The organism is Halomonas sp. KM072, assembly GCF_050710315.1.
Classification (GTDB): domain Bacteria; phylum Pseudomonadota; class Gammaproteobacteria; order Pseudomonadales; family Halomonadaceae; genus Vreelandella; species Vreelandella hamiltonii.
Window position 1 is genome coordinate 2,043,161 of the sequence record NZ_CP136132.1, and the last position, 225,215, is coordinate 2,268,375.

Genomic DNA, 225,215 nt, shown 5'->3' on the forward strand with positions numbered 1-225,215 from the left:
AACTGACGCCCTACGACCTCTCCAAAGGCCGCATCGTTTATCGCTCGCGCTAATCGCCTGCAGGCAACGCAGTTTCTTGCCTGCGCTTTATCCCCCTGCCTTTCTCTGCAGGCTGTACCGCACTTGCCGTACTGCCACGGTAGCGCCGTATAGTGCCGTACTGCATCGCGCTTTACCGTAATGCGCCGCTCGCTAAAAACGACAACGCCCCGTCGAAGACAGGGCGCTGCGTGTCGTAGGAACCGCGCCCGTCAGGGCGCGTCCGCCATCTCCGTCTCGGTGGAGAGATGCAGTTCCCCCTCCTCCAGACTGACATGTACGATGCCTCCCTGCTCGGCCAACTCGCCAAACAGGATCATCTCGGCCAACGGCTTCTTGAGCTTCTCCTGAATCAAGCGAGCCATCGGACGGGCACCCATGTCCGGGTCATAGCCTTTCTCTGCCAGCCAGTCGCGGGCGATATCGTCCACGTCCAGCTGCACACGCTTCTCGTCCAACTGCGCCTGTAGCTCGATCAGGAACTTGTCGACGACGTTGCGTACCACCGAGGTCGGCAAAGCATGGAACTGAATGATGCCGTCCAGGCGGTTGCGGAACTCGGGCGAGAAAGTACGGCGGATGACCTCCATGGCATCGGTGGAGTGATCCTGACTCTGGAAGCCAATGGAGCGCCGTGACGCCTGCTCGGCCCCTGCGTTGGACGTCATGATCAGGATGACATGGCGGAAATCGGCTTCGCGCCCGTTGTTGTCGGTGAGGCGACCGTGATCCATGACCTGCAGCAGCAGGTTGAAGACTTCAGGATGCGCCTTTTCGATCTCATCGAGCAGCAGCACGCAGTGCGGCTGTTTGGTGACGGCCTCGGTCAACAAGCCACCCTGGTCATATCCCACGTAGCCGGGAGGTGCGCCAATCAGACGCGACACCGTATGACGCTCCATGTACTCGGACATGTCGAAGCGTACCAGCTCGATCCCCATGATGTGCGCCAGCTGCTTGGCCACTTCCGTCTTGCCTACGCCGGTCGGGCCAGCGAACAGGAAGCTGCCCACCGGTTTGTCAGGAGATTTCAGCCCGGCGCGCGACAGCTTGATGGCTGCCGACAGCGTATCGATGGCTTCGTCCTGGCCGAATACCAGCATTTTCAGGTCGCGATCCAGCTTCTCGAGCAGTTTACGATCCGAACTCGACACGCTCTTGGGCGGTATGCGGGCAATTGATGCCACCACGGCTTCGACCTGCTCCACATCGATGGTTTTGGCACGCACTTCCGGCGGCAGCATGCGCTGGTGGGCACCAGCCTCGTCGATGACATCGATGGCCTTGTCGGGCAGATGACGATCATTGATGTAGCGATCCGCCAGACGAGCGGCACTCTCCAGCGCACCGTCGGTGTACTTCAGCTCGTGATGCTCTTCGAAGCGCGAACGCAGCCCCTTGAGGATCTTGATGGTATCTTCCACCGAGGGCGCCAGCACATCGACCTTCTGGAAGCGACGCGCCAGGGCACGATCTTTTTCGAAGATGCCGCGGAATTCCTGGAAGGTGGTCGAACCGATGCAGCGCAGTTCGCCCGACGAGAGCAGCGGCTTCAACAGGTTGGAGGCATCCATGACGCCACCGGACGCTGCTCCTGCGCCGATCACCGTGTGAATCTCATCGATGAACAGAATGGCATTCGGCTGCTTGCGCAGCTCGCCCAGCAGGCTCTTCAAGCGTTTTTCGAAGTCGCCGCGGTATTTGGTACCCGCCAGCAGCGCGCCCATGTCGAGGGAGTAGACGACGGCATCGGCAATCACGTCCGGCACGTCTTCTTCGACGATACGCTTGGCCAGCCCTTCGGCAATGGCCGTCTTGCCCACGCCCGCCTCACCCACCAGCAGCGGGTTGTTCTTGCGACGACGGGCCAGAATCTGCACGACGCGCTCGAGCTCGTGGTCACGACCGATCAGCGGATCGATCTTGCCCTGGCGCGCCTGCTCGTTGAGGTTGGTGGCATAGCCGGTCAGCGGATGGGCCGCCCCTTCGGCACTGCCCTCCTCGGCATCATCGCTCTCTTGTGAAGAAGGTGATGGCGATGGACCGTGGCCCGACACTTTGGAAATGCCGTGAGCGATGTAATTGACGGCATCTACCCGCGCAACGCTCTGCTGCTTGAGGAAATAGACCGCCTGGCTCTCCTGCTCGGAGAAGATCGCCACCAGCACGTTGGCGCCGGTCACTTCGCTCTTGCCCGAGGATTGGACGTGGAATACGGCACGCTGCAGCACACGCTGGAAACCAAGCGTAGGCTGCGTTTCGCGATCGCCCTGCCCTTCCGGGATCAGCGGCGTGGTCGAGTTGATGAAATCCTGCAGATCGGACCGCAGCTTGTCGAGGTTTGCCCCGCACGCCTTCAGCACATCGACCGCCGAGGCATTGTCCAGCAGTGCCAGGAGCAGATGCTCGACGGTCATGAATTCGTGGCGCTTCGAGCGAGCCACGGTGAAGGCCGTGTTCAGGGTCAGTTCAAGTTCTTTGCTCAGCATGGCAGTCCCCTTTTCGCTACTACCTAGGGCATGTCGCCACCTAGGGCTTGCGTCGGATCAGTTTAATCGACCGGCACTTTCAACATCGGGTACAAATGGTGTGGTTGCAAGCCCCAAGGCTACTTTTTTTCAACGCTGCATGCGGTGCAGCATGATCAATCCGCAGCCTCGATGTCGCTCATCAGCGGGTGCTCGCACTCACGGGCATACTCATTCACCTGATAACTCTTCGTTTCTGCAATGTCGCGGGTAAAGATGCCGCAGGTTGCCTTCCCCTGGGTATGCACCGCCAACATTACTTGTACGGCTTTTTCATTATCCATATTGAAAAAGCCCTGCAGTATTTCGACGACGAAGTCCATTGGCGTGTAGTCGTCATTATGCAGCACCACCTTGTACAGAGGCGGCTGGGCCAGCGCAGGCTCGGCGGGCTGTACGGCCAGGTCATCTTCGTACTCGGGCATACCAGGACGCGTCATGCCTGCATGCAGAGTCGCGGTCACGTCCAGAGGGTGTGTATTAGGCATAAGTCACGTGCATCATCTTCTTGTTGCTGACAGTCAGGGCCTTGGATCAATTCAAAGACAAGGCTTTTACAGTCCAGGCTTCTACAGACTGTACACCTATGTATAAGACGCCTGCCATCAACAAGGGTTCATGAAAGGTAAAAAATTATCACACAGGAGAGAATAAAAAACCCTCGCCCGCAAGGCGGGCGAGGGATCGATCAGCCGTTGAAGCGCGACGGCTCAGCGCATGATCAGCCCTTGGACACCATGGCCAGCGCGTCGTTGAGGGTCTTGCTCGGGCGCATGGCCTGGCTGGCCAGCTCACCGTTGGGGTGGAAGTATCCCTGGATATCCACCGGCTGCCCCTGCACGCTGTTCAGCTCATCGACGATGGCGCTCTCGTTGGCTTGCAGCGTCTCGGCCAGACGGCCAAACAGGGATTTCAGTTCGGTGTCCTGGTCCTGAGCAGCCAGTGCTTCTGCCCAGTACATTGCCAGGTAGAAGTGGCTGCCACGGTTATCCAGCTCGCCCACTTTACGCGATGGCGATTTATTGCTGTCGAGGAACTTGCCGTTGGCCTCGTCCAGCGCCTTGGCCAGCAGAGATGCACGGGCGTTGCCGAAGGTGCTGCCCAGGTGCTCCAGCGAGGCAGCCAGCGCCAGGAACTCGCCCAGCGAGTCCCAACGCAGGTGGTTCTCTTCCAGGAACTGCTGAACATGCTTCGGTGCAGAGCCGCCCGCGCCGGTCTCGAACAGACCGCCACCGTTCATCAGCGGCACGATAGAGAGCATCTTGGCGCTGGTGCCCAGCTCCATGATCGGGAACAGGTCGGTGAGGTAGTCGCGCAGCACGTTACCGGTGACGGAGATGGTGTCTTCGCCCTTGCGGATACGCTCCAGGGAAACCTTCATGGCATCGACCGGCGCCAGGATACGGATATCCAGACCCGCCGTGTCGTGCTCTTTCAGATAGGCCTCGACCTTCTTGATCAGCTGCGCATCGTGAGCGCGGTTGGCGTCCAGCCAGAACAGTGCCGGAGCACCGCTGGCGCGGGCACGGGTAACGGCCAGCTTGACCCAGTCCTGGATCGGCGCGTCTTTGGTCTGGCACATGCGCCAGATATCGCCGGCTTCCACGCTGTGGCTGAACAGCGTCTGGCCTGCGTCGTCGGTCACCACTACAGTGCCATCGGCCGGCATCTGGAAGGTCTTGTCGTGAGAACCGTACTCTTCGGCTTTCTGGGCCATCAGACCCACGTTGGGCACGCTGCCCATGGTGGTGGGGTCGAAGGCGCCGTGCTGCTTGCAATCTTCGATCACCGCCTGGTAAATGGTGGCGTAGCAGCGGTCAGGGATAACAGCCTTCGCATCTTGCAGCTCGTCATTCGCGTTCCACATCTTGCCGGAATCACGAATCATCGCCGGCATAGAGGCATCGATGATCACGTCGCTGGGCACATGCAGGTTGGTGATGCCTTTATGGGAGTTCACCATCGCCATGGCCGGGCGAGTTTGATAAAGGGCCTCTACATCGCCTTTGATCGCCTCTTGCTGGTCGCTGGGCAGCTTCTCAATAGCGCTGTAAAGGTCGCCGATACCGCTGTTCGGGTTGAAGCCAGCACTCTTCAGCACGTCAGCGTGCTTCTCCAGCACCTCTTTATAAAACTCTTCTACCACGATACCGAACATGATTGGGTCGGAGACCTTCATCATGGTGGCTTTCAAGTGCAGCGAGAACAGCACGCCGCTCTCTTTGGCATCGCTGATTTGGCTGTCAATAAAGCTGCGCAGACGGCGGCTACTCATGCTGGCGGCGTCAATGACTTCGCCTGCTTGTACCGCAAGGCCCTCTTTTAGCACCACGTTGGTGCCATCTTTTTGCTGCAGCTCAATCTTCAGCGTGCCGGCTTTTTTCATCACCGCCGACTGTTCGCTGCCGTAGAAGTCGCCTTCGCTCATATGAGCCACATGGGACTTAGAGTCAGCGCTCCACTCACCCATGCGGTGCGGGTATTTGCGAGCGTAGTTTTTGACCGATTTCGGCGCGCGGCGGTCGGAGTTACCTTCGCGCAGCACCGGGTTTACCGCACTGCCCTTGGCCTTGTCGTAACGCGCTTTAACGGAGGCTTCTTCGTCGTTTTTCGGCTCTTCCGGGTAGTCAGGCAGCGGGTAACCTTGGCTTTGCAGCTCTTTGATGGTTGCTTTTAGCTGCGGGCCAGAGGCGCTGATATTAGGTAGTTTGATAATATTGGCTTCAGGCGTCTTCGCCAGCTGACCAAGCTCCGCCAAGTCATCGCTCACGCGCTGCTCGTCGCTCAGAATATCCGGGAATTGTGCTAATACGCGGGCAGCAAGAGAAATATCGCGGGTCTCTACTTCGACACCGGCAGAGTCGGTAAAAGCATCAATGATGGGTAACAAAGAGTAGGTAGCGAGCGCAGGAGCTTCATCGGTGAGCGTATAAATGATCTTCGGCGTTTTAGACATTTTGCGTTAACCTCTTCTTTTCAGTCGCTGTGATTATAAAAAATCCTGAGCTACGCGGCTCATACAACGAATAGCCTTGCCGCGAAGCGGGTGGAGCATCCTGTATGCGCTGCCCCTATGGTCACTCGGTGGTAAAACGACGCCGGTACATCTCAAACGGCTGCGCCGGAGTATACCAGCGCTGCACTTTAATCGCATGAGCGATTGTCGACAAATCAACTGACCTGCTATTCGAGACCATGAGCACGCTATATTTACTGCACAAGCCCTACCGAATGCTTTCCCAGTTTACCGACCGGGAAGGCCGCGCCACCCTGGCCGACGTGATCAGCGTGCCCGAGGTCTACGCCGCAGGTCGGCTGGATTACGACTCCGAAGGCCTGCTGCTGCTCAGCGATGATGGTGCCTTGATTCACCGCATTGCCCACCCTCGCCACAAGCAGCCCAAGACCTACTGGGTACAGCTGGAAGGCCAGCTCACCGACGACGCCCTTCACGGGTTGCGCTCCGGGCTGATGCTCAAGGATGGCCCGACGCTGCCCGCCAAGGCGCGGCGCATGGCGCCCCCCGACCTGCCTGATCGAACCCCCGCCGTCGACCCCAAACGGCACCCGGTGACCAGCTGGCTGGAGCTGACCATCAGTGAAGGCCGCAACCGCCAGGTACGCCGCATGACGGCGGAGGTAGGCTTCCCTACCCTGCGCCTGATACGCGCGGCCATTGGGCCTTGGCGGCTGGAGGGGCTGGCGCCCGGCGAGTGGCGCAAGGAAACCCTCCACGCGCCGCGTCAGGCACCGGCCAAAACGGCGCGCACCCGCCCAACTCGGAGAAAGCCGCGATGAGCCGCCCGATCATTCGCAGCACGGTGGCCTGCGTGATTCGCGAAGGGGAGCGCTTCCTGGTGGTCGAAGAGAACAAGGGTGGCCCGCTGACGCTGTTCAACCAGCCCGCGGGCCATATCGAACTGGGTGAAGGCCCGATGGCCGCCATGCTTCGCGAAGTTCGGGAAGAGACCGCCTGGCACGTTTCACTCACAAGCTACCTGGGCCTCTACGTGCTGCATACCGAACAGGGCGAGACCTTTCACAGCCACGGCTTCGTTGCCACGCCGCGCCACTCGCTCGGCACACCGCTGGATAACGACATCCTGGCCACCCACTGGTTGACCCGCGCCGAGATCGCCACGCTGGCCAGCGAGCGTCGGCTGCGCAGCCCGCTGGTGCTCCAGCGTATCGACGATGCCCAGGCAGGTCGCCACTACCCGCTGGACGTGATCCGCGAGTGAAGCACTCGAAGCATCCGGCTCCCATCGTGTATAATCGCCGCCCACTTGCATACCACTTCAACAGAGGATGCCCATGACATCCACCCATGGCACCGCTACCCAGGCCACCCCCGACACCGCCGCTCACGCCACTGGCAAGGTCATCGTGGGCATGTCGGGAGGCGTCGATTCATCCGTTTCGGCTCTGCTGCTGCTTCAGCAGGGGTACGAAGTCGAAGGCCTGTTCATGAAGAACTGGGATGAAGACGACGGCACCGAATACTGCACTGCCAAGGAAGACCTGGCCGACGCAGAAGCCGTGTGCGCCAAGCTGGGTATCAAGCTGCACACGGCTAACTTCGCCGCCGAATATTGGGACAACGTTTTCGAGCATTTTCTGGCCGAATACAAGGCAGGGCGCACTCCCAATCCGGACATCCTGTGTAACCGAGAAATCAAGTTCAAGGTGTTCCTGGAGTACGCCGAAATGCTCGGCGCCGACAAGATCGCGACCGGCCACTACGTGCGCCAGGGCGAGCGCGCAGGTCGACCACGGCTGCTCAAGGGGTTGGATGCCAACAAGGATCAGAGCTATTTCCTGCATGCCGTACCTGAAGCGGCCATTGCGCGTACGCTGTTTCCCGTCGGCGAGCTGGAGAAACCCGCCGTGCGCGCCCTGGCCGAACAACACGACCTGGTGACGGCCAAGAAAAAGGACTCCACTGGTATCTGCTTTATCGGTGAGCGTCGTTTCCGCGACTTCCTGCAGCAGTACCTGCCCGCCCAGCCGGGCACCATCGAGACCCCTGAAGGCGATGAAATTGGCCAGCACATGGGCTTGATGTACTACACCCTGGGGCAGCGTCAAGGGTTAGGTATTGGCGGTTTGGCCAACTACTCCGAAGACCCCTGGTACGTGGCGGCAAAAGATCTCGAGCGCAACGTGCTGATCGTGGTGCAAGGCAAGCATCATCCGCTGCTTTACACCAATGCACTCGCCACCGAGGCGATGGACTGGGTCGCCGGAAAGCCGCCGGTTCAGCAAGGCCGCTTTACCGCCAAAACCCGCTACCGCCAAAGCGACTGCCCCTGCGAAATTGTCGCCCAGGCCGACGGCAGCGTCGAAGTCATCTTCGATGACCCGCAGTGGGCCGTGACGCCCGGCCAATCGCTGGTGCTCTACGACAACGACATCTGTCTGGGCGGCGGCGTGATTCGCGCCACCTGGAACACCACGGAGGCCGCGGCATGAGCGCCACCCCCATTCATCGTGCTCCCGACTCTCCGGCAGCGCGCCAGGCCCTGGCCCTGGCTGGGGTCTTTCAAGCAGCAAGCCTCGTCGATGAACTCGCCCGTACAGGACAAGTTGATACGCGCGCGTGGGAAACGCTGATCAACGCGACGGTAGACACCAACCCGGAAAGTTTTGAAGCCATCTACGGCGGCCACCCCAATAATCTGCGCCGGGGGCTCGACACGCTGGAAGCCCTGGTAGGCCGCAAGCAGGCCAACCCAGTGGTGCTGCGCTACGGCTTTTCGCTGCTACTGCTGATGAACAAGCTGCGTAACGACACGGCCATGATGGACCTGCTGGGCCAGAAACTCACCCACGTACAGGGGCAAGCAGAGCACTTCGGCACGACCCACGAAAACGTGATTGCAAGCCTGGGGGAAACCTATCAGGAAACCCTCTCCACGCTAAAGACCCGCATCGTGGTACAGGGTGACCCCTCGCTCTTGCAGACCCGCATGATGCCCGAACGCGTACGCGCCTGCCTCATGGCCGGTATCCGCTTTGCGCTGCTGTGGCATCAGCAGGGCGGCCGCCGCTGGAAGCTGGTGTTTCAGCGCAAGGCCTTGCGCCGCGCTCTGGATGAGCTGGGGTAGACGCACGCTGCCTCGCCAGCCTGACGCCCCCGACCACTGATGTTCGATCACCGACTCTCGATCACTGACTCTCGACCAACCTGGAAACCAAGCCATGCAACTCTCAGCCTTGACCGCTCTTTCCCCTGTTGACGGCCGCTACGGCGCCAAAGCCGCAGCGCTGCGTGAACACTTCAGCGAATTCGGTTTGATCCGTGCGCGCGTGATCGTGGAAGTGCGCTGGCTGCAGCGCCTTGCAGAGCACAGCCAGATTGTCGAAGTCCCGCCGCTTTCCGCAGAAGCCACCGCGTTTCTAGAGCAGCTTATTCGTGACTTCTCAGTCGATGACGCGGAGCGTATCAAAGAGATTGAGCGCACCACCAATCACGACGTTAAAGCGGTGGAGTACTTCCTAAAAGAGAAGATTGCAGGCCAAGCCGAGCTAAACGCCGTTACCGAATTTATCCACTTCGCCTGCACCAGTGAAGACATCAACAACCTCTCTTACGGCGTGATGCTGGCAGATGGCCTAAAAGCTATGCTGCCGACAATGCACGAAGTCGCCGATGAGATTGCCAAGCTGGCGATTGCCCATGCAGGCCAGCCGATGCTGTCACGCACCCATGGCCAAACGGCTAGCCCCACCACGCTAGGTAAAGAGATGGCTAACGTGGCGTATCGCCTCAAGCGCCAGCTCAAGCAGATCGAAAGCGTGGAGATTCTGGGCAAAATCAACGGTGCGGTAGGCAACTACAACGCTCACCTGACCACCTACCCGGATATCGACTGGGAAGCCAACGCGCGCACCTTTGTTGAAGGCTTGGGCTTAAGCTTTAACCCCTATACCACACAAATCGAACCCCACGACTACATTGCCGAACTGTTCGATGCGATCTGCCGCTACAACACGATCCTGATCGACTTTGACCGCGACGTATGGGGCTATATTTCCCTGGGCTACTTCAAGCAGCGCACCGTAGAGGGCGAAATTGGCTCTTCCACCATGCCGCACAAGGTCAACCCGATTGACTTTGAAAACTCAGAAGGCAACCTGGGCCTCGCCAACGCGGTGATGAGCCACCTAGCACAGAAACTACCGATTTCCCGCTGGCAGCGCGACCTGACCGACTCCACGGTGCTGCGCAACCTCGGCGTCGGCCTGGCTTACGGCTTGATTGGCTACCACGCCAGCCTGAAAGGCATCAGCAAGCTGGAAGCCAACCCGACCAGACTCGCCGAAGACCTGGACAACAGCTGGGAAGTGCTGGCCGAACCCATTCAGACCGTCATGCGTCGTTACGGCATCGAGAAGCCCTACGAGAAGCTCAAGGAGCTGACCCGCGGCAAGCAGATCGACCAGGCAGGCTTTGCAGCCTTCATCGACACCCTGGCACTGCCCGACGATGTGAAACAGGAGCTGAAATCTCTTTCGCCAGCCAGCTATATTGGTAATGCGAAGGCGCAGGCCGAAGCCCTTCCGCAACGGCTTGCGTCCCTATAAACGCACGCCGTTTCGATCCGTGCCGCTCACTCACTTCAGGATAACGCCATGAGTCATCACGATAAGCCACTCACCCTGCTGGGTGATTTAACGCCAGCAGACTTCCTGGCCAACTACTGGCAGCAGAAGCCACTGCTGATTCGTGGCGCTATCCCGGACTTCGTCAGCCCCATCGACCCCGATGAGCTGGCAGGCCTGGCCTGCGAGCCGGGCGTGGAAGCACGACTGGTGGAAGAGAACGGCCCTGACGGCCCCTGGCAGGTATCCCACGGCCCCTTCGATGACGCTACCTTCGAGCGCCTCCCCGAAGGCCACTGGAGCCTGCTGGTGCAAGCCGTCGACCACTACGTGCCCTCCATTGCTGCGCTGATGGACGAGTTCGACTTCCTGCCCCGCTGGCGCCTGGACGATATCATGGTGAGCTACGCGCCCCCCGGCGGCAGCGTCGGCCCGCACATCGACCAGTACGATGTGTTCCTGCTGCAGGCCCGCGGCCATCGCCGCTGGCAGCTGGGCGGCAAGCAGCCGGACAATGCGCCGATCGTACAGGGTATCGACCTGCGTATTCTGGAAACCTTCGAGATCGAACCCGACTCCGACTGGACCCTGGCTCCGGGCGACATGCTCTACCTGCCGCCGGGCTGGGCGCATCACGGTGTCAGCCAGACCGACGACTGCATGACCATTTCAGTGGGTTTTCGCGCTCCCTCGGCCGACGAAGCCATCACCTCCTACGCCGACTACGTGGGCGAGCAGATGTCGGAATCCCAGCGTTACAGCGACGCGGGCATGGCGCCGGCCCAGCATCAAGGCGAGCTGGATGACGCTGCCATCGAGCGTATGCGTCAGTTCATCCTCTCGACGCTGGACAAACCGGAGCAGATGGCCCAGTGGTTTGGCCGCGTCATGACTCAGCCCAAGTACGTCGACCAGCTGCTGCCGCTGGACGAGCCGCTGGACGAGGCAGCGCTTGTTGCTCAGCTACAACAGGGCGAGCCGCTGTTCCATATGCCGGGCTCGCGCTTTGCCTGGCGCAGCGATGCCTCCGGCACCACGCTGTTCGTGGATGGCGACGGACACGCCTGCTCGGAAGCGCTGGCCAAGCGGGTCGCCGACCCGGAGCCCATGTACGACGAGGTGCTGGAACTGGACGGTGCGGCAGCGCTGCTCACGCAGCTGATCAATAGCGGCAGCCTGGGCTTCATGGGTGAAGACGACGAGGAGTAAGTCGTGAACACAACCACCACCGTGCAACAAGGCGACTGGCATGAGTTGGGCGACGCGGCGTCGCTGATTCGCCGCGTGGTCTTCATCGATGAGCAGCAGGTTCCTCAGGAAGAGGAGTGGGATGGCCGGGATGGCGAATGCCTGCACTTCCTGGCCACGCTGAATGACGAGCCGGTCGGTACGGCGCGCCTGCTGCCCGATGGCCATATTGGTCGCGTAGCGGTGTTGAGCAGTGCACGAGGCACGGGCATTGGCTATCGACTCATGGAGGCTGCCATCGCCGCTGCCCGCGAGGCAGGCCATCGCCACGCGGCCCTCAGCGCCCAGCTACACGCCCTCGCCTTCTATGAGCGTTTAGGCTTCGTAGCCCATGGCGAGGTCTTCATGGATGCCGGCATCCCCCACCGCGAGATGACTCTGGTGCTGTAACCCGCCACCAGGCCATCGAACACGCGTTATAGCGCCGCTGAGACAGCGGCGCTTTTTTTGCGTCCAACAGGCGAAAAACAACTACACAAACAGGGCGTTCGACGTAGTCGATGTCGTCGGACTACAACGCCCCCTGCCCCGAAGTGACAATTGTTGAATGCAGCTGCCTGACCGATAGTTATTGCACTGCAGCGACGTTGGTTCTCAGCTCTTACGCCATGTCGCTGTGTGACGCCAAGCGCCGAGGCACGACGTTTTACTAAGAGACGATTGGCCTAGAGACAGCGCCGAAAAATTGCACAATGCTGAACGCTACCTCGCAGGTGCAGCATAACAACAAGCTAGCCTGCGAACGACGATAACCCTGGAGGAATCAGCTCATGTCAGGACTGCTCGACGATATCAAAGCCATGGCCCAACTGCGCGAAGCCCAAGGCGGCAAGTGGTCAGCGATCAAACCTGAATACGCCGCTCGTATGCGTGCCCAGAACCGCTTCCATACCGGCCTGGACATTGCTCGTTACACCGCCAAGATCATGCGTGACGACATGGCCGCCTACGATGCCGACACCTCCCAGTACACCCAATCGCTGGGTTGCTGGCACGGCTTCATCGGCCAGCAGAAGCTGATTTCCATCAAGAAGCATTTTGGCACCACCAAGCGTCGCTACCTGTACCTTTCAGGCTGGATGGTGGCAGCCCTGCGCTCCGAGTTTGGCCCACTGCCCGACCAGTCCATGCACGAGAAAACCTCGGTGGCCAACCTGATCGAGGAACTCTACACCTTCCTCAAGCAGGCCGATGCCTGGGAGCTCAACCACCTGTTCCGTGCGCTGGACGACGCCAAGGCCGCAGGCGACAACGCCAAAGAAAAAGAGCTGATCAGCAAGATCGACAACTACGAAACCCATATCGTGCCGATCATTGCCGACATCGATGCCGGGTTTGGTAACGCCGAAGCCACGTACCTGCTGGCCAAGAAATTCATCCAGGCGGGCGCCTGCTGCATTCAGCTCGAAAACCAGGTATCCGACGAGAAGCAGTGCGGTCACCAGGATGGCAAGGTCACCGTGCCCCATGAGGACTTCCTGGCCAAGATCAACGCCGTGCGCTACGCCTTTCTGGAGCTGGGCGTCGAAGATGGCGTCATCGTGGCTCGTACCGACTCGCTGGGCGCTGGTTTGACCCAGAAGATCGCCGTCACCAATGAGCCTGGCGACCTGGGCGACCAGTACAACAGTTTCCTGGATGGCGATGTCATTGAGAACGCCTCGGACATCAACAACGGCGATGTGGTCATCAAGCAGAACGGCAAGCTGGTCAAGCCCAAGCGTTTGGCTTCTGGCCTCTACCAGTTCAAGCCAGGCACCGGCGAAGACCGCGTGATCCTGGACTGCATCACCAGCCTGCAAAACGGTGCCGACCTGCTGTGGATCGAAACCGAGAAGCCACATGTCGGCCAGATCGCCAGCATGGTAAACCGCATCCGCGAGGTCGTGCCGGACGCCAAGCTGGTATACAACAACTCGCCCTCCTTCAACTGGACGCTGAACTTCCGCCAGCAGGTCTTCGATGCCTGGGAGAAAGAGGGCAAGGACGTATCGGCCTACCAGCGCGACAAGCTGATGAGCGTCGAATACGACAACACCGAGCTGGGGCAGCTGGCCGATGAGTGGACGCGCAACTTCCAGCGTGACGGGGCGCGCGAAGCGGGTATTTTCCACCACCTGATCACCCTGCCCACCTACCACACGGCGGCGCTGTCTACCGACAACCTGGCCAAGGGCTACTTCGGTGAAGAAGGCATGCTGGCCTACGTGGCAGGCGTTCAGCGTCAGGAAATTCGCCAGGGGATCGCCACGGTCAAGCACCAGGACATGGCAGGCTCCAACATCGGCGACGATCACAAGGAGTTCTTCCATGGTGAGGCTGCGCTGAAAGCCGGCGGCAAGGACAACACCATGAACCAGTTTGGCTAAACACACAGCCACTGCAACGCACCACGGGGAGCCACGGCTCCCCGTGGTGTTTTTTGCAGCGTACTTCATGGCCTGTCGATTTTTTGCACACTACTTTCTTAATGCCTGTCTACACTCTACTTTGTGACCTTTTTTCCAAACGGCTGGTCAAAAGCGTACGCTTTGGTTATCTTTTAGCGAACGCCGTTCTATAATGATACGCACGCATTGATCTGCGGACGTTCACAGCCATATGGGCTGATTCTTACTGGAGGTTTGAATGAAACGTTTACTACCCGTTGCAGCGTTGAGCATCCTGACACTGGCTGGCTGTGCCAACACATCCACCTACTCGGGCGATGTGTACCGCGGCAACCAGGCGCAGACGGGCCAGAGCGTCAGCTATGGCACCATCGTGGCCGTTCGTCCGGTACAGATTCAAGCCGATAGCCGCACCGGCAACCTGCTGGGCGGTGGCGGTGGCGCCGTGATTGGCGGCATTCTGGGCAACCAGGTGGGCGGTGGCACAGGTCGCCAACTGGCCACCGTGGCAGGCGCGCTGGGCGGTGCCGTAGCAGGCACGGCGGCAGAAGACCGCGTCAACCGCGTCAATGCACTGGAAATGGAAGTACGTCGTGACGACGGTACCGATGTGGTTGTCGTTCAACGTGCCGACCGTCAGTTCCAGGCTGGCCAGCGTGTGCGCCTGATTGGCAGCGGCGCCAATCTGAGCGTTGCCCCCTACTGATCGCCCCTCGCACCCGCGCTGGTCATGGCTGACCAGCGCCTGCAAAAGTGCAGACATGAAAAAGCCCGTCCACCAGAGTGAACGGGCTTTTTCATGTCTGCTTCAAGCCATTTCAGGCCATTCGTGATCAACGGGTGGCGGGGTACAGCACATGCCACCCAATGGGCAGGGTTAGTGAGTCACCTTGTTGCTGGCCCAGTTGGCCAGCTTGAACACGATGAATCCGATCAACGCCAGCAGCAGAACCACCAGCAGAATATCGACCGGACGCACCAGCGTGGTGGCCCCCAGGATAGCAATGGCCGCTACCCACAAGTGGCGGTTCTCGCCATGGGTCTTCAAGACACCGGGCAACAGCTTGTCCAGCCCTTGGCTAAAGCCATTGTCCCAACGCTTGTTGGCAAAGTAGGCGATCAGCACGAAGGCTACCACCCAAATCAGGAAAACAGTCATATCAAGCTCCGATCACACTTCGTTAGCTTATGGAAAAAGGGTATAAGGTAGGGTATCGCTGGTCACTGCCGGGCGCAATAGTGCCAAAGGCGTGGGGGTTAAAAACCCGGCTTACCCCCTGACAAGCCAGCCCACACGCGTTACCATGTTGGGACATGCACTCACCGAAAGGTTATTCAATGCAAATTGCGCAAAACTCGGTTGTCGCGTTTCACTACACTCTGACCAACGATGCAGGTGAAGTGCTGGACAGTTCCGAAGGCCGTGAGCCGCTTACCTACCTCCACGGTGCCGGTAACATCATCCCGGGCCTGGAAAAAGAGCTGGAAGGCCGCGCCGCAGGCGACAAACTGAACGTCAAGGTAGCCCCTGCCGAGGGTTACGGTGAAGTTCAGGAGCAGCTGATGCAGGAAGTTCCTCGCGATGCCTTCCAGGGCGTCGAGAGCATCGAGCCGGGCATGCAGTTCCAGGCCCAGACCCAAGGTGGTCCGCTGATGGTCACCGTCACGAAAGTGGAAGGTGACACCGTCGTCGTGGATGGCAACCATCCGCTGGCAGGTCAGCACCTGAACTTCGACGTTGAGATTGCTACCGTTCGTGAAGCAAGCGAAGAAGAAGTTCAGCACGGACACGTGCACGGCGAAGGCGGCGTTCATCACTGAGCGTAAGCCATCGTCATCCAGGCGGCCTGCGGGCCGCCTTTTTTGTGGCCGTTCCCCTGCCCCTTATTCGCCAGGAATCAGTACCAGCTGCCCATGGCGTACGCTGCGTGACGAGGTCACTTCGTCGGCAAACTGCTTCAGGGCACTCCCCTGCCCTTTGAGCAGCGCCACTTCCAGGCAGCTGTCATGATTGATATGCACATGCAGCGTCGACAGCGTGAGGTCGTGGTGGTCGTGGGAGTGCCGGGTCAGCCGTTTGGAAAGCTCTCGTGCCGCATGGTCGTAGACATACACCAAAGCCCCCATGCACGGGGCATCCGGGGCGACCTCTTCCTTGGCCTGAGTCAGCCCGCTGCGGGTCAGGTCTCGAATGGCCTCGGAACGGTTCTGATAGCCGCGCTGCTGCATCAAGGCATCCACCTCGCGCAGCAGCTCTTCATCCAGCGTCACGGTAATACGTTGCATACGTTCTCCTTTGCTCACCCGAGCGTAGAATGGACCTGTCGACTACCCGCCGCACGAGTATGATGTTATTGTAAAAACATCATACTCATTCATCACAGGGTGCTCCATGCGTCGTTCGATACTACTGACCATTGCCAGCACATGTCTGGCGCTCGGCGCTCCCGCGCTGGCCAAAGAGCAGTTGGTGCTTGCCATCGGCGGCGAGCCAGACCAGGGCTTCGACCCGCTGCTGGGCTGGGGGCAATACGGTAGCCCGCTGTTTCAGTCCACGCTGCTCACCCGTGGCCAGGATTTTACCCCTCAAGCGGGGTTGGCCACCGAATGGTCCCTGTCGGACGACCAGTTGACCTGGACACTGCATCTGCGCGAGGACGTGCGGTTTGCCGATGACACGCCGCTCACCGCCCGGGATGTGGCATATACCTTCAATGCCGCCGCCAAGGCGGGGGGCCGAGCCGACCTCAGCGCGCTGGCACATGCCGACGCCGTGAATGACCACACCGTCACGCTTACCCTGAAATCCCCTCGCATCACCTTCATCGACCAGCTGATGACCCTGGGCATTGTACCTGATGCCGAGCGGGAAAATGGCCATCATGCGGGTTACGGCCGCCAGCCGCTGGGTTCTGGCCCCTACCGCATGGTGGAGTGGCAGGAAGGTGAGCAGCTGATCGTCGAGCGTAACCCCTATTTTTACGGCCCTGCTCCGGCCTTCGAGCGCCTGGTATTTCTGTTTACCGATGAGGCAGGCACGCTAAGCGCTGCCCAGGCAGGTCAACTCGACCTGGCCGTCATTCCCCAGGCGCTGGCCAGCACCATGCCGGGCCAGATGCAGCGGGTCCTGATGGAGAGCGTCGATAATCGCGGGATTCTGTTCCCCATGCAGCCCGATAGCGGGGAGCGCGCCGCCAACGGTGCCCCGATTGGCAACGACGTCACGCCCGACCTGGCCATTCGCCAGGCCATCAACCTGGCGCTATCCCGCGACACGCTGGTGGACGTGGCCCTGAACGGCTTTGGCCGCCCAGCGTATGGCCCTGCCGATGGCCTGCCCTGGGGGCACCCCGAGGAAACCATCGATTTCGACCTGGAGCAGGCCAATGCCCTGCTGGAGGAAGCAGGCTGGCTGCGCGCAGACGATGGCCTGCGCTACAAGGAAGGGCAGCCTGCTCGCTTCCGGCTCACCTATCCTGCCAGTGATACGACTCGCCAGCAGCTCGCGCAAATCAGCGCAGAGATGGTGCGCCCGCTGGGCATCGAGATGCAGCCCACCGGCCGCCATTGGGATGAAATACAGCGAGAAGCCCTGCACCAGGATGCCATCGTGTTTGGCTTTGGCAGCCATAGCCCGCAAGAGATCTACTATCTCTTCCACAGTGAACACGCCGGGTTTGGCTTCTACAACAGCGGCTTTTACACCAATGATCGCGTCGACCAGCACCTGGAGGCCGCCCAGGCCGCCGCCAGCGCCGAAGAAGCCAACCCACACTGGCAAGCAGCCCAATGGGATGGCAGCACCGGTTATGGCCTGCAGGGCGACGCCAGCTGGGCCTGGATGGTCAACCTGACCCATGTCTATGCCGCTGACCCGTGCCTGGACGTTGGCGAGCTGGGCGTGGCCCCCCATGGACACGGCTGGCCGATTACCGCCAACCTGCTCGAGTGGCGCTGGACGTGCCACTAGCCCGCTGGCTGCTATTGAGAAGCCTGCGGCTGGGGCTGGTCATGCTGTGCGTGGCCGGTCTCGCCTTCGGCCTGATGATGCTCTCGCCCATCGACCCCATCGACGCCTACCTGGGCCCGCAGATGGCCCAGGTAAGCCCCGAGCAGCGCGCCCTGATCGCCGCGCAGTGGGGCTTCGATGAACCGGCAGCCGTGCAGTTCGGCCAGTGGCTGCGTCAACTGGCCAGCGGCGAGCTGGGCTGGAGCCATGTGTACCAACAGCCGGTAGGTGACGTCATCAGCCTGCGCTTTCAGCGCTCGTTCTGGCTGCTGTTCAGTGCCTGGCTGCTGTCACTGGTGCTGGGCGTGGCATTGGGTATCGTGGCAGGCAGCCGGGAAGGCTCGCTGCTCGACCGCTTGATCAGCGGTTACGCCTTCGTGACCGCCTCGACACCCACTTTCTGGCTGGCCATTCTGGCACTGCTGCTGTTTTCGGTGACCCTGGGCTGGACCCCCACCTGCTGCGCAGGCCCCACGGGGGTGGTCAGCCGCGATGTCACGTTCGCCACCCGCCTCCACCACCTGGTGCTGCCGGTGACGACCCTGGCGCTATTGAGCATGGCCACCATCACCCTGCACACCCGCGCCAGAATGGTGGCCTTCATGCGCTCCGACACGGCGCTACACGCCTTTGCCCAGGGCGCTAGCCGCACCGATATCGCCTGGCGGCACGGGCTGCGCCACGCCAGCCTCCCGGCCATCACCCTGGCCTTTGCCTCGCTGGGCGAGCTGTTTGGCGGCTCCATTCTGGTGGAGCAGGTCTTCGCCTACCCGGGGCTGGGCCAGGCCACCGTGGCGGCGGGGCTGCGCAGCGATGTTCCCCTGCTGCTGGCCATCGCCCTGTTCACCGCGCTGTTCGTGAGCATCGGCAACCTGACCGCCGATGCCCTGGCACGGGTCACCGACCCGCGCATCCGCCTGGCACACAGCCCATGAGCGCACAGCCACGCCTGGCCGCCGCCGTTTATCTGGTGCTCTTCAGTGCCCTGCTGATGCTGCTGTTGAGCAGCCGTTTGTGGCTGGGTGACAGCCCCCAGCAGATGCAGTTCGAGGCACGTTTACAGCCGCCCAGCCTGCTCCACTGGTTCGGCACCGATGCCTTGGGCCGGGAGCTATGGGCGCGAACCCTGGCGGGGCTGGCGCTGAGTTTTTGGGTCGGTTTGAGCGCGGCCCTGCTGGGCACGGCCATCGCCCTGCTGCTGGCCAGTCTGGCGGCGCTATCGAACACCCTGGATGCGCTGGTGTCACTGCTGATCGATACGCTGCTCAGCGTGCCCCACCTCATTTTACTGCTGCTCATTGCCTTTGCGCTGGGCGGGGGCACCCAGGCCGTGATCATCGCCGTGGCCATCACCCACTGGCCTAGCCTGGCGCGGGTGTTTCGCGCCGAGCTGTTCAGCCTGCGCGAGGCCGAGTACGTGGCGCTCTCGAAAGGCTTTGGCAAAGGGCCGGGGTACATCGTCGCCTGCCACTTCGTGCCCCATCTCTGGCCCCACTGCGTGGTGGGTGCGTTACTGCTGTTTCCCCACGCCATTCTGCACGAAGCGGCGCTGACCTTTCTCGGCGTCGGCCTGGACCCCAACCAGCCCGCCATCGGCGTGCTGCTGGCCGACGCTATGCGCTATCTCAGCGGCGGCTATTGGTGGCTGGGCGTGTTTCCGGGGCTAGGGCTGCTGCTGATGGTGCTGGCCATCCAGCGGCTGGCCACCCAACTGCGCCAGGCCCTGTAAGGCCAGCGTTTTCAACCATCAAGGGAGCCAAACATGCTGGAGATCACCGAATGGAGCCTGAGCCTGCCCCACTACCCCCGCTGGTGGAAGCGCGAGTGGTCGCCCGTGATCGAGTCGCTTTCCCTGGACATTCAGGCAGGGGAAATACACGCCCTGGTCGGCGCGTCCGGATCCGGCAAAAGCCTGCTGGCCCATGCCCTGCTGGGCCTGCTGCCGCCCGCAGCACAGCAGCACGGCACCCTGACCTTCCAGGGCGACCTCTTGACGCCCGAGCGCCAGCGCCAGCTGCGTGGCCGTGAACTGGCGCTGATTCCACAGACCCTGAACGCCCTGGACCCATTGACACGCAGCCAGCACCAGATACGCTGGGCTGCTCGCCGCGCAGGCCTTTCCCGCGTCAGCGCTCAAGCACGCAGCCACGACCTGCTGCAGCACTACCAGCTTGCCCATGCAGCGCGGCGCTACCCCCATGAGCTTTCCGGCGGCATGGCCAGGCGGGTGCTGGTGGCCATGGCCCAGGCCGGCCATGCCCGCGTGGTGATTGCCGACGAGCCCAGCGTCGGGCTGGACCCGGCCCAGCGAGACCGCGTGCTGGCTACCCTGCAGGCACTGGCCAAAGAGGGCAAAGCTGTCCTGCTGATCACCCATGACCTGCGCCATGCCTTGCCCATTGCCCACCGGGTGACCATCATGCGCCAGGGACGCGCCGTGGAAACGACCTCGGCCCGGGCCTTTCATGGCCAAGGGGAGCAGTTGCACAGCGCCTATGCCAAAGCACTGTGGCAAGCGCTGCCCGACAACGCCTTCAGCACCTTACCCATCCAGCCTCATGTTCAGGAGCCCAGCTTTGCTTGAAGCCCACCAGCTCACCTTCGGGTTTGGCCGCGAGCCACCGCTGTTTCAGGCGCTGTCGATGGCGCTGGCACGGGGCGAGTGGGTCGGTTTGAGCGGTGCTTCCGGGGCAGGCAAGTCGACGCTGGGCAGAGTGCTGGCAGGCCACTGGGCACCACGCCACGGCTTTTTGCACATGGACGGAGAGCCCTTGCCATCACGGGGCCTGCGCCCCGTGCAGTGGCTGCCTCAATCGCCGGAACGGGCGGTCAATCCGCGCTGGCGGGTGGCTCGATTACTGGAGGAAGCCTGGACACCGCCAGAGGCGCTGAGAGAGGCGTTCGGTATTCGGCCCGCGTGGCTGAAGCGTTTTCCGGGGGAGCTGTCCGGGGGCGAGCTGCAGCGGGTGTGCGTGCTACGCGCCCTGGCCCCGGGTGTGCGCTATCTGATCGCCGATGAGATTTCGACGATGCTGGATCCACTGACCCAACTCAGCCTGTGGCAAGCCGTGAAGACCCACGCCGAACGCCAGGCGCTGGGCGTGCTGGTCATCAGCCACGACATGGCGCTATTGAACCGGCTTTGTACCCGGCATCTGCACCTGGCCGACGGACAGCTAAGGAGCGACTAAGCGCTGGCCAGACGACGCTCGACGCGCCACATACCCAGCGCAATCATCAGGGTCACGGCCAGCAGTAGCCAGGACCCTACGGCCACCCCCTGCCACTGCGCCCAACGCCAGAACGGTTCCAGCCAGAAGCCCCCGATACTCGCTCCAAGGTAGTAAAACACCAGATACAGCGCCGACGCACTGCCCCTGGCGCCCTGGGCGTAGCGCCCCACCCAGCTGGAAGCCAGCGAGTGGGCCAGAAAGAAGCCAAACGCATTGATGGTCAATCCCACCAGAATCCCCACCAGCGACTCCGCCAGAGTAATGGCCGTACCCAGCATCAGGATGACGATGCCCATGCCAATACAGCTGGCGGGAGAGAAACGCCCGGCCAATTTACCGGAGACCGTCGAGCCTAGAGTACCGCCCAGGTAAGTGAGGAAGATCAGCCCCAACCCGCTGGCCGCCAAATGATAAGGCGCTTCTGCCAAGCGAAAAGTGATGTAGCTGTACTGATTGATGAAAATGAGAAAATTGATGCCGCCCAGACAGTAGGCTGCCAGCAATACGGGCGTACGCAGGTGGCCTGCCAGATCACTCAGCGCTTGGCGTAGTTCGAACCGCTTGGGCTGGAAGGCCCGGCTGTTGGGCAGCAGCCGCCAGAACAGCACGCAGCCGATGATCGTCATGGCGCCCACGGCCAGAAACGCAGCGCCTGGGCCACCCACAGCCGACGCTCCCCCGCCAACGATGCGGCCGCTGATGCCCCCCAGCGAATTGGCCCCGATATAGAGCCCCACGGCGCTCAGCAGGGCGGGCTTGTCGAACTCATCGCCCATCCAGGCAATGGCCACGGCGGGCAGTCCACCCAGCACGAAGCCCTGCAGCAAGCGCAGCAGCAGCAGACTTTCAAAGGTGGGCGCGAAAGCCAGCGCCAGGGACAGGCCACCCGCCAACAGCAGCGTGAAACGCATGATCGCTTCACGGCCAATGGCATCGGAAAGCGGCCCAAAGACCAGCAGGGCCAGTGCCAACGACAAGGTGGAAGCCGACATCAGCAGGCTGATGCCCAGGGTAGAAACGCCGTATGCCTCTTTCAACTCGGGCAGCAAGGGCTGCGGGGCATACAGGTTGATGAATACCAGAAAAGAGCCGAGGCAGAGTGCTGCCGTCGCGCGCCACCAGGCGCGCGTTTTCGCTTCAATCATTGATGGCCTTTCCAATGTTGACCGACGCGCACGGCCGACACTTACGGCGTATAACGACTGCTGAGCTGGGCCAGATTGGTCGGCTCTAAGGCACGACGCGACTGCCAGTAGTAGCGCTGCCAGTAGCTATTATCCAGGCTGGATATAATCACGCCTTTCGACGTGGAAGCATGGAGAAAATAGCCATTGCCGACGTAAATGCCTACGTGGTTGTAGCGTCCGGGTGGGCGGAAGAAGACCAGATCGCCCGCCTGCAGCTCTTGGCGGTCGATCGGGCGTCCCTCATGCACTTGATCATAGGTAGTACGGGGTAACTCAACGTCAAAGGTATCGCGGAAAACGTTTCTTACCAAGGCAGAGCAGTCGATCCCTCGATCCGTCGTCCCCCCAATCCGATAAGGCGTTCCTGCCCACCGCTGATGCTGCTCTAACAGCGCTTGGCGAACGACCGTTGGCGGGGGCGTCTGCAGGTTACGCAGGTGAGCACTGATAGGATCAACGGGCGACATTTGGGGTGTGACTCCCTCCATGCCGGGAAGCGACATCGAGAAATAATCCTCGGGGGCTTCCATGTCCTGGCGTGAGGCAGAGCCTGCACAGCCAGCTAACAAAGCAACGACGACACAAACACTTACAACACGGACAGCGGTCACAGCGGGGTGTGGCGACGCAACCATGCGATTAACCTCGTAACAAAATGGAAATTGAAAAAACCCAAGCATGAGAAAACTCATTTTTTACAACCCCTGGACTATAAGCTAGTTATCCTATGCTTGGCGAGTCTAATGTAAGATTCGTTGATCACCCGGCAACGTGTCGATATGCAACGGCGCAAAATGCCGCGGCTTGTTACCCGGAAAATCCAGACTTGCCCAGGGGCCGGCCAGCACTGGCGCGCCGCATAACCAAGCCACCAGAGCTTGACGAAAACCAGCCAAGAAGCTCTCTCGTTCCGGGGTGTCGCCCATGAAAAATGAAAACCCTGCGTACATGCCCGCCGCATACTCCTGCCAACCCGAGTAATGATCCGACGCCAACTGATAGGCGCGGTCGAGCACGTTCGCGAATGCTGACTTGTCGAGCCAACCTAGCTGACGTGCCGCAATGGCAAGATCCACGAGCTGGGCAATGTCCCAAGCGGCCATGTCCACGTCATTACAATCATCTTCATTGGTACTCACACGGCGCAGGCGCAACAAGTGGTGACGCTCCTCTTCACCGCAGTCGCCGGACTCCAATATGGCGATCTCAGCCGCCAACCGCTCCGGGTTCAGCGTGTAGGGCGCGTAGTTGATCTGGTACTCCTGCCGATCTCCCGCCTCCAACATGAAGGTCAAAAACTCCTGCATGTCGTCGGCGCTAGAGAGGTGATAGTGGCTCTCTACCCATTCGCGAATGTCGGCGCACTCACGCGGGCTTTCCAACTGTGGCTCGCTCCACACCGCACTGTTCAGCGGCCCCACCAGCGACATCGCCGTGAAGTGGGTCAATGTAGGTCTCTCACCAGGCTCGCACCACGCACCTGGCCGCCAATCTAGCCAGTGGAACAGGCTGCCAGGATCTTCCAGATGCCATGCAATTTCATTAATGAGCGAGTCGTGCTCTGGCTCCGGCAGGCAGCTCTCCCAGGCAAACCAGGCTTCTAGCAGGCGCTTGGGAGTCGCATAAAAACGGCATAGGCAGCTCCGTAGGGCGCTGGCGTGCTGCATGAGCGGTTCGCGCTCGAACAGACCACTGTCGAAAGCCATATGCAGGTAGAAGGCAAACTTCTCGGCCATGTGAATCGTCGCGGCGTGGCGGCTCACGCCTTTTACCGCGTTGCGCTGTTTGAGCTCATCGGGGGTCGGCTGACCAAAGCGCGTCTGCGACGGTGGCAATACGCCATGGGCGGCATCCGCAGCCAGCTGGTTGAGATGGTGCGCCTGGGCGGGTAGCCAATAGCGCGCCAGCACTTGATGGCCTTCATCCGCATGCAGGCCAAGTGAATCCTGTAGGTAGACGGCGGCATCAGCGCGGCGCTGCTCGGCAATCGGGGCCGAGGGATTGAGCTGACGCAGCATGACATCCGGCTCGCGTACGCCAGCCAGGGCGAGCAGCCAATGGTGCGGCGTGTTGCGCCACGCTTTGATACGCGTACGCGAGGCTTGGCGAGTCGGCTCGTCCAGTAACGCACCCAGCGAGTGCTTCCAGGGGCTATGGGCAGCGTGCATTAACAGCTTGTGGCGGGCGCTGGGTGTCATCCCCCGGCGATCAACGCCCTCGAACAGGCTTTGCCCGCGCATGTAGGCTTTCAGTACTGCGTGCCAGTCGTGGTAACGACGACCCACGAGGTCAGCCGCATGGGCCGCTAGGTCGTCCGCTTCCGCCTGGCTTAGCCAGCCGCAGCAAGCACCAGCCCAGGCGAGCTCTACTAACCGCAGCCAATCCCAGGCGGCCCACTCCAACGGCTCGCCCTGATTGACGAACGCAGTGAGCACGGGCGCGTAGGGAGCATCGTTCACCGCACCCCGCTGCCACTCTTGGCGCTGGGCGCGATCCATGGTCAGCAGCTCGCGGGCTTCAATATCCCAGCGCTGGCGCTCACCCTGGGCGCTTAGCCATAGCATCACTTCTAATAGTTGCTCGCGGTCATACACTTGCCAGATGTGCCCTAACCACTCGCTGGCATCGGGCCAGTCGGCGGCGCTAGCCGGGTAGCTCACCACTGGGCGAAACAGCGCGCCCAACCGCCAAGGCTGAGCTTCTGGCGCTTGCGGCCATAACGAAGCCGGTGCAGGGCGTTGCGCTAGCTCAGTATCCAGGGTTTGCCATGTGACACCTTCACCTTCACTCTCTAGATCTGCCAGTGCTTGGCAGGCGTCGATAAAACGGTCGTCTGCGCCAGTTTCCCAACCTTTGCCCCCCAGCGCACGACGTAGATCCGACAGCCACGCTCGCTGATCGCTGTAGTCAGAAGTGATGCGCCGTGTTAAGTGGTGTGCCCAGTTCGTCGCCTGAGCCTGGCTTAGCCAACCCGCCGCCCCGGCGAGTGCTGCCCACTCCAGCGCGCCCAACAGCTGATCGGCGCTGCCTGACGGTGCACCGAGTGCAAAAAACAGCTGGTCTGCTAACGCGCCACGATCTGTAATACCCAGTTCTAGCAGGCGTTGCTCCGCCGCGACCGCATCCACCGCCAGTGGGTGCGGTGTAAAAGCCCAATCACACAGCACCAGCTGTTGAGCCCACCAGGCATTTAGTGCGTCGAACAAAAGACACCTCGAAGAAACAGAAAGCGATCAATAAAAGCCATAACCAACCAGAGCAGACCAACGAGGCCGCCAAAAGCGGCATAGTGTAACGGAATCTGCTGCCAAGACCGATAGCAGCCGCACAAAACAGCGCTGCCCGGCACAAAGGCCGGGCAGCGATTACCGCAAAGAGTAGCGTGCGCTAAGCGCTTTTGACTTTACTAATGACCCATAGCAAGACCACCGCCCCCACGGTTGCCGTGACCAGCGAGCCGATAAAGCCACCCGCCTGTAAACCCAGCAAACTAAATAAGAAGCCCCCGACGAGCGCGCCAACCACACCCACGCCGATGTTGCCTAAAATACCAAAACCACCGCCACGCATGATGTTGCCAGCAATCCAGCCAGCTAAACCACCAATGATTAACCACGCAATAAAGCCCATACTACCTCCTTGGTTTCACTCAGCTTGGGGTTTTACCTTCAACCTATCCTTCCACCTATGCTTGTCCTACCATAGCACACGGCGCTACTGTTCTGCCCATTTGTTGCCTTTTCCCACAAGGATCCTCTTATGATTCCCGACTCCCTTAAACAGCTACTTAGCAGCGTTGATGGTCATCAACGCGCCACCTGGGAAGGCCGTGACGTCGCACTCTTCAACATGGCCTGGGGGGAAATGGTCATTAGCCTGCAAGGCGCACAGGTGCTGCACTTTCAGCCAACAGGCGACACTGGCTGGCTATGGGTAACGCCAACGCCGCAGGCGCTGCCGGGCGCGATTCGTGGCGGCATTCCGCTTTGCTGGCCCTGGTTTGCCGACGAGCGCTACGCTGACGAAAGCCCCGAGCGTAACGGCCCCTTCCATGGGCTTGCCCGCCACGCCATGTGGCGTCTGGACGCCGTTGACGACCACGCCGAAGGCATCGAGGTCCATCTCTCGCCGGAAGAGTGTCTGCATAGCCAGCTCACCGCCCGCGTGGTCATTCAAGCCAACGCCCAGCGGCTAAACGTTGAGATCATCAGCGAAAACATTGGCGATGCTCCGATCAAAACCAGCGGCGCACTGCATACCTACCTGGCCGTTAATGAGGTGCATCAATGCCGCTTAGAAGGCCTAGCAGGCGCGCGCTATTTGGATAAGCTGCGTGACTTTGCGGAATCTGAGCAACAGGGCACGCTGGCGATTCGTGGCCCGGTCGACCGTATTTATCACACCAATGAAGCGGTGCTGCTCAACGACGGCCAGCGCACGCTGCGCATCGGCAAGCAGTCCAGCGACTCCACGGTGGTCTGGCACCCGGATAGCGACCTGCCCAGCGACACACCCGCCGACGCCGCCAAACACTTTTTATGCGTTGAAGCCGCCAATACTCGCCTTGACCCCGTTTGGTTAGTACCAGGGGCACAGCACCTGCTAGGGACGACAATAAGCCGCGGTTAATGATCGGTTCATCAAGGCTTTGCTATGATCAAGCCATTGATACACCCCCAAGGAGCGACGATGGATCCACAACAATGGCTGGAAGCAGCCACGCTTGCCTTTAACCTGATCGGTATGGTGGTGTGTTTGGTTGGCTTAACGCTTGCACAAAAAATGCAGCGCCGCTGGCCCGGCTATAGCCTCGCGGTCGTCGGTTTTATCATTGCGACCCTGCCCATGCTCTCTCAACTTGTCTTGATGTGGCAGCGCTAACGTTCCACCACCTCGCCAAGATGCCCCACCCGATGAAGGAAGCGACAGGATGCGCCAGCCGTTAAGCCGCGAATTGAGCAATATGTTAGAGCGAAGCCGAGACCGGCAGCTGCGGCTGGCGGTGACAGGCCTTTCGCAAGCGGGTAAAACGGCGTTTTTAACCTCGCTGGTGAACCAACTACGCCATGCAGGCGTAGAAGCACAGTTAGACCTGCTACCGGTTGCCCGTGAAGGTCGACTGCTAGGCGCGCAGCGTTTAAATCAGCCGGACTTAGGCGTGCCACGCTTCCCTTATGACCCCGGCATGGCATCGCTGAGAGATACACCGCCGCGCTGGCCCGAGCCCACTCGTGGCATTAGCGAGCTGCGTTTACAGCTGCGCTACCGCCCCGTCCAACAGGGTTGGTTTACGCCGGATATCGCTCACCTGACGCTGGACCTGTTCGACTACCCTGGCGAATGGCTGCTGGATTTGCCGCTGCTGCAGCACGACTTCTACAGCTGGAGCCAGAGCCAAGCCCAGCACGAAGGCCCTCATCGCCGGGCACTGTTTAGCGAATGGCTGGCCGAGTCAGAGCAGCTAGACCCTACGGCAGAAGCCGATGAAGCACAGCTCGCCACGCTGGCCGATGCCTATGCACTAGGCCTGCGTCGTGCCAAGCAAGCGGGCTTTTCTGACCTGCAGCCGGGGCGTTTTTTGCTGCCCGGCGAGCTAGATGGCGCACCGGTGCTGCAGTTCTTCCCGCTGCCTGGATTAGATACTCCCAAAGAAACCCTCGACGCGCTGCCCGAGTCGAGCCTCTACGCCACCCTGGCGGCGCGTTTTCGCTACTACCAGCAGCAGGTGGTGCGCCCCTTCTACCGCGACCACTTTCGCCGCTTTGACCGCCAGATTGTATTGGTGGACGTGCTGGGCGCGCTTAACGCCGGGCCGGAGCGTTTCGAGGATCTTTCCCGCGCGCTGCAACAGCTGATGAAGAGCTTTGATTACGGCAAGCGCAGCCTGCTGACCCGCCTGTTCGCTCCTAAAATTGACCGCCTCGCCATTGCCGCCACCAAGGCGGACCACGTGACACCCGACCAACACACCCACGTGGTGCAGCTGTTAGAAGCGCTGCTGGCGGAGCCATTGAAAGACTTACGCTTTGCCGATATCCCGGTGAAAGCGCTGTCGCTGGCGGCCATCCGCGCCACCGAGGCTCGGGAAGTGCTCCACGACGGTCAGCGCAGCCCGGCCCTCAAAGGCACCACCCTGGAAGGCGAAGAGGTGCTGGTCTACCCAGGTGACGTGCCCAGCCGCTTGCCCAAGGCCGATTTCTGGCAGCAGCAGGGGTTCGATTTCCCGAGTTTCCGCCCGATGCCCGCCAACGGCGAGGCGCTGCCCCACATCCGTATGGACGCCGCGATCGACTGGCTGATTGGAGATAAACTGTCATGAGCAACCCTCAGCCCCGCCGTGACTTTCATAGCGAAGCGCACCCCGAGCCCGCCGCAGAGACTCTGCGTCAGCACGAGCGCTTTGCCGCCACGGACACCCACCAGCCGCTGGCCACCCAGGCCGAGCTGAAAGCCCTGCCGGAAGAAACCCTGGGCGCTCCCCGCAAGCGCCGCTGGGGGTTGATGTTTGCGCTGGCAGGCGGTGCCACGCTGGGCACCGTGGAACTGGTCACCGGTATCCCCGATGCGCTCGCGCAGTCCCAGTGGCTGACCATGGCCTGGCAGCTCTTCGGTATCAGCCTGATTGGCCTGGGCGGTGTCTCGCTGTTGAAGGAAATTGGCCGTCTGGGGCGGCTCAAGCGCCATGACCGGTTGCGGGCCAACCTGGCCGAACTACCCCAACGCTCCGGCAAACAGGCGTTGGCCATGGCCGAACAGCTTCGCCAGCAGCTGAAGCTCGGCAACGACGACCCTCACTGGCTGGCCTTTCAGCGCGCCTGCCAGCCCCACCATAGCGGGGAAGAGATCCATACGCTGCTGCGCTACCACCTGTTGGCCCCTCGAGACCGGGAAGCCCAGCGTTTGATTACCCGCATGTCGGGTGAAACCGCCATCATGGTGGCGGTCAGCCCGCTGACGCTGGTGGATATGGCCCTGGTGGCCTGGCGCAGCCTGGCCATGGTAGACAGGCTCAGCCGCCTATACGGGCTGGAACTCGGCTACGCCAGCCGACTGCGGCTGTTTCGCCATGTGTTGCACAACATGGCCTTTGCCGGAGCCAGCGAACTGGCCACCGATGCCAGCGTCAACATGCTCTCGCTGGATTTGGCAGGGCGCTTGTCGGCACGCGCAGGCCAGGGGCTGGCCACGGGGCTGCTGAGCGCCCGCCTGGGGCTGCGCGCCCAGCGCCTGTGTCGGCCGGTGGCTTTCAGCCCGGAAGAGCAGCCGCGGCTGGCCGACCTGCGTCAGGATCTCTGGCGACAGCTCAAACGGCTGGACAAGGAGCCCGCCCCTGCCGCCACGCGGCACAAGGAGTAAGCCTGTCACAGCACGTCAGGCAGCGGTTCAGGCCAGCCGCTGCTCGGTGTCGGCATCGAACAGTACCGCCCGGGACATATCCACCCGCAGTGCCAAACGCTCGCCGGGTGCGACCGGGCATTTGGGGCCGACCCGCACGGTGATCTCCTGCTCGCCCAACGGCAGGCGCAGCAGAATGTCTGCCCCGGTAGGTTCTACCACGCTCACCGTAGCCTCCAGCAGGGTGCCTTCCGCCTGCTCGGCGAGCCGCAGGTCCTCCTCGCTGAAATGCTCCGGGCGCAGGCCCAGAATGACCGATTTCTCCAGCCGCTCGACCAGCCCTGGCGAATGGCGAGAGGCAGGCCACGGCAGCAGCAGATCAGCCTCCCCCGGCGTGGCAATGCGCAGGGCGTAACCCTCCCCGGCCGCCACCAGCGTGGCACGGATGAAGTTCATCGACGGCGAGCCCATGAAGCCCGCCACGAACATGTCCACGGGGTTGTTATAGACCTCGTCGGGGCTACCCAACTGCAAGATATGCCCATCGCGCATCACCGCGATGCAGTCGGCCAGGGTCATGGCCTCTACCTGGTCGTGGGTGACGTACACGATGGTGGTGCCCAAGCGCTGGTGCAGCTTCTTGATCTCGGTCCGCATGTCTACCCGCAGCTTGGCGTCCAGGTTCGAGAGCGGCTCGTCGAACAGATAGACCTTGGGCTCTCGCGCCAGCGCGCGCCCCATGGCCACCCGCTGGCGTTGGCCACCGGACAGCTGGGCGGGCTTGCGATCCAGCAGGTGGGAAATCTGCAGCAGGTCGGCCACCCGCTCCACGGCGGCTTCCCGTTCGGCCTTGGGCACCTTGCGCATCTCCAGGCCAAAGCTGATGTTCTGGCGCACGGTCATGCTGGGGTAGAGGGCGTAGGATTGGAACACCATGGCAATATCGCGCTCGGCGGGGGTCCGCCAGGTCACGTCCTCGCCGTCGATATAGATATTGCCGCTGGTGACGGGTTCTAGCCCGGCAATGGCGTTCATCAGGGTGGATTTACCACACCCGGACGGCCCCACCAGAATCAAAAACTCGCCGGAGTCGATGGAGATGCTGACATCCTTCAGCACCCGTTCGCTGCCAAACGCTTTGCATACGTTGTGAATTTCTAACGCTGCCATGATCAAAATCCTATTGTTATTAGCCCTTTACGGAGCCTGCCGTGAGCCCACGCACGAAGTATTTGCCCGCCAGCACGTAGACCACCAGCGTCGGTAGCGCGGCAATCATGGCGGCGGCCATGTCGACGTTGTATTCACGTACCCCTGTGGAGGTATTGACCAGATTGTTCAAGGCCACGGTGACCGGCTGGGTGTTATGGGAAGAGAACGCCACACCGAACAGGAAGTCGTTCCAGATCTGAGTGAACTGCCAGATCACCGACACCACGATGATCGGCGCCGAGACCGGCAGCAGAATGCGCCAGAAAATACGAAAGAACCCGGCCCCGTCCAGCTTGGCCGCAGACACCAGCTCGTTGGGAATGCCCACGTAGAAGTTGCGGAAAAACAGCGTGGTAAAGGCGATACCGAATACCACATGCACTAGAATCAAGCCCGCCCGCGAGCTGGAAAGCCCCAGCCAGCCCAAGGTTTGCGCCATGGGCAGCAGCACCACCTGAAACGGAATGAAGCAGCCAAACAGCATCAGCGCGAAGACAAGTTCAGAGCCCTTGAAGCGCCATTTGGTCAACGCATAGCCGTTCAACGCGCCCACGGCGGTGGAGATCAGCACGGCGGGGATGACGATGGCAAAGGAGTTCCAGAAGTAGCCACCCACGCCCTCGCAGCGCATGCCGGTACACGCCTCGCCCCAGGCTTTGGCCCAGGGTTCGAGCGTCGGGTTTTGCGGCAGCGACAGCAAGGTGCCTGCGCTGATTTCGCTGAGTGGCTTGATGGAGGTCATCAGCATGACCACCAGCGGCAGAATGTAAAACAGGGCCGCCAACGCCAGCACGCCATAAAGCACCCCGCGCAGCAGCCGCGCGCCCAGCGTTTGGCGACGAATCACGTTAGCCATGTTTGCGGCTCCTCAATTCGGAGTAGAGGTACGGAATCAGGATGGCCAGCACGCCCCCCAGCATCAGCATGGCGCTGGCCGACCCCAGCCCGATCTGCGCCCGGTTGAACGCATGGGTATACATGAACGTGGCCGGCAGGTCCGTTGCATAGCCCGGGCCACCGCCGGTGAGCGCCACCACCAGGTCAAAACTCTTGATGGCGATATGCGCCAGAATCATCACCGCGCTGAACACCACCGGACGCAGGCAGGGCATCACCACCCGCCAGTAGATGCGCGGCAGGCTGGCCCCATCGAGCTGGGCGGCCTTGACGATGCTGTCGTCGATACCACCAGCCCCGCCAGCAGACGCTCTTCAGAGAGCCAGCGGTAACCGCTGAAAATGTCCGGTACGCCCAGCAGGGTCGCCACGTAGAGCCAGGTATCCGGGGCCAGCTCCAGTTGCACCACCAGAATGGGCGGCGACAGCGGCTCCATCAGCAGGCTGTGCTGGCCCCAGCGCGGCGGCAGGTCGTAGAGCAGCACTTCATTATTGAATACCCGCAGGGTCTCGGGGCGGGAGAACTCCACCACGACATCGTCGATCGACAGTTGCTGGGTGAGGATCGTGTGGACATTGTTCACCACCACCGCTTTTTCGGGGCCGCTGCCAATGTCCTCCACGGGGATGCGCCGCTGGTTGACGCTGACAAAAAAGCGCGTGCCTCCCATGTTGCGCAGCTGGTCGAGCACGATATGGCGATAGTCCACCGGCAGCGAACGAAAAAAGCGCATGGTGGACGCAATGCTGAAGGCCATGTTGCTGGATAGCTCATCGAGCTGCTCCAGCTGGCTAGCGCGCATTTGCGAGGTCCAGATCGCGTAGCTGGCCACCTGGGCGGCCAGTACCCCTGCAATCATGATGATCACGAAACGGCCGCGCAGGCTGGCAGGCAGCCAGCGTCGCCAGCGCTTCACAGGGCGGTGTCTACCTGAGCGGTCAACACGTAGCCCGCCCCGCGCACCGTACGAATCAGCTGCGAATGCTGGGCATCTTCACCCAGCCGCTGGCGTAGCCGACACACGTGCACGTCGATGGAACGGTCCAGAGGCGGGGCGTCTCGGCCCCGGGTCAAGGCGTACAGGTCGTCACGGGTAATGACTTGGGCGGGACGTTCCAGAAATACCTGAAGCAGCTGGAAATCGGCACCTGACAGAGCCGTACGCTCGCCCGCCTGGTCCACCAGCTCACGGGTCATCCGGTCCAGCTGCCACTCGCCAAAGCGCACCCAGCGAGCCTCCTGAAGGCCCAATGCCGTGCGGCTTCGACGCAGCACGGCCTTGATACGCGCCAGCAGCTCACGGGGGTTGAAGGGCTTGCCAAGATAGTCGTCGGCGCCTAGCTCCAGCCCCAGAATACGGTCGGTATCGTCCGCACTGGCGGTGAGCATGATGATCGGCAGGTCGCTGTGCTTGCGCAACTCGCGACAGATGGTAAAGCCATCATCCCCTGGCATCATGACATCGACGATCAGTAAATCCGGCGTCTGCTCCGCAAGCTGCTGATAGAGCGCCTGCGCTCCTTCGGCCGTGAACACCCGATAACCGTGGCGCCCCAGATAATCCGCCAGCAGCTCACGGATTTCCGGGTCATCATCGACCACCATCAAGGTCGCAGGCGTGGTTGTCATCGTGGAAAGCGCCCCTGGGTTGTTATCGTTTTAGGGGCTAGATGATGGTGGAGCGCTGTCGCTACCGCAAGCGGCTCTTGACTAAGGTGGCAGAGCTAACCCGACAGCCCGAAACGCTCAGCCAACCACTGGGCCACCGCCGCTTCCCCGTGATGGCCAATGCGCCGGGCATCGGGCACACGGTCGAACAGCGCCGGGTGGGCGTTGGCCATGACCTGCGCCTCCCCGGCCAGGGTCAGCATCTCGGTGTCGTTGAGGTTGTCGCCAAAGGCGAGGCAGTCGGCGGCGGTGAGGCCCAATGACTCCAGCAGCGCCGCCAGTGCAACGCCCTTGTTCACCCCGCCCGCCATGATCTCCAGTGAGTCCACCGTGGAGTAGGTGATGTGCAGCCCCTCACCGTGTGCCGCGTGGGCCTGGGCCTCCAGTTCGGCCAGCGCCTGGGGGTCACCCAGATAGAGCACCTTGCCCACCCCGTGGCGGTCCATCTGTTCGGGCGGCACCACGTCATAGGTGAACCCGGTGGAGGCATGCAGCGATAGCAGGTGCGGCGCTTCGGCATCGACATGCCAACCCTCATCGCGATACAGGCTCAGGCGCACCTGCGGGGGCCGGGGCAGATGAATCAAGGTGTGTGCATGTTCAGGTGCCAGGTGAGACGCGCTGATCAAGCGGTCATCCGGGGCGTGGGTGTAAGCACCGTTGGTGCTGATCAAATGGGCCGGAATGGCCAGTTCCTCACGAAATACCCGCATGTCGTGGTAGTGACGGCCCGAGGCCAGCGCCACATGGTGGCCCTGTTGCACCAGGGCGCGCAGTACGTCTACCGTGCTGTCGTGCAACCGGTGGTCGCTACCCAGCAGCGTACCGTCCAGGTCGGAAACAATCAGGCGTGGGGTCATACAGGCTCCTTGGGCGTGGCGCATGAAGTGAGCCTCAGCTTAACCGATTCATCCGCAAGCGGGTAAGTCATTGACCCGCCTGAGCGGGCGTGACTTACCCAAGGGCAACGATTGGCGCAGCCAGTGGGAATCCGTATAGTGGCAACCTACTCTCGCCAACTGATTGAACACATGCTTCAAAACAACTCCCTGCTTGCCCAGCTCAAGCAACAGATCCGTGAAACCACCCCGCGCGCTGAAGGGGTGATCAAAGCCACAGAAAAAGGCTTTGGTTTTCTTGAAACTGATAGCGGCGAATCCTATTTCGTGCCGCCCCCCGCCATGAAACAGGTGCTGCACGGCGACCGTGTGGAAGCCGTGATTCACGAGAACGGCGATAAAAAGTCGGTTGAGCCTGAAAAGCTTATTGAAGCCGGTTTAGACCGCTTCGTTGCTCGCGTGCAAAAGCGCGAAGGCCGCCTCGCGGTGGTGCCGGATCACCCCTCGATTCGCAACGTTCTAAAAGCACGCATCAAAAATAGCCTGGATGAAGACTCCATTGCCGACGGCGATTGGGTCGTGGCGCGTTTGGTGCGTCACCCGCTAAAAGAGAACGACCGCGGCTTCTTCTCCCAGATCGATGAGTTGGTGGCCAAAGCCGACGACCCCGCCGTGCCGTGGCGCGTGACGCTTGCTCGCCACGCGCTGGAGCAAGAGTGCCCGGATGCCGGCAGCGATTGGCCGCTACGCGACGAGGGACTGACGCGGGAAGACCTCACCGCACAGCCCTTCTTTACCATCGACGGCGAAAAGACGCGAGACATGGACGATGCCCTACATGTGGTGGCCCGTCCCGAAGGCGGCTGGCAGCTGAGCGTGGCGATTGCCGACCCCACCGCTTATGTGGAAGAGGGCCACGCTGCTGACCTGGAAGCCCGCGTCCGTGCATTTACCGTGTACCTGCCGGGCCAGAACGTGACCATGTTGCCCGAGCAGTTGGCGGATGATCTTTGCTCGCTGCGGGAAGGCCAAGAGCGCCCTGCCCTGGCCTGCACGCTGAACATTAACGCCGACGGCAGCCTGGGCGACTACCGCTTCTTCGCGGCCAACGTGAAGTCCCACGCTAAGCTAGTGTACGAGCGCGTCTCTGATTGGATTGAAGGTCAAGGCGACTGGGCACCGGCAGATAATATTGCCGAGCAGCTACACGCCCTGCGTGAGCTGACCGAAGCGCGTACCGCGTGGCGCAACGAGCACGCGCTGGTATTTAAAGATCGTCCTGATTACGTGTTTGATCTGGATGAAGCGGGCAACGTGCTGGGGATTCACACCGAAGACCGCCGCATTGCCAACCGTATGATCGAAGAGTCGATGATTGCTGCCAACGCCTGCTGCGCGGATTTCCTGGCTAGCCATATCGGCCACGGAATCTTCAACGTACACCGCGCTTTCGAGCCGGAAAAAGCTGAAGCGGCACAAGAGTTCCTGGCGACTCAAGACATCGAAGTGGCCCAGGAAGCACTTACCGAGCTTGCCCACTATAAGGAGCTGAAGCGTGCGCTTGAAAGCCGCGACGACGCTTGGCTGGATGCGCGCCTGCGCCGTTTCCAGGGCTTCACCAGCATGTCGGCTCAGCCTGGCCCGCACTTCGGCCTGGGGCTGCCCGCCTACGCCACCTGGACCTCGCCGATTCGTAAGTATGGCGATATGGTCAACCACCGCTTGATCAAGCGCGTGCTGAAGGGTGAGCAGGCTCCGGCAGAAGCCAGCCAGCAGCTCACCGAGCAGCTCACCGAGCGCCGCCGTCTGAACCGTATGGCCGAGCGCGACGTGAAAGATTGGCTTTACGTGCGCTACCTGACCCCGGCGGCGCAGAATCAGGACACCTTCGACGCCGAAATCATGGCGATCAACCGTGGCGGTATGCGGGTTCGCCTGATAGAAAACGGCGCGACGGCGTTCGTGCCTGCCCCCTTGATGCACAGTGACCGCGATAAAGTGGTCATCGATGACAAAGAGGGCCGCATTCAGATCGAAGGCGAAGAGCGCTTCAAGCTGGGCGATAGCCTGCGCGTATCACTCACGGAAGCCCGTGAAGAGACACGATCGCTGGTCGCCAAACCTGCTGACTAAACGCAGCCAACACGTGTTCGCGCCACGGCTTTGCCGTGGCGTTTTTATTTCTGCTCCAAGGTGACGTTGTCGCAGAACTGACTTATTTCTACCCTAAGGTAATTCGATGACACTCATGTGGCTCGGAGGTTACCTTGCACATCGCCGATGTGACCATGTTCCACGCCCCGGCAAGTGGCGGCGTTCGCACCTATTTACAGGCCAAGCACCGCGTCCTCTCGCGCACACCCAACCTCCGTACCAGCCTGCTGGTGCCAGGGGCTGAGCGTGATAGTTTGGGCGACCACCACACGCTACCAGCGCTGCATCTGCCTCTTGGACAAGGCTATCGATTCCCGCTGCGCCGCCGCCCTTGGCGTGATGCTTTGGTAGACCTCTCCCCCACGTTGATCGAAGCAGGTGATCCGTATGTGACCGCCTGGGCCGCGCTGGAGGCTGGCCAGCGGCTAGGTGTGCCAGTGGTGGGGTTCTACCACTCCGACTTACCTAACTTAATGGGGGACCGTTTTGGCCGCCATGTTCGCCAACGGCTAATTCGCTACGTGGTGGACCTGTACCAGCGCTTTGATAGCGTGCTTGCTCCCTGCCATGCGATGGCCAACCGACTCACCGAGTGGGGCGTGCCCAACGTGCGCGTGCAGTCGTTAGGGGTTGATTTAGAGCAGTTTCACCCTTCACGACGCGACCCCGGCTTCCGTACGGCCATGGGTATTCCTGCGGATAAAAAGCTGCTGATCTTTGTTGGCCGCTTTTCCCGAGAAAAGAATATCGACGTACTACTCGCCACCATGCGGGCGCTTGGCAGCAACTACCACCTGCTGCTGATGGGGCCGGGCATGCCGACTCAAGTACCTAGCAATGTCACGGTGGTAAACCGCTGCTGCGGTAGCCATGAAGTGGCCCGAGCGCTTGCCAGTAGCGATGCGCTGCTGCATGCGGGCACCCGCGAAACCTTTGGGCTGGTGGCCCAGGAAGCGATGGCCAGCGGCCTGCCGGTGATTGGCGCGCGGGCAGGCGCGCTGATCGAGAACGTACCGCTGGGCGCGGGCGTGCTCTGCCAGCCGCTTGACCCTGACGCGATGGCGGACGCCTGCTCCGCGCTGTTTAGCAACGATATTGCCGCCAGCGGACGCTACGCGCGCCATTTTGTTGAGCGCCAGTTTAGCTGGGATAGCGTCATTGGCTCGCTGCTGACGCACTATGTCGACCTCTGTGGACTCGAACAGCCCGATGCCCGTGTCGTCCGTCGCTAAACCTCAACGGCTGCTGCGCTTTCGTCCGCTACACGCCGTTCTACTGCTGGCTGCTCTGGTAGCGCCACTGGTGCTCACATCGCTTGCAGGGGGCAGCAAAGCGTTTGAGCATGTGGCGCAGTTTCCCATTAGCCTACTGGTTCTGATGATCGCCATGGCGGCGCTATGCTGGAACTTGAACGCCGCCCGGCTGCGCCTGATGCTCAACGGCCGAGCTGGCCAGCTTGGGCAGCGCGGCGCGCTGGGCATCGAGCTGGCGGCGAAGTGCGCGCTCTGCGCAACGCCAGGCGGTAGCGGCGGCCCGGCCACTCTGCTGTTATTACTTGCCCAGCGGGGATTTTCGCCCTCAAAAGGCACCGCCGTGTTTCTCATCGACCAGGGGTGCGACCTGCTGTTCTTTCTGCTGATGCTGAGCGGTTTGGTGGCGATGTCGGTTTTCGGGGATGCCCAGTGGCCACACCAGGGGCTGGTACAGCTCTCGTTACTGGGATTGGCGCTGTTAGCGGTGGGCGTCTCGCTGATGATGGGGTACTTACCCAAGCTGCTGCGTACTCAACGCCAGTGGCTAGCCTGGATACGCCCTAGCCGCAGGCGCTGGCTGGTTAGGCGACTGTTACGCTGTCGCCATGCGCTGCGTATGACGCTGGCGCTACCCAAAGCCACGTTGGCAGCGATGCTGGCACTCACGACCCTACACTGGCTGCTGCGCTACAGCTTGCTGTACCTAGCGGTGATTGGCATCGGGGGGCATGCCGACTGGCTCTGGACGTTTTTAACTCAGATGCTAGCTATGGCCGCCAGCCAATTCAGCTTTCTCCCTGGCGGCGCAGGGGCGGCTGAAGTGGGGGTGGGAAGCCTGTTGCTGCCCTTGATGGGCCGGGAGCAGGCCGTGGCCGCCGTGCTGGTCTGGCGGCTGATTAGCTACCACTTGTATCTTGCCGCCGGTGCGCCGCTGCTACTGCTCTACAGCGCGCGACTGCTGCGTCAGCGCTAGCCGCCTCACCGCTTTACTTAACCTCCTCAAATGCAAAAAGGGCACCCAAGGTGCCCTTTTCAGCGTCACGAAGAAAGTGCGCGGCTTACCAGCCGGTTACTTCTTTCAGCGCGTCGCCAATTTGCGCCAAAGAACGAACGGTTTTCACACCGGCGTCTTCAAGAGCCGCAAATTTCTCATCGGCAGTACCTTTACCGCCAGAGATGATGGCGCCCGCGTGGCCCATACGCTTGCCAGGAGGTGCTGTCACACCGGCAATGTAGGAAACCACCGGCTTGGAAACGTTGGCCTTGATGTAAGCCGCGGCTTCTTCTTCGGCAGTGCCGCCGATTTCGCCGATCATCACGATCGCTTCGGTTTTCGGGTCCTTCTCGAACATCTCCAGGATGTCGATGAAGTTAGAACCCGGAATCGGGTCGCCGCCGATACCGACACAGGTAGACTGACCGAAACCGTGGTCAGTGGTCTGCTTAACGGCTTCGTAAGTCAGGGTACCAGAGCGGGAAACGATACCAACGCGGCCCGGCTGGTGGATGTGACCCGGCATGATACCGATTTTGCACTCACCGGGAGTGATCACGCCCGGGCAGTTCGGGCCGATCAGGCGTACGCCCAGCTCGTCGCATTTTACTTTTGCGTCGAGCATATCGAGGGTCGCGATGCCTTCGGTGATGCACACGATCAGCTTGATGCCAGCGTTCGCAGCTTCAAGGATCGAGTCTTTGCAGAACGGTGCCGGTACGTAGATCACGCTGGCTTCTGCGCCGGTTTTCTCGACCGCTTCTTTCACGGTGTTGAAAACAGGCAGGCCCAGGTGCGTCTGGCCGCCTTTGCCCGGCGTAACACCACCGACCATTTGCGTGCCATAGGCAATCGCCTGCTCGGAGTGGAACGTGCCCTGGCCACCGGTGAAACCTTGGCAGATGACCTTGGTGTTCTTATCGATCAGGATGCTCATTACTTGCCCTCCGCTGCTTTTACAACCTGCTGAGCCGCGTCGGTCAGACTGGTAGCAGCGATGATGTTCAGACCGCTAGACGCCAGTTTTTCAGCGCCCAATTCAGCGTTGTTACCTTCCAGGCGAACGACCACCGGGACGTTAACGCCCACTTGCTCAACGGCACCGATGATGCCTTCAGCAATCATGTCGCAACGAACGATGCCGCCGAAGATGTTCACCAGAACAGCTTTCACGTTGTCGTCAGACAGGATGATCTTGAACGCTTCTGCGACGCGCTCTTTGGTCGCGCCGCCGCCAACGTCCAGGAAGTTAGCGGGTTTGCCGCCACTCAGGTTGACGATATCCATGGTGCCCATAGCCAGGCCTGCGCCGTTGACCATGCAACCGATGTTACCGTCGAGGGCGACGTAGTTAAGTTCCCACTTCGCCGCGTCGGCTTCACGCTGATCTTCCTGGGAAGGATCGCGCATGGCCTGCAGGTCCGGGTGACGGTACAGGGCGTTGCTGTCGAGGCCCAGTTTGGCATCCAAGCAGTGCAGGTTGCCTTCGTCAGTGATGACCAGCGGGTTGATCTCAAGAAGTGCCAAATCCTTGTCGTGGAACAGCTTGGAGAGACCCAGGAAGATCTTGGTGAACTGCTTCACCTGATCGCCTTCCAGACCCAGCGCGAACGCCAGCTCACGCGCCTGGTAGGGCTGTGCGCCGACCAGCGGATCGATTTCAGCTTTGAGAATCTTTTCCGGCGTCTCTTCGGCGACGGTTTCAATCTCAACACCGCCTTCGGTAGAGGCCATGAAGACCACACGGCGGGTAGTACGGTCAACGACCGCGCCCAGGTAGAGCTCGTCGGCGATGTTGGTGCAGGTCTCTACCAGAATCTTGGCAACCGGCTGACCTTTTTCGTCAGTCTGGTAAGTGACCAGGTTCTTGCCCAGCCACTGCTCGGCGAAGGTTTTGGCTTCTGCCGGGTCCTTGATCAGCTTGACGCCGCCCGCTTTACCGCGGCCGCCAGCGTGAACCTGGGCTTTGACGACCCACATGTCGCCGCCGATTTTTTTGCACGCTTCTACTGCTTCTTCGGGAGTGTCCACGGCAAAGCCTTTGGACACTGGCAGACCATAATCAGCAAACAGCTGTTTGCCTTGATACTCGTGAAGGTTCATCGATTCATGCCATTGGTTGCATGTGACTCGAACGATGATCAGTCGCCCTGAAGAACATCTTGCAGGTGCTGGTCATCCCCGTGCTTTCATGACGGCGAGTTGCCCACGCCGCCATGAAAGTGTTGCGCCACCTGACGGTGGCGCTTGGTTGTTGCTTAGCGAATTACTTGCGCTTCTTGCGGTTGGCCATGTGAATGGCATGACCTTCTACCGCCAGAGCAGCTTCGTGCACGGCTTCCGACATGGTCGGGTGCGCGTAGCAGGTCAATGCCAGGTCTTCGGCGCTGGAGCCGAACTCCATGGCGATCACGCCCTGGGCGATCATCTCACCGGCGTGCTGACCCACGATGTGCATACCGAGAATACGGTCGGTTTCCGCATCGGCAATGATCTTAGCGCTGCCTTCGGTGGCGTTGTTGGCCATGGCACGGCCGCTGGCTGCGAAGGGGAAGCTACCGGTCTTGACTTCGATACCCTTGGCCTTGGCGTCCTGCTCGGTCATGCCGACCCAGGCCACTTCCGGGAAGGTATAGATGACGCTGGGGATAGTGTCGTAGTTCATCTCGGCCTTGTGACCGGCGATGATGTCCGCCACCATGATGCCTTCTTCAGACGCTTTGTGCGCCAGCATCGGACCGCGTACACAGTCACCGATGGCGTAGACGCCCGGCACGTTGGTGCGGCACTGGTCGTCCACGAAGATGAAGCCACGCTCGTCCAGCTCGACGCCCACGCCATCGGCCACAACGCCTTTGGTATAAGGACGACGGCCGACACATACGATCAGCTTGTCGAAGGTCATCTCTTGATCGCCGTTGGCATCGGTGTACTTGACGACGACTTCGTCACCGTTCGCTTCCGAACCGGTCACACGGGCACCCAATTTGATGTCCAGCCCCTGCTTCTTGAGCAGTTTCTGGGTCTCTTTGGCAATCGCGGTGTCGACCATCGGCAGGAAGGAGTCCATCGCTTCCAGCACGGTGACTTCAGAACCCAGACGGTTCCATACGCTGCCCAGCTCCAGGCCGATGACGCCCGCGCCAATGACGCCAAGACGCTTCGGCGTTTCCTGGAATTCCAGTGCGCCGGTGGAATCGACGATTAGGCCTTCGGTCAGCGGCGTGGGCGGAATTTCCACCGGCACGGAGCCTGCCGCGATGACGATGTTGTCGGCGTCGTAAGTGGTGGTGTTGCCGTCGAGGTCGGTCACCTCAACCTGCTTGCCAGACACCACTTTACCGGTACCTTCGATGGCGGTCACGCCGTTGGCCTTGAACAGGCCAGAGATGCCGCCGGTCAAGTTCTTAACGATCTTGTCCTTGCGCGCCATCATCTTCTTGACGTCCATGGTCACGTCGCCGGCTTCGATACCCATGTCGTCGAAATCGTGCTTGGCTTCGACGAACTTGTGCGAGGCTTCAAGCAGCGCTTTGGACGGGATACAGCCTACGTTCAAGCAGGTACCGCCGTGAACGACGTTACCTTCTTTACCGATCCATTTTTCAACACAGGCGGCTTTCAAACCCAGCTGCGCAGCGCGGATAGCCGCTACGTAGCCACCAGGGCCTGCACCAATAACGATCACGTCAAACTTGTCAGCCATGTTGGCTCCTTTAGCTTGGTGGCCTCCTCCCGGGTGGATGACAGCGGGTAGGAGGCTGTGTGCGATTAACTCAGCGTGCTCAGCACTAGCGAAGGCGGTTCAGCGCGCTTCGTTATACGTCTAGCAGCAGACGGGCCGGGTCTTCCAGCAGCTCTTTAATCGTAACCAGGAATTGTACCGCGTCTTTGCCGTCGATCATGCGGTGGTCGTAAGAGAGTGCCAGATACATCATCGGGCGAATTTCGACCTTACCGTTCACCGCCATCGGGCGTTCCTGGATCTTGTGCATCCCCAGGATAGCGGTTTGCGGCGGGTTGATGATCGGGGTCGACATCAGCGAGCCAAAGATACCACCATTGGTGATGGTAAAGGTGCCGCCCTGCATTTCGTCGATGCCGAGCTTACCGTCACGCGCACGCTTGCCAAAGTCGACAATCGTCTTCTCGACGTCGGCAATTTTCATGTTGTCAGTGTCACGCAGAACCGGCACCACGAGACCACGATCCGTCGACACGGCAACACCGATGTCCTGGTAACCATGGTAAACGATATCGGTGCCATCGATGGAGGCGTTGACATCCGGGAAACGCTTGAGAGCTTCGGAGGCGGCTTTCACGAAGAAGCCCATGAAACCAAGCTTGGTGTCGTGGGCCTTCAGGAAGGTATCTTTGTACTGGGCACGCAGCGACATCACCGCACCCATGTCCACTTCGTTGTACGTGGTCAGCATGGCAGCGGTCTGCTGTGCCTGAACCAAACGCTTGGCGATGGTTTGACGCAGACGGCTCATCGGTACGCGCTTCTCGGCACGCTCACCCTCGACCGCTGGCGCAGCAGCGGCTTTGGCGGGTGCAGAGGACTTGGCCGCTTTCTTGGCCGAACCATCCTTGACGGCTTTCTGAACGTCTTCTTTCAGAATGCGACCGCCTTTGCCGGTACCTTCGATCTTGGAAACGTCCAGATCGTGCTCGGCAACCATCTTGCGAGCAGCCGGTGCCAACACTTTGCCACCCACCTTCTCATCGGCGCCTTCATCGTCAGCGTCGCTGGAAGAAGAAGCGCTGGCCTGGTCACTGCCACCGCCCTCTACGAAGGTTGCCAGAATCGCTTCGGACTCAACCTGGCTGCCTTCTTCTGCCTTGATTTCCGCCAGGGCACCATCGGCAGGCGCTACGACTTCCAGCACGACCTTGTCGGTTTCGATGTCGGCTAGCACTTCGTCACGCTTGACCGCTTCGCCTACTTTCTTGTGCCAGGTCGCCACGGTGCCTTCCTGAATGGACTCGGGGAAGCTAGGCGCCTTCACGTCGTGCTGCTTGCCTCCGGCTGGCTTGGCGGCTTCTTTGGACTCGGCCTTCTCGGCGCTGTCATCGCTGGCGGCACTCTCTTTCTTGCTGCCAGCACCGCTCGCTTCGCCGATCTTGCCCAATACCTGCTCGGACTCGACGGTATCGCCTTCTTCGGCCATCACGTCGGTCAGGGTTCCCGCTTCCGGTGCGACGACTTCAAGCACCACTTTATCGGTCTCGATTTCAACGATCAGCTCGTCGCGTTCGACGCTGTCACCCGGCTTTTTGTGCCACGCGGCCACGGTGCCTTCGGCAACGGATTCCGGAAAGGTTGGCGCTTTGATCTCAGTAGCCATGTCGTTTCCCTTATGTGTTCTCTAAACCCGGTGGGCGCTTATAGGTTAAAAGCGTCTTCCACCAGCTGGCGCTGCTGTTCAGTGTGGACGGACATGTAGCCCGCTGCCGGAGCAGCCGAGGCAGGACGCCCTGCGAATTTCAACTCACGTCCAAGGCCATCTTTCAACATATCGGCCACGGTACGCATGTGGTGCTGACTGGAGTACCAGGCGCCTTGGTTCAGCGGCTCTTCCTGACACCATACGATGTCTTCCACATTAGCATACGCCTGGAGCACTTCCAGAAGCTCTTCTTTCGGGAAGGGATAGAGCTGCTCTAGACGAATGATCGCCGTGTCGTCACGCTCGTTTTCAGCGCGCCAGTTAACCAGATCGTAGTAGACCTTGCCTGCGCACATAATGACGCGGGTGACGTTGTCGGCGTCGAGATTCGCTTGATCCGGCAGTACCATGTGGAACTTGCCGTGGGCGAGATCTTCCAAGCTCGACACGGCTTCTTTGTGGCGCAGCAGCGACTTAGGCGACATGACCACTAGCGGCTTGCGCAGCGGGCGAATCACCTGACGGCGCAGCAGATGGAAAATCTGCGCTGGCGTCGTCGGTACGCACACTTGCATGTTGTGCTCGGCGCACAGCTGCAAGAAGCGCTCAAGGCGTGCCGAAGAGTGTTCGGGGCCCTGGCCTTCGTAGCCATGGGGCAGCAGCATGGTCAAGCCACACAGGCGTCCCCACTTGGTCTCACCAGAGGAAATGAACTGGTCGACCACGACCTGGGCACCGTTGACGAAGTCACCGAACTGCGCTTCCCAGATCACCAGATCGTTGGGAGCCGTGGTGGAGTAGCCATACTCGAACGCCAGCACGGCTTCTTCTGATAGGAAGGAGTCGTGGATGGTAAAGCGCGGCTGACCGTCGGCCATATTCTGCAGCGGCACATAGGTCGACCCGTCTTTCTGGTTGTGCACGACCGCGTGACGGTGGGAGAACGTCCCACGCCCCACATCCTGCCCGGTGATGCGGATAGGATGACCTTGGTCGAGCAACGTGGCGTAGGCCAGCGTTTCGGCAAAGCCCCAGTTGAGCCCCATGCCACCCGCCTGCATTTTACGTCGGTCTTCGTAGATTTTGGCGACCTGACGCTGAACATCGACACCGTCGGGGATTTCACACATCTTCGCCGCCAGCTGTTGCAGGCGTTTCATGTCGAAGGTGGTGTCGGCATTGCCAGTCCACTCATGGCCCAGATAGGGAGCCCAGTCGACGAACAGCGACTTGTTGGGTTCCTGAACCAGCGCGTTGGCCACGTGATTGCCTGCCACGAGATCATCGCGGTAGGTTTCCACCATGGCTTTGGCGTCGTCTTCGGACAGCACGCCCTGCTCGATCAGGCGCTGCGCATACAGCGTGCGTGAGGAGGGGTGATCCTTGATCTTGGCGTACATCAGCGGCTGGGTGCCCGATGGCTCGTCGGCCTCGTTATGGCCGCGACGGCGGTAGCACACCAGGTCGATGACGACGTCTTTCTTGAACTGCTGACGGTAATCCAGGGCCACTTGGGTGGCGTGAATGACCGCGTCCGGATCATCGCCGTTGACGTGGAAGATCGGCGCCTGAACCATCTTGGCAATGTCAGTACAGTATTCGGTGGAGCGTGCATCGGCCGGGTTGGAGGTCGTGAACCCCACCTGGTTGTTGATGACGATGTGTACCGTGCCACCGGTCTTGTAGGCGCGGGTCTGAGACATCTGGAATGTCTCCATGACCACACCCTGTCCCGCGAAGGCGGCATCGCCATGAACATTGATCGGCAGCACTTTGCTTCCGTCAGCGTCATTGCGGCGATCCTGGCGGGCACGTACCGAGCCTTCCACCACCGGCGCGACGATTTCGAGATGCGACGGGTTGAACGACATGGCCAGGTGGACTTCGCCACCAGGCGACATGACGTTGGAGCTGAAGCCCTGGTGGTATTTCACGTCACCAGAACCACGCTCGATGACTTTCTTGCCATCGAACTCGTCGATCAGATCCGCAGGGTTCTTGCCCAGGATGTTGACCAGCAGATTCAAGCGGCCACGGTGGGCCATGCCGATCACGACTTCCTTGGTGCCATAGCCACCGGCGCGCTGAATCAGTTCGTCCATCATCGGTACGAACGACTCGCCACCTTCCAGGCCGAAGCGCTTGGTACCCGGGTACTTGGAGGCCAGGTAATTTTCCAGGCCTTCCGCAGCCGTCAGGCGTTCCAGTACGTGCTTGCGCACGTCATCGCTGAACTTGGGCGCGCTGCGTACCGATTCGAAACGACGCTGCAGCCAGCGCTTCTCTTCGGTATCCACGATGTGCATGATTTCGCAGCCGATGGAGCGGCAGTAGGTCTGCTCCAGCGCATCGACGATCTCGCGCAACGGTGCTTTATCAACACCCAGGAAGAAAGAACCTGTCTGGAACTCGGTATCAAGATCAGCCTTGGATAGCTGATGGAATGACAGGTCGAGGTCGGGGACGGGGGTAGGGTTACGCAGACCAAGCGGGTCGATATTGGCCTTTTGATGGCCACGGAAGCGATACGCGTTAATCAGCTGCAGGACTTTAATCTGCTTTTTGTTTTCACCGCTGTCGGACGCGGCGACTACCCGGCCTGGGCGCCTTTCACGGCCAAGCTGGTAGAACTGATCACGAATGGGGCTTAGTGGAACATCGTGGGAGGCACTGCCTTCAGCACGCGGCAACTGATCGAAATAGCTGCGCCACTCGTCTGAGACAGAATCAGGATCGGCGAGGTACTGCTCGTAAAGCGCTTCCACGTAGTGGACATTGCCACCACTAACGTGAGAGGAACGCCACATCAACTCCATTATGCCTTGTTGCATCTCTCGGTCACCCTGCACTGATGGGGTGGTATCGGCATCGCTGCATGCGTGCAACGACATCGCTATTGCCCTGCCGGCGGGGCGGGACGTTTGCCGGCGGCGCCGACCTGAGGCCGGTAGCCCTTTTTCATACACGTATGATGACGCGTTTCATTACCAGTTCATGCTCAAAAGCCGGTACTCGTCGCACCGGCTTTTAAACTTGGCTGATCCATGGTGCGGCGCGTCGCCGCACCATGACAGCCCCTATGATAACAAGCGAAGCGCCACGATTTAAGTAGCTTTGTGATGCAACTTATGTGGTAGTCGCTTTTTTTCACAGGATTAATGAGTTACGTCGCATCTGCGAGCAACATTTCACGAATTTTACCAATTGCACGGGTCGGATTCAGACCTTTCGGGCATACCGCCACGCAGTTCATGATGCCACGGCAACGGAACACCGAGAACGGGTCTTCCAGGCTGGTCAGACGCTCACGCGTGGCGGTATCGCGACTGTCGGCCAGGAAGCGGTATGACTGCAGCAGACCCGCCGGGCCCACGAACTTGTCCGGGTTCCACCAGAACGACGGGCATGAAGTCGAGCAGCACGCACACAGAATACACTCGTACAGACCATCCAGTTTGTCGCGCTCTTCCGGCGACTGCAGACGCTCAATGGCTGGCGCTGGCGTATCGTTCTGCAGGTACGGCTGAATACGCTCGTACTGCTTATAGAACAGACCCATGTCAACCACCATATCACGGATGACCGGGAGGCCAGGCAGCGGGCGCAGCGTCAGTTTGTTGTTTTTCACAACATCGGACAGCGGCGTGATGCATGCCAAGCCGTTTTTGCCGTTCATGTTCATGCCATCGGAACCGCATACACCTTCACGGCAGCTACGGCGATAGGCTAAACCGCTATCTTGCTCTTTCATCAGGTGCAAAACATCCAGCACCATCAGATCACGGCCTTTGGTATCGACCTGAAACTCCTGCATATAAGGCGCGGAGTCGGTTTCCGGATTGTAGCGGTATACGGATACCTGAAGATTGGACATGGTGACTCCCTCTCGTCAGTGCGGAGATTAGTAGGTACGAACCTTAGGCTCGAACGTATCAACAGTTTTCGGCTTGAAGTTAACGTCGCGCTTCTTCAGCTCTTTAGTTGCTGGGAAGTAGAGCGAGTGTTTCAGCCAGTTGACATCATCACGGTCTGGGTAGTCGTAGCGCGAGTGGGCACCACGGCTCTCTTTACGCTCAAGGGCAGCAATCGCCGTTGCTTCTGCCACTTCCATCAGGTTGTCCAGCTCCAGCGCCTCAACACGAGCAGTGTTGAATACATTGGATTTGTCCGGCAGGTGCGCATTGGCAATACGGCCACGCAGTTCCGCTAGCTTTTTGACACCTTCCTGCATGTTTTTCTCTTCACGGAATACACCGAAAGAGTTCTGCATGATGTCTTGAAGCTCGGCTTTCAGCTCAGGGATGCTTTCGCCGCCCTCTTCAGACTCGTTCCAGCGCGTAATACGCTTCATGGCGAATTCGATGTCTGACTCGGAAGCGTCCAGATACTCGATACCTTCGTTCAGCGCGCCTTCGATGAACATACCGGCAGCGCGACCAAAGACGACCAAGTCCAGCAGCGAGTTACCGCCCAGGCGGTTAGCACCGTGTACTGATACACATGCCGCTTCACCACAGGCAAACAGACCGTTAACGATATGGTCGTTGCCATTTTCGTCTTGGGTAATTGCTTGGCCATGAATGTTGGTCGGAATACCGCCCATCATATAGTGGCAGGTCGGGACGACTGGAATCGGGTCTTTCGCCGGATCAACGTGAGCGAAGGTTTTAGACAGCTCTACGATACCCGGCAGACGCTTACCAAGCACTTCTTCGCCCAGGTGATCCAACTTCAGGAACACGTGGTCGCCCTTCTCGCCACAGCCGCGGCCTTCGAGGATTTCCATGACCATGGAACGCGCCACGACGTCACGGCCCGCCAGGTCTTTGGCGTTGGGCGCATAGCGCTCCATGAAACGCTCGCCATCCTTGTTGACCAGGTAGCCACCTTCACCACGGCAACCTTCGGTGACCAGCGTGCCCGCACCGTAGATACCGGTCGGGTGGAACTGCCACATTTCCATGTCCTGCATCGGGAAACCAGCGCGCAGCGCCATGCCGATGCCGTCACCCGTGTTGATCAAGGCGTTGGTGGTCGACGCGTAGATGCGTCCGGCACCGCCGGTCGCCAGCACGGTGGCTTTCGACTTGACGTGCACCACTTCGCCGGTTTCGATACACATGGCGATACAGCCCACCACGTCACCGTTGGCGTTCTTGACCAGATCCACCGCGTACCACTCGTTCAGGAACGTGGTGTTGTTCTTCAGGTTGTTCTGGTACAGGGTGTGCAGCAGCGCGTGACCGGTACGGTCGGCGGCGGCGCAGGTACGTGCGGCCTGACCACCTTCACCAAAGTTCTTGGACTGACCACCGAACGGACGCTGATAGATGCGGCCATTGTCGAAACGCGAGAACGGCAGGCCCATGTGCTCGAGTTCGAAGACGGCCTTGGGGCCTTCTGAACACATGTACTCGGCAGCGTCCTGGTCAGCGATATAGTCGCCGCCCTTGACGGTGTCATACATGTGCCAGCGCCAGTCGTCGTTCGGGTCGGCGGAGGCAATCGCACAGGTGATACCGCCCTGAGCAGAAACCGTGTGGGAGCGTGTCGGGAACACTTTGGACAGTACCGCTGTCTTTTTACCGGACTTGGCCAGTTCAAGAGCGGCACGCAGGCCAGAGCCACCGCCACCCACGATGATGGCGTCAAACGTCAGGCTACGAAGGTTAGACATAGATCAAGCTCCCCACAGGATTTGGATGCCCCACACCAGGTATACGAAGATGGCCAGAATGATCAGCGTCTGGGCACCCACGCGCAGGCGAGTGGACTTGAGGTAATCGGTAGTGACTGTCCACAAACCGATCCAGGCGTGCGCTGCAATGGAAATGAAGGCCAGCAGCGAGAAAATACGCATCCAGGTTTGCTCGAACAGCCCGCTCCAGGTGTAGTAATCCAGGTTCGGGTTAAACAGCAGGTAGGCGACCATGAAGACCGTGTAAAGGGCCAGGATGACCGCAGATACTCGCTGCATCAACCAATCGGACAGACCGCTACGGCCAAAACTCGTGATGTTGGTTACCATACCCAAACTCCTGCCAGAATAATCAGAACCGCACTGACTACGACCGTAGCCTGTGCTTTTTTCACGCCACCCTCCAGGGTCACGCCAATGTTGGCATCCATGAGCAGGTGCTTGATGCCTGCCACGAAGTGGAATGCCAGGGCAGACAGCAGGCCCCAGGCAACGAACTTGGCGAAGACGTTGTTCGCCAGGGCGTTGCTGACAGCGTCAAAGCCAGCCGGAGATGACAGGGATTTGCCCAGCGCCCAGAAAGCGAAAATCAGGCCGACAAACAGGATCACGCCGGTGATACGGTGCGTAATCGACGTCAGCGCTGGCAGTGGGAAATGTATCGTAGTCAGGTCTAGGTTTACGGGTCGTTTGCTATTCACGGCGTTATACACACTCTCTTGGCCCGCTCAGCGACGGTCGGGCATAACCCGAGCGGGCAGTGGTTGCTGGAAGGGGCTCGGCCGTTGCCAAGTCGGGCACGACCACCTACCTGCCGGTCGCGCGCCGTGGATTATAAGAACCTTAGCCCCTGCTGACAAACCGATCTCAGACTTAACTCGACCATGGTGCAAGAAAATAGCCAATGGTCTGAGTCGATTTTGCGATGCAGCATGGTTATAGTGACATTAGATGGACGGTTTGATAAGCCTGTTAACGTATCGTCAATCCTCTGTCACTTCGGTACTATAGATCTCGATCAATCATATACAATTATTATCCAAAACAACACATCCTGTATAAGCATGTCTAGCATTTAGGCTAATTGACAAAATGTCGCACACTTCTATAGTGGGCAAGCCTTTTCGCCGGCGCGGCATGCGAAACAACGACTTTACGTCCCAAACCGAACTCGAAAGGAGGCCATCATGGCTGACAGGAAAGCGACATTGACGGTAGACGGTCTCGACAAGACGATCGAACTACCCATGTATTCCGGCACACTTGGCCCCGACGTCATCGACGTACGCAGCCTGGGCGCCGAAGGCCTGTTTACCTACGACCCCGGCTTCATGGCCACCTCTTCCTGCCAGTCCGCAATCACCTACATCGATGGCGGCAAGGGCGTACTGCTGCACCGCGGCTACCCCATCGACCAGCTGGCAAAAGAATCCAACTTCGTCGAAGTGTGCTACACCCTGCTGTTTGGTGAACTGCCCACAAAAGAGCAGTACACCGATTTCGAATCGCGCATTCGCAATCACACCATGGTGCATGACCAGATCAACAACTTCTTCAAGGGCTTCCGTCGCGACGCACACCCGATGTCGATCCTGTGTGGCGTGGTCGGTGGTCTGGCAGCGTTCTACCATGACCACATGGACATCACTCAGGAAGAAGACCGCGTCATCAGCGCGATTCGCCTGATTGCCAAAATGCCTACCCTGGCCGCCATGTCGCACAAGTACAACGTTGGCCAACCCTTCAACTACCCGCGCAACGACCTGAGCTATGCAGAGAACTTCCTCTACATGATGTTCAGCAACCCTTGCGAGGAGTACAAGATCAACCCGGTGTACGCCAAAGCCATGGACCGCATCTTCATGCTGCATGCGGACCATGAGCAGAACGCCTCCACCTCCACCGTACGCCTGGCAGGCTCTACCGGCGCCAACCCGTTTGCCTGTATCAGTGCGGGCATCGCGGCACTCTGGGGCCCAGCACACGGCGGCGCCAACGAAGCCGTGCTGAACATGCTCGACGAAATCGGCGACGATTCCGAAGAGAATATTCAGCGCTTCGTGGACAAGGCAAAAGACAAGAACGACCCGTTCAAGCTGATGGGCTTCGGCCACCGCGTTTACCGCAACTTCGACCCGCGCGCCAAGGTCATGAAAGAGACCTGCGACGAAGTACTGGCCGAGCTGGGCCTGGCCGATGACCCGCAGCTGAAGATCGCCAAGCGCCTGGAGCAGATCGCCCTCGAAGACGAATACTTCATCGAGCGCAAGCTGTACCCGAACGTCGACTTCTACTCCGGCATCATCCTCAAGGCCATGGGCATTCCGACCAACATGTTTACCGTGATTTTCGCGGTATCCCGTACCATTGGCTGGATCTCCCATTGGCACGAAATGCTCAGCGAAAGCTACAAGATCGGTCGTCCGCGCCAGCTTTACATTGGTCATGACCAGCGTGACTACCCCAAGAAGTAATCGGCGGCTTGTACGGCGATGACTGAACGACACAAAGGCCACCCACGGGTGGCCTTTTGCGTGCAGCCTACCCCCTTCATGACACCACTCCCCCATCAACAACAAAGGTGCTTTATGTCTTCTATTACTACCGTTGCCTTTATCGGCCTGGGCGTCATGGGCTATCCCATGGCAGGACACCTGGCCAAGCAGGGCCTGACCACCCGCGTTTATAACCGCACGGCCGCCAAAGCCCAGGCATGGGCCGATCAGTTCGGCGGCACGGCCCACGCCACGCCCGCCGAGGCGGCCCAGGGCGCCGATCTGGTGCTGGTGTGCGTGGGCAATGACGACGACGTGCGTCAGGTCACCACCGGCGAACACGGCGTGCTGCAGTCCATGGCCCCAGGCAGCTATCTGGTGGACCACACCACGGCCTCAGCCGACCTGGCACTGGAGCTGGATGCCGCCTGTCGCCAGAAGAGCCTTCACTTTATCGATGCCCCGGTATCTGGCGGCCAGCAGGGCGCAGAAAACGGCGCGCTGACCATCATGTGCGGCGGTGAACAGGCCCCTTTCGATGCCGTCGCCCCCGTGCTTGACCACTATGCTCGCGCTGTCACGCTCATGGGCCCCGCCAGCAGCGGCCAGCTCACCAAAATGGTCAACCAGATCTGCATCGCCGGCCTGGTACAAGGGTTGGCGGAGGGGCTGCACTTTGCCGAACAGGCAGGACTGGATCAGCATCAAGTGATCGAGGTGATTTCGAAAGGTGCCGCAGGATCCTGGCAGATGGAAAACCGCCACAAGACCATGATCGCCGATGAGTATCAGCACGGCTTTGCCGTCGACTGGATGCGCAAGGATCTGGGCATCTGCTTGGAGCAAGCGCGCAGAGTGGACGCCACGCTACCCGTCACCGCACTGGTGGATCAGTTCTATGCCGACGTCCAGCGTATGCAGGGTGGCCGATGGGACACCTCTTCGCTGTTGAAGCGTCTCCGCAAAGGCGAATAGCGCTTGACATTTTGACACTGACAGCCGGATCAGGGTTTTCCACACTATCTGTGGATAACCCTGTTCACAACCACTACAAAACGTCCCGTAATCGCCATGAACAGTGACCCAGCCTTAAATTGGTCATTTTTTAACCTCTCATAAGCCATTGATTTAAAAGAGATTAAGCTAAGACGCTGATTTTTTATGTCATATTCACGAGGCTGTGCACAACCCTTTACCCAGACGAGCAAAAGTGAACAAGTCAAGCACAATATTGACAAAAAAAGCGATAAATTGGCTAAAACGCCAAACAGGAAGCAGCCGAAAAAGCAACGCGACATTGGGTTGCTATCGAGACTTTTCAAAGGGGAAAATACAAAAAACCAGAAGAAGGTGGCGTCCCATAGGGGGTTCGAACCCCTGTTCCCGCCGTGAAAGGGCGGTGTCCTAGACCACTAGACGAATGGGACGTATCTACCTTTTTACATCATGGTACATCGTTAGCATGGGCTAATGATGGTGGAGCCTAGCGGGATCGAACCGCTGACCTCAACACTGCCAGTGTTGCGCTCTCCCAGCTGAGCTAAGGCCCCACATGTCGTGAAGACGGAGCGTATATTACTGATTACGCTCGCCTTCGTCAACCCCGTTTTCGCAAGAAGCGTCAAATATCTCGCTTGCCGCTCATCTGACGCTCCCTGCCCCTCTGTACAGGTCGAGTGTTTACAGGTCGCGGAACTCTTTTTCGAAGCGTTTCGCCTGCTTTTTCGATACGCCACCCAATACCTCGATAGCGTGGCGCAAGCGAGCCCGCGTCACGTCCGACCCGAGAATCGCCATGGCGTCCATGACGGACGTGCTGGAAGCACTGCCCGTAATGGCAATGAACACCGGCGCCAGAAACGCCTTCATCTTGAGCTCGAATTGTTCCGCCAGGTGTTTGACTTCCGTCAACAGCGCTTCCTTGTGCCAGGCATTGACGGCTTCGAAGCGCCATACCAGGAATTGCAGCAGTTTCACCAGCTCTTCGTCTTCCAGCTTGATAGCATCGAAATCCTGCTTTTCCAACGAGGGCAGCCCAGAGAAGAAATGGCCCGCCAGCGGAACCACCTGCGAGAGCGTCTCTACCCGCGGGCGAACCTGGGGCAGGATCTGTTTGACATAGGCATCGTTGAACGCCCACTCGCGCAGCGCCAGCAGCAACGCATCGTCATCCAGGTCTTCACGAATATAAACGCCGTTCAGCCAGGTCAGCTTCTCCAGATCGAATACCGGCCCACCCAGCGATACCCGCTGAATGTCGAACTCAGCCATCATTTCGCTCAGGCTGAACTTTTCGCGCTCATCCGGCATCGACCACCCCATCCGACCCAGGTAGTTGGTGACGGCCTGGGGCAGGAAACCCATGCGACGATAATAGTTGATCGAGGTCGGGTTCTTGCGCTTGGAAAGCTTCGACTTGTCCGGGTTGCGCAGCAGCGGCATGTGGCAGAGCTGGGGCATTTCCCAACCGAAGTAGTCGTAGAGCAGCTGGTGCTTGGGTGCCGAGTTGATCCACTCTTCGCCACGCAGCACGTGGGTGATGCCCATCAAATGGTCATCGACCACGTTGGCCAGGTGATAGGTGGGCATACCATCGGACTTCATCAGGATTTGTGCATCCACCTGCGTCCAGTCCACTTCTATTGTGCCACGCAGCATGTCACTGACCACGCAGACGCCTTCACTGGGCACGTTCATGCGGATGACATACGGCCAGCCTTCCTGCTCACGACGCGCTTGCTCGGCGGCATCCAGCGCCAGGTCTGCAGGCTTCAGGGCCAGATGCAGGCCTGCTTCCTTGCGGGATTCACGCAGCTCATCAAGCTCTTCACTGGTGCGGTAGCACTTGAAGGCATGGCCTGCATCCAAAAGCTGCTGCGCATACTGGGCGTAGATCTCGCCGCGCTCGCTTTGACGGTAAGGGCCATGCGGGCCGCCTACATCAGGGCCTTCGTCCCATTCGAGCCCCAGCCACCGTAACGAGTCGAGAATCATCTGTTCTGATTCAGGGGTAGAACGCACCCGATCGGTATCTTCAATGCGCAAGATGAACTGACCACCGTGCTGACGGGCAAAGCAGAGGTTGAACAGCGCAATGTAGGCCGTGCCTACGTGCGGGTCCCCAGTGGGGGAAGGCGCAATACGAGTACGTACGGTCATCAATCTATCCTTGTGGCGGTAAATGCATCGCCACATTATACGCGCCCCAGCTATATCCAACAGCACCCGCAGGGGAACGAGTTTGCCTCAAAAGCGTCATAACCCAAGCTCAATGTTCACGGTGTGGAAGATGCGCGTTAAAGCACAATCGCTTAGTATGGTGAAGTACCCATGATTCGTGTTCATGCATGCGAACGACTCTCATCGTTTACAGCGTGTTCTGAGCGCCACCGAATAGGTGGAAGTACATTTAACGAGCTGATTTAGCTCATCGATAGGAAGATGAAATGGAATCGCTAGGCTCACGTATCAAGCAACTGAGGCTTAGGGCCAAGCTCAACAAAGCTGCCCTAGCACGTAAAGTTGGCGTGTCGGATGTCACCATTTCTTATTGGGAATCTGGGGCAATCAAACAGATCGGCCATGAACGCCTGGTGGCGCTCGCGGACGCACTGGATTGCTCGCTTGCTACCCTATTGGAAGGAGACAGCGCGCCGCAACTGCTCACCCTGAACCATACTGGTCCCCTCCCCTGGGAACAGGTTCAGGCCACTGCTATCACCGTGCCGCATCACCTGCCGTTGAAGATCGACTGGAAAGCACCTTGCGTGATGGTGACCCCTGCCAAGGAAGCAGATTTTTCACCAGCGTCGGCGGGAGACCTGCTGCTCCTCGGCCCGACACACGTGTTTCACAAGGCTGGGCATTACCTGGTACAACGGGATGATCAATACGTCATTGAGCACTATACAAAAGCGCCCAATAGCACGTCGATCCATGCCGTTCTGCTTGCCCACTGGTGTGCTGCCTAAAGCATCTTTACCTCCCCGTCCCTAATTGTCCTCAAACACGTCCACCTGGTCGCGCGTTCGTCTTGGTTCACTGCCTATCAAGAGACGCCGCGAGTAGGTGGCCACCTGACCCAACCCATGGCGGGACTGGCTGACCAGCTCTCCCGCCAAATGCTCACCCAGATCACCAATGCGTGCCCGCACGCTGGCTGGCTGAACAGCGGCTTCGGAAAGCTGTACTCGCACCACGTAACCGCCATCCGGCAACCCACTTCCCGTACCCAGCGGCCCGACTTCGAACTGCCCTTCCCTGACTTGAGTACGTGCCTGCCAGCGCACGCGGCTCAGCTCACGCTCGACCACGACCTGTACCTGGGCTCCGTCCGGCAAGTTGGTCTGGCCCGCAATCATCAATCGGCGGTCAGAGAGTAGTTGAGCAGAGGTCGACAATTCCACCTCCAGCGGCTCGATAGGCTCGTCTTCCGCTACTGGCTCGGCCGCGGCGGTCTCTTCCACCTGAACCGTCTCTGCCGGCGCCTCCTCTTCGGGACCACTGCAACCCTGCAACATCAACGCACCCAGCAGAGCGGCTCCTGCGTAACCTAGCGCTTTCCCCATCACCACGTCTTCCCCTTGTTATTGGCGGATACCTACCATACCGCCTTTGACCACAAAAAACGCAAAGTGATGCAAGCATTTACCCACTATCAGACCAGGCTTGAGAAGCGCTTTGAAGGACACGCGGAATTGTTGGGGTTATGGATATCGTCAACACCTCTTCCCTTTGCAAAAGCCACCCCATCGAACGCCTTCGCGCGCGTCGCCGCCAGAAGCCACCACCCACCAGCGCGGCCTGAAAGATCGCGTCACCCGCGACCGCCCCCGCGTCGAGTACGCCCAGCGGGTGCGGCTCATCTATCGTAGGGAAAGAGGGATGGCTAGGTAAGGTCGCTCAGTTCAACCTCTAAAGCAGTCGCAATACGGGTTAGCACACTCAACGAGCCGCTTTTTTTCCCTGACTCTATTTCGGAAAGGTACCCTTGGCTGATCCCTGCTTTTTCCGCCAGCTCACCTGCACGTAGTCCACGGTATTCGCGGTACACCTTCACGGGTGCCACGCCATCCAGCAGCGCATCCACAACCGCCACAGGAAATGACTCTTCACCACGCGCCACCACCGCGTTGGCAGCGTCAATATCGTCCTGGTCTTCCAGCCGCGCAAGCAACGCATGGTACTCCTGCTCAGGCAGAACCACTAACCGCTCGCCCGTGGGCGTTTGAATAATTTGAGGTATGCTCATGCAGCCTCCTGTAAATTGTCTGGTGCGTTATGGGCACTTTATTGATAAACGCCGCCACGGGCACCGATGTTAATGATGTCGAGTACATCGCCATGCTCGTCGATGATCACCCGCCAGTCGCCTACCCGCAGCCGAATATAATCGCTCCCCTTCATCATTCCCGCCAGCCTATTCGGTGTCACTAACCCCACGCTCGGTGGCCAGCCCGGAATCCGTGGAGGTCGTGCTTACCATTCTCTTCCGCGAAGCCGATGGCCAACCCAGCAAAGCGTTGCTGGACGCCGTTCGCAAGCGCGTCGATGAACGCCGCCCGCTGACGGATCGCCTCACCGTGCAAGCCGCCACCCTGCTGCCGTTCAGCATCACGGCGATGCTGGCCCTGCGCATCGGCCCCGACCTACTGCCCGAAACCCCGCTCACGCTCGCGGGCTTCAAGCCTCAAATCGACGCCACGGCTTGGCTGGTGAGCGAGGTCACGCACAACTTCACGGAGCAGGGGTATACCTGCAGCATTCGAATGGAGAGGCGGTAGCGGTACACAAACCATTGGCTCTCTGAACAGCAACCGGGGTTATTGGGGTTATAAATTTTGACAGGCTCACAAAACAGGGTTATAGTAACCCCATATTCAACGACAAAGGGGCGGGAGGTGAACAGCAGAGTACTGATCAAGGAACTGGAAGCGGATGGATGGACATTAGTCAGAGTCAAAGGCAGCCACCACCACTTCAGGCACCCGACCAAACCCGGCACCATCACCGTGCCACATCCGAAAAAGGATCTGAAAACGGGATTGGTCAAAGGAATCAGGAAAAGCGCTGGCCTCGAATGAGGCTGGCCACTGCTGCCCCCACTGATAGAGGTGAGCCATGTTATTTCCCATTGCCATTGAACGCGGCGACGAACAACACGCCTATGGCGTCATCGTGCCCGACCTGCCCGGCTGCCACTCCGCAGGCGACACCTTCGAAGAGGCCCTGGCCAACGCCAAAGAAGCCATCGATGGCTGGCTGGAAGTGGCCGTTGAATACGGCGATCCCATCCCCGAAGCCACGTCCATCGAACACCACATGGACAATCCCGACTTCACTGGCTGGATCTGGGCCGTCGTCGATATAGACGTCACCCCGTACCTGGGCAAAAGCCACAAGATCAACGTCACCCTGCCCGACCTCCTGGTCAAACAGATCGACGACTTCGTCGCCCGCCACCCCGGCGACAAAACCCGCTCCGGCTTTCTCTCCCGCGTTGCCATGGCCGAACTGGCCAGGAACAAACAAGCCAGCTAAGCCCCAAACAAAACCCCCCAGCCATTCCATGGCCGGGGGTATCAGTGCCGCATCCTTCTGGCGAGGCGGAGTCCGTCCCGCGTGCTTCCAAGCGACTGATTTATCTTCTCAAAAAATCATCAGGCGGCTGTAAGCCATCGCTGATTCGTGTGTAAGAGATCACCGACACAGCTCAGCAATATGCCTACGCCCCGATGTCAATCGGCCTCGTGATTTTACCAAATTCGACCTTGACCAACGCCATGACAATCACTATATAAAGTATAGTACTCTATGGTGGAGTACCATATATAGCCACTTGAGGGCATTCGGCATGACCAAAACGACCGTCAATAAGAGCGCGAAAACTGGCCGCTTTGTTTCCGCGAAAGAAGTGAAGGCAAAGCCCAGCACCACGTTCGTTCAGACAGTGACCAAGCCGAGTGGAGGAAAAGGCAAGAAAAGCTAATATAAATAAGCCCTTAGTCATCGCCAATGACTAAGGGTTTTCCACTGACAGAAGTACGCTTACAACGCCCAGCACCGCGCCTGCCTCACCACCACCCCACGAAATTGCGTCGCGGTAATGAAGCACCCTTCTCCACCCAAAGGCGGCAACAAGCGGCAGCGGCTGCCCACGCGCTGGGTTTTGAACAAGCGGTACTCGCCCTCTACCTCCGCCACCACCAGATCCGCATGACCATACGAGCGCGCTTCGTCCACCACCAGCACGTCGCCTTCCATCCATGGCCCACCGGGGTGCGCCTCTTCGCTGATCTCCACCAGAAAACAGGTCGGCGGGAATTTTCGCCGGTCCATCTCCGCTACCGCCGGGTGCTCCACACCCACCACGGCAGGCCCCAAGTAGGTCACTCGCATGCTGTTGCCCTGTGCTTGCTCCACATTTAGCAACGTGCCTAAGCATTGGCCGTCGCTTCCCTAGCGCTTAATACTGTACAAGAAAACAGTATTAAACAAGGGCTATGGAAGGGCACGTTCAGCCCATAGCTAATGGCCACCATGGACGCCCTAAACGAAAAGATGGGAAAAGGCACGGTACGCCTGGGCCTACCGGAAAAGAACGCCACCTGGCACCTCCGCTGCGCGAACCGAAGCCCGCGCTATACGACGCACTGGGATGTAAGCGTTCATTCCAAGACGTAGTTGACCTACTTCACGTCACGGAGGGGCCTTAATAACTCCGGCGAGACCTTGTATTGCTTCCTGCCATCCTCGCCCAGCACGATCACACTCTTGCGGTTGATCTTGGTGACGATCCCCAATACCGGGCCTTCCCGGCCCTCGAAGGTCACCTTCAAGCCAACCCGCAACCGACTCAAGGCTTGCAGGGTTTCCTGTTCTTGCAGTTCATCAATGCGCTGGCAGATGTACTGGTTCAGTTCCAGCAACTCGTCGATGCTCATGTCCTCAATGCGCATGGACGACCTCCACCGGTGTAAGTTGCGTGGCTTGTCGGTTCGGATGACGTGGATCGATCAGCGCCCGTAACGGGTTCTCGGCGAACCGGGTTTTCCAGAGCCGGGGCGTCAGGTCGCTGACCTCAAGGGCCGGGTGCTGGCTGATGCGTTGCAGTACGTCCACCAGATATGTGTACGGGGTAATATCGTGCAGCTTGCAGGTGCTGATCAGGCTCTGGATGATACCCAGGTGTTCGGCGCCCAGTTCAGTCCAGCAGAACATCCAGTTTTTCTTGCCCATGGGAATGGGGCGTAGCGCCCGCTCCAGGTGGTTGGTGTCTGGCTGCACGTCCGGGTTTTCCAGGAACACGGTCAGGCTGGCTTCCCGGCTGAGAACGTAGTTCAGGGCCTTGGTCAGTGGGTCGCTGGGCACGAGGCCGCCTCGCTCCAACTGATCCCGGCACCACTGGAAGAAGTCGCTGACCACCGGCTTCGAGTGATCCAACCGGTACTGGCGTTTCTTCTCGCCAGTTAGCCCCTGAGCTTTGATGGCCTCTTCATTCCGATACAGCATCGCGATCCGTTGCAGGGCCTCGGTGACGGTCTCAGGATGATCTTTCTGTGCTTCGATAAAATAGCGGCGACCATGCACCCAACATTGGGCATGGGTGACGTTCTCCTGAGCGGCAGCGTAGCGGGCATAGGCCGCGTAGCCGTCACTGATCAGGGTGCCGCTGAACGATTCGCTGAGTACCTGTTCAATGTGGGCGCGACCACGGCTGTTCGAGTAGGTGAACACCACCTCGTCGGCATCGCCGTATAACGGCCAGAACCAGCCGGTTTTCATCTTGCCTTTTTGCGGGCCTGCGCGCCCCTGGTGGCCGGCTTTGATGGGCGTTTCATCCATCGCCAGCACCCGGCTGCGCAACACGTTGTCGGTCTGGGCATCCACGATGGGTCGCAGCAGGTCGATGGCCCGCTTGACCAGGTTGGTCAGGGTGCTGCGACTGACGGTGACGCCGGCTTGCCGGATGCGTTGGTGCTGACGATACAGCGGCAAGTGGAACTGGAATTTGTCCACCAACAGTCCGGCCAGCAGGCTGACATCGGCCAGGCTGTTGTCCAGCACGTTGAACGGGGCCGGTGTGGTGATGGGCTTCTCGGTGCCCTTGCGCCGGAACACTGGCCGCTCCACCTTTAACACCACGTAACTGGAGGCCCGCTGGGCCAGCCGGAAGGTAGTCTTGCTGCCAATCACTTCGTACTGATCGGCCTCCGGGCCGGTCAGCTCCGGTGGCAGGTGCTCAACCACTTCTACCGGCACATCGGCAGTAAAGCGCAGGCCGGTGTCGTTCAGGCAGTCGTCATCCCGCTGTTTCTTGCCAGTGCCGCGCTGATAGGCTTTAACCGTGCGCTTCTCATTTTTCGGCGGCTGCGCCGGAACCGGGGCGTCATCCGACGCGAACAGGCTATCCTGCCCAGGCAGGTCAAACACCTGCTTCTCGGACTTGGGACCGAACAGCTGCTTCTTGAACCAGTCCAACTGCCGCTGCATGACCTGAAGTTGTTCACGCAGCAATGCATTCTCCTCGGCCAGAGCCGAGTAAGAAGGCGTGTTGGAAGAGGTAGTGGAAGTCGTTGAACTCATGGCCGATATTATACCGGAAGTCCGTCTCCTATACCCCTCGAAAACGCTTGAACTGGCGGTATTTATGCACCTCAATGCCATCGATCAGCAGTTGCAGATCCGTCAGGGTCAGGGCTCGCTGCCCCGAGGCAGATAATGGCACCCGGAACTGCCCTTGTTCCAGGCGCTTGGCCCACAGGCAGTAACCGGTGGTCGTAAAATACAGCATCTTCATCTGAGTCTTGCGCCGATTAACGAAGACGAAATACTGGCCGCTGAGCGGGTCGTGCTTCAACTGATTCCGAACCAGGGCACTCAGGCCCCGGAACGATTTGCGCATGTCGGTGGGCTCGGTGCACAGCCAGATGCGGGCCTGGCTATCGAGTCCGATCATCCGTGCTGGCTCAGCCGGAGTTCAACGCCGTTGCCCAGGCTGAGCACAATGTGCCAGCCTGGGCCGGAGGATGGGGAGTTGCCCATCAACGACGAGAGATCCAGAAAACCGGCTTCACCGGATCCAGTCGAATCATTGGTCGACGGATCGGACAGACGCTTGCGCCAATTGCAGAAACTGGCGTAACCAATGTTCCCTTGTTTGCAAAATTGCGAAGCCGAGAGGCCGCTGTCACGCTGCTGATCAACCAGGGTCTGCCACTGTTCGGGTGTGCGGTGCTTTCTCATGGGGGTAACCTCGTGTTGGAAAATGTGAGGTTACTGTAGGGCGAATTTTAGCGAGGCGGCAGAACGTCGTGGAATGAACGCTTACCTGGGATGAGCTGATGAAGGCGTATACGGATAAGGGGGCGGCCAAGAATGTAAAACCCAATACCCCTAGAAAGATAATTGGGTATTAAAAAACACTCTAGATTAGTATTTTACAATATTTTTGGCTGAACAAAGGAAAAACTCTAAGACTTCTTCGTAGACATTATGATCTAAACCTAACAAGCCGGAAGAAGAAATTTCTACCTTACCCTCTCCAAAGTTAGTACTAACACGCATGCGAATATTACTAATTGTATAACTCTTTTTATCAAGAAAGCGCTCAAGATCTTCGTAAGCATTTTTCGAAGATGACATAGAGACATCAGCGTATGAAGAATTACTGACTTCAACACCTTTAGCTTTAACTTTATCAACTAAATAATATTTAATCTTATCAAATGTGATAATTTCACTTACAAAACTTTCAACTGATAGCTTGAGCTCTTTAAAAAAAACATGACCGTTTGTGACTTGAATCAAAAAATCAACAAGGATTTTCAAACTTCTAGGGGGGTTTAATATTAGAAGTAAACAACCACCCTTTTCATCAAACTGATGCAACTCAAACTGATATCTAGGATAACGAACAACGTCAATTTCAGTTTCTTCACCATGAATATCAATGATTTTTTCCCGCATTACAACTTTTTCAACATAAACTGCAGAAACTGAAGTCTCACTATACTCAATTAGTGAAATCAAGCTAGACTGAGAGCTAAGCTCAGCCAATCCAGACAACTTTTCTATTAGCTGTTTCAAAGATATGTCAAGAACGCACTTAACTACTTTCACCTTGATCATGATCTTCTCCTAGCGGCTTGTCATCATCGCTTGAAATATGTTGGATAGCTTCCTGCGCAGCCTTTTCAATTTTAGCACCAAGCTTTCGCTCCATCATAGAACTGAAACCAATTTTACTTGAATTATACTCACCTGCTTTTTTGTATTTATAATAACCTCTCGCCAGATAAGAAAAATCGGTAAAATCTTCCGCATTATTAAATTGGGCTTCGAATTCATATATATCTGAATCGTAGCTATCTTCAACAGATTGCCAAACTATCTTCCAAATATAAAAACCTTTACTGTAAAGCCCCTTTATCTCTCCAGAATTCAACACCCTCTCACCTTTAAGAGATGCACGAGTAATATGGACACCAAGGGCTGAGTCGTCTACACTATTCGCTTCACTCTCAGACTCTTCAAAATCATCTACTTCATCATCAGCGCTTTCACTTTTATTTTTAGGATTATAGATAAAAACATCAGTAACGTCGTGATGCTTTAAACCTTCAAGATTATACACCAAAAATTTGAAAAATTCTGTACGTTTATCAGGGTTGCCAATACCAGTCATATTAATATTTTCAACAGACAATTGAACATTGTTATCCTCAGACGCTTTTTTGATCAAAACTTTTTTTACATTCTCGACTGTATCCGTCAAAGGGCTTCTTATGAGTAGCTTACCGTCTTCAATCTCAAGATTTATAACACCCTCTCTATTAACTACTTGACTGAATTCATTTTTATTAAAATTAGTGACACGATAGTTCACTACAATCTCAACTTTATCTTTAACTCTATTTACTTGTGCGACAGCGTCATACTCTTTTAAAAGCTCATTAATATCATTAGCTGCATCCTCAATATCATCAATAGTAAGCTGCCCCATATCTACATATGAAACTGTAGATTTATCGCGACGCGAAGTAGCGCCCAACCTCTTAGCCAAAGCCTGATAATCATAATAATCGTGTAAAAGCCTAGAAAAGTATCTAGCTAGATCTTCTCTTGAAGCATCAGCAGATATAACTATACCCCTAGCTAAAAAAAGATCTTTCAAATCACTTTTCGTTAGCTTCGATTGATGTAAGGCATCATATATCGCTTTATCATTAATACTATATAAATTCCCGTACGTCATTTTTCCCATCCCACATCAATGGTATTGAAAACCTTACTCCAAGTATCTATTAAAACAAATTCGATATCATTAAGCAGTTTTTCTTTATATTCATCAAACCCCCAAGCTTGAGAGTAAGCAACTTTTGCTTTCTCAAAATTTGATCTTATCTCAAGATCTCTGTCAGAGCATGCAACTCTGAGCCTTATTTTTTCGCCTCTATCTAGTATCTGAAACCTTGAGATCATATCAAACAAATACATAAACTCTCGGTGATCACTGCCTGGACGATTATAATAAATGACATAGCCGGGGCCATAACACTCTTCTACAGATGCAGTTTTTTCATTATACTTCTTTACTTCATCATGTTTAATTATTAAGTAAGGAGCTGTCAAAAGCTCAATTGTCGCAGCGCGACCATACGCTTCACCATGAGTTTTATGAAGCGTTAACTCTGGATAGAAAAAAGCATAATTATCTTGAGGAAAGCTTTTATGATGATGCAATCGACTCACATCATTCACTACAGTGGTTAAATAATTAACAGCCATAGGATCTAAGATATGAAGGTATTGCCCTTTTTTTACTGAAAGACTATCAGTATTTATTGATGCCGAGTCTTTATCATCTTCATCAGGCGTAATGAAATTATAAAACTTATTATCATATTCGCCATCATGGTTATATACAAAGAGAACGCCTCTGACATCAGGAGATGAGATTCCAGATGGCGCATACCTGCCTTTCCAGACTGAACTAACTCGTGCACATTCAATTGTGACTCCTAAAGATTTAAGAGCACTTCTTACATTTGACTGTTTTATCGACCCTTTTTTATAGCTCTTCAAGTCTGTATTAAGATATACAATTTTATTTAAGTACGGATCAGAGTATGATCGGCATAGGGGCGGTCAGCATGGCTGACCGATCCCCTGCCACACCACCCGGCATGCGGGTCCGCACCGGGCGGTTCGAGAAGTTGAGGTTATGAGAGACGGGGCACGCCCAACCGATCAAAGTAGGCCACCGTTAATACATGATGGACTCCCGACAGACTGTTGTGCCACCAACGACGACTCAACGCCGCCACCGATTGTGCTACCCTCGGCGTCGCGCCAAGACGCAGCAGCTCACGATAAATCGTCTTACCCCGACGCCATTGCTTTAGGTGCAAAGCTCTTAAACGTCTTCGTATCCACCCGTCCAGCGACCGCCAGATACGAGGTGTTTGCGACAGCTTAAAGTAGCCTTGCCAGCCTAAAAGGTAGCGTCGTAGATAGGCGACGACCTGTGCGATACTGCGCCCGCCATTTCGGCGTGTCAGTTGCCTAATCCGCTGTTTAAATGTCCCCAACGCTTTGGCTGATATACCACGTCGGACATCTCCACCCTTGGCTTCCCACAGGGCGTAGCCCAGGAACTTGCGGCCAAACACGCTGGTGACCGCACTCTTGGACTCATTGATCGTCAAGCGCAGCTTACTGTAACAGCGTCGTAGCAAAGCCATGACTCGCTCCCCTGCTTTCTGGCTACGCACGTAAACGTTGCAGTCGTCGGCATAGCGAGCAAAGTGGTGGCCGCGATGTTCCAGTGTGCGATCCACCTCATCCAGCAGGATATTGGCCAGTAGCGGCGATAATGGGCCACCCTGCGGCGTCCCCTCATGCCGATGAATGCCCCCCTCCTTCCATTATTCCCGCATTCAAATACGCACGAACCAGATGGATAACACGATTATCCTGGATGCGTTTCCTCAGGCGGTCTATCAGGATGTCATGATTGACTCGGTCAAAGAATCGTGACAAGTCAACATCAACAACGGTGTGGTAACCCTGTTGGGCGAAGCGCTGAGCAGCTTGTACGGCATCATGGGCACGGCGGCCCGGACGGAAGCCGTAGCTGTGCTCGCTAAAAGTAGGATCGATCAGCGGTTGTAGAACTTGCAGCAGTGCCTGTTGGATAAGACGGTCAGTCACGGTGGGTATCCCCAGTTCTCGTTCGCTTCCATCTGGCTTCGGAATAGCCACTCGGCGGACAGGCTGAGGATAATATCGACTTGCAAGAAGCTGCTGTCGAATATCGGGCCAGGCCCACCTTAGGTGCTCGGCGGTCTGAGCAATGTCCAGACCATCGATGCCTGCTGCTCCCTTGTTGGCACGCACGCGCTTCCATGCACGTAGCATGTTCTCTCTTGCGAAGGCCCGCTCAAGCAGACCTTGCCCTGCGTCCTCCGACACTTGTCGCGGGAGGCCAGTTTCATCGCTGGAGCAGGACGACAAGGCTTCACCTTGGCATGCCTTCTCCCGCCCCGCAGTCGCGGGCATCTGATGCATTACTGATCTCATCGACAAGACGTTTGACGCTCCTTCTCGTTCAGCCCTTTGCTCCAAAAAAAAAGACGAGGAGCTACTACGGCCTCTGCTGACTTCTCGCTCCGTGTGGTCACGTTGCCCTTTCAGGCATAAGGCGAGATCTCCCCGGGTAAGGACACACTCCTTCACCGCACAACCGCCGGATATACGCTACGTCGCCTTGGCCACAAGAGCTTCGCGGCTTCTTGCCCGCTCGCCCTGCTCGGCAGCGCCTCCTATCCGGTTCTTGTTCATCGGCTCGCGGTTTACGCTCCACGCTTCCTTCCCACGGTTGGTCACCCTTCCGCAGTTGCGCTTCGCTTCGTTCGCTGTGGCCAGCTTACGGGAGGACTTGCACCTCCAGGAGTGCGCCCGTGCCGGGCGCACAAAAAACCACATCCACAGGATGTGTATGGTTCTCTTTTCTTGAATGAGCACTAGGCTTACAGCAAGGAAAGTTCTCATCCATCAGATCAGCTTTTTTCCATCTAAAAAACTCAAAAAGCTCTTCAGAAACAAATTTTGCCATTTTTTCTGTATTACTTGTCTCACCAGCCATAATTCACCACCATTGAATGTAAAATCATAGCGCGCCAATATATCAAAAATCAATAACCAAAATTTTATATATTCAAATGTTTTTATTGAGATGTGTAAATATTTATATTGACGCTCTAATTTTCTTCAAAACGACCTCGCATAAAAACACTAACATTTACTTTATTCAATTTTATGCTTATAAATAAACAACCCGTGTAGGACAGTTCAAGCAAAGTTGTTTGAATACGTTTAGCTGAACCTACACCACCCGCCCAATCCGAACCACACACCGCCCCAGAATCTCCACATTATGCATATCCTGCGGCTTGATCATCTCTGGCTGGTAATGGTCGTTATCGCTAATCAAGTACAACGCTCCACCCGCCAAGCGCTGCACCCGCTTAATCCGCCTTTCCCCGCTCACCAGCAGCAAGAACACACCTTCCTGCTTCGGATCGCGGTTACTCCGATCTACCAGCACCCAATCGCCATCAGCCAGGGTGCCGTCCATCGAATCGCCACGCACTTTGATGCCCACCACCTGGGCAGGGTCTAGCCCCTGCTCGGCCAGCTCGCTGACACGTTGACGAGCACTTCCTTCAGCGCAAGCTAGCACGTGTGCGCGAGCGCTGCAGGTTAAAAAGCATCGTCTTCGACATTAAGAGCCTAACCCATGAACCCTAACAACACCATTAACCCTAAGCTGAATTATGCCCCGCGAAGCTGCCAGCAGCCCATGATGGCCTAGCTCAACAAGCACGCATGTGCCGAAAGGACGCGGATTCAACAGCTTGAAGTGCTTTCCAGGAAGGCCCCTGCTCGCCTGCTGATGTTGCGCGGTATTGCACAGGACAAACAAGACATCCTCTCCACCGGATAGCACGGTGATGAAATCCTCGACCTGGCCTGCCCACTTCTGAGCCCGAGCGTTGGTGCTGCACGTTTTACTCTGTGAGCGATGGCCTTTCTTCCGTACAATAGTCCGCCACTCCCCTTGCCGCTTCTGAAAACTCGCTCTTGGTGTACCACGATTTTTGGAAAGTGGGCGTTCTCCGCCACTAGATACAGTGGCGGTACACTGAGGGCGGCTTTAACGGTATCAGGTGGCAACATATGTGTATATTCATACAGTTACAGAATTTATTAAATGACTGATTTTATTAGCAACAACAGTGCCGACAGGGGTAGGTTGTTTTCTGTGGCCCCCATGATGGACTGGACCACAAGAGACTACCGTGCGTTCGCTCGCACCTTGACCAGGCGTGCGCTGCTGTATACCGAGATGGTGACCACCGGTGCGGTGCTGCACGGCTCCCCGCGTGAGCGCTTTTTGGGGTACAGCGAGGTGGAGCATCCGATTGCCCTGCAGTTGGGGGGTAGCGATGCGGGAGAGTTGGCGGAGTGTGCTGCGATTGCTGAGGCGTGGGGGTATGACGAGGTCAATCTGAACGTGGGCTGCCCCAGTGACCGGGTGCAGAACAACATGATTGGCGCCTGCCTGATGGGCCACCCTGAAAAAGTGGCCGCCGCAGTCAAGGCCATGCAGGCGGCGGTGTCGATTCCGGTGACGGTGAAATGCCGTATTGGTATCGATGACCAGGATGAAGACGCCGATTTGGCACGGTTCATTGATATCGTGGCTTCGGCAGGCTGCAGCGTGTTTACCGTTCACGCCCGCAAAGCCTGGCTACAGGGGTTATCCCCGAAAGAGAACCGTGACATTCCACCGCTGAACTACCCTCGGGTGCACCGCTTGAAACAGAGCCACCCCGAGCTGCACATTGGCATCAACGGCGGGATTAAAACCCTGGCCGAGTGCCAGGCGCAGCTGGAGCACGTGGACAGCGTGATGGTAGGCCGCGAGGCGTACCAGAACCCGTGGCTATTGGCCGGTGTCGATGAGCAGCTGCTTGGTGAGCCCGGCCCGGCCCGCACGCGTCTGGAGGCGGCCACGGCCTTCCGCCCCTATATCCAGCAGCGCCTGGATGAGGGCGCCAAGCTGAATCATATTACGCGGCATTTGCTGGGGCTGTTCCAGGGTTGCCCGGGCGGGCGCCGGTTCCGCCGTCATCTCTCGGAGCACGCACATAAAGAGGGTGCAGGCTTACGCTTGTTTGATGATGCGCTCGGCTTGGTTCGTGAGCCTGAGTTCGATGCGGAGCCTCTCGACGAGCAAAAAAACCGCCAGCCCGTGACCTGACGACCAACAGGCTGGCAGTTTAACGAACGCCCAGCGATTTTATCGTTGGGCGTTTTCTTTTGGGAGGCTACTGCGCGCGAACGCCTTGCTCAATACGCTCGCCTACTTCTTGATCGATGTTGCGCCAATACTCAAACGCGCGCTCCAACACCGGCTCGGTGACGCCACCGGAAAGGTGCCCCACCACGTTGGAAACCAACCGGTCACGCTGGGCATCGTCCATCACCTCACGCACCAGGGTGTGCGCTTGGCTCCAGTCGTCGTCATCTTTGCGCAGCGTGTACGCGGTGCGTACGAATTGCCCATCCGTCGACCACACCGCATCTTCCGGGTAGCGCTGCCCATCTGCCTTGGGGCCGCCTTTGCTATTGGGCGTGTACACCGGGTCGGTAGAGTGACGAATGCGCATCGCGCCGCCCTGGGTATAGCTATGCACGGGGCTCTTGGGCGTATTAACCGGAATATGCTTGTAGTTCACCCCTAACCGCGCACGGTGGGCATCGGCGTAGGAAATAGAACGAGCCAAGAGCATTTTATCCGGCGACAGCCCAGTGCCGGGCACCATGTTGTTGGGTTCGAACGCGGCCTGCTCGATTTCGCTATGGAAATCGGTAGGGTTGCGGTCGAGCGTCAGTTTACCCACTTCGATCAAGGGGTAATCTTTGTGTGACCACACCTTGGTCAGATCGAAGGGATTAACGCGGTAGGTCTTGGCATCCTCAAACGGCATGATCTGCATGTGCAGCGTCCAGGTGGGGTAATCCCCGCGATTGATCGCCTCAAACAGGTCGCGGCGGTGGTAATCGGCATCGCTGCCGGCCATCTGGTCAGCCTGTTCCTGGGTCATGCATTTGATACCTTGATCGGTTTTAAAGTGATACTTCACCCAAAACCGCTCGCCTTCTGCGTTTACCCACATATAGGTATGGCTGGAATAGCCGTTCATGTGCCGCCAGGTGGCGGGAACGCCGCGGTCGCCCATGAGCCATGCCACCTGGTGGGCCGACTCAGGCACCAGCGTCCAGAAATCCCACTGCATGTCGTGGTCTCGCAGGCCGTTGTCAGCCCGGCGTTTCTGGGAGTGAATGAAGTGCTGAAACTTCATCGGGTCGCGAACGAAAAACACGGGGGTGTTGTTACCCACCATGTCGAAGTTGCCTTCTTCGGTATAGAACTTGATGGAAAACCCGCGGGGGTCCCGCCAAGTGTCCGGGCTTCCGCTCTCGCCTGCCACGGTCGAGAAACGGATCAGCACATCGGTCTTCTTGCCTGGCTGTAGAAAGCCAGCCTTGGTGTACTGTCTGACATCCTGGGTCACTTCAAAATGACCAAACGCCCCGCTGCCTTTGGCATGGGGCTGACGGTCAGGAATCATTTCACGGTTGAAGGCCGCCATCTGCTCCATCAGATAGTGGTCATGCATGACGATGGGACCATCGGCCCCTACCGAAAGCGAGTGCTCGTCGCTGGCAACCGGAATACCGGCTTCATTGGTGGTGGGGTGCTGGTGGCTACTCATGGCGCTTCCTCCTTGTCACATTCGACCAGACGCCGTTGCGTCGTTGGAAATGGCCCACATCGCACGAGGCATTTCGCCTTTACGCTGGCAGGCTCCCCAACAGGTATAGTCAACAAGCAGGCATATCGCCATCCATGGCGCCTTAACGTTGGCTATTGAAGCGATCAATATCTGCTATCAAAAAGCTCAATACAGGGAGTCGGGAGGCGGTTCCAGGCTGGATTGAAAGCTTTCGATGGCCGTCTCGGCTTCTTCTATCTCATCGAAGCGAGCGATGTGATACAGCGCTTCGCCCTCATTGGCCAGCGGCAGGCGGCTCATGCCAATCACGATGCCATCGGCCATGGCCAGCACCTCGCCCTCATCATTGCCGAAGGGGTCCGCTACCTTGCCCAGCACTTCGCCCTTGGCCACGCGCGCCCCCAGGCGCACCTGGGGCCGTAAAATGCCATCGATAGGCGCACGCGCCCAACTGGAGCCATTGGCCAGCTCGGCGGGGGCAGGGGTACGGCGGCGCTGCTCGCCACTCAGCATGCCCAGTCGGCGCATGACCCTGAGGATGCCCTTGACGCCAGGCGCAATCGCCCACTCGTCGAAACGTAATGCCTCACCGGCTTCATAGGTCAGCACGGGAATGCCCAGGTTCTGGGCATAGTGGCGCAGGCTGCCTTCCCGCAGTTCGGCATTCAGAATGACCGGGGCTCCAAAGGCATCGGCCATGCGCTCGGTTTCGCTGCCAGGGGTCAACTGCGCACGAATTTGCGGCAGGTTGGTGCGATGAATCGCCCCCGTGTGCAGGTCGATGATATGCGTCGCATGATCGACGATCTCATCTCTGAACAGCGCGGCAATACGCCCCCCCAGCGAGCCCTTTTCGCTGCCCGGAAAGCAGCGGTTCAAGTCACGGCGGTCGGGCAGGTAGCGGGTCTGCTGCAAGAAACCGAAGACATTGACCACCGGCACGGCAATCAGCGTTCCGCGCAGGCTGTTGATGGACTTCGAGCGCAGCACGCGCCGCACGATTTCCACGCCGTTGATTTCATCCCCATGGATACCGCCACAGACCAGCATGACCGGCCCCTCCTTGCGGCCATGCACCACCTCGACGGGAATATGCAGCGGTGTGTGGGTGTAGAGGCGTGCCACCGGCACATCGATCTGTAACCGTTGGCCGGGCAGTACGGTATGCCCGGCTAGCGTAAAAGGCGCTCGCGCCATGACAACTCCTCGATCAAGCATCGTGCAGTAGCTAAAGGGTTGGAAAACCTGATGTCTGAAAACTCTGTTTAGCATTATCCGACATCTTTGTTAACGCACGCTATGAAGTTCTCTGATTAACCATACACTTTTGAATGTAAAAAACCGGCGAGTTCATATAAAATACGCCGCATACGTGTCGAGAGTGAGGTGAGGTTCCATGGCAAGAAAAACCAAAGCGGAGGCTGCGGCAACGCGCGAAGCGCTGCTGGATGCGGCTGAAGAGGTGTTTTTCGAAAAAGGCGTTGCTCGCACCTCGCTTGAGCAGATTGCCCGCCATGCGGGGCTGACCCGCGGTGCCGTCTATTGGCACTTCAAGAACAAGGGCGATCTGTTCATGGCGCTGGTGGAGCGGGTGCGCATGCCCTTCCAGTCATTGATCGATGAAGTCAATAACGCCGACCCACACGTCTCGCCGCTGGAAGCCATTCGCCTGGCTTGCCACGCAGGCTTGCAGCGTATCGAACAACCTTCCCATCAGCGTATTCTGTCGATCCTGCTCCATCGCTGTGAATTCTTCAGCGATATCAACCCCATTGCCATGCAGGATGAAATCGGCGAAGAGTGCTTCGACGAAATGCTGCCGGTGTTCCAACTGGCTCAGCAACAACAGGATATGCGCGAAGATATCAGCCCGGAAACGGCCACCCGCCTGATGCAGTGCGCGATCGGCGGCCTGTTTCATGATTGGCTGCGCACACCCGATGCTTTTTCTGTCTCCGAGCGCGGCGCAGAAATCATCGATACGCTGATCCGCATGATGCGCAAGTAAACGCTCTACTGCACCGCAGCATTGCATCTATACTACAGGCACCACATGACAGGAGCCGTGTATGGATGCCTTGGAGTTTGTACGCGTACGTGAGCTGGAGATTGCGGTTCGCATCTGGAACCCTGACGCCAAACGAACCCTGATTGCCTGGCACGGGCTGGCTCGCCACGGCGGTGATTTTGCCGCCCTGGCCCGCGAGCTCGGCAACGAATGGCGCGTACTGGCCCCGGACACCCCAGGGCGCGGCCTATCGAGCTGGTCGCTGTTTCCCGCCCATGACTACCTTTACAGCCACTATGTCACCGTTGCCATCGCGCTGCTGGACCACTACCAGTTGGAGCAGGTGGACTGGCTGGGCACCTCCATGGGAGGGCTGCTTGGTATGCTGATCGCCGCCGACGAGCAACACGCAGCACGCATTGCGCGTCTGGTCCTCAATGACGTTGGGCCTGAACTCGACAAGGAAGGGCTGATTGCGCTGTCGAGCTACTTTGGCGTCACCCACCGTTTCAACAACTTTGCCAACCTGCAGGCAGAGCTGATCAAGCACTATGCCAGCTTCGGCATCACCAGCGAGGCGGAGTGGCGCGAGCTGGCGCTCAATAGCGCACGACGCCTGCCCGATGGCAGTTGGACCTACCACTTCGACCCCCGCATAGGCGAGCAGTTTATCCACGACACCCCCCGGGATACCTGGGCCGACTGGGCGAAGATTCGCTGCCCGCTCATGGTCATTCGCGGTGAAACGTCGGCTCTGCTGGCCGCCGAAACGCTGCCCAAAATGGCCGAGTCACAGCCGTCGTTGGTGACCATGACCGTGCCGGGCTGCGGGCATGCGCCGATGCTCAACGACGCCCAGCAGGTCAAGCCCATACAGCGCTTTCTGACGACTCCGTTATCCGCCTCTTCCACGGCGACACCTGCCCAGCCAACTGGCACGTTCAGCCAGTGGCTGGCAGATGTTTGGCGCTACCTGAGAGGCGGTAGATAGGGCTGGTTACGTCGGGTAGCCGTTGGGATGGTGCTTGTGCTGCAAGCGCAGCTTGTTGAGGCGTACCCGCGTATCCAGGTAGTCCTGCTCCATGACGCTGCGGTAGGCCCCTTCACTGGCCAGATATTTTACCAATACACGACGCTCACCCGGCCGGGGGCAATCCCCCGCCTTGCAATGCAGGCGCACCACGCTGTTTGGCTCATTGAGCAGCCGAGCAGTGGCAACGCCCTGCTGGTCGCGCTCGGCCACTACCGCCGTGGCGCCCAGCAGGCAACGGCGCTGGAACGGCGGGTAGCGATGCAGCCCACGCTGCAGGGCGTGACACACGGCGGCCGCCAGCGGCGAAGCAACGGCAAAGGAAGCCCACAGCACCAGCACGCCCACGGGCACTCTCAACATGCCCAGCGGTAGCCAGCGCAGCACCAGCAGCTCGACGGCCAGCGAGATGGCGCCTGCCAATAGAACGAGCAGGCTCAGCGCCAGTGAGGCGGGCACGCCCGCAAAGCCCAGCGAGACGAGCGTGCTCGCCATGTGGTCATCGCGCAGACTATCGCGTTCGAACAGCTCCAAAGGTGCCAGTCGCAACAACACCAGGAGCCAATAGAGAATGCCCAGTATCAGCAGCAGGGCAAAGACGATGGTAGGAAACTGCAGAGCAGCAGACATGAAGGTTTGCATGGCGTGTTCTCCTCCGGGCAAGCTGCCCGGTCTTGTTCTCGCCTGAGCCTATTGTCGACCATTATTGTGCTACTCAGGCTAAAACGATGGTCACTTTCAGCTTAGCTCATCTTAGCCATGTCAGTAGCTCGGGCATTGACCCGTATCAGCCTTTGGCCCGACGCCCACAAAAAACGGGCACCCCTTGGGGTGCCCGTCTGGTGGATCGCTGGCGATCAGGTCAGGTCTGATCGTGACCCAGCGCCGCCTGCTCATCATCCTTGCGTTCAGGATGACGCTTGCGGTAGAGCCAGTCAGAAACAGTGGCAATCATGGCGTAGAAGCTGGGAATGAACAGGCTGCCCAGAATCGCCACTGACGCCATACCCATCGCCACTGTGGTACCGATATGGTGGCTACTCACGTCACTTGCGCCGGTCGCCAGCGCCAACGGCAAAGTGCCGAAGATAAACGCCAGCGAGGTCATGACGATGGGCCGGAAGCGCAGCTCGGCCGCCGTGATCGCGGCTTCACGAATCGTCTTGCCCTGCTCTTTACGCTGCAGCTCGGCAAACTCGACGATCAGGATCGCGTTCTTGGCCGCCAGCCCCACGACCACCAGCATACCGATTTGCACGTAGACACTGGTATCCAGCCCGCGCAGCACGATACCGCCAATCCCCCCGAGGAAGGCAAACGGGGTGGCCGTCAAGACCGCCAGCGGCAAGGACCAGCTCTCGTACTGGGCCGCCAGGATCAGGAACACCATCAGGATACCGAACACGATGGCCAGCATGGCGGTATTGCCCAGGTTGGCCTCCTGATACGCGGTACCGGTCCAGCCCATGCCCCAGTTCGGCCCCAGCGTTTCCAGCACGACTTCTTCCATGGCCGCGATGGCTTGCGCCGAGCTGTAGCCCGGAGCCGCCCCGCCCTGGAACTGCGCCCCGATGTACACCCCGAAGCGTGACACTACCGAAGGTCCTACCTGGCGCTCCAGCGTCACGAACTCGGATAACGGAATGCGCTCACCGTTGCCGCCCCGCACGTAGACATTGTTGATGTCTTCGGGGGTCTTGCGGAACTCGTCCTCGTTCTGCAGATACACCTGGAAGTTACGGTTCTGGTAGCTGAAGAAGTTGACGAAGCCATTACCAAAGGTATTGGAAAGTGCCGAAGAGATATTCTCCAGGGCCACGCCGTAGCTCAACGCCTTCTGCTGGTCGATCTCCGCCCGGAACGAGGGAACGTTCATGTTGAACGTGGAGAATACTTGATTCAGCGCAGGGTGCTGGTTCGCCGCCCCCATGATCTGCAGCGATGCTTCATACAGCTCACGGGGCGATGCGCCGTCGAAGGATTGCAGGTAGCCGGTGAAGCCCCCAGTGGTCGACAGCCCCATGATGGGCGGCACGTTGAAGGCCATGGCCGAACCACCGTCGATGCTGGCACCCAGCTGCATGATACGGCCCACCAGCTCGTTGGCGGTCAGGTCGCGCTCCGACCAGGGCTGCATGTTGACGAACATGATCCCGCGTGCGGTGTTCACCGCGCTGGACAGAATGTCATACCCCGCCACCGCCGAGGAGTACTGCACGCCGGGGATATCTTCAATGGCAGCACTTAGCTCGGCCATGTAGTTCTGGGTACGATCCAGCGAGGCAGCGTCCGGCAGCGACACGCTGACCAGCACGATCCCCTGGTCCGTTTCGGGCACCAGCGTGGAGGGCGTATTGGCATACAGCCAGTAAGAGCCCGCCCCTACCGCCACGGTCAGCGCCAGCGCCAGCACCCAGAAGCGCACCAGCTTCTTCACGAACCACATGTAGAGCGCCGTGAAGCCTGCGAAGAAACGATCGAACAGGCGCAGCGGCGTGGTAATCGCACGCTTGAAAGCGGACTGACGGGTCTTGTGCAGGTTGTGCTTGATGAAGATCGCGGACAGCGCCGGGGTGAAGGTCAGTGCCATCAGCGCCGACAACGCCACCGAGATCGCCACAGTAATCGCGAACTGCTGGTAGATCTGGCCCGTGAAGCCGCCCATGAAGGCCACCGGCACGAACACCGCCGCCATGATCAGCGACGTGGCGATGACCGGCCCACCGACCTCTTTCATGGCGCGAATGGTGGCATCGCGAACGCTGATATCGTCCTCTTCGCTGAGCACCCGCTCGACGTTCTCCACCACCAGAATCGCGTCATCCACCACGATACCGATCGACAGCACCAGCGCGAACAGCGTCAACAGGTTGATCGAAAAGTCGAACAGGTAGAAGCCGGCAAAGGTACCAATCACCGAGACCGGCACCACCGACATGGCGATGACCGTAAAGCGCCAGTTCTGCAGGAAGATGAACAGAATCACGATAACGATCAGGAACGCTTCGATGAACGTCTTGAGAACCGTCTCGACAGACGCATCGATGAACAGCGTCGTATCGTAAGGCGTCACGTACTCTAGCCCCGGCGGGAAGCGTTCAGCCAGCTCTTCCATGGTCGCCCGAACCGAGTTGGCCGTTTCCAGCGCGTTGGCGCCCGGCTGCTGGTTGATGATGATGGGCGTCATGGTCGCGCCGTTCAAACGCGCATCCACACCGTAGAAAGAGGCGCCCAGCTCGATCCGTGCCACGTCTTCCAGGCGCAGCGAAGAACCATCAGCATTGGTGCGCAGGAAGATATTGCGGAAATCATCCGGGCTGGAAAGACGCCCGCCAGCGGTAATGGTGTAGGTATAGGCACGCGGCTCGCTCTGGGGCGTCGCGGCAAGACTACCGGCCGGAATTTCGGTGTTCTGAGCGCGAATGGCACTGGCCACTTCGCTCGGGGTCAGGTCGTACTGGGCCAGCTTGTCGGGATCCATCCAGATCCGCATGGCAAACTCGCCGCCCCCCAGCACCTCGGCGTTGCCCACCCCAGGCACCTGACGCAGCTCATCGAGAATGTTGAGGGTGGCATAGTTCTGCATGTAGACGTTGTTGTAGTCACCGCTGGGCGAGGTCAGCGCCACCAGCATCAGAATGGAGTCGGAACGCAGCTCCACGGTGACACCCTGAGACTGAACGGCCTCTGGCAACCGGGACAAGGCCCCCTGCACGCGGTTGTTGACGTTGATGGTGTTGATATCACCATCGGTGCCGATGTTGAACGCCACGCTCAGGCTCATCAGGCCGTTGTCGGCGCTGTTGGAGGTCATGTACAGCATGTCCTCCACGCCGTTGATGGCTTCCGCCAGGGGCGCGGCCACGGTCTGTGCCACGGTCTCCGCATCGGCACCGGGGAACTGCGCCTGTACCGAGACCGTGGGCGGCACCACGCTGGGATACTGCTCGATGGGCAATATCCGCATCGCCATCGCGCCTACCAGCGTCAGGATAATCGCCAGCACCGTGGCGAATATCGGACGACTGATAAAGAAGTTAGAGAAATTCATTATTGAGCACCCTCTTCCCCTTCCGCGGGCGCTTCACCAGCGCCTTCGGACATCTCGGCAGCCGCTTCGGCCTGCTCCTGCTGCTCTTGCGCTTCGGCTTCTTCCACGTCATCGACCAGCTGTTCTGCATCGCCATCGAAACGCACCGGATCGATCACCATGCCCGGCTCGAGACCCGCCGGGTCGCCCACCACGACGCGCTCGCCAGGTTCCAGGCCATCCACGATGATCTGCCAGGGGCCAGCCACATCGCCCAGTTGAACCGTCCGCTCACGCGCCTTGCTCTCGTCATCCAGCACGAAGACGCGAGGGCCCATCAGCCCTTGGGTAACGGCAATTTCAGGCACCGCGATGACGTCGAACCGCTTGAGACCTTCGAGGCGGACGCGCACGAACTGGCCAGGCAACACATCACCATTGGGGTTGTCGAACGTGGCCGATGCTTGCACCGTACTGGTGCCGGTATCCACGCGGGAACCGAGGAAATTCAGGCGGCCCGCCAGCTCACCACCAGCGCTACCCGCTAACCCGGGCACGCTGAGATGGGCGGTAATGGAGGACATGTCACCGGCGCTGTCGGCCAACTGGCGACGCAGCTCGAAGGCATCACGCTGGGGTAGCTGAAAGCGCACTTCCAGCGGGTCCAGGGGCGTGATGGTGGCCAGCTCAGTGCCTGACGTGACCAGGTTGCCCACGTTGATCTGGCTCAAGCTGATCATGCCCGACACGGGCGCGGTGACGTTGGAGTAGCCCAGATCCAGATTGGCACTGGTGAGTGCGGCTTCCGCCTGTGCCACGCTGGCCTGCGCAACCCGCTGCTCTGCCAGCGCCTGGTCGTACTGCTGGCGGCTGACCGAGTTCTGGCTCAGCAGCTGCTCGAAACGCTGCGCATCCCGCTGGGCGCGTGCCAGCTCTGCCCGGGCGCTCTGCAGGTCTGCTTCACGCTGGTTCACCGTGGCCTGGTACAAGTCCGGCTCGATGGTGTAGAGGCGATCTCCCTCCTCGACCATTTGCCCAGGTTCGAAATGCCGCTCTTCCAGAAAGCCGTTGACCCGCGCCACCAGCGTGACTTCACTGTCGCTACGCAGCAGCGAAGGATAGGACTTGTTGAGCGGAATGTCCTGACGGCTTACTTCAGCGACTTCCACCGCGTGGGGTGGCGCTTCCTGCTGCTGGCCCTGCTGCTCCTGGGACGGCTGTTCCTGGCCACAAGCGGTCAGCGCCAGCACGGCGATCAGCGTCACCAGGCTCGCCCGGGTGGAGTGCATCACTCTTTTCATGCGTCGAATTCCCATTCATTTTTTCTGTACGTAGACGGATCGCGGGCGTGCCCCCATTGGCCCCTCTCAGGCGCCTGGGGTAGGAGGAGCACCAATGTCCATCGCGCGCTGGTAAGTATCAGGCGTGTTGCTTTCAGGCAGGGTGAAGTTGACGCTGTCACCGGTCAGCCAGGCATTGACTTCCTCGATGGCCGCCACGTCCAGCATGCCCGACTGCTGGCGCAGCGACATCAGATTCACCACGTAGTCGTAGCGCGCTTCGGCGTAGCTGGCGATGGCGTTATAGAGGTTCTGCTCGGCATTCAGCACATCGACGATATTGCGGGTACCCACCTCGTAGCCTGCGCGCGTCGCTTCCAGAGCGCTGCGGGTAGACACGATGGCCTGGCGGCGAGCGTCCACGGTTTCCACGTTATTGCTGACCTGGGTGTACAGCGAGCGCACCTGTTGAATCGTGGTGCGGCGCTGGGACTCGAAGTCGTACTGGCTACTTTCGAGCTGGAAGGTGCCCTGGCGAATACGCGCACTGGTGCTGCCACCGGTGTAAATCGGCAGGTTGGCGGAAACGCCTACCTGGCTAGAAGAGTTGTAGCCACTGACCACATCGCTGTCGCTTTCCGAGTATTGATAGTTGGCGAACGCCTGCACGGTGGGTAGACGCCCTGCCCGGGCGATTTCCACACCGGCCCGAGACAGCTCGATACCTGCCCGCTGGGCCAGTACCTGCGGGTTGCGCTCCAGTGCCTGGTCGACCCAATAGTCACGGTCGGTGGGCGCAGGGAGCGCAATCGGCATGGCGTCACCCAAGGCATCGATGTTGGCGTAACGCTGCCCGGTCAACTGCTCCAGCGCTTCGAACGCCACTTGCAGGCTGCTCTCGGCGGCAATGCGGTCGGCCCGAGACTGGTCGAAGCTGGCCCGCGCCTCTTCCACTTCGGTAATCGCAATCAGCCCGACCTCGAACTGCTCGCGGGCCTGTTCCAGCTGGCGGCCAATGGCGCGCTCTTGCGCCTGACGCGCTTCCAGAACCTCATGGGCACGCAGAATATCGAAGTAGGCGCTGACCACGTCGATGAGCAGCTGCTGTTCCGTCGCGGCCAAAAGGTAGACCTGCTGATCGATCTGGCGCTCGGCCTGATTGAGCTCCTGGCGCGTCACGGCATTGAACAGCGCCTGAGTCGCTTCCAACGACAGCGATGCGGTGTTGTAACGGTCATCGCTGACCCCCGCCGCGGCCTGGTCGGCACCCACGCCGACGCCCGCCCCCCGCGCAGAGCCCTGGCTTTCGTACTGCTGGTTGTGCACGACACTACCGGAGGCATTCACCTGAGGCAGCAAGCCGCCGCGCGCCACGTCCCGGCCCGCTTCCACGCCAGAAAATTCGGCGCGTGCCGAGGCAAGGGCAGCGTTGTTGTTCAACGCATCGCGGGTGATGGTGACCAGGTCGGCCGCTTGGGCAGGCAGAATGAAGGAGGAGGTCAGCACGGCCAGTAGCAAGGGGCGTAAAGGGGCATTGACTGCCCAGTGTGCTAGTCGCATGGGATTGCCTCTAGGTGTCAACGTTGGAAGATGCGCAGTGCCAGTCTAAAAGAGTGGGCATTATAGTTACATTCATGTATGTATGCTAGCCTTGAACTTGGCGAATTTGTGTGTACAAAGTGCCTGCCCAGCCCAGCACCTTTTACCTTAGTCCAATGCACCGTTGGCAGGGGGCTTTTTACATTCACGACGCCTGAATCGACGCGGGTCGATGCCCCACTTTTGCAACCGGGAGGCCAGCGTCGTCGGTTTGACGCCCAATAGCTCCGCCGCCCCACCCGCGCCAGAGATCTTGCCCTGTGTCGATGCCAGCGCCTTCAGCACGTTGTCCCGCTGGTGCTGCTGTAGCGCCTGTTCGGTCATCGGTGTCTCGGCAAGAGGCTCGGCGCCCTTGTCACGCTCCGCCATGACCTGCCCCGGCACACTGGGCTCCGACGGCAACAGGTCGTCGAAGCAGAGTCGGCGGTCCTGAGTCACGATCACCTGTCGTTCGATGACGTTTTCGAGCTCGCGGATATTGCCAGGCCATGGGTAGAGAGTCAGCAGCTCCAACTGGGCGGGGGGAATACGCACGCCCGGCTTGTTGAACTTCAAGCAGGCGCGGTGCAGAAAATGTCGCGCCAGCAAGGGCACATCCTCGATGCGCTTGCGCAGCGGCACTGAATCGATGGGAAACACGTTGAGCCGGAAATAGAGATCCTCTCGGAAATGCCCGGCGTCGATCATCTCTTTCAAATCACGGTTGGTGGCCGCAATCACGCGCACGTCCACCTCGCGGGTGCGGTTGTCCCCCACTCGCTCGAACTGCTGATCCTGCAATACGCGCAGCAGCTTGCTCTGCAGCTCCAGCGGAATTTCTCCTACCTCGTCAAGAAACAGCGTGCCGCCGTGGGCCAGCTCGAAACGCCCCGGACGATCCTGCATCGCTCCGGTAAAGGCCCCTTTGACATGGCCAAAGAACTCGCTTTCGAACAGATCTCGCGGTATGGCGGCACAGTTGACTCGAATCAGCGGCCGGTCGCTGCGCCCACTTCCGGCATGAATAGCCCTGGCAATCAGCTCCTTGCCCGTGCCGGACTCACCGCTGATCAAGACGTTGGCCCCGGTCGGTGCCACCATGGCAATCTGCTGGATCAATTTGGCCACCGCCGGGCTGTTGCCCACGATATTGCGGTGATTGACCTCTGCCTTGATCTCCTCCTGTAGGTATTCGTTCTCCAGCTCCAGCCGCCGCTTCAGCGACTCGACCTCCTCCAGGGCATCGCGCAGCTGCTGCTCTGCCCGCTTGCGTTCGCGGATATCGCGAAACAGCACCACGGCCCCCACCAGCCGCCCCATTTCGAAAATGGGGGTGCTCGTATACTCGACGGGAATCGCCTCACCGTTCTTGTGCCAGAACACTTCATCGTCGACGTGGTGCACCTGGCCATCGCTGAACGAGGCATGAATGGGGCACTGCTGCACCGGGAAATGCGAGCCATCGGCATGGGTGTGGTGAAACATCAAATGCGCATCGTGGCCCACCATATCCTCGGTGCTCCAGCCCAGAATGCGCTCGGCCGCTGGATTGACGAAAGTGGTTCTGCCCTGCGCATCCAGCCCGTAGATGCCCTCTCCGGCAGCGCTGAGAATCAGCTGGTTCTGCCTTTCGATTCGCTCGAACACCTGCTCGACGCGCTGCCACCCTACATCCCCCTGGCGATGCTGACGCCCCAGCTCGGCCCGGGCGCGCCGCTGCTCGGCCTTCTGCCGGTCGATCAGGGTCAACAACAGCCGCGGGGTGTCCGGCAAACGCTCACCGAAGACTTCTACCCGGCGTGGCTGACGCACGCTGTCCAGCACCACCAGGTCATCCGACCACGCCTGCCCGGTAGTCAATACCTCATCGGTAAAGCTGACCCACAGCGGCAAGGAGGCACTCAACCGATGGCTGAACGGAGACGCCCGCCAATCGCCCTCTTCCAGCATCAACAGTTGGCAGGCCGCCGCATTGGCAGCCACCAGCTCATCGGCCAGCGGGTCGATCACCAGCATGGCCAGCGGGGCATGGCTGGCCATGAGCTTGAGCGACGGCTCGCTCATCAACGGCTCGGTCGTCATGGGCATGGGGGGCATCTGCATCTCCTGGCGATGGCGGCGACATACCCACTACCCATACAAACAACGGGCCAATAACGATATTTCGTCATTTAAACAACGAAATATCGTTATTAACGAAAAATCGTTGTTTTCAAGCATGGCCTCCAAGATTCCACCAAACACCACAACTTATTGAATTTATGAATCTTTAAACAAAACAGACAGTTGTGGCACACAAGTCGCACTACCGAAACAGTGCCGCAACGCTCTGTTTCGCACCAAGACGGCGCAGCTAGAAGCCCATTTGCTCCTGAGAGGTGAACGCCCATGAAAGAGAACAATGACCACAGCAGTCTCGGCAACCCTTTCGATCACCGTCAATCGCTGATCCATGGCAGCCAGTGTGATTGCCACCAGTGCCACCCTGCCCGCCCCAGCGTATCTTCCCATCAGGCCACCCTGGCCGGTGGCGAAGCGCCGCCCAGCAATGCCGAACAGATCATGGACCGGGTCGTGGAGAGCGCGCTGGTTCGTGGCATCTTTGGCCATAGCGACATGCACCGCCGGCAATTCATGAAGCTGGTGGGTGGCGGCACCACGGCGGCAGCCCTGGCCACATTGCTGCCCATGGAGTCGATCAAGGCGGCGGTCAAGGAGAGCTTGGGCCCGCTGGAGAAAACCGAGCTGGACATCGGCTTCATTCCGATCACCTGCGCCACGCCCATCATCATGGCCCACCCCATGGGGTTTTATGAGCGTTACGGCCTGAACGTCAATGTGATCAAGACCGCGGGCTGGGCGCTGATTCGCGATAACTCGCTGAACGACCGGTACGATGCCGCCCACATGCTCTCCCCCATGCCGCTGGCTATGAGCCTGGGGGCAGGCTCGACCCAGCGGGCCTTCGTGACGCCTGCCATCGAGAACGTCAATGGGCAAGCCATCGTGCTGCACAACGACCACCAGGACAAGCGTGACCCGCAGCAGTGGAAAGGCTTCACCTTCGGTGTGCCCTTCGAGTACTCCATGCACAACTTCCTGCTGCGCTACTACGTGGCCGAGCATGGCCTGGACCCGGATCAGGACATTCAGATTCGCGTCATTCCGCCCCCCGAAATGGTCGCCAACCTGCGCGCGGGCAACATCGATGGGTTTCTCTCCCCCGACCCGTTCAATCAGCGCGCCGTGTTCGAACGCATCGGCTTCATCCACCTGCTCACCAAGGAGATCTGGGACGGCCACCCGTGCTGCGCCTTTGCCACCAGCGCTCGCTTTGCCCAGCAAAACCCCAACACCTACGGCGCGCTGCTGCGGGCGATCATCGATGCCACCCAATACTCTTCCGACCCAGCCAACCGTTCGGAAATCGCCGAGGCCATTGCCCCGACCAACTACCTGAACCAGCCGGTCACGGTGATCGAGCAGGTGCTGACAGGGCGCTTTGCCGATGGCCTGGGCAATGTTCAGAACGTGCCGGAACGGATCGACTTCGACCCCTTCCCCTGGCACTCCATGGCCGTCTGGATCCTGACCCAGATGAAACGCTGGGGCTACATCGAGGGCAGCGTCGATTATCAGCAGATTGCCCGGGATGTCTTTTTGGCCAGCGAAGCACGCACGGTGATGAACGAGCTGGGCTACGACGCCCCCGAAGAGACCTCGCGCAACTACCAGATCATGGGCAAGACCTTCGACTACACCGACCCCGAAGGGTATCTGGCCAGCTTTGATATCCGCAGGAGCTAATCATGGACCGTACCACTACCGACTGGAACATCAGCCTGAATGCACGGGCTGCCTTGTTGGCCTTCGTCCTGCTTGCCGTGCTGCTGGGGCTATGGGAAGGACTCGACCGCTCGCCGCTGCTGGGCGGCACGGAAGAGCTGAGCGAGTACGAACTGCTGCTGGGCGGGGCCGATGAAACGGCCCGCGTTCCCCCGCCGTCGGCGATTTTCGAGCGGGCCTGGGAGCAGCTTTCCAACCCTTTCTATGATGCAGGCCCCAACGACAAGGGGATCGGCATCCAACTGGGTTACTCCCTTTACCGCGTGCTCAGCGGCTATCTCATGGCCGCCGTGGTGGCGATCCCCATCGGCTTTCTGATTGGCATGTCACCGCTGGCGTATAAAGCGCTCAACCCGTTCATTCAGGTCTTGCGGCCGATTTCTCCCTTGGCCTGGATGCCTCTGGCGCTGTTCATCATTCGGGATGCCGAAGCCTCGGCCATCTTCGTGATCTTTATCTGTTCCATTTGGCCGATGCTGCTCAATACCGCCTTTGGCGTGGCTGGCGTGCGCAGCGACTGGGTGAACGTGGCACGCACCCATGAACTGTCGCCGCTGCAAACGGCCTTCAAGGTGATTCTGCCTGCGGCCGCACCCACCATTCTGACCGGCATGCGGATCTCCATTGGCATCGCCTGGCTGGTTATCGTGGCTGCCGAGATGCTGGTGGGCGGCACCGGCATTGGCTACTACGTCTGGAACGAGTGGAACAACCTCGATTTAACCAGCGTGATCTTCTCCATCCTGATGATCGGCGTGGTGGGCATGCTGCTGGATATGTCGCTTGCCTATATTGCCCGCTTTGTCACTTACGCCGAATAAGGAGCCGACCATGAGTCATGCTTTTGTAGAGGTACAAAAAGCCGCCAAGCGCTTCCCCGGCGCCAGTAAAGAGGCGGAACCGCTGACGGTGTTCGAGAACATCAGTTTTCAGCTCGAGAAAGGCGAATTCGTGTGCATCATCGGCCACTCTGGCTGCGGTAAGTCCACCATCATGAACGCGCTGGCCGGGCTGGATCAGTTCTCGGAAGGTTCCATGGTCATGGAGAACAAAGAGATCAGCGGCCCTGGCCTTGAGCGCGGCGTGGTGTTCCAAAACTACAGTCTGCTGCCCTGGCTCACCGCGTTGGAAAATGTTCGTTTCGGCGTACGCGCCCGCTGGAAAGCGTGGAGCGACCGGGAAGTCACCGACCACAGTATGAAGTACCTGGAGATGGTCGGTTTGAAAGAGGTGGTGGACCGTAAGCCCTCCCAACTATCCGGTGGTATGCGCCAGCGGGTGAGCATCGCCCGGGCGTTTGCCACCAAGCCCAAACTGCTGCTATTGGATGAGCCGTTTGGCGCGCTGGATGCGCTGACCCGTGGGGTGATTCAAGACGAGCTGATCAAAATCTGGAGCCAGGATCAGCAAACCGTGTTCATGATCACCCACGATGTGGACGAAGCGATCTTACTGGCCGACCGCATCTTCCTGATGACTAACGGCCCCCAGGCGCGTATCGCCGAAGCAGTGGAGATTGACCTACCTAGGCCGCGCCAGCGGGCGAGCATCGTCAAACACCCGCACTTCTACAAAATTCGTAATTACCTGGTCGATTTCCTGGTGAACCGCTCCAGCGAGCTGCGCACCCAGGAGTTCGACGGCCAAGGCCTGCGCTATCCCACGCCGGTCAACCCGGTGCAACTCGAGGATGCCGAGGCCACCACTGATTCAACCCCGGCATCCCCTGCCACCGAACCACAAGAAAACCTAGTGAAGTTCACTCCCAAGGAGGTCCGTCATGGATAAGCTCGAAATGCGTCATACCCTGCTGGCTGCCAAGGCCCGTAAAAAAATGAGTTGGGACGACATTGCCAGCGCTGTGGGCATGTCACCGGTATGGGTTGCCTCTGCGTGTTACGGCATGAACAGCGCCAGCGCAGATGTCGCCCATAAGCTTTGCGACGTGCTAGAAGTAGAGAGCGATGTGGCCACCGCGCTCACGGCCTTCCCAACAAAGGCGTGGGATGAGGCGATCCCCCAAGACCCCTTCATCTACCGGCTCTACGAAGTGGTCGGCGTGTACGGCGAAACGCTGAAAGACGTGGTGCAGGAGAAGTTTGGCGACGGCATCATGAGCGCCATCGACTTCACCATGGAAATGGAAAAGATCGAAGACCCCAAGGGCGACCGCGTGCTGCTCACCCTGAACGGCAAGTTCCTGCCTTATAAATCCTGGTAAGCCAGCGACAGAGCACCGCCCCCTGACAGGGTGGCGGTGCCCAACCTACCGCCAAATCGCGTATCATGTGGCCCTCTGCTGACTTTCGCCGCTCAAAAAGGGTCATGATCCATGTATAAACTCGCTTTTTTTGTTCCTGTCGACCATGTAGAGAGCGTCAAGCGCGCCGTGTTCGACGCGGGTGCGGGGCGTATCGGTGATTATGAGCACGTCTGTTTCCAGACCCGCGGCACCGGCCAGTTTCGGCCGATGGAGGGCGCCGAACCGCATATCGGTCAGGTAGGCACCCTGGAGCGGGTGGAAGAGTTCAAGGTGGAGCTGGTCTGTGACGACGCGCACATCCAGGCGGCCATTGCCGCCCTCAAGCTGGCCCACCCCTACGAGGAAGTGGCCTACGACGTGTGGCAGCTGGCCAACCTGTAGGCGCCGCCTCCGCTGCCCCATCAGGCACTGCCGAAGTAGCGCTCGCGGTCTTCGGGTGTGATCTTGCTGATGTGCAGCGGAAATTCCGCCTGCTGGCGATCTTCGAAGTAGTGCCGCAGGGTCCGCTCGATGGTGGGGAAGGCCAGCGCGTCCCAGGGGATTTCGTGCTCTTCGAAAAGCGCCACCTCCAGGCTTTCTGGCCCGGCACTGAAGCCACCCACCAGGTCGGCGCGAAAAATCATGTAGACTTGATTGATGTGCGGCAGGTCGATCAAGGTGTACAGGTCTCCCAGCGCGACTTCGGCGAAGGCCTCTTCCCAGGTCTCCCGGGATGCGGCCTGCTGCGTGGTTTCGGCGTTTTCCATATAGCCTGCCGGCAGCGTCCAGTACCCTTTGCGCGGCGCAATGGCGCGTTTGCACAGCAAGACCTTCGAGCCGCTCACCGGCAGCGTACCCGCCACAATGCGCGGATTCTGGTAGTGAATGGTACCGCAGGCATCGCACAGGTAGCGGGGGCGGTCATCTCCTTCAGGCACCGCAAAGCGGACTTTTTCACCACACTGACTACAAAAGTTCATCGCGTTTTCTCTATGGCTGGAAGGGCGAGCTATCAACGCGCTTGACGCTGATCGTCATGGCTGGGTAAAAGAGAACAAAGTCACGGGAATCCCCTATGTTAGAGAAACTGCGCAAACAGCTGCAACTGCATACGCCTCAACGGCTGGACCACGTTACTCTGCCAGAGGCCGCCGTCTTGATGCCCATCGTCGAGCGGCCGTCGCCGACGCTGCTGTTTACCCGCCGCGCGGGCCACTTGAATACCCACAGCGGCCAGGTCGCTTTCCCCGGCGGCAAGCGCGAAGCCACCGATGCAGACCTCTACGCCACCGCACTGCGGGAGGCTCAGGAAGAGATTGCGCTAGCACCGCAGGCAGTGCAACCGCTGGGGCGCCTGTCCGATGTGATTTCGCTGCACGGGATACGGGTCACTCCCTGGGTAGGCCTGATCCCCCCCGACCTGCCATTGGTGGCAGACCCGGCGGAGCTGGATGCCATTTTCGAAGTGCCGCTCAGCCACTTTCTGGAGGACCAGCGCACCCATACCGATGTCATCACCGTGGATGGCGTCGCTCACTACGTGCCCAGCTACCGAGTAGACAGCCACGTGATCTGGGGGCTCTCGGCCATGATGCTGGTGGAGCTGCTGGCCGAAGGGTTCGGCATGGACATCGACCTTTACCGCCGCCCGGTCGGCGCCTTGCGCCACTACCCCGAAAGGCGCTCTCCTCAGCGCCCAGCCGCCGTCAATCGCAACGACAAGCCAGTCACGAGACACACCAAATGATCGCTTCCATGGACACCCGCCCCCATGCCCTTGCCCTAGAGGCCCACGTGGCCCTGGTCGACGCCCTGGTGGAACAGGGCTGGTACGTGGGCCAGGGGGTCATCGACCCGGCCCTGTGCCAGGCGCTGCAAGGCGAGCTGCTGCATCTGGCGGCCCACGATGCGCTCGATGAAGCAGGCATCGGACGCGGTCAGCAGCACCTGCTGCGCAAGGATATTCGCGGCGACGCCATCCACTGGCTGGACCGTGAAAGCGAAGCCCAGCGGCACTATCTCGATGCCATGACCGAGCTGCAGCGCTCGTTGAATCAGGCGCTGTTTCTTGGCCTGTTCGAGTACGAGGCACATTTTGCCCACTACCCTGCCGGGGCTTTTTACCAACGCCATCTGGACAGCTTTCGCGGGCGGGCCAATCGCGTCATCTCGACCGTCGGCTACCTCACCCCCGACTGGCCCGCCGATGGCGGAGGCGAAATGGTCATCTACGACCCCGATGACCCCAGCCGGGAAGTGGCCCGGGTCGTGCCCGAAGCGGGAACGTTCGCCTGCTTTTTATCGGAAACCATCCCCCACGAAGTGCTGCCCACGCGCCTGCCGCGCACCAGCATTGCTGGCTGGTTCCGCCGCAATGCCTCGCTGGGTGGCGTGCTGGACCCCGCGCGATAACGCCATGACCACACCGCTGGAAGCCCGCCTGCAAGCAGAAATCGCCTCGTTGCAGGCGCGCAATGCCGCCCTGGAAGAGGAGAAGCGCCACTACCAGTGGCTGGCGGAAAGCACCACCGACCTGATCTCTCGGCATGCCCGAGACGGCACGTTTCTGTATGCCTCTCAAGCCGCCCGCGATCTGCTGGGGTACGCGCCCGAGGAGTTGATTGGCGTCTCGGCTTATCAGCTATTTCATCCCGCCGACCTGAGCGCGCTGCTCAACAAGTCGCCACGGGTTTATTACCATGATGGGTTCTACCAGCAGACCTATCGCTTTCGCGCCAAGGCGGGCCATTACGTGTGGTTTGAAACCACCAGCCGGACCCGACGAGACGCCAACACGGGGGAGCTGCTGGACATTCTCTGCGTCTCCCGGGATGTGGGGCGTCGCATCGAAGCCGAAGCCACCCGGGAGCGCCTGGCAAAGGTGGTCGAGTCCACCACCGACTACGTGCTGTTTCTGGGGCCTGACCAGCGGGTATTCAGCGCCAACGAAGCCGCTCGGCGCTGCCTGGCGCTACCCACCGAGGCCTTGCAAGTCCCCCTGGACACTGTGTACTCCTGCGAGTCGCTGCGGCTGCTCCGGCAGGTGGTCTTTCCTGCCGTCGAGCGTTACGGTTCCTGGAGCGGCGAGCTGGAGATACGTGCGCCAGATGCCCTGCTGCCCGTGCTCAGCGTCGTGTTGGCCCACCGGGCTCAGGGCGCCGAACCCGGCCACTTCGCACTCATCAACCGCGATATCAGCGCGCGCAAGCAGGCCGAAGCCCAGGCGCTCCGCCATCAGGAACAAATTGCCCATGCCAACCGGCTGGCGGCCGCGGGTGAGCTGGCCTCCAACATTGCCCACGAGTTGAACCAGCCGCTGGGCGCCATCGCCAACTACGCCAGCGGCGCGCTGATGCAGTGCCAACAGCAACCTGCCCCCTCTGCCGAAGCGCTGCGCCTGCCGCTGGAACGTATCAACCAGCAGGTCGAACGTCTGGCGCAACGTTTGCGGCATCTGCGCAGCTTCGTACGCAAACGCAGCCATCGTGTGCATCCGGTCGCGCTGGCTCCGGTGATCGAGGCGGCCTGCCAGCTCTGCGAGTGGCAGTATCAGCAGGCTGCAATCCCTTTGCAGCGCCAGCTACCCGACGAACTCCCCAGGGTCTACGGCGACCCCATCGCCCTGGAGCAGGTGCTGGTCAACCTGCTGCTGAATGCGCTGACCGCCAGCCGCGACATGCCCGACCGCCCTGGCGTGGTGATCACCGCGCGACCCAGCGGGCATCGGCAGCTGACCCTGAGCGTTGAAGACCAAGGGCCAGGCGTGCCCGACACCCAGCGCCCGCATATCTTCGATGCCTTTTACACCACTCGGGACGATGGGCTAGGCATGGGCCTGGCCATCAGCCGAACCCTGCTGGAAAGCATGGGCGGCGCCCTGACGCTTCGCGACTGCCCCCAAGGGGCCTGTTTTGAGGTACTGCTACGTACGGAGACAGACACTTGATGGAACCGCCCCTTTCCACCATTGCCGTGGTCGATGACGACACCGCCCTGCGCGAATCCCTGGTGTGGCTGCTGTCGTCGGTCGGCCTGACTGCCCAGCCCTTTGCCAGTGGAGACGCGTTTCTGGCGGCCCAGCGCGATCACATAGCCGTCCTGCTACTGGATGTTCGTATGCCCGGCCTCAGCGGCCTCCAGGTACAGCAGGCGCTGTTGGATCAACAGGACACCTTGCCGATCATCATGATGACCGGCCACGGCGATGTTCCCATGGCGGTGGCCGCCCTGAAAGCCGGGGCGTTCGAGTTCATCGAGAAGCCCTTCAACCACCAGCAGATCATCGAAATCGTGCAGCGAGCCCTGGAGCACGCTCGCCAACGGCATCAGGCACAGGCGCAAGTGGCTAGCCTGAAGGCGCGCTACAGGTCGCTCAAGCCGAAAGAGCAGCAGATCATGGCCCACGTGGCACATGGGTTGACCAACCGGGAAATTGCCGAGCAGATGGAGGTGAGCCCTAAAACCGTGGAAGTCTATCGGCTGAGGGCCATGAAAACGATGCAGGCGGGCAATGTGGCAGACTGGGTGCGTCAGGCGGTAGCGCTGGGCCTGGTGGCTGCGCTACCGCCCTGAGCATTAGCTGAGAGGTACGATTTGACCGTTGGCTTCTTCGAGCACGCGGCTGACCTGCTCGTAGTTGGCACTGCCCTGGCCGTTATGCTCTTCGATCAGGCCAATCACATTCAGCAGGGTGTCCATGCCGAAAGCCTTCTCGTCGGTAGAGGAAAATGCCTGAATATAGGCATTGCCCTGCTCGCTCCAGCCCAGCTTGATGGGGGCATCGATGATATTGACCTGAGTGCCGACAGGCACGCGCCAGAAGATCGACTCGATATCGTCCCCGTGCATCCGGATACAGCCTCGGCTAGCGCGCATACCGATGCCGTCCGGCTGGTTGGTCCCGTGAATCAAGTAGCCCGGTATATCGAGCAGAATGGCGAACTGCCCCAGCGGGTTATCAGGGCCCGGAGGCACGACAGCCGGTGGCGGGTCGCCCCGCTCGGCGGCCTCACGACGAATGGACGCCGGCGGATACCAGGCAGGATTTTCGAGCCGCATGGTGGTCTTGGTAATCCCCAGAGGCGTATTGTAGGCATCGCGCCCAATGCCGATGGGGTAGGTCTCGACCACGGCAGGCTCGCCAGCCGCCGCCTCGGGATAGTAGTAGAGGCGCAGTTCAGCGACATTGATCACGATACCGGTACGCGGCTCGTCAGGCAGAATGAACTGGCCGGGAATGGTCACCTCGGTACCTTCGCCAGGCACCCAGATACTGACATCCGGGTTGGCCATGCGGATCTCCTCGTAGCCCACGTTGTGAGCCCGGGCGATATCCAGCAACGTATCTTCATTGCTGGCCGTGACCGTGTAGATCTCGCCAATCATGTTGCCTGTTTCGGGCAGCAAAAAGTGCCCTTTGGGAAGCTCGCTGGCATTGGCCAACGCGCTGGTCGCCAGCAGCCAAGCGCTGACCGCCAGACTGCCTAAACAGGAGCGCTTGAGCCGTCGGCTGGCAGGGTAATGCGTCGTGGTCGTCATGGGTTCTCCTTTTTTACGGCTAATATGCCGACTGGCTACCGGTGGGTCAATCCGACAGACTGTCGCATGGGCAGGCGCTCTCACCTCTTTAATACCAACACTTGAATTCAATCCATGACAAAAAAATGGCCATTCATCTTGCAAACCAACTCGACCAAAAGTCAAAAGAAGCACTTGACGCCTTTTCCATAACACAAGTTATTAAATCAACCTTTTAACTTTGCGGTCATGGTAATCTCGGCATTCAACACTTTTGAAACAGGGCAGTTCTCTTTTGCCGTCTCTGCGGCTTCTTTAAAAGCGGCTTCATCCGCTCCGCTCACGCTGGCTTCTACTTCAAGATGAATTTTCGAAATATCGAAACCATTCGAGCCCTGTGACAGCGTTACGCTGGCCTGTGTATCGATGGACTCCGCAGTGTAGCCTTTTTCGCCAAGAATCATGGAGAGCGCCATGGAGAAACAGCCCGCATGGGCAGCACCGATCAGCTCTTCTGGATTGGTGCCCGGCGCGCCTTCGAAGCGCTGCTTGAACGAGTAGTTGGCGTCCAGCGCTCCACTTTCGGTGGATACATGCCCTTGGCCGTCCTTCAAACCACCTTCCCAACGTGCGCTTGCTTTGCTATCCATTCTGTTCTCCTTTCCCAGGGTAGTTCGCTAATGGCGAACTGAGCGCAAGAGAGCGTTCAGCCTTTTCAGGGTAGCTGATTTCTCCGGGGCTTGCCGAATGTCACGGCGTGATATCATCTGAGGACTCGCTGGTCATCGCCGCCAACTCGACGGGTGCACTGGCAGCATAAAGGGCCGCTACTTCTGCTGGGCGTGGTCAGCCATGTGCTGCCCTTTTCTCTACTAGCACTGGCAACCACGCGCCTGGAAGCAGGATTTACCTCGCTGCTCAACGCCACCACGCCTATTTTTACCGCGCTGCTGGGGGCGGCTTTTTTTGCCACGCCCGTGAAGCGCCAGCAATACCTGGGGCTGACGTTGGCGCTGGTGGGAGTTTATGTGCTGTCGGCACATCGTCTGGACTTCAGTTTGGGGGGAGACGGCTGGTTCATCGTGGCCGTGCTGGGGGCCACCTTCTGCTATGGGGTCGCAGGCAATTATTCGAAAACCCGGCTGGGCCATTTGCCCACGCGGGTACTGGCCGCAGGCAGCAGCGCCATGTCGGCGCTCGTGCTGCTGATCCCCGGCCTGCTGCTATGGCCCAACGAGCCCATCAGCACGCTGGCCTGGGGTAACGCCTTGGCCCTGGCGGTGCTGAGCACCGCCGTGGCCTTTCTACTTTATTTCGGACTGCTGGCCAGCGCCGGGGCCACCGCCACGTCCACGGTCACCTTTCTGGTGCCGGTGAGCGCGCTGCTGTGGGGCTATCTGCTGCTGGAAGAAACGCTCTCGCTGCAAGTAGTGCTCGGCATGGTGATTACGTTGATGGGCACCGCCGTGGCCACGGGGCTACTGCGCTTCAAACCTCGCGTGGTAATGCCGCTACGGCGTCCCCCACACGAATAGTGGCGCCCTGCCCCTTGGTCAGCGTGGCATTCTGGCCAAAAAAAGCGCCTTTCAGATGCGGCTGGGTATTGAGTGACAGCAGCGTCTTGAGTGGCTCGCCTTGGGCAGGGACCGCACCGGTCTGCTGATCCACAGTGGTGATCTTGCAGCGCTGGCAAGGCTTGCGCAGGGTGAGTTCGATACCACCAGTGGGTACTCGCAGCCCGGCCCAGCGGTCTTCCGCCCAAGCGGTGGCACACTCCACCACGATGTTGGGCCGGAACCGGTTCATGGGGATGGGGGACTGCCCAGAAGCCACCAGTGCCTGATTGAGCGCATCCAGCGAGCCGGTGGTGGTAACCAGGAAAGGGTAGCCGTCCGAGAAGAAAGTATCCGCGCTGTCGCCTGCCAGGAAGTCCGCTTCCACGGGCCGTGGAAAGTCGCTGGCAAAGCGCACCAGACTCAAGCCCCGGGCCGTATCCCCCAGGGCAGCCTCCAGCCATCGGGAGACTTCCTCGCCTTCCGGGAGCGCCTTGCAGTGATCGTTCCAGACGGTCACGTGGCGCAGATTACCTTGCGGCTCATCCAGTGAAATGGCGATAGGCGTCAGCGACGGATGCGAGAGCACCAGCGAGCGCTCGTCGAGAGCCACGCCTATGGTGGCCAGGGCGGGCAGCTGACGCTGGGTGACGAAACGCTGCTGCGCATCGACCAGCATCCAGCGCCGATCCCAGGCCAACCCGTGGGTGTAGAGCTCGCTCTGTTGCAGGTCGATCCCCTTGAGCGACTTGACCGGATAGACCGTCAGTTGAGTGATATTCACGGCAGCCTCATTTGAAGAATAAAAAATGGTGATTTGCGACCAACGTCCAGGGTTGTCTAAAAAGTCAGATAGTAAGTAGACGCTGGGCACGATACATTACCTTTCACGTCAACACCTCGGAGAAGACATGACAGAACTTGAGCCCTGCAACGAACTGGAGCTGGACCAGCAGCTCTGCTTCGCGCTGTACTCAACGTCGCTGATAATGACCAAAACCTACAAGCCACTGCTCAAGGAGCTAGGGCTCACTTACCCGCAATACCTGGCCATGCTGGTGCTATGGGAAAACGATGGGATTACCGTAGGTACATTGAGCAAGCGCTTGCTTACCGATCCGGGTTCGCTCACCCCGCTGCTCAAACGGCTGGAAAACGAGGCGTTGATCAAACGCCAGCGCAGCACCCAGGATGAGCGTGTGGTCGAGCTGTTGCTGACCGACAAGGGCCGCGCGCTACGCGCCCAAGCGCAGCATATTCCGGGCTGCATCATCAAGGCCAGCGAACACTCTGCCGACGCCTTGCGTGAGCTGAAAGACGACTTGATTGCGCTTCGTCAGCGCCTGCAGTCGAACCAGTAAACGCGAATGACACTGTCTTTTGAGTGACTCCATATTTATCTTGCGCGCAAGTTAAAATAACACTAAATTAAAGTCTCTTTTTCCAAACTCGCTCATACCCTTGGAGACGCCCATGTCTATCGAAACCATTGCTTATCGCGCCCATGCCCACGCTACTGGCGGCCGCGAAGGCCACGCCAAGTCTTCTGACGGCGCTCTGGATGTCAAGCTGAGCACGCCGAAGGAACTGGGGGGCGCTGGCGGTGCTGGCACCAACCCGGAACAGCTGTTTGCCGCAGGCTACTCTGCCTGCTTCCTGGGTGCCTTGAAGCACGTTGCCAACCAGGAGAAGGTAAAGCTGCCTGCAGACACACAGATCGATGGCAGCGTGGGTATTGGTGCCATTCCTACCGGGTTTGGCATCGAAGTGGAGCTCAAGATCAGCCTGCCGGGCCTGGAAAAAGATGTTGCGCAGTCGCTGGTCGATAAAGCCCACATCGTGTGCCCATACTCCAATGCCACCCGTGGCAACATCGACGTCACTCTGACATTGGTGTAAATGCTTGAAACGCCTCTGACCTGTCTTTCGCAGGTCAGAAACAGCCTGCCCCCTTCTGCCAGCGTTGCCTTTGTTCTGCCCTTGCCATTTAATTAACTCGCTAACGACACACCCTTGTAGCCAGGCTCAAGCGCCCCAATCGATTCACTACGACAACGCATGACCGCTAAACGCGAGGACCTCATGAGCGATCCAACCTATACGCCGCCCAAGGTATGGCAATGGGAACCCGGCAACGGTGGCAAATTTGCCAACATCAACCGCCCCGTCGCAGGTGCCACCCACGATAAACCTCTACCCGTCGGCAAGCATCCGCTGCAGCTTTACTCGCTGGCCACGCCTAACGGCGTCAAGGTCACCGTGATGCTCGAAGAGCTGCTGGAAAAAGGCATCACCGACGCCGAGTACGATGCCCACCTGATTCAGATCGGTGAAGGCGACCAGTTTGGTAGCGGGTTCGTGGAGGTGAACCCCAATTCGAAGATCCCGGCACTGATGGACCACAGCGTTCAGCCACCCCAGCGGGTCTTCGAGTCAGGGGCCATCCTGCTCTATCTGGCCGAAAAATTTGCTGCCTTTCTGCCCAGCGACCCCGCCAAGCGTACCGAATGCCTTTCCTGGCTGTTCTGGCAGATGGGCAGCGCACCGATGCTGGGCGGCGGCTTTGGGCATTTTTATGCCTATGCGCCGGAAAAGTATCAGTACCCTATCGACCGCTACACCATGGAAGTGAAGCGCCAACTGGACGTACTCGACCGCCACCTGGCAGACAACCGTTATATGGCGGGCGACGAATACACGATTGCCGACATGGCGATCCACCCCTGGTATGGCGCACTGGTCAAGAACCGTGTGTATGAGGCAGCCGAATTTCTGGAGGCCCACACCTACACCCACGTGCTGCGCTGGACCGAAGAGATCGATGCCCGCCCCGCCGTGCAACGGGGCCGCATGGTCAACCGTACCTGGGGGGAACCCCATGAGCAGCTTCATGAACGCCACGATGCCAGCGACTTTACTGAAAAAACCGAAGGCAAGCGTTAATTCGCGTACCAGGAAAACGTACGATGTTCGATCCGAAATACGCCCAGCTGATATTTTCATGCCTCATGGCGCTGTTCATGTCATGCATCATGTCGCTGGTGATTACGCTATATAACGTGGGACTCGTGGATGGGATTGTGATGATTTGGCTCAAAGCGTCGACCCACGAAGAGACCCAAAAAGGCAACGGGGCCTGCTCATCGCAGGCCCCGTTGTTCATGTAGCGAACTCATGTAGCAAGTTCATGTGGCGGTATGCCGCCGTATCTCACGCGGCACGTATATCAAAACTGATAGCGTACGTTGGCCGTGACGCGGCGATGATCACCGTAGCCACAGTCGCTTCCGTCATAGCGGCACCAGGAGATGTACTCTTCGTAACGTGCACCGATGAAAGAGAGTGCCCGCTGACAGGCAGCGGGCGGAGGAACCAGCAGAACTACAGCACGCGTGAGTTGTTCAACGCGTAGTTCCAGACGCGGTAAAAGTAGAAGATATAGCCAACCCCCAAGGTGATAAACGAAATCACCATCCACAGGATGATATGGCCGATATTGCTGAAGATATTGATATCGCAGACCATTTTTCGCTCTACCCCACTGGCATGGTCGACCACGCTAGTACGATTGATGACAAAGCGAGCAAAGGAGTAGGGAAAGAAAAACAGCGCGATCCCCAGCGTAAAAATCGTCAGTAACAGCCACACCAGCAGGTGGCCCACGATATCCAGAATGGACAGATTGGCTTTGATGGTCACAGGGTGCCTATCGATGCAGTAAGAGTGGCGTGCAGATTACCACACGCCGGGATTCAGGAGCGCGCGGCCCACCAGTCGACATAGGAGCTGTTGTGGGGAGTGAGACCGCCTTCGTCCGGTGCTCCATCCTGCCACCAGACAGGCCCCCGCTCACCCAGTGCTTCCTTGGCTTCCTGCACGGCCTGACGTGCCTGGCGAAGCGCGTGCTCATCGTCATGCTGTTGGGCACTGCGCACCGCACGCCGCGCCTTCATCAACGCTTTGACATGAAGACGCCGGGTGTCTTCCGAGAGACGCGGATCGGTGCAGCGCCACAGCCGGTTCTTGGCAACGAAGTAACGTCCATCCGGTGTCTGTGGGTACTTGCTGCTCATGCTGCCCCTCTCGGTCGTTTGCGCGTCGGCCTACTGCACTAGAAACGCTTGGTCAGCATCATGGCGCCAAACACATCCTGCTCATCCTGCCCTTCGAACTCGCGGGTGCGCTGTACGACGGCGTAGGTCACCTGCCAGTCTTCCCAGGCCAGCGCCAAGCCCGTGGAGGCATCGGCGACCCACTCCTTGCGGTCTACCGAATGGCTATCGCGCACGGTATTGCCGTCCAGGGTCAGATTATGGGCCATGTAATAGCCTTCGACGCTGGCAAACAGATACCACTGCCAGCCACGGCTCTCGCTCATCAGATGGCGCGTACCGGGGTTGGGGGTCAGGGTGGGAATGCCTTGAGCGTCGTCTCCCCAGCGCACGCTGTAGCCAGCGCTGGCGTAGGTGTACAGGTTGCCCAACGCCGCGCCGACACTGGGGCCGTGAGCAAACTGTTTGCCCGCTAAAGGGGTGTCATGCCACCACTGGCGGCGCAGCGTCAGATTGATCAGCGCTTCGTCACCCAGCTGATTACGCCAGCCCCGCGGGCGGTCGCTATTGGTGACGCGGTGTACCTCACGCTGGATACTGTCAGCCAAGGAAGAGGGCCCCACCAAGCCCACATCGAGGTGCAGATCGGTGGCCCGCTGCCACTGCCCCACCGGCACATCTTCATATAGCGACACACCGCCGTATACCAGCCCTGCATAGGGGCGGTCATCTTCGATCAGGGAGCGCCGTTCGATGTTATCGGGCGTATAAATCTGGTGCACGAAGCGATACGTCACCCAGTCAGCCTGCCCCATCAACCCCGCTGGCAACGCCACGGCAAGCCGCTGCAGCCAGTTCTGTTCGGAGGGCGTCGTCATCCAGTTCAGCTCGAAGCCACTGGTGAAGTGGCCGTCATCACTGCTGGCCAGGCCATCATTTTCGAACTTGAGGGTCAAGGCACTGTCGCTGGCCATGGCTAGCGCAGGCAGCAGGCTAAACGGCAATACCAGGGCACGTAATACAGCAAAGGGTTTCATGGCTCGTTCCTTGAGTAACAAACATTGCTGATTGTATGTAATCTTGCAAAAAGATAGCAAGCTACTTTTATAGTCGTCTATGGCTCGCTCAACGCTGTTTCCACTTGCGCGGAGATTGGCGGTCATCCCTCACCGCCAATACCCTCGATCAGCGTTCGCGCAGCAGCCATTCAGGGGTGATTTCGTGCTGGCCGTTCTCATCGGTAATGAACAGCGCACCATCACTGATCATCACGGCCCAGTTGATGGCCCTGGGCAAGTTCGTTGCCACCGTGGACAGCGCATCGGCGGGTAACCCGGCCACGTGAACGTTCTTCAGCGATGCGACCGCAGGCAGCACTTTGCTCTCCCACAGGTCGACACGGCCATAGGCCAGCAGGGAAACCCGCTCGGCACGCCGAGAACACCAGGTCATGCGTTCGGCATCGGGAAGCCCTACTTCAATCCAGTGTAGCACTCGCCCGTCCAGGCTCTTCTCCCACAAGGCTGGCTCGTCCACGTCTGAGAGCCCGCGTCCAAAGGCCAGCGCTTCGCTGTACCACAGCAGGTAAGCGATCAGCCGTGTGCACAGGCGCTCTTCGGTTTCGGAAGGGTGGCGCGCCACCGTGAACCGCAGCGTTTCGTAGACATTGCGGTCCAGGTCGGTCAGGTTCACATCCACTTTGTAGGGGGTAGCACTTAGCGCCATCTGATGACTCTCAATCGTGTTGCGAAATATTAGAGGCGTCAGTGTAGCGGATTTACGCCCTCTCCGCGCCGTCCTCCCTCCAGCCCGGCACTTCCTGAACAGTACTTTCTGTACAGTACTTCCTGCACGGTACTTTCAGTACAGCACTTTCTGTACAGTACTTTCTTTAAAGTACTATGCGGTCGCCCGCTCGTCGCTCAGCAGCGTGGCCTGCTTCAGGGTCTCTTGTTCATGCATGGGCTCCCGCCAGGTCTCTTTCAGCGCCGCCGCATACCACGCCTGCATGGCAGGCAGAGCCAACAGGCGCTGCACGTAGGCCAGCGAGGCATCGCCCAGCGGAAGGCCAAAGGTTTGCACGCGAAACGCCACCGGGGCATAAAACGCGTCTACGGCGGTAAAGTGCTCACCCGCCAGAAAAGGGCCACCAAAACGCTCAAGCCCCTCCTGCCATAGCGCATCCAGCCGGGCCAGGTTGCTTTTCAGCCCAGGGGACATCGCGTTCATCGCTACCCGTACACCACAGTTCATCGAACACTCATCGCGCAGCGCTGCAAAGCCGCTATGCATCTCGGCACTGGCGGAGCGTGCCCAGGCCCGTGCGGCAAGCTGCTGTGGCCATACGTCAGGATGCGCTTCGGCCACGTACTCGACAATCGCCAGCGAGTCCCACACGGCCACCTCGTGTTCGCGATCGACCAGGCAAGGCACCAGCCCCGAAGGAGAAAAACGCTTGAAGGTCGCGAGGCTCTCGCCAAAGCCCCCTTCGAACGGCATCAGATGCTCGTTGAAGGGGATCTCCAGCGTTTTCAGCAGCACCCAAGGGCGCAGCGACCAGGAAGAGTAGTTCTTGTTGGCGATATACAGATCAAACATGGTGCGCTCCTTGTGGTGAACACGTCATTGATCGCTTTAGCGATTGATAGCCTTGCGAGTGATCGTTTTAGCGTGCCGCCTGAACCAGCGTATTTCCGCCCAGCCCCATCAGTACGCCGCCGCCCATCCGCTGTACCCAACGGGTGGAGCTATTGGACTTTTGCAGCCAAGCGCGCAGCGGGCTGGCCAGCAACACCACGACCACGTCCGCCGACGAAAACAGTACGTTGGTGGCTACCCCCAGCCACAGCAGTTGCCATGCCACCGGCAGAGCGCTGTCGGGCTGCACGAACTGGGGCAGGAACGCCACGAAGAACAGCGCCGTTTTGGGGTTGAGCACTTCTACCAGGAAACTATCGCGCAGCACCCGCCGGGTGGTGGCCAACGGCAGCTCATCGCCACTCGTGCGAATGCCCTGCCGCCACAAGCGCACGCCCATCCAGAGCAGATAGAGCCCACCGATGATCTTCATGGCGAGGTACGCAGGCGGAATGGCGGCAAACAGCAGGGCCAGGCCAAGCGCAGCCGCTATTACATGCACGTAGCAGCCTAGATGCACTCCCGCCACCGCCAGCCAGCCTGCGCGTCGGCCACGCCCCAGGGTTTGCGCAGCGGTATACAGCATCGCAGGCCCAGGCAAGTAGGCAAACCCCAGCGCGGCAACCACAAAAGCGGCCCACTGCATCGCGGTGACTCCTTTCTCTGAAAAATAGTAAGCCTGAGAATAAAATAAGGGGCGACGCATGCGCCACCCCTTGAATAAGTAAAACTCGAAAAACAAACCCTAGAAGTTGGGTTTACGCTTCTCGACAAACGCGCTCATGCCCTCTTTCTGCTCCTGGCCTGCAAAGCAGAAGGCGAACAGGCTGGTTTCCAGGGCCAGGGCGCTATCGAGGTCCTGGTCCATGCCGTCATGCACGGCCTGCTTGGCGCCGCGTACCGACTGCGGCCCGTTACCCTTCAGCTGCTTGGTAAGCTCTTCAACATAGCTCTCAAGCTCGGCCTGGGGCATTACCCGGTTGACGAGGCCGATGCGCAGCGCTTCCTGGGCATCGATCTTGCGCCCGGTCGTCACCAGGTCGATGGCCATGGCGGGACCGACTCGACGCGGCAAACGCTGGGTGCCGCCAAAGCCGGGAATGACGCCTAACAAGACTTCCGGCTGGCCGAAGATGGCGTTGTCGCTGGCGACGGCCCAGTCGCAGGCCAGCGCCAGTTCGCAGCCGCCGCCAAGGCAAAACCCGTTGACCAGCGCGACCACCGGCACGGGCAAGGTTTCCAGGCGTTTGATGGTGCGCAGTGCCTGGCTGGCAAAGGCGCGCGCTTCTTCCGGGGTTTTATCACGCATCTCGGTGATGTCTGCCCCGGCCACGAAGGATTTTTCCCCAGCGCCGGTAATCAATACCGCCCGCAGGCTGGGGTGAGCTTCCAACTCGACCAGGTGCGCTTCCAAAGCGCTGAGCACTTCGCTGTTCAGCGCGTTCAAGGCTTTGGGACGATTAATGGTCAGGCGTACCACGCCATCGTTATCAACCTTCTCGATCACTGCGTCGCTCATGGCGGCTCCTTAATTGTTATTGCGCGTAGAGGTGGTTACCACTCAACCCTAGCGAACGCTTGGTTGGGTGGCAATCACTTCTTTTGTCGCCCCCTAAGCTCGCAGCCTGCTATTCATAGATATAAAACCCACGGCCACTCTTGCGGCCCAGATAGCCTGCGGCCACCATGCGCTTGAGCAGCGGGCAGGGGCGGTACTTGGGATCGCCAAAACCTTCCTGCAGCACCTCCATGATCGCCAAGCACACATCCAGGCCAATCAAATCCGCCAGCGCCAGCGGCCCCATGGGATGGGCGGCCCCCAGCTTCATGGCGTCATCGATGGCTTCCGGTGTGGCGGTGCCTTCCTGCACGATAAACGCGGCCTCGTTGATCATCGGCACCAGCAAACGGTTCACGGCAAAGCCCGGCGCATCGCCCACCGGCACAGCGGTTTTGCCCAGCGCTTTGGTCAGCGCTTCGATGCGCTCTACGGTGGCATCCGAGGTCTGCTCGGCGCGGATCACCTCGACCAGCTTGAGTACCGGCACCGGGTTGAAGAAGTGCATGCCTACCACCCGCTCAGGGCGCTCGCAGACCGCCGCCAGCCGAGTCAGTGATAGAGACGACGTGTTCGACGCCAGAATCGCGTCGCTGCTCAAATGGCTGAGATCCCGAAACAGCTTCTCTTTCAATGCGGGCTGCTCGGGGGCAGCTTCGATGATCACGCTGCAGTCGCTGAGCGCATCCAGCGCCGTGGTGGTCGAAAGCCGAGCCAGCGCTTCCTGCTTGCCCTCTGCCGTCATCTTCTCTTTGGCAACGAGCTTCCCGAACCCTTTATCGATCGCATTTTTGGCGCGGGTGAGCTGCTCATCGGCGACATCGTACAGCCGTAGGTTAAAGCCACTGGCGGCCACTACTTGAGCAATCCCCTGCCCCATGGTGCCTGCGCCTACTACGCCTATCAGCTGTTCGCTCATTGCTGTTCCCCTGACTGGTGCTGTCTGGCTTCTTCACGCAGCACGAATTTTTGAATTTTGCCCGTGGACGTTTTGGGCAGTTCGCTAAAAACCACCGTTTTCGGCACTTTAAAGCTCGCAAGATGCTTACGGCAGTGGGCAATGATATCCGCCTCGGTGACCTCACCGTAGCCTATTTTCAGTTTGACGAACGCACAGGGCGTTTCGCCCCATTTTTCATCCGGCTTCGCGACCACGGCGGCCTCTTCCACCGCTGGATGGCTGTAAATGGCATCTTCGACTTCAATGGTGGAGATGTTTTCACCGCCCGAGATGATGATATCTTTCGAGCGATCTTTAATCTCGATATAGCCGTCGGCATGCCATACCGCCAAGTCGCCCGTGTGGTACCAGCCGCCCTCCAGCGCTTTTTCCGTAGCCTCGGCGTTTTTGAGATATCCCTTCATCACGTTGTTGCCGCGCATCAGGATTTCGCCGATGGTCTGGCCATCCTTGGCAACGGGTTCCAGCGTGACCGGATCGGCGACGCAGAGCGCTTCCAGCATGTGGTAGCGCACGCCTTGGCGTGACTTGAGTTTGGCCCGCGACTCCAGCGGCAGTTCGTCCCAGGCCGCGTGCCAGGCACATACCGTGACCGGGCCATATACTTCCGTCAGGCCATAAACGTGGGTCACTTCAATGCCCAGCTTTTCTACCCCGGCTATCACCGAGGCGGGTGGCGCGGCACCGGCGGTGGTCACCTTCACCGGATGCTCGAACACCCGCTTCTGTTCGGCGGGCAGGTTCACCAGCCCATTGAGCACGATCGGCGCACCGCTAAAGTGAGTGACGCCCTCTTCAGCGATCAAATCGGTAATGCGTTTGGGGTCTACCTTGCGTAAGCAAACGCTGACGCCTGCATTGGCGGCAATGGTCCAGGGGAAGCACCAGCCGTTGCAGTGGAACATGGGTAGCGTCCACAGGTAGACAGGATGGTGCGGCATGGCCCACTCGAGAATATTGCTCACCGCGTTCAGGTAGGCACCGCGATGGTGATACACCACCCCTTTGGGTTTGCCCGTAGTCCCCGACGTGTAATTCAATGAAATCGCCTGCCACTCGTCGCTGGGCAGTTGATAAGCGTACTCCGGGTCGCCCTCGGCCAGCAGAGCCTCGTACTCCAGCTCGCCAATGCCTTGGGTCTCACCCAAAAACTCCGGGTCGGACACGTCGATGATCAGCGGCTTGCTCTCCAACGTGGCCACCGCCGCTTGGATCACCTCGGCAAACTCAGGATCCACCAGAATCGCCCTGGCTTCGCCATGGGCCAGCATATAGCGGATGGCATCGGCATCGAGGCGGATATTCAGCGTATTCAGCACGCAGCCCGCCAGCGGCACACCGAAGTGGGCCTCGAACATTGCGGGCACATTGGGCAGCATGGCCGCCACTGTCTGGCCCGGCTGAATACCGCGTTTTTCCAGCGCGGATGCGAGCCTACGGCAGCGTGCCCAGGTCTCTGCCCAGGTGCGGCGCGTCTGGCCATGCACCACGGCCGGGTAATCGGGATACACCGCCGCCGAACGCTCGATGAACGTTAGAGGGGAAAGCGCCACATGATTGGCCGGTGTGGGGGGTAAGTCCTGCTCGAAAATTGAAAGACTCATACATTACCTCATTAATTAACGAAAACCTGAAAAGGCCTATTGTTAGTGGTTGTCATGACGTTCAAGGTCGCTATCAGAACGAGGCTCGCGTCCGAACATGTTCTGCTTTTGTACAAGCACATAAAGCACGACACCAGCAGCCAACCCCCACCCTGCCCCATACACAGCAAGCACAACTGCCATAGTGCCTGCCACGCCGCGCTCTGCCGTATTTTTAGTTTGCTCTATACCAACCATCAAGCAAATATACCCAGTGAGCAGTAACGTTAACGATAAAGCTATCGGCAGCACGGGTTGAAACATACTTACTAACGGTAGAGTAAAGAGCGCAATGAACCCCGTAATCCAGAAAGTACCTCCTCCGCTGTAAATCGACTCCATGGCATTGCGACCATTTTTATAACGCTCAGCCATTGTGGCTGTCACCGCTGTCCAGATGGGGCCTGCCAACCCAGGATAGGGAGCAAAGAAAGCATGTATACCATTACGAATAGCAGTGACATGGTGAATGCGATCCGTGCTGTAATCGATTTTTTCATCCGTGCGTATATGGTCAACACGAGACATCAGCGTACGACCCACGACGATGTCACCAAAAGCAATGACATAAGCAATCACCGCGGTAGGCAGCGCCAGCATAAACACATCAATGCCTGGAAAGCCGACACTAAAGGGCAGGTAGGCCCACATATCTGAAAAGTTGGGTTGCGTCACCCCCCACTCAATGCTTGGACGTGGATACTCGCCTATTGCCCAAGCAATCAAAATAGCGACCACCATGCCGGGCACCATGCCATAATTAGCAATCCTGCGTACGACCAGGTGGTCGGCAACCCAGCGTTTAAACGCTACGGAGAACAGCATAAAAATAGCAATCAGCATACCTGCAATCAAAGAAACTGGCGTTTCTGCCAAGCGCCCACCTTGCTGTATCTCGCCTGTAATTGCTGCAATACCAGCCCCGATAATGATCCCGGCCTGTAGTGAATTGGGCACCAAGTGCACCAGCTTTCGCCCGAGCCCCGTAACACCTAAAAAGAAGAAAATCAAAAATACTAAAAACTGTAGCGCAAACAGAGCCTGAATGGCTTCATCACCCGGTTCAAAGTCACCTAAAAAGACCAGCACCACCGGCACTGCGGGGGTAATCCAACCTGGCACCATAGGCACCCCAAGTAATGCTGGCAGCATAAATCCAATGCCACAAACCACCACGAAGGCTAACGCTATATCGTAAGGCAGGCCCAGGTACTGCTCCAGCAACGGTATCATGGCAAGGCTAACCACAAACATTATTAGCCCTTGGATCATTTCAGCCATTTCCCATCGGTAATGAACAAATGGTAGGCGGACTTTAAATGGCCCTAAAGGCCAGTAGGGCTGTTCTTCTCCATGTTGGCGATGTTTCAACTGCATAAAAACTCCTTGGTTATAAATATTGTTAATTTTTAAGATACAAGGCCGGAATGAAGCATTGATGTTCAATGAAAATCAAAACGACCGTTTCATTGTTATTAAAAGTTAAACGCCGACCTTGACGGTCGGCGAAGATGCCATGGAAAGAGATAGCAAAGCGTCAACGTCACTGCTGACTATCGAAGTCGCTCAAACACTGCATGCCGGCCTCGATCACCGCGCGCTGGGCACGCCCGACCGGCAGCCACTGGTGGATGACGAACTCGGCGCTGCACAGCTTGGTGCGATAGAACGGGTCGTCGCTGCCCTGGGTAATGGCTTGCTGGGCATGCAGCGCCGCCTGGCCCATTTGCCAGGCGCACAGCACGTGGCCCGCCAGGTTCAAGAGAGGCGTGGCGTAGGCTTGCACAGCATCCGGCCCCTGTTCAGGGTGGCTACCCTGCTCCAGCACGATTTCCATGGCGGCCTGCAGGTCGTCAGCGGCATCGCTCAGCAGCGGCCCCATGGCATTCAGCCGCGTACTCTTACCCAGCTCGTCAGCGGTGTTGCGCACCTCGGCCAACAGGGCCAACAAGGCGGCACCACCATCGCGCTGCAGTTTGCGACCTGCCAGGTCCAGCGCCTGAATGCCGTTGGTGCCTTCATAAATGGGCGCGATGCGGGCATCTCGGAGCAGCTGTGCAGCGCCGGTCTCTTCCACGTAGCCCATGCCGCCGTGCACCTGAACCCCCATGGAAGCAATGTCCACGGCCTGGTCGGTAGAGAAGCTCTTGACGATAGGAATCAGTACATCCACACAGGCCTGGGCCGACTGGCGCTCGGCGTCATCGGCCGCATGACGGGCAACATCCAGCTGGCCAGCGCAGTAGAGGGCCAGCGCACGCAGCGCATCGGTACGGGCACGCATGGACAGCAGCATACGGCGCACATCGAAGTGGTCGCTGATGGTGCAGTCGCTGCCGCCACGCTGCTTGGGTGAGCGCCCCTGGGTGCGGTCATTGGCGTAGGCAAACGCGTGCTGGCAGGCGCGTTCGGCCACGCCAATCCCTTGTATGCCTACTTTATGGCGCGCCTCGTTCATCATGGTGAACATGTGGTTCAGGCCGCGACCTTCCTCACCTACGAGGTAGCCTATGGCACCGCCGTTTTCCCCAAAGCTCAGCGTGCAAGTGGGCGAGCCGTGAATGCCGAGCTTGTGCTCGATGGAGGCGCAGGTGACGTCATTTCGCTCGCCGAGCGTGCCGTCGTCGTTCACCAGAAATTTGGGAACCAGGAACAGCGAAATACCCTTATTACCTTCTGGGGCATCGGGCTTGCGGGCAAGGACGAGGTGAATGATGTTCTCGGCGGCGTCGTGTTCGCCCCAGGTGATGTAGATCTTTTGGCCGCTGATGCGGTAGTGATCGCCTTCTGGAACGGCTTTGGTGCGCACCTTGGAAAGGTCCGACCCCGCCTGGGGTTCGGTGAGGTTCATGGTGCCAGTCCAGGAGCCTTCAACTAACTTGGGCAGGTAGGTCGCTTTTAAGGCATCGCTGCCATGATGAGCCAGCGCCTCGATGGCACCGGCGGTGAGCATCGGGCATAGCCCTAACGCCATGTTCGCGCCGTGGAGCATCTCCTGCACCGCGCTGGCAACCACTTCGGGTAGGTTCTGCCCGCCCAGTTCTTCAGACACACCAATACCGTTCCAGCCGCCCTCCACATAAGCTTGATAGGCGGCGGCAAAGCCTTCAGAAGTGGTGACGCTGCCATCAGTATGGCGCTTAGCCCCCTGGCGGTCGCCCGTGCTGTTGAGCGGGCCCCAGACATCGCCCGCCAGTTTCGCAGCCTCTTCCAGCACAGCCTCGACGAGATCAGGCGTCGCCTCTTCAAACCCCGGCAACGCCAAGGAGCGGTGCGCTAACATCTCTTCGAGCACAAAGCGCAGATCTCGGACCGGCGCGGCGTAATAATTCATGGCAAAACCCCAGGCAAATGCGGTGAAATAGCAAAAACACTATCGCCGATAGTAGTTTCCCTACTTTCGCCACACCATTAGCCCAAGGTCTCACCTTACTCGATATTGCAGTTCACCTACCGACGCGCCTCGGTTTCTACATCGTCGTAATAGGTAATATGGCTCTCGTCTTCCTGAGGCGGCCCTACTAAGGGTTCGGCCACGTCGACCTCAGGCACAACGTCAGACAGGTCTTCCAGGTGCTCGTGCTCAAGCGCCCCTTGTACCAGCTCCTCGGTGACCACCAGTTCAGCACCGGCAGCGGTCATGGGCGTCGTGGCGGTAAACGGCGCCACGGGGACCGGGGCCGGGCGTACGCTGCGGCGCCACGTGAAGAACAGCACGAAGAACAGGCTGAGCGAGCCAAAGGCCCAGAACAGTCCGGCATCCCCCATGGCAGTCATCACTGGCGAAATCATCAGCGGGCTGATGGTGGCCCCGATGGAGTTGATCAGCAACAGGCCCTGGCTCATGCGCACCAGCGCCCCTGCGGGCGCACGGTCGGCGGCGTGGCTCACGGCCACCGGGTAAAGCGCAAATACGCCCCCACCCAGCAGGAACAGCAGCGCGACCAACAAAGGAGTAGAGAGCGGTAGCCAGAGCATGGCTGCCGAGATCACCACGCAGAACGCGCTGATGCCGATCAGCACCATCTGGCGGTCATGGCGGTCCGACCAGCGGCCAATGGGGTATTGCAGCAGCATGGCGCCAAGAATCACCACCGCCATCAGTTGCCCCACCTGATTGACACTCATGCCGATACGCTGGAGATAGAGCGGCAGCAGCGTATAAGCCGCCGCCACCACCATGCCCGACCCCAGGCTGCCCATCACACCGGTGGGGGTCATGGTGATCAGCCGGTGCGGGGGTAGCGGCTCGGCGTGTTCTATGAGCGGCGATACGCGGGGAATCATGGCCATCGGCAGTACCGACAGCGACGCCAGCAGGCCGATCACCATGAAGGGCGCGGTGTCACCCATGGCGCTGGTGACACCGAGCATAAGCTGCCCCAGCACCCCAGCGGCGTAAAGGGAGATCATGTAGAGTGCCAGCAGGCGGCCACGCACTTTCTGGTCACCCGCCGTGAGCAGCCAGCTCTCAATGACCAGATAAACACCCACCGTGGCCCAACCGCCCACCAGGCGCAGGGCAAACCACGCCCAAGGGTCGAAGAACAACCCCTGCAACAGCACGGTGACGGCCACCAGCGATGCAAAACTGCCGTAAGCACGAATATGGCCAATGCGCAGCAACAGGCGATCATTGAACATGGCACCCAGGGCCAGGCCGATGAAATAGGCTGACGAGACAATCCCGATCACCGTCGCCGATTCACCTGCTGCGTCTAAGCGCACGGTAATCAGCGTGGCGAGAAAGCCATTGCCAATCCCAAGAATAAACAGCCCTAGTAGGGGCGCTAACGCCATGGCCAGCAGTTGCCGCGACATGCGTACCTCACCTTGCTCAATGGATGAATCGTTGCCGTTAACACGCCATCACATCAAACAGGCAAGAAAACGGGCGCGCAATTATTGCTTCCATAGGCGCAAAGTCAAGGCTTTTTCGCCCTTATAGCAAGCAGATTAGTGTTTTCTAAAAATTACCACGTCGTTGCCAGTAAATTCGACTGTTAAACCCTGTTCAGCCGCCCACCAGCGGAAGGTCGCTTCACTAAAAAAGCAGACGTGGGTTGGGTCGTTAATATAGTGCCAGCGGGCGAAGGCTTGCTGGCTAGTGACTCGCTTGGTCATCAGCCCAAGATAGCCTCCGGGTAGCAGTTGCGCGACCCGCTGGTTCAGCGCCTCGCCCGGTGCCGCCAAGTGCTCCACTACTTCGGTGGCGGTAATGAAGTCATACTGGCGAGTCAGATTCGCGGCATGGGGCGCGTAAAAGATGTCATACACATCTATATCAAAGCCCGCTTCCTCAAACATCACCGAGAGCGTTGGCCCAGGGCCGCAGCCAAAATCCAGCCCTCTTGCACCAGGAGCTAGCTTTGCTGCCAACGGATTAAATAAACGCCCCAAAAAGCGCCGATATCCCGTATCCTGCGGCGAGTTTTGGTGCTGGTCGTACTCGGCTTTTTCGGCGGCAGCGGTTAAATGCTGCTCGCTAGGCACAAACACTAGCGCACACGTGGCACACTGGTAGTAATCACGGCGACGGTCTTGGTGGTACAGCGCAGACTCCTGCGCGTGGCATAGCGGACAGCGTCGCATCATCGTATTCTCTGGTTTTACGTTTGTATTAAGGAAAGAGGCATGCTCTCAGGTCTGGATCATCTTGTGGTTACCGTGACCGATATGGGTCGCGCAGTGGATTTTTACTCTCGTGTATTAGGCCTGGATGTACGCTATCGGGACGCTCAGCGCGTTGACTTGATGCTGGGTGACACGGCCCTGCGCTTGCACCAAACCGATACCGATATCGCGCCCATTTCAGCCACGCCGACACCGGGCAGCCTGGATTTATGCCTGCGCTGCCAGCTACCGCTGGACGAGTTTAAGCAGCACCTGGATGCACTGGCCATCGAGGTCGAGCTTGGCCCCGTGGCCCGCCAGGGTGCCAGCGGCCCCATCGAGTCGCTTTACCTGCGCGACCCCGACGGCAACCTGCTGGAAATCTGCCGCCCGGCAGCGCGTTAAGCGCTCAACCCTAGGCGTGGGTGGCCTGCGGGTGATAAGTCGCACTGCCCACGCTATCATAGCGTGCAGAAAAGGTGTCCGCTGGATGCTCGAATTAAACTGAATAGAAAAGGTACGCCCATGCGTGATGACGCCCCATTGGAAGGCGAAGTGGTCAACCACCACACTTCGTCGGAAGAGACCTCCCCCGCCCCAGACACCACCATGGCCATGGTGATTTACGCTCTCTACCTAGCAAGCTTTGTGTTGGGTTTTACGTCACTGATCGGCGTGATTATTGCTTATGTCTACCGCGACAAAGGTCCAGTATGGCTAGATGAGCACTACCGCTATCAGATCCGCACCTTCTGGATTGGTCTGCTCTACGGCAGTATCGCTACGCTGCTTACCCTGATTCTTGTTGGCTTCCCCATGCTGTTGGCGCTGGTCGTGTGGTTTATCGTGCGCTGCGTAAAGGGCTTTAAAGGGCTGCAGGAGAAGCGCGCGCCCTCCAATGTCGATAGCTGGCTACTGTAACCCATGACCGAACAGGCAACTCCCCCAGCATCGCGCTTTCAAGCCCGTGCCATTGCAACGCTATGGCGCACGCTCTCCCGCTGGCCGGTGCGCTGGCTCTGGCGCATTGCGGCTCTGGTCGGCCCGCAGGTGTATCGCTTTAGCAAACGCGAGCGCAAGGTAACCGAGATCAATCTGAAGGTGGTCTACCCCGACGCGCCTGCCAGTCAACGGCAACCCCTGGCCAAACAGAGCCTACAGCACTCCACCGCGACGATGCTGGAACTCGGCCACGCCTGGATGGCCCCGCCCGAGAAGGTAGAAGCCAGCATTCTAGCGGTACATGGCCGCGACAAGCTGGATAGCGCCCGGGCCGAGGGGCGCGGCGTGATCGTGCTTGCTCCTCACTTTGGAAACTGGGAAGTGCTGAACTTTTGGCTTTCCAGCCACTTTCCGTTTACCGCTATGTACGAGCCGCCCAAAATCGCAGAGCTGGAGCCGATTATCCGCCATGGCCGCGAGCGCATGGGGGCAAAGCTCGTGCCCACTAATCCACGGGGCGTGGCGGCGCTGCTCAAAGCGCTGAAACGTAGCGAGGCCATTGGTATTTTGCCGGACCAAGAGCCGGACTGGGGTAGCGGCGTGTTTGCGCCGTTCTATGGCCGCGATTCCTATACCGCGACGCTGTTACCCAAGCTGGTGGCGCGCACACAGGCACGGGTGGTCACCGGTGTGGCCCTGCGTATTCCTGGCAAAGGCTTCGAGATCCACTTCCTAGATGCTGACGAGCGGGTGTATAGCACTGATGATACAGAGTCAGCTACCGGCGTGAATGCCAGCGTTGAAGCCTCCGTTGCCCTGGACCCGGCGCAGTATCAGTGGGAGTACAAACGCTACCGCAAAGTGGTGGAAGAGCAGCAAGGGCTGCCTAACGCCAACGATTTCCGTCTCTATTAAGTGAGGATGGGCATGACTGAGCAGTACCTCCCCAAACAGGATACGCGTCCCACGCAAATTATTTATGCCCTCTATTTAGCAGGGCTGGTCACGGCTAATGTCACGCTATTGATCGGTGTGATTATCGCCTATGTCTATCGCAAAGAAGCAGCGCCTTGGCTACAGGCCCACTACCGCTACCTCATCCGCACGTTCTGGATCGGCAGCCTCTACTTTATCGTCACGTTTACCCTGAGCCTGATCTTTATCGGGACGCTACTCTGGCCGCTGCTGGTGGTATGGCTAGGCGTGCGCTGCATTATCGGTTGGGTGGCGGTGCGTAAAGGCCAGCCACCGGCACGGCCCGGTAGCTGGCTCTGGTAAGTGCGCTCAATTACTCATCGCTGTGGCGAGCGTACACGTCATCCAACCGCTCGATATCATCCTCGCCCAGGTAACTGCCGGACTGTACCTCGATCAGCTCCAGCGGGATTTTGCCCGGGTTCTCCAAACGGTGCAGTGCGCCAATGGGGATGTAAGTGGACTGGTTCTCGCTGACCAAAAACGTGCGTTCATCCAGCGTCACCTTAGCCGTGCCGCTGACCACCACCCAGTGCTCGGCGCGGTGGTGGTGGCGCTGTAGCGAAAGCCGCGCCCCAGGGCGCACGGTAATATGCTTCACTTGGTAGCGCTCGCCGCTGTTCATGGCTTGAAAGCTGCCCCAAGGGCGGTGTACCTGCGGCGAGGTATGCGGCTCGCTGCGCCCAGCCTGAGTCAGCGCCGCGACGAGCTGCTTAACGCCCTGCGCCTTGTCGCGATGGGCCACCAGTACACTGTCCGAGGTTTCCACCACGATCAGGTCTTCAACGCCAAGTGTGGCCACCAATCGGTGGTTCGCTACCACTAACGAGCGCTGAGTATCGCTCAACACCCCATCCCCGGTGACCACATTGCCCGCTGTATCAGGCGTATGGGTCGCCATCAGCGCATCGAAGCTGCCTATATCGCTCCATTGGGCATCCAAAGGCACCACGGCAGCCTGGGAGCAGTGCTCCATGACCGCGTAATCGATCGATTCGCTGGGGCAGCGCTGGAACGCCTGCTCGTCCAAGCGCAGAAAATCCAAATCACGGTGGGCGCGGGCTACGGCTTCTTGGCAGGCGGCCAGCATGTCTGGCTGAAGCCGTTCAAGTTCCGCCAAATAGCGGGAGGCTCGCAGCAAGAACATACCGCTATTCCAGAGCGTATCGCCCTGCTCAAGCAATGCTTTGGCGCGCTCTAGCGCGGGTTTTTCGATGAACGCCTCCAGATAGTGCCCTGCCCCCAGCGCATTGCCACAGGCAATGTAGCCGTAGCCGGTTTCTGGGTGCGTCGGCACCACGCCAAAGGTGACCAAATAGCCCTGCTCCGCGAGCGGTTCAGCACGCTGCACGCTATCGGTAAACGCTAGCGCATCGCCTATCACGTGGTCAGCGGGTAACACCAGCAGCAGCGGGTCTTCGCCCGATTGCCTTGCCAGCAGTGCCGCGCAGGCAATCGCCGGGGCGGTATTGCGCCCTGCTGGCTCTAGTACAATCTGGCCCTCCTGTTGGCCTTCACGCAGCTGTTCAGCCATCAAAAAACGGTGGGAGTGGTGGCCCATCAGCATCGGCGGTAGCGTCGTCAAGCCCTCAAGGCGGGTGAGCGTTTGCTGAAGCAGGCTCTGCTCGCCGGTTAAGCGCAAAAACTGTTTAGGCATCTGCTCGCGGGAGAGCGGCCAAAGCCGGGTGCCTCTGCCACCGCTCAGAATAACCGGTTGAATCATGGTGTCGTCCTTGGTGATGGTGCTGAAGGGCCAAAGTCTTGCTGCAGCCAGTGGCGCAGCTGGCTCATATGCAGCGCATCCTGCGGGCGAGCCAGTATTTCGTCTTCGTCAATCGGCACAAGACTCAGATGAAGATGCTGTATTTTACGACCGCCGGTTATTGCCTGTGGGCCAAGCGCTTGGAGCAGGGGTACTTCCGGGTGCCGTTATCCGCCTCCCGGATCACGCGCCGGTTTGGAGCCGCGAAGCGGCGAAAAATCGGTCGCTGTGCAGCCGATTGTTAAATCTTTTTGCGTACGGTATCCTGACCATGGTACAACATCCTGTACAGGAGAACTTTATGGATGCCATTAGCTACACAGCCGCTAGAACCAATCTAGCAAAAACCATGGAGCAGGTCTGTGAAGACCATTCCCCTGTGATCATCACCCGGAACAAGTCGCAGTCCGTGGTAATGATCTCCCTAGAGGACTACGAGGCGCTGCAAGAGACTGCATACCTTCTGCGCGCACCAAAAAACGCACGGCGTTTGCTGGAATCCGTTGCCGAGCTGGAGCAAGGCGGTGGTCAAGAAAAGGAACTTCTTGAATGAAACTCATCTTCTCCGAGAACGCCTGGGAAGACTATCTGTGCTGGCAGAAAACCGACAAAAAGATTCTTAACCGAATCAACAAACTGATCAAAGAGACCAAACGAGAACCGTTCGAAGGTGTTGGCAAACCAGAGCCCCTCAAACACAGCCTCGCCGGGTACTGGTCTCGCCGGATCAACGAAGAACACCGAATAGTTTACAAAGTCACTGATGACGCTTTGCTTATCGCCCAGCTCCGGTATCACTACTGATTATGCATTAATCGTAGTGGCTCCAGAGTCTGAGGACTTTCACCACTTGCTCGTCCTCCAGTACTTGGTAGACCAGGCGATGCTGAATATTAATGCGGCGCGAATAGGCCCCCGCAAGATCACCAATTAGCTTCTCAAACGGAGGCGGCTTGCGATAAGGACCTTCCGCTATTAGCGCTAACAGTTCCTGGGCTTTTGGTTTGAGGCCGCTGGAGGCCAACTTTTTTGCATCTTTCTGGGCTTGCTTGGTGTAAACCAACTTCCATGTCACCAGTCCAGCTCCTCATCGCATTCCTCGACCGGGGTATCCATCCCCTCACGAATAGACTCCCGCATACCTGGCACGGAGAGCAGGTAAAGTGTTTCCTGAATGGCAGACCAGTCTTCTTCGGATACCAGAACAGCTTTATTCCGCTTACCCATAATGACGATTGGTTGGTGGGACTCGGCGGTCTCGTCAATCAACCGATAAAGGTTGCTGCGCGCCTCAGTTGCTGTGATTCCGGCCATGACGCACCTCTTGCGTGTTTAACTTTTCACCAAGTGTACGCCTCTAGGTACGTACGTCAAGACGAGCGCCCTGCCTAACGCCAGCCAGCATGCGCGGCTACGGAATGTAGGCGAAGCCGGAATGTAGTAGCCGTCGCCGTGCCTGGCCTTGTTAGGGCCTTTGAATAGGGATAGCATAATCGTATCGTCATTTGCGGAGGCTCCATGACTACCGAAACATTAGACCACCTACGCTCCCAGATCTCGACTCTCTCCGAGTCGGAACGTGCAGCGTTGGCTCGCGAGCTCATAATGAGTCTGGACGGCCCCCGTGACGACTCGGTAGAACAGGCGTGGAACGATGAAATTGTTCGCCGTGTGTCCAATGTCAAAAGCGGAAAAGCCACGCTGCTCAGCCGTGAAGAATTTCGATCAAAGATGAGAGCGAGGTTGGGCCAGTAACAGTGCGAAAGGTAAGGATACTGGAAGAGGCCTCGCAGGAAGCGATAGAGGCAGCAGCATGGTATGAATATGAGCAGCCTGGACTCGGAGCCGAGTTTTTCGCTGCTGTTGATGCAGCTATCGACGTTATTGAAGAAGACTTCCTCCCTTTATCACCTCTCCCCAAAGAAGCCGGCGATACCGGTGCAAGACGCCTGATTCTGGAGCGCTTCCCATACGATATAGTCGCCATTGAACTGCCAGAAGAGGCTATAGTCATTGCGGTTGCCCACCATTCCCGAAAACCTGGCTATTGGCTGGGACGCAGTAAGCCCTAACGATGAGGTAACCGGCGCCGGAGCGCAACGGAGGGAACCAAAAGCGGCACGCTTTTAGGGTCCGGTTGTCCGCTTGGTTAACTGATTAATCTGCCCGAATTATCGCCGTAACTGCTGACTCTGGAACCTTTATCTTGCCTCCGTGGGACCAGCCTTGGTATTCCCATCTGGGATCTGGGCCAATACCCACTAGTTCACCGCTAACGAGATCGGGGGCGCATTCTTCGACAAGGATATAGAAGTCTGTGGACCCGCCCGAATCGTCACGGTGTCATTTGGTCTCGGCGGCCCCTGGTTCAATTTCGCATCGTTGCCAACAAACATTCGGCCGAATTTAGGCGGAAGCGGATTTTCAAACTCCTTGTACATGGCATATTCCTTTTGACAGTTAACACCTGAGTTAAGCCGGACCGCGCACGCGGCCGAGGCGGGTGCAACGATACCACAGCACCAAGCCGAGTCCGCGAAGCGGTCTCGGCTTGAACGAATTGTTAGGCTTGCTAGCCAGGTAGCTTTGCCGCAAGTACATCAACGTTTTCGATGGACGGGGGCTCGGAGAACAACTCACCTGCCTTTTCCATCAACGCGGCTGCGACCTTGCCGGAGAGATGGGCCTGCCGACCCGCTTCATCCGGGAAAGCATCAAAGATTCCGAAAGTGCTTGGTCCAAGGCGAATGCCAAACCACGCAGTAGTGTCAGGCTCCTCATTGACGATGGGAAGGCCACTCACAAGGAAGTTCTCAACCTCTTTCTCTTTTCCGGGTTTCGCTTCAAGGCGAACGAACAAGGCTACTTTGACCATGGCATGTCTCCTGTTGTTAAAACGACATCACGATGCGCGATGTTCTCTTGCAAGTCTAACGCCTTGAATAAGCCGCCGATTTGGAGCGGCAGCGGAAAATCGGTCGGCTTGATTCACTTGTTAGGTTTTGTACGAAAAGTTGGCTCGCAAGCAACGGCCGATGCACGCCACGCATACCATCGCCTTAAAGCTACTTGCCAGCTTTTCATAGCGTGTGGCGATGCGGCGACATTCTTTAAGCCAACCAAAGCAGCGTTCTATCGCATTCCGTTGCCGATATTTGGGTTTGTCGAACCGCCTGGGTAGCCCAGGCCGGGTTCTTCGGTGCATGTTGCGCTGAGCAATCACGGATTTCATGCCGTGCCTGTCGCAATAATGACGCAGCTCATCGCTGTCGTATCCTTTATCAGCCACCATATAGCGACTACGTTTGCGAGGACGCCCGACGCCACCTGGTAGATGGATGCTCTCTAATGTCGCAACGAAGTGCCGAGAATCTGCCTCTTGACCAGGAGACAGCGTGAACGCCAGTGGCCAGCCATGACGATCACAAACCAAATGAATTTTGGTTGTTAAACCGCCGCGGCTACGGCCGAGCGCGTGGTCTAACGGTTCTTTCGAGCCCCCTTTTTACCGCCTCCAGCGGCAGCGCGTGTGGCTCGCACGGAAGTGGCATCGATCATCCACGTGTCTAGGTCCATAAGCCCATCTTCACGTAATTTGAGCTGCAAGCGAGAAAGTACCGCTTCAAAGGTGCCGTCATCACTCCACTTGCGGAACCGGTCATAAACCGTCGACCAAGGACCATATCGCTCGGGTAAATCACGCCATTTGGCGCCAGAACACAGCACCCAGAAGATACCATTGAGCATTTTTCGGTCATCCCGCCTGGGCCTGCCCATGGTTTGAGGAGGCGCCACGATATCTTCAATCTGTGCCCAGCCGTCATCAGAGATCTCGTAACGTCCGACCATTTTTTTCCCCTATGCTGCTTTTGCATAGGTAAAATTAGCAGATAAGGCTTTTCGTACAAAACCTAGGCAATATCCTATTATGACAAGTAACTGTTGAGATTATCCGAAGCTTTTAATATTTCATAAACAGAATCAACGCGCCTCGCTTCAGATTTTTTAACATCATTTACAATCTCCGAATACTGAGGTTCCGGTAAAACTGGGATTTCTAAATTGCCAATTGCTTTCGGGGTGTTGTAATCCTGGACAGAGCCTTTCTTAACCTGCTGAACTGTGTTTTGACCAAATTTACTTATCAAAACTGAGTAAACATACTCTGGATCAACAATGCTTTTTTCAATCCTGATAATATTAATATTATCTGAAACTGCCCACCCATCTAAGTCTTCTCCAATAAGCTTAACAATGCCCATTGTGCCCACACGAGTAAGTACAATATCACCTTCTCTAACAATGTATCTTTCCAAATTTTTTGTTTCAGTTTTAGAGATATATTTTACTTTTTGGGGAATGTATTGCGTTATGTGCGTTCCTGACAAAAACGGAATCCCATACTTTTCCTCAACGTAGACGCGCCTTGTCCTCGGCGGCGTATATATCTCGGAGCACAAGCTTGACAGCCTTTTATAAGATATTGATCTATTATTAATTTTCTTGTTTTGGTTCTTTGGATTATGATAATTCGGAAGCAAACTTTTTAATACATCGTTCGGCCTAACAGAAAAGCACATTTTTGTATTTAAGCTTTTCCCATTTTTGAATCGCCGATATTCTTCAAGAACCTCTGGCAGGTCATCATCGAGAATATTTTGCCCCTGAGAATCGAGGATTTGAGTGCCATGCTTGTCTCTTTTGAAGATTGCCTTACCTCTTTGATTTTTACCAACCTTTTCTACTTGCGCCATGAACACATCACCTTGATCGCCTTCAGCCTTGTTCCTCAGAAAGATCAAGCATGTTTGAGTCCCGGTATACGGTTGAAAGGTTTCCGAAGGAAGCTGAATTACTGCTTCAATAAAGCAGTTTTCAAAAATCCATTCCTTAATATGCCGATCTTCATCATTGCTCAAATCGCCTACAGGAAGAACTATTCCGGCAATAGATTCAGAGCCGGGTTTCAAAAGACGAACGCAACGCTCGATAAAAAGTACCGAAGGTCTTACAGCAGATCTCTTTGATTTAGTCGTGCCCGTCTTATCGTAAAAATCTGCTAACTCATATTCACGCACCAAATCGCCTACAACTTTGATGTCTTTACCGAAAGGAGGGTTGGTTAAAACAATATCAAAATTCTTTTCTCTCAACTCCTTTCTTCCAAACGCCTGTAGATCTTTTCTAACATCTAAGCTGTTGGCGGAAAAAATCCCACCCGTCCCATCACCGACGATAGACATATAAGCCTTTGTTATCTTGACTAGGTCACGCTCTTGATCTAAGCCAAATAACGTCTTTTTGTATATATCTTTTTTATGCGTAATCAGCCTATCTAAGGGCACTCTCTTACCCAAAGTGCTGTCCAAAACTCGACTTATACGGTGTAAAACCTAAATAATAAAACCACCAGACCCACAAGCTGTGGTCAATCATTCGCTGACCTGGCTGAGGGTCAACGATATCTACAGCGAAATTTACTACATTTCTGGGAGTAAAAAACTGGCCGTTATCTTCTTTAAGCGACTCTGAAGTAAATACTTCAAACGCATTTGCTACATTGTCAGACCTTGAATTAATAAAAGCATATTTTTGGAGCCTTGTAACTATTTCACATAAAGTCTTGTTGTCAAATTCGATATGATCCGAATCATAGAAGATATCCGAATAATCGGATTTAACCTTGCTAAAAATTCGTTTTATCGCATCTCCAGTCTTTTTTTCTTCTACTTCATCGTTTCTACTGTACCTTACGTAAAAATCGCAATATTCATCCGCAGAAAGCTCATCTGACAACTTGCAAAATATAATATTTAAAATATTAGTGGTTATCCTATCCGGTTTCTTTATATTAGAGTTTGCATAGATATAATCATGCATGCTGTAAAAATCTTGAATGAGATTCCCTGGCTCAACAAGATCATCTTTGTGGGGTGCACCGAGAGATTTTTTATAACTCGGCACCCCGTAAATCTCCACAAATTTGTTTACATTCTTTGGCTCTTCGACGTTGGGTGTGGAATTCGCCCCCTGAGCTGGGCCAGAATATGACCTCCACAGCGGCAGGAGGTATGACATGGACGGCACCCAGATTCTAACACTCGGCCTGGGCTTGGAAGCGCCCTGGATCCTCAAGAACCAGTACCTGGATACCGCCGTGTCGCCCCACCGCCTGGACCTCTATGTCGAGGCGGAGCGAGGCAGTCTCTATCCCTGCCCAGAATGTGGTAAGGCCTGCCAAGCTCATGACTTTGCCGACAAAACCTGGCGGCATCTGAACTTCTTTCAGCATCACTGTTACCTGCATGCTCGCGTGCCGCGCACGAAGTGTCCTGACCATGGCGTCAAGCGCATAGAGGTGCCCTGGGCCCGGCCGGGCAGCGACTTTACCCTGCTGTTCGAGCAAGCGGCCATGTCACTGGTCAAGGAGATGCCGGTACTGGCCGTCTCCCGCCAGTTGGAGATTTCCGACAAACGACTATGGCGCATCGTGCACCACTACGTTGGCCGCATGTTGGGGGAACTGGATCTGTCCAAGGTGGTGACGGTCGGCGTGGACGAAACCGCCTCCCGGCGCGGTCATCGCTATGTCACGGTGTTCCTCGACATGCAGCGCAAGCGGGAACCGGTTATCTTTGCCGTCCCAGGCTGCGGCAAGGATGCCATCCAGGCTTTCAGCGCCTTCCTGGCGGCCCATGGCGGCGACCCGAATAATGTGGTCGAGGTCGTCTGCGATATGTCGCCAGCCTTCCTTAGCGGCGTGACCGAGCACCTTCCCAAGGCCGAGGTAACGGTCGACTGGTTCCATATCGTACAGACCTTCACCAAGCGGCTGGACGAGGTACGCAAGAAAGAGCGCCGGGAGCAGGGGCACCCCAAGTCGCTGCGCTGGGCCCTGCTGAAGAACCTGGATAACAAGAACCTGACACCCAAACAGCTTTCGGCGCTCCAGGAGTTGGTGGCCGATCAGAGCGCCACGGCCGATGCCTGGGTGATCAAGGAGAAGCTACGCTGGATCCAGAAGGCTCCAACGCCCAGAGCGGCTCGGTGGCGCATCACGAACTACCTCAAGGTCATGCAGGCGGCGGTGTCTGAAAAGTCACTGCTGAAGCCGATGGGGAAAGCCCTGGCGACGCTTGAGCGGCACGCCGACACGGTGGTCAGACGCTGGCTCTCGGGACTGACGAACGCAAGACTGGAAGGAATGAATGGTCTGTTCCAAGCGGCTCGGTCACGAGCACGTGGCTACCGGAACGAGGCCAACTTTATCGCCATGATCTACCTGATTGGGAGCCCGGTGGGCCGCCTATTCGATCAGGCCAAATCCACGTGAAGTGACGAAGAACCCATTCTTTGTTCCAATGTTCGTTTTGTAAAATAGCTTTTCTAAACCATGATCTTACCCAGCAACAGTGGACACTGGTTTAAGCGATCATTCGGGCTTCAAAGGCCTCTGGGCTGATCATCCCAATAGCACTGTGCCGCCGTTGTTTGTTGTAGTCCAGTTCGACGTACTCAAACACCTGGCGCCTCATATCGTTTCGCGTTGTAAATTGCTCCCCATGGATCGCTTCAACCTTGAGGCTGTGGAAGAAGTGATCTTACCCAGCAAGAGTGGACACTGGTTTAAGCGATCATTCGGGCTTCAAAGGCCTCTGGGCTGATCATCCCAATAGCACTGTGCCGCCGTTGTTTGTTGTAGTCCAGTTCGACGTACTCAAACACCTGGCGCCTCATATCGTTTCGCGTTGTAAATTGCTCCCCGTGGATCGCTTCAACCTTGAGGCTGTGGAAGAAGCTTTCGGCACAGGCATTATCATAGCAGTTGCCTTTGGCGCTCATGCTGCACGTAAGCTCATGCCGGGTAAGCAGCGATTGGTAACGCGTGGAACAGTACTGACTACCTCGATCCGAATGGACTATCACGCCTTTGGGCATTTTGCGTCTCCATAGCGCCATCTGTAGCGCGTCACAGACAAGATCGGCCGTCATACGCTCACTCATTGCCCAACCGACCACTTTACGAGAGTAAAGATCAATGAGCACTGCCAGGTAAAGCCAGCCTTCGCCCGTCGCCAAGTAGGTAATGTCACCCACCCACTTTTGATTAGGAGCTGAGGCCGTGAAGTTTTGTTCTAGTAGATTCGGTGCGACTGGCAGCGAATGCCGTGAGTTCGTGGTGGCCTTGAACTTACGAGCTGCTTTAGCGCGCAGGCCCTGACGCTGTAAGCTGGCAGCCACCGTCTTACGGTTGATCGGCATCCCATCATCTCGCAGGTCTAGCGTTAGTCTCGGGGCGCCTGAGCGACCCTTGCGTTGGTGATAAGCCTTGGCCACATGCTGATCGATAATGGCTTGCTGGCTGCGTTTTGGGGACGATGCGCCTTCGCGTTGCCGCCAAGCGTAGTAGCCACTCCGGGCGACCCCGACAACATGGCACATACGCTGAATACTGAACGCCTGACGATGACGGTGGATAAAGGCGTACTTCACTTCAGGCTTTTCGCAAAGTACACCGCGGCCTTTTTTGTGATGGCTAGCTCTTCATTTGCCTCGGCTAGTTGGCGCTTCAAGCGGGCGTTTTCTTCTGCCAACGACCGCTCTCGCTCGGATGTGTCTTGCTGCAGCTGTGCTTTAGATCGCCACTGATAGAGCTGACTCGCGTGTATTCCCAGCTCACGCGCCGCTGCTGCAACGCCAATACGATCAGCAAGCGCTAATGCTTCTTGCCGGTAGCCATCTGAGTAACGGGTATATGATTTTTTCTTCATTGATGTTGTCGATCTTGCCATGGTTCACCTCATCGTAACGTATGACGTTCTTGAGGTGTCCACCGTTACTGGGCAGGATCATTCTTAAGGTGTCCACTGTTACTGGGCAGGATCACCGTGATCAGTACCGGTTCTTTAGACAGGTGCAGATCGGCCAGAATTTTTGTGGCTTGGCGCTTGAGGTTCGTAACAAGCTCGACTTTCATGGGCTCACCCTGAATCAGACTGTTAGTGGCACTATAGTATCACTTTTCGGATGGGACAATCACAGCTAACGCTGAGGTAACCGGCGCCGGAGCGATAGCGGAGGGAACCAAAAGCGGTACGCTTTTGGCGTCCGGTTGACCGCCTGGTTAATGGCCGTTCACCACCGCGGTTGAGTCTGGAATCAAAGGCCGCATGCCCTCTCCCGGACAACTTGCACCAACTCGACGGATCGCGAAAGGAACCAGAACGCAAACGCTACCGGCCCGATTACCGTTTAAGACGGACGGCCCCACGACTGGGGCACGCCATGAATACCAACACCGCTGGCCGTTGCGGCAACCAAACCAGACAGCGAATTTTCCGGCCTTGGCAATCACCAGAGTGAGCGGGCTTACAACCAATCCCGGTGCCAAGGCCTTTGCACCGCACCAGCCAAAAACTTACAAGTGCCTGGCCGTTAACGCCAGCCAGCATGCGCGGCTACGGAATGGAGGCGAAGCCGCAATGTAGTAGACGTCGCCGTGCCTGGCCTTGTTATGTTTTACTTAAAATGGCCGTAAACGCCCCATCCACGACCAGTTATACCCAAGTTCACCAGCAAATCAGCCTCTTGCTTGTCCACATAATCTGGATTTTCTGACTCCCAAACCTTGCGTTTAATGTACTTGGCCCAGACTTTTTCGAACTGACTTTCCGGATTTTTGTTTCCGTTACAGACCTCAACGAAGCGCTCTTGAGCTGGTGTTTCGGGAGTAATTGCCCCGCGCATCAGAGCTGCCAGCCAAGAGCCATAAGTTATGAGCAGCTCGATTTCGTCCTCGGAGAAGAGTGTATCGGGCACATTGGGCTGAAACTCCATTTTCCGATATTTCACGTGCTCTGCTGAAGCCACGGATCACTCCAGGAAACATAACGCCCGGCTCACGCGCCGGTTTGGAGCCGCGAAGCGGCGGAAAATCGGTCGCCGTGCAGCCGATTGTTAAGGCTTTGGCGATTCGCTGAGCCATCCTAAGATATCTGGCAGCCCTATACTGGACAGTAAGGCAAAACCCAGCAAAGCGAATGCGAAAATTAAGAACTGCCATGGCCTGGCCCGCATGAATGAAAGCCATACCTTTATCCTTTTTACCGACTCAGGAGTACTCGGCAGGCTATGCAAAGAGACTTCAGCGGTAAGTACACGACGGGCTTTCCGTAGTGAGTTCTTGACCCCCACTCGATAAGCACTCTCATGTAAATCAAACCGATACACACTTGGATCGAACTGAATTCCGTAGGATGCAGCCTTTCTACCGATGCCCTCCGAAAAACCGCTGAGCCGATCAAGATATCTCGAATCATCAAAGAGCTCTGAGATCAGACCATTAAGCTCAGCTATTTCCTTGGAACTAATTTCAGAATTCTGGTGGCTCAGAACCTTCGCAAGCTCATCCTTTGACAATTTTTCCTTATCCGCGATCAGCTTTAACCAAACAGCGCTGACCTTTTGAAATGAAGGAACAACAAACCGATTTCCATCATATTTAGCAGACTGATAATAAGCATCTATCTCCGTGCGGGCCGTAGACTCAGACTCGCTATCAATCGCTTGTAATTTTGTCTTCAGGATTTCAAGCACAATCGATCAGTTCCATGACTCGCCTTAACGCAAAGCACAGGGGCGGAAAAACGCGTCAGCGGTTTTACGTCCCAGCGGCCGCAGGCCGCGACTGGTGCGCCTTGTTAGCCGTAGTGTGCTGCTCTGTGACAATTTGGACATAGTGCTATCGCATTTGCAACTGTGTCATCTCCACCTTCAGCTAAAGGCTTTCGATGATGTACCTCCAAGTAAGGACTTCCATCTGACTTACGGTTAAATGGGGCCAAGTTCAAACATTTTTCACAACTGCCTTTTGCTCTGTAAAGAACTTCAGCTACAACGTCAGGGTTTCTCTCGTAAATAACAGTAGAAACCGTTCTTTTCTTGGGTTTCGGAATTGCTGCTTTCAAACGCTTACGACGCTCTTCAGGGGAAGCATTCGAGGATTTAATAATTTCGTCCCTGAATATTTTCTCAAGACTTTCATATGATATCTCTATCGGCAAAGCTCTGAATTCTTCTCCATGAACAACTAACCTTCTTTTTTCTAAAAAAGGATCAAACCCATCTGCAACAGTTTCACCGTGACTATTTTTACGTGTCTTAGTTTTGAAAATGAGAAGCTCATAACCTTGGTATCTAACTTTATCTATATGTTTAAGTGAATGTGCATAGCCATTTTTTGACCATTTAGGGCTAAGTATCAAGTCGCTATCTTCGTTAGACGAATTTAAACTAAAAAGAACTTGCTTAGTTTGATCATTACAGTACGAATACTTCCCCTGAGTAGAGCGTAACGTAAGCCCCATTACTCTGTTGACAAAACTAGTCCTCGACTCCTTCTTCACAATTTACTCCTTATTGCTTTCAATGAAATTGTCTATAACCTGAAAGTGGCTAACGCCGCATTCAGCGGCTTGTCCGCTGCAATGCTTTGTTATGCGAACTATTAGCCAGCAGCACGAGCTTTAATGCTCTGAATCACTTTTTCTCGAAACTCTCTATGTCCATGCGTTGCTCTAGGGTGAGCAATTCTAAAACATTCAATATTTGAAAATTCGTCGTCAACTGGCTTAAACTCCCAGTATTTCCCAGATATAACTTCGCCATTTTCATAGCCACTAAAGTGCTCTTCGAATAGATCCCTTATTACCTGATCAACACCAACAAAGCCAGTAGCAAAAATAATCACGTCTGGCCTCAAGCACATTATCTGAGCGGCAAGAAGCTTTTTAGAAACTTCTGTTATTTCTTTTAGCTCATTTTTCGGGCGTGTTCTAGGGCTTTTTTTGTTGTAATCCCAAGCAAATAAATTCCCATAAATAATTGACTCAGGATTAACTTCAAGCTCCTTCGCCAGCCGAAAAAAGTACTGCTTAAAACGACTTCGAGTTTTTGTAATAACTTTCCCATTCTTACTCACTGGTAGATGTCTTTTGTAACGCCCAGTGGCCTCTTGCACAAGATCGGAAATTTTATTATTTTCAGCAAACTCTGCTACACGCTTAATTGTGTTTTTTTGATTGTCTGTATTCCAACCAGCAGTTTCTCGGCCAACCAACATTACTTTTAGGCTAGAGCTCCAGTATTCATCAAATGGGACAGGCAAGAATACACCAGAGTACTTATCTTCATTATGGTTAAATGAGTCAAATTTTAACTCTTTTAAAATCCTGCCATACTCATCAAGCAGCGCCTCCATTACGAGTCTCCTTTGCAAAGGTGAGTTGAGCCTTCTGACAACCACTCAATACTCAAATCACCACCACCGAAGCGAACAATCCCTTCTTTTTTTGGTAGCACATTACATTGGCCTCGGTGTGCAATAAAATCATCTAAAAGGTCAATCAGATGCAATTTGAAACCAGACTCCGTAACCTGATCGAAAATATCCTCTTCAAGTGTCCAAGAGGTGCCACTCAAGCGGTCTTCATCATCTTCAGCACAGAAAACCACCTCACCTGTAACTTTCACAATGTCTGAATGTTGCTTAGCCAGCATGGCAAGGCGTGCTGCTTCAAAGTTTTTATCGAAATTCGACATAAATTTTCCCTTTTTCTTTTTTTCAGCTTACGCCACTCAAACGACAGAATGTGTCGCAGAAGCGCATAACGACCATGTTCAACGGCGCATTTATGCGTCCGTTGCGACTGCTTGTTATGGCGTGCTGCCAGGCTCATTTTCGGTCCTTCAATGTCTGGTAAACCTTCCCTTTCTCTCGTTTACCAACGACAAGGACATAGATGACTAGGTTTTGTACGAAAAGCCTTATCTGCTAATTTTACCTATGCAAAAGCAGCATAGGGGAAAAAAATGGTCGGACGTTACGAGATCTCTGATGACGGCTGGGCACAGATTGAAGATATCGTGGCGCCTCCTCAAACCATGGGCAGGCCCAGGCGGGATGACCGAAAAATGCTCAATGGTATCTTCTGGGTGCTGTGTTCTGGCGCCAAATGGCGTGATTTACCCGAGCGATATGGTCCTTGGTCGACGGTTTATGACCGGTTCCGCAAGTGGCGTGATGACGGCACCTTTGAAGCGGTACTTTCTCGCTTGCAGCTCAAATTACGTGAAGATGGGCTTATGGACCTAGACACGTGGATGATCGATGCCACTTCCGTGCGAGCCACACGCGCTGCCGCTGGAGGCGGTAAAAAGGGGGCTCGAAAGAACCGTTAGACCACGCGCTCGGCCGTAGCCGCGGCGGTTTAACAACCAAAATTCATTTGGTTTGTGATCGTCATGGCTGGCCACTGGCGTTCACGCTGTCTCCTGGTCAAGAGGCAGATTCTCGGCACTTCGTTGCGACATTAGAGAGCATCCATCTACCAGGTGGCGTCGGGCGTCCTCGCAAACGTAGTCGCTATATGGTGGCTGATAAAGGATACGACAGCGATGAGCTGCGTCATTATTGCGACAGGCACGGCATGAAATCCGTGATTGCTCAGCGCAACATGCACCGAAGAACCCGGCCTGGGCTACCCAGGCGGTTCGACAAACCCAAATATCGGCAACGGAATGCGATAGAACGCTGCTTTGGTTGGCTTAAAGAATGTCGCCGCATCGCCACACGCTATGAAAAGCTGGCAAGTAGCTTTAAGGCGATGGTATGCGTGGCGTGCATCGGCCGTTGCTTGCGAGCCAACTTTTCGTACAAAACCTAACTCCCCATCCACCACTTCATAAACCAAACGGTAGCCCGCTGATCGTAGTTTGATTTTGTACACGGAGCTGTAGCCTCCAAGCTTTGCCGAAGGCACTCTTGGATTAATAAGGCGCTCCTCCAGTTTCTTCTTGAACTGACTTTTTACAGGAGCGCTCAGCTTCTTCCATTCCTTCAGTGCTGATGGTACAAATTTCAGCTTATAAGTCATCCAGTGACACCGCGATGGCTTCTGCGCGCTCACCACGGCGCTCTTCGACCAGCTTGCCCAGTTCGTAGTCCTCAATCATTTCCATAATTGCTTCATACGTATCTGCAGGTATGAGGTATGCAGCAGGCTTGTTATGGTTCAAGACAGCAATTGGAGAGCCACTGGCCTGGGACAGTAGTGACGATGGGTTTTTCTTTAATTCTGAGATGCTTACAGAAAAATCTGCTAATACTTGGCGCATAAAAACCTCATATATGGTCTATATAATGGTCATATTTTAGGTCATTTATGTAGGTTTGACTAGCGGGAAATTGAGCCATAACAGTGAAGCATTTATTCGCCGTGCGGAGCATGGCGAATAAATGCCTGTTGGACTAAGGCGCGTCCATCAGGCGGCTATTTAATAGGGAATTGTATTGACTGACAGGTGGCCTGAGGTGCCAAACGGCGCATTGGCAGGTCGGGGGGCACGCGCTCTGATCGTCCGTTTCGTCATTATGTCGACACTTCCAAATCCAATTTAACCCAATGTAGCGCGTCTGATGGCTAAAATCCATCATCGGGACGAGCTTATCCATGACTCGCTAGCGAGCCGGTTAGCCAGGTCTGTTGTTGTCGTAGGGCGTTACATCATGCTCGATAGTGTTGCTCCTTGTCGTTAGGCGGCTGATCATGGAGGGGGCGCTGGGGTGTGAGCGTCCCGATCATCCGTAAGGTGGGCTGCTTGCAGTGTGGACAGGTGTAGGTCGGCTCCGCATCGCTGGCGGCTGTATCGACATGGGGGGCCTGGTCAACCATCGCTAGCGCTCGACGGATCTGTACCAGACGTTGCCGTCGGCAGCGATTGGCCAGAAAGCCGTAATGCCGCACTCGCATCAGTCCCCTAGGCAGGACGTGGAGCAGGAAGCGACGCACGAACTCCTCGCCATCCAGAATGAGTTGCTTGTGTCGGTCGTGGTCGCGGTAATCCTTGTAACGTAGGGTCACTTGCTGGTCGTCTACGGCGAGGATACGTGCGTTGCTGATGGCGATCTGGCGCGTGTAGCGCGCCAGGTAGCGTACTACCGCCTGGGTGTGTTCAAGGCAGTCCTTGCTGTAAACCACCCAGTCAGTGGCCATCAGTGTGTTCAATTGAGCATCGACATCGCCGGGCCGGGTAACCCGGTGGAGATCGCCAGCATGGGCGGCCTTGCGCAGAGCGCTCACCATGTGCCCACGGAAGTGGCGTGACAGGGCCCGCACGGGGAACAAGTAGTTGCTTCGCGCTTCATGCCACTTGCCATCGTCACTCAAGGCACCGCCTGGAACCAGACAATGCAGATGCACATGCTGGCTCAGGTTCTGGCCCCAGGTGTGAAGCACCGCGATCATGCCCATTTCGCCGTTGAGGCGTTTTGGGTCTCGTGCAAACGTGCACAGCGTTTGCCAGGCACTCTGGAACAGCAATCGGTGAATCACCTCGGGATGAAGCTGAACCCAGCCATTAAGACTGTGCGGTAGCGTGAATACGACGTGGTAATAGCGCACCGGCAGCATATTGGCCTGCTGACGCTCAGCCCATTGCGCCATGGCGCGGCCCTGACACTGTGGACAGTGACGATCACGACAGCCAAAGTAGCGTGGCTGTACATGAGCGCAGTCAGAGCACTGTAAGACCATCCCACCCATCGCCTTCGTTCGGCAGGCCAGCAGATGGGTACACACCCGTTGGCGCTGGCGATCAAGACCGCTTGGGTCGAGAAAGCGGGTCAATGCCTGTTGCAAGGTAGCGGCCTTAGTCATGGCTCACCTCCAGGGCGGCCACCAGGTCAATATGACACTGATCTCCCCCTTGCTGGTTCGGTAGCCAGTGCAGGTAGCGCATCGTCGACTGGAGGTTACGGTGGCCCAGTAGTCGCTGGAGCTGATGGACGGGCAGGCCTTGCTCCAGAACATGGGTGGCATAGGCATGGCGCAGACTATGGATGCCACCCACCCGCTCGACCCCGGCCAGACGCTTGGCCTGGGTAAAGGCCTTCTGTGGCGCACTGGCGTGCAGGGCTTGATCGGGAAACAGAGCGCTCGGGAACAGCCATGTGACTGGCCGATAGGCGCGCCAGTAATCGCGCAAGCGATCAAGCAGGGTCACGGGTAGTAACACCATACGATCCTTGCCGCCCTTGCCCTGCGTCACACGGAGTTGGTAACGCTGGCTGTCGATGTCACTAACTCGCAGGTGGCAGACCTCGGTCACACGCAATCCGCAGCCATAGCACAGTTCGAGCATCATGCGATGCTTGGCGTTTTGGCAGGCGGCCAGGATCCGCCGAACCTCGTCGCGGGTCAGCAGTTCTGGAATCCGCTGCGGTTTTTTGGGGACGGTGAGCGGCACATCAAACGACGGCCACTGCAACACGTGCAAATACAGGAACCGCACGCCGTGCAGATAGACACGGCAACTGGCGGCAGACAAACCGCGCTCCTGAACCAGGTGATTGAAGAAGTGTTGCAGGTCGTCGGTACTCAACGTGTCTGGCGAACGGTGGAAATAACGTGCCAGATCAGTGACCACCATCAGGTAGGTATTGTGGGTACGTTGCGCAAAGCCACGCTGACGCATGGCCGCGATCATCTTCTGTCGCAGGGCAGTCATCGTCGTCACTCCTGTTGATTGACCCACGTGGGTCAATCAATAGTGTGGCCCGATGAGGCGAAAAACGTGATTCGTCAACAGCTACCGCGAAGCGGTTTAGTTCAACAGTGATTATACGCCCTGCCATGAAACCTCAATGAACGTGACATCACAATGACTGAGGTTTCATAGCCACCAAATTGAATCTACCTCATTGATTCTACAGCGTGCAAAGAGAATTTTGGCGATGTAGCCAAAATTCGCGGGCTTGCGCGTTTTGCTCGCCTCAATAATACTGTTTTTAAATACAGTATTATTGAGGCATTCTTCCATGAAACTAATGGAACGCGTCAAGGCAACCATGAGGGGTAAGCGCTATAGCTTACGCACCGAAAAAACCTATTGTTACTGGATTCGATTTTACATTCGGTTCAATAATTTACGTCACCCTGCCACGCTAACAGGTCATGAAGTACGGCAATTTTTGGAGTATCTGGCAATCGAAAGGCACGTGGCAGCGGCTACACAGAATCAAGCACTCAATGCCATCGTCTTCCTTTATCGCCATGTGCTGGACCAACCGCTTGGCGAGATTGGTCAATTTAGCCGAGCTAAGCGCCCTCAGCGCTTACCAGTGGTGCTTTCTCATCAGGAAGTAATGGAGGTATTTCAGCACTTGTCAGGCTCTATGCTTCTCATGGCCTCACTGATGTACGGCTCAGGTTTACGTGTCTCCGAAACCTGTCGGCTTCGCGTCAAAGATATTGATTTCTCAAGGCAAATCATCACGGTGTATGCAGGCAAAGGCAACAAAGACCGCACCACGCTACTGCCGCCTTCTTGCGTCCAGCCATTACATACGCATATACAAATGGCAGAACAACAACTGAACGCTCGCCTTGAAGCCAACGCTACTCCTGTGTCACTGCCATATGCTCTGGACCGTAAATACCCGAACGCGGGTATTTCACTTGCATGGCAGTGGCTTTTCCCTTCCTCCAGGCCTTGCTTCGATGAGAGGGGGCGCGTCGTTCTACATCACATTCATGCCTCTACCGTCCAAAAAGCCGTCAGAAGTCCATTGGGTTAGTGAAGGGCAGTTATGCTTCCATGAAGCCCGTGTGTTCGATCAAGCTAACGCCCCTTGCATCTCCCCCTCTCGCCTCCTACACTGCGCTGAATACTGCTTGACGGGGTGCCGGTGGAACTGGCTGAGATCGCTATACGGCTGGCTGCTGCAGCAAGTCGTCACGGCGGGGCCCGTTGAACCTGATCCGGCTAGTACCGGCGTAGGAATCAAGCGGTGGTTGGGGTGCGCCGTGTTCACCTGATACCTTGCCCCAACTCACTCTCCCTTCGCCCGTGCGCCGGTTCGCTGTACCACCGGAGGCATCATGGGCTACCGCTTTACCGATCTCACCACCGCTTGCCAGGACGTTTGGCGGGCTTATATCGAGCACGATTTCGTGCACCAGCTGGGCAACGCCACGCTGCCTGAGGCGTCGTTTCGCCACTACCTGAAGCAGGATTACCTGTTCTTGATTCACTTTGCCCGCGCCTACGCGCTGGCCGCTTACAAAAGCCCCACCCTGGCGGATTTACGCCAGGCCCATGAAGGCCTGAAAGCCATCGTGGACGTGGAGCTGGACCTGCACGTGGGCTTTTGTCAGGAGTGGGGGATTTCCGAGCAGGAGCTTGCCGAACTCCCTGAAGCCCGCGCCACGCTGGCCTACACCCGCTATGTACTGGATACCGGCAACCGTGGCGACCTGCTGGATCTGCACGTGGCGCTGGCCCCCTGCCTGGTGGGCTACGGCGAAATCGCCAACTGGCTGAACGCGCAGCCTTCCACGCTGCGCGGTGCGCAAAACCCGTTTGATGCCTGGATCGCCATGTACGAAGGCGAGGAGTTCCAGGCCGCCATGCAGGCGGAGCTTGCGTGGCTCGATGCCCGCCTGGCGGATGTCACCCCCGCCCGTTTTGCAGAGCTGAGCAAGATCTTCCGCGATGCCACCCGCCTGGAAATCGACTTCTGGCAGATGGGTTTAGACCTTTCTGAATAATCTCCTACAACATAGAGCAACCATCATGACCAAGACCGTCAAAAGCAACACCGCACACTTTTTAGCCGAAACCGCCCAGGTCGATGCCGCCGCCGTGGCGCCGCTGCCCGGCTCGCGCAAGGTGTACGTGGAAGGCTCGCGGCCAGATATTCGCGTGCCATTTCGGGAGATCACCCTCTCGCCCACCAAAACCAGCGGCGCGGATGAGCAGAACCCGCCACTGCTGGTGTACGACACCTCCGGCCCCTACACCGACCCCAGCGCCAACATCGATTTGCGCCAGGGCCTACCGGAGCTACGCCGGGCCTGGATCGAAGAGCGCAACGACACTGAGTTTCTGGATGGCCCCACCAGCCAGTACGGCCAGCGCCGCGCCAACGACCCCACCCTTGCCCAGCTGCGCTTTGATTTAAGCCGCACACCCCGCCGGGCGAAAGCGGGCAAGAACGTGACCCAGCTGCACTACGCCCGCCTGGGCATCATCACGCCGGAAATGGAGTTCATCGCTCTGCGGGAAAACCAGCGCCGCCAGGCGTTGGGAACGGCAGAAGTAGAGCGCATTCTGGGCCATCAGCATGCGGGCCAGAGCTTTGGCGCCAGCCTGCCGGAAGAGATCACGCCCGAGTTTGTGCGCGATGAAGTGGCTCGTGGCCGGGCGATTATTCCCAACAACATCAACCACCCGGAAAGCGAGCCGATGATTATTGGCCGCAACTTCCTGGTTAAGATCAATGGCAACCTGGGCAACTCGGCGGTCACCTCTTCCATCGAGGAAGAAGTGGACAAGATGACCTGGGGCATCCGCTGGGGGGCGGATACCATCATGGATCTCTCCACCGGCCAGAACATCCATGAAACCCGCGAGTGGATCATCCGCAACTCGCCGGTGCCGATTGGCACGGTGCCCATTTATCAGGCACTGGAGAAGGTCAACGGCATTGCCGAAAACCTCACCTGGGAGATCTTCCGCGATACGCTGATCGAGCAGGCGGAACAGGGGGTGGATTATTTCACCATTCACGCCGGGGTGCTGCTGCGCTACGTGCCGCTCACCGCCAACCGCGTCACCGGCATTGTCAGCCGTGGCGGCTCCATCATGGCAAAGTGGTGCTTGTATCACCATCAAGAGAGCTTCCTGTATACCCACTTCGAGGAGATCTGCGAGATCTGCAAGCAGTACGATGTGGCGTTCTCGCTGGGCGACGGCCTGCGCCCTGGCTCTATTGCTGATGCAAACGATGAAGCACAAATGGCAGAGCTAAAAACCCTGGGCGAACTGACCCACATTGCCTGGAAGCACGATGTGCAGGTGATGATCGAAGGCCCCGGCCATGTGCCCATGCACCTTGTTAAAGAGAACATGGATAAGCAGCTGGAGTACTGCGACGAAGCGCCCTTCTATACGCTTGGGCCGCTGGTGACGGATATCGCCCCCGGCTACGACCACATTACCTCTGGCATTGGGGCGGCGATGATTGGCTGGTTTGGCTGCGCCATGCTCTGCTACGTGACGCCGAAAGAGCACTTGGGCCTGCCCAATAAAGATGACGTTAAAACCGGCATTATTACCTACAAAATTGCTGCCCACGCGGCGGATCTCGCCAAGGGCCACCCAGCAGCACAGCGTCGCGATAATGCACTCTCCAAGGCGCGTTTCGAGTTCCGCTGGGAAGACCAGTTCAACCTGGGGCTAGACCCGGACACCGCCCGTGAATACCACGACGAAACCCTACCCAAAGACTCCGCCAAGGTAGCCCACTTCTGCTCCATGTGCGGGCCGAAGTTCTGCTCCATGAAGATCAGCCAGGAAGTACGTGACTACGCCAATGAGCACGGCCTCAACGGCGATCAGGAAGCGGTAATGAAGGGTATGGAGGAGCAGGCGGAGAAGTTTCGCCAGAAAGGCAGCGGGCTGTATCAGGAAGTTTAAACTTCACCTCACGCTATCAAAACAGCACCCCGTCGAGAAGACGGGGTGCTGGGGTAACGGGATTAGGCTATTGGTCACATACTCCATACGTCCTGGGTCGGGAGTAGCCACAAGATACCTAAACAGAGTATCGCGGTGACCTGAAACACCGCTGTCAATTGCCAAATCTCGGCACCAAGCCCGGCAAGGGTGGGCGATATCAGTTGACCTGCAGAAATAAGAAAGAAGGTTAGACCAAAGCCAGTGGACGGAGCTTCTGGAAAGCAACTGACACTCCAAATACCGTATAACGCCGTAATAAGAATAAACGTAGCGCCAAACAAAACCGCCGATAGCGTTAGCATCAGTATCCCGTCACTCGCAATGGTGAGTAAAGCTATCGAGGCAGCTATGGCCAGCGTCGCCCACTTCAATGCCTTGGTCAGTCCAAAGTGAGTCACCAGTTCTCCGGCCAAGCCGCCCGCCACGCCGGCAATGCCCACGACAATCCAGAATATCACCCTACCTGTATCAGAAAGGCTTTTTTCTCCCGCGATCAACTCAACAGAGAACGTCCAATAGATTGAGGTTACCAGCCCGAATAGAAGCGCACCCAGCAGTAGGCGACGCACCGAACTATCTTTCAACTTGCGTCTCACAAGGGTAAACATAGGCTCCTGGGAGGCGCCCGGTTTCACTCTGTTTGAGAGCTCATGATTAGGCGCATTGCCCGGCATTATAAAAAAATTCCACAGCGTGGCGATCAGCGCGATAAATGCAAAGCACAACCAAGCCAGTTGCCATTGAGGGCCCGCAATAAGGGCCAATGGGCCAGAAACCATCACCCCAAAACTGGTGCCGGAATTTATAATGGCGTAATAGCGGCTTTGCTTTTCAGCGAGACAGAGTTGCTTGATAGCATCAGAAAGCGGTGGATACGCCAGGCCTGGACTACAACCGGCAAGCGTCACCCCCAATGCTAACCATACCGGGTTACCCGCCAGCGCGACCAACAGCATGCCCAGCGTTGCGGTCATGCCACCCAATATAATCGGCATACGCGGATTAAAATGGCGAACCAGCAGCGGACTCACCAACGTGGCCAGCAGATACCCCAGATAGGAGGCACTGCCAATCGCACCGACGGCCGTTTGGCTTAAATTGAAATCATCCCTGATAGCGGGCACGAACAAGCCATAGGTATAGCGCGACAACCCGTAGGTAGATGCCACAATTAACAAGCCCGCGCCGACAATATTGAAGGCAGAGTTACGCACTAGTAAGCTGGAGAGAACCATATTTCAGGCCTTTCAATTCCGCAGTGTTAATTGATAAGCGACAGTTTGATCGCCGCTAAAAAACTCCTTAACTATTTGAAAATCATTTTCTTTTTTGCGTGCAGCGCGAAACTGATCCTTAGTATATTTAAGGCAACAGTTTGTAAGCAGGTAACGATGATGATCAAATAGCTTATACGGTATGACTGTGGCTGCAGTCATTACTGGACCTAGCTCAGTCTCAATTGGTGTCAGGAAAATCCTATGTTGACCTGCTGGCTTAAGCTGAGCCCGTTCGCAGATTTTTTGGGAAAATTGTTTCATTGGTTGTAAGCTATAAAAATCAATTATTGGTTTCCAGCCAGCCAAACTAGAAAGCTGCATCTCGGAAAGCAGCAAATCACCTTTGCTAGTTAACTTTTTAAGTATCCTCAACATTTTCCTGGGCAGTTCATTTCCTTCTTGAAATCCCATCATAGCAACTACTGTAATACCGTCATGAAAGCCGAAACTGGAAGACTGCAATTCGTTGTAATCGTTAATTTTATAACTAAACCGTTGTTTACCGACAACCGGTTCCAACGCCAAACGCATGGCTTTCTCTGACTCTGGATTAATATCCAAACCAATATAGCTTGTTAAATCCACACCATTTCCAATTAATCTTTTTATTATAAGCTCTGTTTTATAGGGCTCAGGACCAATTTCAATGTAGCGCACCGAAGCGCCATTGACTTTATGAGAAATGTAATCAGCTGTACTTATTAAGCTATCATGAAGGGAAGCATTTCCGGAACGATCAGCACATATCCCGTTGCCACTTACAGCCATTTTATTGAGTGCTGCCATATACCCAAAGACATCTTCTAGAGATGAGCTACCTGCATCTCTGTCATTCTCTGATATTGAGTATTTGCTAGCATTACTAACAGTATCAATCTGATCAGCAGATAAGGGAGTAAAACAACCCAGAGAATCTCGAACAATAACCTCCAGGTTATCTTCATATTCTGTACCATTCATAGGACTGCTCCACTACGATAATGAGAAAGAGTTTTCATAGACGTCTTCATTGCAGAGTCAATCGGCCAATCCTGCATAAAGTTTTGCGCTTGAATAATGGCACCGTCAAAAAGTGAGTAAATAGTATTCACCAACTCGTCAAATACCTCGGGCTCCATCATGGGCCGATATTCATTCAGCACATTATTGGCGACAACTTGTCTTACACGCTCTTTGTGATCACGCACGAGAGCCCTAACCGGACTCTTTTCATCGCTGAATTCCCCAGCCATATTAATAAAGCCACAACCACGGTAGCCTTCTTCGCGAATCTGGTCGTACCACATGGTGTACATAGCGGAAACCCGCTTCTCAGTTAGTTGATGCTGAGAAATTCGCTCAGTTAGCTGTTCAATCCAGCGTTCTTCGCGCTGCCTAAGCCAAGCCATGGCAAGGGCCTCTTTGCTAGGGAAATGCGTATAAAAACTGGCCTTAGCAACCCCCGACTCGCTGATAATCTGATTAATTCCCGTAGAACAGTAACCTTGGCGAAAAAACAAACGACTGGCAGCCTCAATAATGCGTTCGCTAGGCCGTGAGAGTGAAGATGGATTATGCGTCACTATTAAACACCTCCGTACAGACAGGTCTGTCTAAAACCTAGATGCCAATATCCTGAGAGTCAAGACCTAAACGAAAATCAGGAAACGTTGATGGGAAGCATGGGCGATGGATGAACTGGCAGAGACATTTCGCTAGGTAAGGAAGGTAGCAAAAACTGTGCCCATTCGTACTATAAAAGCGAAACTAGTCAATGTTTTTGGAATAATGGTGGTAACTATTCAGGTGGCTGCGGATGGGATATCGCCAACCACCTGATTTTTCTGGTATAGTGTGCCTAATCCTTCGGCATATCTATGCGGTGACATGACCATCAGCGATATCAACGTCGACGAGGCTCTGGAGCGGGTCCGACAGCAGCTCAAGGAAGACCAGACGGTCTCTCCGTCGCTGCGTGCGGCCATCGATGTGCTGATGTTGCTGGTCAAGCTCATGGCCGATCGCCTGGCCACCAGTAGCCGCAACAGCAGCAAGCCACCGTCCCAGGATCCCAATCGCCAGCGCCGCTCGCGCGCCAAAGGCGAGCGGCGCCCCGGCGGACAGCCAGGGCATGAGGGTAAGACGTTGGCGCCGGTGACGGACCCCGACGAGGTGGTCAAGCTCCGTGTCGATCGTCGGCAACTCCCCAAGGGGCGTTCTTACCGCCCGGTCGGCGTCGAAACGCGCCAAGTGCAGGACATCGTAATCCAGGCCGTGGTCACCGAATATCAGGCTGAGGTCCTCGAAGATGATCAGGGGCAACGCTACGTGGCGCCATTCCCCGAGGGCGTGACTCGCCCCATCCAGTATGGCCCTCGCCTCAAGGCGCATGTCGTCTATCTCTCCCAGTATCAGCTGTTGCCCTATGCGCGTATCCGCGAGTTGCTCACCTCGCAGTGCGGCCTGTCGCTGAGCACCGGCACCCTGTTCGCCTTCAACCAGGAGGCCTACCAGCGGGCCGAGGCGTTCGCCGAGTGGGTGATCCCGGCGCTACGTGAAGCAGACACCGTCCATGCCGATGAAACCGGAATGCAGGTCGGTGGCAAACGCTACTGGCTACACAGCGCCTCCAACGAGGCCCTGACCTGGTTGGCCCCGCACCCCAAGCGCGGCCAGGAAGCGATGGACGCCATCGGCGTATTGCCCTTCGTGCGTGGCGTGCTGGTGCATGATCACTGGAAGCCCTACTACCGCTATCCGGATTGCCGGCACGCGCTGTGTAATGCGCACCACCTTCGGGAGCTGACAGCGGCCTGGGAGAACGATGGCCAGGCATGGGCCAAGGCCTTGCATGACCTGTTGTTGGAGATGCATCGCGCCGTGGAGGTGGCCGACGGCTGCCTCTCGGCCGATGAGACCCGAGCCTGGCGGCAGCGCTATCGAGATTGCCTGGCGAAAGGGGACGCCGAGTGCCCCCCGCCGGTGAAACCGCCACCTGGAACGCGAGGCCGGGCCAAGCGCACCAAGTCGCGCAACCTCCTGGAACGCCTCCAGGCGTACGAGGACGACGTGTTGCGCTTCCTCGACGACCCTGCCGCTCCCTTCACCAACAACCAGGGGGAACGCGATCTGCGAATGACCAAGGTCCAGCAGAAAATCTCGGGCTGTTTCCGCTCCTGGGAGGGTGCTGAGATCTTCTGCCGCATGCGTAGCTTCCTCTCGACCGCCGTCAAGCAAGGGGTGGCGGCGCATACCGCACTGGAGCAACTGTTTGCGGGTGATGTGCCAGCCTTCATGCAGCAAGAAGCCCCGACTCAGCCAACCGGTGCTGAATAGTTACTAATGGTGTTTGTACCATCACCAGGAGAGCTTCCTTTACACCCACTTCGAGGAGATCTGCGAGATCTGCAAGCAGTACGACGTGGCGTTCTCCCTCGGCGATGGCCTGCGCCCCGGCTCGATTGCCGATGCCAACGATGAAGCGCAAATGGCGGAGCTGAAAACCCTCGGCGAACTCACCCACATTGCCTGGAAGCACGATGTGCAGGTGATGATCGAAGGCCCCGGCCACGTGCCCATGCACCTGGTGAAAGAGAACATGGACAAGCAGCTGGAGTACTGCGACGAAGCGCCCTTCTATACGCTTGGGCCGCTGGTGACGGATATCGCCCCCGGCTACGACCACATTACCTCTGGCATTGGGGCGGCGATGATTGGCTGGTTTGGCTGCGCCATGCTCTGCTACGTGACGCCGAAAGAGCACTTGGGCCTGCCCAATAAAGATGACGTAAAAACCGGCATCATCACCTACAAGATTGCCGCCCACGCGGCGGATTTGGCCAAGGGCCATCCGGCGGCGCAGCGCCGTGATAACGCGCTCTCTAAAGCGCGCTTCGAGTTCCGCTGGGAAGACCAGTTCAACCTGGGCCTAGACCCGGATACCGCGCGGGAGTACCACGATGAAACCCTGCCGAAGGATTCCGCCAAGGTGGCGCATTTCTGCTCCATGTGCGGGCCGAAGTTCTGCTCCATGAAGATCAGCCAGGAAGTGCGCGACTATGCCAACGAGCATGACCTAAACGGCGATCAGGAAGCGGTGATGAAAGGCATGGAAGAGCAGGCAGAGAAGTTTCGCAACAAAGGGAGCGAGCTGTATCAGGAAGTTTAAATCTACCAACGCACGATAATTTACTGCTTGCTGCGGCTTTTCCCTGGGGAGCGCTAAAAAATGGCCGCAACCTCCCATCGCTTGTGTGCTCCTTTGTTTTCTAGCGCTGCCCCAAAAGTATGGCTTAACAGTAGTTTTGCGCAACGTAGCTCATTTAACATTTGAGAGTGACGAAAAAACCTTGGTATAGCTACCCAGCTCATAGCAAATACTATCAATTAAATACCGACTAGTCGGTATTTAATTGACCTAAATCAAAATCACAATTAATAATAATAGGATAATAGAATCCGTTTATTACGTTCTGTGATGCGCCACCGCTGGCACAGAGCGACGAGCTTAAGCCCTTTGGCCCTGGCCCATCCTCTGAGCTGCTCATCAATCGTCTGGCCATCCGCCAACCGAGGATGCAACATTATGAAGTTCAGCAGTAAAAGACAGTGGTTCAAGGGCCTGGCAGCCATAGTTGTTATAGGCATCGCGGCCTGGTTGACCTGGTGGGAACTGCAGCCGGAGGGCCTAGGCGAGGGCATCACCCAAGGCAATGGGCGCATCGAAGCCACCGAGATCGACATCGCCACCCGGGTCGCTGGCCGCCTCGAGGAAGTACTGGTCGAGGAAGGTGAGTTCGTCGATCCAGGCCAAGTGGTCGCCCGTATGGATACCGCCACCCTGGAGGCTGAGCTGGCTCAGGCCAGCGCACAGTCCCGCCGGGCCGAAAACGCCCTGGAGACAGCTCGAGCCATGGTAGCCATGCGCCAGAGCGAGCTGGAAACCGCCAGAGCCATCGTCAACCAGCGCCAGGCAGAACTAAACGCCTCTCGCAAGCGCTACGAGCGTTCAGCCAGCCTAGTGGAGCGCAACGCCATCTCTCGCCAGCAGTTCGACGATAGCTTGGCCGACTACCAGAGCCAGCAGGCCGCCCTGGCCTCAGCCAATGCCCAAGTACTCTCCGCTCAGGCCGCCATCCGCGCTTCCGAATCCCAGGTCATTGAGGCCGAGTCAGAGATAGAAGCCACCCTTGCCGCGATCCAGCGCATTGAGGCCGACCTGGACGACAGCGAGCTCAAAGCCGACCGCTTGGCCCGTGTACAGCTCCGGGTGGCCGAACCGGGCGAGGTGCTCAGTGCCGGTGGCAAGGTACTCAACCTGATCGACCTCACCAAGGTCTACATGACCTTTTTTATGCCCACTCGAGATGCTGGTCGGGTGGGCATTGGTGACGAGGTACGCCTGGTGCTGGATGCTGCCCCTGACTTCGTGATCCCGGCACGGGTGAGTTTCGTGGCCAGCGTCGCCCAGTTCACCCCCAAGAGCGTGGAAACCGAGAGCGAACGCGAGAAACTGATGTTCCGCGTGCGCGCCCAGATCGATCCAAAGCTGCTGCTTGAGCATATCGAGCAGGTCAAAACAGGCCTGCCCGGCATGGCCTACCTGAAGCTCGAGGATGACGCCACCTGGCCCGACCACCTAGAGGTCAACGTCACCCCATGAGCGAGAAGACGCAACCCGTAGCCCAAGTCAGCGCGCTCACCTTACGCTACGGCCGCGCCATAGCCCTGGACGCGCTGGATCTGGCCCTGCCGTCCGGCTGTATGGTCGGGCTGATTGGCCCGGATGGCGTCGGCAAATCCAGCCTACTGTCGCTGCTCGCCGGCGCTCGTGCCGTGCAACAGGGTGTTATCAAGGTGCTGGGCGGCGACATGAGCGACAAGCGCCACCGTAACTCAGTTGGCCCGCGCATCGCCTATATGCCACAAGGGCTAGGCAAGAACCTCTACCCCACGCTCTCGGTGGAGGAGAACCTGCAGTTCTTCGCACGACTATTCGGCCACGGAGCCGGTGAACGCCGGCGGCGTATAGACGACCTGACCCGCAGCACCGGGCTATATACCTTCCTCAAGCGACCCGCTGGCAAACTCTCTGGCGGCATGAAGCAGAAGCTCGGACTCTGCTGCGCGCTGATTCACGACCCCGACCTGCTGATTCTGGACGAGCCCACGACTGGCGTGGACCCGCTGGCCCGCGCCCAGTTCTGGGAGTTAATTGCAAGCATTCGTGTTGACCGCCCGCAGATGAGTGTGTTGGTCGCCACCGCGTACATGGACGAAGCCCAGCGTTTCGACTGGTTGGTGGCTATGGACGCAGGCAAAATACTTGCCACCGGCTCCCCGCAGGAACTACTTGCACGCACCCACAGCGACTCCCTGGAAATGGCGTTCATCGAGCTGTTGCCGGAAGAAAAAAAGCGCGGCTATGCGCCGGTGCACATCCCGCCGCTGGCGCAGGATGACAATGAAGTCGCCATCGAGGCCAAGGACCTCACCATGCGTTTTGGCGACTTCATCGCCGTCGACCATGTTAGCTTCCGCATCCGGCGTGGCGAGATCTTTGGCTTTCTCGGCTCCAACGGCTGCGGTAAGTCGACCACCATGAAGATGCTCACGGGGCTGCTACCCGCCAGCGAGGGCCAAGCCTGGCTGTTTGGCCAGGAAGTGGATCCCCGCGACATTAACACGCGTCGCCGGGTTGGCTACATGTCCCAGGCATTCTCGTTGTACGGCGAACTGACCGTACGTCAGAACCTGGTGCTGCATGCGCGCCTGTTCCAGATCGCAGAACATGACATATCGGCAAGGGTCGCCGAGATGGTCGAACGGTTCAGTCTCGAGCAGGCGCTCGACGCCCTGCCGGAGAGCCTGCCACTGGGCATCCGTCAGCGTCTCTCCCTGGCGGTGGCAATGGTCCATAAACCCGAGCTACTGATTCTTGACGAACCCACTTCCGGCGTGGACCCCATCGCCCGCGACGCCTTCTGGCGCCTGCTGATTGAGTTGTCGCGCCGCGACCGCGTGACGATCTTCATCTCCACCCACTTCATGAACGAAGCCGAGCGTTGCGACCGCATGTCGATGATGCACGCAGGGAAGGTGCTCGACAGCGATACCCCCTCAGCACTGGTAGCGAAACGCGGTGCGGCGACCCTGGAAGAAGCCTTCATCGGCTACCTGCTCGAAGCTGGCGCCGATCAGGAGAATTCCGCGCAGGAGACTTCACCACAAAAAGCCAGCGATGCCCCGGATACGCCGCTCGTCACCGCAGAGACTCATCACGACACACCACGCCATCGACGCTTCAGTCTCCAGCGGATGCTCAGCTACATGTGGCGCGAAACTCTCGAACTACGCCGCGATCCGGTGCGTGCGACCCTGGCGCTGGTTGGCTCGCTGATCCTGATGTTCGTAATGGGTTTTGGCATCAGCATGGACGTGGAGGAGCTCAGCTACGCCATCCTTGACCGCGACCAGACGTCGCTAAGTCAGAGTTACGCGCTGAACCTCTCGGGATCGCCCCATTACTTTAGAGAGCGCCCGCCTATCTCAGACTATGCCGCGTTGGATCGACGTATGCGCAGCGGGGAGCTGTCCCTGGCAATCGAAATTCCCCCCGGGTTTGGTCGTGATGTAAAGCGTGGCCACAATGTCGAGATCGGAGCATGGATCGACGGCGCCATGCCTCAACGCGCCGAAACCGTGCAAGGCTACGTACAGGGCATCCACCAGCAGTGGCTGCTGGCGCAGGCAAGGCAATCCGGAACCACCGTCAGCGCAGCAGCAGCCAATATCGAGAACCGCTACCGCTACAATCCTGATGTTCAGAGCCTGCCAGCAATGGTTCCTGCCGTGATTCCACTGCTGTTGCTGATGTTGCCGGCAATGCTCACGGCGCTCTCGGTGGTGCGTGAAAAAGAGATGGGCTCAATCATCAACCTCTATGTCACCCCGGTCACCCGCGCCGAGTTTCTGATCGGCAAGCAAATTCCCTACATCGGCTTGGCAATGGTCAATTTTTTATTGATGACCGGGCTGGCGATCACATTGTTCGGCGTGCCGATCACCGGTAGCTTCCCGACCCTAGCGCTGTCGGCCCTGGTATTTTCCATCATCGCCACCGGCATGGGCCTGCTGGCCTCGACCGTCACCCGCAGCCAGATCGCCGCTATGTTCTTCGCTATGATCGGTACGCTGATTCCCGCCATCCAATTTTCGGGCCTGACCGATCCGGTCTCGTCACTGGAAGGCACCGGACGCTTCATCGGCAATATTTATCCAGCCAGCTACATGTTCACCATTAGCCGCGGCGTATTCAGCAAGTCCCTAGGGCTAGGTGACCTTATTGGGTCGTTCCTGCCGATGCTGCTGGCGGTACCGGTGATCATGGGCATGGCGATTGCCCTACTGAAAAAGCAGGAGAGCTGAGATGCGCAGGATTGCAAACATTTATCGCCTGGGCGTCAAAGAGTTCTGGAGTCTATTGCGTGACCCCATAATGCTGGTGCTGATCGTCTATGTGTTCACTGCTTCGGTCTACACATCCGCGACGGCGATGCCCGAGACGCTGAACAATGCTCCTATCGCTATCGTCGACGAAGACGACTCACCGCTTTCCACGCGTATCGTATCGGCCTTCTACCCACCACAGTTCGTGCACCCGCAAATCATCACCTTCCAGGAAATGGATGCGGGTCTGGATGCGGGAGACTACACCTTCGTACTGGTTATTCCCGCCAACTTTCAGCGCGACGTGCTGGCCGGACGCGGCCCCGACATTCAGCTCAATATCGACGCCACGCGCATGAGCCAGGCCTTCTCGGGTAATAGTTATGTACAGCAGATCGTCATGGGCGAGATCAATGAGTTCGTAAGCCGCTACCGCGCAAGCACCATCCCGCCAGTCAACTTGGCGCTGCGAGCGCGCTTCAATCCGGGCCTTGACCAAGCATGGTTTGGCTCACTGATGTCGATCATCGACAACGTCACGATGCTCTCGATCATCCTCACTGGCGCGGCACTAATTCGCGAGCGCGAGCACGGCACCATCGAGCACTTGCTGGTGATGCCAGTGACCCCTGCCGAAATCATGCTGGCCAAGGTGTGGTCGATGGGGGTTGTGGTGTTGCTAGCGGTGACGTTATCGCTGACTTTCGTCGTACGCGGCCTGCTTCAAGTGCCGATAGAGGGATCGGTTGCACTGTTTCTGGCTGGCGCGGCCCTGCACCTGTTTGCCACCACCTCAATGGGTATTTTCCTGGCGACGCTGGCCCGTAGCATGCCCCAGTTCGGCATGCTGATGATCCTGTTCTTGCTACCCCTGCAGATGCTCTCCGGGAGCGCCACACCACGCGAGAGCATGCCCGAACTGGTACAGAACCTGATGCTGCTGGCACCGACCACCCACTTCGTGGAGCTGAGCCAGGCCATACTATTCCGCGGTGCAGGCATCGACGTCGTCTGGATACAGTTCCTGTTGCTGCTGGTGATTGGCAGCGTGCTATTCACCATCTCACTGAGTCGCTTTCGCAAGACCATCAGCCAGATGGCCTGATACAACCCACGCGCCCATCGGCGCATCACACCAGAAGGAGCACACAATGGACCACAACATCAATCTACCTCTGGCACTTTATCGGGCTAATCAGAGCCTTTGCCAACATACGATGGAGCTAGTGCAGAAAAGTCAGCAGACATGGTACGAATTGGGTACACAACCCTTCGCTGGCGGCCCCCCAATGCAGCAGATCTTTGATAATCAGAGCGCTCTGCTGCTGGGCCTCTTCGATACGCTGCAAGCCTGGCAGGTACAAACGGCAAAAGCCTTGATTGAGACTGTCAGCGTTGCCTCCCCAGCACTCTACTGGGTAACCGCCAGTCCGCAAGACGATCCGGGCACAGCGAAAAAAGGAGATTGAACCGATGACTTATCAGCACACAGCTCTAGTCACTGGCGGTATGGGTGGCCTGGGTGAAAGCATCGCTCGAACTCTGCACGATGCAGGGCATAGCGTTCTCGTCACCCATTCGCCAAACAACGACCATGTCCAGACCTGGCTGCAGAAGCAGGCCAGTGAGGGCTACCACTTCTCCGCCTACTCCGTCGACGTGGCCGATTTTGACGACTGCCAGCGACTTGCAAACGATATCCAAGCCGAAGGCGCCGTTGTCGACATATTGATCAATAACGCTGGCATCACTCGCGATGCCACTTTCCGGAAGCTCTCCAAGGTCGATTGGGATGCGGTGATGCGAACTAATCTGGACTCGATGTTCCATGTAACCCAGCCGTTTTGCGAAGGCATGGTCGAGCGCAATTGGGGCCGTATCGTCAACATCTCTTCGATTAACGGCTCCAAGGGCCAGTTTGGCCAGACCAACTACGCCGCGGCGAAGGCTGGCATCCACGGCTTCACCAAGTCGCTGGCAATGGAAGTGGCGAAGCGGGGTGTCACTGTCAATACCGTCTCACCCGGCTACCTGGAGACCAAGATGGTGCTGGCGGTTCCCAAGGAGATACTGGAATCGAAGGTGATCTCGCAGATCCCGGTTGGGCGGTTAGGCAAACCAGACGAGTTAGCGGCGCTGGTCGCCTTCATCTGCAGCGAACAAGCCGGTTTCATGACCGGCAGCAACGTGGCAATGAATGGCGGCCAGCATATGTTTTGAACATGCAGCCTAGCGGGATGGATGGCCATGTCGTCTATCCCGTCCGGTATTTTCTCGCACTCACGCAGGAGAAGCTCTCATGGCAAGCGAAGGTTCCAATGATCGCCCCTGGTATACGGACGCATGGCCACTATTGAACATGGCTCAAGACTACGCAGCTGCCGCGCTAAGCTACACAACCGATGCATGGCAACGCTCGATACTCTACGCCGATGTGATGCGTCAGCGTGGCGATCAGTACCAAGCACACCTTGAGGATGATGCTCCTCACGTGCTCGACTTCCCCTATGAGGTAGTGATATCTGGCCATGAGCTGCCGCGCCCAGTCAACTATGGGCTGGCGCGCATTCTGCCGTTAGAGGGTGCTCCCCCCACGCCAAGCACGAGCAAACGTCCCTTCGTCGTGGTTGACCCGCGCGCTGGCCATGGCCCCGGCATCGGCGGCTTTAAGGCCGAAAGCGAGGTTGGCGCTGCTCTCAGCGCAGGACATCCTTGCTATTTTATCGGTTTTGGCCCCGACCCTGAGCCCGGTCAGACAATAGAAGATGTGGTGCTCGCCGAAGTCGCTTTCCTTGAGAAAGTCATCGCGCTTCATCCACACAGCGAGGGCAAGCCGGCAGTGGTCGCCAACTGCCAGGCTGGCTGGCAGATATTGATGGCCGCAGCCCTTCGCCCCGAGCTATTCGGGCCCATCATCGTGGCTGGTACGCCGGTGTCGTACTGGGCTGGTTGGCCAGGCAAAAATCCGATGCGCTACGCTGGCGGTCTGCTCGGCGGCAGTTGGCTAACCGCACTCGCCAGCGACCTGGGCAATGGCCGCTTCGATGGTGCTTACCTGGTTCAGAACTTCGAGAACCTCAATCCGGCCAACACGCTATGGGGCAAGCAGTACAATCTGTATGCAAATGCCGACAGTGAGGCAACACGCTACTTGGGCTTCGAAAAATACTGGGGTGGCTACGTATTCCTCAACGATATAGAGATGCAATACATCGTCGACAACCTTTTCATTGGCAATCGGCTGTCAAGTGCCGAACTGATAACCTCCGAAGGTATCCGCCTGGACTTGCGCAATATCCGCTCGCCCATCGTGGTTTTTTGCTCCAACGGCGACAATATCTCGCCGCCGCCGCAGGCACTGGGCTGGATCACAGACCTCTATCGCGATGATGATGAAGTACTCAGCCACGACCAAACCATTGTCTATGCCACTCACGATAACATTGGACATCTGGGCATCTTTGTTTCGGGCAGTGTCGGCCGCAAAGAGCACCGCGAATTCACCAACAATATCGACTTAATTGATGTGCTACCCGCCGGTATCTACCAGACACAGATTCAGGATAAGCGAGAGGATATGCCCCTCGCGGAACTCGTCGAGGGTGACTATGTGCTGTCGATCCAGCGGCGCAGCGTCGAGGATGTGAGCCAGATTGTGCAGGTGGATGCTGAGAGCGACCGCAAATTCGCCGCAGTCAACCAGATATCGCGAATTAACTTAGGACTTTATCGCCAGTTCGTTCAGCCCTGGGTACGTACCTGGACTACTCCCGAATCGGCACGATGGCTGCAGAGCGTACATCCGTTGCGTCTCTCTTACGAACGCTGGTCGAGCCGCAACCCGATGGCTTTGACAGTGGCTGAGCATGCACAAAAAATCCGCGCAGCACGCCAACCAGTAGCGGCAGACAATCCTTTCCTGCAGTGGCAACAAGTTTATTCCGATACCGTGATCTCTGCGCTGGATCATTGGCGAATACAGCGTGACAACGCCTACGAACAAATATTCAACGTAGTCTATGGGTCGCCGTGGGTACAGGCCCTGGCAGGACTATCCGCCGATGACCGCCCCCCGCGCGCACATCCTGGGGTCTCGCCCGAGCATCTCACTTTCGTTGCTGAAGAAATTGAGCGGCTGCGCGCCGGAATTAACCAGGGAGGCCTGCTTGAAGCCAGTATCCGCGCGCTGCTCTACGTTAGCCGCTTTCGTGGCGAAGTCGACGAGCGCCGCTTTAATCTAGCGGCCAGCTTGCAACAGCCGGACTATCTCATCCACTTAGATATGGCTTCATTCCGACAGCTAGTACGTCGCCAGGCCAACCTGATGCGCCTTGATCTTGATGCTGCAACCGCTGCCATCCCACGACTGCTGGAGGACAGCGCCGCGAACGAGATACGCGATCAGGCGCGGCTTCTTGAGCAGATGCTGACCGCCACGGAAGCATTATTGCCAGAAGAAGAGGCGAGCTTAGCGCAAATGCTGAAGGTATTCGACGATGCAGCCCATGAACAGGAAGCCATCGTCACAGCAGGTAAACGCAGCCTAGGTAGGTCGAACGAAAATAACACTGCCAAGCCTGGAGAGCCATAACCGCCAAGCTTCGTGCCTGACTTATATTAGAAGTATTCACTTAGGAGTCATCCATGTACACCAAATTGCTGGTACCTATAGACGGCAGCCGCACGTCGCTTTTGGCCTTGTCCCAGGCAGCCTCGCTTGCAAAGTTGACGGGAGCCAGCATCGAGCTACTTCATGTTGTTAATGCGCTAGAGTACTCCAATGGCTTCGAAAGCCCGCGGGCTTATATCGAAAAAGTCAGGCCCTATTTTCTGAAAGTCGGCAATGATCTGCTCGACAACGCTCGGATACAGCTGGAAGCCCAAGAACTCAATGTCACCACAGTACTTGTCGAGGCCGAGGGCAAACGAGTATCAGAACACGTTGCGGATCACGCAGCTAAGTGTCAGTTCGATCTGATAATTCTAGGCACCCATGGCCGACGTGGCATGCAACGACTTCTCCTCGGCAGCGACGCCGAGCAAGTGGCACGTATTGCGCCGGTGCCCGTCATGCTGGTCAGAGACGTAAACACACAAGCAATTTCTCGTACTCTAGACAAAGAAATGATAAAAGGTGCCGCATTAAAGCAACCAACTGATGAGTAACTGCACCTTGCCTTCCTCTCCTACTAAACAAGCTCGCAAACATCGCCGACTCCCCCCCGATGTGCGTATAGAGCAGATCCTCTGTGCGGCTTTGTACGAGTTTTCGCAACACGGGTTCGCCTCTGCCCGCATGGAGGATATTGCTCAGCGGGCGGAACTCTCGAAAGGCGGCCTCTATGCTCACTTCAAGAGCAAGGAATCGATATTTGAAGCACTACTATTAAAACGCCTGACACCAAGGTTCAACAATCAGCAGTGGGTGCTCAGCGGCGGCGACTCTCTGAGCGAAGCTATCGAATCCTTTATTGATCACCTCTATAGCCAACTGAGTGATCCAGATGTCATAGCTATGCTGAAGCTGCTGATGACGGAAAGCCGACGCATCCCTCATCTTGTTGATTTTTGGCGCAGGGAGGTAATTGACAAATACCTCGCAGAACAACAGGCCATTTTGAAAACTGCAGCCGATAAAGGGCACCTTCGTCACAGCGCCTTCCTTGAAGACGCAGCGCTGCTAATGGCACCAGCGCTATATGGTGCCATTTGGCAAATGATTTTTGATGAAGCGACTGCCGCCGCCACCGTTGGCTCGCTGCGCCGAGCCCATTTGCGAATGCTGCATGAATTCTTAGCACCATGATCAACTGATGGTTGACTCCCAAATCACCGTTAACTGTAGGTAAAGTTCATTCACTAAAAATCGCCCCGAAAGCGCCACATGACCGATTAATAAGGTGTCGTTGTGAAACCAGCTAAGCTTATCACCTTACTCAACACGCTACTTATTATCCTAATAGTGAATGGTTGTGCCATGGTTGGCGTCTCTTCGCTTAGCCCTGGTGAGTATATCGCGCTTAAACGCGGAGACCTGCTTACCAGTGGCGAGCTAAGCGCAGCTACCCAGGAAACCATCAAAGTTATCGGGCTGGATGAAGGGAGATGTCGTGAGCACTCCCAAAACTGTATAGATATATTATCCAGCACCGCTGGCATAGCTGAAGAACGCAGACTTTCCGCACTGGCAGAACTGTGGCTTCAAGAAGCGATGTCAAAAGCAGGATCATCAAGTGATATCCCGAGTACCGAGGCTGACATTTACGCTTGGATTGAGGTTGCCAGACATACTTATGCTTACTTGTTTTTCTCCGAACGATCTCCTGGGGAACGCGCCTTCGAAGATCGTCAGATACAAGTACGCGACTATTATAACTATTCAGTTCAACAGATTGTTTCATGGCTTTTTCAACAGAATCTCTCAGCCATTGAAGATAAAAGCCGCTCCTATTCTTTGGATACGCCTAGGCTTTCTGGCTGGAAGGTTACAACCGACTTCACCGGCGTACGCTTCGCCGGCGACATCGACTTACCCGAGAACCTAGTTCCAGCATCTTCACTGGTCTTTTCCGGCTTGCGTAGCACTTATCGCCGTGACGGCTTTGGTGCCGAACTGGTCGCGGTAATAGACGATAGCCTCGCGCTTCATCGCGCTCGACCTTATAGCGAAATGCCTTTTCCGGCACTCACCGCACTAATCCATTTTTCCGGTGAGGATTTAGCTCAGGTGCTATCGACTCAATCACTAGAGGTGATCGTAAGAGACCCCTACCAAGACGCCAGCATACAGTTGCATGGGCAACAGATTCCCCTAGCCGCAAATTTCACTGCGGGCTATGGACTATGGCTGGCGCATTCAGGCTTTTCGCGTCAGGCCATACGCTCTCTGCTAGGCCACAGCCAAGGTATCAACCGACCACACCTTTATATGATGCAGCCCTTCGATCCTGAGCGACGCATCATCCTCATGCTGCATGGCCTTGGCAGTAGTCCCGAAGCCTGGGTAAATGTAGCTAATGAAGTGCTGGGCGATGAGAGCCTGCGGCAACATTTTCAGGTATGGCAAATCTACTACCCTACCAATATGCCACTGCCGATTAATCATACGGCGATACGACGCACTGTGAATGAAACACTACTGGAACTTGACCCCACCACAGAAACGCTGGCTTCACAAGGTATCGTTCTAATTGGCCATAGCATGGGGGGTGTATTGGCGCGCCTGATGGTCTCTTCTAGCCAAGGTAGGTTGTGGAGCGAATTCGTGGAACAACGCCAATTGCCAAAGGCACATAGGCAGCTCGCCCAACAACGCCTAGCCCCCCTACTACGTTTCGAACCGCTACCAGAGATAAAACGAGCAATTTTTATCGCGACACCACATCGCGGCACACCGGTGGCCGGTAATCGTCTAGGGAGAGCAGTCTCTCATTTTGTTCGCCTACCACTCACCCTGCTGAAAGAGTTCGAAGATGTCATCAGAGTTCTGGCTAATACTGACGCCCAATTAGATGGGACATACATGAACCTTCCCAACAGTATCGATAATTTGAGTGAGACAGATCCGTTCATTAGAGCAACGGCCAACCTGCCTATCTCCCCTCAAGTTCACTACCATTCTATCATTGCCCAGCGTGACACCAGTGTACCATTAGAGGTTTCAGATGATGGGATAGTGCCGTACGCCAGCGCACATTTGCCGGGAGCCATATCAGAAAAAGTGTTTATCGCTGGGCACAGCGTCCAGGAAACGGCCCAAGCGATTCTGGAAATCAGGCGTATCTTGCATCAAGACCTAACCGAATATAGTAATTGAAATTCATCCCAGCTGCGTTTTACCACCACTGCCTAGTGCCCTGCGCAGATAAGCAATGATGACAGGTATAGAAGAACGGGCGGAGAAATTTCGCCACAAAAGCAGAGTACTGTACCAGGAGACGTGAGCTGAGCACGCCTCCTACTGAAGAACAGCCTTGCTGCTGAACATCAATCTTAGCTTTGAACCTCAGGAGACCTCAAGCGCCACTTTCAATACGCCATCGCGCTGGTGGGAGAAGAGATCGTAGGCGTCAACGATATTCTCGAGCGCATAGCGGTGGGTGACCATGGGCCCAAGATCCAACCGACCGGCGGCAATGATGCTCATCAGCCTGCGCATCCGCTCTTTACCGCCGGGGCATAGCGAAGTGATGATCTTATGGTCGCCGAGGCCCGCACAGAAAGAGCCCAACGGAATCGTTAGGTCCTGGGAGTAAACGCCAAGGCTTGATAGTGTCCCGCCGGGTTTTAGTACGCGCAAAGCGGATTCGAACGTTTGCTGCAAGCCGAGTGCTTCAATAGCGGAATCTACCCCGCGACCGCCGGTGAGCTTGAGGATTTCTTCTACCACATCGACTTTACGAAAATCGATCGTGACATCCGCACCCATCTGCTTGGCCATGGTTAGGCGCTCATCAACACCGTCTACGGCAATGATCAACCCCGCCCCACGCAGCTTTGCACCTGCGGTTGCGCATAAGCCAATCGGACCTTGAGCAAACACGACCACGATGTCGCCAATTTTGATACCGGCAGCTTCTGCACCGGCAAAACCGGTGGACATAATATCCGGGCACATCAGCACCTGTTCGTCGGTTAGGCCATCCGGCACTGGCGATAGGTTAGCCTGGGCATCCGGCACCAGCAGGTACTCGGCCTGGGCACCATCGATGGTGTTACCAAAGCGCCAGCCGCCCATCGGTTTATACCCGTGGCCGTGGTGGCCGCCATCTTGTGAGCAGCAATCATCCTGGCAGGCGTAAGAAGTAAAGCTGGGGCAAATGGCGCCAGCAATTACCCGCTGGCCTTCCTGGTAGCCTTTTACGTTGGCCCCCAGTTTTTCGATCACGCCCACGGGTTCATGGCCAATGGTCAGGCCACGCTCCACCGGGTACTCACCTTTCAGGATATGGATATCGGTGCCGCAGATCGTGGTGGTGGTCACGCGCATCAGGGCATCGTTGGGGCCGATTTCAGGAATCGGTTTATCGTCAATTTCGATACGGCCGGGTTCAACGAAGATGGCCGCTTTCATCATGGTAGGCATGGGTCGCTTCCTCAGTGAGGGGAGTCATGGCACCTCACCATTAAGGCATAGTTGAAAGCGGAAATGATTGCGCTAGATCAAGCTTCGAATTGACGTGGGGCAAGTTGCCAAGCGCCCATCCGCTCTAGACTTAAGTAGCCACTCAAGCACTGCTTTATTGCCTGTGAGCGTACCGCAGCCACCTACTTACTATAGGGTTCCACGATGCCGACGCTACCTTTCAAGCCCTTGCCAACCGCTATTGCGGTGGCGATTACTCTACTGATATGGCTGGCTATTCCACTGCCGGAGGGTCTCACTTCGGACGCTTGGCTGATGCTGGCAATTTTCGTGGGGACGATTGCCGCGATTATTGGTAAGGCAATGCCCATAGGGGCCATCTCAATTATTGCCATTGCGATTGTGGCGGCGAGCGGGGTGACCAGCGACAACCCAGGTACCGCCATTAACGATGCGTTAAGCAGCTACTCCAACTCGCTGATCTGGTTAATTGCCATCTCGATTATGATCTCTCGGGGGCTGATCAAGACGGGGCTAGGAGCCCGCATCGGCTACTATTTTATCTCCATCTTCGGCAAGAAGACGCTGGGGATCGGCTACAGTTTGGCCTTTTCAGAACTCTCGATTGCCCCCGTCACCCCCAGCAATACTGCTCGCGGTGGTGGCATCATGCACCCCATTATGCGCTCTATTGCTAAAGGGTTTGATTCGCGCCCGGAAGACGGCACGTCGAGCAAAATCGGCAAATATTTGGCGCTGGTGAACTATCACAGCAACCCAATTACCTCAGCGATGTTTGTCACTGCCACTGCTCCCAACCCATTGACCGTGGAGCTGATCTCTATCGCCACCGGGGCGGAAATCCAGCTGAGCTGGATGACCTGGGCGCTCGCCATGCTACTGCCTGGTTTGGTCGCCATTCTGGCAATGCCCTATATTCTTTACCTGCTTTATCCACCGGACATTAAACAGACTCCCCATGCCACGCAGATGGCGCGGGACAAACTTGCCGAAATGGGCAAGATCAGCCGGGACGAAGGCATTATGCTGTTTGTCTTCTTGGTGCTACTGCTGCTGTGGGCGGATATCCCGGCGCTATTTTTGGGCGATTCGGTCACCCTCAACACCACCACGTCGGCGTTTATTGGGCTATCGATACTGCTGCTAACCGGCGTATTAACCTGGGACGATGTGCTGTCGGAAAAGAACGCCTGGGATACCCTACTCTGGTTCGGCGCCCTCATCATGATGGCAAGCCAGCTCAACCAGACCGGCTTGATCGCCTGGTTCTCTTCTAACATGCAGGAGTGGATCACCCTAATGGGTATCGGCTGGATGGGCGCATCGGCCTTGTTAGTGCTGACGTTCCTCTATACCCACTACTTCTTTGCCAGCACCACTGCACATATCACTGCCATGATGGCGGCCTTTCTTACCGTTGGGTTAACGCTCGGCGCACCGCCCATGCCGTTTGTGCTGATCATGGCCGCCACCTCTTCCATTATGATGACCTTAACTCACTACGCCACTGGCACGTCGCCCGTCATTTTTGGGTCGGGCTACCTAACGCTGGGCGAGTGGTGGAAAGCGGGCTTTATTATGAGCGTGGTCAATCTTGTGATCTGGGTAGTTGTCGGCGGTTTGTGGTGGAAATTACTGGGTCACTACTAAGGAAGGCTTTCAAAGCTATTGCCCAATGCTTCAGTACTGAAGGTGAGATACAGTAATTTCCGAGCTCATAAACACCAACAGGGGACCGAAGCCCCCTGTTGGTATCAGTATTCCATAACTAGCACTAGCGCTGTTTTTTCTGGCTCTCCTTGGCTTCGCCTTTGCCTTTTTGCAGTTCGCCTTTCGCCTGCTGGGCCTTACCTTTGGCTTATGTTTTATGACTACCCGTCGCCTTGCCCGCGGCTTCTTTCACTTTGCCTGCTGCTTTGTTGCCTGCGCCTTTAGCTTTATCATCTTTACCCGTTGTCATGACGAACACCTCTAATCCGTTAGTAGGGAAGCGGCCGCTGTGCTGAGGGTCTACCTGACCGTGCGACCTGTTTTCAGCGTAGGGGGTATTGCCAAAGTTGCCCATTTTCTTTTTTGCAAAGGCCTGGTGCCTGTTCAAGCAGCCTTCAAGCAAGCCGAGTGGCTGCAAAGCGGTTCAGCACCCGCTGCACGCACGCCATCACTACCAGCGTTGCCACCAGCGCCACGCTCATGGAAGAGAAGCGGTACAGCGCGCTGTACGCCAGGTCCTGCTGAGGCCCCAGCGACTGCCCGAACAGAATGCCCAGCGTGGTCAAGCCGCCAAACCCGATGCCAGAGCCGCCGCCTTCCAGAATGTGCTCGCGGGCGAACAGCATCAGCCCCAGCCAGTAGAGCAGTACCACCAGCAGGAAATGGTGGCTTTGGGTATAGAGGACGAGCTGCATGGCCAGCGCCAGGTTGCATCCCAGCAAGGTGCCCACGGCGCGCTTGGCCGCCGACACCCGAGCGCCCTGATACCCCAGCGTGAACAGAATCAGAATAGTGGCCATTTGCGCCGACAGCGACCCCTGCAGATCGAACACCTGGAACACCACGAACGAGAGCGTGGCCGTGATCCCGCCCAGCAGGGTTTCATGGCGCACCTGGACAAGCGGCTTGGCCCCCCTGGGCGGCGGCTGGCGGGGTTCGGTATCGGGGAACAGGGTATGCATCAACATGGCGATGAACACGGCCAGCACGCTGGCCATCAGGTTGCTGGCCAGCAAATCGCCCAGGTCTACGCTGGGGTAGCTGGCAAAGTGCAGCAGTATGCTCAGCGTCAGGACGCCGTTGGCACCGAACAGAAACAGCGGCCCTCTGGCCATCAAGGAGAAGCGCAGCAGAAACAGCCCCAGCACCACCAGCGTCATCACCATCGGCATGTGCTTCAACATCCCCACCACCACGCTGACCTCCAGCGCGTTGAGGCTGCCATTGGCCAGAAACTGACGGATGATGCCAGCATTCAATACAGGCACCATGCCCAGCAGGAACATCGGGAACACGGTGAAAAACACCCCGTAGTTCCAGCCCATCAACTGGCTGACCACGAACCCCAGCAGCCCGCCCCCCGCCACGCGCACGCACTGGCGCAGGCCGTTCTGGTCCAGGCGGCTCGCGGGCCGCGCCTTGGGCGGATGACGGAAACGCTGTTTGAATCGGTGAGTGAGCCGCCTGCTAAACCGAACCATAGACGTAGGCATGTCAGTAAACCGTGTTGGTAAACATGTCAGTAAACATAGTGCAGCCAGCTCACCAGGTGCGCCTGCAGCCAAGCGAAGGGCGCCGCCAGGGCATGCTGGCCCGGCCATAGCTGCACGGTGGCCCGTGCTCCGCTGGGGGGTAGTGAGGCCAGGGCAGTGGCCAAGGGATCGTCCAGCGCGATGTGCAGGCGCATGCGCTGGGCGTCTCTTACCCAGCGGTCGGAGGTAGGAATGCTGGTCAACTGACCGTCGGCTGCCAGCTGCCCTTCGCGCACGCCCGCCTCCAGGGCGGTAACGCGGCCCTTGGCAATGTGCCCTGGCAAGGCATCGAACACGACCTGGGCCTCGTCGCCCACGTTCACATGTCGCAGGCTCTTTTCACGAAAGTCCGCAACGATCTCTGCTCGGTCGGCCACCAGCGCAATCACCGGCTGCCCCGCTGGCACATAATCCCCCGGCTGAAGCTGCAGATTGGCCACCACGCCCGCCTCGCGGGCGCGTACCTGGGTTCTTTCCAGATCCAGCTCGGCGCGGGCCAGCGCATTGTTGGCCTGGCGCAGGCGCAGATTGGCCTCGCCCTCCTCCCCCAGCTGCACCTCCAGGCTATCGATTTGTGCGCGGGCGGAAGTCACGGCCGCCTGGGCGGTATGTTCGGCGGCCACCTGCTGGTCGTACTGCTGGCGGGAGATGCCCTGCCGCCCCAACAGCGCCTCGGCGCGGCGACGCTCACCACTACGCTCCTCCAGGGTGGCCTGGGCAGACACCAGCGATGCCCTGGCCGCCGCCAGCTCTGCCCGCAGCCGCGCATTCTCCTGCTCGGCCTGCTCGCGGTTCAGCAAGGCCTGCTGCCGGGCCAGCTCGAACGGCGCGGGCTCCAGCCGGAACAGCACCTCCCCTGCGGCTACCCGCTGGTGGTCGTTCACCAGTACCGCCTGCACGGGCGCGCCCAGCTCCGGGGCTATCTGGGTCACCGGCCGCATCACCCGCGCCTCTGGGGTCATCGGCATGAAGCTGTCAGCCACCAGAAAATAGACGAACAGCACCGCAAACGCCGCCAGCGCAATACGTACCCAGCGGCTGAAACGTTGATCAGGAGTCATTGGCGTACTCACTCACTGCCCTCGGGTAGCCCCGAGGAAAGCATCAGAAGGAATACTTTAGTCTAACAAATTTATTAGCAGGCTAACAATAAGAGTGTTAAGGCAAGATACTAATGGCCCATAACGACACTGCCGCCTTGCGGCGGCAGTCAATGGCAGGTGGCTTGGTCAGCGCCAGGAGGGTCCACCCATGACATCCGGCAACCATAGCGCCAACTGCGGGAAGGCCAACACCAGCGCCAACACGACCAATTGCGCCAGAATGAATGGCACGACCCCTATGTACATGTGCCTGAGGGTGACCTCCGGCGGCGTAATGGCTCTCAAGTAAAAGATGGCAGGCGCCAGCGGTGGCGTCAGGTAGCTGGTCTGCAACACGACCAGGAACGCAACGCAGAACCATATTTCATCGAACCCAAGCATCCGCACGATCGGCATGGCCACGGGAATGATGATGAGCACCACGGAAATCAGGTCGAGAACGAAACCGGCGATGAACGCGATAAGCAGAATCAGGCCCAAAATCATCCATGGGCTGAGGCCCGTGTCCATCAGCAAGGCTTGTACGGTCGCCATCCCCCCAGAAGCGAAGAACACGCCTGCGAACATGCTTCCCCCCAGAACGATCAGGAGAATCATGGCCGAGATATTGACCGTCTTGATTGCGGAGTTCCACAGCACTTCCAGCGTCAGGTTGCGATACGCCGCCGCCAGCACGATGGACCCCAACGCCCCGCACGCAGCGGCTTCCGTGGGCGTTGCCAGCCCCATCAGGATGGTGCCCAGCACGATGAAGATCAGCAGCATGGTCGGCACCAACGCCACCAGGGTGACCTTGATCTTTTCACCCCAAGCCACATCAGGCTCCTGCTCTTGCACCCTGGGAGCCATGTCAGGCTTCAGATAAGCCACCCCCACGATGTACACCAGGAACATCACCGCCATCAAGAAGCCGGGAATCAACAGGCCACTAAACAGCGACCCTACAGATACGCCTGCCACGGGGCCCAGCACGACTACGGTGATGGATGGCGGAATCGCCGTTCCCAAAGAGCCACTGGCACAAATGGTGCCCGATATGAGGCTTTTACTGTAGTGATGCTTGAGCATGACGGGAATGGCCAGCATGCCGATGACGGCTTCCGTGGCGCCGACTACACCGCTTGATGCGGCAAACAGGGTGCCCATGATGATGGCACCGACGCCCAACCCGCCGGGCAGCCGCCGGGTCCACATGTGAATGGCTTCGAACAGCCGCTCGGCGATTCCCGACCTTTCCAACATGGCGCCCATGAAGATGAACAGAGGCACCGCCGCCAGAATGGAGTTCGAGGCGGTATCTTCGATTTTGGTCAACAGCTGGTAGGCCGCCACATCACCAAACTGAACGATCCCGAACCCGGTGGCTACCAGGATCATGGAAAAGGCAATGGGAAAACCCGAGATAATCAGCGCCATCAGCGCCGGAAACATTAGCAGCGCAAGATAACTACTCATGGTTGCCGCCCTCCACGGGTGCCTTGCCACTGATCAAGCAGACGGATTTCAGAAACTCGGCAACCACTTGCAGGGCCAGGATGGCAAAGCCAATGAACCAGACGGTGAAGATTGGCCATACCACCGGGTTCCAGGCCGAACGGCCTGAGCGCTCGTTGCTTTCAAACGCACCCAGCGCGTATTTCGATAGCTCCCACACCAGCCACGCCAGCACGGGCAAGAACATGACGTAGCCAACCGCACGTATTGCCGCATTGACCTTGGGGCTCAGCTTCAGTGCCATGATATCGACACTGACGTGTTGGCCAATTCTCAGGGCATTGGCCATACCCAGCATGAACATGGCCCCCATGACCATGTAACTAACCTCGAATGCCCAGAGCGTGGGCCTGCCGGCCACATATCGGCTGAACACTTCCACGATCAGGGCACCGATAAGAGGAAACACCAGTAATGCGCCCAACCATCCCGACAGGCGGGTCAGCGCTTCGATTGCTTTAATCAGTTTCATGACCAACTCTCAGCGTATAGGCAGCCAAACGAAAAGGGAGGCCTGGTCAGGCCTCCTTGTTTCATGCATGTGCCAAGGGATCAGCGGCCCATCACACCAATTGGCAGGCGATACTGGGACCAGTTGTTCATGTCATTCTTGAAGTCGCGCTGGGATTCGAGAACGCGGGCAAACCATTCGTTTTCGGCGGCGTATTCATCTTCCCAAAGCTCTGTTTCGGCATAGATGGCATCGATGAACGATTGATCCAGCTCGATGATCTCGTTCGGCCCATCGACCAGTTCCTGGTAGGCATCCAGGTCAGCAAAAGAGCTGGCCAACCATGTTTCGAACACGGACATCTTGCCCGCCAGCCGCAGCATCTGTTGCTGCTGCTCGCTCAAGCTTTCCCAGGTATTGCTGTTTACCTGGCACTCCAGGAAGCCTCCCGACTGATGAACACCAGGAATGACCACGTACTGGGCAACTTCCTGGAAACCCGTCGGCCGGTTCATCTCCGGGCTACCCCACTCGGCAGCATCGATCACGCCACGCTCCAGAGAGCTGTAGATATCGCTACCGGCCATGACCACCGTGGAAGCACCCAGCCTGGAGGCGATCTCGGCCCAGGCGCCAGAGGTTCTCAGGCGTAGGCCCTGGAAATCCTCAAGGGTACGCACGGGCTTGTTCGAGTGAAGGAAAATTTCGGTTCCCAGGATGGCGCAGGGGAAGGCCACTACATCGAACACGTCTCTGCGGTACTCTTCGTAAAGCTCTACCCCGCCCCCTTCATACATCCACAGCATGAACTCTTCCGGCGTCAGGCCACTGGAGTGTCCGGCCAACAGCGCCGTCGTGGGGTCAGTGCCGTAGTCATAGTTGATGTAGTTATGGCTAATTTGAGCCACGCCGGACTTGACCGTATTGGTGACGCGCAAGGCGCTTCCCAGGGTACCGCCAGGATACACTTCGATGGCGATCTCGCCGTTGGAAAGCTCACTGACGCGATCTGCAAACATCTGGGCGTCGCGTTCGAGCCAAGGGCCACCACTCCATGGGGTCGCCATTCGCCAGTTCATCTCGGCCGCTCCGGCCGTCATCACCAACCCTGCGTTAAGGCCTACGACCAAAGCCAATTTACTGATTTTATTCATGATGTTTCCTCTGCAATGGAGCATTATAGGTTGTTCGCTGGCCATTTTCGTTGTTGTCTTTTTTTGACCTTACCATCTACGCAGGTGCAGCATTTGGCCGAAACTCTGAAAAACTGTGCCCATACTCAGCAAAGTGGCTATCCACCAACAAAAAGCCCCGCCGTCTGCCTGTACCGGCAGATCAGCGGGGCGGGGTTCCCTTGATACGAGTTTGTCAGGTCGTTACCTGTACATGATGATGTCAGCAGCAGTCGCGTCAGAAACGATAGCGTAGGCCGATGCTGGCGGCATCGAAGTCATACGCGGATTTGTCCAGGTAGCGCATGTAGTCGGCGCCCAGTGCCAGGTTGTCGGCAATGTCCACTTCCGCGCCAGCGCCATAGGAGAAGCCGCTTTCACGGTCACGGTCGAAATCGACCTCGGTGACACCGGCCAGGCCGTAGAGGCGTACATCCGGCGAGACGGGCAGGATACCCTTGGCGTAGACACCGGCCAGATAATCGAGCTCTACGTTGCCATCAGAGCCGCCTGTGCCCAGGTGGCCTTCCAGGGCGAAAAACTCGTTGAACTGAGCACCACCGCGCAGGCGCAGGCCTACATCGTCGCGGGATGAGCCGCGGTCGGGGTCCAGGCTCCAGAACATGGCATCGCCACCCACGTATCCTTGTGGGTATTGGAAAGATTGCTGGGCCTGAGCTGATGCCGCAAAAGTACCGGCGCCTACCAGCAGTGCCGCAGAGGCAAGGGAAAGAACGGACGTTTTCATGGAGTTCACCTCAGTTAAGAAACAGTGTTTCCTTACGCTGAGCAAGTGTGGCTCAACCCCCGAGAGAACGCAAATGCCGTCCCACGCTTTGCATATAATTTCCTTTTTTCGGCGTCCGGTGGCGTAGGCTAGCGGCCTTTCGACAGGCTGAGCATCACGATGCCCCCCACCACCACCGCACCGCCCAGCAGCTGGCTGGGGCTGAGCATTTGTCCCAGCACCAGATAGCCGATCAGCAGCGAAGCCACCGGCTCGAAGTTCATCACGGGGGCGTTGCGCGCCATGTCCAGGCGGGGCACAAAGATGAACAGCACCGAAAACGCGCTGCCGTAAAGCAGTGCCAGCATGATGAGCCCTGCCCAGCCGCTACTGTTGTCGGGCAGGCTCATGCCGCCAGGCACTGCCCCCAGTAGCCCGCCAAGAATCATGGCCACGAATACGGTCTGCATGGTGAGCAGGCTACGCAGGGTACTGCCTACGCCTGCCAGGCGGTGCTCAGTGATCCACAGCGCACAGGCGAACGCAAACGCCGCCAGCAGCCCAAAGCCAATGCCTGCCAGCCACTCGGGACCCATGGCATCGGCGTCGGCCAACCAGCTGGGAATATCCAGCACCACCAGCAGGCCAATCAGTATGGTGCCCATGATCAGGCAGCTGCGTAGCGAAGGCCTGGGGCCACCCAGCGCCCAGCTAAGCAGCGCCAGTTGAATGGGAAAGGTGTTGACCAGCAGCAGGGCAATGACCACCGGCAGGCGAGCCACGGCGGAATAGAGGCTGACGCTTTGCAGGGTGATCAACAGCCCCACCACCAGCTGCCAGCGCCAGGCACCGGGCGGCAGCCAGAAGCGCTTTTTCTGCAGCACGAACAGGCTCAGCAGGATGACGCAGGCCACCCCGGAACGCATCAATACCGCCAGCAGCAGCCCCGTACCGTTATCGAAGGCCAGCCGCGCCGACACGTGGTTGGCGGCGAACATGGTGGCCACACACATCATCAGCAGAATGGCGAGATGACGGGGCAAAAGCGTGGGGCTTGAAATCGACGACATAGGAACAAAACGGCTCACGTTAGGTTATATAAGGAACAGGATGACGACATTTTACATAGAAGGCTAACTAAATTCTTCGCTGATTTTCTCAGTCTCTGCATGTTAAACTAAAGTCTACCCCCCTTTCCTCCTGACTACTTTACAAAGGTTGTTATGAACGCACCGGTGCTGGTTATCAACTGTGGCTCTTCTTCCATTAAATACGCTTTGATTGATTCAGACCCTCAGGCACCGCGTCTAGCCGGTTTGGCAGAACGCCTGGGCAGCAGCGACGCTCGCCTGAAAGGCAAGAACAGCGCCGGTGAGAGCTTCACCCAGCCGCTGCCCGGCGCCGACCACGCCGAAGCGCTAAACGCCATTCTGGAGCGCCTGGAAGGCCGCGTTCCCGGTGCCGTGGGCCACCGTATCGTGCATGGAGGAGAGCACTTCACCCAGGCGGCGCTGATCGACGACAGCGTGATTGCCGCCATCGAAACCACCGCAGCCCTGGCCCCGTTGCACAACCCTGCCAATCTGGCGGGTATTGCCGCCACGCGCAAGGTGTTTCCCGAGCTGCCCCAGGTGGCCGTCTTCGACACCGCCTTCCATCAGACACTGCCACCCCGCGCTTACCGCTACGCGCTGCCGGAAGCGCTGTATACCGAACATGGCATTCGCCGCTACGGCTTTCACGGCACCAGCCATGCGTTCGTCAGCCAGCGCGCCGGGGAACTGAGCAGCCGTGGTGCAGGCGGCTGGCTGACCGCCCACCTGGGCAACGGCTGCTCTACCGCGGCGGTGTGGAACCACCAGAGCCTGGATACCAGCATGGGCCTTACGCCGCTGGAAGGCCTGGTAATGGGCACCCGCAGCGGCGACGTGGACCCCGGCCTGCATGCCCACCTGCATCGCCAACTGGGCTGGTCGGTGGAAGAGATCGATAACGTCCTGAACAAGCAAAGCGGCCTACTGGGCCTTTCCGGCCTGACCAACGACATGCGTGAAGTGGAAGACCAGGCCGTGGCTGGCCACCCCGGTGCCAAGCTGGCGCTGGACGTGTTCTGCTACCGCATCGCCAAGTCGCTGGCGGCGCTGTCCTGTGCATTACCCAGGTTAGACGGCGTGATCTTCACTGGCGGTATTGGCGAAAACTCGCCTATCGTACGTCGTGAAGTGCTGGCGCTGCTGCCCCACTTCGGTTTCAGCATGGACGAAGCCGCCAACGAAGCGACCATTCGCGGCAAAGAAGGCAAATTGGACACCGCGAACCATAACGGCCCTGAAGTGTGGGTGATCCCCACCGATGAAGAGGGCCGCATTGCCATGGAAACCCGCTACTGCGTGGAGATCCCTTGAATGAACAGCTCTTCCGAGCAACCCCAAGCCATTCTGCTTGTCCCCACCAGCATGGGGGCAGGCTTGACCTCAGCCTGTCTGGGCCTGATTCAGGCGCTGGACACCATTGGCCTGAAAGCCGGCTTTCTGAAGCCGTTCATGCAGAACGAGCTGAACGGCCCGGGCCTTGACCGCTCGACGGCGCTGGTCTCGCGGACGCTGAACCAGCGCCCGCCCTCGCCTATTTCCCAGGCACGCCTGGAGCGGCTGCTGCGCGACGACCAGACCGACGAGCTGATGGAAAACGTCGTCGAGCTGTACGAGCAGGTCACCCAGCAGGCGTACCGCGACGGTAGCGCTCTGGACCTGGTGGTGGTGGAAGGCGTCGTGCCGACCCAGCACACCACCTACGCGACCCAGACCAACGCGCAGTTGGCGCATGCCCTGAACGCCCGCATCATCCTGGTGGGCACCGGCGACTTGAACGAGCCCCAGCACCTGGCGGAAGAGCTGGACATGCACGCCCGCAGCTTTGGCGGCGTCAGCTCCAGCCGCACCCTGGGCGGCATTCTGATGCGCATGAAGAACCTGCCCTATGGGCAGGAGGACGACCTTTCTGCCGCCCCCGGCACCATCAAGCCGCAGCTGGAAGAGCCGGTACTCAACGAGCTGCGCCGCTACTCCCCGGCGCTGGCCACCGACAGCTTCCACCTGATTGGTGTGGTGCCCTACAGCAAGACCCTGAGCGCCCCGCGCACACTGGACGTAGCACGAGCACTGAACGCCAAGGTGCTCAACGAAGGCGACGCCGCACAGCGCCGCGTGCTGTCGACCAGCCTGTGTGCCCGCCGCGCCGCCAACGCGCTGCATATTTTCACGCCCGGCAGCTTGGTGGTGGCCTCCGGCGACCGTGACGACGTGGTGCTGGCCTCGGCACTGGCCACCATGAACGGCACTCAGCTGGCGGGCGTGCTGCTCACCAACGGGTTCCTTCCCAACGACGGCATGATCGAGATGTGTCGCCCGGCGCTGAAGACCGGCCTGCCGGTGCTGACGGTGGAAACCGACAGCCTGACCACGGCCCAGAACCTCAGCCAGCTCAGCAGCGAAATTCCCATGGACGACTTCGAGCGCGCCGAGCAGGTGGCACGCTACGTGGCGGCACACATGGACCTGGAGTGGCTGAAAGCCAAACTGAGCCGTGGCTACCCCCGCCGCCTGTCGCCGTCGGCGTTCCGCCATCAGTTGGTGAAGCTGGCCCAGCAGGCCAAAAAGCGCATCGTGCTGCCGGAAGGCGACGAGCCGCGCACCATCGAAGCCGCCATCATCTGCCAGCGCCGTGGCATTGCCGACTGCGTCCTGCTGGGCAAGCGGGAAGATATCGAAAGCGTGGCCCATCACCGTGGCCTGACGCTGCCGGATACGCTGACCATCATCGACCCGGAAAGCACCCGCGCCAGCTACATCGACCCCATGGTCGAACGCCGCCGAGGCAAGCTCAACGAGCTGACCGCCGAAGCGCAGCTTCAGGACAACGTGGTGCTGGGCACCATGATGCTGCAGCTGGATGAGGTGGACGGCCTGGTGTCGGGCGCAGTACATACCACAGCCAACACGGTTCGCCCGGCGTTTCAGCTGATCAAGACGGCCCCGGAGTACAATCAGGTGTCGTCGATCTTCTTTATGCTGCTGCCCGAGCAAGTGGTAGTGTACGGCGACTGCGCGGTGAACCCGGACCCGGACGCCGAAACCCTGGCAGAAATCGCCCTGCAGAGCGCGCGCTCTGCCGAGGCGTTCGGTATCGAGCCCCGGGTGGCGATGATCAGCTACTCCACCGGCGACTCCGGCACCGGCGCCGACGTGGATAAAGTCCGCGAAGCGACCCGCATCGCCAAGGAGCGCGCACCGCACCTGGCCATCGACGGCCCGCTGCAGTACGACGCCGCCGCCATCGAGAGCGTGGGCAAGCAGAAAGCCCCCGACTCCCCCGTGGCGGGCAAGGCCACCGTGTTCGTGTTCCCCGACCTCAATACCGGCAACACGACCTACAAGGCCGTTCAGCGTAGCGCCCGAGTGGTCAGCGTGGGCCCGATGCTGCAAGGTTTGAACAAGCCGGTGAACGACCTGTCGCGCGGCGCTCTGGTGGATGACATCGTCTACACCATCGCTCTCACCGCAATCCAGGCCAGCCAGCGAAAAGGCTAGGCACTCGCCGAGCCCTGTATACGTATCCGCTGAAAGCCACACTAAAAAGAACGCCCCGAACAGTTCACTGTTCGGGGCGTTTCAGGTTTTGCGTCAGGTTCAATCGTTGGGAGGTATTACACCCACATGGGCACCATGGCTTCCAGCACCATCACCAAACTCATCGCGGTGATCGTCAGAATGGAGACCCCAAACACTTTCCTGGCCCAGCGAACATCGTCATCTAACCGATAGCCGCGTAGTGCCAGGTAGAGCCAATAGCCGCCCATGACCAGCGCCACACACAGATACCCCATCCCCGCCTGACTGGCCAGGACCAGCGCCAGCGAGGCGGGAATAAACGCCACGATGTAACCCAGAATATGATGCTTGGCCATTTTGATCCCGTGCACCACCGGCAGTACCGGGATTGATGCCCGCTGATAATCCGCATAGCGGAAAATCGCAATGGCATAGGAGTGCGGCATCTGCCACAGGCAGAAAATCACCAGTAGCATCAGCGCACCACTATCGAACTGCCCCGTGACGGCACAGTAGCCCACCACCGGGGGCATGGCCCCGGAAAGGCTGCCCACCAGCGTGCCGTACTCGGAGTGGCGCTTCATGTAGAGGCTGTAGACCCCGACATACACGCCCCAGCCAATCACCGCCAGCGCCACCGTCAAGCCATTGGTGCCCAGTGCCAGGCACACGACCCCAGCCACGCCCAGCAGCGCCGAAATACCCAGTGCCTGGGTAATCGAGATGCGCCCCTTGGCCAGCGGGCGATGGCGCGTACGCGCCATCAGTGCATCGATATCCCGGTCGATGACGTTGTTGCAGGCACAACCCGAGGCAATGACCAGCGCAATGCCCAGCATCACCGAGGCAAACGTGACGACATCGAAGGTGCCGTGGGCGGCCAGAAAATAGCCCCCCAGCGTGGCGATCAAGTTACCGCCAATGATGCCCGGCTTGGTGAGCGCCAGCAGGTCTCGCCAGCGGCTCGGTGCCACGTTCAGCCGATCATCATGTTGAGATGCAGATGCTGCATGATCCATAAAGAGCCCCCTACCACCAGGACGAGTATCGTCAGTGTGAAAACGAAGGACATTAGATTCCACCCCTCGTCGGCTTTGGTATTCATATGCATAAACATGACCAGCTGGACCAGAATCTGCAGCACGGCTGTTACAGCGATGACCACCACCGTCGCGGCGGTGCTTAGCGCACCGCTCATGACAACCGCAAACGGAATCACGGTTAGCACTAAAGATAGCAGAAGCCCCGTCACATACGATTTAACGCTGCCGTGGGAAGACGTTGAAGATGATGAATGACTCATGTCACAGCACTCCCATCAGATAAACGAACGAGAAGACGCAGATCCACACGATGTCCAGGAAGTGCCAGAACAGGCTCAGGCACAGAATCCGCGGACGTGTCATCGGGGTGATGCCCTTGGTGGAAAGCTGCACCAGCATCACCAGAATCCATACCAGCCCCACCGTGACGTGCAAGCCATGGGTGCCCACCAGGGTAAAGAACGACGACAGAAACGCGCTCTGGTCTGGCCCATACCCTTGATGAATCAGGTGATGAAACTCATACACTTCCATGCCGACGAAGGCAGCCCCCAGGGCAAAGGTGACCGCCAGCCACGCCTTGACCTGCCCCACCCGCTCGGCATTCATGGCCAAAACGCCCATGCCAAAAGTGAAACTGCTGAACAACAGCAGAAAGGTTTCGACCAGCACGAACGGCAGCTCGAAAATATCTGCCGCCGTTGGCCCGGCGGCCGTGCCTTTCATCAGCACGGCGTAGGTGGCAAACAGTGACCCGAAGATCACCAGGTCGCTCATCAGGTAGACCCAGAAGCCAAAGACCTTGGTGCCCGCGGCATCGTGATGTTCGTGGGGCTCTGCGATGGCCCCGTGATGCAAGGTATCCGTGGCCATTACGCTCGCGCCTCCACATAGTTGGTTTGTTCACTATCGACAGCGCTGCTGGGTGCCGAAGTTTTGCGGCGCTGATGTTCACGCTCGATACGCTCCACTTCGGCAGCGGGCACGTAGTAGTCGATGTCATCGTTGAACACACGGGCGAGGAAACTCACCACCACGCCCAGCGCACCGATGCCCGCCAGCCACCAGATGTGCCACACCAGCGCAAAACCCAGCACCAGTGCGAAGAGGCTGATCACCGGACCGGCCACGGTATTACGGGGCATGTGGATATCGGTGTAGGGCGCGTCTTCGAGCTGTTCGTTACTGCGCTGTTTTTGCGACCAGAAGCTGTCGATGTCGCCGACTTCCGGCAGGCGCGCGAAGTTGTAGAACGGTGCAGGCGACGAGGTGGACCACTCCAGCGTGCGGCCATCCCAGGGGTCGCCGGTCAGATCTGCATTCAGCTTGCGGTCACGGATACTGACCCAGAACTGAATGATGGTGCAGGCAATCCCCATCATGATGATCACGGCACCTACCCAGGCCAGAATCATCCAGGGTTGCCACTCAGGATTGGCGTAGGACTGCATGCGACGCACGGCACCGAAGAAGCTCAGCACGTAAAGCGGCATGAACGCGACGTAGAAACCGATGAACCAGCACCAGAACGAGCGCTTTCCCCACTTCTCGCTCAGCGTGAAGCCGAACGCTTTCGGGAACCAGTAGGTCAGGCCCGCCATCATACCGAACACCACGCCGCCGATGATGACGTTGTGGAAGTGAGCAATCACGAACAGACTGTTGTGCAGGACGAAGTTGGCTGCTGGCAGCGCCAGCATCACGCCGGTCATGCCGCCCAGGGTAAAGGTGATGATGAACCCCAGGGTCCATAGCACCGGCGAGGTCAGCTCCAGGCTGCCACGGAAGATGGTGAACAGCCAGTTGAACACTTTCACCCCGGTGGGGATGGCGATGACCATGGTCATGATGCCGAAGAAGGCGTTGACGTTGGCCCCGGCGCCCATGGTGAAGAAGTGGTGCAACCAGACGATGAACGACAGCAGCGTGATGGCCACGGTGGCCCACACCATGGTCTTGTAACCGAACAGGCGCTTACGGGCGAAGGTCGCGATGACTTCCGAGAACACGCCAAAGGCAGGCAGGATCAGAATGTACACTTCCGGGTGGCCCCAGGCCCAGATGAGGTTGACGTACATCATCATGTTGCCGCCAAAATCATTGGTGAAGAAGTGCATACCGAAGTAGCGGTCAAGGGTTAACAGCGCGATGGTCGCGGTCAGAATCGGGAAAGAGGCAATGATGAGGACGTTGGCGCACAGCGACGTCCAGGTGAAGATCGGCATGCGGAACAGCGTCATGCCTTTGGTGCGCATTTTCAGGATCGTGACGAAGAAGTTGATACCGGTGAGCGTCGTGCCTATCCCGGATATCTGCAAGGCCCATATCCAGTAATCGACCCCCACCCCAGGGCTGAACTCTATCCCCGATAAAGGCGCATACGCGAGCCAGCCGGTCTTGGCGAACTCCCCCACCACCAGTGAGATGTTCACCAGCACCGCAGAGACCGCAAACAGCCAGAAGCTCAAGTTGTTGAGAAACGGAAAAGCCACGTCGCGGGCGCCGATCTGGAGTGGCACCACCAGGTTCATCAGGCCGATGACCATGGGCATCGCAACGAAGAAGATCATGATCACACCGTGGGCGGTAAAGATCTGATCGTAATGTTCAGGAGGGAGATAACCTGCGGCACCCCCGGCCGCCATGGCCAGTTGGGTACGCATCATGATGGCATCGGCAAAGCCACGCAGCAGCATGACCAAGGCCACCACAAAATACATGATACCGAGCTTCTTGTGGTCGACGGAGGTAAACCACTCGTTCCACAGCCAGCCCCACTTGCGGTAATAGGTGAGCGCGCCAAGCAGCGCCGCACCGCCAATCGCCATGAACGCCGCCACGACCATGATGATCGGTTCGTGATACGGAATGGCGTCGAGCGTCAATTTTCCAAACATGTTCAACCCCCGGCTTCTACGCTGTCAGGATGGCCGCCCATGGCGTGCTCATCGCTAGCGTGCTGATTGGTAACGTGGCCATAGGCAGCGTGATGGGAGGCCACCTGGGCACTCTCGAGTTCACCGCTTTCGCCATGGCTGTCGTGGGCTTCACCTACGGCGTCGCTATGTGCCGCATGGTCACTGTGGCCACCATGGCCGCCGTGGCCTTCGCCACCCCCGTGGAAGCTGGTCAGAATCGTTTCGTACAGGGCGGGTGCCACTGCCGAGTAGTGTTCGACCGGGTGGTATTCACTGGGGGCCGCCAGGGCGTTGTAGCCCTCGGGGTAGGTCAGGGTCTGACCTGCTTCACGCACGTTGGCCACCCAGGCATCGAAGTCGGCTGGCGAGGTCACGTGGGCGTCGAAGGTCATGCCGGAGAAACCGGCTCCGCTGTAGTTGGTGGAGCGGCCTGGGTAGACGCCCTCTTCATCGGCGATCAGGTGCACGTCGTTGTCCATGCCCGCCATGGCGTAGATCTGGCTACCCAGACGTGGAATGAAGAAGGCGTTCATCACCGAGCCAGAGCTCACCCGGAAGCGCACCGGCGTATCCACTGGGAACGCCAACTCGTTGACACTGGCAATCCCCTGCTCGGGGTAGATGAACAGCCATTTCCAGTCCAGCGCCACCGCCTGTATTTCCATGGGCGCTACGCTGCTTTCGATGGGTTTATGGGGGTCAAGGGAGTGCGAGGTTTTCCAGGTAAGAAAGGCGAGAACGGCGATGATCACGCAAGGCACGCTCCACACCGCTGCCTCGATGGCATTGGAGTGGGCCCAGTCAGGCAGGTACTTGGCAACGCTGTTGCTGCGCCGGTAACGCCAGCCAAACAGCAGCGTCATGACGATCACCGGGATCACCACAATCAGCATCAGCCCAAAGGAGGTCAGAATCAGCGAGCGCTGCTCGACGCCAATCTGCCCCTTTGGGTCCAGCAATGCAGAACTGCAGCCCGCCAACAGCAGGCACAGCACAACGAGCACAAGAATGCCTCGTCTGCGCCAAAGGGTAGGTAATTGCATGGGTGTAGTCTCGTGAGAGAGTGGCTGATACAGCCTGCTGCTGGCTGGCTAACTATTACCCCATACATTTCCCAAAACCGTCGAGGGTTGACGTGCTCCGGGAAAGGTATGCGCTACCGGGAGGGGTAGGTAGCGAGTCTTAACCACACGTTGCGTGTATAAATTAAGACTAAAGTATTTTCTATTGATCTCCGTCAATCAGAAAGAGGCGCTTTGCCGCACCCCAGGTGCAGCCAAATGTGTTAAGCAACGCTGATGCTGAGGGAGCTGGCGGGATGGTTTTCCAGCAGGCCAGGGGCGCGTTCGTCGTCGGTGATCACCACGTCGAAATCGGCCAGCGAGGCAAAATAGGCGGGGCGCACGATGCCGAACTTGCTGGCATCGACCACCAGCAACCGCTGCATGGCGGTAGCAATCGCCGCTTGCTTGGGGGCCACTTCATGGAAGTGAAAACAGCTCACTCCACGTTCGCAGTCTACTCCTGCCGCTGAAATCAGCGCCTTGTTGATGCCCAGACGTTCGATGGCGTCCCGCATGCCGTCGCTGCCGAAGGATTGCGACGAGGCGTGAAACAGCCCCCCCAGCAGCACCAGCCGCACGTTGGGCAACGCGGCGACCGTGTTGGCCACGTTCAGCGCGTAGGTCACCACGGTCAGCTCGCGGAAGTGGCTGAGCTGGCTCAGCAAGGGAATCAGCGTGGAGCCACAGTCGATGAACAGCGTGTCGCCTTCGTCGATGAAACTGGCGGCACGCTGGCACAGGCGATGTTTGACATGGTAGTGGCTGGCCTGCTGCTCGGTGAGGTCGTAGACCGGCGTCACGCCGGGGTAGCTGGCCATCACCAGCCGCCCCCCCAGCAGGCGCAAGGGAGATGGCTGTGTGGCGAGGTCTCGGCGAATGGTCATTTCCGACACTCCGCACAGCTCGGCGGCATCGCGAAGATGCAGGGTTCCCCCGCTGACCAGCGCCTCTTGTAGCATCGCCAAGCGCTGTGCGCTCCGGTCATTCATGGCAGGCATCTCCTTCTGATTCATTTTTTATTGCCGTTAGGCTCTACTGGGCTATCTATGCTGAGCTAGGCCCTCACTTATTTCTACTGCAATGCACCACTCCCCCGCACATGGTGTGCATATCACATTTAATCAGCGTTGATGTGACAATACTTGCAAATCAACGTTAAAAAAATAACACTCAATGTTATAATTTTAACATCAACGCCAGCCCGCACGACCCACAACGTCGGTATGCCACCTCTCGTGGCACCGTAACAACCTTTGTTGAGGCTTTCATGACCGCTTTATCCCCCTCTCACGTTTCTTCGCTCGTCACGCTTGGCGCTGGCGTTTTCCTGGCTGGTGCGCTGGCCGCAGCCCCGGCCGTTGCCAATGACGCAGCGAGTGGCCCAATGACCCCGCACTGGTCGTTTGCCAACGTTTCCCTGAACTACCTGGACTGGTCCAACGGCACCGAAGCGCGCACGGCGAGCAATGCCGCCAAGAGCGACTTCACGTTCGTTGAAATCGAAGGCGGCGTCGGCTTTAGCTGGGGCGAGTTCTACGGCTTCTTCGATTTCGAGAACCCGACCAACGACCAGTTCGACGAAGCCAGTGGCGGCAAGGACAACTTCCGTACCGCAGGCAAAGTGACCTCGCACATTTACCTGGGTGACAGCCCGCTGTCGCTTTACGCCCACGTTTATGACTTCCGCGACTACGGCTTCAATGGCCGCGAGCAGGACCAGATTCTCGGCCTGGGCTACCGCACGACGTTCGCCAACGGCCTGTGGTTCAAGCCCTTCATCGGTGCTGCCAGGGTTCAAAGTGATGGCTATACGGGCATGAACGGCTACATGGCTGGCTGGGTCGCGGGCTATGACTTCACCGCGCTGGACCAGAACTTCAGTGTGACCAACTGGCACGAGCAGACCTTCGGTCGCGACAGCGACTACCTTTCCCAGAACTACGTCAACGGTACCGCAGGGAGCGTGGGGACCAACGGCGCATTGAGCCTTTGGTGGCACCCGTCTGACTTGATCACTACCGGCGTGCAGTATCGCTACTCAGAGAACAAGCTGGGTACACCCGACGCCTATCAGAACGCGATGATTTACTCAGTCAAGCTAAACTTGCTGTAATCGCTCCCACTTCTCACGCTCCGAAGGTACTCCCATGACCCTCATCATGAGCCTGGTTGGCATGGTCACTCTGGTGGCCATTGCGCTTGTTTTCTCCTATGACCGCAAGGCGATTCGCCTGCGTACCGTGCTGGGTGCCTTCGCAATCCAGGCGGGTATCGGTGCGTTCGTGCTCTACGTACCGTTTGGCCAGGCCGTTCTGCAGGCCATTTCGGCAGGCGTCAGCCAGGTGCTGGTCTACGCCAATGACGGTATCGGCTTTTTGTTTGGCGGGCTGGCTGACGTGGACAATGTCGGCTTCGTCTTCGCCATCAAAGTCCTGCCGGTCATCATCTTTTTCTCCTCGCTGATTGCCGTGCTCTACTATGTCGGCATCATGCAGTGGGTCATCCGGATTCTGGGTGGCGCATTGCAGAAAGCACTGGGCACCTCGCGCACCGAGTCGCTTTCGGCCACGGCCAACATCTTCGTGGGCCAGACCGAGGCACCGCTGGTGGTACGTCCGTTCATTGCCCGCATGACCCCTTCGCAGCTGTTTGCGGTGATGTGTGGTGGCCTGGCTTCCGTGGCCGGTTCGGTGCTAGCGGGCTACGCAGCGCTGGGCATTCCCATGGAGTATCTGGTGGCGGCCTCGTTCATGGCGGCGCCTGGCGGCCTGCTGTTCGCCAAGCTGATCATGCCGGAAACCCAGAACGTGGAAGATAGCGACAGCGTTTCCAAGGTCGATGAAGAGCTGAAAGAGCAGGACGACAAGCCCGCCAACGTGCTGGATGCAGCGGCTTCTGGCGCGACTTCCGGCCTGATGCTGGCAGCCAACGTGGGTGCCATGCTGCTGGCCTTCATCGGCTTGATCGCGCTGGTCAACGGTATTCTGGGCGGCGTGGGCGGCTGGTTCGGTTTCGAGGCATTGAGCCTGGAGCTGATTCTGGGTTGGCTGTTTGCCCCGCTGGCCTTCCTGCTGGGCGTGCCCTGGGAAGAAGCCACCCTGGCGGGCTCGTTCATCGGCCAGAAGCTGGTGGTCAACGAGTTCGTGGCCTTTATCAACCTGGCTCCCTACATTGAAGGGGAACAGGTGGTGGCTGCCACGGGTCAATTGATGACGCCTCACACCATGGCCATTCTGTCATTTGCCTTGTGTGGTTTTGCCAACCTGTCGTCGATTGCCATTCTGCTCGGTGGCCTGGGCAGCATTGCCCCGACCCGCCGCAAGGAGATTGCCCGGTTTGGTGTGAAAGCCGTGCTGGCAGGCACGCTCTCCAACCTGATGTCTGCCTCGATTGCCGGTTTCTTCCTGGCGTTGAGCAGCCTCACCGCCTGACGCAGCGAGTACGCGATAACGCAACGGGCGCTGCTTTAGTACGCAGTGCCCGTTTTGTCTTTTACCGATTGATGAGAACTTCATGACTGCCACCGCTTCCCCCCAGCTTATCCAGGCCGCCCGTCACGCCCTGACGTTAATGGACCTCACCAGCCTGAACGACAGCGACACCGACAGCGTGATCGAAGCGCTGTGCCAGCAGGTCAAGACCCCCTACGGCCACCCGGCAGCGGTCTGCGTTTACCCCTCGTTCATCGTCACGGCAGCCCGCGCACTGGGCGCCCACAAGCTGGATGATCAGGTCAAGATCGCCACGGTCACCAACTTCCCCCATGGGGGCGATGACATCATGGGCGCGGCCCGTGAAACCCGCGAAGCCGTGGCATCGGGCGCTCATGAAGTCGACGTGGTGTTTCCCTACCGCGCCTTGATGGCAGGCGATGAAGAGACCGGCCGCGAGCTGGTAGAAATGTGTAAAGCCGCCTGCGGCGGACAAGCCCAGCTAAAAGTCATCATTGAATCTGGCGAACTCAAAGAGCCTGCACTTATCCAACGCGCTAGCGAGCTGGCCATTGAAGGTGGCGCGGACTTTATCAAAACTTCCACCGGTAAAGTACCGGTCAACGCTACCCTGGAAGCCGCCGAGATCATGCTAAAAGCCATCAAAGCCAGCGGTAAAAATGTCGGTTTCAAAGCCGCTGGTGGCGTACGCAGCGCCGAAGAAGCGGCTGAGTACCTGGCGCTGGCAGCCGACATCATGGGGCCGCAGTGGGTCACCCCGGCACACTTCCGGTTTGGTGCCTCCAGCCTGCTGGGCAACTTGTTGAACACACTCGACGGTGGCGCTGACGCGGCGCTGCTCTCCACCACCAACGGAGGCTACTAAATGTCGTCAAACGCATCTCACCACGCCCTGCTTCCCCAAGAACTGATTCGCCTGAAGCGCGACGGCCAGCCGCTGCCCGCTGAAGAGATCAAGGCGTTCGTGCAAGGCATCGCCGATGACCGTATCAGCGATGCGCAGATCGGCGCCTTCACCATGTCGGTCTTTTTGAATGGCATGAGCCGAGAAGAAGTCGTGGCGCTGACCACCGCCACGCGGGACTCTGGCCACGTCATGCAGTGGGATTCGCTCAACCTGCCCGGCCCGATTGTAGACAAACACTCCACTGGCGGCGTGGGTGACCTGGTATCGCTGGTGCTCGGCCCCTGGGTCGCCGCCTGCGGCGCGTTCGTGCCGATGATTTCTGGCCGCGGCCTGGGCCACACCGGCGGCACGCTGGACAAGCTGGAATCAATCCCCGGTTACGACCCCTACCCCGCGCCCGAGCGCTTCAGCGATGTCGTAAAATCCACCGGTGTGGCGATTATCGGCCAAACCGGCAACCTCGCCCCGGCGGATAAACGTATCTACGGCGTGCGTGATGTCACCGCCACCGTGGAATCCATTCCGCTGATTACCGCTTCCATCCTGGGTAAAAAGCTGGCCTCTGGCCTGGACGCCCTGGTAATGGACGTCAAAGTGGGCAGCGGCGCGTTCATGCCCACCCCGGAAAAGTCCCGCGAACTGGCCAAAAGCATCGCCAACGTGGCCACCCAGGCAGGCACACCCACCACCGCCCTGCTCACCGACATGAGCCAGCCACTGGCTCCATGTGCCGGTAACGCGGTAGAAATCGTCGAAACCCTGGCGCTGCTGCGCGGCGAGCGAGCCAACAGCCGCGTGATGCAGGTCACCCGCGAACTCGCCGTTGAGATGCTGATGGCGGGCAAACTGGTGGCCAACCGCGAAGAAGCCCTCGCCAAGCTGGACAAAGCGCTGACCTCTGGCGCAGCAGCCGAAGTGTTTGCCCGTATGGTGCGCGAACTGGGCGGCCCCGCCGACTTTATGGAGCGTTCGGACAGCTACCTGGCCACCGCCCCAGTCGTTCAAGCGGTCTACCCCGTGCAGAGCGGTATCGTCCAGCGCTTCGATACCCGCGCCGTGGGCATGAGCGTGGTGGAGCTGGGCGGTGGCCGTCTGCGTAACGACGCCAGCGTCGACCACAGCGTCGGGTTTAGCGATATCGCCGAAATCGGCGACCGTGTCGACAGCCAGCGCCCGCTGGCCATCGTCCACGCCCGCACCGAAGAGGCCGCGGCCCGTGCCGCTGCTCAGCTCCGTGCGGCGGTCACCATTGGCGATGCCGACGCCACCGCCGACACCCTGTTGCAAGAGACCTTCCGAGGAGAAGCCTGATGCGCCGCGCCATCGTCCTGGTACTCGACTCTTTCGGGATCGGTAGTGCCCCCGATGCCGCCTCCTTTGGCGACCAGGGGTCAGATACTTTGGGCCACATCGCCGCCGCCTGCGCCCGCGGCGAAGCCGACACCGCCGAGCGTTCCGGCCCATTGTCGCTGCCCAACATGGCCGCGCTAGGCCTGTTCCACGCCCATCGCGACGCCACTGGTAGCGTGGCGGAAGGCGTCAGCCTGCCCGAGCAGTTGAACGGCGCTTACGCCCACGCCAAAGAGATCTCCAGCGGCAAGGACACCCCTTCCGGCCACTGGGAAATTGCCGGTGTGCCAGTGCGTTTCGACTGGGGCTACTTCCTCGATAAAACCGACAGTTTCCCGCTCGAACTGCTGGACGCCATCATTCGGGAAGCCGAGCTGACCGGCGTGATCGGCAACTGCCACGCCTCAGGCACCGAGATCATCGCTCGCCTGGGCGAAGAGCATATCGCCACCGGCAAACCGATCGTGTACACCTCGGCCGACTCCGTGTTCCAGATTGCCGCCCATGAAGAGCACTTTGGCCTAGAGCGTCTCTATGCCCTGTGCGAAACCGTGCGCGAGCTGCTGGAGCCCTACAACATTGGCCGCGTCATCGCCCGACCGTTTATCGGCGAGGACCGTGAAAGCTTTGCCCGCACCGGCAATCGCCGCGACTACAGCGTTGAGCCGCCCAGCCCCACCGTGCTGCAAAAGCTTGCCGACGCCGGTGGTGAAGTGGTGTCGATTGGCAAGATCGCCGACATCTACGCCCACTGCGGCATTACCCACAAGGTCAAAGCCAGCGGCCACGATGCCCTGATGGATGCCACCCTGGCGGAAGTCGCGCGCACCGCCAACGAGACCAGCGACCGCCCGACCATGATCATGACCAACTTCGTGGATTTCGATTCGGTCTACGGCCATCGCCGGGACGTACCGGGCTACGCCGCCGCGCTGGAGCACTTCGATGCCCGCCTGCCGGAGCTGCTCGCCGCCCTCAATGACGACGACCTGCTGCTGCTCACCGCCGACCACGGCTGCGACCCCAGTTGGGAAGGCACCGAGCACACCCGCGAATACGTGCCGATCATGGTACGCGGCGCAGGTTTCGCCCCCGGCCCGCTGGGCGAGCGCGGCACCTTCGCCGACATTGGCCAAACCCTGGCCGACTTCTTCACGCTCGAGGCGATGGCCGACGGCGACAGCTTTTTGACCAAAGCGGCGTAAAGGCCAGTCAACCATTATTAGCACGCATGTTTACGTGTACCGCCAGAATCAGCCCGTAGCGGGGGTCTTTCGCCATGGATGGCGAAAGTAGCGCCCAGGGAAGGGTTTACAGCGCCCCCGCCTAGGGTTGTTCTGGCTACTAACTTCAATCAGAGGAGTTCTCCATGGCTACCCCCCATATCAATGCCGAAAAAGGCGATTTCGCCGATACCGTTCTGATGCCCGGCGACCCGCTGCGCGCCAAGTACATCGCCGACACTTACCTGGAGAACGTGCGCCAGGTGAACGACGTGCGCAATATGTTCGGCTACACCGGCACCTACAAAGGCCGCGAGATTTCCGTCATGGGCCACGGCATGGGTATTCCTTCCGTGTCCATTTACGCCAAAGAGCTGATTACCGATTACGGCGTGAAGTCGATCATTCGCGTGGGCTCCTGCGGCGCGGTACGCGACGATGTCAACGTGCGCGACGTAGTGATTGGGCTGGGTGCCAGCACCGACTCCAAAGTGAACCGCATGCGCTTCAATGACCACGACCTGGCCGCCATTGCCGACTTCGAGCTGGCCAGCCACGCCGTGGCGGCCGCCAAAGCGCAGAACGTCGCCGTGAAAGTCGGCAACATCTTCTCGGCGGACCTGTTCTACAACCCGCAAACCGACATGGCTGAGCTGATGAAGCGCTACGGCATCCTCGGCGTCGAGATGGAAGCCGCAGGCCTGTACGGCGTGGCAGCTGAGTTCGGTGCCCGCGCACTGACCATCTGCACCGTGTCTGACCACATTCTGAAAGGCGACTCGCTCTCCAGCGCCGACCGTCAAACCACCTTCAACGACATGATGGTGATTGCGCTCGACACCGTTCTGCGCGACGACGCTGCCAACGCTTAACCGCTTGGGAACAAGCGCCCACTGAGAGGATAACGCCATGAGCCAAGCGGATCAGGCCCTGGTAGACACGCTGTTGACCACCCTGGGCAACGCCTACGCGCCCTACTCCAACCACCCGGTCGCTGCCGTCATGGAGTGCCCGGATGGTCAGCAGTTTGCCGGTAGTAACGTGGAAGTGGCCCACTACAAAGGGCTATGCGCCGAAGCCTCAGCCATTTCCGCGATGGTCACCGCTGGTCAGCGCAAGCTTGCCAAGGTATACGTCATGGGCCCCGGCGAGCACCTCTGCACGCCCTGCGGCGACTGCCGCCAGCGCATTCGCGAGTTCGCCACCCCCAGCACGCAAATCATGGTGCTCTCCAAGCAGGGTGAGGTGTTGAAAACCTACACCATGGACAGCCTGCTGCCCGATGCCTTTGGGCCGGAGCAGCTGCCGGGGCGTTAGAAGGCCATGATTTACGTTATGAGCGCAGGCCAGACAAGGCGAAATTAACCGAAAAAGCGGAGTTTACAGATAGTAAATGAGCATTTTGATCGGACTCGCGCACGAGGTTAATTTCAACGCAGTATGGACAAGCGTAATAGTAAATCGGGGTCTTCTTAGCTCGTTTCTCGCAACACCAGCGCCACCGGCAGCGACACGTGCCGGGGCGCTTTTCCCGCCAGCGCTTCGCTCAATAGCTCGACACTCATCGCCGCAATGGCCGCAATATCCTGGCGCACGGTGGTTAAGCCTGTAGCTAAGGTAGGCAGGTCGTCAAAGCCGGTAACGGCCACGTCTTCGGGCACACGAATATCGCGATCTTCCAGCGCGGCGACACAGCCGAGCGCCAGCTCGTCGGTAGCGCAGACCAGCGCATCGAACGGTAGTGGATCGTCATGGTTGAGAATACGGTTAAGGTAGCGGTAGCTAGTGAGCGAGTCGGACGTAAACCGATAGGGCAGGCTGAGTAGCTGCTCGCTAAGCGCTGCCTCTGCCATCGCTTGCTGGTAACCGGAAAGGCGGCTGTGGGGGCGCGGTACGTCCAACTCTCCGCCCACAAAGGCAATCCGCGTTCGCCCTTGTTGAATCAGATGCTGAGTGATCTGGTAGAGCCCGGAGACATCGTCCGGAGCCACCGAAAAGCCTTCCCCCGCATTGCCAATTCGTACAAACGGTATGTCCGCCGCGCGCAGTACGCCTGGGCGCTCGTCTTCACCCGTTTCCCCTAGCAAAATCGCCGCGCCCGCCCGTTCTGGCAGCTCATGGGTTTGGTCGTGGTGGAAAAAGATCGGCACCATGCCCTGCTGGTGCAGCGCGACGGTCAGGTGCTGGTAGAGCAGAATATAGTAAGGGCGCAGCTCGATATCTTGCCGCCCAAGGGAGATTCCTACGACGGCGGCTTTGCCGCTGATGAGCTGCCGCGCCGCCGCGCTGGGCTGATAGGCCACTTCGCGGCTGATGGTGAGAATCTTGTCGCGCAGCGCGTCGCTGATCCCCGGCTTGCCGTTCAGCGCCCGGCTTACCGAGGCAATCGAGACCTCGGCACGCCGGGCAATTTCACGAATGGTGGCGGTTTGCGCGCTCGGTTTGTTCTGTTTCATGCCATGCCTCAGCCAGTCGGGCCCTGATTGTACAAAAAGCGGGGCCGAAAAGCGCTGAATACACAGGCTGCCGAGCAATCAGCGCTACCAGCCACGCCGCCCCAGTCGCGCCAGCTCGCTATCCAACTGCTGCACCGCCTGCTCCGGCGTGATACTGCCGGACAGCGCATCGTGCACGCGGTTGAAGATCGCGTTGGAGACCCGCGGATAGGCATCGCCGGTAATGCTGGCCGGGCGCGGCACGCCGTTCATCACCGTCTCATATAGCTCGCCGATAAACGGCTGCGCGGCCAGCAGCCCCGGCCAGACGATATCCACCATCAGCACATCGACATCTTTGGATTGGCTGCCCAGCGCTGGGCAAGCGCCGGGCAGAAATCCGCCGCCCCGCCATCACCACAGGCCACGGTGATCTCGGCGGCCAGAGCAGGCAGTGCGACAGGCAGTAACGTCATCAGCAGCAACGGTGTTTTCAATGTTGAGCGCATCGTGGAATCCTCATCTTGTTATTGGGTGTCTTGCGGTCAGAGATGCTCGATGAAATCTGCTGATCAACTGGCAATTGCCAGGCTGCGGTCCTCCAGGCTGGAAACGAAACAGGCGTCCAGCACGGTTTGAATGGCCGCACCGCGGGCAAAGTCGGGCTGGTCGTTTTCCCCAGTGCGAATGCTCTCGATAAAGCGCTGGTAAATGCTGGGCGTGGGCGGCGCTTTAACGGTGCTCCAGCGGGCAGGATGCACGTCATCGTTCAGGCATACCTGTACGTCGTCTTTAGAGGCATCCAGATCCACACGAATCGCGCCTTTATCGCCGTGAACGCTCAGCGTTAGCGAGTTGTGGTGGCCGGTGGCCCAGCGGGTCGCCTGAATCGTTCCCATGGCGCCGTTGGCAAAGTGCACGCGCATCAGCGCCGTGTCGTTGGCATCCAGCACGTAGTCGCCAATGCGGTTATCCGGCGCTTTGTCGAAGCAGGTGAGTTCGCAGTTGACGCGAGTGATATCGCCCACCGGGAAGCTGGCAAAATCGACGATATGCACGCCCACATCGCCCAGCACGCCTTTGCTGCCGTGGGCTTCCGAGAGCCGCCAGAGCCACTGGCTATCCTCATCCCAGCGGCCCCATGCGTTGCTCACCAGCCAGCTCTGGCGATAGCTGGCATCCACGTGGCGAACGGTGCCGATGGCGCCGCCGGTAATCAGCGCTCGGGCGTGCTGAATGGCGGGGGCGTCCCGGTAGCTCAGGTTGACCATGTTGATGACCTTGGCGGCCTGGGCGGCAGCGACCATCTCATGGGCATCCTCGGCATTGGTGGCCAGGGGCTTTTCACACAGGATGTGTTTACCCGCCGCGATGGCCGCCAGCGACGTGGCCTTGTGCACGCCATCCGGAGTGACATTGTTCACCGCGTGGATATCGTCCCGGGCCAGCATGTCGTCCAGCGACTGGTAAACATCGGCAATGCCATGGCGCTCGGCGAAGGCCTGGGCCTTGGGGAAATCACGGTCGCATACGGCAACCACTTCGACGCCTTCGAGTCGGCCATAGTGCTTGGCGTGCTCCCCCGCCATGCTGCCCGCGCCAATAATCGCGATACGGATCATTTGAAGCCCTCCTCACCGGGTTTGTGCAGGCTTTCGCCCTTGATCTCGACCGGGTTGGGCGCCTGGTCGGCGGGGACGTTGGGGCAGCTATCGATCCAACGGGAGCCTTCCGGCTGCGCCCAGACCACGGCATTTTTGAGCACCCGCTTGACCTGCTCGTCGTAGTAGATCGGGTAGGTTTCGTGGCCGGGACGGAAGTAGAAAATCTTGCCGTTGCCACGCTTGTAGGTCAGGCCGGAGCGGAACACTTCGCCGCCCTCGAAGGCACTGATGAAAATCACTTCGTCCGGGTTGGGTACCGCAAAGGGCTCGCCGTACATTTCGGTATGGGGCAGTTCGATGTAATCGCCTAGCCCTTGCACGATGGGGTGGCCAGGATTCACTACCCAGAGCCGCTCACGCTCACCGGCTTCCCGCCATTTCAGCGAGCAGGTGGTGCCCATCAGCCGTTTGAAGATTTTCGAGTAGTGGCCGGAGTGCAGCACAATCAAGCCCATGCCCTGCAGCACGCGTTTTTGCACCCGATCAACGGTCTCTTCCAGCACGTCGCCGTGGGCGGCGTGGCCCCACCACAGCAGCACGTCGGTATTCTCCAGCGTCTCTTCGCTGAGACCCTGCTCTGCGTCTTGCAGCGTGACGGCGGTGGCGGACAGCGCCTCTGACTCATTCAAACCGTCGGCGATGCACTGGTGCATGCCGGTGGGGTAAATGCGCGCCACTACGTCGTTGGTTTGTTCGTGGACGTTTTCGCCCCACACGGTGACTCGGAGTGTCATGTCGTTCTCCTCAGCATTGAGAGGTACTTGCTCACGGGTGTGAGCGCTGAGGAGAAAAGTAAACGTTTACTCTATTTGAGTAAACGTTTACTTATTGGATTTTAGTCGAACACCACCGACGCGCTGGCGTCAGGTTCTATTGCTGTTCTTCTATTGCTGTTCAGACTGGGGCATCGTCGGGGCGGTTCTCAGCGACGCGCTCGACATCCACGATGCCCGAGCGGCTGACCACGACTTTCCAGCGCGCCAGGTAAGGGGCATCTTCGCTGCCCGTTTCGCGCACCACCAGGTTGAACAGGTGGCGGCGCTCGACGCTTTCCCGCACCGCCTGCCCCTCTTTCAGGCGATAGATATGGTGCTTATCCTTGCTCATCAGGCGGGTCAGCATGGAGAGGTCTATGCTCAGGGTTTCGCGGGTATGCTCATAGCCACTCAAGAAGCGTGTGGGGGACATGCGCGAGCTGGAGCGATAGTGCATGACCACCTCTTCACGCTGGGCCACCGTGCGCCGCCGCATCTGCTGTATGTCCTGGTCGAGGGCGGTATAGCGCTTGTAGTCGAACCATTCGAGCTGCCGTCCGACCAGCGCATTGCGGGTAGGGTCGATGTATTGTCGCCGCCACTTGGGTCGGCCTCTTCTCAGCCATCGCCATAGGGTATTGCGCAGGTCGTCCTTGAACACTTCGCGCATGGCGTAGAGCAGCGCCATGGCCAGCACGAACAGTGCGGTGATGTCGCCAATCACGTCGCGCAGGTGCAGTACCCCCAGCGACACGAAGGCCATGACCACCGCGGTGGCCAGGGCCTTGACGGCTTTCTGTTCGCCGCTACCCAGCTCCAGCGCACGCTGCTTGAGCGTGATCGGGTACTCGATCAGCCGTCGCAGCAGGCGCATCTTGTTGGACATGCGGGTGGGGTCATCGCGTACGCGCTCGGCATTGTACTCCTGCTGCTCGCGGTACTCGCCTTCGCGGTGGCAGATGGTCACCAGGCGTCGTTTGACTTCGCTGAACTCCCCGCCCTTGGGCATGTGGGCCACCAGCGCCAACACCTGCTGCTCGGTGAACCAGGAAAGATAGTTGTCGATGTTGGCAAAGTATTTATAGAGCCGTTCATCGGTGGGCGGGTTACGCCGCAAGCGCTTGAGAATGCCGTCGCTCAGGTCGCTCATCTCGACCAGCTGATCGTAAAGCTCGCTCGCCTTGTCGTGGGTGCTGCTCTTCTCCTCACCCTGCAGGCGGCGCAGTTTACGGGCCGTGGAGAGCATGCCCTGGGTGGTTCGCTCCAGGGCCACCACGTACTGGTACGCATAGAGACTGAGGCTCAAGCGGTAGGAGTCGCTGCCCAGCTGGTTACGGCTGGCCAGGCGGCTATGCACCAGCGGCAGATGGTACTCGTCGCTGTAGTAAGTGCGCGAGACGTTGATGGCAGCGTGATAAAATGCTTCTTCGGAGATGATGTGCGTACTCAGCCCCAGCTCCTGAGGCACGAACAAGTACACATCCAGCGTATGTGAGGTCTCTTCCTTCAGCCGTCGAGACAGGCGCAGTTGGAAGCTATTTTTACGTTCAACGTTGATCACCCTCACTTATCTCCTGCTTTCATGCCAGACTCGATGATATACCATGGTGAGCTCGCGAGTACGGCTGGCAGAGCGTCTGCCAGCGCACCTTGATACCACAAAGCCATACCATCAAGACTGCACCATGAGGACTGTGCCGTGAAGACCGCGCCATGAAGCGCATGGCATGGATCAGCGCTTTACTTCTTCGCCTTGGAGCCCAGGGATGCCCATCGCCCGTTTTTCACCCTTTGAGCTGCTGCTGCTAAAAAGTCGTAGCCAAGTGGATACGGCCACGCTATTGCTGCTTGGCTGGGTGCTCGTGCATCGCCAGCACGTTTCCGAGGGGCAACGCCGACGTCGGCTGGCCCAGGTCAGCGCGCAGTTTCGCCATGGGCACGAGCTGGGCCCGGTCATGAGCATTGCCCATAGCCAGGACCTTCACGCCATTCAACTGGCCGCCGAAGTCGTGCGCAAGGAGTGCTCCAGGGAGCGCAGTCTCAGCGTGATGCATCAAGCCATCACGGTGGCCACCGACGATGGCGAGCTGTCGCTGGCCAATCACTATATCCTGCGCTTTCTGGCCGACCTGCTGAACGTGGTGCCCGCCACCTTGAACACCCTGTTTCAGGAACTGACCGGCAAGCCGCTGCGAGCCCCGGAAGACCCCAGCCGCGATGCCTACTGGCAGGTGCACGACCCGGCGTATTACACCCACAAGGCCGAGCAGGAGGCCCAAGCCGCCGAGCGAGCACAGGCCTCCCAGGCGCAGGCAGAACAGCAGCAGCGTGCCAAGGCTGACAAGCAGCACGCGCGCGCCCAGCGCCAGCAGCAAAAACAGCAGCGCAAGGAGGAAGCGCGTCAGGCCAAGCAACGTGCCGAGCAAGCCCAGGAGCACGCACGTGCAGAGCAGCGCCAGGAGCAGGCTCGCACCGAACAGGCGCGTCGTGAGCACGCCCGCCGACAGCAGGAGCAGGCCCGGGCAGAACAGGCACGCCGCGAGCGTTACCAGCGCGCGACCAATCCTCCGCCCGACCGCACCACCCGAGCGCTGGCCGTGCTGGGGCTGACGCCCGGCGCCAGCAAGACAGAGGTGCGCAAGGCCTATCGACGCATGGCGCAGCTGCATCACCCCGACCGCTTCTATTCGGAAAGTGAACATCAGGTGGCGCTGGCCTCGGCACGTTTTCAGCGCATCAAAAACGCGTATGATTATCTGATGCAAACTTATTAAGCGTCACGGGGCAGCGACGTATGCTGCCCGCCACGCTGAAACCACGACCTTCCACTGTGTCCATTGTGACGAGACCGACGCCGGATTATGCGCGACCTTTATCAACGCCTGAGCCTGCCCCCCAATGCCAATGAGCAGCAGATCGACACCGCCGTGGCGCGCTGCCCCAACAGTGCCCTGCGCCAGGACGCCACCTCGGTACTGACGGTGACCCCGCACCGTGAAACCTACGATGCGCTGCACGGCACCTTGAGCGACATCGGCCGCCTGCGCGCGCGCCTTGGATTGACCCACGGAGCACACTGGCAAGGTGACGTGGCCAATGATTTTTCATTGCCTCCCGACCACGCCATTTCACGCCATGACGAACTGGTCGACCGAGTCAGCCACGCCGTCTCGCTATATAACCGTTGGCGAGGGCTGCGTGGCCCCTGGCTGCTGGTCACGCTATTTGCGCTGGGCACAGGCCTGGGGCTGGCCATTGGCATTGCCCTAAGTCTGGGGCTTGGGCTGGGATCGAGATAGCGGCGGCGCAGTCGTTGAGCCTTCAGGGCGCTGCCGCTCGTCACGGCGGATTTCGGCCTCGGTGGGTCTGGGCGCTGGTTTAGGGGGCTCAGGGGTATGCTGCGGCGCATCCAGGTCGCCCTGCTGGCGGTGCTGCAGCGTCATGTCGGTACCATGGGGCTCGTCGCCACGGGCCTCGGAGCGAGCCTCCATGCGCACGCTGAGCCGCGGTACACCCAAGTCGATTTCCTGGGCTTCCATGCGCTGCTTCAGCAGCAGATTGAAGGCGCGTGACACGTCCCACTGCATTTCAGGAGCGGTGCGGAAGCGCATCCGTAATATCGGGCAGCCATCTTCGAAGGCCTGTACCCCCTGCATCTCCAGCGGCGACCAGATGTAGTGACGCATCATCGGGTCCTTGCGCAATTCCTGAGCCGTTTCCTGCATCAGCGTGATGGCGTCATCGATTTTCATGTCATAAGGAATGCGAATCCGCATCAAGGCAATACCGAACTGGCGCGACATGTTGTGGATCGATTCGATACGACTGAAGGTGATGATGTGCAGCACGCCGTCCAGGTCACGCAGCCTGACCGTCCGCAACGTCAGCCCTTCGACGGTGCCCATGTGCGTATTGATGGTGACGAAGTCATCCACCGCCAGGGAGTCCTCGATGAGGATGAAGATGCCGGTGATCAAATCCTGCACCAATGTTTGCGCGCCAAACCCCACCGCCAGGCCGATCACACCGGCACCGGCCAGCAGCGGCGTGACGTTGACCCCAAGGTTGGCCAAGCCAGCAATCACCGCAATGATCAGGATGGTGACAAAAATCACGTTACGGATCATCGGCGTGATGGTTTGCGCGCGGGCCTGGTTGACGCGCCGACCCCGTGACCGCGCGGAGGAGGTCAGCGCCCGCTGAATGGCGGTATCGGCAAAAATCCACACCAGCCATGCCAACAGCACAGTGGCCCCCAGGCTGACCAGCGCCTGACCAATACGCGCACTGGCCACTCCCTGTTGCCCCAAACCAAACAGCGAACCGCCCCACACCTGCATCGAAAGCTCGGCAAAAACCATCCAGACGCTCAGATGCGCCAGTACGAAGCCAAAGCGCTCCAGTCGCTTGCGATATTGGCTAAAGCGGCGGCGATGGCGCCGCTTGCCCAAACGCTCTTCCTGACGACGCAGCAGCCCGGTAATCACCAGGGTCAACACCAGCAGGCTAGCCGACACGATCGAACGAGCCAGCGCGGTCCCCACGTCGCCCACGGTAACGAACATCGCCAGCAGCGAGCCGCCCACCATCAGCAGGGCAGGAATGTGCCATAGCCCGCCCAGCGCGCGAACCAACTCCACGGCCGTGCTGGCGTCACGGCGCTGTTTGTAAGGCCGATTACAGATGAGATGACGAATGGGACGCTGAAACTTGAAAATGAAACGCGCCGACAGCAGCGCTGCCAGCATGTTGGCCAGCACGGACACCAGCCCCGACAGATCGGTCCCCAGCAGCTCCATCAGGCGGGTAGAGTTGACGGCGTCGCCCAAGGCAATCAGCGCGCCGATGACGAACAGCCCCCGCAACGCCTTGTGCTGTAATACTTGCACGGCGGTAAAACGATGCCCGCGACTGAAGAACGCTATCACCGTTTCGAACACCACCGACAGCGCTCGACCACACAGGCAGATATAGGCCACCACCAGCACCAGGGCGCGGCCGGGGCTGTAAGGCAGCAGCTGGCCGACTCCTAGTGTAATGACGAAAGCCAGCGCCCAGGGCAGCATGCGCCGCAAGAAGTGGACCGCCAACAGCCAGGCCTTGGGGTCCCGGGGCAGGTCCAGCGGCCAATGACGCCGCTTGGCCACGACGCGACCAAAGGCAATCATCGCCACCAGCAGGCCACTCCAGATAACGGCCAGCAGGGCACCTTCTGCCACGGCTCGGACAGCATCCCGCTGCTCGGCCCCGGCATTCAGAGCGCGCAGATCCTCGACGCCCTGGACCAGTTGCCGTGACCACTCGTCGATGGGCGAATCTCCGGCCTGGGCCTGTTCACCGATGTCGGAAAGCGTATCAGCCAAGGCGCCCAGCAGCCCTTGGCGCACCACGCCGTCGTCTTCCACGGCCTCGGTACTCAGCTGCAGCTCACGCAGCGAGTCCAGCAGCGCACGGCGCTGATCCTCGCTTTCGAGCATGCCAATGACGTCGCTCAAGGAGCGCTGGAAATTTTCGCTGGTGACGTCCGGCTGCTCTTCGCTGTCACTACTGCCCCCCAGCGTGGGAAGCGAGACGCTCTGGGCGTTTGCGGTGACGCTGATCATCAGGCTGAGTAGCGCCCCTAGAACGATGCTGGTTATCCAGTGCTGTCGCACGCGTGACTCCCGTGGAAAGTGACTGTTGAATCGTGTCCTTCTCTTGCTCAGCCTAAGCGTGTGATTATGATAGGCTAAACGTACAAACGTTCACCTCCAGGACATCGAGATGACGCTGCAGGCTCCTCCCCAACGCTTGAACCCGGACGGCCAGACCCGACGCGTAGGCGTCGAAATCGAGTTTGCCGGGCTCCCCCCTCGCGAGACGGCCGAGGTGGTGCAGGCACTGTTTGGTGGTGAGCTTAACGTGGTCAGCCCCCATCGGCTACAGGTGGCCGACACACGCTGGGGAGCGTTCGAGATCGAACTGGATACTCAATACGCCCATCCAGACCAGACGTTGTTGGACGCACAGCAGGACAGTGACAGCGAGTGGGCTCGCCAACAGCATCAGCGACGGCTGGAATTTCACCAAAAGACCCGTGAACTGATCGGTGACATGGTGACCGGCCTGGTGCCCACCGAAATCGTCTGCCCTCCCATCCCCTGGGAAGAGCTCGAAGCGCTGGACACCTTGTTCGACACCTTGCGGGAAAAAGGCGCCAAAGGCACCGATGCCAGCCTGCTGTACGGCTTCGGCCTGCACCTGAACCCTGAGATCGAGCGCGGCGAGGTCGATTACCTGCTCGACATGCTACGCGCCTACCTGCTGCTGGCCAGTTGGCTACGCCAGGAAATCAAGGTGGATATCACCCGAGAGATGCTGCCGCACGCCAACCCGTTTCCCAAGGAGTACGCCCGCAAGGTGCTGGATCTGCGTTACCAGCCGGATCTCGACACCTTCATCGACGACTACCTGGCCGATAACCCTACCCGTAACCGCGAGCTGGACCTGCTGCCGCTGTTTGCCCACCTGCGCCCAGAGCACCCTCATCCGCTACTGCACGGCCAGTTGACCAAGCCGCGGCCCACCTTCCATTATCGGTTGCCCAATGCGCAGCTGTCGCAGCCGGGCTGGGGCAGCGTGATGGAGTGGAACCGCTGGGTGGAGGTAGAGAAGCTGGCCCACGATCAGGACAACCTTCACGCCCGCTGCCAGGAGTACATGGTCGAACAGCGCCAGCCCTGGTGGCAGCGCCTCAAGCGCAGACTGTTTGGCCATGCCTAGACCCCTGATCGGCATCACGACCTCGGATTACAAAAGCCAGCTTGCCTGGTGCTTCGACTGGTTTGCCGTCTGGCGTCACGGCGGCAGGCCGCTACGCCTTTCCCCTTCCCGCCCTTTGCCGGAGCATCTGGACGGCCTGATCATTGGCGGCGGGGACGACATTCAAGCCCACCTGTACGGCGGCGAAGTCCAGCTGGACGTGCGCCTGGACCCGGCTCGTGACGAGCTGGAACTCGACCTGCTGAAGCGCTTCATACCTCGCCATACGCCAGTACTGGGCATCTGCCGAGGTGCGCAGTTGATCAACGTGCATCTGGGCGGCAGCCTGGACCCCGACATTTACACCACCCACGAAGGCTTGAAGCGCCGCCGCACGGTACTGCCCCGCAAAACCGTCGACATCGTGGGCGACAGCCAGCTCTATCGCTTGCTGGGAGTGACCTGGTGTCGCGTGAATAGCCTTCATCATCAGGCGGTCAATCGGGCAGGCAAGGGCATTCGTATCGTGGCGCGTGACCGCGATGGGCTGGTGCAGGGCATCGAGTCCACGGAGCATGCGTTCCTGATAGGCGTTCAGTGGCACCCGGAGTGGCTGATTTTCAACCGCCCCCAGCAGCGTTTGATACGTGCGCTGGTGAAGGCGGCCAAGGCGCCCCGCTAGCCTTTCAGTGCAGCCAATGCCGCGTCGTAATCAGGCTCGTTCTTCAACTCGCTGACCAGCTCGCTGTGCAGCACCCGATCCTCGGCATCCAGCACCACCACGGCACGAGCGCAGAGCCCTTCCATGTTGCTGTTGCATAGCGCCACGCCCCAGTCCTGCTGAAATTCGCGGTGGCGGAACGTCGAGAGCGTCTCCACGTTGTCCAGCCCTTCGGCACCGCAAAAACGCTTGGCCGCAAACGGCAAGTCGGCAGACACCACCAGCACCACGGTGTTGTCCAGCGACGAGGCCAGTTCATTGAAGCGTCGCGTCGACGTTGCACAGGTAGGCGTATCGACGCTGGGGATGATGTTCAGCACCTTACGCTTGCCTGCATAGGTCGCCAGGGTAACGTCTTCCAGGCTGCCGTTGGTGAGCGTCATGGCCGGTGCATCCTGCCCCACCGCCGGTAAGGTGCCCGCCACATCCATGGGTTGACCTGCCCGCGTAATCTGTTGCATATCAAGCTCCTAATGTATGGTAAAAGGGGAATGACGATCAGTGGCCCAGCTTACCGTGGAACTCCCTGATTCGGCTATCCCTCATCCATCGCGACACGCTAGCGAGAACACCATGGCCTCTGTAGTCATTATCAAAACCGGCGACGCCTTCCCCGAAGTGGTGGATCAGCACGGAGACTTCGAACAGCTGTTCATCGACCAGGTGCAGGACGCCCTGCCCGACCACCTGACCCTCGACGTATGGGATGCACGCCTCACCAGCCAGCCGCCGGAGGATATCGTGGCAGCCATCATTACCGGCTCCCACAGCATGGTCAGTGAGCAGCTCCCCTGGAGCGAGGCGCTGAAGCCCTGGTTACAGCAGGCACTGGCGGACGACCTGCCGCTGCTAGGCGTATGCTACGGCCACCAGCTGATGGCCGCTGCATTTGGCGGTGTGAGTGATTACCACCCGGCGGGGCGTGAATCCGGCACACGCAGCGTGCGCCTGACCCAGGCAGGTCGCCAGGACCCGCTGTTCGGGCAACTCCCGGAGTGTTTCGTGGCCCACTTGACCCATGCCCAGGCGGTCATGCAGCTTCCCCCCGACACCAGCATCCTGGCGCACAATTGCCACGATGCCCACCAGGCGCTGCGCTATGGGCCACGCCAGTGGAGCGTTCAGTTCCATCCCGAGTTTTCACCGCCGGTGATGCGCGCTTATATCGAACGCCAGCGCGCTGCCTTGCGCGACCAGGGTGAAGACCCGGATCAACTGCTGCAAGACATCGCGGAGACCCCCGACGCCACGCGCCTGCTGACCCGTTTCATCGCGATGCTGTAGTGCGCGTTTGCGTTGCTGTCGTTCGCTTTTGGTCGCGCCGCGATGCCAGCCGGTCGGCCAGGCGGGTTGGCTCTGGCAGCTTGGTCTTGCCCAGGCAGCGCATGACCCAGTCCAGCGAAGTCGCCAGCGACAGCCGATGCCCCGGAGACACGAACACTGGCTTGACCTGAGCACGGGAGCGCAGCACGGCACCGATCACTTCCTGCCCGGCCATGAGCGGCACCCAATCGCCTCGGGCCTCTCCCACGTCAGCATGGCGCCCAGTGAGTCGCGACTTGGCAATCCCGATGGTCGGCAGGTCCAGCCACAGCCCCAAGTGCGCTGCCACGCCCAGCCGCCGAGGGTGAGCGATGCCCTGCCCATCCACCATGACCAGCTGCGGGCGTGTTTTCAATTTGGCAAAGGCTCCCAGCGCCGCCGGAATTTCCCGAAACGACAGCAGGCCCGGGATGTAGGGCATGCGCGTGGGTTCCCGGTGAATCACCTGCTCCACCACAGTCAGTGGCGGCGTCAGCTGCGGCGCCTGCTCCGGCGACCACGCCAGCACGACCACCGCCGCCCGGGTAATGCTTCCTTCTTCTTCGAAACCGATGTCGACCCCCGCGATGTGCGTCACGGGGTCGATACGGTCGTCGGCTTCCAATTGCTTGGCAAGCTGGGACTGGAGTGTGATGGCCTGCTTGGGAGTCAGGCTCCAATCGTGTAATGCGGCGTCCATGCGGCCTCCTTGCGGGTGATTCGAGGTTGGCGCCCAGCAGACGCTGAGCCACCAGGATGACGTTCAGGATAGCCAAAAAAAATCCCCCCATGCCAAGGGCATGGGGGGATGGTAGCCAGGGCGACATCAGTCGCCCGGCAGGCGTTTACGCACGTTCGCGACGGCGAACCGGCGCATCGCCATCGTCACGACGACGGCGCGGTGCACGCTCGGGCGCACGGTCTTCGCTGATTTCCAGCGGGCGACCGGCCACACGGGCACGTGCCATCTTGGCCAGAATGGTAGACGGCAGGCCGCTGGGCAGCTCGACCACCGAGAAGGCGTTGCGAATATCGATGCGGCCGATACGGGCACCTTCGATACCGCCTTCATTGGCCAACGCGCCAACCAACTGGCCAGGCTTGACGCCATCTTTATGGCCTACCGATACACGGTAGCGGGTCATGCCTTCGCTGGGCGCACTGGAGCGCTCGCGGCGAGCACCAGCTGGTTTGCCGGGTGCACCCTCACGCGGAGCACGCTCTTTGCGCGGTGCTTGCAGACGGCCAATCGGCGCTTCGTCGGCGCGGGCCATGGCGGCAAACGCGCAGGCCAGCTCAACGGCATCGTGACCCTCTTCCACCAGACGCTCGACCAGGGCACGCTGCTCTTCTGCACCTTTCGTCAGCGCGGCAACAACGCGATGATGGAACACTTCATCACGGTGGGCGCGAATAGCGGCTTCGTCAGGCAGCGGCATTTCGGTCATTTTCTGACCCGTTGCCTGCTCCATCCAGCCTACCTTGCGGCCTTCACGGAAGCCCGCGAAGGTGATCGCGATACCGCTGCGGCCCGCACGGCCAGTACGACCGATACGGTGCGTATAGGCTTCGGCGTCCTGGGGAAGGTCGTAGTTCACCACGTGGGTGATACGCGGAACGTCCAGACCACGAGCGGCGACGTCGGTCGCGATCAGGACATCGACCTTGCCACGCTTCAGGCGGGTGATGGTGCGCTCACGCAGGCTCTGGTCCAGGTCACCCGACAGGCCAGCGGCGTTGACGCCACGAGCAGTCAACTGCTCGACCAGCGTGGTACAGGCCGCACGGGTGCGCACGAAAACGATCGCCGCGTCGACCGGCTCGACTTCGAGAATGCGCGCCAGCGCTTCCAGCTTGGCACCACCGTCCACACGCACCAGGCGCTGTTCGATGTTTTCTCCCGTCGTGGTGCGCGATTCGATCGCCACCTTGACCGGGTTGACCAGATAGCGATTGACGATGCGCTCGATTTCAGACGGCAGCGTGGCCGAGAAGAACACGCGCTGGGCATCTTTCGGGGTATCGGCAACCACGCGTTTTACGTCGTCGATAAAGCCCATGCGCAGCATTTCGTCAGCTTCGTCCAGCACCAAAGCAGACAAACCGTCCAGCTTCAGGCTGCCGCGATCCAGGTGGTCGATGATACGACCGGGCGTACCGACCACGACCTGAGCGCCGCGCTTCAAGGCGCCCAGCTGCTCACGGTACTCTTGACCACCACACAGGGTCGCCACTTCGAGCCCCTGCAGGTTTTGACCATACTTGCTAAAGGAAACCGCAACCTGCTGAGCAAGTTCGCGGGTAGGCGCCAGCACCAGTACCTGGGGCTCGCGACGCTGCATGTCGAGACGCGACAGCAGCGGCAGTGCAAAGGCAGCCGTTTTACCGGTACCCGTTTGTGCCTGACCCAGCATATCGCGGCCTTCCAGCAATGCTGGAATGGTCTGCGCCTGGATGGGCGAAGGAGTTTCGTAGCCCTGCGCTTCTACAGCAGACAGAACGGCAGGCAAAAGAGCCAGATCACCGAAGCTCGGCGAGGTGACAGAAATCGAGGTCATTAATCACACCTTGGTAGGCCGGTATCACCGGCAAAAAACATCGTAAGCGTCTCTGACTCTGTCATATGCCGCACGTCACGGTGCGCAGCAAAAGAACAAGGCTCCGCATAGCGGATATCGTCATCAGTGGAGTCGGAGACGCCGGTCGCACCTGGCATTCGGCTGGCAGTACCGCACGCTGCGGGCCAACCGCTGTGGCGACCTTACTGCGCCGATTTCACCCGTCTGGTGAAATGCTGGAGGCGCGCCATCTTCACAGCAATGAACATCCAGTCGAGGGGATGTTCCTGCAAACGTTCTGCTCAGTGCCACAAGGCCACCGAATCAACGCTTGCCGTCGTGATGGAGGGGTCAACACATGCGAGGAGCGCGCATCCTACCACCCCACTGGTGAGCTGACCAGCTTTTTTAATTTAACCAAGATCATCCTGAAGCTTGCACTTGTTCACTATTGGTCTAACCTGAGAGGTGCCTCACGCTGTTCACGAACTTCAAGGAGTGATGCATATGAACTGGGATCAGATCGAAGGCAAATGGACCGAAGTAAAAGGCAAGGCGCGCTCCAGCTGGGGCGAATTGACCGATGATGAGCTGACGCAAATCGGCGGCAAGAAAGACCAGCTCGTGGGCAAGCTTCAGCAGAAATACGGGCTGGCCCGTGAAGAAGCCGAGCGCCGTGCAGACGAGTGGGCCGACGGCCTCTGATCGTTTCGGCATTGGCGCTGTACAGGCAGGCCAATGCGTATCCATTTTCCTATAGATGACTATTTTTGGCTGATTCAACAGCGATATGGAGAGAAGCTATGCGTAAATCACTACTGACAACGGCTATCGGCACGGTACTTCTGGGCAGCATGGCAATGGGCGCCCACGCACAGACCGAGCCACAGGGCATGTATTCAGCCGAAGACATTCTGGATGCTGACGTCTACTTCGCGGGCGGTTCCGGCGAAGAGATCGGTGAGGTGGAAAACATTCTTTTCGATGAGGAAATGCGCATCACTGCACTCGTCATCGAAAGTGGTGCCGTACTGGGCCTGGGCGGACGTGAAATCGTTGTCGGCACCGACCACTTCACGCTGGAAACCCACACCGAAGCGGATGGCGATACCGAGCACCGGATCATGCTCCAAGCCACGTCTGAAGAAGTGGAAGCCTTTCCTACTTACAACCACGACTGGTGGGAACAAACCAAGGCAGGCGCACGCGATGCCTGGGAAACCACGCGTGATGGCGCGCAAAGTGCCTGGCAGTCCGCCCGTGACGCCGTCAGCTCCGACTGATACGTTTGCTGTTTAGCGACACACAGGTACGCAATGGCCACCCAACCGGGTGGCCATTTTCATGGATGGCCGCATTGATTCAGCGACGGCGCACTCCTTGCCCCGGTAGACGTTCACGGTCATGCGGGCGCTGAAAGTCCAACGCTGGCCCGGCGGGCACGATACGAGTCGGGTTGATGGTGTCGTGACTGTAATAGTAGTGGCGCTTGATGTGGTCCAGGTTGACGGTGTCGGCAATGCCCGGCCACTGATAGAGCTCACGCACGTAGTTGGACAGGTTCGGATAATCCTCGATACGTTTGAAATTGCACTTGAAGTGGCCGTAGTAGACCGCGTCGAAACGCACCAGCGTGGTAAACAGGCGAATATCGGCCTCGGTCAGCCATTCTCCCGCCAGGTAACGCTGCTCTCCCAGGCGCTTTTCCATGCGGTCCAGCGCGTCGAACAGCGCAGTGACATGCTTCTCGTACACCTTCTGCTCAGTGGCAAAGCCTGACTTGTAAACCCCGTTGTTGATGTGGTCGTACACATCGGCGTTGACCTCATCGATGACAGCACGCAGGTCGGAGGGATAGAAATCCAGCGTATTGCCGGTCAGCTCGTCAAAGACATGGTTGAAGATGCGCAGGAGTTCAGCCGACTCATTATTGACGATGGCGCTGCGCTGCTTGTCCCACAGCACCGGTACGGTCACTCGCCCCGTGTACTGCGCGTCGGTCATGGTATAGAGCTGGTGATGAAACTCGACGTGATTGATCGGGTCGCCGCTGGAGCCCTCGTCCTGGTGATAGGTCCAGCCCTTGTCCAGCATGAGCGGGCTGACATGGGAGACGCCGATCAGGGGCTCCAGGCCTTTCAGTTGACGCATGATCAATACGCGGTGTGCCCAGGGGCATGCCAGGGAGATATAAAGGTGGTAACGATCCGCCTCGGCAGGATAGCGCTGGGCCTCGCCCTCCAGCACGCTGCCACTGTCGGCAGGATTTCCTACCCAGTGACGCAGCTGTGCCGATTCACGGACGAATTCCCCGCCGTGCTTTTTGGTGTCGTACCACTGATCGACCCACTCGCCGTTGACCAATAACCCCATGGCGTTTCTCCCGTTACGAACGTATGAAATGGCATGTTTACAGCATACGCTCGACGAGTGAGGGCTCAAGCGGATGTTTTACCGCCTTTCATTCGAGGGAATCGAATGTTGGCTGCACGTCTCCTTGACGGACTGCCTCAACGCAGCGGCCATGGCATGAGCCGCAGGCCCTGCGCGGTCACGATCACGGAAGATAAGCTGCACCGGCACTTCCCGCACGCCTCCTGCACTCAGCGGCAGCGGCTTCAGCGCACCACTGGTCAGCTCTTCGAGGATACGCGTTTCGGGTATCCAGGCGAACCCCAGCCCTCGCTTGAGCATGTCCAATGACGTGCCCACATGGCTGACCGTCCAACGCTGCTCGGCCTTTAGCCAGCCGGCATTGGTGGACTGACGCAGCGCCGAGTCACGCACTACCAGCTGGCGATGCTGGGCCAGGTCACGCAGATCCAGCGCGCGCCCCAACTGATGCAGCGGGTGGCGCGGATGAGCGACCGCCACAAAGCGCACATTGACCAGCGGCTCGCCGAGAAACCCCTGGGCTTCGATGGCGGTGACCACCAGGTCGGCACGTCCGTCATAGAGCATTTCGGTGCCGCCATTGAGCACGCTCTCATGCAGCTGTACGCGCACTTGAGGATACGTTTCCGAAAAGCGCTCCAGCGCCCTGGCCTGGGCCGCTGCGGGAAAGATCTGATCGATGGCGACGACGATTTCCGCTTCCAGGCCTGCGGCCAAACGCGAGGCCACGTCCTCCAGCGACGCCGCACTCTCGATCAATTGTCGCGCACGGCGCAGCAACAGTTCGCCGGCTTCCGTCAGCCGCACTTGCCGCCCCACGGGCTCCAGCACCTGGATACCCAGCTGCTCTTCCAATTTGTGTACCGCATGGTTGAGCGTAGAGGGGCTTTTATGGATCGCCTCTGCCGCCCTTGCAAAGCCACCGTGGTCGACCACGGCGGCGAGCATCTGCCACTGTGCAAGTGTTACCCGAGACATTTCGATTTCCTCGACGCTAAACAGCGAAACAAACCGCTTCACCTTCGAAAAAACAACACATAGGATGCCAGTAAAACGTCGAGAGTACGTGGCCTGACAGCAAATTTTGCACCAAGGGCTAATACGCGGGCTCACAGGAACATCGCTATGTTTCAAAAAACATACACACAGAAACAAAAAAACACATTTTAAATATTAGCAATTACCCGCAAAAAGCCACGTTTGCGAGGTCGGGGGAGCGTTTTGGGCGATACGCTTTTCTGGCCCGTGAAAAACGTCCGTTTCAAGCGCTCATTTTGGTCGGTAAGTGCTTAAAATGCCGTTTTAATTAGACACAACTTACGCACATCTTTAATAACCATTCATTTGCGTCTATGGTTAAGAAGATGATCGCGCCATGCGGCGGTCATCGAAGGCAGTTTACGCCGTTACTTTTGTTAGCGAACGGCGTTCGAGAGCGGTTCTCATTGTCGAATATTTGCATATTTCGACGGAAGTATGTTTTGTGTATGGATATACAGTCTATTCACCCCTGCCTCCTTGGGGTATGGTTCCCGAGTTTGCTCACTTTCTTGTTACGTTTACTTCACAAATTCGGCGGTCCATTTACCCATGTTGCGAATCCTCCATTCGCTGCCCCGCACGCATAAATTGTTACTATTACCAGTGGCCACCATGGTCACTGTGCTGGGCGCACAAAAGCTGGTGACGACGTATAACGACCTGAATCAACCTCACACACCGCTGGAGAGCGTACTTGTTCCTCTCCCCAGCGACTCTGCTCCTGGTGTCCCCTCGCTGCGGCAAGAGCGAACGCCTGTTGCAGAAGCGATCGATCGCGCCTCCCGCGCCCTCGACGCCACCCGTGACCATATTCCCCTCAGCGAATTGACAGCAGCCGAGATCGTCGACCTCGACGTGATCACCAGTGCCGAAGCCTCCATGGCCAGCGTGCCTCCCCTGGCCGTTGCGCTCGATGACGGCGCGCTGCACATGGCCGTGATCGTGGGCACTCTTGCAAGCGGCATGCTCAATACCGACCCGACCGTCGACATTGCTGATGCTACTTCCTACGAAGATTACGATATCGAGCTGTTCGACGATATTTCCTTTCTCGAGCGCGAGCTGGCCGCTGAAGAGCCCTTCGTGCCCGAATGGCAGACGCACATCGTCGAGTCTGGTGAAACCTTTGCCGTGGTTGCTCAGAACGAACTGGGGCTAGGCTACAGCGAAGTACTGGCGCTGCTGGAGGACATGCCCGACCAGCGCCTGCTGACCAACTGGCGCGCCGGCAACAGCTTCGATTACCAGTTGGATGAAGAAGGCCGACTGCTGTCGCTGCGCATGATGCGCAACACCCGCGATGGCATTTTGCTGGAACGAGACAGCGAACACTTTGCCATCACCACCATCGAACGCCAGGGCGAGCCGGTACAGCGGCTTTACGCAGGCAGCGTGAGCGGCAGCTTTGCACGCTCTGCCCAGGCTACCGGCCTGAGCAGCAGCTCGGTCACCGAGCTGACCCGCCTGTTGGAGAAGAAACTCGATTTCCGTCGCGACAGCCGCCGGGGGGATCAGTTTCAGGTGTTGGTCGAGTCTGACATGATCGATGGTGAAACGCTGGACTCACGGGTTCTGGCGGTCAAATACGACGGCGAGCGCATGGATCTGACCGTGGTGCGCAACCCTTCTGACGACAACTTCTACACCCCGGAAGGCAACAGCTTGGACCCGGCCTTTGCCCGTCGCCCGTTCGAAGGCAACTACCGCCTGAGCTCTAATTTCAACCCGCGCCGCCTTCACCCGGTGACAGGGCGGGTCAGCCCGCATAACGGCACCGACTTTGCCATGCCGATCGGCACGCCGATCATCGCGCCGGCCAATGGACGTGTGGAGCGCGTGGGCAATCACCACGCGGCAGGACGCTATATCGTGATTCGCCATGATAACGGCTACCGCACGCGCTACCTGCACCTTTCGCAGCCGATGGTGAGCCAGGGCCAGCGTGTCGACATGGGTGAGCGCATTGCCCTTTCCGGCAATACGGGCCGCAGTACCGGCCCTCACCTGCATTATGAGGTCATCGTCAACAATTCGCCGGTCAACGCCATGACCGTCGAGCTGCCTGAAAACACCAGCCTGAGTGGCGATACCCTGATCGCCTTCCAGCGCCAGGCAGAACCGGTATTGGCAGCACTGGAGAGTGGCGAGACGGGCACCATCAGCGTGGCTAGCAACCGGAGCAGTGACGACGATAGCGACACCGTTCAATAACTCATCGTGATACGCCGTTCGACAGGCCGCCCCAAGGGGCGGCCTGTCGCTTATGTAGCATACGTGGAAGAGGGGATCAGGCGTCGCGTGCGGAGAGCGCCGATAGCAGTGCCGGGTCTCGGCGGTAGATATCATCTCGAAACTCTACCTCCCCCTGGGGGTTGGGCCAGGCGGTGAGGTAATGCAGCGCCACGGGAATGCGCTGAGGCAGGTTGACGTTCTGATCGCTGCGCCCACTGTTCATCAGCGCATTGAGCTGATGACGACTGCCGCTGTCCTGTAGCAGCATCTGGGCGAACTCCGCCACGCCTTCCACCCTGACGCAGCCAGAACTCAACGCCCGTTGATCCCGCTGAAACAAGCCGCGTGCCGGCGTGTCGTGCAGATAAATCATGTCGTTATTGGGAAAGCGTACCACGACCCTCCCGAGAGGGTTACGGCTACCCGCCACCTGACGCAGCATGACGCCTCCAGGGCGCTGCCAATCGATGCTCTGGGCATCCAGCGCTTCTCCTGAGGGGCTCAACACCTGGATGTTCTGCTGGGCCAGATAACCGACATCCTCACGTACCCGTGGCAACACGTCTTCCCGCATGATGGTAGGCGGTATGGTCCAGCTGGGGTTGATGGTCAGATGACTGATCGTGGAGTGAATGACCGGCGTTTCACGACGCGGTGTGCCCACAACCACTCGCGCATCCCACTGCTGACCGTCAGGCCGCAAATAATGCAGCCGGTAGCCCGCAATATCGACCCACACCCGAGGCTCGCGCTGCAAGGAGGGGCGTATCCAGCGCGCACGTTCCAGGTTGACCCGCAACTGATCGACCCGTGAAGCCACCGGCATGTTCAGCGCCAGCCGGGTACGCTCCCCCACGACACCATCTTCCTGCAACTGGTGGCGGCGCTGAAAATGCTTCACTGCTTGCACCAGGGTGTCATCGAACAGCTGCTGGTCACGCTGCGCCCCCTGCACGCCAATCATCGGGTAGGCGCCGCTGTCGGCTCCCAACAGCCCCGAGGCACCCCACAGGGTCAGTCGTTGGCGCAGCGTGACCACATCCGGGTCTCGGTCGCCGGGGCGCAGCGAAACCTCTCTGCCGGGCAGGTAAGGCACGCTGCCTTGCTCAGCCAAGTGACGGTAGGTGCTCAATGCCTGACGAAGCTGGGCGTACTCGGGTGAGCTGGGCCGGGCCATGGCCAGCGCCGACTCGACATCGTGGCGCTCCACGGCGCTCAGTACCCGAGGCAGCGCATAACTGCGCTCTGGGCGCGAGGCATCCCAGCCAGGTTCGACCTGCCGAGGATTGACCTTGCCCGACGATAGATGCTCCAGCGCCAGCAACAGGGCTCGGGTGGCATCGACATCGAAGCGTGCCTGGGCGGCAGCGTCCCATTCGCGGCTGGCACGGAACTCCTCCAGCAGCGTCGTCGCACGGTAATCCTCGGGTGTCAGGCCATCATCCAGCAAGCTATTCAGGCCCTGCACCAGGGCCACCACGCGGGCTTCATCCTGCCATACCGGCTGCCCGCCATTGAGCTGATAAAACGCTGCCACCGGCAGCGACTCCCCTGCCCGCTCGACCTGCTGTGACAAGGCTTGTTGCATCCCAGGGGGAGCAGGCTCCGCTGCCACCGCCAGCAAGGGGCCGGGCAGGACAAGGCCAAGCAGAGCGCCTATCGCCCATTGTCTTAGTCGCGGATGATCGTTCATCGCCTCTCCTTGCGTTATGATGCAGCGCTGTACGGCGCTGATGCCCAATGATATCGGCAGTTCCCATTACCGACCGAATAGCCTGACGCTCCCTTTCAGCATAGCTGCTTGCGCCTGTTCGTGGTCGTTTCTGGTGGGGGCTTATCGCACTTTTGGCAGGATGACACTCGATGCTCTCACGCTTGTATACCCGTTTCCGCTCTGATACCCCCCGTTTTTTGACCCTGATGACCGCCACGAGCCTGTTACTTGGCGCTTCTCCACTCCAGGCTGCCAGCTTTTATACCCAGGTCTCTTCCCAGCCCCCCATCGGCGTGTCGCCCCTTCATCATCAGTTGCAACAACTGGCGCCTGGCGCCTCCGGTGAGGCGCTCCGCCTGGCCGCACAAGCCATCGCTTGTGCCGACCCCTACGCCGAGCGCCTGGCCGTCATCGACTACTCGCTGCCCTCCACGGAGCCTCGCTTGTGGGTCTTCGACCTGCACCAGCACGCCTTGCTGTTCGAAGAGCTGGTGTCCCATGGCCGAGGGTCGGGTGATGCCGTGGCAGAAGTGTTTTCGAACGTCCCGGAAAGCTTTCAATCCAGCATTGGGCTGTTTCGCACCATGAACAGCTATTACGGGCGCAATGGCTACTCGCTGCGCCTGGAGGGCCTGGAGCCAGAGGTGAACGACCTCGCTTTCCAACGCGCGATCGTGATTCACGGGGCAGAGTATGTGAGCGAAGAGTTCATAGCCCAGACGGGACGACTCGGGCGTAGCCATGGCTGCCCTGCCGTTCGCGAAGACATCACCTACCCGCTTATCGACAGCCTCAAGGAAGAGCAGTACGTATTTGCCTACTATCCCGATGAAGAGTGGCTGGCGACCTCTTCCTTCCTGCGCTGCGGCCAAGATGACCACCTGCAGCTCGCACAGATGAGATAACCCGTTACGGCCAGACGACCCGCTTACTCCTTTATGGCGCCTAAAGCGTGATTTTCATCGCGAGACACGCTTTTTCCCAGGCAAACAGGCCATCTCCTGCAATAATTTGATACAAAAGATCACAAACCATTGCACGGCAGGTGTCTCATGTTTGCCTTCATGCACCCTTACCAAACCATCCGTCGTCTGGAACAGGAAAACGCCGCCCTGCGGGCCGAGCTGGCCATTGCTCGCAGTGCTCAAAGCTGCCGCACCCTCAGCTTGATGACGCCTTTCGAAGCCATCAGCCTGCTGCAAACCAAAGGGGCTCGCATGCTGGAGTCTCTCAGCAAAGGGGCTGCCGATCATGCTCAACAGCTCGCCAGTGAGCGAGCCACGCTGAACGATATGTTCGAGCAGCTTCATGTGGCCGAACAGACAACCCAGACACTGCACCAACAGCGGCAACGCCTGGCGCAGGCCGATGCGCATTATGCCGCGCCGTTTGCCAGCGAAGCCGCACTCCAGTCCCTGCGCAAGATTGCGGTGGAACTGGCGCGCAGCGCTGGTCATGCTCATGCTCTATCGGTCAACGCCTCACTGGAAGCAGCCCATCACCCTGCCTCAACGCAGCCAACGCCGATATGGCCGGTGATTGCTCAGGACATACAGCATATCTCCGAGCAAACTCAGCGGCTTGCCCAGCAGTTGGAGCAATGGCTGGAGCAGGCAGGCCACAGCCTGAAAGAGGACGCCCGAGTACTTGCCCATCAGCGGGAAGTAGCCAATGCCCTGGCCTGCACGGCCGACACAGCCGAGCGTGTGATCACACAGCTCAGTGACCGTGCTCGGCATCTCTATAAAGTCATACATCACGGCACCACCACGGCTTGTCTGGAGGCCGCCAAGCTGGAACACGCCGTCTGGAAAAGTCATATCTACCATCAACTGCTGTCAGCCAGTGTCGATGAACACCCGAGCGACCACCAGCACTGCGCCTTGGGCTGCTGGTACTTTACGGGCGAAGGCCAGCGCTATCAGCGGATGGACGCCTACCGCGCCTTGGCCGTCCCGCACCGGCGCTTCCACGAAAGCGGCCTGGAAGCACTGCGGCTGGCCAGGCAGGGGGACCACACGGGGCAATTGGCCGCTCTGGCCCTCATGGAAGAAGCGAGTATCACGTTGGCCGAACAGCTGGATCGGCTCATGGAAGAAGCGGTCTATGACACGCCCTTGCCCTCCCCTACGCCATTGACGGGAATGCCATAATCGATCCCAGCGTGGATAGCCAGGCTACCGAACGTGCTCATTTATGCCATGCTTAGGGGCAGGTTATTAGCCACTATGGGAAGGATCACATGGCATCAGCAAAAAAGCTCGACCTGGCGCTTCAAGGCGGCGGTGCTCACGGCGCTTATACATGGGGCGTGCTGGACCGACTACTCGAAGATGACCGAATCGACATCGAGGGCATCAGCGGCACCAGCGCGGGGGCCATGAACGGCGTCGTCATGGCCGACGCGCTGACTCGGGGCGGCAAGGAGACGGCTCGGCAAGCGTTGCGAGATTTCTGGAAAGCCGTCAGCCGAGCCGGCATGGCGAGCCCCATCCGCCGCTCCCCCATGGACGTACTGATCGGCAACTGGAGCCTGGATAATTCACCGGGCTATGTCGCCATGGACCTGATGACTCGTCTGGTTTCCCCTTATCAGCTCAATCCGCTGAACCTGAACCCCTTGCGAGACATCGTGGCGTCGCATATCGACTTCGACCGCGTGCGCCAGTGCGACCAGCTGAAACTCTTCGTCGCGGCGACCAACGTCCGTACCGGCAAGCAGCGCGTGTTTCGTCGTGAAGAGATGAGCGTCGATGCCGTCATGGCGTCGGCATGCCTGCCGTTCATGTTTCAGGCCGTCGAAATTGACGGCGAAGCCTTTTGGGATGGCGGCTACATGGGTAACCCCGCACTGTTTCCCTTGATGGAAGAGTGCAGCGCGCGCGACATACTGCTGGTACAAATCAACCCCATCCGCCGCGATGAGCTGCCCACCACGGCCTCGGCCATCATGAACCGGCTGAACGAGATCACCTTCAACGCTGCGCTGATCAAGGAAGTCCGCATGATTGCCCTGCTCAAGCATGCACTGGAGGAGCAAGGCATCGAAAACTGCTACCAGCAGGCTCTGTTTCATCGCATCAGTGGCGACAAGGCTCTGGAGAGCCTGTCGGTATCCAGTAAGCTCAATGCCGAATGGCCGTTCCTGTGCCACCTGTTCGACCAGGGCAAAGCGGCTGCAGAGCTATGGCTCAACGAGCACTTCGAGGCGATTGGTGAGCGCTCGACGCTGGATATCGACGCCGTGTACCTGCATGGCTAGTCCTTCGAGAGCAGGCACCCTCTGATATTGCGCCAACTTGGCGCACCCGACTCGGCGCTACTGCCCCAATCGAGTGCGCCCCTGCTCCCTCCCCTTGGCACCACACCCCCAGCGCACCCATCGTTATTCATTAAATCAATGTTTTATATTTAAAAAATGGCTAGTGGCGAATTATTTGCTTGGTGATTTCCAGTGTTATAGGCGTGGACCAGGCCCAGCCGGGTACGAGTGCGTCGAACCTGACCTTCAACGATGAAGGCATGTTCCCGTCTCTGTGCAGTGCCCTTGGCGTTGTGCGTTGACGAACTCGTTCCATGCTACCCGAGGCCACCCATGAACATCCGCCACAAAGCCAATCGTATTCGGCTGCTCGATTTCTCCACGCCACAGATGCGGGCATTCCACATGTCCTGGTTTGCCTTTCATATCTGTTTTTTTGGCTGGTTCGGCATCGCCCCGCTGATGGCTGTCGTACGTGAAGACCTGTCTCTGACGCAAACCCAAATCGGCAACACCATCATTGCTTCCGTGGCGATCACCGTGGTGGTCAGGCTGCTGATCGGGGTGCTCTGCGACCGCATCGGGCCGCGCAAGACCTATACGGGACTGCTGCTGTTGGGCTCCATTCCCGTCATGGGGATCAGCCTGGCCAACAGCTTTGAAACCTTTCTGCTGGCTCGCCTGGCCATTGGTGCCATTGGCGCGTCGTTCGTGATTACCCAGTACCACACCACCATGATGTTCGCCCCCAATGTGGTGGGCACCGCGAATGCCACCAGCGCCGGATGGGGCAACCTGGGGGGCGGTACGACGCAAATCCTGATGCCACTCATCTTCTCCGGAATACTCATGCTGGGCGTCAACGAAGCGCTGGGCTGGCGGCTTGCCATGCTGGTACCAGGGATCGTGCTGTTTTTGACGGGTATCGCCTATTGGTACTTTACCCAGGATGCCCCGGATGGCAATTTCAGCGAGTTGCGTGCTCGTGGAGAGCTACCGGAAGCCAGCGGCGAGTATGGCGCAGCGCAGAGCTTCATGGCTGCCGCCAAGGATATTCGTGTCTGGGCGCTGTTTGTAGTGTACGGGCTCTGCTTCGGAGTAGAGCTGACCATCAACAACATCGCCGCCATCTATTTTTTCGATACCTTTGATCTCACTCTGGCCACGGCGGGGCTCATTGCAGGCCTGTTCGGGCTGATGAATATCTTTGCCCGCACTCTGGGCGGCGTCTTTTCCGACCTGTTCGCCAAACAGGCGGGCCTCAAGGGGCGTGTACGCTGGCTCTTCATTGCCCTGATCTGCGAAGGCATCGCGCTGATTGCGTTTTCGCAGATGCACGTGCTCAGCATGGCGATTGGCATCATGCTGGTGTTCAGCCTGTTCGTGCAGATGGCGGAAGGTGCCACTTACGGGGTCGTCCCCTTCATCAACAAGAAGGCACTGGGGGCCGTGGCGGGCATCGTTGGTGCCGGGGGCAACATTGGTGCCGTCTCCGCCGCGTTCTTGTTTCGTAATGAAAGCCTCAGCTACCAGCAAGGGCTCTTTTATCTGGGCATTACCGTACTGCTGCTGGCTTCTTGTGTGTTGTTGGTACGCTTCAGCGATGCCACCGAGGCCGAGGAAGCCAAGGCCTACCGTGAGGCCGCCGGTGATCGTCATGAACAGGGCGCTCTCTCTTTACGCTAGCAGTTAAGCAGGCGCGTCTCTGGTCATCCAATGAGGCGCCGTCTTTTCAGGCGGCGAGTAACAAGGAACTATTATGTCTTCTGCCCAACAGCTACTCTTGACCGCGCTGCGCTGTGATATCGACAACCTTCATCATTTGGCCACCACCGCCGATATCGTCAGCGATATCAGTCAGTTCATCCACGTTCTGCAGCGCGAACGGGGCGCTTCGACCATTTATCTGGCTTCCCTGGGGAAGCGCTTCAAGGCACGCCGCGCCACCTACCTCGAACATAGCCAAAGTGCCGAGGCGGCCATGCGCCAGCGGCTGGAAGCGCTGGGCCAGGAAGTTCGCTCACAGGCAGAGGCCAGGCTGCTTCGCCGCATAGCGGGTGTGTGGCAAGCCCTGGATGAACTTCCGGCGCTGCGCCGCGCCATCGATCAGTTCACGATTTCGCCGGATGCGGCCACGCAGGCGTTCAACCACTTGATCAGCGGGTTGCTGGCCATCGTTTTCGAAGCCGCCGACACGGCCGTAGACCCCGACATTACCCGGGCACTGGTGGCCATCTTCCACCTGATGCAGGGCAAGGAGCTGGCCGGGCAAGAGCGCGCCTGCGGCGCTTTCGGGTTTACCCTGGGGCACTTCGATGACGCGCACCGTGAGCTGCTCAACCAGCTGATGGCCGCGCAGCAGCGCTGTTTCGACACCTTTGCCGAATTTGCCACCGCCGAGGCGTTGGCCACCTGGCAGCAGGCGCTTTCGCCCAAGACGTTGGCGGGCATCCGCGAGCTTCGCGATATCGCCTGCCAGCGCGCCAACGCGCCCATGGGCGTCAGCGACTCGCTGGGCGAAACCTGGTACGAACTCACCACGCTGCGGCTGGATACGATCAAGGCAGTGGAAGATACGCTCAACACGCAGCTGACCGCCCTGTGCCATCTCAAAATCGCCGAGGCCCGCAGGGCCCTGGAACACGCCACCAGCACGCCGGGCCATCCGCTGCCCGCTCCCTGCGAACAACTGCTCATGCTGGCCCCCTCGCAATCCTTGGGCGACCTGACGGCCAGCGCGCTTCACTCACCGCTCAGCCGGTCGCTGATCGAGCTGGCTCAGGCTCAGTCCAGCCGGCTGCAGGGCTTGAGCGACGAGCTGGAAAATACCCGCAAGGCCCTGCGAGAACGAAAGCTGATCGAGCGTGCCAAGGGGCTGATCATGGCCCACCAGGGCATGAGCGAAGAGGAGGCGTACCGTTTTCTACGCAAGACCTCCATGGACCAGAGCCGTAGCATGGCCGACATGGCTCAGTCGATTCTCGACCTTTCCGCGATGCTGCAGCGTAAAGATGACAAGCGCCAGCGCCATTGATGGCCGTCTGGCACCTTGCAATTTGCCAGGGGCACCCGCATAAACGGTGTATTCGAAAGCGTGCTAATAAATCGAGCCGCTTGTCCATGACCGTTTAAGCAGGTGTCACCATGAGCCAACTTGCCAACACTGCGCTGTCTGTTCTGGACCTGGCGCCCATTCGTCAAGGGGGCAGTGCCGCCGAGACCTTTCAAGACAGCGTGGCCCTGGCCCAGCACACGGAGCGACTGGGCTACCAGCGCTACTGGCTGGCCGAGCATCACAATATTGCGGGTATCGCCAGCGCCGCCACGGCCGTGCTGATTGGCCACGTGGCAGGGCAAACGTCCACCATTCGCGTTGGCAGCGGCGGCATCATGCTGCCCAACCACCCCCCGCTGGTAGTGGCCGAGCAGTTCGGCACCCTGGAGACACTCTACCCCGGCCGGATCGACCTGGGGCTGGGCCGTGCCCCTGGCTCGGATGGCGCGACCATGCGTGCCCTGCGGCGGCACGCCCAGTCAGGTGTCGATGACTTTCCAGAACAGCTGGAAGAGCTGCGCCGCTACCTGGGCGAAGCCCAGCCCCAGCAAACCGTCAAGGCCGTGCCGGGCCAGGGCACCCATGTGCCCATCTGGCTGCTCGGGTCCAGTGGCTACAGCGCCCAATTGGCCGCCAGGCTAGGGCTCCCCTTCGCCTTTGCTGCGCAGTTTGCGCCGGGCTATCTCTTCGAAGCGCTGCGCCTGTACCGCGACCAATTCCAGCCCTCCGAGCATCTGGCAGAACCCTACGCCATGGTAGGGTTACCCGTGATGGCAGCCGACAGCGACGACCTGGCCCACTATCTGGCCACGACTGCCCAGCAGAAGTTTCTCAATTTGATTCGCGGCCGTCCGACGCAGTCACAACCCCCGGTCGATCATCTGGACTGGAGCCCCATGGAGCGCGCCCAGGTCGCCCAGTTTCTTGGCGCGGCCATCATCGGTGGCCCTGAAACGGTCAAGGAGCAGCTGGCCGACTTCCAGGCACGTACCGAGGCCAACGAGCTGATGATCAACAGTGACTTCTATCAGCACGCGGACCGCCTGCGCAGTTATGAGATCGTCGCGTCAGTCGTCAAGGACGCCTGACACGTTCACCTGGTGACCTTCAGCCTTTGGCAATCAAGAAAGCACCTGCCGCCAGCATCAAGGAACCTGCTGTGCGGTTGGTGCCCTTCTGGGCGCGTTCGGACTGGAAAAAGCGCCGTGCCGACGAGGCAAACGACGCCACCAGCATCAGCCCCATCATCAAGCCCACTAGGGTAAGCCCAACCACCAGCAGCATGTCGCCATGGTTCAGCGTGGTCAGGTCAATGAAGGTGGGTAGAAACGCGATTTGACGTCCTCCCCGCCCTAAAGGACGGGGATTCCAACTTCTTGAGGGCAACGTCCTGCCCCGAGGCTGAGGATATTCCGGGCCGCATTCACGTCCCGGTCGTGGAGTACACCACACTCCACGCACTCCCAGACCCTTACTCGCAACCCGTTGACGCCCTGCGGCCCGCTAAGCGAGCCGCACGACGAACAGGCGCGGGTGGTGTTGGTTTCGCGAACGACCTTGAAGACGATGCCTGCGTGAGCGCATTTATATTCCAGCATCGTTTTCAGTTGTGACCAGCCAACGTCGTAGACGCTTTTGGCCATCTTGGTCTTCGCGAGCTTGGTTGAGGAAACATCGCCCACGACGATTTCGCCGTACTGGTTGACGAGTTTCCGGGAAAACTTGTGCTGCGCGTCCTGGCGACGGTTCTTGATCTTGGCGTGAATAGCTTTTACCCGCCGCTTGTTGCGGGCACGTTGGGCTGTCGCCAACTGGTCTTCCATGCGGCGGTAGAAGCGGCTGTTTTCCAGCCTTCCTCCATCGCTACAGGTGGCCACATCCTTGAGCCCAAGGTCGATGCCAACGGCGCCCTGCCCAAGCGTCGGCTGCACGTCCACCTCGACCGCAACATTGAAATACCACCGGCCCCGGCTATCTTCGTTGAAACTGCCGGCACGGAACTTGTATGTCGACAGGCCGTAGCTATCCCACACCTTGAAGTAGGTGCCGTTGTGAAATACCTGCCCGTTCTTCCACTTGGCCGCGCCGGTATTGACCGGAATCCAGCCAAGTGAGCGGCGTACACCGCCGGACTTGCGCCAATTCAAGCGGGGCTTTTTGAACTGCTTGCGGCGGGCAACGTATTCAGCAGCGATGCATTGCAGCGTTTGGCTGTGCAGGCCGAGGTCCTTGCCAGCACCCTTGGTATAGGGGTGCATGTCGTAGGCAGACAGAAACAGACCTTTCTCCCGAATGGCTCGGGAAGACAGTTCGTTGAGGTAGTTCCAAACAAAATTCACGCTGCGGGCCATGCGGTTAAGCTCGGCGGCGTGTTTGTCCTTCACTCGAACCTTGAGGGTCTTGGTCTGCTTCATGGCTTCGAATATACTTGGTCTATGGAAACCAAACAAGCTATCAGAACAGGAAGACACTGCGTTTTTAAACTCCATGCCCATTTGGTCTTTGTCACCAGGTATCGGGGCAAGGTGTTCACCGGCGCGCATCTCAACTCCCTCGAATTGCTTTTCGACCGAGTGTGTCGGGACTTCGAGGCGGAGCTACAGGAGTTCAACGGTGAAACCGATCACGTCCATTTGCTTGTCAACTTTCCACCCAAAGTGGCGGTATCCAAGCTGGTGAATAGTTTGAAGGGGGTATCCAGCCGGCGGATGAAGTTACTACACCCTGAACTGGTGCAGCCCGCCTACCGGAAGAACTCGCTGTGGAGTCCAAGCTACTTTGCGGGAAGTGTCGGAGGCGCCCCCCTGAGCATGGTCAAGCAGTATATTGAGCAACAATCGAGGCCGGACTAGGGGCGCTCTCGCGCCCCTCGCTATCCATCCTCGCACTAGAAGTACGAGGTTTTTCGCGATGTTCGATAAAACAGGATGACCTTCGGGTTGGAGGCCGAGATCAGGACCCCTTGGGTAAGCCCCTTGAGGGCCTCACGAGCGGATGTGGCCGCCACGGGCGTACCGCCTTCCAGGCGCGGGGGCGTGACGCTGGCCGTCCACATTTTCCAGCCCAGATAAAACAGGTAAGCCGCGCCCACATAGCGCAACACGGTGAAGGCTTCACCCCAGTTTTCTGCCAAGGCAGCCAGCCCATAGAAGGCCAGCATCAGATAGATGACATCACTCACGGTCATGCCCACAGCCAGCGGCCAGCAGGCGCGCACGCCTTGGGACATCCCCTTGGCCAGCAGCGCAAAGATACCGGGGCCAGGAGTAATGGCGAAGACGAAGATCGCCACGAAATAGGTCAGGGCACTCTCGAGGGTCATGTGAGGGCTCCCCATCTTTCGGTTGACGCTTACAGGCATCCGCTTATGCTAGCGTATGCCATGTCTTGTATGCAGGAATACTCATGCAGCGTTTTGCATTTACCCCGATGACCCGCGACGATTTCGCCCTGTTCTGGCCAACGTTCCAGAGTATTGTAGCGGCACAGGAAACGTACGCGATAGACCCCGACATCACCTTTGATGATGCCTACCACCTATGGTGTACGCTGCCGCTGCACAGCCTGGCCGTCAAGGACGAGCAAGGTCAACTGCTGGGGGCTTATTACCTCAAGGCCAATGCCGCAGGCCCCGGCAAGCATGTCTGCAACTGCGGCTATATGGTGACACCCCATGCACGCGGCAAGGGCGTGGCCCGCGCCATGTGCGAACACTCTCAGGTACTGGCCGGTGACGCTGGCTTCGAGGCGATGCAGTTCAATGCCGTCGTGGCCAGCAATCACGTTGCGGTCACCCTGTGGCAGCGGCTGGGATTTGCCATTGTCGGCACCGTACCCCAGGCGTTTCGCCATCCGTCGCTGGGACTGGTGGACACCTACGTCATGCACAAACCTCTCAACAAGTGACTCGTAGTGAATGCTTACATAGCGCATTGAGGCCATGACCGGCAGACATCACTACTCACGGCTGATTACCGATACGTTTCGTAATGATCTCGCGACAGGAAACTACGCCGCGCTGGTGGCGTACCGCGACTATCTGAACACCGAGTTTGATGTACTGACAGATGCCATTAGAGCACTCAATCGTCGGGCCCAGGAACTCTCCGCCACGGAGATTGCTCAGGCAGAGCGTTTGCACCAGTTAACCCTGATCTTTAGCGGCATCTTGATTTTCCTGGCAATCGCCCTGTTCGTTGGCGTACAAATCGGTATCCGTAGACTGATCGTAAGCCCTTTGCAGCGGGCCATGCAGCTGTGTGAAAACATCGCCCAAGGCGATTTGACCAGCGATATCGAATCTTCGCACGCCGAGCCGGAATGGGAAGAGTTTTGATCGCCGCCTCGTCCATGGCGCTCTAGCGGCATCACGCTATCGATAACCCCATGACGCAGGCCAGGCTGGCCTGCGTCATTGCCCTGCTCTATCGTACAAAAATTAAAATTGCGATAGGGTAGCCCTTTTCCGCTGCTGACTGCCTCCCAGGCCTCCCCATGCCGACATCCTACACTTCATTACGCCGCCTGCCGCTTCGCACTCGCATCATCGGCTTGATTACGGCGCTCGTCTTTGCCATCACGCTATGGTCGAGCGCCTGCAGGACCAGCGCCAGACCATCAATCAACTGGTGGACCTGGTGAATACCGACCCATTGACCGGCTTGCCCAATCGCGCCTTTCTGAATCAGTACTTGCAACATGCTCAGCCGGAAGCCCAGCGCCAAGAGCAGAATCTGATCATGCTGATGTTCGACCTGGATGGCTTCAAGAACGTCAACGATACACTGGGGCATCATGCGGGTGATCTATTGCTGATCGAAATCACTCAGCGCTTGAAGACCACCCTGCGCAGTGGTGATGTGGTCGCCAGGCTGGGCGGCGATGAGTTCCTCATGGTCATCAAGAGCACGCCAGAAAATAGTCACTCTCTAGCCGAGGAAGTAAGCGAGCGCTTACTCACTAAAATCGCACTGCCTATCGAATTGCCCGGCAACATGACCGCCCAAGTCGGTTGCAGCCTGGGCGCTGCGGTGTGGCCCGAACATGGCATGGACATGCAACAGGTCATACGCCATGCCGACAACGCGCTGTATCAGGCCAAGCATCAGGGCAAACATCGCCTGGTCATTTATCGACCTGACCAGTAAAACAGCGCTGCCACTGCCGCTCCAGCGCATCCTGGCCCATCTCGGTGAGGTAAGTGATGTTGCGCTCAGGAATGATCGAGGTGTCGCCGTAGAACTCGATGGCTTTTTCCACGCTGGCTTCACGTAATACGTGGATCATCGGATGCGGCGAACGGTTGGAGTAGTTGGCGGCCTCGTCGGGGTCGGCATCGGCGAAGCAGTAATCGGGGTGAAACGTCGCCAGTTGATACACGCCCTCATAGCCCAGCTGTTCCAATAGCTGTTCCGCCAGTTCCACGAAGTCCAGGTAGTGGTCGAAGTTTTTGAACAGCGTGGGAAACACCAGCAGGCTGGTTTCTGCCTCTGAGTGGGCATCCAGCCACTCGAACTCGGCGACCAGCTCCTCCAGCGCAATATCCACCTTTTTGGAGCGCACGACTTCCACACGCACCGCCTCGCGCTCCAATTCACGCTTGGCAAAGGGGCAGATATTGTGCCCGACGATGAAGTTGGCCACCCAAGTGAGCGTCTGGGCAACGACCAAGGCATCGTCAGCGTGATGCGAAGCAGAGGAAGCGGTATCCATAAAGCTATTCCTAAAAACGATTCCTAAAAACGATTCCTAAAAACGATTACTAAAAACTATCTCTAAAAAAACTATCCCTAACACTCTTTTGGGACCCAGCCATCAGGCATGCTGGTGGTATCGCGCCAGCGCGACTTCATAGGATTTGTGGATATGGTCGTCCATTAATGCCCGCGCAGCAACCGCATCACGTTTCAGGGCAAGCGCTACCAGCTGATGGTGCTGATCGTCCAGTTCCTGACGGATGGTGGGCATTTTCGGGCCTAGCCGACGGTAGCGATCGAACTGATCGTGCAACTGCTCGATGAAGCGCAGCAGCCACACCGAACCGCAGGACGCCACCAGCGTACGATGAAACTGGGTGTGCAGCCGCTCCCACTCTTCGACGTTTTCCAGCGTGAGATCGGCGCGTTTGAGGCGGTGTGCCGCCGCCAGCAGGTCGGCCTCCCATACCGCATCTCCGTGGGCGATGGCACGCTCCAGCGCCATGCCTTCGAGTTCGGTGCGCATCCGAGCAATGTCGTCCAGTTCTTCTCGGGAGAGCTTGGGTACTCTGAAACCACGTTGATTCTCCTGAATCAGCAGGCCATAGGCTGCCAGCTTGTTCAAGGCTTCACGTAGTGGGCTCAGCCCCACCTGATACTGCTCCTTGAGCGCATTGATGGCCAGCTTCTCCCCTGCCGCAAAACGCCCCGCGACCAAATCACGGCGCAAAACGTCGTAAATGGAGCCAGGCACTTTCTCTGCGGAGAGCTGAATATGTTTGTTCATTACCGAGTCCTCAGGCAGGTTTTTCTCTGCATCGGTTGGCGGAGATGATGAGACCAAGTGTTGACGCCCCTCGACAGGCTCACCTATATTCTATTTTAGACAAGATAATCGATTTTTTAACCTACAAACGATCAAAGAGTCATCCGCATGCCATTCGACCCCGCTTCGGCCGTTGCCACGCCGTCCTCGAAGACGTTTACACAGGCGTTCGACACATGAAACAAACCGCGCTCTTCTGGGCTTTTTTCAGGGTGGGCATTTTTGGCTTTGGCGGTGGCCCCTCCATGATACCGCTGGTGCATGCAGAAGTCGTGACACGCCATCAGTGGCTCACCGACGAGGAGTTTGCCGATGTGCTGGCGATTGGCAATACCCTGCCGGGGCCCATCGCCACCAAGATGCCAGGCTACATTGGCTACCGCGTGGCGGGCATCAGTGGGTGCGTGCTCTCCGTGCTGGCAGTGGTGTTGCCCATGCTGATCGCCATGGTCGTGATGCTGGGTGCTTTCAGTCGCTATCGCGACATTGGCTGGATACAGGGCATGGGGCAGGCCGTGATCCCGGTGGTGATGGTCATGATGGGCCAGCTCACCTGGGATTTCTTCGATAAATCACGCGCCGCGCTGGGCTGGCTGGTCAGTATTGTCATGGCCGTCGTCGCGGGTGGCGTCATCTACTGGCTTGGCGTTCACCCAGGCTTCGTCATCGGCGCCATTCTGCTGGCAGCGCTGCTGCGGCCAAACCGCCAAGCGCGCTCGAAGGAGGCCGCATGATCTACTGGGAGCTGTTTCTGGCGTTCTTTATTCCCAACATCGTGGGTTACGGTGGCGGGCCGGCCATCATCCCGCTCATCGAGGCAGAAGTGGTTGGCCGCTACGGCTGGATGAGTTCGCAGGGGTTTGCCGAAACCCTGGCCCTGGGTAACGCGCTTCCCAGCCCTATCGCCACCAAGATGGCGGGCTATATCGGCTATGAAGTCGCTGGCCTGGGAGGCGCCGCCGTTGCCGTGGCCGCGACGGTGGTTCCTTCCCTGCTGCTGATGATCGGGGCACTGGGGCTGCTCTACCGCCACCGTGAATCGCCCAGGGTCAAGCGCATGAGCCAGTGGGTACGCCCGGTCATTGCCATCATGATGGCGTGGCTCACGCTCAGTTTCCTGCTGGAAAGCACCGCCAGTAGCGGCATCGTTCACACCCTGATCATCGGTATCGTCGCGGCCATCGCGCTTGTGCGATTCAACACCCACCCCGCTTTCGTTGTCATCGGCGCACTGGTTTATGGGGGGCTCTTTCTGGGCTGAAGAGATCGAGATCTAAGGAACCGCTGATCAATTCGTCTCTAAGCGGCTGAAACGCTCATAATGGCACTTTCACTGCATCAGCGGTCGCTTTCTGACCAGAGAAGGTGGTCAATTAAAAAAGCCGACCGACACCCCAAGGGGCCTGGGTCGGCGAAGCTGATGAGAGTCTGCAATCACGCGTCAGCGTGTGCAGTGATGCTTGGGGAAAGCATCGCCAAACTGCCTGCGTCAAGCGGCTTGGCGATGCCCTCTGTCGGTTGATCGAGTCAACCTTCCCCGTCCTTTGCGCGAGTAGCTGCCCTTGCCCTTCTTGGGCGTTTGCTGCTGCAGTTTGAACATGGGTGTTCGCAGCTGTGCTTTCAAGGCATTGTCCTTGATACCGTGTCGCTTTTTCATACGTTTACCTATGTAAATTTCTTCGGACTTGCAAACGAGCATTGGTCCGCTTCTGGACAGACAAGCGGCAGGTTGGTTCCCTGGAGCGGCAATCGCTACTGGAAATGTCTGCTGGAAATGGCTGCTAAAGATGCGCCCCCACCAACATGCTGAGCCACCCGGCCACCCGTTTACGCCAGGGGCGATTCTCCCAGCGCTCGAGGTCGTAGCGCTCCGCCTGCTGCAGATCCTCTTCCACCAACAGGCGCACATACCGGGCAAATTCCTCATCGTAGACGTTGAGATTGCCTTCCTGGTTGATCCTGAACAAGCGATTGTCGAGGTTGGTCGACCCGATGCTGGCAAAGCGATCGTCGACACTGATCAGCTTGGCGTGATACATGGCTGGCTGGTACTCGTAGAACGCCACGCCTGCTTCCAACATGGGCCGCCAGCGATTCACCGAGGCGTGGCGCATGAACGCCTCGTCCTGCGTGCCCATGTCTACCGACACGGGCTCCAGCAACCGCTTGGGTGACGGCTGAGCATGTGATACAGCACGCTGCCCACCATGAAGAGAGCGGCTACTACGCAGCTGGTATAGAAAACGAGTCGAGTGCAGCGTTTCAAGAGTGGCTCCCTGCCTCATAAGCGTGGCTCATGATTGCAGCTCCCCCCAGTGAACGCCAGCCAAAGCGTCAACGAGAAAGCGCTGAAGAGAAAGCGTCAGCGCGCCAACGTCGCCCCCCGGGCCGCAGGGCTGTGGGCCACCATGCTGACCACGCTGCCGACCATGATCAGGCAAGGCGATGGCAGCGGCCGGTCCCTCAATTGGCCAGGCATGCTCGCCAGGGTGCCGGTCAGCGATTGCTGGTCGGGCTGGCTGGCATTGGCGACCAGCATGATGGGCCAGGTGTCTGGCAGTCCTGCCTGGCGCAAGCTGTGGCAAATGGCCTCCACCTTGGATAACCCCATATAGAACACCAGCGTTTCATCCTGTCGGGCCAGCGCTGCCCAGTCAGGGGTGCCGCCTTCTCGGCACAGCTGCGCGGTAATGAAGCGCAGTTGCTGGGCATGGCTGCGGTCGGTCAAAGGAATTCCCATTCCCGCCGCGGCCGCCGACGCGGCGGTAATACCCGGGACGATGTGTGCCGGTAACGCGGCTTGCGCCAGCGCTGCCAGCTCTTCGCCCATGCGCCCGAACACGCTCGGGTCACCGCCTTTCAGGCGCACCACCGACTTGCCCGCCTGAGCCAGTGACACCAGCAAATGGCCGATGTCGGCCTGTGGCACGCTGTGGTGACCTCGGGCTTTCCCGACGTAGTAGCGCTCGGTGCCTGGGGGAATCAGCGCCAGCACGTCATCCCCGACCAGACGATCGTAGACCACGGCATCGGCCTGCATCAATAACCGCGCCGCCTTCAGCGTCAACAGCTCGACGTCTCCGCTGCCAGCGCCCACCAGGTAAACCGTACCTGCCCGGCACTCGCCGCTGAGCGGCAAGCGAACGCTCGCTGTAGCATCATCTTGCAGCGGCGCCAGGGCCCGCAGGCCAAAACGCATGAGGGCCTCAGGCCATTTCTGGGTCAGTTGCTTGGCGAGTGTGCGCATGTGGCCGCTCCTGTTCGAGTAACGCGTTTAATTCAGGGATACAGCTCCCGCACTGGGTACCGCAGGCCAGCCGTGCGCCCAGCGCCTCGAGGCTGGTATCCCCTTGATGAATAGCCTTGACGATGCTGGCCTGCCCCACCTGATGGCAGCTGCACACCACCGGGCCAGCATCCGCTGCGCCATCGTCACAACCGGCCAGCAGGCGTCGCCGCTGAGCGTTGGAGAGCGCGGTATCGGTAAATCTTTCAGCCAACCAGGCAAGCCCTGGCAGCTCGTCAGGCGGCCCGACCATCAGCCACCAGCGCAGCTGCCCATCGATCACGCTGGCTGCTCGCAAGCGCCCGGTTGCAGCGTCTTCACACCATAGCGAGGCCGGGGTTCCACACCAGTGGGCGAGCGTGACCAGCCAATCCTCTCTCGGCTGGCAGCCCGCCAGTTGCCAGCGCGTACAGCCTGGCAAGGGAATACGCGCCCAATAATCGCTGTCGCACCACGCGGGCGACTCGTCTGCCTGGGCCACCAGCAAGGTGGCCTGCCAGGCGATGGGTAACCGACGCAGGGCCACGGCGCCCTGTTTGGATTCTGGCTGGCCCGAGACCGGGTCGGTGATGCCTTGCAGCAAGGCGCCACTGCGCCCCTGGCCCGTAAAGCAGTCGGTCCAGTGCATGGGCACGAACACTTCCCCACGGCGATGCCCGTGGGCAAGGCGCACACGCCCCCGATACTCCCCCGTGGCCGCGCTCAACTGAGCCAGCGACTGCGCTTCGAGCCCATGCTCGGCGGCGTCCTCGGGATGCAGCTCGATGAAGGGTTCGGCGCGATGGTTCATCAAGCGAGGCGCACGGGCCGTGCGGGTCATGGTGTGCCACTGGTCGCGCACGCGGCCGGTGTTGAGGCGCAGCGGGTAACGCTCGCAAAGCGCCTGCTGGGGCAAACGTGGATCGATCGGCAGCAGCCGTGCACGACCGTTGGGCGTGGCAAACTGGCCATCTACGAACAGCCGCGGCGTGCCGTGGGGCGCTTGCCGAGTGACCGGCCACTGAATGGGGGCCAGCGCATCATACGCCGCCTGGCCCAGGCCGCTCAGGCCTGAGATGTCGAACAGCCGCGCAGAGGCACCGCTATTTTCATAGCCGGAAAGCCGCGCATGCTCATCGAAGATTTCCCAGGGGTGGGCATAATCGAACGCTTCTGCGAACCCCAACCGTTTGGCCACCTCGCAGATGATCCACCAGTCGTGTTGAGCCTCGCCCGGCGGAGGCAGCATTCCCCGCTGGCGGGAAATGCGCCGCTCGGAGTTGGTGACCGTGCCATCCTTTTCCGACCAACCCGACGCGGGCAGCACGATATCGGCAAAGGGCAGCAGGTCGGTATGGGCCACACACTCCGAAACGATGACCAGCGGGCACTTGGCCAGGGCGCGACGCACCTGTTCACCGTTCGGCAGACTCACTGCCGGGTTGGTGGCCATGACCCACAGCGCCGTGACTTCGCCACGCTCGATGGCCTCGAACAGCTCCACCGCCTTGTGGCCCGGACCGTCAGGCAACGAGGCTGACAGGTGCTCCGTGGACCAGAAGCGGCTGACACGCTGGCGTGCCCCGGGCGTGTGGTAATCCATATGCGCCGCCAGCTGGTTCGCCAACCCGCCCACTTCGCGCCCGCCCATGGCATTGGGCTGGCCGGTGATCGAAAAGGGCCCGGCCCCCGGCAGGCCAATCTTGCCGCCCGCCAGGTGGCAATTGATGATCGCATTGCACTTGTCGGTACCACTGGAGGATTGATTGACGCCCTGAGAATACAGAGTGACCACATGCAGCTGGCTGGCAAACCAGTAGTAGAAGGTCTCCAGCCGCTCTTCATCGACGTCGCAGGCCTTCGCGACCGCTTGCAGGCTACCGGCGCTCTGCTGGGCAGCGGCCAGCGCCTGCTCGACACCTTCGGTGTGCCGCTGCAAATAGACGTCGTCCAGCTTCTGCTGGGCCGCCATCCAGGCCAGCAGCCCGTTGAACAGAAAGGCGTCGCTGCCTGGCGCGATGCCCAGATACAGATCGGCGATATCACAGGTGTCCGTGACTCGCGGGTCCACCACCACCACGCGCATCAGTGGATTACGCTCCTTGGCGACTTTCAGGCGCTGATACAGCACAGGGTGATTCCAGGCCAGATTGGAGCCCACCAGCACCACCAGCTCGGCCTCTTCCAGGTCTTCATACTGGCAGGGCACGGCATCCGCCCCGAAGGCACGCTTGTAGGCCGCCACGGCCGACGCCATGCATAGCCGTGAGTTGGTATCCAGATGCGGGGTGCCGAGGAAGCCTTTGAACAGCTTGTTGGCGACATAGTAGTCTTCGGTCAGCAGCTGCCCTGACAGGTAGCCCGCCACGCAGCCATTGCCATGGGCACTGCGCTGGGCCTGCAGCCGCTCGGCCGTGGCGGTCAATGCTTGCTCCCAACTCACCTCACGGCCATCGACCCGAGGGCGCAGCAGTCGACCATGGTGGCCCAGGGTTTCATGCAGCGCCGTGCCCTTGACGCATAACCGGCCATGGTTGGCAGGATGCCCGCGATCCCCTTCTACCGCCGCAACGCAGCCGTTTTCCAGAGTAGCCGTCACTCCGCAGCCCACGCCACAGTAGGGGCAGGTGGTGTTGACCTGAGCGGTCGTTGGCATGGCATTTCCTCCCGCGCTAAAAAGCAAAAAGCGCCCAAGCCAGCCTCTCTCAAGAGGCTTGCCTGGACGCCGTTGTCACAGGGGCACGTCACGTGCCGTACTCATCAGTGGTTTGCTGCGTTTAGCGTTATTCGACGCGATTAGTCATTGTGCTGATTATGGGCAAATATGCTGCAATGAGCCGTTGTTGGTTGTTACCTGGGGTACTGCAAGTATTGGCCCTATATTCCAAAAAACTCATAAATATCAGCAAAAACATAAACCTAAAGAAACCGCCTCTCACATACTGCACCTCCACAACACGCCAGCGAGCCTTTCGCTGGTGCAGGATCACCCCAAGAGGCACCAAACCAGTGCAGGCATGGCCCGCTCCACGGCTACTGCTGTCTCTTTTGATGCCCTCAAACAGTTGATTTTAAAAAACTATACTTCTCCAGCCATCGGCTGGCCGATTTTTTGCTGCTGCTAGTCATACGAGTTTACATCGCGCAGCCAATGGCGGTTGCGGCATGTTACTGAATCTGCCCATGGGCAACGACGCCCCTGACACCCTTCCTCGTGAAGGTCGTGTCAGGGGCGTTTTTTTATTCACAGGAGCCACCATGGAAACGGTCTCTCGATGCACACCCAACGCGCATCTGGTGGTCATTGGCAACGGCATGGCCAGCCATCGACTGGTCGAAACGCTGCTGCGTCACCCGTCGCGCCCGGCACGCATCACCGTGATCGGCGAGGAGCCGGTGCCTGCCTACAACCGCATTCTGCTGTCACCTCGGTTAGCCGGTGAACTGGAGCAGCAGGCCCTGACCCTGCAAGACCCAGAGGCCCTTGCCCGGCAAGGCGTTAGCCTGCGCCTTGGCCAGCGCGTTGCGCAGATCGACCGTCAACGTCAGCGGGTCATCACTCACTCGGGCGATGCACTCTCCTATGACCGACTGGTGATAGCCACCGGCTCCCGCTCGGCCATGCCCGACCTGCCGGGGGTCACCCTGCGCGGCGTGCACGGTTTTCGCACCCTCGAGGACGTGGCCACCCTGGAAGCCATTGCCCAGCGCGGTGGCCACGTGGTGGTGGTGGGCGGCGGCCTGCTGGGCCTGGAAGCCGCCGACGGCCTGCGCAAGCGCGGCGGCCCGGCACTGCGTGTCAGCCTGTTGCAGCGCAGTGAGCGGCTGATGAACCGCCAACTGGATACCACCGCCGCCAAATTGCTGGAAGCCACCCTGCAGGAACGAGACATGACCTTTCATACCGGCGTGACGCTGACCGGCCTGCAAGATGACGGCCAGGGCCAGGTCTGTGCCGTGACGCTGGCCGACGGACGCCAGTTGCCCGCCGATCACGTCATCATGGCAGCGGGGGTTTGCCCCAACAGCGCCCTCGGCCAGCAGGCGGGGCTCGCCTGCGAGCGGGCCATCCTCGTCGATGGCCATTTGACCACTTCCGACCCGCACATCTTTGCGCTGGGCGAGTGCTGCCAGTTCGAACAGCACACGTACGGCCTGGTAGAACCGATCTGGCGGCAGGTCGAGGTTTTGGCCGCCGTACTGTGCGGCGAAACGCCAGCCCATTATGCAGAAGCCCCCACGGCCACCAAGCTGAAGGTCAGCGGCGTGCAGCTCTACGCGTTCGGGCCCACCGAGGCGGAACCGCACCACGACACGCTGCACTACCTGGACCCTGAAAACGGCGACTACTGCCGCCTGCTGATGCATCAGGGACGCCTGGAGGGTGCCATTCTATACGGTGATACCCGGCACGGGCCCTGGTACTTCGAACAGGCGCTGGCCGCCACCGACCTCACTGCATGCCGCCATCTGCTGCTGTTTGGCGCAGCCGATGCCCAGGCCGTGCTGGCATCCCACGCATCTTCCCCATTCTCACACCGCGAGGCGGCTTAGCCATGTCTACTCAACATCCCCAACAGAAACTGATCATCGTCGGTAATGGCATGGTCGGTCACCATGTCGTCGAGCAGCTCGTCGACAGCGGTGCGCTGGCCACTTTCGAGGTGACGATCTTTGGCGAAGAGCGCCACCGTGCCTACGACCGGGTTCACCTTTCCGAATACTTCAGCGGCCGAGATGCGCAGTCCCTCGCCCTGTGCGATGCCGATTATTACGCCACTAATGGCATTACCTTGCGCAGCGGCGAAGCCGTCACCGCCATCGACCGCGAGCAGCAAACGGTGCGCACCGCCCAGGGCGCCTACCCTTATGACCAGCTGATCCTGGCCACCGGCTCGTTTCCCTTCGTTCCCCCCATTCCCGGCAACGATCAGCCCGGCTGCCTGGTCTACCGTACCCTGGATGATCTGGACGCCATTCGCGCCGCCGCCCAGGACGCCACCAATGGCGTAGTGGTGGGCGGCGGCCTGCTGGGCCTGGAGGCCGCCAACGCACTGCGCGGCCTGAATCTGGACACCGCCGTGGTGGAGTTTGCGCCCCGCCTGATGCCCATGCAGGTCGATAGCGAAGGCGGCGAGCTGCTGCGTGAAAAAATCGAGGCACTGGGGGTTCAGGTACTCACCGAACGGGCCACGCAGCGCATCGAGCCCGGCGACACCAGCCGCCTGCGCATGGTGTTTCAGGATGACAAGGTGCTGGAAACCGACCTCATCGTCTTCTCGGCCGGTATTCGCCCCCAGGATACGCTGGCCCGTGAGTGCGGCCTGCGTATCGGGGAGCGCGGCGGCGTGGTGATCGATGACCAGTGCCGCACCAGCGATCCCAACATACTCGCCGTTGGTGAGGTGGCGCTGTGGAACCAGAGTATTTTTGGCCTCGTGGCGCCGGGCTACCAAATGGCCAAAACGGCGGTCTCGACGCTGACAGGCGGCGACGCCTGCTTTGGTGGCGCCGACATGAGCACCAAGCTCAAGCTGCTGGGTGTGGATGTCGGCTCTATCGGCGATGCCCACGGCACCCAGAACCCGGGAGCCCGCATGTTCCGCTACCTGGACCCCCTCACCCAGGTCTACCGCAAGCTGGTGGTCAGCAGCGATGGCAAGAAGCTGCTGGGGGCGATGCTGGTAGGCGATAACAGCGTGTACGACACCCTGCTGCAGTATTACGCCAACGGCATCCCGCTGCCCAAAGAGCCCGCTGCGCTGATTCTTCCTCAGCAAAGCGGCGCTGCCCCGGTACTTGGCCCGGATGCGCTGCCGGAAACGGCGATGATCTGCTCTTGCCATAACGTCACCAAAGGCCGTATTTGCAGCGCCATCGACGAGGGTTCCAGCGACCTGGCCAGCGTGAAAGGGGCCACCAAGGCCAGCACGGGCTGTGGCGGCTGCACTTCCCTGCTGAAAAGTGTCGTGGACCACGAGCTGACCGCCCGCGGTGTCGAGGTAGACACCTCGATCTGCGAACACTTCGCCCACACGCGCCAGGAGCTTTACGACCTCGTGCGCGTGGAAGGCATCAAGACGTTCAGCGAGCTGATGGCAAGGCACGGTAACGCCGATACCCACGGGTTGGGCTGCGACATATGCAAACCCGCCGTGGCGTCGATCCTCGCGTCCTGCTTCAACGAACCGATCACCGATGCCGCCCACGTGCCGCTGCAGGACACCAACGACACCTTCATGGCCAATATGCAGAAAAACGGCACCTACTCGGTGGTGCCACGCATTGCGGGCGGGGAAATCACGCCTGACAAGCTGGTGGTATTGGGTCAAGTGGCCCAGAAATATCAGCTCTACACCAAAATCACCGGCGGCCAGCGTATCGACCTGTTCGGCGCCCGCCTGGAGGACCTGCCCGCCATCTGGGGTGAACTGATCGAAGCAGGGTTCGAGACCGGCCACGCATACGGCAAATCCCTGCGCACCGTGAAGTCTTGCGTGGGCAGCACCTGGTGCCGCTACGGCGTTCAGGACAGCGTCGGCATGGCGATTCAGCTGGAGAACCGCTACAAGGGCCTGCGCGCGCCGCACAAGATCAAGTTCGGCGTCTCCGGCTGCACCCGGGAGTGTGCGGAAGCCCAAAGCAAGGACATCGGTATCATCGCCACCGAAAACGGCTGGAACCTCTACGTGTGCGGCAACGGCGGCATGCGCCCACGCCACGCGGAACTCTTCGCCACGGACCTGGATGACGAACAGCTCTACCGCACCATCGACCGCTTGCTGATGTTCTACGTCCGCACGGCCGACCGTTTGCAGCGCACTTCGGTATGGCGTGAAAACCTGGAGGGCGGGCTGGACTATCTGAAAGACGTGATTCTGGAAGACAGCCTCGGCATCGGTGCTGAGCTGGAGCGCCAGATGCAGCACGTGGTGGATAGCTACCAGTGCGAGTGGGCCAACGCCATCAGCGACCCGGAAAAGCTCAAGCGCTTCCGCAGTTTCGTCAACGACCAGCGTCCCGACCCGTCGATCATCATGACTTCCGAGCGTGGCCAGCTGCGCCCCGTATAACTTCGCCCATCCGCCACGAGAATCGCCATGACCGCGACTGCACAGCACACAATGTCGAGTCC

At 58.6% G+C, this 225,215-nt stretch carries 219 protein-coding genes, 2 tRNA genes, 8 pseudogenes and 1 riboswitch (1 of these 230 cut by a window edge); of the genes and pseudogenes, 105 read left to right on the forward strand and 124 right to left on the reverse strand.

Annotation, left to right across the window (positions count from 1 at the left end; translation table 11 throughout):
• Positions 1–53, forward strand: the end of a protein-coding gene (infA, locus tag RVM26_RS09685) for a translation initiation factor IF-1 (protein ID WP_007111068.1). 166 nt of this gene lie to the left of the window's left edge; 53 of the gene's 219 nt are visible here — the last part of the coding sequence; the start codon falls outside the window, past its left edge; the stop codon is at positions 51–53.
• 198 nt (positions 54–251) lie between these two features.
• Here the strand turns inward: infA and clpA are convergent, their stop codons facing one another.
• From clpA to RVM26_RS09700, 3 genes are all read right to left on the reverse strand, one after another.
• Positions 252–2,528, reverse strand: a complete 2,277-nt coding sequence (clpA, locus tag RVM26_RS09690) for an ATP-dependent Clp protease ATP-binding subunit ClpA (RefSeq protein WP_039176236.1) — start codon at positions 2,526–2,528, stop codon at positions 252–254.
• Between the two features lie 155 nt (positions 2,529–2,683).
• Positions 2,684–3,007 carry an ATP-dependent Clp protease adapter ClpS gene (clpS, locus tag RVM26_RS09695; protein ID WP_498941725.1) on the reverse strand — a complete coding sequence of 108 codons (324 nt, stop codon included), beginning with the start codon at positions 3,005–3,007 and terminating at the stop codon, positions 2,684–2,686.
• 281 nt (positions 3,008–3,288) lie between these two features.
• Positions 3,289–5,523 (reverse strand): NADP-dependent isocitrate dehydrogenase, encoded by a 2,235-nt coding sequence (locus RVM26_RS09700; RefSeq protein ID WP_287807206.1) that lies wholly within the window; start codon positions 5,521–5,523, stop codon positions 3,289–3,291.
• Between the two features lie 239 nt (positions 5,524–5,762).
• Between RVM26_RS09700 and RVM26_RS09705 the strand changes: the two genes are divergently transcribed.
• The 9 genes from RVM26_RS09705 to RVM26_RS09745 all read left to right on the forward strand — a co-directional run bounded on the left by RVM26_RS09705 (position 5,763) and on the right by RVM26_RS09745 (position 14,516).
• Positions 5,763–6,365: a pseudouridine synthase gene (locus tag RVM26_RS09705; protein WP_287807208.1), complete on the forward strand. Its 603-nt coding sequence runs from the start codon at positions 5,763–5,765 to the stop codon at positions 6,363–6,365.
• Positions 6,362–6,808: an NUDIX domain-containing protein gene (locus RVM26_RS09710; RefSeq protein WP_287807209.1), complete on the forward strand. Its 447-nt coding sequence runs from the start codon at positions 6,362–6,364 to the stop codon at positions 6,806–6,808. Before RVM26_RS09705 ends, RVM26_RS09710 begins: the two co-directional genes overlap by 4 nt.
• Positions 6,809–6,881: 73 nt before the next feature.
• Complete coding sequence (mnmA, locus tag RVM26_RS09715; RefSeq protein WP_498938383.1) at positions 6,882–8,039, forward strand: MnmA/TRMU family protein; 1,158 nt, start codon at positions 6,882–6,884, stop codon at positions 8,037–8,039.
• Positions 8,036–8,674, forward strand: coding sequence for a high frequency lysogenization protein HflD (gene hflD / locus RVM26_RS09720; protein WP_287807213.1), 639 nt, complete (start codon positions 8,036–8,038; stop codon positions 8,672–8,674). Before mnmA ends, hflD begins: the two co-directional genes overlap by 4 nt.
• 94 nt (positions 8,675–8,768) lie before the next feature.
• A complete protein-coding gene (purB, locus tag RVM26_RS09725) occupies positions 8,769–10,154 on the forward strand; it encodes an adenylosuccinate lyase (RefSeq protein WP_287807215.1) in 1,386 nt (461 codons plus the stop codon).
• A gap of 48 nt (positions 10,155–10,202) precedes the next feature.
• Positions 10,203–11,381, forward strand: a complete 1,179-nt coding sequence (locus RVM26_RS09730) for a JmjC domain-containing protein (protein ID WP_498938386.1) — start codon at positions 10,203–10,205, stop codon at positions 11,379–11,381.
• Between the two features lie 3 nt (positions 11,382–11,384).
• Entirely contained in the window at positions 11,385–11,810 is a 426-nt protein-coding gene (locus RVM26_RS09735) for a GNAT family N-acetyltransferase (RefSeq protein ID WP_287807218.1), read from the forward strand.
• A gap of 380 nt (positions 11,811–12,190) precedes the next feature.
• Positions 12,191–13,789, forward strand: coding sequence for an isocitrate lyase (locus tag RVM26_RS09740; RefSeq protein WP_498938388.1), 1,599 nt, complete (start codon positions 12,191–12,193; stop codon positions 13,787–13,789).
• A 259-nt stretch (positions 13,790–14,048) separates the two neighbouring features.
• Positions 14,049–14,516, forward strand: a complete 468-nt coding sequence (locus RVM26_RS09745; protein WP_039176269.1) for an outer membrane lipoprotein — start codon at positions 14,049–14,051, stop codon at positions 14,514–14,516.
• Positions 14,517–14,687: 171 nt separating this feature from the next.
• Here RVM26_RS09745 and RVM26_RS09750 read toward each other — a convergent pair whose 3' ends face one another.
• Positions 14,688–14,969, reverse strand: coding sequence for a hypothetical protein (locus RVM26_RS09750; protein ID WP_287807223.1), 282 nt, complete (start codon positions 14,967–14,969; stop codon positions 14,688–14,690).
• A gap of 179 nt (positions 14,970–15,148) precedes the next feature.
• On the opposite strand from RVM26_RS09750, the gene RVM26_RS09755 reads away from it, so the two are divergent.
• Positions 15,149–15,631, forward strand: a complete 483-nt coding sequence (locus tag RVM26_RS09755; RefSeq protein WP_081195595.1) for an FKBP-type peptidyl-prolyl cis-trans isomerase — start codon at positions 15,149–15,151, stop codon at positions 15,629–15,631.
• Between the two features lie 63 nt (positions 15,632–15,694).
• On the opposite strand, the gene nikR is transcribed toward RVM26_RS09755, so the two are convergent.
• Positions 15,695–16,096, reverse strand: coding sequence for a nickel-responsive transcriptional regulator NikR (nikR, locus tag RVM26_RS09760; RefSeq protein ID WP_016914504.1), 402 nt, complete (start codon positions 16,094–16,096; stop codon positions 15,695–15,697).
• A gap of 106 nt (positions 16,097–16,202) precedes the next feature.
• Between nikR and RVM26_RS09765 the strand changes: the two genes are divergently transcribed.
• Genes RVM26_RS09765 through RVM26_RS09785 form a run of 5 tightly spaced genes read left to right on the forward strand, consistent with a single transcriptional unit; the run spans position 16,203 to position 21,010 of the window.
• Positions 16,203–17,780 carry an ABC transporter substrate-binding protein gene (locus RVM26_RS09765; RefSeq protein WP_498938391.1) on the forward strand — a complete coding sequence of 526 codons (1,578 nt, stop codon included), beginning with the start codon at positions 16,203–16,205 and terminating at the stop codon, positions 17,778–17,780.
• Positions 17,759–18,754: an ABC transporter permease gene (locus tag RVM26_RS09770; protein ID WP_096922587.1), complete on the forward strand. Its 996-nt coding sequence runs from the start codon at positions 17,759–17,761 to the stop codon at positions 18,752–18,754. The genes RVM26_RS09765 and RVM26_RS09770 overlap by 22 nt, the downstream gene beginning before the upstream one ends.
• The gene (locus RVM26_RS09775) at positions 18,751–19,548 is read left to right on the forward strand and encodes an ABC transporter permease (RefSeq protein WP_498938394.1); all 798 of its coding nucleotides are present in this window, start codon (positions 18,751–18,753) and stop codon (positions 19,546–19,548) included. The genes RVM26_RS09770 and RVM26_RS09775 overlap by 4 nt, the downstream gene beginning before the upstream one ends.
• Positions 19,549–19,581: 33 nt before the next feature.
• Positions 19,582–20,403: an ATP-binding cassette domain-containing protein gene (locus RVM26_RS09780; RefSeq protein ID WP_287807229.1), complete on the forward strand. Its 822-nt coding sequence runs from the start codon at positions 19,582–19,584 to the stop codon at positions 20,401–20,403.
• Positions 20,396–21,010: an ABC transporter ATP-binding protein gene (locus RVM26_RS09785; RefSeq protein ID WP_287807231.1), complete on the forward strand. Its 615-nt coding sequence runs from the start codon at positions 20,396–20,398 to the stop codon at positions 21,008–21,010. Before RVM26_RS09780 ends, RVM26_RS09785 begins: the two co-directional genes overlap by 8 nt.
• Here RVM26_RS09785 and RVM26_RS09790 read toward each other — a convergent pair.
• The 4 genes from RVM26_RS09790 to RVM26_RS09805 form a co-directional block, all read right to left on the reverse strand.
• Positions 21,007–22,197, reverse strand: coding sequence for an MFS transporter (locus tag RVM26_RS09790; RefSeq protein ID WP_287807232.1), 1,191 nt, complete (start codon positions 22,195–22,197; stop codon positions 21,007–21,009). The two genes, RVM26_RS09785 and RVM26_RS09790, sit on opposite strands and share 4 nt — an antisense overlap.
• 41 nt (positions 22,198–22,238) lie before the next feature.
• The gene (locus RVM26_RS09795; protein WP_498941726.1) at positions 22,239–22,874 is read right to left on the reverse strand and encodes a C40 family peptidase; all 636 of its coding nucleotides are present in this window, start codon (positions 22,872–22,874) and stop codon (positions 22,239–22,241) included.
• A gap of 105 nt (positions 22,875–22,979) precedes the next feature.
• On the reverse strand, positions 22,980–25,445 hold the full coding sequence (locus RVM26_RS09800) for a DUF1266 domain-containing protein (protein ID WP_287807233.1): 2,466 nt from the start codon (positions 25,443–25,445) through the stop codon (positions 22,980–22,982).
• Between the two features lie 181 nt (positions 25,446–25,626).
• Positions 25,627–25,869, reverse strand: coding sequence for a GlsB/YeaQ/YmgE family stress response membrane protein (locus RVM26_RS09805; RefSeq protein WP_044627819.1), 243 nt, complete (start codon positions 25,867–25,869; stop codon positions 25,627–25,629).
• Positions 25,870–25,998: 129 nt separating this feature from the next.
• On the opposite strand from RVM26_RS09805, the gene RVM26_RS09810 reads away from it, so the two are divergent.
• Genes RVM26_RS09810 through RVM26_RS09825 form a run of 4 tightly spaced genes read left to right on the forward strand, consistent with a single transcriptional unit; the run spans position 25,999 to position 29,595 of the window.
• Positions 25,999–26,868 carry a D-hexose-6-phosphate mutarotase gene (locus RVM26_RS09810; protein WP_287807235.1) on the forward strand — a complete coding sequence of 290 codons (870 nt, stop codon included), beginning with the start codon at positions 25,999–26,001 and terminating at the stop codon, positions 26,866–26,868.
• A 60-nt stretch (positions 26,869–26,928) separates the two neighbouring features.
• Positions 26,929–27,120 carry a hypothetical protein gene (locus RVM26_RS09815; protein WP_058576924.1) on the forward strand — a complete coding sequence of 64 codons (192 nt, stop codon included), beginning with the start codon at positions 26,929–26,931 and terminating at the stop codon, positions 27,118–27,120.
• Between the two features lie 49 nt (positions 27,121–27,169).
• Entirely contained in the window at positions 27,170–28,558 is a 1,389-nt protein-coding gene (locus RVM26_RS09820) for a YcjX family GTP-binding protein (protein ID WP_287807237.1), read from the forward strand.
• Positions 28,555–29,595, forward strand: coding sequence for a YcjF family protein (locus RVM26_RS09825; RefSeq protein WP_287807238.1), 1,041 nt, complete (start codon positions 28,555–28,557; stop codon positions 29,593–29,595). Before RVM26_RS09820 ends, RVM26_RS09825 begins: the two co-directional genes overlap by 4 nt.
• 27 nt (positions 29,596–29,622) lie before the next feature.
• Here the strand turns inward: RVM26_RS09825 and RVM26_RS09830 are convergent, their stop codons facing one another.
• The 6 genes and pseudogenes from RVM26_RS09830 to RVM26_RS09855 form a co-directional block, all read right to left on the reverse strand.
• Positions 29,623–30,744, reverse strand: a complete 1,122-nt coding sequence (locus RVM26_RS09830; RefSeq protein WP_287807240.1) for an ABC transporter ATP-binding protein — start codon at positions 30,742–30,744, stop codon at positions 29,623–29,625.
• A gap of 19 nt (positions 30,745–30,763) precedes the next feature.
• Positions 30,764–31,642 carry a carbohydrate ABC transporter permease gene (locus tag RVM26_RS09835; protein WP_039176323.1) on the reverse strand — a complete coding sequence of 293 codons (879 nt, stop codon included), beginning with the start codon at positions 31,640–31,642 and terminating at the stop codon, positions 30,764–30,766.
• Positions 31,635–31,982 (reverse strand): annotated as a pseudogene (locus tag RVM26_RS09840) (carbohydrate ABC transporter permease); the annotation flags it as partial. The gene RVM26_RS09835 and the pseudogene RVM26_RS09840, both read right to left, overlap by 8 nt.
• Positions 31,961–32,542, reverse strand: a pseudogene (locus RVM26_RS09845) (ATP-binding protein); the annotation flags it as partial. The pseudogenes RVM26_RS09845 and RVM26_RS09840, both read right to left, overlap by 22 nt.
• 53 nt (positions 32,543–32,595) lie before the next feature.
• Positions 32,596–33,312 carry a response regulator gene (locus tag RVM26_RS09850; RefSeq protein ID WP_287807242.1) on the reverse strand — a complete coding sequence of 239 codons (717 nt, stop codon included), beginning with the start codon at positions 33,310–33,312 and terminating at the stop codon, positions 32,596–32,598.
• A 95-nt stretch (positions 33,313–33,407) separates the two neighbouring features.
• On the reverse strand, positions 33,408–34,211 hold the full coding sequence (locus RVM26_RS09855) for a Cof-type HAD-IIB family hydrolase (RefSeq protein WP_287807244.1): 804 nt from the start codon (positions 34,209–34,211) through the stop codon (positions 33,408–33,410).
• A 171-nt stretch (positions 34,212–34,382) separates the two neighbouring features.
• Between RVM26_RS09855 and RVM26_RS09860 the strand changes: the two genes are divergently transcribed.
• The 3 genes from RVM26_RS09860 (at position 34,383) to gpgF (ending at position 38,570) form a co-directional block, all read left to right on the forward strand.
• A complete protein-coding gene (locus RVM26_RS09860; RefSeq protein WP_137093241.1) occupies positions 34,383–36,323 on the forward strand; it encodes an exoribonuclease II in 1,941 nt (646 codons plus the stop codon).
• 134 nt (positions 36,324–36,457) lie between these two features.
• Positions 36,458–37,576: an N-acetylglucosaminyl phosphatidylglycerol synthase gene (gpgS, locus tag RVM26_RS09865; protein WP_044627826.1), complete on the forward strand. Its 1,119-nt coding sequence runs from the start codon at positions 36,458–36,460 to the stop codon at positions 37,574–37,576.
• A complete protein-coding gene (gene gpgF, locus RVM26_RS09870) occupies positions 37,554–38,570 on the forward strand; it encodes a glucosaminyl phosphatidylglycerol flippase (RefSeq protein WP_058576927.1) in 1,017 nt (338 codons plus the stop codon). Before gpgS ends, gpgF begins: the two co-directional genes overlap by 23 nt.
• Before the next feature lie 85 nt (positions 38,571–38,655).
• On the opposite strand, the gene sucD is transcribed toward gpgF, so the two are convergent.
• From sucD to sdhC, 9 genes are all read right to left on the reverse strand, one after another.
• Positions 38,656–39,528 (reverse strand): succinate--CoA ligase subunit alpha, encoded by an 873-nt coding sequence (gene sucD / locus RVM26_RS09875; protein WP_044627828.1) that lies wholly within the window; start codon positions 39,526–39,528, stop codon positions 38,656–38,658.
• Positions 39,528–40,694: an ADP-forming succinate--CoA ligase subunit beta gene (gene sucC, locus RVM26_RS09880; RefSeq protein WP_016914526.1), complete on the reverse strand. Its 1,167-nt coding sequence runs from the start codon at positions 40,692–40,694 to the stop codon at positions 39,528–39,530. The genes sucD and sucC overlap by 1 nt, the downstream gene beginning before the upstream one ends.
• Before the next feature lie 163 nt (positions 40,695–40,857).
• Entirely contained in the window at positions 40,858–42,297 is a 1,440-nt protein-coding gene (lpdA, locus tag RVM26_RS09885) for a dihydrolipoyl dehydrogenase (RefSeq protein WP_044627829.1), read from the reverse strand.
• 112 nt (positions 42,298–42,409) lie between these two features.
• Entirely contained in the window at positions 42,410–43,942 is a 1,533-nt protein-coding gene (odhB, locus tag RVM26_RS09890; protein ID WP_498938402.1) for a 2-oxoglutarate dehydrogenase complex dihydrolipoyllysine-residue succinyltransferase, read from the reverse strand.
• A gap of 38 nt (positions 43,943–43,980) precedes the next feature.
• Entirely contained in the window at positions 43,981–46,815 is a 2,835-nt protein-coding gene (locus tag RVM26_RS09895; protein WP_228219167.1) for a 2-oxoglutarate dehydrogenase E1 component, read from the reverse strand.
• Positions 46,816–47,147: 332 nt separating this feature from the next.
• A complete protein-coding gene (locus tag RVM26_RS09900) occupies positions 47,148–47,858 on the reverse strand; it encodes a succinate dehydrogenase iron-sulfur subunit (protein WP_016914530.1) in 711 nt (236 codons plus the stop codon).
• A 27-nt stretch (positions 47,859–47,885) separates the two neighbouring features.
• Positions 47,886–49,661, reverse strand: coding sequence for a succinate dehydrogenase flavoprotein subunit (sdhA, locus tag RVM26_RS09905; RefSeq protein ID WP_498938405.1), 1,776 nt, complete (start codon positions 49,659–49,661; stop codon positions 47,886–47,888).
• 3 nt (positions 49,662–49,664) lie between these two features.
• Positions 49,665–50,012: a succinate dehydrogenase, hydrophobic membrane anchor protein gene (sdhD, locus tag RVM26_RS09910; RefSeq protein ID WP_498938407.1), complete on the reverse strand. Its 348-nt coding sequence runs from the start codon at positions 50,010–50,012 to the stop codon at positions 49,665–49,667.
• Positions 50,006–50,383, reverse strand: a complete 378-nt coding sequence (gene sdhC / locus RVM26_RS09915; RefSeq protein ID WP_186299111.1) for a succinate dehydrogenase, cytochrome b556 subunit — start codon at positions 50,381–50,383, stop codon at positions 50,006–50,008. The genes sdhD and sdhC overlap by 7 nt, the downstream gene beginning before the upstream one ends.
• Before the next feature lie 486 nt (positions 50,384–50,869).
• Here sdhC and gltA point away from each other — a divergent pair, with 486 nt between their 5' ends.
• Positions 50,870–52,156: a type II citrate synthase gene (gltA, locus tag RVM26_RS09920; RefSeq protein WP_498938410.1), complete on the forward strand. Its 1,287-nt coding sequence runs from the start codon at positions 50,870–50,872 to the stop codon at positions 52,154–52,156.
• A gap of 114 nt (positions 52,157–52,270) precedes the next feature.
• Entirely contained in the window at positions 52,271–53,152 is an 882-nt protein-coding gene (locus tag RVM26_RS09925; RefSeq protein WP_498938412.1) for an NAD(P)-dependent oxidoreductase, read from the forward strand.
• A gap of 376 nt (positions 53,153–53,528) precedes the next feature.
• Here RVM26_RS09925 and RVM26_RS09930 read toward each other — a convergent pair.
• The 3 genes from RVM26_RS09930 to gltX form a co-directional block, all read right to left on the reverse strand.
• Positions 53,529–53,604, reverse strand: a tRNA-Glu gene (locus RVM26_RS09930).
• A gap of 47 nt (positions 53,605–53,651) precedes the next feature.
• Positions 53,652–53,727 (reverse strand) — tRNA-Ala (locus RVM26_RS09935).
• A 130-nt stretch (positions 53,728–53,857) separates the two neighbouring features.
• Complete coding sequence (gene gltX / locus RVM26_RS09940; protein ID WP_498938414.1) at positions 53,858–55,336, reverse strand: glutamate--tRNA ligase; 1,479 nt, start codon at positions 55,334–55,336, stop codon at positions 53,858–53,860.
• A 287-nt stretch (positions 55,337–55,623) separates the two neighbouring features.
• Between gltX and RVM26_RS09945 the strand changes: the two genes are divergently transcribed.
• The gene (locus RVM26_RS09945) at positions 55,624–56,148 is read left to right on the forward strand and encodes a helix-turn-helix domain-containing protein (RefSeq protein ID WP_016914537.1); all 525 of its coding nucleotides are present in this window, start codon (positions 55,624–55,626) and stop codon (positions 56,146–56,148) included.
• Positions 56,149–56,169: 21 nt separating this feature from the next.
• Here the strand turns inward: RVM26_RS09945 and RVM26_RS09950 are convergent, their stop codons facing one another.
• The 3 genes from RVM26_RS09950 to RVM26_RS09960 form a co-directional block, all read right to left on the reverse strand.
• Positions 56,170–56,745 (reverse strand): hypothetical protein, encoded by a 576-nt coding sequence (locus tag RVM26_RS09950; RefSeq protein WP_498938416.1) that lies wholly within the window; start codon positions 56,743–56,745, stop codon positions 56,170–56,172.
• 320 nt (positions 56,746–57,065) lie between these two features.
• On the reverse strand, positions 57,066–57,428 hold the full coding sequence (locus RVM26_RS09955) for a helix-turn-helix domain-containing protein (RefSeq protein ID WP_498938418.1): 363 nt from the start codon (positions 57,426–57,428) through the stop codon (positions 57,066–57,068).
• Positions 57,429–57,466: 38 nt separating this feature from the next.
• Positions 57,467–57,583: a type II toxin-antitoxin system RelE family toxin gene (locus RVM26_RS09960; RefSeq protein WP_498938420.1), complete on the reverse strand. Its 117-nt coding sequence runs from the start codon at positions 57,581–57,583 to the stop codon at positions 57,467–57,469.
• A 20-nt stretch (positions 57,584–57,603) separates the two neighbouring features.
• Here RVM26_RS09960 and RVM26_RS09965 point away from each other — a divergent pair, with 20 nt between their 5' ends.
• From RVM26_RS09965 to RVM26_RS09980, 4 genes are all read left to right on the forward strand, one after another.
• Positions 57,604–57,960: a baseplate J/gp47 family protein gene (locus tag RVM26_RS09965; protein WP_287807265.1), complete on the forward strand. Its 357-nt coding sequence runs from the start codon at positions 57,604–57,606 to the stop codon at positions 57,958–57,960.
• A 117-nt stretch (positions 57,961–58,077) separates the two neighbouring features.
• On the forward strand, positions 58,078–58,260 hold the full coding sequence (locus tag RVM26_RS09970) for a type II toxin-antitoxin system HicA family toxin (RefSeq protein ID WP_083844167.1): 183 nt from the start codon (positions 58,078–58,080) through the stop codon (positions 58,258–58,260).
• A gap of 37 nt (positions 58,261–58,297) precedes the next feature.
• The gene (locus tag RVM26_RS09975; RefSeq protein WP_081137456.1) at positions 58,298–58,717 is read left to right on the forward strand and encodes a type II toxin-antitoxin system HicB family antitoxin; all 420 of its coding nucleotides are present in this window, start codon (positions 58,298–58,300) and stop codon (positions 58,715–58,717) included.
• A gap of 313 nt (positions 58,718–59,030) precedes the next feature.
• Positions 59,031–59,165: a hypothetical protein gene (locus RVM26_RS09980; RefSeq protein ID WP_302476123.1), complete on the forward strand. Its 135-nt coding sequence runs from the start codon at positions 59,031–59,033 to the stop codon at positions 59,163–59,165.
• A gap of 59 nt (positions 59,166–59,224) precedes the next feature.
• Here RVM26_RS09980 and RVM26_RS09985 read toward each other — a convergent pair whose 3' ends face one another.
• The gene (locus RVM26_RS09985; RefSeq protein ID WP_498938423.1) at positions 59,225–59,575 is read right to left on the reverse strand and encodes a transcriptional repressor LexA; all 351 of its coding nucleotides are present in this window, start codon (positions 59,573–59,575) and stop codon (positions 59,225–59,227) included.
• Between the two features lie 141 nt (positions 59,576–59,716).
• On the opposite strand from RVM26_RS09985, the gene RVM26_RS09990 reads away from it, so the two are divergent.
• Positions 59,717–59,860 (forward strand): DUF4113 domain-containing protein, encoded by a 144-nt coding sequence (locus RVM26_RS09990; protein WP_498941728.1) that lies wholly within the window; start codon positions 59,717–59,719, stop codon positions 59,858–59,860.
• A 5-nt stretch (positions 59,861–59,865) separates the two neighbouring features.
• Here RVM26_RS09990 and RVM26_RS09995 read toward each other — a convergent pair whose 3' ends face one another.
• The 11 genes and pseudogenes from RVM26_RS09995 to RVM26_RS10045 all read right to left on the reverse strand — a co-directional run bounded on the left by RVM26_RS09995 (position 59,866) and on the right by RVM26_RS10045 (position 67,922).
• Entirely contained in the window at positions 59,866–60,135 is a 270-nt protein-coding gene (locus tag RVM26_RS09995; protein WP_154518720.1) for a hypothetical protein, read from the reverse strand.
• The gene (tnpC, locus tag RVM26_RS10000) at positions 60,125–61,837 is read right to left on the reverse strand and encodes an IS66 family transposase (protein ID WP_498938426.1); all 1,713 of its coding nucleotides are present in this window, start codon (positions 61,835–61,837) and stop codon (positions 60,125–60,127) included. The genes RVM26_RS09995 and tnpC (RVM26_RS10000) overlap by 11 nt, the downstream gene beginning before the upstream one ends.
• Entirely contained in the window at positions 61,791–62,135 is a 345-nt protein-coding gene (gene tnpB / locus RVM26_RS10005) for an IS66 family insertion sequence element accessory protein TnpB (RefSeq protein WP_498938316.1), read from the reverse strand. Before tnpB ends, tnpC (RVM26_RS10000) begins: the two co-directional genes overlap by 47 nt.
• Entirely contained in the window at positions 62,132–62,422 is a 291-nt protein-coding gene (gene tnpA, locus RVM26_RS10010) for an IS66 family insertion sequence element accessory protein TnpA (protein WP_498938428.1), read from the reverse strand. The genes tnpB and tnpA (RVM26_RS10010) overlap by 4 nt, the downstream gene beginning before the upstream one ends.
• 186 nt (positions 62,423–62,608) lie before the next feature.
• A complete protein-coding gene (locus RVM26_RS10015) occupies positions 62,609–63,307 on the reverse strand; it encodes a hypothetical protein (protein ID WP_498938430.1) in 699 nt (232 codons plus the stop codon).
• Positions 63,285–64,442, reverse strand: a complete 1,158-nt coding sequence (locus RVM26_RS10020; RefSeq protein ID WP_498938432.1) for a hypothetical protein — start codon at positions 64,440–64,442, stop codon at positions 63,285–63,287. The genes RVM26_RS10015 and RVM26_RS10020 overlap by 23 nt, the downstream gene beginning before the upstream one ends.
• A pseudogene (locus RVM26_RS10025) lies at positions 64,430–65,299 on the reverse strand (PD-(D/E)XK nuclease domain-containing protein); the annotation flags it as partial. The pseudogene RVM26_RS10025 and the gene RVM26_RS10020, both read right to left, overlap by 13 nt.
• A gap of 101 nt (positions 65,300–65,400) precedes the next feature.
• The gene (locus tag RVM26_RS10030) at positions 65,401–66,090 is read right to left on the reverse strand and encodes an RNA-dependent RNA polymerase family protein (RefSeq protein WP_498941730.1); all 690 of its coding nucleotides are present in this window, start codon (positions 66,088–66,090) and stop codon (positions 65,401–65,403) included.
• The gene (locus RVM26_RS10035; protein ID WP_498938434.1) at positions 66,077–66,598 is read right to left on the reverse strand and encodes an RNA-dependent RNA polymerase family protein; all 522 of its coding nucleotides are present in this window, start codon (positions 66,596–66,598) and stop codon (positions 66,077–66,079) included. Before RVM26_RS10035 ends, RVM26_RS10030 begins: the two co-directional genes overlap by 14 nt.
• A 508-nt stretch (positions 66,599–67,106) precedes the next feature.
• Positions 67,107–67,325: a PD-(D/E)XK nuclease domain-containing protein gene (locus RVM26_RS10040; protein ID WP_498938436.1), complete on the reverse strand. Its 219-nt coding sequence runs from the start codon at positions 67,323–67,325 to the stop codon at positions 67,107–67,109.
• 240 nt (positions 67,326–67,565) lie between these two features.
• Positions 67,566–67,922, reverse strand: coding sequence for a S24 family peptidase (locus RVM26_RS10045; protein ID WP_498938438.1), 357 nt, complete (start codon positions 67,920–67,922; stop codon positions 67,566–67,568).
• Positions 67,923–68,453: 531 nt separating this feature from the next.
• Between RVM26_RS10045 and dusA the strand changes: the two genes are divergently transcribed.
• Positions 68,454–69,506: a tRNA-dihydrouridine(20/20a) synthase DusA gene (gene dusA, locus RVM26_RS10050; RefSeq protein WP_498938440.1), complete on the forward strand. Its 1,053-nt coding sequence runs from the start codon at positions 68,454–68,456 to the stop codon at positions 69,504–69,506.
• A 67-nt stretch (positions 69,507–69,573) separates the two neighbouring features.
• Here dusA and RVM26_RS10055 read toward each other — a convergent pair whose 3' ends face one another.
• Together RVM26_RS10055 and RVM26_RS10060 are read right to left on the reverse strand one after the other, a co-directional pair.
• Positions 69,574–71,025, reverse strand: coding sequence for a catalase (locus RVM26_RS10055; RefSeq protein WP_498938442.1), 1,452 nt, complete (start codon positions 71,023–71,025; stop codon positions 69,574–69,576).
• A gap of 186 nt (positions 71,026–71,211) precedes the next feature.
• Positions 71,212–72,243: a succinylglutamate desuccinylase/aspartoacylase family protein gene (locus RVM26_RS10060; RefSeq protein WP_039176399.1), complete on the reverse strand. Its 1,032-nt coding sequence runs from the start codon at positions 72,241–72,243 to the stop codon at positions 71,212–71,214.
• Between the two features lie 199 nt (positions 72,244–72,442).
• On the opposite strand from RVM26_RS10060, the gene RVM26_RS10065 reads away from it, so the two are divergent.
• Both RVM26_RS10065 and RVM26_RS10070 read left to right on the forward strand, forming a co-directional pair.
• Positions 72,443–73,054, forward strand: a complete 612-nt coding sequence (locus RVM26_RS10065) for a TetR family transcriptional regulator (RefSeq protein ID WP_498938445.1) — start codon at positions 72,443–72,445, stop codon at positions 73,052–73,054.
• 61 nt (positions 73,055–73,115) lie between these two features.
• On the forward strand, positions 73,116–74,045 hold the full coding sequence (locus RVM26_RS10070; RefSeq protein ID WP_498938447.1) for an alpha/beta fold hydrolase: 930 nt from the start codon (positions 73,116–73,118) through the stop codon (positions 74,043–74,045).
• 6 nt (positions 74,046–74,051) lie between these two features.
• On the opposite strand, the gene RVM26_RS10075 is transcribed toward RVM26_RS10070, so the two are convergent.
• From RVM26_RS10075 to RVM26_RS10095, 5 genes are all read right to left on the reverse strand, one after another.
• The gene (locus RVM26_RS10075) at positions 74,052–74,726 is read right to left on the reverse strand and encodes a hypothetical protein (protein ID WP_498938449.1); all 675 of its coding nucleotides are present in this window, start codon (positions 74,724–74,726) and stop codon (positions 74,052–74,054) included.
• A gap of 220 nt (positions 74,727–74,946) precedes the next feature.
• On the reverse strand, positions 74,947–78,135 hold the full coding sequence (locus tag RVM26_RS10080; protein WP_498938451.1) for an efflux RND transporter permease subunit: 3,189 nt from the start codon (positions 78,133–78,135) through the stop codon (positions 74,947–74,949).
• A complete protein-coding gene (locus RVM26_RS10085; protein ID WP_498938453.1) occupies positions 78,135–79,415 on the reverse strand; it encodes an efflux RND transporter periplasmic adaptor subunit in 1,281 nt (426 codons plus the stop codon). The genes RVM26_RS10080 and RVM26_RS10085 overlap by 1 nt, the downstream gene beginning before the upstream one ends.
• A gap of 66 nt (positions 79,416–79,481) precedes the next feature.
• Positions 79,482–80,954, reverse strand: coding sequence for a TolC family protein (locus tag RVM26_RS10090; protein WP_498938455.1), 1,473 nt, complete (start codon positions 80,952–80,954; stop codon positions 79,482–79,484).
• 147 nt (positions 80,955–81,101) lie between these two features.
• Positions 81,102–83,060: a sigma 54-interacting transcriptional regulator gene (locus RVM26_RS10095; protein WP_498941732.1), complete on the reverse strand. Its 1,959-nt coding sequence runs from the start codon at positions 83,058–83,060 to the stop codon at positions 81,102–81,104.
• Positions 83,061–83,360: 300 nt separating this feature from the next.
• On the opposite strand from RVM26_RS10095, the gene RVM26_RS10100 reads away from it, so the two are divergent.
• The 5 genes from RVM26_RS10100 to RVM26_RS10120 all read left to right on the forward strand — a co-directional run bounded on the left by RVM26_RS10100 (position 83,361) and on the right by RVM26_RS10120 (position 87,462).
• Positions 83,361–84,779: a CmpA/NrtA family ABC transporter substrate-binding protein gene (locus RVM26_RS10100; RefSeq protein ID WP_498938457.1), complete on the forward strand. Its 1,419-nt coding sequence runs from the start codon at positions 83,361–83,363 to the stop codon at positions 84,777–84,779.
• Between the two features lie 2 nt (positions 84,780–84,781).
• Positions 84,782–85,639 (forward strand): nitrate ABC transporter permease, encoded by an 858-nt coding sequence (gene ntrB / locus RVM26_RS10105; protein ID WP_287807879.1) that lies wholly within the window; start codon positions 84,782–84,784, stop codon positions 85,637–85,639.
• Positions 85,640–85,649: 10 nt separating this feature from the next.
• A complete protein-coding gene (locus tag RVM26_RS10110; protein ID WP_287807881.1) occupies positions 85,650–86,606 on the forward strand; it encodes an ABC transporter ATP-binding protein in 957 nt (318 codons plus the stop codon).
• Positions 86,599–87,039, forward strand: a complete 441-nt coding sequence (cynS, locus tag RVM26_RS10115) for a cyanase (protein WP_058576935.1) — start codon at positions 86,599–86,601, stop codon at positions 87,037–87,039. Before RVM26_RS10110 ends, cynS begins: the two co-directional genes overlap by 8 nt.
• Positions 87,040–87,150: 111 nt before the next feature.
• Positions 87,151–87,462, forward strand: coding sequence for a YqfO family protein (locus tag RVM26_RS10120; RefSeq protein WP_016914566.1), 312 nt, complete (start codon positions 87,151–87,153; stop codon positions 87,460–87,462).
• A gap of 20 nt (positions 87,463–87,482) precedes the next feature.
• Here the strand turns inward: RVM26_RS10120 and RVM26_RS10125 are convergent, their stop codons facing one another.
• Complete coding sequence (locus RVM26_RS10125; RefSeq protein ID WP_039176467.1) at positions 87,483–88,040, reverse strand: NUDIX hydrolase; 558 nt, start codon at positions 88,038–88,040, stop codon at positions 87,483–87,485.
• A 95-nt stretch (positions 88,041–88,135) separates the two neighbouring features.
• Here RVM26_RS10125 and RVM26_RS10130 point away from each other — a divergent pair, with 95 nt between their 5' ends.
• The 4 genes from RVM26_RS10130 to RVM26_RS10145 are packed head-to-tail and all read left to right on the forward strand — an operon-like array spanning position 88,136 to position 91,632.
• Positions 88,136–88,807 (forward strand): CoA pyrophosphatase, encoded by a 672-nt coding sequence (locus RVM26_RS10130; RefSeq protein WP_287807885.1) that lies wholly within the window; start codon positions 88,136–88,138, stop codon positions 88,805–88,807.
• Positions 88,804–89,472, forward strand: coding sequence for a 2OG-Fe(II) oxygenase (locus tag RVM26_RS10135; protein ID WP_287807887.1), 669 nt, complete (start codon positions 88,804–88,806; stop codon positions 89,470–89,472). The genes RVM26_RS10130 and RVM26_RS10135 overlap by 4 nt, the downstream gene beginning before the upstream one ends.
• Before the next feature lie 4 nt (positions 89,473–89,476).
• Positions 89,477–91,006, forward strand: coding sequence for a PAS domain-containing sensor histidine kinase (locus tag RVM26_RS10140; RefSeq protein ID WP_287807889.1), 1,530 nt, complete (start codon positions 89,477–89,479; stop codon positions 91,004–91,006).
• Positions 91,006–91,632: a response regulator transcription factor gene (locus tag RVM26_RS10145; RefSeq protein WP_144981724.1), complete on the forward strand. Its 627-nt coding sequence runs from the start codon at positions 91,006–91,008 to the stop codon at positions 91,630–91,632. Before RVM26_RS10140 ends, RVM26_RS10145 begins: the two co-directional genes overlap by 1 nt.
• A 3-nt stretch (positions 91,633–91,635) precedes the next feature.
• Here the strand turns inward: RVM26_RS10145 and RVM26_RS10150 are convergent, their stop codons facing one another.
• Both RVM26_RS10150 and RVM26_RS10155 read right to left on the reverse strand, forming a co-directional pair.
• Positions 91,636–92,598 (reverse strand): L,D-transpeptidase family protein, encoded by a 963-nt coding sequence (locus RVM26_RS10150; protein ID WP_498938461.1) that lies wholly within the window; start codon positions 92,596–92,598, stop codon positions 91,636–91,638.
• Between the two features lie 206 nt (positions 92,599–92,804).
• Positions 92,805–93,227: an OsmC family protein gene (locus tag RVM26_RS10155; RefSeq protein ID WP_100731618.1), complete on the reverse strand. Its 423-nt coding sequence runs from the start codon at positions 93,225–93,227 to the stop codon at positions 92,805–92,807.
• Positions 93,228–93,377: 150 nt separating this feature from the next.
• Here RVM26_RS10155 and RVM26_RS10160 point away from each other — a divergent pair.
• Positions 93,378–94,112: pseudogene (locus RVM26_RS10160) on the forward strand (DMT family transporter); the annotation flags it as partial.
• On the opposite strand, the gene RVM26_RS10165 reads toward RVM26_RS10160, so the two are convergent.
• Positions 94,066–94,914: an MOSC domain-containing protein gene (locus RVM26_RS10165; RefSeq protein WP_498938463.1), complete on the reverse strand. Its 849-nt coding sequence runs from the start codon at positions 94,912–94,914 to the stop codon at positions 94,066–94,068. The pseudogene RVM26_RS10160 and the gene RVM26_RS10165 overlap by 47 nt on opposite strands.
• A gap of 127 nt (positions 94,915–95,041) precedes the next feature.
• Here RVM26_RS10165 and RVM26_RS10170 point away from each other — a divergent pair, with 127 nt between their 5' ends.
• From RVM26_RS10170 to RVM26_RS10185, 4 genes are all read left to right on the forward strand, one after another.
• Positions 95,042–95,491: a MarR family winged helix-turn-helix transcriptional regulator gene (locus RVM26_RS10170; protein ID WP_498938465.1), complete on the forward strand. Its 450-nt coding sequence runs from the start codon at positions 95,042–95,044 to the stop codon at positions 95,489–95,491.
• Between the two features lie 112 nt (positions 95,492–95,603).
• Positions 95,604–96,029: an organic hydroperoxide resistance protein gene (locus RVM26_RS10175; RefSeq protein ID WP_498938467.1), complete on the forward strand. Its 426-nt coding sequence runs from the start codon at positions 95,604–95,606 to the stop codon at positions 96,027–96,029.
• A gap of 183 nt (positions 96,030–96,212) precedes the next feature.
• Complete coding sequence (gene yghU, locus RVM26_RS10180; protein ID WP_498938469.1) at positions 96,213–97,073, forward strand: thiol:disulfide oxidoreductase; 861 nt, start codon at positions 96,213–96,215, stop codon at positions 97,071–97,073.
• A gap of 23 nt (positions 97,074–97,096) precedes the next feature.
• Positions 97,097–97,297: a DUF2798 domain-containing protein gene (locus tag RVM26_RS10185; RefSeq protein WP_081139096.1), complete on the forward strand. Its 201-nt coding sequence runs from the start codon at positions 97,097–97,099 to the stop codon at positions 97,295–97,297.
• Positions 97,298–97,511: 214 nt separating this feature from the next.
• On the opposite strand, the gene RVM26_RS10190 is transcribed toward RVM26_RS10185, so the two are convergent.
• The 13 genes from RVM26_RS10190 to RVM26_RS10250 form a co-directional block, all read right to left on the reverse strand.
• Entirely contained in the window at positions 97,512–97,829 is a 318-nt protein-coding gene (locus RVM26_RS10190) for a DUF6693 family protein (RefSeq protein ID WP_498938471.1), read from the reverse strand.
• A 53-nt stretch (positions 97,830–97,882) separates the two neighbouring features.
• Complete coding sequence (locus RVM26_RS10195) at positions 97,883–98,203, reverse strand: hypothetical protein (protein WP_498938473.1); 321 nt, start codon at positions 98,201–98,203, stop codon at positions 97,883–97,885.
• A gap of 38 nt (positions 98,204–98,241) precedes the next feature.
• The gene (locus RVM26_RS10200) at positions 98,242–99,219 is read right to left on the reverse strand and encodes a lipid A deacylase LpxR family protein (RefSeq protein ID WP_498938475.1); all 978 of its coding nucleotides are present in this window, start codon (positions 99,217–99,219) and stop codon (positions 98,242–98,244) included.
• Positions 99,220–99,367: 148 nt separating this feature from the next.
• Positions 99,368–99,907: a YaeQ family protein gene (locus RVM26_RS10205; RefSeq protein WP_039176533.1), complete on the reverse strand. Its 540-nt coding sequence runs from the start codon at positions 99,905–99,907 to the stop codon at positions 99,368–99,370.
• Between the two features lie 174 nt (positions 99,908–100,081).
• Positions 100,082–100,780, reverse strand: a complete 699-nt coding sequence (locus RVM26_RS10210; protein WP_100731630.1) for a glutathione S-transferase family protein — start codon at positions 100,778–100,780, stop codon at positions 100,082–100,084.
• 67 nt (positions 100,781–100,847) lie between these two features.
• Positions 100,848–101,465 (reverse strand): LysE family translocator, encoded by a 618-nt coding sequence (locus RVM26_RS10215; RefSeq protein WP_016914594.1) that lies wholly within the window; start codon positions 101,463–101,465, stop codon positions 100,848–100,850.
• 99 nt (positions 101,466–101,564) lie between these two features.
• On the reverse strand, positions 101,565–102,338 hold the full coding sequence (locus tag RVM26_RS10220) for an enoyl-CoA hydratase/isomerase family protein (protein WP_081139088.1): 774 nt from the start codon (positions 102,336–102,338) through the stop codon (positions 101,565–101,567).
• A gap of 109 nt (positions 102,339–102,447) precedes the next feature.
• The gene (locus tag RVM26_RS10225; protein ID WP_498938478.1) at positions 102,448–103,296 is read right to left on the reverse strand and encodes a 3-hydroxybutyryl-CoA dehydrogenase; all 849 of its coding nucleotides are present in this window, start codon (positions 103,294–103,296) and stop codon (positions 102,448–102,450) included.
• Positions 103,293–104,942: an acyl-CoA synthetase gene (locus RVM26_RS10230; RefSeq protein WP_498938480.1), complete on the reverse strand. Its 1,650-nt coding sequence runs from the start codon at positions 104,940–104,942 to the stop codon at positions 103,293–103,295. Before RVM26_RS10230 ends, RVM26_RS10225 begins: the two co-directional genes overlap by 4 nt.
• A gap of 42 nt (positions 104,943–104,984) precedes the next feature.
• Positions 104,985–106,358, reverse strand: a complete 1,374-nt coding sequence (locus RVM26_RS10235) for a solute carrier family 23 protein (protein ID WP_193460783.1) — start codon at positions 106,356–106,358, stop codon at positions 104,985–104,987.
• 166 nt (positions 106,359–106,524) lie between these two features.
• Entirely contained in the window at positions 106,525–108,315 is a 1,791-nt protein-coding gene (locus RVM26_RS10240; RefSeq protein ID WP_498938483.1) for an acyl-CoA dehydrogenase, read from the reverse strand.
• A gap of 116 nt (positions 108,316–108,431) precedes the next feature.
• A complete protein-coding gene (locus RVM26_RS10245) occupies positions 108,432–109,802 on the reverse strand; it encodes an MFS transporter (RefSeq protein WP_498938485.1) in 1,371 nt (456 codons plus the stop codon).
• A gap of 135 nt (positions 109,803–109,937) precedes the next feature.
• Positions 109,938–110,576 carry a class I SAM-dependent methyltransferase gene (locus tag RVM26_RS10250; protein ID WP_287807935.1) on the reverse strand — a complete coding sequence of 213 codons (639 nt, stop codon included), beginning with the start codon at positions 110,574–110,576 and terminating at the stop codon, positions 109,938–109,940.
• A 39-nt stretch (positions 110,577–110,615) separates the two neighbouring features.
• Here RVM26_RS10250 and RVM26_RS10255 point away from each other — a divergent pair, with 39 nt between their 5' ends.
• The 4 genes from RVM26_RS10255 (at position 110,616) to RVM26_RS10270 (ending at position 112,814) form a co-directional block, all read left to right on the forward strand.
• Entirely contained in the window at positions 110,616–110,999 is a 384-nt protein-coding gene (locus tag RVM26_RS10255; RefSeq protein ID WP_062373496.1) for a glyoxalase/bleomycin resistance/extradiol dioxygenase family protein, read from the forward strand.
• A 120-nt stretch (positions 111,000–111,119) separates the two neighbouring features.
• Complete coding sequence (locus RVM26_RS10260; RefSeq protein WP_498938488.1) at positions 111,120–111,515, forward strand: DUF4870 family protein; 396 nt, start codon at positions 111,120–111,122, stop codon at positions 111,513–111,515.
• A gap of 3 nt (positions 111,516–111,518) precedes the next feature.
• Positions 111,519–112,451 (forward strand): lysophospholipid acyltransferase family protein, encoded by a 933-nt coding sequence (locus tag RVM26_RS10265; RefSeq protein WP_287807940.1) that lies wholly within the window; start codon positions 111,519–111,521, stop codon positions 112,449–112,451.
• A 12-nt stretch (positions 112,452–112,463) separates the two neighbouring features.
• Positions 112,464–112,814 carry a DUF4870 family protein gene (locus tag RVM26_RS10270; protein WP_044627925.1) on the forward strand — a complete coding sequence of 117 codons (351 nt, stop codon included), beginning with the start codon at positions 112,464–112,466 and terminating at the stop codon, positions 112,812–112,814.
• Positions 112,815–112,824: 10 nt separating this feature from the next.
• Here RVM26_RS10270 and RVM26_RS10275 read toward each other — a convergent pair whose 3' ends face one another.
• The gene (locus tag RVM26_RS10275) at positions 112,825–114,234 is read right to left on the reverse strand and encodes a glycosyltransferase family protein (protein WP_498938490.1); all 1,410 of its coding nucleotides are present in this window, start codon (positions 114,232–114,234) and stop codon (positions 112,825–112,827) included.
• A gap of 340 nt (positions 114,235–114,574) precedes the next feature.
• Here RVM26_RS10275 and RVM26_RS10280 point away from each other — a divergent pair, with 340 nt between their 5' ends.
• Together RVM26_RS10280 and RVM26_RS10285 are read left to right on the forward strand one after the other, a co-directional pair.
• On the forward strand, positions 114,575–114,826 hold the full coding sequence (locus RVM26_RS10280; RefSeq protein ID WP_044627927.1) for a type II toxin-antitoxin system Phd/YefM family antitoxin: 252 nt from the start codon (positions 114,575–114,577) through the stop codon (positions 114,824–114,826).
• Positions 114,823–115,077: a Txe/YoeB family addiction module toxin gene (locus RVM26_RS10285; protein ID WP_287807944.1), complete on the forward strand. Its 255-nt coding sequence runs from the start codon at positions 114,823–114,825 to the stop codon at positions 115,075–115,077. The genes RVM26_RS10280 and RVM26_RS10285 overlap by 4 nt, the downstream gene beginning before the upstream one ends.
• Positions 115,078–115,084: 7 nt before the next feature.
• Here RVM26_RS10285 and RVM26_RS10290 read toward each other — a convergent pair whose 3' ends face one another.
• Positions 115,085–115,348, reverse strand: coding sequence for a Txe/YoeB family addiction module toxin (locus tag RVM26_RS10290; protein WP_287807946.1), 264 nt, complete (start codon positions 115,346–115,348; stop codon positions 115,085–115,087).
• Positions 115,345–115,587 (reverse strand): type II toxin-antitoxin system Phd/YefM family antitoxin, encoded by a 243-nt coding sequence (locus tag RVM26_RS10295; RefSeq protein ID WP_044627930.1) that lies wholly within the window; start codon positions 115,585–115,587, stop codon positions 115,345–115,347. The genes RVM26_RS10290 and RVM26_RS10295 overlap by 4 nt, the downstream gene beginning before the upstream one ends.
• Positions 115,588–115,791: 204 nt before the next feature.
• Here RVM26_RS10295 and RVM26_RS10300 point away from each other — a divergent pair, with 204 nt between their 5' ends.
• The gene (locus RVM26_RS10300) at positions 115,792–116,028 is read left to right on the forward strand and encodes an addiction module protein (protein WP_044630802.1); all 237 of its coding nucleotides are present in this window, start codon (positions 115,792–115,794) and stop codon (positions 116,026–116,028) included.
• Positions 116,029–116,030: 2 nt separating this feature from the next.
• Positions 116,031–116,345: a type II toxin-antitoxin system RelE/ParE family toxin gene (locus RVM26_RS10305; RefSeq protein ID WP_044630801.1), complete on the forward strand. Its 315-nt coding sequence runs from the start codon at positions 116,031–116,033 to the stop codon at positions 116,343–116,345.
• 500 nt (positions 116,346–116,845) lie between these two features.
• Here RVM26_RS10305 and RVM26_RS10310 read toward each other — a convergent pair whose 3' ends face one another.
• The 4 genes from RVM26_RS10310 to RVM26_RS10325 form a co-directional block, all read right to left on the reverse strand.
• Positions 116,846–117,148 carry a putative quinol monooxygenase gene (locus RVM26_RS10310; RefSeq protein WP_054640923.1) on the reverse strand — a complete coding sequence of 101 codons (303 nt, stop codon included), beginning with the start codon at positions 117,146–117,148 and terminating at the stop codon, positions 116,846–116,848.
• Positions 117,149–117,268: 120 nt separating this feature from the next.
• Positions 117,269–118,122, reverse strand: a protein-coding gene (locus tag RVM26_RS10315) for an IS5 family transposase (RefSeq protein WP_498938494.1) whose coding sequence is annotated in 2 segments (ribosomal slippage) — positions 117,269–117,780 and positions 117,780–118,122 — 855 coding nt in all. Because the reading frame shifts where the segments join, the coding sequence is not laid out codon by codon here.
• A gap of 77 nt (positions 118,123–118,199) precedes the next feature.
• Positions 118,200–119,630 carry an N-6 DNA methylase gene (locus RVM26_RS10320; RefSeq protein ID WP_044630832.1) on the reverse strand — a complete coding sequence of 477 codons (1,431 nt, stop codon included), beginning with the start codon at positions 119,628–119,630 and terminating at the stop codon, positions 118,200–118,202.
• Positions 119,623–120,351 (reverse strand): N-6 DNA methylase, encoded by a 729-nt coding sequence (locus tag RVM26_RS10325; protein ID WP_058578382.1) that lies wholly within the window; start codon positions 120,349–120,351, stop codon positions 119,623–119,625. Before RVM26_RS10325 ends, RVM26_RS10320 begins: the two co-directional genes overlap by 8 nt.
• On the opposite strand from RVM26_RS10325, the gene RVM26_RS10330 reads away from it, so the two are divergent.
• Positions 120,350–121,606: an ISL3 family transposase gene (locus tag RVM26_RS10330; RefSeq protein ID WP_172415914.1), complete on the forward strand. Its 1,257-nt coding sequence runs from the start codon at positions 120,350–120,352 to the stop codon at positions 121,604–121,606. The two genes, RVM26_RS10325 and RVM26_RS10330, sit on opposite strands and share 2 nt — an antisense overlap.
• A 91-nt stretch (positions 121,607–121,697) precedes the next feature.
• Here RVM26_RS10330 and RVM26_RS10335 read toward each other — a convergent pair.
• From RVM26_RS10335 to RVM26_RS10370, 8 genes and pseudogenes are all read right to left on the reverse strand, one after another.
• A pseudogene (locus RVM26_RS10335) lies at positions 121,698–121,874 on the reverse strand (IS3 family transposase); the annotation flags it as partial.
• A 25-nt stretch (positions 121,875–121,899) separates the two neighbouring features.
• A protein-coding gene (locus tag RVM26_RS10340; RefSeq protein ID WP_213262697.1) for an IS3 family transposase occupies positions 121,900–123,065 on the reverse strand; the annotation gives its coding sequence in 2 pieces (ribosomal slippage) (positions 121,900–122,804 and positions 122,804–123,065; 1,167 coding nt in all).
• A gap of 95 nt (positions 123,066–123,160) precedes the next feature.
• A pseudogene (locus RVM26_RS10345) lies at positions 123,161–123,250 on the reverse strand (type II toxin-antitoxin system prevent-host-death family antitoxin); the annotation flags it as partial.
• A 542-nt stretch (positions 123,251–123,792) separates the two neighbouring features.
• Positions 123,793–124,143 carry a DUF413 domain-containing protein gene (maoP, locus tag RVM26_RS10350; protein WP_052509985.1) on the reverse strand — a complete coding sequence of 117 codons (351 nt, stop codon included), beginning with the start codon at positions 124,141–124,143 and terminating at the stop codon, positions 123,793–123,795.
• Positions 124,144–124,230: 87 nt separating this feature from the next.
• Positions 124,231–124,869 carry a hypothetical protein gene (locus RVM26_RS10355; protein WP_044630829.1) on the reverse strand — a complete coding sequence of 213 codons (639 nt, stop codon included), beginning with the start codon at positions 124,867–124,869 and terminating at the stop codon, positions 124,231–124,233.
• A gap of 104 nt (positions 124,870–124,973) precedes the next feature.
• The gene (locus RVM26_RS10360) at positions 124,974–125,678 is read right to left on the reverse strand and encodes an HNH endonuclease (protein ID WP_287148666.1); all 705 of its coding nucleotides are present in this window, start codon (positions 125,676–125,678) and stop codon (positions 124,974–124,976) included.
• Positions 125,679–125,779: 101 nt separating this feature from the next.
• Entirely contained in the window at positions 125,780–126,532 is a 753-nt protein-coding gene (locus RVM26_RS10365) for a hypothetical protein (RefSeq protein WP_498938499.1), read from the reverse strand.
• Positions 126,532–126,873, reverse strand: coding sequence for a hypothetical protein (locus RVM26_RS10370; RefSeq protein WP_044629031.1), 342 nt, complete (start codon positions 126,871–126,873; stop codon positions 126,532–126,534). The genes RVM26_RS10365 and RVM26_RS10370 overlap by 1 nt, the downstream gene beginning before the upstream one ends.
• A 270-nt stretch (positions 126,874–127,143) precedes the next feature.
• Between RVM26_RS10370 and RVM26_RS10375 the strand changes: the two genes are divergently transcribed.
• A protein-coding gene (locus RVM26_RS10375; protein ID WP_137095258.1) for an IS5 family transposase occupies positions 127,144–127,997 on the forward strand; the annotation gives its coding sequence in 2 pieces (ribosomal slippage) (positions 127,144–127,486 and positions 127,486–127,997; 855 coding nt in all).
• A gap of 27 nt (positions 127,998–128,024) precedes the next feature.
• On the opposite strand, the pseudogene RVM26_RS10380 reads toward RVM26_RS10375, so the two are convergent.
• From RVM26_RS10380 to RVM26_RS10395, 4 genes and pseudogenes are all read right to left on the reverse strand, one after another.
• Positions 128,025–128,207, reverse strand: a pseudogene (locus RVM26_RS10380) (type II toxin-antitoxin system RelE family toxin); the annotation flags it as partial.
• The gene (locus RVM26_RS10385; protein WP_044629029.1) at positions 128,197–128,448 is read right to left on the reverse strand and encodes a type II toxin-antitoxin system Phd/YefM family antitoxin; all 252 of its coding nucleotides are present in this window, start codon (positions 128,446–128,448) and stop codon (positions 128,197–128,199) included. The pseudogene RVM26_RS10380 and the gene RVM26_RS10385, both read right to left, overlap by 11 nt.
• A 389-nt stretch (positions 128,449–128,837) precedes the next feature.
• A complete protein-coding gene (locus RVM26_RS10390; protein WP_100731258.1) occupies positions 128,838–129,989 on the reverse strand; it encodes an IS91 family transposase in 1,152 nt (383 codons plus the stop codon).
• Positions 129,982–130,839 (reverse strand): tyrosine-type recombinase/integrase, encoded by an 858-nt coding sequence (locus tag RVM26_RS10395; protein WP_213262753.1) that lies wholly within the window; start codon positions 130,837–130,839, stop codon positions 129,982–129,984. The genes RVM26_RS10390 and RVM26_RS10395 overlap by 8 nt, the downstream gene beginning before the upstream one ends.
• A gap of 310 nt (positions 130,840–131,149) precedes the next feature.
• On the opposite strand from RVM26_RS10395, the gene RVM26_RS10400 reads away from it, so the two are divergent.
• The 3 genes from RVM26_RS10400 (at position 131,150) to thiC (ending at position 134,811) form a co-directional block, all read left to right on the forward strand.
• Positions 131,150–131,908: a site-specific integrase gene (locus tag RVM26_RS10400; protein ID WP_498938502.1), complete on the forward strand. Its 759-nt coding sequence runs from the start codon at positions 131,150–131,152 to the stop codon at positions 131,906–131,908.
• A gap of 91 nt (positions 131,909–131,999) precedes the next feature.
• Positions 132,000–132,131: riboswitch (TPP riboswitch) on the forward strand.
• A gap of 81 nt (positions 132,132–132,212) precedes the next feature.
• Positions 132,213–132,881, forward strand: a complete 669-nt coding sequence (tenA, locus tag RVM26_RS10405) for a thiaminase II (protein WP_287808578.1) — start codon at positions 132,213–132,215, stop codon at positions 132,879–132,881.
• A 25-nt stretch (positions 132,882–132,906) separates the two neighbouring features.
• Complete coding sequence (gene thiC / locus RVM26_RS10410) at positions 132,907–134,811, forward strand: phosphomethylpyrimidine synthase ThiC (RefSeq protein ID WP_498938504.1); 1,905 nt, start codon at positions 132,907–132,909, stop codon at positions 134,809–134,811.
• A 74-nt stretch (positions 134,812–134,885) separates the two neighbouring features.
• Here thiC and RVM26_RS10415 read toward each other — a convergent pair whose 3' ends face one another.
• Genes RVM26_RS10415 through RVM26_RS10425 form a run of 3 tightly spaced genes read right to left on the reverse strand, consistent with a single transcriptional unit; the run spans position 134,886 to position 137,692 of the window.
• Positions 134,886–136,088, reverse strand: coding sequence for an MFS transporter (locus RVM26_RS10415; protein WP_052509929.1), 1,203 nt, complete (start codon positions 136,086–136,088; stop codon positions 134,886–134,888).
• Positions 136,089–136,100: 12 nt separating this feature from the next.
• On the reverse strand, positions 136,101–137,090 hold the full coding sequence (locus tag RVM26_RS10420; protein ID WP_172515559.1) for a hypothetical protein: 990 nt from the start codon (positions 137,088–137,090) through the stop codon (positions 136,101–136,103).
• Positions 137,087–137,692, reverse strand: coding sequence for a TetR/AcrR family transcriptional regulator (locus tag RVM26_RS10425; protein ID WP_058576283.1), 606 nt, complete (start codon positions 137,690–137,692; stop codon positions 137,087–137,089). The genes RVM26_RS10420 and RVM26_RS10425 overlap by 4 nt, the downstream gene beginning before the upstream one ends.
• A 304-nt stretch (positions 137,693–137,996) precedes the next feature.
• Between RVM26_RS10425 and tnpC (RVM26_RS10430) the strand changes: the two genes are divergently transcribed.
• From tnpC (RVM26_RS10430) to RVM26_RS10480, 11 genes and pseudogenes are all read left to right on the forward strand, one after another.
• Positions 137,997–139,445, forward strand: coding sequence for an IS66 family transposase (tnpC, locus tag RVM26_RS10430; protein ID WP_498938507.1), 1,449 nt, complete (start codon positions 137,997–137,999; stop codon positions 139,443–139,445).
• 7 nt (positions 139,446–139,452) lie between these two features.
• Positions 139,453–140,277 (forward strand): annotated as a pseudogene (locus tag RVM26_RS10435) (phosphomethylpyrimidine synthase ThiC); the annotation flags it as partial.
• 417 nt (positions 140,278–140,694) lie between these two features.
• Positions 140,695–141,771 (forward strand): HlyD family secretion protein, encoded by a 1,077-nt coding sequence (locus RVM26_RS10440; RefSeq protein WP_041157797.1) that lies wholly within the window; start codon positions 140,695–140,697, stop codon positions 141,769–141,771.
• Positions 141,768–144,536: a ribosome-associated ATPase/putative transporter RbbA gene (rbbA, locus tag RVM26_RS10445; protein ID WP_463004215.1), complete on the forward strand. Its 2,769-nt coding sequence runs from the start codon at positions 141,768–141,770 to the stop codon at positions 144,534–144,536. The genes RVM26_RS10440 and rbbA overlap by 4 nt, the downstream gene beginning before the upstream one ends.
• A 1-nt stretch (position 144,537) precedes the next feature.
• Positions 144,538–145,662 carry an ABC transporter permease gene (locus RVM26_RS10450; RefSeq protein WP_463004214.1) on the forward strand — a complete coding sequence of 375 codons (1,125 nt, stop codon included), beginning with the start codon at positions 144,538–144,540 and terminating at the stop codon, positions 145,660–145,662.
• Between the two features lie 46 nt (positions 145,663–145,708).
• Entirely contained in the window at positions 145,709–146,026 is a 318-nt protein-coding gene (locus RVM26_RS10455) for a hypothetical protein (protein ID WP_463004213.1), read from the forward strand.
• Positions 146,027–146,030: 4 nt separating this feature from the next.
• On the forward strand, positions 146,031–146,777 hold the full coding sequence (gene phbB / locus RVM26_RS10460; RefSeq protein ID WP_475318129.1) for an acetoacetyl-CoA reductase: 747 nt from the start codon (positions 146,031–146,033) through the stop codon (positions 146,775–146,777).
• Positions 146,778–146,856: 79 nt separating this feature from the next.
• Positions 146,857–149,148, forward strand: coding sequence for a DUF3141 domain-containing protein (locus RVM26_RS10465; RefSeq protein WP_498938510.1), 2,292 nt, complete (start codon positions 146,857–146,859; stop codon positions 149,146–149,148).
• 53 nt (positions 149,149–149,201) lie between these two features.
• Positions 149,202–149,723, forward strand: a complete 522-nt coding sequence (locus RVM26_RS10470; RefSeq protein WP_498938512.1) for a universal stress protein — start codon at positions 149,202–149,204, stop codon at positions 149,721–149,723.
• A complete protein-coding gene (locus tag RVM26_RS10475; protein WP_045812156.1) occupies positions 149,716–150,363 on the forward strand; it encodes a TetR/AcrR family transcriptional regulator in 648 nt (215 codons plus the stop codon). Before RVM26_RS10470 ends, RVM26_RS10475 begins: the two co-directional genes overlap by 8 nt.
• Positions 150,364–150,465: 102 nt before the next feature.
• Positions 150,466–152,373: an esterase/lipase family protein gene (locus RVM26_RS10480; protein WP_498938514.1), complete on the forward strand. Its 1,908-nt coding sequence runs from the start codon at positions 150,466–150,468 to the stop codon at positions 152,371–152,373.
• Positions 152,374–152,562: 189 nt separating this feature from the next.
• Here RVM26_RS10480 and RVM26_RS10485 read toward each other — a convergent pair whose 3' ends face one another.
• Positions 152,563–153,642 carry an NAD(P)-dependent alcohol dehydrogenase gene (locus tag RVM26_RS10485; protein WP_463004206.1) on the reverse strand — a complete coding sequence of 360 codons (1,080 nt, stop codon included), beginning with the start codon at positions 153,640–153,642 and terminating at the stop codon, positions 152,563–152,565.
• 204 nt (positions 153,643–153,846) lie between these two features.
• On the opposite strand from RVM26_RS10485, the gene RVM26_RS10490 reads away from it, so the two are divergent.
• The gene (locus tag RVM26_RS10490; RefSeq protein WP_498938516.1) at positions 153,847–155,313 is read left to right on the forward strand and encodes a transporter permease; all 1,467 of its coding nucleotides are present in this window, start codon (positions 153,847–153,849) and stop codon (positions 155,311–155,313) included.
• Positions 155,314–155,768: 455 nt separating this feature from the next.
• Here the strand turns inward: RVM26_RS10490 and RVM26_RS10495 are convergent, their stop codons facing one another.
• From RVM26_RS10495 to RVM26_RS10525, 7 genes are all read right to left on the reverse strand, one after another.
• Complete coding sequence (locus tag RVM26_RS10495) at positions 155,769–156,866, reverse strand: DUF2955 domain-containing protein (protein WP_463004204.1); 1,098 nt, start codon at positions 156,864–156,866, stop codon at positions 155,769–155,771.
• A 26-nt stretch (positions 156,867–156,892) separates the two neighbouring features.
• Positions 156,893–157,966 (reverse strand): HlyD family secretion protein, encoded by a 1,074-nt coding sequence (locus RVM26_RS10500; RefSeq protein ID WP_463004203.1) that lies wholly within the window; start codon positions 157,964–157,966, stop codon positions 156,893–156,895.
• 168 nt (positions 157,967–158,134) lie between these two features.
• A complete protein-coding gene (locus RVM26_RS10505) occupies positions 158,135–159,463 on the reverse strand; it encodes a TRAP transporter large permease (protein ID WP_144981853.1) in 1,329 nt (442 codons plus the stop codon).
• The gene (locus RVM26_RS10510; RefSeq protein ID WP_463004202.1) at positions 159,456–159,974 is read right to left on the reverse strand and encodes a TRAP transporter small permease subunit; all 519 of its coding nucleotides are present in this window, start codon (positions 159,972–159,974) and stop codon (positions 159,456–159,458) included. Before RVM26_RS10510 ends, RVM26_RS10505 begins: the two co-directional genes overlap by 8 nt.
• Positions 159,975–160,054: 80 nt before the next feature.
• Positions 160,055–161,107, reverse strand: a complete 1,053-nt coding sequence (gene dctP, locus RVM26_RS10515; protein WP_016914663.1) for a TRAP transporter substrate-binding protein DctP — start codon at positions 161,105–161,107, stop codon at positions 160,055–160,057.
• Between the two features lie 256 nt (positions 161,108–161,363).
• Complete coding sequence (locus RVM26_RS10520) at positions 161,364–161,873, reverse strand: porin family protein (protein ID WP_039176693.1); 510 nt, start codon at positions 161,871–161,873, stop codon at positions 161,364–161,366.
• Positions 161,874–162,001: 128 nt separating this feature from the next.
• Positions 162,002–162,922, reverse strand: coding sequence for an EamA family transporter (locus RVM26_RS10525; protein ID WP_287808586.1), 921 nt, complete (start codon positions 162,920–162,922; stop codon positions 162,002–162,004).
• Positions 162,923–163,075: 153 nt separating this feature from the next.
• Here RVM26_RS10525 and RVM26_RS10530 point away from each other — a divergent pair, with 153 nt between their 5' ends.
• Both RVM26_RS10530 and pta read left to right on the forward strand, forming a co-directional pair.
• Positions 163,076–164,257: an acetate/propionate family kinase gene (locus RVM26_RS10530; RefSeq protein ID WP_498938520.1), complete on the forward strand. Its 1,182-nt coding sequence runs from the start codon at positions 163,076–163,078 to the stop codon at positions 164,255–164,257.
• A complete protein-coding gene (pta, locus tag RVM26_RS10535) occupies positions 164,258–166,441 on the forward strand; it encodes a phosphate acetyltransferase (RefSeq protein WP_498938522.1) in 2,184 nt (727 codons plus the stop codon).
• Between the two features lie 116 nt (positions 166,442–166,557).
• On the opposite strand, the gene cyoE is transcribed toward pta, so the two are convergent.
• The 6 genes from cyoE to RVM26_RS10565 all read right to left on the reverse strand — a co-directional run bounded on the left by cyoE (position 166,558) and on the right by RVM26_RS10565 (position 172,476).
• On the reverse strand, positions 166,558–167,481 hold the full coding sequence (gene cyoE / locus RVM26_RS10540; protein WP_026001798.1) for a heme o synthase: 924 nt from the start codon (positions 167,479–167,481) through the stop codon (positions 166,558–166,560).
• Positions 167,439–167,765, reverse strand: coding sequence for a cytochrome o ubiquinol oxidase subunit IV (cyoD, locus tag RVM26_RS10545; protein ID WP_498938524.1), 327 nt, complete (start codon positions 167,763–167,765; stop codon positions 167,439–167,441). The genes cyoE and cyoD overlap by 43 nt, the downstream gene beginning before the upstream one ends.
• A 1-nt stretch (position 167,766) precedes the next feature.
• Positions 167,767–168,378 carry a cytochrome o ubiquinol oxidase subunit III gene (gene cyoC, locus RVM26_RS10550; RefSeq protein ID WP_287808591.1) on the reverse strand — a complete coding sequence of 204 codons (612 nt, stop codon included), beginning with the start codon at positions 168,376–168,378 and terminating at the stop codon, positions 167,767–167,769.
• Positions 168,378–170,402 carry a cytochrome ubiquinol oxidase subunit I gene (cyoB, locus tag RVM26_RS10555; RefSeq protein WP_498938526.1) on the reverse strand — a complete coding sequence of 675 codons (2,025 nt, stop codon included), beginning with the start codon at positions 170,400–170,402 and terminating at the stop codon, positions 168,378–168,380. Before cyoB ends, cyoC begins: the two co-directional genes overlap by 1 nt.
• 2 nt (positions 170,403–170,404) lie before the next feature.
• Positions 170,405–171,466: a cytochrome ubiquinol oxidase subunit II gene (gene cyoA, locus RVM26_RS10560; protein WP_498938528.1), complete on the reverse strand. Its 1,062-nt coding sequence runs from the start codon at positions 171,464–171,466 to the stop codon at positions 170,405–170,407.
• Positions 171,467–171,708: 242 nt separating this feature from the next.
• Positions 171,709–172,476: a DeoR family transcriptional regulator gene (locus tag RVM26_RS10565; RefSeq protein ID WP_498938530.1), complete on the reverse strand. Its 768-nt coding sequence runs from the start codon at positions 172,474–172,476 to the stop codon at positions 171,709–171,711.
• A 278-nt stretch (positions 172,477–172,754) separates the two neighbouring features.
• On the opposite strand from RVM26_RS10565, the gene RVM26_RS10570 reads away from it, so the two are divergent.
• From RVM26_RS10570 to cdd, 7 genes are all read left to right on the forward strand, one after another.
• Entirely contained in the window at positions 172,755–173,600 is an 846-nt protein-coding gene (locus RVM26_RS10570) for an outer membrane protein OmpK (protein WP_144981874.1), read from the forward strand.
• 34 nt (positions 173,601–173,634) lie between these two features.
• Positions 173,635–174,918, forward strand: coding sequence for a NupC/NupG family nucleoside CNT transporter (locus RVM26_RS10575; RefSeq protein WP_039176713.1), 1,284 nt, complete (start codon positions 173,635–173,637; stop codon positions 174,916–174,918).
• Positions 174,919–175,000: 82 nt separating this feature from the next.
• On the forward strand, positions 175,001–175,804 hold the full coding sequence (gene deoC / locus RVM26_RS10580) for a 2-deoxyribose-5-phosphate aldolase (RefSeq protein WP_498938533.1): 804 nt from the start codon (positions 175,001–175,003) through the stop codon (positions 175,802–175,804).
• Positions 175,805–177,157, forward strand: a complete 1,353-nt coding sequence (deoA, locus tag RVM26_RS10585; protein ID WP_287808597.1) for a thymidine phosphorylase — start codon at positions 175,805–175,807, stop codon at positions 177,155–177,157.
• A complete protein-coding gene (locus RVM26_RS10590; protein ID WP_498938536.1) occupies positions 177,157–178,401 on the forward strand; it encodes a phosphopentomutase in 1,245 nt (414 codons plus the stop codon). The genes deoA and RVM26_RS10590 overlap by 1 nt, the downstream gene beginning before the upstream one ends.
• A gap of 164 nt (positions 178,402–178,565) precedes the next feature.
• On the forward strand, positions 178,566–179,291 hold the full coding sequence (gene deoD / locus RVM26_RS10595) for a purine-nucleoside phosphorylase (RefSeq protein ID WP_058575954.1): 726 nt from the start codon (positions 178,566–178,568) through the stop codon (positions 179,289–179,291).
• Positions 179,292–179,328: 37 nt separating this feature from the next.
• On the forward strand, positions 179,329–179,736 hold the full coding sequence (gene cdd / locus RVM26_RS10600; RefSeq protein ID WP_062361403.1) for a cytidine deaminase: 408 nt from the start codon (positions 179,329–179,331) through the stop codon (positions 179,734–179,736).
• A 155-nt stretch (positions 179,737–179,891) separates the two neighbouring features.
• Here cdd and RVM26_RS10605 read toward each other — a convergent pair whose 3' ends face one another.
• The 6 genes from RVM26_RS10605 to RVM26_RS10630 form a co-directional block, all read right to left on the reverse strand.
• Positions 179,892–180,875: a LacI family DNA-binding transcriptional regulator gene (locus RVM26_RS10605; protein WP_044629005.1), complete on the reverse strand. Its 984-nt coding sequence runs from the start codon at positions 180,873–180,875 to the stop codon at positions 179,892–179,894.
• Between the two features lie 84 nt (positions 180,876–180,959).
• Positions 180,960–181,202 carry a hypothetical protein gene (locus tag RVM26_RS10610; RefSeq protein WP_498938538.1) on the reverse strand — a complete coding sequence of 81 codons (243 nt, stop codon included), beginning with the start codon at positions 181,200–181,202 and terminating at the stop codon, positions 180,960–180,962.
• A complete protein-coding gene (locus RVM26_RS10615; RefSeq protein ID WP_288102446.1) occupies positions 181,196–181,363 on the reverse strand; it encodes a hypothetical protein in 168 nt (55 codons plus the stop codon). The genes RVM26_RS10610 and RVM26_RS10615 overlap by 7 nt, the downstream gene beginning before the upstream one ends.
• Positions 181,364–181,426: 63 nt before the next feature.
• Positions 181,427–182,476, reverse strand: a complete 1,050-nt coding sequence (locus RVM26_RS10620; protein WP_498938541.1) for a Gfo/Idh/MocA family protein — start codon at positions 182,474–182,476, stop codon at positions 181,427–181,429.
• The gene (locus RVM26_RS10625) at positions 182,473–183,252 is read right to left on the reverse strand and encodes a ThuA domain-containing protein (RefSeq protein WP_498938543.1); all 780 of its coding nucleotides are present in this window, start codon (positions 183,250–183,252) and stop codon (positions 182,473–182,475) included. Before RVM26_RS10625 ends, RVM26_RS10620 begins: the two co-directional genes overlap by 4 nt.
• A gap of 160 nt (positions 183,253–183,412) precedes the next feature.
• Complete coding sequence (locus RVM26_RS10630; RefSeq protein WP_498938544.1) at positions 183,413–184,834, reverse strand: hypothetical protein; 1,422 nt, start codon at positions 184,832–184,834, stop codon at positions 183,413–183,415.
• A 205-nt stretch (positions 184,835–185,039) separates the two neighbouring features.
• Between RVM26_RS10630 and RVM26_RS10635 the strand changes: the two genes are divergently transcribed.
• Both RVM26_RS10635 and RVM26_RS10640 read left to right on the forward strand, forming a co-directional pair.
• Positions 185,040–186,047, forward strand: a complete 1,008-nt coding sequence (locus RVM26_RS10635; RefSeq protein ID WP_498938546.1) for a J domain-containing protein — start codon at positions 185,040–185,042, stop codon at positions 186,045–186,047.
• An 87-nt stretch (positions 186,048–186,134) separates the two neighbouring features.
• On the forward strand, positions 186,135–186,572 hold the full coding sequence (locus RVM26_RS10640; RefSeq protein ID WP_039176761.1) for a hypothetical protein: 438 nt from the start codon (positions 186,135–186,137) through the stop codon (positions 186,570–186,572).
• Here the strand turns inward: RVM26_RS10640 and RVM26_RS10645 are convergent.
• Positions 186,540–188,927 (reverse strand): mechanosensitive ion channel domain-containing protein, encoded by a 2,388-nt coding sequence (locus RVM26_RS10645; protein WP_498938548.1) that lies wholly within the window; start codon positions 188,925–188,927, stop codon positions 186,540–186,542. The genes RVM26_RS10640 and RVM26_RS10645 overlap by 33 nt on opposite strands.
• Before the next feature lie 109 nt (positions 188,928–189,036).
• Between RVM26_RS10645 and RVM26_RS10650 the strand changes: the two genes are divergently transcribed.
• Positions 189,037–190,035 (forward strand): amidoligase family protein, encoded by a 999-nt coding sequence (locus RVM26_RS10650; protein ID WP_498938550.1) that lies wholly within the window; start codon positions 189,037–189,039, stop codon positions 190,033–190,035.
• Positions 190,028–190,696 carry a gamma-glutamyl-gamma-aminobutyrate hydrolase family protein gene (locus RVM26_RS10655; protein WP_039177020.1) on the forward strand — a complete coding sequence of 223 codons (669 nt, stop codon included), beginning with the start codon at positions 190,028–190,030 and terminating at the stop codon, positions 190,694–190,696. The genes RVM26_RS10650 and RVM26_RS10655 overlap by 8 nt, the downstream gene beginning before the upstream one ends.
• Here the strand turns inward: RVM26_RS10655 and tpx are convergent.
• The gene (gene tpx / locus RVM26_RS10660; RefSeq protein WP_096922459.1) at positions 190,693–191,196 is read right to left on the reverse strand and encodes a thiol peroxidase; all 504 of its coding nucleotides are present in this window, start codon (positions 191,194–191,196) and stop codon (positions 190,693–190,695) included. The two genes, RVM26_RS10655 and tpx, sit on opposite strands and share 4 nt — an antisense overlap.
• A 112-nt stretch (positions 191,197–191,308) precedes the next feature.
• Here tpx and RVM26_RS10665 point away from each other — a divergent pair, with 112 nt between their 5' ends.
• Positions 191,309–192,019 (forward strand): type 1 glutamine amidotransferase family protein, encoded by a 711-nt coding sequence (locus RVM26_RS10665; protein ID WP_498938553.1) that lies wholly within the window; start codon positions 191,309–191,311, stop codon positions 192,017–192,019.
• Here RVM26_RS10665 and nfi read toward each other — a convergent pair.
• Complete coding sequence (gene nfi, locus RVM26_RS10670; RefSeq protein ID WP_498938555.1) at positions 192,003–192,737, reverse strand: endonuclease V; 735 nt, start codon at positions 192,735–192,737, stop codon at positions 192,003–192,005. The two genes, RVM26_RS10665 and nfi, sit on opposite strands and share 17 nt — an antisense overlap.
• Positions 192,738–192,882: 145 nt before the next feature.
• Positions 192,883–194,595, reverse strand: a complete 1,713-nt coding sequence (locus tag RVM26_RS10675) for a DEAD/DEAH box helicase (RefSeq protein WP_016914693.1) — start codon at positions 194,593–194,595, stop codon at positions 192,883–192,885.
• 507 nt (positions 194,596–195,102) lie between these two features.
• Between RVM26_RS10675 and RVM26_RS10680 the strand changes: the two genes are divergently transcribed.
• Together RVM26_RS10680 and RVM26_RS10685 are read left to right on the forward strand one after the other, a co-directional pair.
• Positions 195,103–195,300, forward strand: coding sequence for a CsbD family protein (locus RVM26_RS10680; protein ID WP_096922455.1), 198 nt, complete (start codon positions 195,103–195,105; stop codon positions 195,298–195,300).
• A 98-nt stretch (positions 195,301–195,398) separates the two neighbouring features.
• On the forward strand, positions 195,399–195,878 hold the full coding sequence (locus tag RVM26_RS10685; protein WP_498938558.1) for a PRC-barrel domain-containing protein: 480 nt from the start codon (positions 195,399–195,401) through the stop codon (positions 195,876–195,878).
• Positions 195,879–195,957: 79 nt separating this feature from the next.
• Here the strand turns inward: RVM26_RS10685 and RVM26_RS10690 are convergent, their stop codons facing one another.
• Positions 195,958–196,968, reverse strand: a complete 1,011-nt coding sequence (locus tag RVM26_RS10690; protein WP_498938560.1) for a glutathione S-transferase family protein — start codon at positions 196,966–196,968, stop codon at positions 195,958–195,960.
• A gap of 78 nt (positions 196,969–197,046) precedes the next feature.
• The gene (locus RVM26_RS10695) at positions 197,047–197,967 is read right to left on the reverse strand and encodes a LysR family transcriptional regulator (RefSeq protein WP_039176791.1); all 921 of its coding nucleotides are present in this window, start codon (positions 197,965–197,967) and stop codon (positions 197,047–197,049) included.
• Between the two features lie 612 nt (positions 197,968–198,579).
• On the opposite strand from RVM26_RS10695, the gene RVM26_RS10700 reads away from it, so the two are divergent.
• Complete coding sequence (locus RVM26_RS10700; protein ID WP_498938562.1) at positions 198,580–200,241, forward strand: peptidoglycan DD-metalloendopeptidase family protein; 1,662 nt, start codon at positions 198,580–198,582, stop codon at positions 200,239–200,241.
• Positions 200,242–200,317: 76 nt separating this feature from the next.
• Here the strand turns inward: RVM26_RS10700 and RVM26_RS10705 are convergent, their stop codons facing one another.
• Entirely contained in the window at positions 200,318–201,955 is a 1,638-nt protein-coding gene (locus tag RVM26_RS10705; RefSeq protein ID WP_193460834.1) for a L,D-transpeptidase family protein, read from the reverse strand.
• A 170-nt stretch (positions 201,956–202,125) separates the two neighbouring features.
• On the opposite strand from RVM26_RS10705, the gene RVM26_RS10710 reads away from it, so the two are divergent.
• The 6 genes from RVM26_RS10710 to RVM26_RS10735 all read left to right on the forward strand — a co-directional run bounded on the left by RVM26_RS10710 (position 202,126) and on the right by RVM26_RS10735 (position 209,381).
• Entirely contained in the window at positions 202,126–202,881 is a 756-nt protein-coding gene (locus RVM26_RS10710; RefSeq protein ID WP_096922452.1) for a murein L,D-transpeptidase catalytic domain family protein, read from the forward strand.
• Between the two features lie 147 nt (positions 202,882–203,028).
• Positions 203,029–204,129: a CZB domain-containing protein gene (locus RVM26_RS10715; RefSeq protein ID WP_193460835.1), complete on the forward strand. Its 1,101-nt coding sequence runs from the start codon at positions 203,029–203,031 to the stop codon at positions 204,127–204,129.
• Between the two features lie 89 nt (positions 204,130–204,218).
• Positions 204,219–205,238, forward strand: a complete 1,020-nt coding sequence (locus tag RVM26_RS10720) for a patatin-like phospholipase family protein (protein ID WP_193460836.1) — start codon at positions 204,219–204,221, stop codon at positions 205,236–205,238.
• Positions 205,239–205,571: 333 nt separating this feature from the next.
• Positions 205,572–206,924: an MFS transporter gene (locus RVM26_RS10725; RefSeq protein ID WP_498938565.1), complete on the forward strand. Its 1,353-nt coding sequence runs from the start codon at positions 205,572–205,574 to the stop codon at positions 206,922–206,924.
• Positions 206,925–206,997: 73 nt separating this feature from the next.
• On the forward strand, positions 206,998–208,272 hold the full coding sequence (locus RVM26_RS10730; protein ID WP_498938567.1) for a nitrate- and nitrite sensing domain-containing protein: 1,275 nt from the start codon (positions 206,998–207,000) through the stop codon (positions 208,270–208,272).
• A 110-nt stretch (positions 208,273–208,382) separates the two neighbouring features.
• Positions 208,383–209,381, forward strand: coding sequence for an LLM class flavin-dependent oxidoreductase (locus RVM26_RS10735; protein ID WP_498938569.1), 999 nt, complete (start codon positions 208,383–208,385; stop codon positions 209,379–209,381).
• Positions 209,382–209,400: 19 nt separating this feature from the next.
• Here RVM26_RS10735 and RVM26_RS10740 read toward each other — a convergent pair whose 3' ends face one another.
• Both RVM26_RS10740 and RVM26_RS10745 read right to left on the reverse strand, forming a co-directional pair.
• Positions 209,401–209,577, reverse strand: a complete 177-nt coding sequence (locus tag RVM26_RS10740) for a hypothetical protein (protein WP_287808621.1) — start codon at positions 209,575–209,577, stop codon at positions 209,401–209,403.
• 68 nt (positions 209,578–209,645) lie between these two features.
• Positions 209,646–210,707: an RNA-guided endonuclease InsQ/TnpB family protein gene (locus tag RVM26_RS10745; RefSeq protein ID WP_498938571.1), complete on the reverse strand. Its 1,062-nt coding sequence runs from the start codon at positions 210,705–210,707 to the stop codon at positions 209,646–209,648.
• A 21-nt stretch (positions 210,708–210,728) separates the two neighbouring features.
• Between RVM26_RS10745 and tnpA (RVM26_RS10750) the strand changes: the two genes are divergently transcribed.
• Positions 210,729–211,145, forward strand: a complete 417-nt coding sequence (tnpA, locus tag RVM26_RS10750) for an IS200/IS605 family transposase (protein WP_287808625.1) — start codon at positions 210,729–210,731, stop codon at positions 211,143–211,145.
• A gap of 35 nt (positions 211,146–211,180) precedes the next feature.
• On the opposite strand, the gene RVM26_RS10755 is transcribed toward tnpA (RVM26_RS10750), so the two are convergent.
• Entirely contained in the window at positions 211,181–211,615 is a 435-nt protein-coding gene (locus RVM26_RS10755) for a LysE family translocator (RefSeq protein ID WP_287808627.1), read from the reverse strand.
• 83 nt (positions 211,616–211,698) lie between these two features.
• Here RVM26_RS10755 and RVM26_RS10760 point away from each other — a divergent pair, with 83 nt between their 5' ends.
• From RVM26_RS10760 to RVM26_RS10770, 3 genes are all read left to right on the forward strand, one after another.
• Positions 211,699–212,199, forward strand: coding sequence for a GNAT family N-acetyltransferase (locus RVM26_RS10760; protein WP_287808628.1), 501 nt, complete (start codon positions 211,699–211,701; stop codon positions 212,197–212,199).
• A 34-nt stretch (positions 212,200–212,233) separates the two neighbouring features.
• Positions 212,234–212,629: a hypothetical protein gene (locus RVM26_RS10765; RefSeq protein WP_287808629.1), complete on the forward strand. Its 396-nt coding sequence runs from the start codon at positions 212,234–212,236 to the stop codon at positions 212,627–212,629.
• 247 nt (positions 212,630–212,876) lie between these two features.
• The gene (locus tag RVM26_RS10770) at positions 212,877–213,440 is read left to right on the forward strand and encodes a GGDEF domain-containing protein (protein WP_498938574.1); all 564 of its coding nucleotides are present in this window, start codon (positions 212,877–212,879) and stop codon (positions 213,438–213,440) included.
• Here RVM26_RS10770 and RVM26_RS10775 read toward each other — a convergent pair.
• On the reverse strand, positions 213,418–214,005 hold the full coding sequence (locus RVM26_RS10775) for a DUF1415 domain-containing protein (RefSeq protein WP_498938576.1): 588 nt from the start codon (positions 214,003–214,005) through the stop codon (positions 213,418–213,420). The genes RVM26_RS10770 and RVM26_RS10775 overlap by 23 nt on opposite strands.
• Positions 214,006–214,107: 102 nt before the next feature.
• Entirely contained in the window at positions 214,108–214,776 is a 669-nt protein-coding gene (locus RVM26_RS10780) for a GntR family transcriptional regulator (RefSeq protein WP_498938578.1), read from the reverse strand.
• 215 nt (positions 214,777–214,991) lie between these two features.
• On the opposite strand from RVM26_RS10780, the gene RVM26_RS10785 reads away from it, so the two are divergent.
• Together RVM26_RS10785 and RVM26_RS10790 are read left to right on the forward strand one after the other, a co-directional pair.
• Positions 214,992–215,549, forward strand: a complete 558-nt coding sequence (locus tag RVM26_RS10785) for a chromate transporter (protein ID WP_016914715.1) — start codon at positions 214,992–214,994, stop codon at positions 215,547–215,549.
• Complete coding sequence (locus RVM26_RS10790) at positions 215,546–216,076, forward strand: chromate transporter (RefSeq protein ID WP_039176834.1); 531 nt, start codon at positions 215,546–215,548, stop codon at positions 216,074–216,076. Before RVM26_RS10785 ends, RVM26_RS10790 begins: the two co-directional genes overlap by 4 nt.
• Positions 216,077–216,304: 228 nt before the next feature.
• Here the strand turns inward: RVM26_RS10790 and arfA are convergent, their stop codons facing one another.
• From arfA to RVM26_RS10810, 4 genes are all read right to left on the reverse strand, one after another.
• Complete coding sequence (arfA, locus tag RVM26_RS10795) at positions 216,305–216,472, reverse strand: alternative ribosome rescue factor ArfA (protein ID WP_096922430.1); 168 nt, start codon at positions 216,470–216,472, stop codon at positions 216,305–216,307.
• A gap of 124 nt (positions 216,473–216,596) precedes the next feature.
• Positions 216,597–216,965, reverse strand: a complete 369-nt coding sequence (locus tag RVM26_RS10800; RefSeq protein ID WP_287808633.1) for a phospholipase D-like domain-containing protein — start codon at positions 216,963–216,965, stop codon at positions 216,597–216,599.
• 212 nt (positions 216,966–217,177) lie between these two features.
• Complete coding sequence (gene cobA / locus RVM26_RS10805; protein WP_193460846.1) at positions 217,178–218,062, reverse strand: uroporphyrinogen-III C-methyltransferase; 885 nt, start codon at positions 218,060–218,062, stop codon at positions 217,178–217,180.
• Positions 218,022–220,736, reverse strand: coding sequence for a nitrate reductase (locus RVM26_RS10810; RefSeq protein WP_498938582.1), 2,715 nt, complete (start codon positions 220,734–220,736; stop codon positions 218,022–218,024). Before RVM26_RS10810 ends, cobA begins: the two co-directional genes overlap by 41 nt.
• Between RVM26_RS10810 and RVM26_RS10815 the strand changes: the two genes are divergently transcribed.
• From RVM26_RS10815 to nirB, 3 genes are all read left to right on the forward strand, one after another.
• Positions 220,735–221,205, forward strand: coding sequence for a hypothetical protein (locus tag RVM26_RS10815; protein WP_498938583.1), 471 nt, complete (start codon positions 220,735–220,737; stop codon positions 221,203–221,205). The two genes, RVM26_RS10810 and RVM26_RS10815, sit on opposite strands and share 2 nt — an antisense overlap.
• A gap of 133 nt (positions 221,206–221,338) precedes the next feature.
• Positions 221,339–222,634 carry an NAD(P)/FAD-dependent oxidoreductase gene (locus tag RVM26_RS10820; RefSeq protein ID WP_498938585.1) on the forward strand — a complete coding sequence of 432 codons (1,296 nt, stop codon included), beginning with the start codon at positions 221,339–221,341 and terminating at the stop codon, positions 222,632–222,634.
• Positions 222,635–222,636: 2 nt separating this feature from the next.
• Positions 222,637–225,153, forward strand: a complete 2,517-nt coding sequence (nirB, locus tag RVM26_RS10825) for a nitrite reductase large subunit NirB family protein (protein ID WP_498938587.1) — start codon at positions 222,637–222,639, stop codon at positions 225,151–225,153.
• Positions 225,154–225,215: the final 62 nt, after the last annotated feature.

Bases quoted from the DNA above. Each gene is read 5' to 3' on its own strand.
- RVM26_RS10265 (WP_287807940.1), top strand. From the start codon at position 111,519: ATGACCGAACAGGCAACTCCCCCAGCATCGCGCTTTCAAGCCCGTGCC.
- RVM26_RS10070 (WP_498938447.1), top strand. From the start codon at position 73,116: ATGGATGCCTTGGAGTTTGTACGCGTACGTGAGCTGGAGATTGCGGTT.
- RVM26_RS10655 (WP_039177020.1), top strand. From the start codon at position 190,028: ATGCCTAGACCCCTGATCGGCATCACGACCTCGGATTACAAAAGCCAG.
- dusA (WP_498938440.1), top strand. From the start codon at position 68,454: ATGACTGATTTTATTAGCAACAACAGTGCCGACAGGGGTAGGTTGTTT.
- RVM26_RS09780 (WP_287807229.1), top strand. From the start codon at position 19,582: ATGCTGGAGATCACCGAATGGAGCCTGAGCCTGCCCCACTACCCCCGC.
- RVM26_RS09710 (WP_287807209.1), top strand. From the start codon at position 6,362: ATGAGCCGCCCGATCATTCGCAGCACGGTGGCCTGCGTGATTCGCGAA.
- arfA (WP_096922430.1), bottom strand. From the start codon at position 216,472: ATGAAAAAGCGACACGGTATCAAGGACAATGCCTTGAAAGCACAGCTG.
- RVM26_RS10715 (WP_193460835.1), top strand. From the start codon at position 203,029: ATGTTTGCCTTCATGCACCCTTACCAAACCATCCGTCGTCTGGAACAG.
- RVM26_RS09860 (WP_137093241.1), top strand. From the start codon at position 34,383: ATGCTTCAAAACAACTCCCTGCTTGCCCAGCTCAAGCAACAGATCCGT.
- RVM26_RS10490 (WP_498938516.1), top strand. From the start codon at position 153,847: ATGCCGACGCTACCTTTCAAGCCCTTGCCAACCGCTATTGCGGTGGCG.
- RVM26_RS10455 (WP_463004213.1), top strand. From the start codon at position 145,709: ATGGACCACAACATCAATCTACCTCTGGCACTTTATCGGGCTAATCAG.
- RVM26_RS10775 (WP_498938576.1), bottom strand. From the start codon at position 214,005: ATGGATACCGCTTCCTCTGCTTCGCATCACGCTGACGATGCCTTGGTC.
- RVM26_RS10815 (WP_498938583.1), top strand. From the start codon at position 220,735: ATGGCATTTCCTCCCGCGCTAAAAAGCAAAAAGCGCCCAAGCCAGCCT.
- RVM26_RS10700 (WP_498938562.1), top strand. From the start codon at position 198,580: ATGTTGCGAATCCTCCATTCGCTGCCCCGCACGCATAAATTGTTACTA.
- RVM26_RS10575 (WP_039176713.1), top strand. From the start codon at position 173,635: ATGACCCTCATCATGAGCCTGGTTGGCATGGTCACTCTGGTGGCCATT.
- RVM26_RS10245 (WP_498938485.1), bottom strand. From the start codon at position 109,802: ATGTCGCGGCAACTGCTGGCCATGGCGTTAGCGCCCCTACTAGGGCTG.
- RVM26_RS10390 (WP_100731258.1), bottom strand. From the start codon at position 129,989: ATGACTAAGGCCGCTACCTTGCAACAGGCATTGACCCGCTTTCTCGAC.
- ntrB (WP_287807879.1), top strand. From the start codon at position 84,782: ATGGACCGTACCACTACCGACTGGAACATCAGCCTGAATGCACGGGCT.
- tnpB (WP_498938316.1), bottom strand. From the start codon at position 62,135: ATGATCGGACTCGATAGCCAGGCCCGCATCTGGCTGTGCACCGAGCCC.
- RVM26_RS10680 (WP_096922455.1), top strand. From the start codon at position 195,103: ATGAACTGGGATCAGATCGAAGGCAAATGGACCGAAGTAAAAGGCAAG.
- RVM26_RS09730 (WP_498938386.1), top strand. From the start codon at position 10,203: ATGAGTCATCACGATAAGCCACTCACCCTGCTGGGTGATTTAACGCCA.
- RVM26_RS10570 (WP_144981874.1), top strand. From the start codon at position 172,755: ATGACCGCTTTATCCCCCTCTCACGTTTCTTCGCTCGTCACGCTTGGC.
- RVM26_RS09835 (WP_039176323.1), bottom strand. From the start codon at position 31,642: ATGGCTAACGTGATTCGTCGCCAAACGCTGGGCGCGCGGCTGCTGCGC.
- RVM26_RS09895 (WP_228219167.1), bottom strand. From the start codon at position 46,815: ATGCAACAAGGCATAATGGAGTTGATGTGGCGTTCCTCTCACGTTAGT.
- RVM26_RS10740 (WP_287808621.1), bottom strand. From the start codon at position 209,577: ATGCTGCTGGTGGTTGGGCTTACCCTAGTGGGCTTGATGATGGGGCTG.
- clpS (WP_498941725.1), bottom strand. From the start codon at position 3,007: ATGACGCGTCCTGGTATGCCCGAGTACGAAGATGACCTGGCCGTACAG.
- RVM26_RS10125 (WP_039176467.1), bottom strand. From the start codon at position 88,040: ATGAACTTTTGTAGTCAGTGTGGTGAAAAAGTCCGCTTTGCGGTGCCT.
- RVM26_RS10720 (WP_193460836.1), top strand. From the start codon at position 204,219: ATGGCATCAGCAAAAAAGCTCGACCTGGCGCTTCAAGGCGGCGGTGCT.
- RVM26_RS09985 (WP_498938423.1), bottom strand. From the start codon at position 59,575: ATGCGAGTGACCTACTTGGGGCCTGCCGTGGTGGGTGTGGAGCACCCG.
- RVM26_RS10060 (WP_039176399.1), bottom strand. From the start codon at position 72,243: ATGGCGCGAGCGCCTTTTACGCTAGCCGGGCATACCGTACTGCCCGGC.
- RVM26_RS10625 (WP_498938543.1), bottom strand. From the start codon at position 183,252: ATGACACTCCGAGTCACCGTGTGGGGCGAAAACGTCCACGAACAAACC.
- RVM26_RS10505 (WP_144981853.1), bottom strand. From the start codon at position 159,463: ATGAGTAGTTATCTTGCGCTGCTAATGTTTCCGGCGCTGATGGCGCTG.
- mnmA (WP_498938383.1), top strand. From the start codon at position 6,882: ATGACATCCACCCATGGCACCGCTACCCAGGCCACCCCCGACACCGCC.
- RVM26_RS10095 (WP_498941732.1), bottom strand. From the start codon at position 83,060: ATGCCCATGACGACCGAGCCGTTGATGAGCGAGCCGTCGCTCAAGCTC.
- purB (WP_287807215.1), top strand. From the start codon at position 8,769: ATGCAACTCTCAGCCTTGACCGCTCTTTCCCCTGTTGACGGCCGCTAC.
- RVM26_RS10470 (WP_498938512.1), top strand. From the start codon at position 149,202: ATGTACACCAAATTGCTGGTACCTATAGACGGCAGCCGCACGTCGCTT.
- RVM26_RS10635 (WP_498938546.1), top strand. From the start codon at position 185,040: ATGCCCATCGCCCGTTTTTCACCCTTTGAGCTGCTGCTGCTAAAAAGT.
- RVM26_RS09955 (WP_498938418.1), bottom strand. From the start codon at position 57,428: ATGAGCATACCTCAAATTATTCAAACGCCCACGGGCGAGCGGTTAGTG.
- RVM26_RS10690 (WP_498938560.1), bottom strand. From the start codon at position 196,968: ATGGGGTTATTGGTCAACGGCGAGTGGGTCGATCAGTGGTACGACACC.
- RVM26_RS10140 (WP_287807889.1), top strand. From the start codon at position 89,477: ATGACCACACCGCTGGAAGCCCGCCTGCAAGCAGAAATCGCCTCGTTG.
- RVM26_RS10055 (WP_498938442.1), bottom strand. From the start codon at position 71,025: ATGAGTAGCCACCAGCACCCCACCACCAATGAAGCCGGTATTCCGGTT.
- RVM26_RS10120 (WP_016914566.1), top strand. From the start codon at position 87,151: ATGTATAAACTCGCTTTTTTTGTTCCTGTCGACCATGTAGAGAGCGTC.
- cyoE (WP_026001798.1), bottom strand. From the start codon at position 167,481: ATGGATCATGCAGCATCTGCATCTCAACATGATGATCGGCTGAACGTG.
- RVM26_RS10020 (WP_498938432.1), bottom strand. From the start codon at position 64,442: ATGGGAAAAATGACGTACGGGAATTTATATAGTATTAATGATAAAGCG.
- RVM26_RS10090 (WP_498938455.1), bottom strand. From the start codon at position 80,954: ATGCGACTAGCACACTGGGCAGTCAATGCCCCTTTACGCCCCTTGCTA.
- RVM26_RS09925 (WP_498938412.1), top strand. From the start codon at position 52,271: ATGTCTTCTATTACTACCGTTGCCTTTATCGGCCTGGGCGTCATGGGC.
- RVM26_RS10415 (WP_052509929.1), bottom strand. From the start codon at position 136,088: ATGGTTCTCTCCAGCTTACTAGTGCGTAACTCTGCCTTCAATATTGTC.
- RVM26_RS10705 (WP_193460834.1), bottom strand. From the start codon at position 201,955: ATGAACGATCATCCGCGACTAAGACAATGGGCGATAGGCGCTCTGCTT.
- thiC (WP_498938504.1), top strand. From the start codon at position 132,907: ATGACCAAGACCGTCAAAAGCAACACCGCACACTTTTTAGCCGAAACC.
- RVM26_RS09995 (WP_154518720.1), bottom strand. From the start codon at position 60,135: ATGCGCATTGAGGACATGAGCATCGACGAGTTGCTGGAACTGAACCAG.
- RVM26_RS10330 (WP_172415914.1), top strand. From the start codon at position 120,350: ATGGACGGCACCCAGATTCTAACACTCGGCCTGGGCTTGGAAGCGCCC.
- nikR (WP_016914504.1), bottom strand. From the start codon at position 16,096: ATGCAACGTATTACCGTGACGCTGGATGAAGAGCTGCTGCGCGAGGTG.
- RVM26_RS10200 (WP_498938475.1), bottom strand. From the start codon at position 99,219: ATGAAACCCTTTGCTGTATTACGTGCCCTGGTATTGCCGTTTAGCCTG.
- RVM26_RS10185 (WP_081139096.1), top strand. From the start codon at position 97,097: ATGTTCGATCCGAAATACGCCCAGCTGATATTTTCATGCCTCATGGCG.
- sdhA (WP_498938405.1), bottom strand. From the start codon at position 49,661: ATGTCTAACCTTCGTAGCCTGACGTTTGACGCCATCATCGTGGGTGGC.
- RVM26_RS10475 (WP_045812156.1), top strand. From the start codon at position 149,716: ATGAGTAACTGCACCTTGCCTTCCTCTCCTACTAAACAAGCTCGCAAA.
- RVM26_RS10590 (WP_498938536.1), top strand. From the start codon at position 177,157: ATGCGCCGCGCCATCGTCCTGGTACTCGACTCTTTCGGGATCGGTAGT.
- RVM26_RS10765 (WP_287808629.1), top strand. From the start codon at position 212,234: ATGACCGGCAGACATCACTACTCACGGCTGATTACCGATACGTTTCGT.
- nirB (WP_498938587.1), top strand. From the start codon at position 222,637: ATGTCTACTCAACATCCCCAACAGAAACTGATCATCGTCGGTAATGGC.
- RVM26_RS10485 (WP_463004206.1), bottom strand. From the start codon at position 153,642: ATGCCTACCATGATGAAAGCGGCCATCTTCGTTGAACCCGGCCGTATC.
- RVM26_RS10370 (WP_044629031.1), bottom strand. From the start codon at position 126,873: ATGTCGAATTTCGATAAAAACTTTGAAGCAGCACGCCTTGCCATGCTG.
- RVM26_RS10640 (WP_039176761.1), top strand. From the start codon at position 186,135: ATGCGCGACCTTTATCAACGCCTGAGCCTGCCCCCCAATGCCAATGAG.
- RVM26_RS10170 (WP_498938465.1), top strand. From the start codon at position 95,042: ATGACAGAACTTGAGCCCTGCAACGAACTGGAGCTGGACCAGCAGCTC.
- RVM26_RS10420 (WP_172515559.1), bottom strand. From the start codon at position 137,090: ATGAATGGTACAGAATATGAAGATAACCTGGAGGTTATTGTTCGAGAT.
- RVM26_RS09775 (WP_498938394.1), top strand. From the start codon at position 18,751: ATGAGCGCACAGCCACGCCTGGCCGCCGCCGTTTATCTGGTGCTCTTC.
- cyoD (WP_498938524.1), bottom strand. From the start codon at position 167,765: ATGAGTCATTCATCATCTTCAACGTCTTCCCACGGCAGCGTTAAATCG.
- RVM26_RS09740 (WP_498938388.1), top strand. From the start codon at position 12,191: ATGTCAGGACTGCTCGACGATATCAAAGCCATGGCCCAACTGCGCGAA.
- RVM26_RS10220 (WP_081139088.1), bottom strand. From the start codon at position 102,338: ATGAGCGACGCAGTGATCGAGAAGGTTGATAACGATGGCGTGGTACGC.
- RVM26_RS10310 (WP_054640923.1), bottom strand. From the start codon at position 117,148: ATGGTCAAAGTAGCCTTGTTCGTTCGCCTTGAAGCGAAACCCGGAAAA.
- RVM26_RS10295 (WP_044627930.1), bottom strand. From the start codon at position 115,587: ATGGCCGGAATCACAGCAACTGAGGCGCGCAGCAACCTTTATCGGTTG.
- RVM26_RS09745 (WP_039176269.1), top strand. From the start codon at position 14,049: ATGAAACGTTTACTACCCGTTGCAGCGTTGAGCATCCTGACACTGGCT.
- RVM26_RS10770 (WP_498938574.1), top strand. From the start codon at position 212,877: ATGGTCGAGCGCCTGCAGGACCAGCGCCAGACCATCAATCAACTGGTG.
- RVM26_RS10725 (WP_498938565.1), top strand. From the start codon at position 205,572: ATGAACATCCGCCACAAAGCCAATCGTATTCGGCTGCTCGATTTCTCC.
- RVM26_RS09850 (WP_287807242.1), bottom strand. From the start codon at position 33,312: ATGACAACCACGCCTGCGACCTTGATGGTGGTCGATGATGACCCGGAA.
- RVM26_RS09945 (WP_016914537.1), top strand. From the start codon at position 55,624: ATGGAATCGCTAGGCTCACGTATCAAGCAACTGAGGCTTAGGGCCAAG.
- gpgF (WP_058576927.1), top strand. From the start codon at position 37,554: ATGCCCGTGTCGTCCGTCGCTAAACCTCAACGGCTGCTGCGCTTTCGT.
- RVM26_RS09950 (WP_498938416.1), bottom strand. From the start codon at position 56,745: ATGGGGAAAGCGCTAGGTTACGCAGGAGCCGCTCTGCTGGGTGCGTTG.
- RVM26_RS10135 (WP_287807887.1), top strand. From the start codon at position 88,804: ATGATCGCTTCCATGGACACCCGCCCCCATGCCCTTGCCCTAGAGGCC.
- cobA (WP_193460846.1), bottom strand. From the start codon at position 218,062: ATGCGCACACTCGCCAAGCAACTGACCCAGAAATGGCCTGAGGCCCTC.
- RVM26_RS10605 (WP_044629005.1), bottom strand. From the start codon at position 180,875: ATGAAACAGAACAAACCGAGCGCGCAAACCGCCACCATTCGTGAAATT.
- RVM26_RS10440 (WP_041157797.1), top strand. From the start codon at position 140,695: ATGAAGTTCAGCAGTAAAAGACAGTGGTTCAAGGGCCTGGCAGCCATA.
- RVM26_RS10745 (WP_498938571.1), bottom strand. From the start codon at position 210,707: ATGAAGCAGACCAAGACCCTCAAGGTTCGAGTGAAGGACAAACACGCC.
- cyoB (WP_498938526.1), bottom strand. From the start codon at position 170,402: ATGTTTGGAAAATTGACGCTCGACGCCATTCCGTATCACGAACCGATC.
- RVM26_RS10385 (WP_044629029.1), bottom strand. From the start codon at position 128,448: ATGCGCCAAGTATTAGCAGATTTTTCTGTAAGCATCTCAGAATTAAAG.
- nfi (WP_498938555.1), bottom strand. From the start codon at position 192,737: ATGGACGCCGCATTACACGATTGGAGCCTGACTCCCAAGCAGGCCATC.
- RVM26_RS10820 (WP_498938585.1), top strand. From the start codon at position 221,339: ATGGAAACGGTCTCTCGATGCACACCCAACGCGCATCTGGTGGTCATT.
- cyoC (WP_287808591.1), bottom strand. From the start codon at position 168,378: ATGGCCACGGATACCTTGCATCACGGGGCCATCGCAGAGCCCCACGAA.
- RVM26_RS10040 (WP_498938436.1), bottom strand. From the start codon at position 67,325: ATGGCTGGTGAGACAAGTAATACAGAAAAAATGGCAAAATTTGTTTCT.
- RVM26_RS10015 (WP_498938430.1), bottom strand. From the start codon at position 63,307: ATGATCAAGGTGAAAGTAGTTAAGTGCGTTCTTGACATATCTTTGAAA.
- RVM26_RS09975 (WP_081137456.1), top strand. From the start codon at position 58,298: ATGTTATTTCCCATTGCCATTGAACGCGGCGACGAACAACACGCCTAT.
- gltX (WP_498938414.1), bottom strand. From the start codon at position 55,336: ATGACCGTACGTACTCGTATTGCGCCTTCCCCCACTGGGGACCCGCAC.
- sucC (WP_016914526.1), bottom strand. From the start codon at position 40,694: ATGAACCTTCACGAGTATCAAGGCAAACAGCTGTTTGCTGATTATGGT.
- RVM26_RS10620 (WP_498938541.1), bottom strand. From the start codon at position 182,476: ATGATCCGTATCGCGATTATTGGCGCGGGCAGCATGGCGGGGGAGCAC.
- RVM26_RS10150 (WP_498938461.1), bottom strand. From the start codon at position 92,598: ATGACGACCACGACGCATTACCCTGCCAGCCGACGGCTCAAGCGCTCC.
- RVM26_RS09705 (WP_287807208.1), top strand. From the start codon at position 5,763: ATGAGCACGCTATATTTACTGCACAAGCCCTACCGAATGCTTTCCCAG.
- RVM26_RS10075 (WP_498938449.1), bottom strand. From the start codon at position 74,726: ATGCAAACCTTCATGTCTGCTGCTCTGCAGTTTCCTACCATCGTCTTT.
- RVM26_RS10730 (WP_498938567.1), top strand. From the start codon at position 206,998: ATGTCTTCTGCCCAACAGCTACTCTTGACCGCGCTGCGCTGTGATATC.
- cdd (WP_062361403.1), top strand. From the start codon at position 179,329: ATGAGCCAAGCGGATCAGGCCCTGGTAGACACGCTGTTGACCACCCTG.
- RVM26_RS10395 (WP_213262753.1), bottom strand. From the start codon at position 130,839: ATGACTGCCCTGCGACAGAAGATGATCGCGGCCATGCGTCAGCGTGGC.
- RVM26_RS10365 (WP_498938499.1), bottom strand. From the start codon at position 126,532: ATGGAGGCGCTGCTTGATGAGTATGGCAGGATTTTAAAAGAGTTAAAA.
- RVM26_RS09825 (WP_287807238.1), top strand. From the start codon at position 28,555: ATGAGCAACCCTCAGCCCCGCCGTGACTTTCATAGCGAAGCGCACCCC.
- RVM26_RS10400 (WP_498938502.1), top strand. From the start codon at position 131,150: ATGAAACTAATGGAACGCGTCAAGGCAACCATGAGGGGTAAGCGCTAT.
- RVM26_RS10790 (WP_039176834.1), top strand. From the start codon at position 215,546: ATGATCTACTGGGAGCTGTTTCTGGCGTTCTTTATTCCCAACATCGTG.
- RVM26_RS10650 (WP_498938550.1), top strand. From the start codon at position 189,037: ATGACGCTGCAGGCTCCTCCCCAACGCTTGAACCCGGACGGCCAGACC.
- RVM26_RS10565 (WP_498938530.1), bottom strand. From the start codon at position 172,476: ATGAATGACCGGAGCGCACAGCGCTTGGCGATGCTACAAGAGGCGCTG.
- RVM26_RS10035 (WP_498938434.1), bottom strand. From the start codon at position 66,598: ATGCTACGTGCATGGAAGCGCGTGCGTGCCAACAAGGGAGCAGCAGGC.
- RVM26_RS09900 (WP_016914530.1), bottom strand. From the start codon at position 47,858: ATGTCCAATCTTCAGGTATCCGTATACCGCTACAATCCGGAAACCGAC.
- yghU (WP_498938469.1), top strand. From the start codon at position 96,213: ATGAGCGATCCAACCTATACGCCGCCCAAGGTATGGCAATGGGAACCC.
- RVM26_RS10685 (WP_498938558.1), top strand. From the start codon at position 195,399: ATGCGTAAATCACTACTGACAACGGCTATCGGCACGGTACTTCTGGGC.
- RVM26_RS10615 (WP_288102446.1), bottom strand. From the start codon at position 181,363: ATGCGCTCAACATTGAAAACACCGTTGCTGCTGATGACGTTACTGCCT.
- RVM26_RS10780 (WP_498938578.1), bottom strand. From the start codon at position 214,776: ATGAACAAACATATTCAGCTCTCCGCAGAGAAAGTGCCTGGCTCCATT.
- tnpA (WP_498938428.1), bottom strand. From the start codon at position 62,422: ATGAGAAAGCACCGCACACCCGAACAGTGGCAGACCCTGGTTGATCAG.
- RVM26_RS10525 (WP_287808586.1), bottom strand. From the start codon at position 162,922: ATGTCGTCGATTTCAAGCCCCACGCTTTTGCCCCGTCATCTCGCCATT.
- RVM26_RS09700 (WP_287807206.1), bottom strand. From the start codon at position 5,523: ATGTCTAAAACGCCGAAGATCATTTATACGCTCACCGATGAAGCTCCT.
- sdhD (WP_498938407.1), bottom strand. From the start codon at position 50,012: ATGGTAACCAACATCACGAGTTTTGGCCGTAGCGGTCTGTCCGATTGG.
- RVM26_RS10755 (WP_287808627.1), bottom strand. From the start codon at position 211,615: ATGACCCTCGAGAGTGCCCTGACCTATTTCGTGGCGATCTTCGTCTTC.
- RVM26_RS10500 (WP_463004203.1), bottom strand. From the start codon at position 157,966: ATGACTCCTGATCAACGTTTCAGCCGCTGGGTACGTATTGCGCTGGCG.
- RVM26_RS10215 (WP_016914594.1), bottom strand. From the start codon at position 101,465: ATGCAGTGGGCCGCTTTTGTGGTTGCCGCGCTGGGGTTTGCCTACTTG.
- RVM26_RS10250 (WP_287807935.1), bottom strand. From the start codon at position 110,576: ATGATGCGACGCTGTCCGCTATGCCACGCGCAGGAGTCTGCGCTGTAC.
- RVM26_RS10465 (WP_498938510.1), top strand. From the start codon at position 146,857: ATGGCAAGCGAAGGTTCCAATGATCGCCCCTGGTATACGGACGCATGG.
- phbB (WP_475318129.1), top strand. From the start codon at position 146,031: ATGACTTATCAGCACACAGCTCTAGTCACTGGCGGTATGGGTGGCCTG.
- RVM26_RS10240 (WP_498938483.1), bottom strand. From the start codon at position 108,315: ATGAATTATTACGCCGCGCCGGTCCGAGATCTGCGCTTTGTGCTCGAA.
- RVM26_RS10520 (WP_039176693.1), bottom strand. From the start codon at position 161,873: ATGAAAACGTCCGTTCTTTCCCTTGCCTCTGCGGCACTGCTGGTAGGC.
- RVM26_RS10665 (WP_498938553.1), top strand. From the start codon at position 191,309: ATGGCCTCTGTAGTCATTATCAAAACCGGCGACGCCTTCCCCGAAGTG.
- RVM26_RS09790 (WP_287807232.1), bottom strand. From the start codon at position 22,197: ATGATTGAAGCGAAAACGCGCGCCTGGTGGCGCGCGACGGCAGCACTC.
- tenA (WP_287808578.1), top strand. From the start codon at position 132,213: ATGGGCTACCGCTTTACCGATCTCACCACCGCTTGCCAGGACGTTTGG.
- RVM26_RS10080 (WP_498938451.1), bottom strand. From the start codon at position 78,135: ATGAATTTCTCTAACTTCTTTATCAGTCGTCCGATATTCGCCACGGTG.
- RVM26_RS10130 (WP_287807885.1), top strand. From the start codon at position 88,136: ATGTTAGAGAAACTGCGCAAACAGCTGCAACTGCATACGCCTCAACGG.
- deoD (WP_058575954.1), top strand. From the start codon at position 178,566: ATGGCTACCCCCCATATCAATGCCGAAAAAGGCGATTTCGCCGATACC.
- tnpA (WP_287808625.1), top strand. From the start codon at position 210,729: ATGGAAACCAAACAAGCTATCAGAACAGGAAGACACTGCGTTTTTAAA.
- RVM26_RS09810 (WP_287807235.1), top strand. From the start codon at position 25,999: ATGATTCCCGACTCCCTTAAACAGCTACTTAGCAGCGTTGATGGTCAT.
- cyoA (WP_498938528.1), bottom strand. From the start codon at position 171,466: ATGCAATTACCTACCCTTTGGCGCAGACGAGGCATTCTTGTGCTCGTT.
- RVM26_RS10530 (WP_498938520.1), top strand. From the start codon at position 163,076: ATGAACGCACCGGTGCTGGTTATCAACTGTGGCTCTTCTTCCATTAAA.
- RVM26_RS10255 (WP_062373496.1), top strand. From the start codon at position 110,616: ATGCTCTCAGGTCTGGATCATCTTGTGGTTACCGTGACCGATATGGGT.
- RVM26_RS10325 (WP_058578382.1), bottom strand. From the start codon at position 120,351: ATGTCATACCTCCTGCCGCTGTGGAGGTCATATTCTGGCCCAGCTCAG.
- lpdA (WP_044627829.1), bottom strand. From the start codon at position 42,297: ATGGCTGACAAGTTTGACGTGATCGTTATTGGTGCAGGCCCTGGTGGC.
- tpx (WP_096922459.1), bottom strand. From the start codon at position 191,196: ATGCAACAGATTACGCGGGCAGGTCAACCCATGGATGTGGCGGGCACC.
- gltA (WP_498938410.1), top strand. From the start codon at position 50,870: ATGGCTGACAGGAAAGCGACATTGACGGTAGACGGTCTCGACAAGACG.
- RVM26_RS10510 (WP_463004202.1), bottom strand. From the start codon at position 159,974: ATGAAACTGATTAAAGCAATCGAAGCGCTGACCCGCCTGTCGGGATGG.
- clpA (WP_039176236.1), bottom strand. From the start codon at position 2,528: ATGCTGAGCAAAGAACTTGAACTGACCCTGAACACGGCCTTCACCGTG.
- deoA (WP_287808597.1), top strand. From the start codon at position 175,805: ATGTCGTCAAACGCATCTCACCACGCCCTGCTTCCCCAAGAACTGATT.
- RVM26_RS10205 (WP_039176533.1), bottom strand. From the start codon at position 99,907: ATGGCGCTAAGTGCTACCCCCTACAAAGTGGATGTGAACCTGACCGAC.
- RVM26_RS10810 (WP_498938582.1), bottom strand. From the start codon at position 220,736: ATGCCAACGACCGCTCAGGTCAACACCACCTGCCCCTACTGTGGCGTG.
- RVM26_RS09960 (WP_498938420.1), bottom strand. From the start codon at position 57,583: ATGAAGGGGAGCGATTATATTCGGCTGCGGGTAGGCGACTGGCGGGTG.
- RVM26_RS09795 (WP_498941726.1), bottom strand. From the start codon at position 22,874: ATGGTTGCGTCGCCACACCCCGCTGTGACCGCTGTCCGTGTTGTAAGT.
- RVM26_RS10270 (WP_044627925.1), top strand. From the start codon at position 112,464: ATGACTGAGCAGTACCTCCCCAAACAGGATACGCGTCCCACGCAAATT.
- cynS (WP_058576935.1), top strand. From the start codon at position 86,599: ATGGATAAGCTCGAAATGCGTCATACCCTGCTGGCTGCCAAGGCCCGT.
- hflD (WP_287807213.1), top strand. From the start codon at position 8,036: ATGAGCGCCACCCCCATTCATCGTGCTCCCGACTCTCCGGCAGCGCGC.
- RVM26_RS09980 (WP_302476123.1), top strand. From the start codon at position 59,031: ATGACCAAAACGACCGTCAATAAGAGCGCGAAAACTGGCCGCTTTGTT.
- RVM26_RS10450 (WP_463004214.1), top strand. From the start codon at position 144,538: ATGCGCAGGATTGCAAACATTTATCGCCTGGGCGTCAAAGAGTTCTGG.
- RVM26_RS10195 (WP_498938473.1), bottom strand. From the start codon at position 98,203: ATGAGCAGCAAGTACCCACAGACACCGGATGGACGTTACTTCGTTGCC.
- RVM26_RS10110 (WP_287807881.1), top strand. From the start codon at position 85,650: ATGAGTCATGCTTTTGTAGAGGTACAAAAAGCCGCCAAGCGCTTCCCC.
- RVM26_RS10675 (WP_016914693.1), bottom strand. From the start codon at position 194,595: ATGACCTCGATTTCTGTCACCTCGCCGAGCTTCGGTGATCTGGCTCTT.
- RVM26_RS09815 (WP_058576924.1), top strand. From the start codon at position 26,929: ATGGATCCACAACAATGGCTGGAAGCAGCCACGCTTGCCTTTAACCTG.
- RVM26_RS10145 (WP_144981724.1), top strand. From the start codon at position 91,006: ATGGAACCGCCCCTTTCCACCATTGCCGTGGTCGATGACGACACCGCC.
- RVM26_RS10260 (WP_498938488.1), top strand. From the start codon at position 111,120: ATGCGTGATGACGCCCCATTGGAAGGCGAAGTGGTCAACCACCACACT.
- RVM26_RS09765 (WP_498938391.1), top strand. From the start codon at position 16,203: ATGCGTCGTTCGATACTACTGACCATTGCCAGCACATGTCTGGCGCTC.
- dctP (WP_016914663.1), bottom strand. From the start codon at position 161,107: ATGAATAAAATCAGTAAATTGGCTTTGGTCGTAGGCCTTAACGCAGGG.
- pta (WP_498938522.1), top strand. From the start codon at position 164,258: ATGAACAGCTCTTCCGAGCAACCCCAAGCCATTCTGCTTGTCCCCACC.
- tnpC (WP_498938507.1), top strand. From the start codon at position 137,997: ATGACCATCAGCGATATCAACGTCGACGAGGCTCTGGAGCGGGTCCGA.
- RVM26_RS10735 (WP_498938569.1), top strand. From the start codon at position 208,383: ATGAGCCAACTTGCCAACACTGCGCTGTCTGTTCTGGACCTGGCGCCC.
- RVM26_RS10285 (WP_287807944.1), top strand. From the start codon at position 114,823: ATGAAACTCATCTTCTCCGAGAACGCCTGGGAAGACTATCTGTGCTGG.
- RVM26_RS10785 (WP_016914715.1), top strand. From the start codon at position 214,992: ATGAAACAAACCGCGCTCTTCTGGGCTTTTTTCAGGGTGGGCATTTTT.
- RVM26_RS09805 (WP_044627819.1), bottom strand. From the start codon at position 25,869: ATGGGCTTTATTGCGTGGTTAATCATTGGTGGTTTAGCTGGCTGGATT.
- RVM26_RS09830 (WP_287807240.1), bottom strand. From the start codon at position 30,744: ATGGCAGCGTTAGAAATTCACAACGTATGCAAAGCGTTTGGCAGCGAA.
- deoC (WP_498938533.1), top strand. From the start codon at position 175,001: ATGACTGCCACCGCTTCCCCCCAGCTTATCCAGGCCGCCCGTCACGCC.
- RVM26_RS10275 (WP_498938490.1), bottom strand. From the start codon at position 114,234: ATGATTCAACCGGTTATTCTGAGCGGTGGCAGAGGCACCCGGCTTTGG.
- RVM26_RS10065 (WP_498938445.1), top strand. From the start codon at position 72,443: ATGGCAAGAAAAACCAAAGCGGAGGCTGCGGCAACGCGCGAAGCGCTG.
- rbbA (WP_463004215.1), top strand. From the start codon at position 141,768: ATGAGCGAGAAGACGCAACCCGTAGCCCAAGTCAGCGCGCTCACCTTA.
- RVM26_RS10155 (WP_100731618.1), bottom strand. From the start codon at position 93,227: ATGGATAGCAAAGCAAGCGCACGTTGGGAAGGTGGTTTGAAGGACGGC.
- RVM26_RS09855 (WP_287807244.1), bottom strand. From the start codon at position 34,211: ATGACCCCACGCCTGATTGTTTCCGACCTGGACGGTACGCTGCTGGGT.
- RVM26_RS10230 (WP_498938480.1), bottom strand. From the start codon at position 104,942: ATGAGTCTTTCAATTTTCGAGCAGGACTTACCCCCCACACCGGCCAAT.
- RVM26_RS10280 (WP_044627927.1), top strand. From the start codon at position 114,575: ATGGATGCCATTAGCTACACAGCCGCTAGAACCAATCTAGCAAAAACC.
- RVM26_RS10710 (WP_096922452.1), top strand. From the start codon at position 202,126: ATGCTCTCACGCTTGTATACCCGTTTCCGCTCTGATACCCCCCGTTTT.
- RVM26_RS10695 (WP_039176791.1), bottom strand. From the start codon at position 197,967: ATGTCTCGGGTAACACTTGCACAGTGGCAGATGCTCGCCGCCGTGGTC.
- RVM26_RS10300 (WP_044630802.1), top strand. From the start codon at position 115,792: ATGACTACCGAAACATTAGACCACCTACGCTCCCAGATCTCGACTCTC.
- odhB (WP_498938402.1), bottom strand. From the start codon at position 43,942: ATGGCTACTGAGATCAAAGCGCCAACCTTTCCGGAATCCGTTGCCGAA.
- RVM26_RS10175 (WP_498938467.1), top strand. From the start codon at position 95,604: ATGTCTATCGAAACCATTGCTTATCGCGCCCATGCCCACGCTACTGGC.
- RVM26_RS10225 (WP_498938478.1), bottom strand. From the start codon at position 103,296: ATGAGCGAACAGCTGATAGGCGTAGTAGGCGCAGGCACCATGGGGCAG.
- RVM26_RS09750 (WP_287807223.1), bottom strand. From the start codon at position 14,969: ATGACTGTTTTCCTGATTTGGGTGGTAGCCTTCGTGCTGATCGCCTAC.
- RVM26_RS10100 (WP_498938457.1), top strand. From the start codon at position 83,361: ATGAAAGAGAACAATGACCACAGCAGTCTCGGCAACCCTTTCGATCAC.
- RVM26_RS10210 (WP_100731630.1), bottom strand. From the start codon at position 100,780: ATGTTTGATCTGTATATCGCCAACAAGAACTACTCTTCCTGGTCGCTG.
- RVM26_RS10495 (WP_463004204.1), bottom strand. From the start codon at position 156,866: ATGCCTACGTCTATGGTTCGGTTTAGCAGGCGGCTCACTCACCGATTC.
- RVM26_RS10760 (WP_287808628.1), top strand. From the start codon at position 211,699: ATGCAGCGTTTTGCATTTACCCCGATGACCCGCGACGATTTCGCCCTG.
- RVM26_RS09990 (WP_498941728.1), top strand. From the start codon at position 59,717: ATGGACGCCCTAAACGAAAAGATGGGAAAAGGCACGGTACGCCTGGGC.
- RVM26_RS09820 (WP_287807237.1), top strand. From the start codon at position 27,170: ATGCGCCAGCCGTTAAGCCGCGAATTGAGCAATATGTTAGAGCGAAGC.
- RVM26_RS10235 (WP_193460783.1), bottom strand. From the start codon at position 106,358: ATGCAGTTGAAACATCGCCAACATGGAGAAGAACAGCCCTACTGGCCT.
- RVM26_RS10085 (WP_498938453.1), bottom strand. From the start codon at position 79,415: ATGAAAAGAGTGATGCACTCCACCCGGGCGAGCCTGGTGACGCTGATC.
- RVM26_RS09755 (WP_081195595.1), top strand. From the start codon at position 15,149: ATGCAAATTGCGCAAAACTCGGTTGTCGCGTTTCACTACACTCTGACC.
- sucD (WP_044627828.1), bottom strand. From the start codon at position 39,528: ATGAGCATCCTGATCGATAAGAACACCAAGGTCATCTGCCAAGGTTTC.